This window comes from Hyphomicrobium sp. 99, assembly GCF_000384335.2.
In the GTDB taxonomy this organism is placed as follows: domain Bacteria; phylum Pseudomonadota; class Alphaproteobacteria; order Rhizobiales; family Hyphomicrobiaceae; genus Hyphomicrobium_B.
In genome coordinates, this window is sequence record NZ_KQ031382.1 from 2,007,192 (window position 1) to 2,181,479 (window position 174,288).

The following is a 174,288-nucleotide window of genomic DNA, read 5'->3' on the forward strand; positions in this document are numbered from 1 at the left end:
GGCAAGCGCGAGGGCCACTGCCGCCACGGCGAATATATAAGCGAGAAAGTTGTTTGAAGGCGTCTCGGGCGCAGTTCGAACCGCCGGTCTCTGCTTCGGGCCCGCAGGCAGCTGCTCGCCAGAAATGACATGAACGCTGATGTTGGCGGATTGCCGGACGAGATCGTGAACGATCGATCCGTTGAGAATCTCGAACCAGCGCGGGCGTTCGGACTTGCCGATGATGATCTGCGTGACGTTATGCTCCCGCGCATACGCCATGATGTCGTCGGCAATGTTTCGCGAACTCGCAGGAATAGTCCGCGTTTCGGCACCCAACTGCTCGGCAAGGCGCAGTGCCTCAGCGATACGGTTTCGCTCCTCATCGGAAAAACGGAGGCTGCGCCGTGTCTCTATCGTCAACGCCGTCCAAGGCGCATGCAGGCGGTCGGCCGCGCGTTTTGCGTAACGCACGAGCCCCGCCGAGCGTGGGTCTTCACTGATGCAAACCAGAACGCGTTCGCAAGCCGCCCACGGACCGGATATCGCTTTGGCGCGTAGCTGCGTAACGAGTTGTTCGTCGACGCGATCGGCCGTTCGCCTCAACGCCAGCTCGCGAAGTGCCGTCAAATTGACGGGCGAGAAAAAGTTCTCGAGCGCGAGTTGCGCCTGCTCGGGAATATAAACTTTCCCGTCCTTGAGCCTCTGGATCAGATCTTCGGGTGTAATATCGACGAGCTCGATGTCGTCGGCACGGGCGAGAATTGAATCGGGCACCGTTTCGCGCACCCGCACGCCGGTAATCTGTGCGACGACTTCGTTGAGACTGTCGATATGTTGGATATTGATCGTCGTGTAGACGTCAATGCCCTGATCCAAGAGCTCCTCGACATCGAGATAACGTTTGGGATGCCGGCTCGACGGCGCATTCGTGTGGGCGAGTTCATCGACCAGCGCGATTTGTGGGCGGCGCGCGATAAGTGCATCGAGATCCAGCTCGTCGAGAACCTTCCCCTTATATTCGATCTTTCGCGGTGGAATGAACTCGATGCTGCGCAGGAGTGCCTTGGTCTCCTTTCGGCCATGTGTCTCGACAACGCCCGCGACAACATCTGCGCCTTCTTTGATCTTGGAGCGCGCGGTACGCAGCATCTCAAACGTCTTTCCGACGCCAGGAGCGGCGCCGAGAAATATCTTTAAACGGCCGCTGCGGCGTGCCTCTCGACGTGAAATCTCGAGAAGAGCGTCCGGTGACGGCCGTTTGTGCTCCGCGTGGGTGTCGTCCGCCATCTAGGCCATTCCAGGAGCGCTTGCCGCCGCGTCATCTTTAATGAGCGGCCACGCGATCCAGATCGAGGTTCAGCGCCAGGACATTGATATGGGGTTCACCGATTAAACCAAAAAGGCGGCCTTCGATATGCCTATCGACGAGTTGCTTAACATCTTGCTCCGGCAAGTTGCGCGCTTTAGCGACGCGGGGCACCTGGAAATATGCTGCCGCGGGAGAAATATCCGGATCGAGCCCGCTGCCGGTCGTCGTCACCAGATCGAGTGGAACGGGTTCGGCAGGGTTTTCCGCCTTGAGCTTATCGACATCGCCCTTGACGCGATCGATCAGCGCCTTGTTCGTTGGGCCGAGGTTCGAACCCATCGAATTGGCCGCATTATAAGGCTGCGGCACGGTTTTGGTCGCGTCGGAGGGGTCGGTGCCGGTCGTCGCCGACGGCCGGCCCCGGAAATACCGGTCGCTCGTGAAATTCTGGCCGATCAGTTCCGACCCGACGACTTTTCCATCGCGCACGATCAGGCTCCCCTGCGCTTGGCGTGGAAAGAGCGCGCCGGCGATTCCGGTCATCGCGAGAGGATAGATGAGGCCGGTTAGGATCGTCAGCGAGACGAGCAGCACAAACGCCGGACGCAAAAGTTTTATCATTGAAGTTCCCCTTAGACGAGGTGCAAAGCGTTGACGGCGATGTCGATCGCCTTAATGCCGATGAACGGGATCAAGACGCCGCCAAGGCCATAGATCAGAAGATTTCTGCGGAGCAGAGGACCCGCGCCGATCGGGCGAAAGGCGACGCCTTTCAGCGCCAGCGGAATGAGAGCGATGATGATCAGCGCATTGAAGATGATCGCAGACAGGATCGCGCTCTGCGGGCTGCCGAGGTTCATGATGTTGAGGACCTGCAGCTGCGGATAAAAGGCAAGAAACATCGCCGGAATGATCGCGAAGTATTTGGCGACGTCGTTCGCGATGGAGAACGTCGTCAAGGCGCCACGCGTCATCAGAAGCTGTTTCCCGATTTCCACGATCTCGATCAGCTTCGTCGGGTTGCTGTCGAGATCGACCATGTTGCCGGCCTCGCGGGCGGCGACCGTGCCCGTGTTCATCGCGACGCCGACGTCGGCTTGAGCGAGAGCCGGAGCATCGTTCGTGCCGTCGCCGCACATTGCGACGAGCTTGCCCTTAGCTTGTTCGTCACGGATGAGGCGCAACTTATCCTCGGGCGTTGCCTGCGCCAAGAAATCATCGACGCCGGCTTCCGCCGCGATCGCCGCCGCCGTCATCGGGTTGTCGCCCGTGATCATGACAGTGCGAATGCCCATGCGGCGCAGCTCCGCGAAGCGTTCGCGAATACCGCCCTTGACGATGTCCTTGAGATGGATGGCGCCGAGCAGCTTGCCGTCCTTCGCAACGGCAAGCGGCGTACCGCCAGATTTTGAAATCGTATCCGTTATGAGTTTTATTTCGCGCGCGGTTTCGGTGCTCATCGCCGGCCGCAAGGCTTGCGCCGCCGATCCGGCAGAAAGCGGTGAAGCACCAACGGAACTGACGTATCTGATCACCGCATCGACGGCGCCCTTGCGAATGGACGATTCATCGGTCTCGACGCCGCTCATCCGGCTCTGCGCGGTGAACGGTATGAAGCGGGCTTTGACATCCGCGATCTCACGGCCGCGAAGCCCGTACTTTTCCTTCGCGAGCACGACGATCGAACGGCCCTCCGGCGTCTCGTCGGCGAGTGACGAGAGCTGGGCGGCATCGGCAAGCTCGGCTTCGCTGACGCCTGAGAGAGGCAGGAATTCTGTCGCCTGGCGGTTGCCGAGCGTTATCGTACCTGTCTTGTCGAGGAGTAGCGTGTCGACGTCGCCTGCGGCTTCGACCGCACGCCCGGACATCGCAAGAACGTTGAACCGCACGAGGCGATCCATGCCCGCGATGCCGATGGCGGATAGCAGAGCGCCGATCGTCGTTGGAATGAGCGTCACGAACAGCGCGACGAGCACGACGACGGAGATGGTGCCGCCGGCATAAGACGCGTAGCTCGGAATTGTCGCCGTGGCGAAGACGAAGATGATCGTCAATCCGGCGAGCAGAATATTGAGTGCAATCTCGTTCGGTGTCTTCTGCCGCTCGGCCCCTTCGACAAGCCGGATCATGCGATCGAGGAACGTCGACCCCTGTGCCGCGCTGATGCGAACGACGATCCAGTCTGACAAAACCTGGGTGCCTCCCGTCACAGCGGAGCGATCGCCACCGGACTCACGAATGACAGGAGCCGACTCGCCAGTAATCGCCGATTCATTCACCGACGCGATTCCTTCGATGACCTCGCCGTCGGAAGGGATCGTCTCGCCGGCTTCAACGAGAACAACATCGCCAACCGCGAGCGACGTGCCGGGAACGAGCCTGAAGGACGTCTTATCCCGGCCGTTCATCAGTTTCGCCTGCGTTTCGCTGCGTTGCTGACGAAGCGCATCAGCCTGCGCTTTTCCGCGTCCCTCGGCTATTGCCTCGGCAAAATTGGCAAAGAGCACCGTGAACCACAGCCACAGGATGATTTGGAAAGTGAATGCAAGGTGCTCGCCACCTTGAATGAGGTCTCGGATGAAGATGATCGTCGTCAACATCGACACGATCTCGAGCACGAACATGATCGGATTTTTGATCAGCGTTCTCGGATCGAGCTTGGCGAATGACGACCCGATTGCGGGAATGACAATGTGGGGGTCGAGCATCGTAGCGGCCGAGCCCTTCTTGCGGACGGTAGTTTCCATTTCGCGTATCTCCGGAGAAATCAGAAGAGCATGTTTCTGGTCATCGAGATCTGCTCGACGATCGGACCAAGAGCGAGGGCAGGGAAGAACGTCAGGCCGCCTACAATCAGGATGACGCCGACGACCAATCCCACGAAGAGGCTGCCGGTTGTTGGAAAAGTACCAGCCGACGGGGGAACAGTTTTCTTCTCCGCCATCGAACCGGCGATGGCGAGCGCCGGAACGATCATGAAGAAGCGGCCGACAAACATCGCGATGGCGCCGGTGACGTTATAGAACGGCGTGTTGCCCGTGATACCGCCGAAGGCCGACCCGTTATTTGCCGTGCTGGATGTGTAGAGGTAGAGAATCTCCGAGAAGCCATGAGGTCCGTTGTTCGCAATCGAGGCGAGGGCGGACGGAAGGACCGTGGCGACAGCGCTGAAACCCAGGTACATCAACGGAAGCACGAGGATCGCGAGCATCGCCATCTTCACTTCCTTCGATTCAATTTTCTTGCCGACGTACTCGGGCGTACGGCCAACCATCAGGCCGGCGACGAAGATCGCGATGACGATGAAGATCAGCATGCCGTAAAAGCCCGCGCCCACGCCGCCGACTATAATCTCGCCGAGCTGCATGTTGATCATTGGGATCATGCCGCCGAGTGCGGTGAAGCTGTCGTGCATGGCGTTGACGGCGCCGCACGAAGCGGCAGTCGTGACGACGGCGAAGAGCGCGGATGCGATGATGCCGAAGCGAACCTCTTTGCCTTCCATGTTGCCGCCGGTCAGGCCGAGTTCATTGATGCCGGTGACGCCGGCGGATTCTGCCCAGTAACAGACGGCGACGCCCGCGATGAACAGAACGCCCATCACCCACAGGATCGCCCAGCCCTGCTTTTGATTTCCGACCATGCGGCCGAAGACGTTCGTGAGCGCAGCACCGAGGGCAAAGATCGACACCATCTGCACGAAGTTGGAGAAAGCCGTCGGATTTTCGAAAGGATGCGCCGCGTTGGCATTGAAGAAGCCGCCGCCGTTCGTGCCAAGCATCTTGATGGCAATCTGCGAGGCGACGGGCCCGACGGCGATTGTCTGCTTGGCGCCTTCGAGTGTCGTCGCGTCGACGTAAGCACCAAGCGTCTGCGGTATGCCGTCCCAAACCAGGAAGAGCGCAAAGGGAATGCAAATAGGCAATAGAATGTAGAGCGTGCAGCGCGTGATATCGACCCAGAAATTGCCGATGCTGCGCGTCGAGGCGCGAGCGAAGCCGCGGATGAGCGCGATGGCGATGACGATACCGGTGGCGGCCGACAGGAAATTTTGATGCGTGAGGCCAAGCATCTGGGTGAGATACGAAACGGTCGTTTCTCCACCATAGTTCTGCCAGTTCGTATTCGTGATGAAGCTGACCGCCGTGTTGAACGACAGATCTGGCGCGACGGCCGTCATGCCCTGAGGATTGAATGGTAACCAGCCTTGCGTGCGCAGCAGGACATAGAGAATAAGAAATCCGCCGACGTGGAACATCAGCATGGAGACGGCATAGGTTAGCCAATCCTGCTCGGATCGCTCGTTCACACCGGCGATTTTATAAAGAGAGACTTCCATCGGCCTGATAACCGGCGAAAGAAATGTCCTTTCGCCAGAAAATACACGATACATGTACCAGCCGAGAGGCTTCACGAGCGCAATGACGACTGCGCAGAACAGGGCGACCTGCGCCCAACCAACGAGGGTCATTTGAGATGCCTTTCAGAAGGACTCAGGGCGCACGAGCGCATAGATGAGATAGACGAGCAGGCCGGCCGTCACGACCCCTGCCAATGCGTAATCGAATATCATGAGAAGCCCTCACAGCCGGTCGCAGGCAAAAGCGTAAGCGATGGAAAGCGCGAAAAGCGCCAATCCGCCCGCCAGTAGGATGATGTCGTACATCGGGTGTTCCGTTCGTTTGATTTTGCGCAAAGATGGATGGCCAACGGCGGTTAGATGCCACTCGTAGCGTATGAATTCGAGTTGGCCGGGCGTGGCTACTTATAGGAATCTCATAAAGACCGCGACGCGATTGGCGCTGCAGGTCGCGTCCAGCGCCTGTCAGCCGGCGTCAATATGCTGTCGAATAATAAAGCGCGAAATCGCGCGCGAATTCCTATCGGCTGGGTGAAAATTTGAATGAAAGGCGGGCCGAAAAGCAAAACGGCGTCGTCTCGCTCATGCCCAGGAAGCGAGACGGCGCCGTTATATTGTGCGCAGGAGCAGCGGTTCTGTTTGCTATGGAGTGGTGGGCGCGCCCGATTGCGGAATGGCCGTTGAATTTTCCGGATTGGTGGTTTGACCCGGCACTGGACCGGTGGTCATCGCACCCGTCCCACTCGTACTCGAAGTCGTGCCCGATAATCCGGTACCCGCCCCATTATTCGGCGTCGCCGGATTGAATCCCGTAGACGAACTGCTTTCGGCGCCCGTGGTTGATCCGGTGCCCGCGGTGCCTGTCGCAGCATCGCTGCCACCAATGCGAGGCGTGGGTATTAACGGAGTGGTCGATCCAGGATTGTAGTTCGACCCGCTACCTGATCCCGCGCCGGTACTTGATCCTACGCCGGCGCTCGATGATCCTGCGCCGACCCCGGCAGCTGATCCTGCTGCGCCACCGCCGCCGGCGCCCGCAGCAAACACCGCGCTCGCGCTGAGCAGAAGACCAGCAGCAGTCGCCGCTAACATGCGCTTCATGATGTATTTCTCCTCTCATGTTGATCCTGCTTGTTCAACGGATGCAGATGCGAGGTGTTCCGCCAATCCGCGGAGTCGAAGTGATGTTCAATGGTTCACGGTACGTAACAAAGCAGTGATGCAAACAATGCACGCAGGGAGCCCCGAGATTTCAAAGGGCCACGCCGAGGCAATCGCTCAGAATTTTGAATTGAATTCCGAAATCTCTTCGATCGAAGAGAGCGGGCGCATTTGAAGAAAGCGCTGTTTGGAAAACATTCCCTTCTCTAGAGCGCGTTGAGAATGTGCAATGCAGCGACGAATGTTCGTACAGAGACGAAAGTTCTGCTTGCTTGAAATCTGACCAAATGCATAGCTGCTATCATCGGGCGCATTAATGGCTTTGTCAGCACGTTCCCGGTGCGTTGCTGTCATCATCCTGGGACTGCTTGATCCGGCATGGGTCCAAGCTCCAAGCGGAAAGCGCGACCGTATCGCGCCGCAAGGTACCCACTATGACGACTCTCAAAAATATCTCTGTGCTTATTGTCGATGCGAATGGCGAATCTGCGTTTGACTTGCGCCAATCGTTCACCAACGCAGGCGCGACGACCCATGTGGTGTCGAATTTTGTGTCAGCGGAAAAGCTGCTCGAGTCAAAAACGATCGACGCAGTGGTTCTTCCTTATTCGCAAGACCCGGAGACTGTCGCCTTCTGCCGCGTGATCACTGAACGGAACATTCCGCCTGTCTTCACATCCGAACCGCCCCCGCGTTATCCGGTGAAGCGCCGTATGTCGAGCGCGATCATTGCAGTCAAAGGACTGATCGCCGAGCAGGGTGCGCAGAGGTATCGCGCTGTTCATTAGCGCGAATATTTGATGCCGGGCGGTTCGGCCCGTCCGGTATCTATTCATCCTCATCTCTATCGTCGGTATCGACGCTGAGGCGCTCACGCGCCGCCTCATGATTTTCAATTTCGACGTTGACCGAAATTGACTTCGGGTCGGTTCCTTCGCCCGGGACGGCTTCGTTCTCGTCTTCCCGCTCATCATCAGAATCGTCTTCGTCTCCCGGATAGGAGGGAACGGTTTCCGGCATTCCCGGCAGCGGCGCCGTCACTGGCGAAAGCTCATCGGGATCGAAAGCCTCAGGCTCGACGATTTGCATTTTGCGTTTACCCATTGTTGATCCTCGATCTCGAGAAGTCTCGTTATCGGGATAACGCTTACAGGTGGGCTAAGGTTCGCGCGCTTTACACAAGACGCACGAGGGCGGCGTTGGGCGCCTCCAAATCCGACACGAGAGATGTGACGAACGCATCGTCGCCGCCGGCCACAATATGCGTGATCTTCAGAGACTTTATAGCTGTCGCATCTGTTGCATTTCCGGACACAAACCGCCGAAATGCAGAACGGCCGAAAACGCCATCGTCGAAGATTTCATTTATGACGGGACATTCGAAGTAGTAGTACTCGCGCCGGCCTTCGATGGTGTCGAGAAAGATAGATCCCAAAGCCTCCACCAGAGCTTTGCGGTTACGGTATTCCGCACTGCAAGCAATGAAGACACGGGCCACGTCGGCCTTAGGGTGGTGATCGGTCATTGAACAAATTCCAGATGAAATCGGAACTCCAAACCGCCCCAAACCATTTTGTGCATGGCTGATTGTGCATAGCTGACGCACGCGTCTCACAACGCGGCTGTCAGCCAATGGTAAATGAGGCGAAGGATGAGAGCGGAGAAGCTGAACGCAATGTGACGTGGCCGAATGATGGCGGGCCAGGGTGTCGCGCCCCAAAAACGGGCTGTCCGGAGCGACCTTTGAAGAATGTGTCGCAAAAATTGAATGAGGATTGAGGAGCATCGCCGTGGAAATTCGTGTCTCGCAATTGGAAAGAGCGTTCGAGCTTGCTCGATCGGGGAGATGCGCGACAGTCGCCGATATCAAGCGCAAATTGCGCGAAGAGGGCTATCAGGACGATCAGGTTGAGGGACCATTACTTTTCGGTCAGCTCAATTCACTCATGAGAAAATCGGCCTCTGAGCCGGACGCTGGCTCTTCGCGATCGACATAAAGTTTTCCGATACACAAACCAGAAATGGAGGCACCCCGATCCCCTGCCTAACCGGGGTGCACCCTTTAGCCACGGCATTTGGGGGCAGCCGCACCGAGGGTAGTGCGGGCCGTGGCGAGAATTTTACCGACTGCCGGCTGAACAGTTCCCGCCGCGTCCAAACTTCGCTTCGCCTCCGCGGCCCTACAAGTAGGTTGATCATTCGGCGCGCGCTTTCCTTCTGTTGATTGACCGGGATCGCCGCATTTCCGGCGCTGTCGCGATGGAAACATTCTCCGCACCAGCGACTTTACTTTTCGGTAAGCTTGCACGCTCGAATTGATGCGGCCGCAAGAAATATTAGACGTATCTATCGGTGGCCGGTCTAATGCGGACGGCGAAGCTAAAGGAATAATGGAGGAGACGATGAGGATCGTTCTTGCGCTTTTGATGAGCGTTTGCGTTTCGGGCGCGGCTTTCGCAGACGCTTCATGCAATGCGACAGCCAAGGATAAAAAGCTCGCTGGTGCGGCATTGAAAAGCTTCATGACGAAATGCGAAAAAGATGCGCAGGCGAAATGCGATGCGGATGCGAAGGCAAAGAATCTGCACGGAGCCGCACAAACGAGCTTCACGAAGAAATGCGTGAAGGACGCGTCCGGCGCCTGAGAGAAATAGGCCGCGACGGCTGCGCCACAGCCTGCAGCGGGAACAAAGTTTATCAGGCTGGCGTTGCTTCGCCGACGTTAGATAAACCAGTGGCAGGTGCGCCTGCTCTATGCGTGAGGCGCGCCCAGCCCGTCCGGTGCGGCCATGATGACCATCGAAACAGAAACGCCTGCCGCCGTCCGTCCGCAATCAGCACGGCTGGGATGGCGACAGCGCGTGATGCACAGCTTCTCGCAATTCGCGGGACGATCCGCGCTGGTTATCGGCTCGGCCTCTGCCTTCGTCGTGGCGACGCTCTCGGTAGTTCTATGGGCCGCGACGGGCCCCTATTTCCATTACTCTGATACGTGGCAGCTCGTCGTGAACACGGGCACGACGCTGGTTACGTTTCTCGCCGTGTTCCTCATCCAGCACAGCCAGAATAAGGACGGTAAAGCAATTCAATTGAAGCTCGACGAGCTTATTCGCAGCACGCAAAGCGCGCGCAATATTCTGATCGATCTCGAACACGCGACCGAGGATGAGATTGAGAAATTGCAAAAGGAATTTGCCCGGCGAAGACATTCCTGAGCGGCCGAGAACGCTCGGCAAGTTCAATCGGAACAATGTCCTTGAAGCCTGCGTTGGACTTCAGCCGCGGCTCCGGAAGAAGGACATAAAAATGCAGTCTGAAAACAGATTTCTTGAAGCAAGCCAAGTCGCGGGTACGGCCGTATATGACGGCGCGCACACTGAGATCGGCGCTGTCGACGATCTGATTATCGATACGATAACCGGCAAAGTCCGGTACGCGGTATTGAGCTTTGGCGGATTCCTCGGTCTCGGCAAAAGCCAGTACGTCGTTCCATGGACGGCGCTTCGCTGGGACGCCGACCTGAACGGTTACGTCACGGGAATCACGGAAGAGCAGCTCCAGGCATCGCCTGACTTCGATCCGCTTTCGCTGCGAAATCGCGATGCCGAAGGGCGCCTCCATGAAGCCTACGGCGCACCAACATACTGGGAACTCGAGCCGCGCTGAGCGAACTGCACGCGATGGAGCAAACGTCCGTAAAATATGGGAAGGGGTTTCGCGTCATTGCGGGAAATAGCCGTTCGCAGGCTGCCGTGATGGTAATCGAGCCTGGCGGAAGAGAGGGCGGCAAAGACAACTTCCATAAAGACTCAGACCAGTGGCTTTACGTGGAGAGTGGGACCGGCGAGGCGATCGTGGACGGTCACACTCACGCGCTACGGCCAGGATCTCTCATTCTGATCGCCCACGGCGAAAGGCATGAGATCCGCAACACCGGCAACGATCCCATGAAGACCCTGAATTTCTACGTTCCCCCAGCCTACACGCGCGACGGAGCGGAACGGCCCGCAGGCAAGGCTGAATGATTGTCGCGGGCTTCAATCGAAACTTAGCCTCCTAGAAGCGCGTTTCACTGACGGGTTTCTTGGAGAACGTCAAATGCACCCGGCTATGGCACTCTGGATCTGGTCCGTATCAATGTCACGCGTGTGGCAGAACTCTCTGTCGGGAGAACAACTGCTGCCGGTAGACGAAAAGCGCAAAACTGCAGATCCGATTTTCGTCCGTGCCAATGCGTACCTTCAATCGGACCTAGCGAAAAATCCTCTTCCCGATGTCATCCTCGATCGTCTTGCCGATCTCTATTGGACGGAGCGCGACGCTGATCTCGCGATTTAGCGAGGATCGACGAAGCCGGATTATCGTTTGACAGGCTTAACCGGGGCGTCGATGGGCGGATCCTCTGCTTTGCGAAGTTTCTGCAGGCGCGACGCGATCGCCGGTGGAAGGCTTTCGAGATTTGACCCAAACAGCGCCTTTAGCTGGGGCCCAACCTGCCGCTCAAAATGAAACATCCAATCATCGATATCTCGTGTCACTACATTCGCTTTCGCTTTTATATTTCTCTCCTCGTATTTCGCTAACGTGTGCGTCCCATCCGCGTTCCCGCGAGGTTTTGGCCTCCCGGAAGGCGTGCCAAGTGCTGATGCGACAGACTGCCTTACGACCTGCGATGCAACGTGACAGCGCATCGCCAACTCGTTGCCGCATTTTACGCAAAAAACGTCGTAACGCACAAAACGGGGGTGGTGGGTCATGGGCACAGAGAACGCCGCAGATCGTATCGTCAAAGGGCTGAATTTGATTCGCGGAGAAGCGTCGCGTCTCGATGCTGCTCGCGCTGAAGGAAAATCGTTCGAAGCCAATTTGGCGCTGAAGACGATCAAGGACGAGTGCTTCCACTTGCGTCAGTTCCTGCACGAGTTGCGCGAGGCTGGCCGTCTCGATTGATCCGTTGAACGCATCGCTGGAACCTCGATTGCTGCTGCCGGTTAACCATGGCAGACGAGCAAACGGAGGTGCCCGCGATGCGCAAGAAGGCCGTCAATCAGGTCTATGAAGTTCTGAAAGCCGTCTACGAGCTCGAGAAAGAACTGAAAGCAGCGCCGGTCTATCTCGATATCGCCCATCCGGATGAGTGCACGAAGCACCTGAAGGAGGCGCGCCATCAGCTTCATAAGGTGCTGGACGAGGTTTATGCCTCCGACTTTCGCAACCGCAGGACCGCCGCCTAATTTATGGACAACTGCAAAGCACGCCGAAACTCGCTCCCAATCGAGTGAAAGCACTAGGCCGGTTGGGGCATCGAACAAAAAACCTCTTCACGCGTTGTGAAATCGCCGTTCTTTGGGTCGCGGCGAGAGGTAACGGGAAATGTCAAAACAGAAATTCGCGCTAGCCTTGGGCGGTGGAGCTGCTCGAGGCTGGGCGCATATCGGCATTCTTCAGGGTTTGGCGGAAGCGGGGTTAGAGCCCGAGATTGTGGTCGGCACCTCGATCGGTGCGATCGTCGGCGGCCATTACGCATCGGGCCGATTGGATGATCTCGCAGGATTCGCACGGGAACTGACCCGCCGCCGCGTCTTCAGCTTTTTGGATTTGAGTGTCTCGGGATCCGGTCTGATTGCCGGTCAGCGGCTTTTTGATCGTTTCGACGATCATTTGCGCGGACTGTCCATCGAGCAACTCCCCGTTCGCTTTGCCGCCATAGCGACCGATCTCGCAACGGGTCATGAAATCTGGCTCCGGCGCGGCTGCGTCACCGAAGCGGTTCGCGCATCGTCCGCCATCCCCGGAATCGTGCGCCCTGTGCACCTCAATGGCCGTTGGCTCGTAGATGGCTGCCTCGTCAATCCGGTGCCCGTTTCCGTTTGCCGCGCGCTCGGGGCGCGAATTGTTGTCGGCGTCAATCTAACGAGTGAATTCGGGCGGGGAGGGATCTGCATCGGCGACGATGAAGATGAGGCCGCCGGTGAGATTGTCGTCGAAGAAGCGCCGATCACCCGATGGAACGGTAGCGGCGCGCTCCAGCTGCTTCACAGGCAGATTTTTGGTCAACGTCAGGATGGTGCACCCGGCATTACATCCGTGATCCTCAACTCATTCAGTATATTTCACGACCGCATCGCAAGAGCGCGTTTGATGGGCGATCCGCCCGATCTCCTTGTGACGCCGGATCTCGCGGATATCGGTGTTCTCGATTTTCATCGTGCAGACGAAATGATCGCCAGCGGCAAGGCGGCTATAGAGCCTCATCTGCCTATGATCGAGCGATACCTGAAGGCCCCGCCGCCCGCGCTCCTCAATACGCGCCTCTTCGCCGGATAACAGGCGATGACAGATCTCGCGCACCCTTGGAGCGTGACCAAAGTGCTTCAAGTTGAGAACGCTCGTGCAACGAACGGGTGACCCATTCGCCCTAGTGTTGCCCTGCGGAAAGTTCCCCGTTCCAAACTATGGCACATTGCCACCGCTTCGAAACCGTAGCCCTGAGATACGCGTCTACTTGTCGGAACTTGTTGAAGCAATCGCTTGGTCCTCAAAGGGAGAGATTGACGACTCCGATGCTGGTATCCGCGACGATACACGATGCGAGAGACTTCGCGATTGCGAAGCACCACGGGCAAGTGCGCAAGCACGATGGTCGCCCTTACATCGTGCATCTCGATGCCGTCGCCGCTGTCCTGGCAGAATATGGTTACAAGGGAGCCGATATTCTCGCAGCCGCATTTCTTCACGATACTGTCGAGAAGAGTGATACGAGCATCGAAGAGCTCAGTCAGAAATTCGGCGAGTCCATTGCGGAACTTGTCTATTGGCTGACGGATTCGGAAAAAGGCACCCGCACATCGCGAGCCATCCAGGCAGCGTGGAGACTTTCACGAGCGCCTTGGAACGCGAAGCTCATCAAGCTGGCCGACATCATCGATAATGGAATGGCGATCGCGTCCCACGATCCTGCTTTCGGCCCGACGTTTCTCGATGAGAAGCGTCTCTGCTTGAAGAAGATGGCGGAAGTGGAAACGAGCCGTTTGTTGAGGCTGCCCCTATTCCAGAAGGCGGCGAATGTAACGGAATCCGCCTCGCTTTAGCGATGCGCGCGCCTACGTTCGCACCGGTGCATGCAACTTCGCTGCGGCCCTGACGTTTCCGGCATGCCCGTTAGGCGAAGCGCGATTGCGCATCACAGATGATATCGGAGACCACGAATGAGATCCGCCGCTATGGCCGCTGTCGCCTGTCTTGCTTTGATGAGTTCGGCTGTAATTGCGGATGATGTCAATCGAACGGGTCAACCGCAGACGGAAGGTTCAAAAAACGCCGGGACCGCATCGCAGCGTGGTGACGCGAATACCATGGGAGGTGCCACCACGGAAAAGACGGAGCCTTCAAAAACGCCGCAGAATCCGCCAGCCAACGGAACGCAACCGGATACCGGTTCCAAAACCAACGCTGAGCCGGGCTCAGCGAACCAACAGAAAAACTGATGTTGCGCGCTGCCAAGCGGCAGACGAATCGCGTTCATGCAGGAGGGAACATGTCAACGGCTGGAGCGTAATACTCATAACCACGGCAGCACCTCCCCCCGGTGTGCTCCTTTCAGCCGTGGCCCAAGCACCCTGGCTCCCCCCGCCAGGGTGCTTTCATTTTCGCGCGTCACGACGCGAATGCTGAGCAATGCTGGGTTGGCCGCGCCGCTTTGAAAGTCGACAAAGCGCACCTTCAGCACGCGAAGAAATCCCGACGAGATGTGACTCCAAATTCCGGAACGAATTTTTTCATTAGGTTCACCACTCGACCGTCTATTTGAAAAGCTCGAGGAGGAGTGTGTTAGGCCGCGGCCATAAATTCTCTCAAAACAAATAAGGGAGAGGTTCCGATGATGCTCCGTCACCTGCCGTTCGCGCTCGCTGTGATCGCGACTTTATGCATGCCTCTTGCTGCCATGAGCCAACCGGGCGGAGGAGGAGGGGGCGGCGGAGGCGGAGGTCCAGCGGGAGCGGGTCCTCGCGGTGGTGGCGGGGGCGGCCCGGGCGGAGGAGGTGGTCCGGGCGGAGGAGGCGGGGGAGGACCGGGTGGTGGCGCGAGATTCCAAGGCGGTGGACAGTACGGTGGCCACACTTACCGCGGGAACCGCGGTGGCGGAGAACGCGCGCGGGGCGGAGAACGTGCGCGGGGCGGAGAACGTGGCCGCGGCGGTGACCATTTTGCAGGCCCGCGCGGCGATCACCGTAGAGGGGGTCATCCGCACGGCCGCAGGTTCTGGCACGGCCAGTGGTACCCCTACGGTATTGGCCCGTGTTGGCGCTGGTCGAACTACTATGACGAATTCGTTTGGGTCTGCTACTGAGGCGTCGTGCGATCCCGAACCGGCGCTTCGCCGTTCGGGTGTTTCACTTGATGTTGAATAAATGGAGTGGCCTATGCCTATGATGTCAGATAACCGTCGCCGGCGCATCCAAGCCCGTCAGCGGAAAGCGGAGAATTTGGAGAAGCGGGTCGCCAAGGCCGAGAAGCGCGAGCGCAATAGCAGCAGCGCGCCAGCCGCGAAAAAGTCCGGCAGCTAACTCAAGGCTGCCAGATAAGCTGCTCGTTTCTTTCGAGAATACCGGCCAATCGCGTCACGGCAGTGGCATGTTGATTGAGCCGGTCTTCGAGCGCGATCGTCATGCTGGCCTTCACGGTATCAGGCCATCGCATCGTTTGCACGGTGTGGAGTTCGATCGAAAGCTCGGTGATGATTTCATTATGCCAATAGATCGCTTCTTCGATCGTATAGGCGTCTAGAGCTTTTTCGCGGCATATCTCCAGGTAGTCGCTAGCCTTGATTGGGGCGGGATTGTCTTCATCTTTCGACACAGCGCGCGATACCGTCCGCCTTGCGGAGAGCATGTGGCTAAACAAACGGAAATTGACGCGATCACTGAGCCAGTGAAGCAAAGAACTCGGGCGAGACCTGTCAGCCTTGGGACCTGATTGACCTTCATCAGCCGCCATAACGACGCTCCCAGTGGCTTGATGCTTCGCGCAACGGCTTCGAAATGCGGCGCGGCCCATTTCTGAACGAGCTATTGACGCGCGACGATGGGTATTAGTTCCAGCAGCATCGAAAATTCCCCAGAAAACCGCGAGTTGCACGCAAAGTGCTAGAGCGATGGAAACCATCCGCGGGCTGTCAGGTACTGCAGACATGCCGGGTGTCTCTCACGCGGGGATCAGAAGGTCCAGAAAGTGCCGTCTTCACAAACACCGCTTAGGCGGACAGGCACTTGGAAGATCTATCGGATCGCCGGCAGAAAACGCTGGCGCATGGCTCCTAGACGAGGGGTCGTGGAAGGCCTCGGAGCCCGCTTAAACGCGGGAACCGGGGCTTTTTCTTTTATTCTTCCGGCACGGGCGCGCCTGGAGAAGCGTCGTCATCTTCATCTTCGCCAAGTCCGCTTTGTCCGGAGCTTGCGCCCTCGCCGCTGATATTGTGTTCGTTTGGCTCCGGGGCATTTGCCATTTCATCGACGTCGTCATCCGCGGGCTGCGCCTGCTCGTCATTCGTATACGGAGCTTCGCTGAGATCGAAATCCTCGCCGCGCATCATATCGCTATCTCCCGACATATTTTCTTGGTCGCCGGGTGCGTTTTGCGCCCACGCTGCCGGCGCGGCAAGCAACATCATGACTGCCGTAGAAACAATCAAAATTCTCATGAGCAAACCTCGTTTGCGAGGGACGAACGAACACGTGAAGACTACTCCCGGCATAAACGTTCGTTCCGTCTCGCTTTCCCGCCATTTTTGCTCGGCGCGACTGACCCTTCCTCCTTTTTCGGAACTCAACTCTAGCGGCCACGTTTGATAACCAGACAATAGAGGAGGATTTCGATGAATTGGGATCGTGTTGAAGGCAACTGGAAGCAATTCGCAGGTAAGGCAAAGGAGAAGTGGGGCCACTTAACCGATGACGACATCGCTAAGATAAACGGTAAACGCGAGCAGCTCGAAGGCGTGCTTCAGGAGCGCTACGGCTACGCCAAGGAGCAGGTTAAGAAGGAAGTCGACGCTTGGTCAGATTCGCTCCGATAGAGTTACCGGCACTTTGATAAAGAAAGGCCCAAAACTTGGGCCTTTCTTTTTGCCTCAACCGATGAGATTGCGTATGAACCATGCACAATCTCATGGTTGGGGAAAGCAGGAATGTCCAAGACGTTTTGTGCGGAGATGCTGACGCGCTCCGAATTCGATCGTGCGAACCAGCGGTTGGAAATCACGGTTTGCAATGCTGCGGGAGAGAGCCAAACGATCTCCATCGACGCCCGCATCGCCGAAACGCTCTCCTCGATACTCGACGATCATTTTCGGTCGGCCAGCGCTTTTGGCGACCTTACGAAAATTCCTGACCGCTATGCCGTTGGCCACGGCCGCCACGAACCGGTGGTCATGTTGCGTTTCGAGGATGAGCCGGCCTATGGGTTGACCGCCGATCAAGCCCTTGATCTCGGCGAGGCGCTGATCGACGAAGTCGACGCGATGACGAAAGTGAAATATCCGGCGCGGCAGTAGCAAAACGCGGGCGAACGAAAGCCCACGATTACGATGCGGCCTACGACAGCGCTTCCTTGAAGTCGTTGCACAGGAGCGCCATGGCGGATTCGCTTACGGGCTTTGCCAAGAAGCGCGCGCCGGGAGGCAAAGCCGCAATCGTCGGTAGGCGCTTTCCGGAACTGACGATGATCACCATGTGCTGCCAGTGTTGGCGAACGTATTCGCGAGCGTCAGACCGTCCATATCGCCGGGCATATTGATATCCGTGAAGACGACCTTGATGCCAAGCTGGGTCTGGAGAATATGCAACGCGTCATTGGCGCTGTTCGTCAACACGGGATCGTATCCACCGTCTTCAAAATCGGCGGCAAGGCCCATGCGAATGAGCATTTCGTCTTCTACGATGAGAACTTTCGCAATTGCCAAGACACCTTCTCGTTTCTCGCGCGAGCAACCGAAGCTCGCCTCATTGAACTCTGGGCACGGCCACCATTGGCTGCGGCGATAATCAGTGCACCAATTTCTGCGCGGTTTTCAAATCCCTGACAAAATCGGCGAATGCATGTTCGCGCTCGTCATGGTCCGGCATGCGAAGCAGCGACGAGGGATGAATGGTGACGAAGCCCGGAAAGTTGCCGAACTGATATTTGCCGCGTGATTTTCCGATTGCGACGGGCGCACCCGCGAGGGCGGCCGCCGCCGTCGCCCCGAGCGCCACGACGAGACGCGGGTGGACGAAGCCGAGTTCTTTGAGAAGCCACCACCGATAGTGTTTTATTTCGCCCATTGTCGGCTTCTGGTGGATGCGCCGCTTGCCGCGCTCCTCATACTTGAAATGCTTGACTGCATTCGTGACGTAGGTGTCCTCCCGGTCAATGCCGGCCTCTGTCAACGCCTTGTTCAATAGTTGACCAGCCGGCCCGACAAACGGCCGGCCTTGAAGATCTTCCTGGTAACCCGGCTGCTCGCCGACAAACGCCAGATCGGCGCCGATCGGACCCTCGCCGAGTACGGCCTTCTTTCCCCCGTGAACCATAGGCTTCGCAGCCGCGATAATCTCGTTCAGCCCACTCAGGCTCTTAGGCTCGTCGGTCTGAAAGAGGTCATTCGGTGTGATCGATGGGGCGGAAGCATCTGTTGTGTTCTTCGGCATCTATCATCGCGCGCTCGGCTAAAGCTGGTCCATTGACCGACGCCCGATGACAACTTTTGGTTCCGCTGCGGTGTCTTCTGGTAAGTTATGGAATTTCAAATATCGACGATTGTAATTTTATTATCAGAGTTGGGCGCCGGAACTTGGGGTTCCGGCGCCCTCGTCTGAGGCAAGTCAGGGAGCACTGCCAACCTCAGTCGTGCCCTTTAATCGTGGAAGGTCTCTCCGTGGAGAACGAGGTCGAGGCCCTCGGCCTCTTCGGCCTCGCTGACCCGCAAGCCGACCGTGACCTTGATAAGGAGCAGGGCGATGAGGCTGACGACCGCCGACCAGACGATCGTCAAGCCGATGCCTTCGATCTGGACCCAGACCTGATGCAGGTTGCCTTCGATCCAGCCGGATTTTCCTGCGCCGCCGACAGCTTGAATGGCGAAGACGCCGGTGAGCACCGCGCCGAGGATGCCGCCGACGCCATGAACGCCGAAGACGTCGAGCGCATCGTCATAGCCCAGAGTGTGCTTCAGGCCGGTGACGCCCCAGTAGCAGACGATACCCGCCGCAAGACCGATGATCAGCGCACCGTCGACCCCGACGAAGCCGCAAGCCGGCGTGATCGCCACGAGACCTGCAATGGCGCCGGAAACGGCCCCGAGAAGGCTCGGCTTGCCTTTGATGATCCACTCGACGAGCGTCCACGAGACGACAGCACCCGCGGTTGCGATCTGCGTATTGAACATGAGGATGCCAGTGCTTGCGCCAGCGCTCAGTGCAGAGCCGACGTTGAAGCCGAACCAGCCGCACCACAGCAGTGAGCCGCCGATCATGGTCAGAGCCAGATTGTGAGGAGCCATCTGCTCGGTGCCATAGCCCTTGCGCTTGCCGATGACGATGGCAGCGACGAGACCAGCGATGGCCGAGTTGATGTGAACGACGGTGCCGCCGGCGAAGTCGAGGACGCCTGCGCTACCGAGATAGCCGCCCGGGCCCCACACCATGTGAGCGATCGGTGCGTAGGCGAAGATCGACCAGAGCGTCACGAAGATCATGGACGCCGAGAACTTCATGCGGTCGGCCGGTCCGCCAAGGGCGATGATCGGCGTGATGATGAAGAACGTCATTTGGAACATGACGAAGAGGAACTCAGGGATACTCGCGGCGGCAGGCGCCGGGGTATCAGGTGCAATGCCGGCTAGCAAAACCTTCGAGAATCCGCCGAAGAACGGATTGCCTTCGGTGAAGGCGAGCGAATAGCCGATGACGGTCCAGACAACCGACAGAAGGCCGGCGCCGAACACGCACTGCATGAGAATGGCGAGTGCATTTTTCTTGCGCACTAGGCCAGCGTAGAAGAGCCCCAGACCGGGGACGAGCATCATGAGCACGAGCACGGACGACGTCAGCATCCATGCGATGTCGCCGTTGTTGAAGGCTGGTGCCGGCGGTGCGGCAGCGGCAGGCGCAGCCTCTTGGGCAAATGCAATTGCGGATGTCGCAAGTAGCGATACTACGCCGAGAGCCGCGGCTCCAAGCGAGGGTCGAAGTCTTGAAGTCATTCCTAGTCCCCCAATGTTGGTCCCGATCGTTCCATGCCGTCCGACCACAGCTTGTGCGGGCTTTGCTGCTTTCTCATCAGGCGGGGACAATGATCGCAAAGAGTGTGCCAAGCGACCCGAAAGCGCGTTTATGGGGACAAACGTACCAGAGGGATTATGCTGCTAGATCAATGCCTAGGCACTTTGACCAATCCTGAGGCAAAGGCTGCGCGCGGATAATCTCCCTGCTGATCATATCTCAACCTGGAGGCGCGATCGGCCACTCGGCTTCCACGTACTTCTTGAACCAAGCGCTGAAGCACTGAGGCACGGCCGCGAGCTGCTTTCGGATGACGTCCGGGCTCGTCCAGCTGTAGCCGTCGCACTCGACAGGGTTCGGCGCGATCACCCCGTCATAGCGGCCGCGGAAGACATGCACGAACTCGTGCTCAATCAGTCCCGCATCGAGTTCGGCACGATAGGTGAAGGTGCCGATCTCGGTCAGCGGACAGATGACGCGCATTTCTTCGTTGAGTCGCCGCGCTGCGGCGTCGAGTGACGACTCGCCGGGGCGCGGATGCCCGCAGCACGTGTTGGTCCACAGGCCGCCCGAATGATATTTGTCCACCTGCCGCCTTTGCAGAAGCAGCCGGCCCTTGCTGTCCCAGACCATCACGGAAAAAGCGCGGTGAAGAACGCCCTGCTGGTGAGCCTCGAGCTTTTCGGCAACGCCTGTCTCTTTGTCCTCATGGTCGACGAGGACGACTTCTTCCCGCAGCATGTTTCGCGCTTTCCTGGAGTTTTAGCCTGAACGTTCCACCCGCGCGCAGCATAGCGCTTCGGTTTCCACCCGATAACCCCCTGTGCTCAACGTTTGTAGAAGGCCATCATGCGTGTGAAACTTTGCATGATCTCCTCGGCGGGCCGGTCGAAAACGTCGACGGGAATTCGGATGATGTTGCCGGAAAACGTCCAGGGAAGCCGCATCAGGAACCGGTAAAACGGTCGGCGGCGCCAATCGACCAGCAATGCCTTTTGCAGCGGGTCCTCGAGAGTGATGCGCAACTCGTTGCTCGTCGAGCCGCGGATGTCGATCGGCTTCAGTTCGATCTCCTTGATCGACCTCCAGGCAACGATCCCGAGGCCCTCGGCGAAGATCCCGTATTGCCCGCAACCAATCCGCGGCTTGCCTGTCTCGAGCAAAGGAAAATTGTAGTAGGCAAAGCCAAATGCCATCAGCGACAGCGCGATCAGGATGATGTTATCGATCGCAAAACCGATCGTCGCGAGACATGCGCCGATCAAACAGACGACATAAACGGGAAACTGAATCTCTTCTCGTTCATAGGCCACCGTGTAGCCATGCATGTCGTCCTGGCTCACGGCGGCGCACTCTGCATGTTGAGTTCGATTGTCGCTGGTTGACTCAAGTTATGTGCCAGCGCTCCAAAAGGCAATTAACCCTCTGATCCGCATCAAGCAATTTTCAGAGACTGGAAATTGCGCAGCGACTCTTTCCCCGAAGTTGCTCAAGACGTAAGCCGCAGACGATGCCGCTGCCGGTATTTGAGGCATTGCTCACGGAGGCATGACGTTGCCGCTTGGCTGATCCCCAAATAAATTACGTTCAACATTTAAACGTTGACGGACTTTCGGACTTGGCTCACAGGTGCGGGCGCCGCCGAGAGGGCGGCGATCGCCAGCGGAGCTTTCGATGATCTTTGGGATGGATACCTTCACGTTCGTACACGTGGTGCTGAGCCTGGTCGCCATTGCGGCCGGCGTCGTCGTCTTTCTTGGATTTATTGCAAACGCGGCATGGCCAGGCGTGACAGCTCTCTTTCTGCTGACGACGGTTCTGACCGGCATCACCGGCTTCGGTTTCACTTTCACCAAGCTGCTCCCATCGCACATCGTCGGGAGTATATTGCTGGTTACCTTGGCGATCGCGATTTACTCACTTTACGGAGCGCACCTCGCAGGCGCGTGGCGCTGGGTCTACGTGGTGACCGCATCAACTGCGCTTTACCTCAACGTCTTCGTTCTCATCGTCCAGCTCTTCTTGAAAGTACCAGCCCTCCACGCGTTGGCCCCGACGCAGAGCGAACCGCCGTTTCTCATCGCGCAGACCGCGGCGTTAATTGCATTTATCGCACTCGGTTGGCTGGCCGTCCGGCGCTTCCGCGGCGGTCAAGGAGCGCCCGCAACCACTTTCCAGTCGGTGTGATCTTCCAGTCGCGCGTTGGACTTCCGTCGGTCTTCCGATCGAAGAGTCATTGCGTTATACGGAAGAGGAAAGTAAATGCGCTTTTCGGGTAGAACCCCCAGAATGCGCCAGGCAACAGACGATCACGATGCACCGCTACGTCAATTTTTTGATCATTATTGCGTTCGCGGTACGCAGCTTGTTGCCTGTCGGCCTCATGCTGGCGGCAACCCCCGACCATAGCGGTTCGGTGCAGATCGTCATTTGCACGGGGCACGGCCCGCAGAGCTTCACCTTGGACGATCAAGGCGTTCCACAACCGGCCAAGGCGCCGGCGGCGGATAAGAGCACGTGCCCCTACGCCCCTGTCGGCGCGGTTGCGGTCAATCACGAAACGCATCCGCTTTCGCATACGGTCCGCTATGCCGCGCTGACCTATGCGATCACCACAGAGATTTTCCGCGCCACTCCGAAACCGGGCGCCCAATTTGCGCGTGGCCCCCCGTCCTTACTGACCTGAGCCTTCGGCATTTCTGCCGGGTAGCGACGCGACGTGCCTTGAGCCGCCGCGCCCGCGATCTCGCAAGTCAGATCAGTAGGAAATATGCAAATGCAACTCTTGGCAGGCCGCGCTTTCGCGGCGCCTCGACTAAGACGCGTCGTCGTCGCTTCATCGGCTATCGCACTCGCCATCGCCGCCAATCAGAAAGTCCGGGCTGACGACAAGACCGCAGCGAACGAAATCAAGCTGCCCGACGTCACGGTGCAACAAACCTCACCCGCCCGTGCGCCAGCTGTTGCGCAGAAGGCGAAAGTGAAATCAGAGGCAAAGCCAGCAACTGCCGCAGCAAAGCCGGCGAAAGTTGTGAAACCACCGTCCGCGGCCGCCGCACCGGAGATCGCCTCTGCATCGCCGCCATCTGATGCGCATCCGGCTTTGGCACCCGCAATCGGCAATCCCGGCACACCGTCCGCAGCAGTCGCAAGCGTCCCAGGTGCTTCGGGGGCAGGCGCCCAGGCGGCAGCCGCCGTGGATATGACTCGCTTCGAGAACGCACCGGTCTTTTCGGTGAGCGACATCCTTCACGAAGTTCCCGGCGTGTCCTTGAAGCAAGGCAACGGCCCGCGCGACATGGGCATCTCGATCCGTGGATCGAACGCGCGAAACGGCTTCGGCATCCGCAACATCGTCATTCTGGACGACGGATTTCCCGTGACCCAGCCCGACGGCCTTTCACGCAGTGATCTGGTCGACCCGCATGCGTATGCGGGTGTCGACGTCTGGCGCGGACCATCATCGGCGCTCTTCGGAAACTACGCGACCGGCGGCGCCATCAACTTCCGCACGTTCCCCGGCGGCGCGATAGACGGTGTCGAGTACGGGATCGACGTCGGCAGCTTCAACTACCTCAACAACTATGCAAGCGGCGGCAAACGCGGAAAAAACTGGGAAGCGTCTGTCTTCACGAGCGATGTGCGTGGTGACGGCTACTTCGGCTACAGCGCCTTTGATACGCAGACCGTCAACGCGCTCATGACGTGGAAGCCGTCATCGACGGATACGTTCACCTTCAAGTTCATCAACAACACCATCGACACGGAACTGCCCTTCCGCATGTCGCTCAATCAGTTCAAGCAGAACCCGTTTCAGAAGGGCTGCGCGACGGCAGCGACCGCGGCGGCGGGCTGCGCGACAACCGTTTACTCGGCGACCGGTAATACGGCAGCGGTGAATGGTGTTCTCCCGGCGGGTGCCGTGAAGCAAACAGCGGAGGAGGCGGGGGCAAACCGCAATGATCGCCGTACCGTCGGCGGCTTCCGCTGGGAACACGCCTTCGACGCAGCGACAACGGGCCAGGTGCAAGTCGTCATCGATGATCGCAACATCAACCAGCCAACCGGTGCGACGAGCGCGATCGGCGACTATCTCTCGTATAACGTCAGCACCGGCCTGACGAAGAGATCAGTTTTCGCCGGGCTGCCGACGCTCTCCTATCTCGGCGCGTATTGGAACTATCTGCCCGTCGACGGCAAAACCTACAATGTCGCGCCCGGCGGCAATGCAAGATTGGGTTTGCTTCAGTCCGAGAGCACCGGATCGACGACGAACTTCGGCGTGCGGGCGCGCGAGGAAGTACGCGTCGCGACCGACGTCGCCGTCATCGCGGGCGCTGCCGTTGAGCGGACCAATCTCGACGGCGCGCAAAGGAGCTACAAATATTCGACGAGCGGTAATCTGACGTCGACCACCATTACGTCGGCCGACCGCGAGATGACGAACATCGCCCCCGAACTCGGCGTCGTCTACACGCCGACCCGCGAATGGCAATGGCGCGCCCGCGTCGCCAGCGGCTACGGCACGCCGCAGTTCTCGAACCTTTTCGTGAATTCTGAAGGACAGCCCGGCAACAACACGGAACTCAAATCGCAAACGAACGTCGGGTTCGACGTTGGCGGCGATTGGACGCCGGCACCGGGCCTGACATTGAGCGTGACGGGCTTCTATGAATTCTTCAACAACGAAATCGTATCGCAAGCGCCCGCGGGCAACAGCGGCTCCTCGTTCAGCTTCAACGCCCCGGCTTCGGAACACCGCGGCGTAGAAGTGGCGGCAGATTTCGCGCTCGTCGACGGTCTGAGATTGACCGCGTCCTACATTCGCAACGATCAATATTACACCGATTATTCCGAGGTAATCTCGGGTGCGGGCAAAGCCGCCAGCCGCGATGGAAACAAAATCCCTGGCGTCTCACCGAATGAATTCACCACGCGGCTGAGTTATGATTTTGCGCATGGACCGTTCAAGGGCATCGGAGCATTTGCCGAATACGAATGGCACGACGGTTTCTACATGGAGAACGCCAATCTCCTCGAAGCGCCCGGCTATGATCTGGTCAATGTCAACATTCACTACAACAAGGAATTTGGTAGCGGACCGGTGCGGTCGCTGATGACTTACTTCGAGATCCGGAACCTATTTGACGAAACGTACATCTCATCCGCAAACAACATCACCGATAAAGTCGGCTCGACGGCAACCACTTTAGCTGAGACGGGTACAGGTTCGATCTACGCCGGTGCTCCGCGCACTTACTTCGGCGGAATGAAAGTGAGGTTTTGAGTTATGCGGAAAAAGTTTCAAGCGGCCGCAATGCTTCTTGCCTCGCTCGTTGTGGGAATGGGCCCGGCGCTGTCGCACGACGACATGAAGAAGATGAACCACGCGCCGACGGCAACCGCTTGCAACACGACCGCACTCGTGTGCGCCGGCGTCGCGACGGGCACCTTTGGCGCGGATGGAAAGTTATGGCTGACATGGAGCGCAGGCGGCCGCGTGTCGGTCGCAAGCTCGACCGATCTCGGCAAAACGTTCTCCGATCCAGTAACGCTTCCTAAAACGGAATTGCCGCTCGACGAAGGCCCAGATGCCCGCCCGAAGATCGCAGTCGGACAAGCAGGTCAAGTCGTCGTCACGTATACATCGCGCGATGACAAATATAATGGCCACGCTTTCATCGCCCGCTCCGGCGACGGCGGGAAGACGTTCGGCGCGCCGCAGCCAATTACGTCAAACTCGCCGAGCCAGCGCTTCGAGACAGCGGTGCTCGATCAGGACGGTCGCGCGTTCGTCGCCTGGATAGACAAGCGCCACGCAGCGAAGGCAAAGAAGGACGGCAAGACATACGCCGGAGCCGCGCTCGCCTTCGCCTGGGACGATAAACCCGGCGGAACGCTTCAAGCGGCAACAATCGCGCGCGATAACACCTGCGAGTGCTGCCGCATCGGCGTTGCCTTCGCAGCGCCTGGGAAGCCGGTCGTGCTCTTTCGAAATATCTTCGACGGTGGCATTCGCGATCATGCCATCATCACTTTCGCGGATGAAAAAACGCCAGGCCCGCTTTACCGCGTCAGCGACGACGATGCGAAGATCGACGCCTGTCCGCATCAGGGACCGAGTCTCGCAATCAGCCCCGAGGGTGTCTACCACGCGACCTGGTTCGCGCTGGGCCGCAAACTGAAGGGGCTCTACTACGCGCATTCCGAGGACGGCGGAAAAACATTCTCCACGCCGATGCGGCTCGGTGATCCCAACGCGCAGACATCGCGGCCTTACGTTCTGGCGGCACACGGCATCGTCTATCTCGCCTACAAATCTTTTGACGGCGCAATGACGACCATCGATCTGATGACGTCGCGCGATGCCGGAAAGACGTGGAGCACGCCACGCTCCATAGCGATGACGCACGATGCGTCCGACCATCCGCTGCTGATCGCGAGCCCGACCGGCGCCTATCTTTCCTGGCAAACGCTGCAGGAGGGCTACCGGCTCATGCCATTGGAGCCTCAATCATGAGACTCGCATCGATATTCGCTGCCTTGATCGTCGCTGTTTTGCCGATGGCGAGACCGGCTGCCGGCGCGGAGACGCCCCGCACGTTTGACGCTGCAACCCTGAATGAGATCCGCGACGCCCATAAGGGCCGCCCCCTGATCGTCCATTTCTGGGGGCTGACCTGTAGCAATTGCATGGCCGAACTCAAGGAATGGGGAGCGTTCGCGCGAGCGCATCCCGACGCAACGGTCGTTCTTGTCAATTGGGATCAACGCGGCGCTCGGCCCGAGCAAATTGGCCCGACGCTTCAGAAGGCGGGCCTGAGCTCCATGCAGAGCTTTGCTCTCGGAAACGGCTTCGAGGAAAAGTTGAGGTTCGCAGTCAGCCCGGATTGGATGGGAGAGCTGCCCTACACGCGTCTTATCGCCGGCGACGGAACGGTGACGGCATTCTCAGGTCTGGCGGACTTCGAAGAACTGGGCTCGTGGCTCACGACGAAACGTCAGGCGCCCAGGTAACTTTGAGTCCGCATGGTTCCCAGTTGGTGGAGCAACCGACTATGCGCGACCGTCCGCTAAAACTGACGAATTTCAAATCCCTCGGAAAAACCACGCAATTCCACAGTCCACCGCAACATTCAGGGCGAGCGGAGTCCGCTAAGCGCTGAGAAAACGAGGAGCAACTTGCCAGCGGACGATTTGACGCGGATGATGATGACGTTTCACGATTCGTGAGCGTGCTGACAGGGAGAACTAAAAAATGGATCCCCAAGCATTGATCATCTGGTTGCTGATCGGCGCCGTTGCCGGTTGGTTGGCTGGGCAGGTAATGAGCGGTGGTGGCTTCGGCCTGGTCGGAGATATCATCGTCGGTATCATTGGAGCGTTTATCGCTGGTTGGTTGTTCCCCTACCTCGGAATTCACCTAGGCGGCGGCATCATCGGCGAGATCATTGCCGCAGCCATCGGAGCGATAATATTGCTGTTTGTCGCCCGCCTTGTTCGACGAGCTTAGAAACCCGGTTATGACATAAATTTCGGACGGGCTGTTGACGCCATCGTTGACGGCCCGTTTTTGTTGGTCGCCCCGAGACGGGCGTTCCGGCACAGCTACAATTTGCTCGGGGCAACATGGCTTTGCGGTGTTGCCTCCCGCGTCAGACCTGCTAACGGCTTGACGACATTGTAGAGTTTTGATGAGCGGCTCGCGTGAATGTTTAAGGTTCCTGTTTCCTGTTTCATCATCTCCAAGAACGAAGGCGACCGCATCGGACGCACGATCCGATCCGTGCGTCCGTGGGTCGACGAAGTCGTCGTAATCGATTCAGAAAGTTCGGACGATACGGTAAGCGTCGCGCTTGCCGAGGGGTGCAGGGTCATTACCCAGTCTTGGCTTGGCTTCGGCTCTCAAAAACGCTTCGGTGAAGACCAATGCAGAAATAACTGGGTCTTCAACCTCGACGCGGATGAAGTCGTCACACCGCAGCTGGCGCGTGAAATCATCGCCATGTTCGCGAACGGCGATCCCGTGTTCGTCGCTTACGGCATGCCAATACAGATGGTCTATCCGGGCGCTACAACACCGCGCCCAATGGCGCGGGATCATTGGTATGTGCGGCTTTACGATCGCCGGTACGTCAGGTTCAGAAACTCAAAAATTCACGACACGGTCGTAACTGACGAACATCCGATTGGCTGGTTCCAGGCGCCGGTATTTCACTATTCGATGCGCTCTTTCGCCGATATGAAGCGCAAGCTCGACGAGCGGACGTGGCTTCTGGTGGAAAATTCCGGATTGAACTCGAAGCTTGAGCTTGCGTCGCGTCTGCTCATCGAATTGCCGATGAACTTTTTTAAATATTATGTCGTCAGGCGCCACTGCACCGGGGGTCTCAAAGGCTTGCGGTACGCGTGGATCCAGGCTCGTTATAGATTTTTGAAGATCTATCGCTTATGGCGGTCTGGGAAAGTAAGGTCCGGCCCGAGCAGCATCGCCGCCTGAACAGCGCGGAAATTCGCAAATTCACGTCGGGACGCATCGTCTCTCAGCCGTGCCAGCGGTGAAGAGGGGCCTTTCATACGCTAGGCATTTGCGAGTATAGACTGGGGCAAAGATCCCGTAGCTCAGTTGGATAGAGCATCTGCCTTCTAAGCAGAGGGTCGCAGGTTCAAATCCTGCCGGGATCGCCAATGCTCTGCTCATTTCTCCCAAACGCTGTTTCTATCTCTCCTCGCCAAAGCAACGGACGCGCGAAGAAGCGCGTTAGCTGCTGGCTTCCTCTGTTCAGCTGCCGCGACGTCATCAAGCGTAGCATGACGTCAAGCGTAGCATGACGTCGTTGCAACTCGCGATGGCCATCGAAACCAAGGTCGACAATCGCTGAAAAGACGAGCGATGAACGATGCTGTCGCCGTCTCGCAAAAGCTGGATGTCCGGCGCCCCAAATGCATCTGCTCGCCGTGACACTTTTTCCATGCGCGAATAAATCTTTCGAAAGGCCGTGCGGTATAGAACCGGGCAACGCGATTCATCTGCAGTTCGCGGTGCACTGCGCTGTTAGCGCTTGAATTCGGATACAAGGCACGACGATGGAAAACCAAACGCGCGACTCCGCATTGAATGACCGCCTCGCCTTCATTGGACTTGATAGCGATCAGTGCGCGAGTATCCGCAGCATCAAAGGCATCATCGACAAGGAACTTCCAGTCGTTCTGGATGTCCTCTATCGCACCATCCAAAAGACGCCAGAAACGCGCAAATTCTTCAAGAACACGGCGCAAATGAATGGCGCGAAGAACGCCCAGATCGACCATTGGGCGTCGATAAGCTCGGGAAAATTCGACGACCAGTATGTCACCAACGTTCGCAAGGTTGGCGAGGCCCACGCACGTATCGGCCTGGAGCCGCGCTGGTACATCGGTGGCTATGCAATCATCGTTGAGCACCTCATCAAGTCCGTCGTGAAGGAGATGTGGGTAACGGGCTTCTCGTTGGGGCGCCAGAGAAAGGGCCCCGACGAAATCGGCGAATGCATCAGCGCATTGGTGAAGGCGATGATGCTCGACATGGATCTCTCGATTTCCATCTACGTCGAGGCGGCAGAACAAGCGAGATTGAAGCTCGAAAAGGAAGTGGCACTCGAAGCGGCACGCGCGCGCGATGAGGAAGCGCGGCGGGCAGCCGAGCGCAAAGCTCAGGAAGAAGCGGCCAATAGCGAGCGCACGGCAGTCTTGACTGCCATGAGCACCGCCATTGCGAAGCTCGCCAATAAGGATTTGACGTCACGCATCGCTCTAGACCTTCCCGACGCCTATCGGGGAGTGCAACGTGAATTCGACTCCGCCGTTGAGCAGTTCGAAATCGCCCTCCAACAAGTAGCGGCAAGTGCGAACGCGATGGTGTCGGGCACCAAGGAAATCTCCACGGCGGCAGATGACCTGTCACGGCGCACCGAGCAACAGGCGGCAAGCCTCGAAGAAACCGCGGCTGCGCTGGAACAGATCACAACGATCGTAAAGAAAACCGCCGGCGAATCCTCTCATGCCCGCGATGTGGCCGCCACGGCTAAGGGAGCGGCAGAAGCAAGCCGAACAGTTGTTCGTCAGGCGGTCGACGCAATGGCCGACATCGAGAACTCCTCCAAGGAAATCGCGAAAATCATCGGCGTGATCGACGAGATTGCGTTTCAAACAAACCTGTTGGCTCTCAACGCAGGCGTGGAGGCAGCGCGCGCGGGCGATGCAGGGCGTGGGTTCGCGGTCGTCGCATCAGAAGTCCGGGCGCTGGCACAACGCTCAGCGGACGCTGCGAAGCAGATCAAGACGCTGATCTCCCGCTCCAGCGAACAAGTGGACAACGGTGTGCGCTTCGTCTCCGACAGCGGAAAAACGTTGGAGGAAATTATTTCCCACGTGGTGAGCATCAACGAGATGATCCTGTCCATCGCTCAAGCGGCCGAACAGCAGGCAACGGGGCTGGCAGAGGTGAACGTCGCGATCAACGATCTCGACCTGACCACTCAACAAAATGCTGCGATGGTAGAAGAAACGACAGCTGCCTGCCACAGCCTCGGCCAGGAAACCGGCCAGCTCTCGCGCCTCGTCAGTGAATTTAATCTGGGGGAAAGCGGGCTGGAGTCACTTCGCAAAGCAGCGGATCAGATGGCTTCCAAGATCAGGCCAACGTTGGTGCAATCGCCCCGCAAAAAGATTGAGCCGAAACGGCACACGGCCGCCGCTCCGGAAAAGACCGATTGGGAAGAATTCTGACCCAAAATACTTCAGGTCTGCGGGATGGCCGCCAATCGCTGCGCCGAAAAAGCAGCCATCCCGTGCGTCGGCAAGAGCTAGAGAGCTTTACGGCTCTCTGACCCATGCGCCGTCATGTACCGGCTCGCCAGACGATCTCACCCACCTTGATGGCCTTCGGCAGAAGACCGAGCGCGTGGAACTGATCGGCAATGCGTTGTTGTTCGGCGATAACTGCATCATCGAGCGGCTTGATGCCGTACGCTTGACGCTTCAGCGCGGCTTCGAGAATAGGCGCAGGAATACCAGTCGGCCCGCTGAGCTGCGCCGCGGCCGCTTTGGTATCGGCCTTCACCCAATCATCGACGGCCCTCAGCTCCGAAAGCACGACATCGATGGCTTTGGCGTTGGCCTCGGCATAGGACTTACTGGCCAAGTAGAACTGGTGATTGGAGACAATTCCCTTGCCGTCGGTCAGCACGCGAGCTTTGGCTCCGTCCTGGGCCGCAGCATAGAAGGGATCCCAAACGGCCCAGGCGTCGACCTTTCCGCTTTCGAAAGCTGCGCGCGCATCGGCAGGAGCAAGATGAACCGGCTCGAACTCGCCGTATTTGATGCCGGCCTTTTCAAGGGCCTTAACGGCAAAGTAGTTCGAGTTTGAGCCCTTGGCGTAGGCGACTTTCTTGCCCTTGAGTTCAGCGACCGATTTGATCGGGCTGTCCTTGGGAACGAGAATGGCTTCACCCTCCGGGGCAGGCGGCTCATGCGCGACATAGACGATTGAACTTCCCGCGGCTTGAGCGAACACAGGCGGCGCTTCGCCCGTGTGTCCGAAGTCGATGGCGCCCGCATTGATGGCTTCGAGCAGCGGAGGTCCAAACGGGAATTCGGCCCAAGTGACCTTGTACCCGATCGCGGCGAGCTTGGGTTCCAGCGTTCCCTTCGCCTTGAGGAGGATGGCGTTACCGTACTTTTGATATCCGATGCGGATGACTTTATCGTCGGCGCTTGCCGTGAGGCTGCCGAGATTTACGGCGACTGCACCAAGCGCGAGTGCGCCCAGTGCCCTGCGAGAGATTTTCATGGTCTTTCCCTTTTGTTGAGAGGTTGAATGGAGCCAAATTCGTTGAAGATCCGGCTCCGCCGAACGTGATTACGATTGTGATGCGCCCCACACGGCGTCTCTGACGACGATGGGTTTTGGAATGAGGCCATGTTTTAGAAAGCGGTCTGCGAGCTGCTGCTGGGAAGCGATGATCTCGCCGTTGAGTTTTCCGATTGCGAACGTCGACCGATTGGCCGCGATCGTCTGAATGTTAAGATCGAGGCCCGTAACCGCCGCGAGCGATTTCGCGACGTCGGCATGGTGTTCGTCAGCCCACTTGGCAGTTTCGGAGAGCCCTTCGAGCGTTTCGCGAGACCGACAGGTAAAAGACGTCTGCAATCCATTGGAAAATCCCCGCAACGAATAGCCGCCAGTTGAAATCGTCTGGCGAGCCACCAAGGCTGCAGGTGCGATCAGGGATCGTCTACGAAGTATTTTCGCAATCCTTATGCGAACTTTGCTTATTACGTTTGGTCAAATAGAAAAGGTTGTCTCGATGAGCCGTCCACGCCAACTGCATCTCGGCGCATTCATGCGACCCGTCAGTATTCACACTGGCGCTTGGCGTTATCCGGGCGCCTATCCGGACGCGAACTTCAACTTCGGCCATCTCAAACATTTTGCGCAAAGGCTCGAAGCGGCGAAGTTCGATGCCTTTTTCATGGCTGACCACCTGGCCGTCTTGAACATGCCGATGGATGCCCTGAAGCGCAGCCATACGGTGACATCCTTTGAGCCGTTCACTCTGCTTTCGGCCCTCGCGGTCGCCACCGAGCGAATTGGGCTCATCGCCACGGCGTCTACGACCTTTGATGAGCCCTTCCACATCGCCCGCCGCTTTGCATCGCTCGATCACATCAGTGCTGGTCGCGCGGGCTGGAATATCGTCACCACGGCCAATCCCGATGCCGCGTTGAACTTCGGATATGAATCACACCTCGACCACGACGCGAGGTATACCCGCGCCCGCGAATTCTTCGACGTGGTGACCGGCCTTTGGGATAGTTTCGCAGACGATGCTTTCGTGCGCGACGTCGAAGCCGGAATCTATTTTGATCCAGCTCGAATGCATGTGCTCGGCCACAAGGGCCGTGAACTTTCGGTTCGTGGTCCGCTCAATATCGCGCGGCCGGTGCAGGGGTGGCCGGTTATTGTGCAAGCCGGAGCATCGGAGCCCGGACGTCAGCTCGCTGCCGAAACGGCCGAAGTCGTGTTTGGTGCCGAGTCGACCTTGGCGGACGGGCAGCGCTTCTATTCCGATGTGAAAGGCCGAATGCAGGCCATCGGACGGGATCCCGACGACCTCAAAATTCTGCCGGCTGCTTTCGTGATCGTCGGCGATACGATCGATGAAGCACGTGCGAAGCGCGCGCATCTTGACAGTCTCGTCCATTACGACAGCGGCATCGGTTCTCTAAACAGTATCCTCGATTATGACGTCTCGGGTTTTGATCCGGACGGACCGCTCCCGGAAATTCCGGAAACCAATTCCAGCAAAAGCGCGCGGCAACGATTTGTCGATGCTGCACGGACGAAAAATCTCACGATCCGTCAGCTTGCTCAGAAAGCGGGTAGCTATGCGGGTCTTGCGTTCGTCGGAACACCGGCTTCGATCGCAGATGAAATGGAGAAGTGGCTCGAAACCCGAGCCTCGGACGGTTTCAATGTGATGTTCCCCTGGCTGCCCGGCGGGCTCGACGATTTCGTCGATCGAGTGGTGCCGGAACTGCAACGGCGCGGAATATTCCGCCGGGAATATGAAGGGACGACCTTGCGAGAGCATCTCGGGCTGCGCCGTCCAGAGAACCAATTCTTCAAGTCGACTTAGGATTCGCGCTCAGAACTTAGGCACCGGCGCGCGCGGATGAGCACAAGCATTCAATCTGCGAATAACGTCATAACTTCTTCTTCGTTAAGACTGCCCGATCCGACCCTTAAGATTTCCGCTCGGGTTATCAAAGGGGATGTCACGATGAATTTCTGGAACCGAGCCCGGGCGTCGATAGCTCTGGGATTCGCGCTTATCTTATCTACCGGCGCCCACGCTGCGGATAAGCTCACTGAGATCAGGATCGACTGGGCGACATACAATCCTGTTTCGCTGGCGCTCAAAGACAACCAACTGCTCGAGAAAGAATTCGAGAAGGATGGGATCGCAATCCGCTGGGTCCAGTCCCTCGGCTCCAACAAAGCACTGGAGTTTCTCAACGCGAGTTCGCTCGACTTTGGCTCGACAGCAGGCGCAGCCGCGCTCGTCGGCAAGATCAACGGCAATCCGATCAAATCGATCTACGTCTACTCGCGTCCGGAATGGACGGCGCTCGTCACGCGGCCTGAAACTGGAATTAACACAGTCGCCGATCTCAAGGGCAAGCGCGTAGCGGCGACACGCGGCACCGATCCGCACATCTTCCTCGTGCGCGCCCTGCAGGACGCAGGTCTGACCGAGAAGGACGTAACTGTCGTCGTTCTTCAGCATGGTGACGGCAAGGCCGCTCTGCTGCGTGGCGATGTCGATGCGTGGGCTGGCCTCGATCCTCTCATGGCGTCCGCCGAGATTGAGAACGGCGCGAAACTCTTCTTTAGAAACCGCGAAGCCAACAGCTGGGGCGTGCTCAACGTTCGCGAAGCATTCGCCAACGATCATCCCGATATCGTCAAGCGCGTGCTCGCGACGTACGAAAAAGCCCGTGAATGGTCTCTTGCCAATCCGGCAGAGCTTCAAAAGCTGCTCGTGACGGCGACCAAGCTTCCTGAGGCGGTCATTGCGAAGCAGCTCAAGGAGCGCACCGATCTTTCCTACTCGAAGATCGGAACGGCGCAGAGAGACACGATCTTGGCTGCCGGTCTCGCGCTTCAGAAAGCCGAGGTCATCAAGCCGGATGTCAATGTTTCGGCTGCCGTCGACTCACTGATCGACGCCAAATTCTCGACCGCGTCCAACTAGCAGCCAATGACCACTGCAGAGCAAGCCGGTCTTTCGATTGAGGAAGGACCGAATACGATAGCCCGCCGCCCGAACTGGGTGGGCGGGCTTTCCCCTTTCATCGCCGGTCTTATTGTGCCCCTGACACTTGGCCTCGGTTGGGAAATCGCGGTTCGCACGGGAATTGCCGAAGGGCGCCTCGTGCCGCCGCCGTCGCGGATCGCCAATACGATATTGGAACTCGCGCGTGCGGGAGATTTGTCGCTCCATATCAAGGCGACATGCCTGCGCGTGCTTGCCGGCTTCAGCGCTGGAACTCTAGCTGGCACATTGCTCGGAGCGATCGCCGGCTATTCGTCCCTCATGCGCGGCCTCGTCGATCCGACGCTGCAGTCTTTGAGAGCGGTTCCTTCAATTGCGTGGGTTCCGCTCTTCATTCTCTGGTTCGGAATCTTCGAGGCCTCCAAGGTCACTCTCATAGCGGTCGGAGTCTTCTTCCCCGTTTATCTCGGTGTTCTCGGCGCCATTCTTTCAGTCGATCGAAAGATCGTTGAAGTTGGTCGCGTCTTTCGACTGTCGCCGGTCGCGATCACAACTCGCGTGCTCCTGCCGTCGATCCTCCCGGCGTATGTCCTCGCGCTCCGCGGTGGCCTCGGCCTTGGCTGGATGTTCGTCGTTGCTGCCGAGTTCATGGGTGCTTCTGAGGGGCTGGGCTATCTCCTCGTTGATGGTCAGCAACTCGGCAAGCCCGAGCAGATCGTGACCGCCACGCTGATATTCGCGATTCTCGGCAAGACCTCCGACTGGCTTCTCTCCACCGCCACCGCGCCGCTCCTCCGCTGGCAAGACACTTTCTCGAACAGCAAATAAAGGCCAATGCTAGAAGCGCGAAAGATCGGGAAGACCTATGCCAACGGCACCGTCGCTCTCCACAACGTCTCGTTGAACGTCGCCGCGGGCGAGATCCTCGCCATCGTTGGCGGCTCGGGATGCGGAAAGAGCACCTTGCTCCGCGTGCTCTCAGGCCTTGAAAAACCATCCTCGGGCTCGGTCCGGGTTGACGGAGCTGAGATCGAGTCACCGCATCCCGCCGTCGGCATCATCTTTCAAGAACCGCGCTTGATGCCGTGGCTAACAGTCCGGCAAAATGTCAGCTTCGGTCTGGCCCACCTTTCCAAAGGCGAAAGGCAGGATCTCGTCGAAACGTCTTTGAAGCGCGTTGGCCTCGCCGATTACGGTGGTCGCTGGCCGCGCGAGCTTTCAGGCGGACAAAGTCAAAGGGTATCGATCGCGCGCGCCCTCGTCACGAAACCGAGGGTTCTCCTCCTTGATGAGCCTTTCTCGGCACTCGATGCCTTCACACGCGTCGAGCTTCAGGATCACTTGCTTGAGCTTTGGGCGGACACTCGACCAACGCTCGTGCTCGTCACGCACGATATCGAAGAGGCTGTCGCACTGGCCACGCGCCTTGTCGTTCTGAAGCCGTCTCCGGGCCGGATTGCGACGACATTCGACGTCCAGCTCGATCGCCCCCGAAACCGCCTCGCGAACTCATTCGGAGAGGAGAAAAGGCGGGTCCTCGCCGCGCTGGACGATTCCCGCTCAGAGCGTCACGCGCGAGTACCTGGATAAATTTTCCAATCCGGTCGCCCCGATAAGCAGCCGGTTCATAAGCTATGCAGTTCTTCTTATTTCCTGGAGATATTTCCGCTGTCTACGGTTCTACGTGATAAGGACTTATACTCGCGGGGAATTTTATGTCCGATTCTACCCTGACGCGTGCCTGCTATCGGCGCGCCGCAAGTGGCTTGGTCTTTGTACCGGTCCAGGGGGTGACCCCAGAGGACGCCGATCGCGCGATTTTCCCTGGCGTGATGTCGCAGGCCTAACACATGCTCTCACCTTGGAATATCGATGACATCGTAGCGGAGCTTCGCGAGGCGAGGGGGCGCAGCAAACGCGTCGTCTTGGCCGGAAATCGAAGAGCGCCGCTCCCCAGTCCACCGAAGCTGCAGCGGGTTGTGGAAGGAATTTACGCAGCGCTCTTTCCGCGTCACGCAGGCGCGATCGACCACAGCGACGAGGGGCTCGCCGTCTTCGTCAGCAATTCACTCAATGAGGCGCTAAGCGTCCTCATCGAACAAGTGAGGCGAGAACACGCGTTCATCGACGAGAGCCGCGCCGAGCATGACTCGCCCCTTACACCGGATGAGATTGTCGCTGCTTTTGCGCGCGCTCTTCCGGGAATTTATGAGACGCTCGAAAGCGACGTTCGTGCTGCCTATGACGGCGATCCCTCGGCCAAGAGCACGGAAGAAGTACTCCTCAGTTTTCCAGGCATAAGAGCCATAGTTCACCACAGAATCGCCCACGCGCTTCATACGCTTGGAGCGCCTGTAATCGCGCGCATCATCGCCGAACTCGCACATTCCCAAACCGGCATAGACATTCACCCCGGCGCAAAAATCGGAGGCAGCTTCTTCATCGACCACGGGACAGGGGTCGTGATCGGCGAGACGGCCGTCATCGGCGAGCGTGTCCGCCTCTATCAAGCAGTGACACTCGGCGCGAAACGCTTCTCGATCGACGAGGGTGGCGCGCTCGTCAAAGGCCAGCCCAGGCATCCGATCGTCGAGGACGACGTCGTCATCTACGCCGGCGCCACCATTCTCGGGCGCATCACCATCGGCCGCGGCTCTTCGATCGGCGGCAATGTGTGGCTAACCCGTAGCGTCCCGCCCGCGAGCAATATCGTGCAGGCTCAGGTTCGCAGCGAAACCTTCGATCACGGCGCTGGAATATAATTCTAATTTCGGAGGGGTTGACGGGCTTATCATTTCTAACGATAAGCATATATCGGAATTTGATGCGACAATATAACAGATAGCGAGACAGGTATGGCAGACGAAGCACAAACAGCGCTTGGCGATATTGCAGCAAGGCAACTAGCTAATGCGACCAAGACCGTTCCTCAGATGTCGACCATCACGCCACGTTGGCTGGTGCATTTTCTGAGCTGGGTTCCGGTCGAGGCCGGCATCTATCGCGTCAACAAGGTGCGCGACGGCGGCGGCGATATCGAAGTGGCCTGCTCGGTGCGCGATGAACGCGTCCTGCCCCAGACCTACGTCGACTATGTCGACAACCCGCGCGAATACCTTCTGAGCGCCGTTCAGACGGTCCTCGACATCCATACCCGCGTATCCGACCTCTACAGCGTTCCGCACAATCAGATCAAAGAGCAGCTTCGCCTCACGATCGAAACGGTCAAGGAGCGTCAGGAAAGCGAGCTGATCAACAACAAGGAATACGGCCTCCTTGCGCATGCCGCGGCATCGCAGAAGATCCGGACACGTGCCGGCGCGCCGACGCCCGACGATCTCGATGAACTCATCACCAAGGTTTGGAAAGAGCCGGCCTTCTTCCTCGCCCATCCGCAGGCGATCGCAGCTTTCGGCCGCGAGTGCACCCGTCGCGGCGTGCCGCCTCCGACAGTGACGCTGTTTGGCTCGCCGTTCATCACTTGGCGCGGCATCCCGCTCATCCCGTCGGATAAGCTCGAAGTGAAGAACGGCAAGACCAACATTCTTCTTCTTCGCACCGGCGAAGCCAAGCAGGGCGTGGTTGGCCTCTTCCAGCCTGGCCTTCCGGGCGAGCTCACGAAGGGCCTTTCGGTTCGCTTCATGGGCATCAACGATCAGGCAATCGCTTCCTATCTCGTCTCGCTTTATTGCTCGCTCGCCGTCCTGACCGACGACGCGCTGGGTGTTCTCGAGAACGTTGAGGTGGGCAGGTACCATGTCTACAGCTGACCTAGCAGGCGGAGCCGCAAACCTTGACGCGCTTGCAGCAGCGGCGCGCGGGACAGCTGGCGGCGTTCAGCCGCCGGCGGGGTTGCCGGATATAACGCTTCTGACAAAGATGGCGAACGATCTCTTCGCAGCGCTCCCGGGGCAATCGTTGCCGCCCTCTGCCGGCCCTTCGCTTGCAGGTTTCGGCGCTTCCCCCGTGGAAGTCGCGGGAACGTCGGCACCGCATCTTGCGGCCGCGGGAACATCTCCATTGCCGACGGCTGGAGTGCCGGCGGCAACGATCGGAACGCCGGGAAGCGTGTCACCATTTGACGCCGCCGCGTTCGACGATCGCGTGTTCGATAGTCTTTTCGGGGCTGTGGTTCCGTCTCCGCCTTCTGGCGGGCCGTTGGGGCCATCCCTTCCGGGCTTTGGCGCATCGCCGACAGAGCTCGGCGGTCAGGCAGCCGCACAGCCGGGACCATCGCCGTCGCCGACACCCGCTGTCGCGTCAGTGCCGGGTATCGGCGCGCCGGTCAGCGGCACTCCGGTTTCCGCGGCTGATGTCTCCGTGATCGACCTCAAAGGCGTAAATGATCTGACGCGCGCGCCAGATCCGCTATTGCCATCGACCGTCGATGCTGGACCGTCGCTTTCCGGTTTCGGAGGCTCGAAGGAAATTCCTGCGCGTCCGGAGCAATCGCGTTCTGCGAATTCGCTTCCTGGCGTTTCCCAAGCGGCACCTCCTCAGCCGCCGCCGGCGACACCGCCTCCGCAGGTTTTATCCAACCATACCGGCATCGAAACACCCCATTCCGGCGGCACCGTTTCGAACTACGACTGGATTGGCATTCCCTTCGAAGCCGAGCTCAAATCGTTGCTGGCTCCGCTTGCGGCCGAACCCCTCACGGGCGTTCCGCGCGCGGACGCGGGATCGAGTCTCTACTTTTTGGATGGGATTTTCTCGCCATCGAGTGGCATTAGCGTCCCTGGCGAGGCTGCACCCGTCCGCGTGGGGGAGACGGGTGGCATCGGATTTGATGTCGGTTCCGTTCGTCGCGACTTCCCGATCCTCAACGAAACGGTCAATGGCCGTCCGTTGATCTGGTTCGATAACGCCGCAACGACGCAAAAGCCGAAGTCGGTCATCGAGCGACTGAAGTATTTCTACGAGCACGAGAACTCGAATATCCATCGCGCAGCGCACGAACTTGCCGCGCGAGCGACCGATGCCTATGAGGGCGCGCGCAATAAAGTTGCCCGCTTCCTCAATGCTGGTTCGGTCGACGAGATTATCTTTACTCGCGGGACGACGGAGTCGATCAACCTCGTTGCGGCAACCTTCGGCAATCAGCACGTTGGCCCCGGCGACGAGATCGTCATCACCCATCTCGAGCACCACGCCAACATCGTTCCCTGGCAGCAGCTTTGCCTCGCCAAAGGCGCGAAGCTGCGCGTCGCGCCGGTCGACGATAACGGTGCCTTGCTGCTCGACGAGTTCGGCAAGCTCCTGAACAGCCGCACGAAGATCGTCGCATTCACTCAGGTTTCGAATGCGCTCGGAACGATCACGCCGGCGAAGACAATTGTCGAGATGGCGCATCGCGTCGGAGCCAAAGTGCTTGTCGATGGCGCTCAGTCCGTCTCGCACATGAAGGTCGATGTGCAGGATCTCGACGCCGACTTCTTCGTGTTCTCAGGCCACAAGCTCTTTGCTCCAACGGGCATCGGCGTCGTCTATGGCAAGAAGGATCTGATGGATTCGCTGCCGCCATATCAGACTGGCGGCAACATGATCCGTGACGTGACCTTTGAGCGGACCGAGTTCCATAAGTCGCCTTCGCGGTTCGAGGCCGGAACCGGTAACATCGCCGACGCGGTCGGGCTCGGAGCGGCGATCGATTATGTCGAGCGCATTGGTCTCCACAATATCGCGGAGTACGAGCATAAGCTTCTCGTCTACGCGACCGAGCGTCTGCTTCAGATCCCGGGCTTGAGGATCATCGGAACGGCACCTGAAAAGGCGAGCGTCATCTCGCTGACCATGAAGGGCCTCAAGAGTGAGGAGATCGGCGCGCGGTTGAACAAGTACGGGATCGCCGTGCGTTCTGGCCACCACTGCGCCCAGCCGATCCTCAGGCGTTTCGGCCAGGAGACGACCGTCAGACCGTCGTTTGCCTTCTACAATACGTGCGGCGAGATCGACGTTCTTGTCGCTGCATTGAAAGACATCCAGGCCGAAACCGGTTTGACACGGCTCTAAACATCGAAGGGCGCTTCGATAAACTCCGCGCGGGATTGTGATTTCGCGCGGAGGAACCGCAGAGCAGCGGGCACTGTTTATTCATCATTGGATGGAGGAGCAGATGTCGAAAACGAATTACACTGACCCGACGAACGCCACCGACCCGCCCGGCGGCAAGCATCACGAAACCAATAAGGAAGGCATGAAGCTTCCGACGGAGCGCCCGTCCGCGAAGGGCGAAAAGGACGCGAAGAAATCGGTCAGCCCCGAGACAGCATCAAAGACTGAGCGGTAAGCGGCCACGGCAAAAAACGCTTCGGCCGCCATTTTTTTTATGATCCAGTCTACTTTGGCTTCTTCTGAGAGCGCGGGGCGGCGGCCTCCGCGCGCTTTGAGGTGTTCAGCGCCACGGCGTTGCGAATAAGGTCCTTCAGCGCCTTTTCATCGATCTTCGCACCCTCTTGGTCGTGACGTTACCCATTGGTCCGTCCTTTTACGTCATCATCAGCAAGTTCGAGCACGCCTCGGAGTGGTGCCACGGCGAGCCACTCATCTGTTGATCAGTTCCATCGTATCCTTGCTCCGTTAGGACGCATCACGCCATATTGCTCCGCTGTTGCAGAAAGACGGACAGATACTGCTATACTTTTTTGACAAGCGGAGACCGGCTTATGTGGTTGTCACGCCTCATTCGAAATGCAGTCGGTCATCGCAAAACTATCAATACCTCCAACGATCTCTCGTTCGAGTCGGAGCGTCTGCCGGAGCTTCGCGGCAAACCGATTAAATTCGGACCGATCAGGGTGCTATCCTTTGTACCACCCATTTTCCTTTCGGGCATCCCCTATGATGAGTTTCTTGGAATAGCACGGTCCTTTGGACGGCGTTACGGAGACGTCAAAGCCGGGTTCGTTATCTTTCCGACTTGGTCGATAGAAACGCCAAAAAAAGCGAAGGCGATTCGACAGTCATTTCTTGAGCATACCAAGCGCTACCCCCAGCATGCGATCCGGTACATCTGCAACACACCGGGCGAGGCTCAGCTACTTGAGGAGTTTGGTCAGCCAGCGACGTTTCTCAATCACAAGTTTACTGTTTCTGAGCGCGTATTCCGACCGCTTCCTGGGGCCAATGTCGAGTTCGACGCGATTTACAATGCTCGGTTCGTCTCCGGAAAGCGGCACGAGTTGGCAGCAGAGATAGAGAAAGTAGCCTACATCGCCTATTGCGAGCCGCAGGAAAGCCGGCGGCAGGATTTCAAACGCCTGTGGAGCGAAACGAAGGCGCGCTGTCCGGCACATGAATTGCTGAACGAGTTGGCAGGTGATTTGCCTGTCGGCCTGTCTCATCCCAACGTTAATGCCGCCCTGGCTCGGGCGTCGACCGGCCTTCTCCTTTCCGAGGTGGAAGGCGCCAGCTACGCAGCGGTGGAATATATGCTTGCAGGTCTTTCCATTGTCAGCACGCCGAGTACCGGAGGACGGGACGCGTATTTCGATCCAGAATACTGCATCGTTTGCGAAGCAAACCCGCGAACGGTTCGCGATGCAGTCGCAGCGCTCGGGAGCAGGAACATCCCGAAATCGTATATTCGCGACAAAACACTGAAGAAGATTGAGCCGGAGCGGCAACGGTTCCTGGCCATGGTCGATAGCCTCATTGAGGAGCTTGGCGGCCAGCCGCAATTTTCTGGTGCTTGGCCCTTCGGAGAAATAAGCGGCGTTCCGTGGGGGTCATTTAAGAAGCACCTCGCCGACTTTGATCAGTCTGCTGGTAAAATGCTTGAAAAGGAATTCGGCCTCAAAGAGGGGGCATGTGCCGATATTCAATTATCGCCTATCGAAATCCGTACGATCATCAACGAGATCCAGAGAAAGCCGAACTGTTCGCTGCTTGTGTTCGGATGCGGAAACGATTCATTGCTCTGGGAGAAGGTCAACGCCGGCGGCACGACTGTCTTCGTTGAGGACAATCCGGAATGGGCAGCCAAGACGCTTGCTAAATTGAACAGCTCGGGCGTCCACGTCGTAAAATACAATTCGCGCCAAGCGGACTGGCGCGATTGGCTCGACCGTCCGAGCCGATTGCGGATGGATCTGCCCGCCGAGGTCCAGTCCCGTCGCTGGGATATCATCCTCGTCGACGGTCCTGCCGGTGATACCGGCGAACGGCCGGGGCGTATGAAAAGCATATACGCGGCATCAGGTCTTGTCGCAGGCGGGGGCCTGGTTTTCGTCCACGATTGCGACCGGCCCGCGGAGGACGCGTTTGCTTCGCGCTATCTCGGCGCTCATCGGCTTGCGGTCGAAGTCAGTGGCAGAGCGCTCCTGCGAGGGTATGCCTTCTAATCCTGAGCGATCGGACAACAACGCAACTGCCAGAAATCGGCATCCCTTGACGCGCGCGGGCTTTCCATTTCAACGTCGCTGCTCTGGATGAATTTCGCGATCGAGGCGGCGGAGCAAACTCGTGGCGGAGGAATGACTGTCCATGACGGTCGATGCAAAAAGCGACTTCTTGAGCAAAGTCGAGCGCGCCTACCAGGGCGAGGTCTACGGCGAGGCGCTCTACAGCGGCATCGCGGAAGTGATGGACGATCCCGCCCGGGCAGAGAAGTGGCGCGTTTTGACCGAGCTTGAAGTTGTCACGAAGGCCAAAATGCGGGATCTCGTCGCCAAGCTCGGCGGCGACACGCGCGAAAGCGACGTTTATCGTCAAAAGGGCATCGACCACGTCCAGAAGTATGCCAGCATGCCGTGGGATGACTTCATGAGGCTCTATAGCCGCGAGCTCAATCCGGTCATTACACGCTACGCGGCTCTGGAGCAGCGATGCGCCCCCGAAGATGCTGAGACATTGCGGTTCCTGACCGAGCATGAAGTCGTGACCCAGGCATTCTGTGACCTCGAGTTGGCGGGAAAATCGGACGTGTCGATCAATCCGACACTCGAGCTGATCGCCAAGATGCGCGGAGCTTGGCAAGGGTGACGCATCGGCCCTACTGTGTCGTAATTAGCAAAGTTTGCGTCTTCTGCGGCTGCACGGAAAGCGGGCTGCCCGCCTAACTAACGCATGCATCTCGACAAATGGTTGTTCGTGGCCGCGTCGCACGATGCGAGTGGGGAGTTTTGATGAGGAAAGACTACTCTTCCTGGTCGCTTTTCACGAAGGGCCTCAGGCACAATGAAGGCTGGGATCCGGCGTGGCGGAGCGCCGAACCGAAGCCCTCCTATGACGTCGTCATTGTCGGCGCAGGCGGACACGGTCTCGCGACCGCCTATTACCTGGCGAAGGACCATGGCGTTCGCAACATCGCGGTCATCGAGAAGGGCTATCTCGGCGGCGGCAACACCGCGCGCAACACCACGATCGTCCGTTCCAATTATCTTTGGGACGAAGCAGCTCTTCTCTACGAGCACGCACTGAAGCTGTGGGAGGGACTGACCGAAGACCTGAATTTCAACGTCATGTTCAGTCAGCGCGGCGTCTTCAATCTCGGACATACGCTGCAGGACATGCGCGATATCGAACGCCGCGTGAATGCCAACAATCTGAATGGCATCGATGCGCTCGTGCTCGACGCCGCCGAAGTGAAGAGCCGAATTCCCATCCTCAACACGGCGAAGACGGCGCGATTCCCGGTGCTCGGCGCAAGCTTTCAACCGCGCGGCGGCATCGCTCGCCATGATGCCGTGGCGTGGGGTTTTGCCCGCGCGGCGAGCAAATACGGCGTCGACATCATCGAGAATTGCGAAGTCACAGGAATGGACATCGCAAACGGCCGCATCGTGGGATTGGAGACGACGCGCGGCACGATCAAGTCCGAGCGCGTTGGCTGCGTTGCCTCCGGTCACTCGTCTGTTCTCGCGAAGATGGCAGGCATTCGCATGCCGATTGAAAGCCATCCGCTTCAAGCCTTCGTCTCGGAATCGATGAAGCCCGTGCTCGATACGGTCGTCATGTCGAACGCCGTGCATGGCTATGCAAGCCAGTCCGATAAGGGCGAACTCGTCATCGGAGCGGGCATCGATCACTATACGAGCTACACGCAGCGCGGCAGCCCGCATATCATCGAGCATACGGCCGCAGCAATCATCGAGCTCTTCCCGATGTTTTCGCGTGTGCGCATGAACCGCCAATGGGGCGGCATCGTCGACACCACCCCCGATGCGTGCCCGATCATCAGCAAGACAAAGGTAAAGGGGCTCTACTTCAATTGCGGTTGGGGCACGGGCGGCTTCAAGGCGACGCCGGGCTCCGGAAATGTCTTTGCCTATACGATCGCGAAAGACGAGGCGCATCCGCTCAACCGGGCATTCGATCTCGCCCGCTTCTCAACAGGACATCTCATCGATGAGCACGGCGCCGCTGGCGTCGCTCACTAATTCAGGACCGCACGATGTTTGTGTTGTTTTGCCCGCATTGCGGGGAAAAACGGGAAGAAGAAGAATTCGGCTACGGCGGCGAGGCGTTCATTCCGCGTCCATCGAAGCCCGAAACGCTAGATGACGACGCATGGGGCGATTATCTTTTCATGCGCAAGAATCCCAAAGGCTGGCATTGGGAAATGTGGTCCCACAACACGGGCTGCCGCAAGTTCTTCGTCGTGAAGCGTAACACAGCGACAAATGCCATAGCCGGATCATGGACGCTCTCAGACGGCCGCAAGGCCTACGACGCGGAGGGCGGCGCGACGTGACCAGTTCTCGGGTCCGCACCCCAGGCGCGCGGATTGATTTCGACAAACCGCTCGCATTTACGTTCGACGGCCAGACGTACGATGGCTACGCCGGAGATACGCTCGCGTCTGCACTGCTCGCGAACGGTGTGCGCATGCTCGGGCGAAGCTTCAAGTACGGTCGACCGCGCGGCATTGTCGGTGCCGGGCCCGAAGAGCCGAACGCGCTCATGCAGATCGAGGCGGGCGCCCATACGATTCCCAATCTCAAGGCGACGCAGGTCGAACTGTACGATGGGCTCATCGCGCGCCGGACGACCGGCTGGCCCACGCTGGAGTTCGATCTGAAAAGCTTCGGCGGATTGTTTTCGCGCTTCATGCCAGCGGGCTTCTATTACAAAACGTTCCAGGACAAAAAGCTCTGGCCGAAGTTCGAGCACATCATCCGTCAGGCCGCGGGCTACGGCAGTTCGCCCAAGGAAGCCGACCCGGAAACGTACGATCACAGCCATCGTCACGCGCAGGTTCTCGTCGTCGGAGGAGGCGCCTGTGGATTGCTCGCGGCTCTTGCTGCAGGGCGTGCCGGACTGAAAGTCGTGTTGCTCGATGAGCAGAATGAATTGGGCGGCTGGCTGCTCTCCTCACCGCAAAGCGTTATCGGCGGCAAACAAGCGAACGCTTGGCTGAAAGCCGCGATCGGCGAACTGCAAAGCATGCCCAACGTGGAGGTGCTGACGCGAACGAGCGCCTTTGCGCTGCACGACATGAATCTTGTTTTGGCAGTCGAGCAGCTTCAGGACCATCTGCCGCTCGCAAAACGCGCCGCAAATCAGCCGCGCCAGAGGCTTCATCGCATCCGCGCGGAAAACGTGGTGCTCGCGACCGGAGCGATCGAGCGCCCGCTGGTGTTCGGCAACAACGACCTTCCGGGCGTCATGACCGCTTCGGCACTCACGACATATCTCAATCGTTACGGCGTGGCAGCCGGCAAGCGCGTACTTCTGCAGACGACCAACGATCACATTTATCAAGGCGCTTGTGATCTCGCCCGCGCAGGCTGCGAAGTTGTTCTTGCCGATGCGCGTGCCCGCATAAATCCCGCTTGGGAAAAGCGCGTGCGCGCCGCGGGTGTCGATGTTCGGGCAGGCTACGGCATCGCCTATGCAAAGGGACGACGCGCAGTCAGCGGCGCGCAGCTCGTGAAGCTCGATGCCGAACGAAATATCGTCATCGGCAACGGCCCGGATATCGATTGCGACGTGCTCGGGAGTTCCGGCGGCTTGTCGCCGACCGTGCATCTTTACTGCCACGACGGCGGCCGCCCGCATTGGAATGAAGCGAAACTGGCGTTCGTCGTACCCGCAACGGGGCGCGCGAAATCCGGCATCTACTGCGTCGGCGCGGTCACGGGCGAATTCGGCCTGCAACAGGCGCTCGAACAAACGCAACAGACGTTGCGCGACCTACTTTCATCGCTCGGCAAGACCGCCACGACCGATGCAGTTGATTTGGGGACCGATGAGCCGACAACCATTCTGGCGCGCCGCATCTTCCGTATTCCCGACGGCAAGCGCGAAGGACACGGCAAGAAAGCGTTCGTCGATTTCCAGAATGACGTTTCGGCAGCCGACATTCATCTGGCCGTGCGCGAGAACTATCGCTCGATCGAGCACATCAAGCGCTACACGGCGTTGGGTTTCGGAACCGATCAGGGCAAGCTGTCGAACGTCAACGGGTTTGCCATTGCAGCCGATGCACGCGGCGTAAGCATCCCTGAAGTCGGAACGACGACGTATCGCCCCGCCTATTCGCCGGTCACGTTCGGCACGCTCGCCGGCGCCCACGTAGACGATACTTTCGAGCCGCGGCGCTATTCGGCCATGCACGCAGCCCATGTTGCGCGCGGCGCGGAATTCGAGCCGGTCGGGCAATGGTTGCGTCCCTGGTATTTTCCGAAGTCGGGTGAAGACCTGCACGCGGCCGTGCGGCGCGAATGTTTGGCGGCACGCCGCGGCGTAGGCATCATGGATGCTTCAACGCTCGGCAAGATCGATCTTCGCGGCAAAGACGTTCGAGAATTCCTCAATCGCGTCTACGCCAACGCGTGGACACAGCTAGCCCCCGGCAAATGCCGCTACGGCTTGATGCTGGATGAGAACGGCATGGTCATGGACGACGGCGTAACCGCGTGCATCGCCGATGATCACTTCCTCATGACGACGACGACGGGCGGCGCCGCGCGCGTCCTGACCTGGCTCGAGAAGTGGCATCAGACCGAATGGCCGGATCTCGACGTCTACATGACGTCTGTCACCGACCACTGGGCGACTGCCGCCATCGTCGGGCCGAAGAGCCGCCAAGTTTTGGCGAAGCTCTGTAGCGATATCGATCTGTCGCCGTCCGCATTCAAGTTCATGGATTGGCGTGAGGGAACAGTCGCTGGCGTTCCCGCGCGCGTCTTCCGCATCAGCTTTTCGGGCGAGCTCGCCTTCGAGGTCAACGTCGACGCAAACTACGGCCATCACGTGTGGGAAGCGCTGATGGATGCAGGCCGCGAATTCGACATCACGCCCTACGGCACCGAAACGATGCACGTCCTGCGCGCGGAGAAGGGCTTCATCATCGTCGGTCAGGATACGGACGGCTCGATGACGCCGCTTGACCTCGATATGGCATGGGCCGTCAGCATGAAGAAGCCGTTCAGCTTCATCGGCAAGCGTTCGTTCGCGCGCAGCGATACCGCCGGGCCCAATCGAAAGCAGCTCGTCGGGCTACTGACGGACGATCCCGAAACCGTCCTGGCCGAAGGCGCGCAGATCATCGAGAGCGCCGACATCACGCCGCCCGTTCCGATGCTCGGACACGTGACGTCGAGCTACTACAGCGCCGAACTCGGCCGCTCGATTGCACTCGCCGTTGTCCGCGATGGCATCAATCGGCGGAGCGAAGAAGGCCGCAAGAACGGCAGCGATAATCTCTACGCCTACGCCGGCGGCAAGGCGCACAAGGTCAGGCTCGTCTCTCCCGTCTTCATCGATCCGCAGGGAGCACGGCAGAATGTCTGAGCCAATCATGCGGTCGCCTCTCCATTCGCTTTGTCTCGAAAGTCAGGCGCGGCCAATCGACGACAGTTGTGGCGTCTGGGCGAACGAGATCCCGCACCTCGGCTACATCAGCCTTCGCGGAAATGTCAGCGATCAAGCTTTCGTAAACGCCGCATCGACGGCGCTCGGCGTCGCGCTTCCTGTGCAACCTTGCACGCTTGCATCTTCGAAAGACATGGACGTTCTATGGTTGTCGCCCGATGAGTGGATGATCGTCGCGTCAGTGAGCCAATCGCAATCGCTGCTTGCGAGCTTGCAGCAGGCGCTGACTGGCGTTCGCAGTCAAGTCGTCGACAATTCCGGAGGCTATACGCAAATCATCCTCGAAGGCGCGAACGCTCTCGACGTCCTCCAGCATGTGAGCGTCTATGATTTCGCAAGCTTGCAACCGGGCCGCGTCGTCGGCACGACGTTCGGAAAATCTTCCGCCTACGCATTTCGGCACGGCGACGGCTTTCGCTTGCTCATCCGGCGCAGTTTCGCCGACTACATTTGGCGCTATCTCGCGCGCGCCGCCGCGCCTTACGGATTTGGTATCGTCGATCTCCGTCGCGACGGCCAAGCTGAGCCGAGCGTCGGCAGCGTGAACGTGGCTCTCAGCTGAGGATCAGGCGATGCGCTATCCGCACATCTTCACGCCCCTCAAGCTCAACCAACTGACGCTGCCAAACCGCATCTACTCGACGGCCCACGCCGAAGTCTATGCGGATGCAGGCGGCATGCCCGGCGATCGCTACATCCGCTACTACGAAGAGAAGGCCAAGGGCGGCCTCGGCATGGCGATCTGCGGCGGCTCCAGCCCCGTATCGATCGACGTTCCGCAAGGCGCGTGGCGCCCGGTCAATCTCACGACAGATCACGTCATCGAACCGATGGCCCGACTGGCGGAAACCGTCCATCGCCACGGCATGAAGATCATGATCCAGGCGACACATATGGGCCGTCGCTCGGCCTATGCCGGAGATCCATGGCCTCATCTCGTATCGCCGTCGGGCGTTCGCGAGTTCGTGCACCGTGGGAACGCTAAGGCCATTGAAATCGAGGATATCCAGCGCATCATCGCGGACTTCGCAGCAGCCGCCAAACGCGTTCAGGCGTCCGGCTTCGACGGCATCGAAATCTCCGCCGCGCATCAGCAACTCATCGATCAGTTCTGGTCGCCGCGCTCAAACATGCGCACCGACGAATGGGGCGGCAGCCTCGAAAACCGCATGCGGTTTGGTCTCGAAGTGCTCACCGCCGTGCGCGAAGCAGTCGGTCGCGACTTCTGCGTTGGGCTGCGCATGTGCGCCGACGAGTTCCACGACGACGGTCTCGATCATGAAGTCTTGAAGGAAATCGCGCAGCGCATGTCGGAGACCGGCATGATTGATTTCATCAGCGTGATCGGTTCGGGTGCAGACACGCACAACACGCTGGCGAACTGCATGCCGCCGATGGCGCTGCCGCCGGAACCGTTCGTGCATCTGGCGGCGGGGATCAAGTCCGTCGTCAACGTGCCCATACTGCACGCGCAAGGCATCCGCGACATCACGCAAGCCGAACGCATTCTCGCGAACGGGTTGGTCGATATGGTGGGCATGACCCGCGCGCACATCGCCGATCCGCACATCATGAAGAAGGTCCGCGAAGGCCGCGAGGATCAGATCCGGCAGTGTGTCGGCGCCAACTACTGCATCGACCGAATGTATTCGGGCTCCGATACGCTCTGCGTCCAGAACGCAGCGACATCGCGCGAGGCGACGATGCCTCACATCATCACGCAGACGAAGGGCGCCAAGAGGCGCATCGTCGTCGTCGGCGGCGGCCCGGCTGGTCTCGAAGCCGCGCGCGTATCGCGGTCGCGTGGGCACGACGTCGTTCTGTTCGAGCGTAACGCGACCGTCGGCGGCCAGATAAATCTTGCAGCGAAGGCGCCGCAACGAGAGCAAATGGCCGGCATCGTCCGCTGGTTCGATCTCGAAACCAAACGCTTGGGTGTCGATCGCCGGATGGAAACCGAAGCGACACCCGAGATGGTGCTCCGCGAGCAACCGGACATCGTCGTACTCGCAACGGGCGGCCGCAGCTTTTCCGACCAAGTCGCAAACTGGGGCGCGAAGGACGGTCTCTCCATCAGCTCATGGGACATCCTATCAGAGAAAGTCGCCCCAGCTGAGAACGTGCTCGTCTACGACGGCATCAGCGCCCATGCGGGATTTGGCACGGCGGATTTCCTCGCAAGCCGCGGCTGCACCGTCGAGATCGTCACGCCTGATACAAAAGTCTCCGATGATGTGGGCGGAACGACGTTTCCGATCTTCTATCGGCGCCTCTATTCGCAAGGCATCATTCCGACGCCGAACCATTGGCTCGATCGAGTCTACGCAGAGGGCAACAAAAAGGTCGCCGTGCTGCGCAACGAATATACCGATGAGCTTGAAGAGCGCGTCGTCGATCAGGTCGTCATCGAAAACGGCATCACGCCGAACACCGAGCTCTACACGTCGCTGAAAGACCGCTCGCTCAATCGCGGGCAGGTGGATCTCAAGTCGTTGTACGCAGCCGAACCACAACCGGCGCTTCAGGACGCAACTGGGGACGGACGCTTTCTTCTGTTTCGTGTCGGCGATTGCGTTTCGATGCATAACATCCACGCCGCCATCTACGACTCGCTCCGCCTGTGTAAGGATTTCTGATCGTGTCCGTCGCGGTGGCCGTTACGGTGCTCTTCTGGGTCTCGGTCGCGACACTCGCGATAGGCCTTGCGCGTCGCTCGGCCCTATGGCGAACGGGTCGCGAAGCACCCTTCGAGTGGTCTGAGCTGTTGGCCGTGCCGAAACGCTACTTCGTCGAATTGCATCACGTCGTCGCGCGCGATCCCTATATCGCGAACACGCACATAGCGACGGCGGGCGGCGCCATCGCAGCCCTGTTGCTCGTTGCATTCAATTACGGCCTCGGAATTTATTCTTGGCTGCTCGATTGGGGAATTCTGCTCGCCGCAGCTGTTATGCTAACAGGCACGTTTTTCGTTTGGCAAAGACGCCGCGAGCCGCCTCCACGACTATCGCGCGGTGCTTGGGATCGCTTGCCATATACTCTCGCGGCATTTGCGAACGGCCTCGCTATTCTGACGATGACGCGGCCTGAAACAGTATCGCTGGCCATCGCGGCGCTGGCGTTGCTCCTGCTGCTGGCCGGTTCGGCAGAACTTGCGCTCGGCATTGGCGTCGGCTCTCCAATGAAGCATGCCGTTGCCGGTCTTCTCCATCTGGCCTTTCATCCGAGACCTGAGCGCTTCGCTGGTGTGCGATCGACTGCGCTCTCACCGCTGGCACTAGGCAATCGCGAATTCGGAGTGGCTAAACCTTCGGATTTTCTCTGGACGGAACTGCTGAGTTTCGACGCCTGCGTGGAATGCGGAAAGTGCGAGCAATCGTGCCCAGCCTTCGCAGCCGGCCAGCCGCTCAATCCGAAGAAGCTTATCCAAGATCTCGTCGCCGGCTTATCGAGTTCGAGCGATGTCGCCTATGCGGGCCGACCCTATCCCGGCATCCCGATCGGTTCCCACCGCGGAAGCCCGAACCAAGCGATTGTGCCGAAACTCATAGAAGCTGAGACGATCTGGTCTTGCACGACGTGTCGCGCATGTGTCGAAGAATGCCCGATGCTGATCGAGCACGTCGACGCGATTGTCGGCATGCGCCGCAACCTCAACCTCACGCAAGGCGATGTACCAGGAACCGCGCCCGAGACGCTTGAGAATTTGCGAGAAACCGAGACGCAGGGCGGCTACGCGAAAACGGCGCGATACAACTGGGCCGTCGATCTCGGCGTGGCTGTTGCTGAGCCGGGGAAGCCTGTAGATCTTTTGCTCTTCGCGGGCGAAGGCGCATTCGACATGCGCTATCAGCGAACGCTCCGAGCGCTCGTGAAAAGTCTGAAGGCCGCGCGCGTTGATTTCGCCATACTCGGAGAGCGCGAAAGCGATACCGGCGACACTGCGCGCCGTCTCGGCGACGAAGCGACGTTCCAGACTTTGGCGAAGCAGAATATTGCCACACTGGCGTCGCTAAATTTCAAACGCATCGTAACGTCCGATCCGCATGTGCTGCACAGCTTGCGCAACGAATATCCAGCGTTCGGCGGCAATTACACCGTCATTCATCACACCGCGCTTCTTGCCGAGCTGGCGTCGCAAGGCAAACTACAACTCGGAAAAGATTCAGAAGCGCGCGCGTTGACCTATCACGATCCCTGCTATCTCGGCCGCTACAATGGCGAGACGGAAGCGCCGCGTGATCTATTGCGCAGACTTGGCATCGAGGTGCGGGAAATGCAGCGCTCCGGCCTTCGCGGCAGATGTTGCGGCGGCGGAGGCGGCGCACCACTGACCGACATTCCGGGCAAACAGCGCATTCCCGATATTCGTATGAGCGACGCGCGCGAAGTGGGTGCCGACGTGATCGCCGTCGCCTGTCCCCAATGCACCGCCATGCTCGAAGGCGTCGCAGGCGCGCGTGCCGAAATTCTCGACATCGCGGAACTGGTGGCGTCATCGTTGGAAGGGCAGCCATGAGCGATGTGAAGCGCATCGATCCGCGGCGTCCGTATCGTATCTCACCTTCGGGACTGCGTCGCATCGTGCTCGGAGAAATCGCAGGCGGTGGGCTGCACGTCGGCGCGTTTGCGCGAGCGAATGAAAAAGCGAGGCCGCGTCGCACATCCGAGCCCGCAAAGACCTGGCACATGGCGATCGCCCATTCCAATCGTGGCAAACTCGATGATCACGCGCGTGAAGCGATCGCTGCTGCCGCCATTATCGCCACGCCAGAAGTGGGCGTCATCGCCGTGATCCTCGGCGAGCTTCACGAGGACATAGCGCCATTGGGCGCCGATAGGATCATCGTCATTCCAGAGTTGGATGCGGCGAGATTTCAGCCGCAGCGTGAAGAAGCTGTTGTTCAATCGCTGTTGGACAAATACCAACCCGCACACGTCGTCATGCCCGACAACATGCTCGGCGACGGCGATCTCGGTCGCCGGTTGGTCGCAAAGCATGACGACATGAAAGCAGCAACGCATGTGGCGGAACTGGATCGCCATCACGTCGCTATCTACTGGTCCGGTAGCAGCGTGCTCGCGAAAACGCCCCTTCCACGCTTCGTGCTTCTTGCGCCCGGAACGATTGATACCGATCTGCCGCTTGTAGGAGCGGGAGAACGGCTGCCGCCCCCGCATTTTGCGAGCATCACCGAAGTTTGCCGTGATCTCGGTCTCGAGCAAACGGAGACATCAGGCATCGCACTGGAGGAAGCAGACTTCATCGTCTCCGCCGGTAGCGGCGTTCGCAACGTCGATACGATCGACATGCTTGCCCGAACACTCGGCGCTGCCGTGGGCGCCAGTCGCGTCGCGGTCGATGAAGGCAAGTTCCCGCGCGACAAGCAGATCGGTGCATCGGGCAAAACGGTCAACGCGACGACCTATTTCGCGATCGGCATTTCAGGGGCCGTTCAGCATCTGCAAGGCATCAAGGGCTGCCGACACGTCATCGCCATCAATCGCGACGCTGGAGCGCCGATCGTCAAGCGAGCGGATCTCACTGTCATCGGCGATGCTGAAGAACTCATGCAAGCGCTGATTACGCGTGTATCCCAAGCGCGCAATCAGGGCGAAGTCCCGGAGGGTGAACGATGAGCAACGCGTTCACAGTCGCGGCGTTGATTTCAGCAGGCCGGCATCCCGTGAGCGGCGCGCCGCGCGCATGCCGTGGAGACGCCATCGCGATGGCGTTAGGTCGCCGTATTGCCGGTGATGCGCTTCGCGTCATTCACGCCGGTGCTGCGGAAGAGCCGTCGCTTCAAGATTATCTAGCGCTTGGTGCGGGAACGATAGAGGTTCTGCCCGTGGAAGCGAGCGGCGATACGGCGCTGGTGCTCGCGGCTTATCTCAAGAATGTCGACATCATACTGACAGGCAGCAACACGGAATTGGGCGCAGGAAGCGGACTCCTCCCATATGCACTGGCGCGAGCCCTCAGCTGTCCGGTTGTCGCCAATGTACTCGATGCGCGCGTTGATAAAAGCGCGGGCGAAGAGTGGGATGTCGAAATTCGCCAGTTTCTGCCGAAGGGACAGCGACGCCGGATAGCTTGTCCCTTGCCGCTCGTGATGACTGTTCATCCGCGCGCGCCCGTTGAACTCAAATATGCATATGCCCGGCGCATGTCAGGCCATATCACCACCGCTCCGGAACCAGCCATTGCGGATCGCGTCATGCCGCCTGACTGGACGGTCGAAACTGCGCCACGCCGCCCGGTGCGTCTTAAAGCGCAAGACAGAAAATCAGGACACGCGCGTATGCAATCGGCCGTTGTCTCCGAGGCGAAAGGCGGCGTTGTCGCTTTTGAGGGCACAATCGTCGATAAAGCACAAGTGATGCTGAATTATCTGAGAGAACATCGGCTCGTCGATTTCTAGCATGCCCGTGCGAAGGGAGAACCACATGCAAATATCCAACGAACTGCGGGCGATGATCGGACGCCGCCGGCCGGGCTACAGCCTCGAAGCGCCTTTCTACCGTACCAAAGAGGTCTTTGACCTCGATATGGATGTCATCTTCGGACGCCACTGGATTTATGTCGGCGTCGAGCCGGACATTCCGGAGCCCGGCGATTATTTCACGGTGCCGCTCGGCCGCACGTCCATCGTTGTCGTGCGCGATGACGACATGACGGTCCGCGCCTTTCATAACGTCTGCCGGCATCGGGGCGCGCGCCTATGCGATGGAGAGAAAGGCAGCGTCGGCAACGTCGTTTGTCCATACCATCAGTGGACATACGATCTGACCGGAAAGCTCATCCATACCGAGCATATGGGCGATGAGTTCGATCGCAGCCAGTTCAGCCTGAAGACGGTGCACGTTGGAAATATCGCAGGCCTGCTGTTCATCTGCCTCGCGGATGAACCACCCGCGGACTTCGAGCAGATGCGCCAGGAGATGGAGCCCTACATTCTTCCGCATCGGATCAGTGACTGCAAAATTGCCTACGAGGAAGACCTCATCGAAAATGGCAATTGGAAGTTCACGATGGAGAACAATCGTGAGTGCTACCATTGCAAGGCAAACCATCCCGAGCTGACCGTCTCGCTCTACGAATTCGGATTTGGCTATCAGCCGTCGCCTGAAAATGCCGACGAGGTTCAGGCATTCAGAGAGCTGATCGTTCGCGAACACGCACGATGGGAATCATGTGGGCTTCCCTCCGTCGAGCGCGAATTTCTCGATAGCCGCGTGACGGCCTATCGTACCGAAAGATTGCCGCTCGATAAGGCCGGTGAATCGCAGACCATGAACAGCAAGGTCGCCTGTCAGAAACTACTGGGCGATCTCACGCAGCGAAATCTCGGCGGCCTTTCATTCTGGACGCAGCCAAATTCCTGGCATCACTTCATGAGCGATCACATCGTGACCTTCAGCGTGTTGCCGATCGATCCGGAACGCACGCTGCTCAGAACGAAGTGGCTCGTTCACAAGGACGCTGTTGAAGGGCGCGATTATGATCCGAAACAACTGAGCGAAGTTTGGCACGAAACGAACAAGCAGGACGGAGCCCTCGTCGAGCGCACTCAGATAGGTTCGCAGAGCGCGGCCTATCAACCGGGGCCCTATTCGCCATACACCGAGGAGTTGGTTGAGAAGTTCATGTCCTGGTACTTCAAACGACTGCGAGCGGAGACCGGACATGAAACTGCGACCGTCAGCCCATTCGCTGCGAGCGCCTGATCCGACATGAGCGATGTAATACGGCCGAGCCGGTTGGGACCTGAACTTTGGGACGCGACGCCCGGCAAATGGAATGCCGACGAGGATGATACGCTCATCTGTGCGCACGTCCGGCAGGAGACGCATGACGTCAAGAGCTTCCTTTTCCGCGCTCAGTCCCCGCGTCTCTTTCGTTTCCGGCCGGGACAGTTCATCACGCTCGAGCTTGAAATCGACGGCGCGGTGATCAACCGCTGCTACACGATATCGTCGCCGCCGACGCGCCCCGATACGCTGTCGATCACGGTGAAGCGCCACCCCGGCGGCAAGGTTTCCAACTGGCTGCACGACAACATGAAACCCGGCCTCAAGATTAAGGCGCTCGGGCCTTCGGGCGACTTCAGCTGCACTCTGCACGCAGGCCCGCGATATCTGTTCTTATCGGGTGGCTCGGGCGTGACGCCGTTGATGTCCATGGCGCGCACGCTTTACGAACTGGGCGAGGATCACGATGTGGTCTTCGTGCACAGCGCGCGATCGCCCCGCGACATCATCTTTCGACACGAACTGGCGATGATGACTTACGGCACGAGCAACTTCCGAACGGCGTTTGTGTGCGAAAAAATCGGCGAAGCTCGCGATTGGAGCGCGCCGACGGGTTATCTTTCATTGCCGCTCTTGAAGTCGATCGTGCCAGACCTCGCGCAGCGCGAAATTTTCTGCTGTGGGCCAGAAGCCTATATGGCCAACGTCCGCGCAATGCTGCGAGACGCTGGTTTCGATATGGCGCACTATCACGAGGAAAGTTTCTCGTTCGAACGGCAAGGCGTGCGGCAGCCTGAAGCTGAGACCGTGCTCGTAGGAGATGAAACGCCAGCGGCGAGTTTCAAGATCGAGTTCACCCGGTCCGGCCGCACGATCGATTGCCGTCCCGATCAGTTCATCCTCGACGCGGCGCGAGCGGCTGGTATGCGGCTGCCGTTTTCGTGCAGCAAGGGCGTGTGCGGCACCTGCAAAAGCAAGAAGCTTTCAGGTCAGGTGGCGATGACGCACGGTGGCGGAATCCGCCAACGCGAGATCGACGCCGGAATGATCTTGATTTGTTGCAGCAAACCGCTCGAAAACGTCACCATCGAAAAATAGCGAATGGATAAGCGCGACGCTGCGCTCAATCCTTCCGCCGCAAGATCGCTTGCAGAACGTCGCGAATGCCGATCGCGCCGACGAAGCGGTCGTCTTCGTCGAAAAGCGCGACGGGCGCGGTGCCCGACTTATGCATGGCGAGAATGACGGTCTTCAGGCTCGTGCCGGGCCTCGCCCAATAGACGGGTGAGGAGTCTTCGCCGACGTGCTTTTCGCATTCGCCGCACGTAACCCAGGCGGCTTGGCGCCCGTCACATTCGGCCGCTTCCACTTTGCCCCCGGCATCGAGTTTGAATTTGGTCGTCTTTCGCCGATCGAGCCAAATCCAGTCATCACTCGTGCGCTCGAGATCGCGCATGTCGCGCATGACGTTCCACGCCGTCAGAACCGACAGCGGATTAACGTTGGCGATGAAGTCGCGGACGTAGTCATCGGCGGGCTGAAGCACGATCTCTTCGGGCGCGCCGGATTGCACGATCCGCCCGCCCTCCATGATGGTGATGCGATTGCCAATCTTCAGCGCTTCTTCAAGATCATGACTGACGAAAATGATGGTCTTCTTGATCGACTTCTGCAATTGCAAGAGTTCGTCCTGCAGTTTCGTGCGAATGAGCGGATCGAGCGCCGAAAACGGCTCGTCCATCAGCAGGATCGGCGCGTCTGTCGCGAACGCGCGTGCAAGTCCCACGCGTTGCTGCATGCCGCCCGAAAGTTCATGCACATGCTTCTCGGCCCACGTGTCGAGGCCGACAAGCTTGAGCTGGCGGTCGACGCGCTCTTTCAGCTCTGCATGAGGAACACCGGCGAGTTCGAGGCCGAGCCCGACATTCTCGCGAACAGTTCGCCACGGCAGCAGCGCGAACTGCTGGAAGACCATCGCGACCTGCTTTTGGCGCATATGGCGAAGCGTCGTCGCATCGCACGACGCGATATCCACCATTCGCTCGCCGTCCTTCACGAGGACAGCGCCGCGCGACACCTTGTTGAGGCCGTTGACCGCGCGCAAGAGCGTGGATTTGCCGGAGCCAGAGAGTCCCATGAGGACGGATATTTCGCCTTCCTTCACGGTGAGATTGGCGCCGGCCGCGCCGAGGACGGCTCCCGTCTTGGCGAGAATTTGCGCCCGCGTTGCGCCTGCGTCGACCATGGCCAAGGTCTTCGCTGTATCCTTGCCGAAAATGATATCGACGTTCTGGAAGTCAACCGCGACCGTCATTTTCGCACTCCGGCCTGAACTGAGAGGGCGCGATCGAGGATGATGGCGAGGATCACAAGCGCCAGACCTGCTTCGATACCGAGCGGAATGTTCCTATTGGCAAGCGCCCGGTTGACGGGATTGCCAAGGCTCGGCGCTCCGATGAGTGTCGCGAAGACGACCATCGATAGGGAGAGCATGATGCACTGCGTAAGGCCCGCCATGATGGAGGGGAGGGCCGCGGGTAACTCAACCTTCCACAACAGCTGCCGCTTCGTCGCGCCGAAACTCTCGCCCGCTTCGAGCATCGGCTTCGGGATCGATGTCAACCCGAGATACGTCATGCGCACCGGCGCAGGCATCGCGAAGATGATCGTCACGATCAAAGCCGGCGCCGCGCCCAGACCGAACAGAATGAGAATGGGAATGAGATAGACGAACGTCGGCATCGTCTGCATCAGATCGAGCAGCGGCTGCGCCACCTTCCAGACGCGGGGATTGTGGGCCGCCCATATTCCAAGTGGAACGCCGATCGCCATTGAGAGCGCTGTGGCCGCGACGACCAACACGAGCGTTTGGACGGTCTCCTTCCAGAGACCCTGATTGAGGATGAAAAGAAACCCGATCAGCACCCCGATCGCGAGCGGTTTGGATCGCCGAAGCCAGTAGGCAAATCCGGCAAGAGCGAGGGCGAGAACGATCGGGGGCACCTGCAGGAGCAGAGCGGATGTTCCATCGACGACCGTTTCAAGAACGCTGGAAATGGCGTCGAAGAGCCACTGGAAATAGTCTGTCACGAAATCGAATACGGACTTGCCGAACTGGCCTATGGGAATCTTCCAGGCGGCAATCAGCTTCGATACGGGATCCATCGGCGCTCCCCCTGAGCTGAAGCTCATCCCCGTATCGGACGGTCGCTGGATGCGACCGTCCGGATTTTCGGGTGGATGTCGGTGATGACGCTACTTCGCGAGTGCAGCTGAAACGGCAGCCAACGCGTCGCCGCCATCGATCGTCGTGACGCCTGCAAGCCACGGCTTGGGGGCGTCGGGGTTTGCCTTAAGCCACTCGAGAGCCGTTGCTTTCGGGTCGGCGCCGCTCTTGAGGACCGGTCCCATCATCGCGCCTTCCATGGCGAGATTGAACTTGAGGTTGCTCAAGAACTTGCCGACGTTCGGGCATTCCTTCTCGTAGCCCGCGCGCACGTTGGTGCTGACGGTGGCGGCGCCGAAGCCGGAATCGCCCATGCCGTCCAGATAGGCGATCTTCATTTCGCCCATGACCGGATGGGGCGTCCAGCCGAGGAACACGATCCACTCGTTCTTCTTCATCGCCTTTTCGGCTTGGGTCAGCATGCCTGCTTCCGAGCTTTCGACGAGTTCGAAGCCCTGCAGGTTGTTTTCGGGCTTGGCGATCATGCCGCTGATGATGCGGTTGCCGTCATTGCCCGCTTCGATGCCGTAAATCTTGCCGCCGAATTTATCCTTATGCGCGCCAAGGTCCTTGAGGCTTTTCACGCCCGCGTCTGCAACATATTGCGGAACGACAAGACCATAGCCGGCGTCGCTCAGATTGACGCCGATCGTCTCGACGGACTTGTCATCCGTGTAGGGCTTGATGTCGGCCGTCATGCTCGGCATCCAGTTGCCGAGAAACACGTCGATGTCTTTGTTCTTCAATGATGCATACGTGACCGGAACCGAAAGCGTTTTGACTTCCGGCTCGTAGCCGAGAGCCTCGAGTAGGTTCTGGGCGGTAGCGGTCGTGACTTGAATGTCCGTCCACCCGACATCGGCGAAGCGGACTTTCTTGCAGCTCGCACTTTCTGCGTGGGCCGAAGTTGCGGCCAGACTCAGGGCAAGGGCGACCCCCATCGCGATGCGTGTCATGACAACTCCTGTTGTTGGCAGTACCAGGTGTTATTGACAACAGTCCGCCTGACGAGATCGGAGCAAGAGACAATGATCCCCTTGTGCTGGCAGTCCGTTGAAGGCGTTACCCAATCAAGTAACCTCTTTAGCTAATCACGGCCGTTGGCCCTCGATTTCACAATTGCGACGCGATCTGTCGTTTACGCGCCGAACTCGCGCACTCCTTCCACTTTGAAAGTTGGCTCCGTGCTGCCGGTTATCGGAATGTCGGCCCCCCACTTCGGCGAACTCAAATCGACGGCAGTCTCGCGCGGCTCGTTTCGCGTCGCAGCGAAGACGTCGTGTTGAACTCGTGCTCGGACTTCTGCGGCTGACGCTCGCTTCGCGGCGTGCGGCCATAAAGGGCGCGATAGGACTTGCTGAAGTGACACGTCGATTGAAAACCGCAGGAAACCGAGATCTGCGTGATGGACATCTGCGACTGGAGAAGTAGTTCGCGGGCGCGACGCAGCCGCAGCTGCAAATAGTATTTCGTTGGCGTCGTATGCAGCGTTTCCTGGAACATCCGCTGAACCTGCCGCAGCGAAAGCCCGGCGAGGCTCGCAAGTTCGACAGCGCTCAACGGTTCCTCGAAATTGGCTTCCATCAGGGCCGCGATGTCGACGAGCGCGCCGTGGTTAAATCCTAGGCGTGCTGCCAGCGGAATATGCTGCCGATCGTAGCCGTCGCGCACACGCTCGAGAATAAACTGATTGGAGATCTCGGCGACCAGGGTCTTGCCGAAGCTGCTGCGCACGAGAGAAAGCATCATATCGATGGGGGCGATCCCGCCCGTGCACGTCATCCGGTCGCGATCGATCACGAACAGCTCTTCTTGGAACTTCACCCGCGAGTGAAACTCGCGAAGACCGGCCATATTTTCCCAATGGATCGTGCATTTATAGCCGTCGAGAAGCCCTGACTTCACAAGTGCATAGGTGCCGGTACAGAGCCCGCCCAGCACGACGCCATCCCGCGCTATGCGACGAAGCTGATTGACGACCTTGTCGTTGACGAAGTTCGCAACGTTGGTGCCACCGCAGACGAAAACCACGTCGAGATCCTCGGCGGCATCATAAGTGGTGGCGGCGGCATACGACATTCCGTTGCTCGCAGGCACCGGCCGGCCGTCGAGCGTAAGAAGGGTCCAAGAGTAATGAGGCTGACCGCTCAATCGGTTGGCCATCCGAAGAACCTCGATCGCGCTCGAAACCGCGATCATGGTGTATTCGTCCAATGTCAGGAAGCCGACCCTGCGGATGGTACTGATCTTCGTCGGGACTTCGTTCACGTCGCAAAAGCTCCCACGTAAGACGGGAAGGCTAGAGTATTTCGTGATCGCTACTTCAGGGTCTGCTGCACTCGCTAATAAAGTGCATCATATTAGAAATAGTATCACTAAGTCGCATTTTGACAAGTTCAGATGCTGCAATTCCGGGACCATTCGCGAGAACCCTTTGAGCAAGCTTCGACTGTCGCTGCCGAAGTCATTTGCGTCGTATCTGGGATGGCTTGCAAAAGGCGACACCGGCATAGGGAAAGAACGCTTCGGGTGGCGGCGGCTGAGTGCGCCGCAAAAGATAGTTTCGGTGCGAGATGACGTTCTCTCCGCCAATTTGCTAGGCAATCTGAGTGTTCATGGTGCAATCGCTGCAGAACTACATCGGTGGCCGCTTCGTCGCGTCGAAAGCTGGCGAAGTTTTCGAAAACACCAATCCTGCAACCGGAGAGCTGATTTCCAAGGTCGAAATCGCGCTCGAACCGGAAATCGACGCGGCCCTTCGCTCGGCCGAAGAAGGTTTGAAGCGATGGTCCGCGATGTCGGGCGCGGAGCGAGGCCGCATCCTTAATAGAGCCGCCCGTATATTGCGGGAGCGAAATGACGAGTTGGCCCGGCTCGAAGTTCGGGACACCGGCAAGCCCATTCAGGAAGCCGAGGCGGTCGATGTGGTCAGCGGCGCTGATTGCATTGAATATTTCGCAGGCGTTGCTGGTTCACTGCGCGGCGAGCAGATCGCGCTGAATAACGCCTTCGTTTATACGCGCCGTGAACCCATCGGCATTTGCGTCGGCATCGGCTCGTGGAATTATCCAATTCAGATCGCCTGTTGGAAGTCCGCCCCGGCGCTCGCCTGCGGAAATGCGATGATCTTCAAAACCTCGGAGCTGACGCCGACGACATCGGCGAAGCTCGCCGAAATCTACACCGAGGCCGGCGTACCCGACGGCGTGTTCAACGTCCTCCACGGCGACGCCCGAACGGGATCGCTGCTGACGACGGATCCCCGCGTCGCCAAGATCTCGCTGACCGGCTCGGTCGGAACGGCCAAGAAGATCCTCGCTGCCGCGGCCGCTTCGCTTAAGCGAACGACCATGGAACTGTCCGGCAAGTCAGCGCTGCTAGTCTTTCCTGATGCAGATTTGCGCCAAGCCGTATCGGCGGCGATGCTCGGCAATTTCTATACGCAAGGCGAAATCTGCACGAACTGCACGCGCGTCTTTGTTCATGAAGACATTCATGACAACTTCGTCGAGATGGTCGTGGAGCGCACGAAAAAGCTGCGCATCGGCGATCCCTTGGCTCCGGAAACGCAGGTCGGCGCGCTCATCTCGCAACCGCACATGGATCGCGTGCTGGGATTCATTGAGAAGGGCCGGAAAGAGGGCGCGCGCCTGTGCTACGGCGGGGAGCGCGTGGACGCTGCCCCGCTCGATCGCGGGAATTTCGTCAGGCCCGCAGTATTCACCGAGTGCACGGATGACATGAGCATCGTCCGGGAAGAGATCTTCGGGCCCGTGATGTCGGTGCTGAAATTCCGCGATGAGGACGATGTGGTCGCCAGGGCCAACGCCACACGCTTCGGGCTGGCGGCCGGCGTCTTCACCCGAGACCTGGCGCGCGCGCACCGTGTGGCGGCGCGGCTCGAGGCAGGGATCTGCTGGATCAATAATTACAACATCACCCCGGTCGAGATGCCATTCGGCGGCATCAAGGAATCGGGCTTCGGCCACGAGAACGGACAGGCCGCGATCGATCACTACACGCAATTGAAGAGCGTCTACGTTGAACTCGGCGACGTCCAATGCCGCTATGAATGAAAAGACGACTAGGCTCCACTGAAACACCGGGGGATCTGTCCAGAGATGAGCACCGCCCAGGAATACGATTATATCATCGTCGGCGCCGGATCGGCCGGATGTGTGCTCGCCAATCGCCTGACGGAAGATGAGGGAACGCGCGTATTGGTCCTTGAGGCCGGCCCGCAGGACCACAGCATCTTCATTCACATGCCGTCCGCATTCGCGTATCCGCTGGCCGGTACCAAATACAACTGGTGGTACGAGTCAGAGCCTGAACCGTTTCTCAATAACCGCAAAATGTACTGTCCGCGCGGCCGCGTCGTCGGAGGATCATCGTCGATCAACGGCATGATCTACATTCGCGGCCATGCGTTCGACTATGACGCCTGGGCGCGGCGCCAGGGCCTCGAAAACTGGAGCTATTTCCATTGCCTCCCGTACTTCAAGAAATCCGAAACGCGGCTCAAGGGCGGTGACGCCTATCGCGGCAGCTCCGGTCCGCTGTTTGTGACGACGGCGCCCTGCACCAATCCGCTCTATGACACCTTCATCGAAGCAGGCCGCCAGGCCGGCTATCCCGTAACCGAGGATATGAACGGCCAGCAGCAGGAAGGCCTCGGCCGGATGGATATGACCGTCTACAAAGGACGGCGATGGAGTGCTGCGAAGGCCCATCTCCGCCCGGCGCAAAAGCGCGGGGGCGTGGAGGTCAAGGCGAAGTCATTGGTGACGCGTGTCCTGTTCGAAGGGAAACGTGCCGTTGGCGTCGAATACAGCCGCGGCGGACGTCTTCAGTCGGCACGCGCCACGCGCGAAGTGATCGTCAGCGGCGGCGCGATCAATTCACCGCAAATCTTGATGCTCTCAGGCATCGGCAACGCCGACGAATTGAAGAAGCTCGGCATACCCGTCGTGCAGCATTTGCCCGGCGTCGGAGAAAACCTTCAAGACCACATCGAAGCTTACGTGCAGTACGAATGCAAGGAACCGGTTTCGATTTACAGCGCCAATAACCCGCTGGCGAAACTGAAGATCGGCATCGAGTGGATACTGACAGGAAAGGGTCTGGGCGCGACCAACCACTTTGAATCGGGTGGCTTCATTCGCAGCGACGCCGGAGTTCTTCACCCCGATCTCCAATATCACTTCTTCCCGATGGCCATCAGCTACGATGGCACGTCCGCCGCGAAGGGACACGGCTTCCAGGCGCACATCGGCCCGATGCGTCCGACGAGCAGCGGCTACGTCAAACTGAAGTCCGCCGATCCGCGTCAATACCCGCGCGTGCTCTTCAACTACATGCAGACCGAGCAGGATCGCAAAGAGATGCGCGCCGGCATTCGGCTGACACGCGAGATATTCTCTCAGAAGGCGTTCGACCGCTATCGCGGCGACGAGTTGGCGCCGGGCCCCGCAAGCGATAGCGATGCGGACATAGATGCATTCATCCGCGCCAAGGCCGAGAGCGCTTATCACCCGTCCTGCTCATGCCGCATGGGAACGGACGATATGGCGGTCGTCGACGGCCAGGGGCGGGTACACGACGTCGAGGGGTTGCGCGTCGTCGATGCCTCGATCATGCCCGACGTCGTCAGCGGCAACCTGAACGTCCCGACGATCATGATGGCCGAGAAACTCGCCGACGTCATCCGCGGCAGGCAGCCTTTGCCGCCCGAGCAGGTTCCGGTGTGGGTCAATCCCAACTATCAAACGAGCCAACGTTAAGAATTTTGTCGGACGGGATGACCGCGGATCATTGTCAGGTCCGCAAGCGTTGTGCTCTACGATGAACGCCGGATTAAGCTTACCTTCCCGGCGGGAGATGCCCGATGCGATGGCTGCTGGTCGAGCGAAAACCCGATGTAGTTTATGCTGGTCTCCAGGACATCTATTTGACGAAGAACGACATTGGGACCAGCGACCGCGGCACGGCTTTGACATTCGCCACACGAGAGGCCGCGGAAGACCATCGCCGTCACCTGAAGCATCCCTACAACTGGGTTGCGATGAGCGTCGGCAATTGACGCTTCGGACAATGTTCCCCGAAATCCTGGAGCCGGGAACTTCGCAAGGTCCCGCGCGTTCCGCCGGAACCCTTAGCGCCGGTAATCCTTCGTGCTAATCTACATAGAGTATTGCGTTCCCGAGGAGTTTTGCGATGGCAACTGCGCGGTCCTTCTGGAAAGGGCACCTGCGCCTGGCGCTCGTTACCATTCCCATTCGATTGGTTAGCGCGACCGCAGCCGAAGACAAAATTGCGCTGCATCAGGTCGATAAAAAATCCAAGCAGCGCATTCGCTATCAGAAAATTGCAGGCGAGTCCGGAAAGGTCGTGCCACAGTCGGACATCGTTCAAGGCTACGAGCTCGACGACGGCAACTATGTTCTCTTCGAGCCTGATGAACTGGATAAACTGAAGCTCACGACACGCCACACCGTTGAGCTGACGGAATTCGTCGAAGCTTGCTCGATCGATCCGCTTTACTTCGCCAACCCGTACTACGTTCTTCCCGATGGCGACGTCGCCGAGGAAGGATACCGCATCATCCGCGACGCGCTGCGTGCAACAAAGAAATACGGCGTCGGTCAGCTGACCATCCGCGGCCGCGAGAACCTCATCGCGATGAAGCCGAGCGGCGACGGCCTGATGATCGAGACGCTTCGCTACGCGAGCGAGGTGCGCGACGCCGACGAGATCTTCGAGGGCATCGGCAATCAAAAGCTTCGCCCTGAGCTCGTCGACATGGCGAAGCAGCTCATCGAGGAACGCACGAGAAAGTTCAATCCGGCAGATTTCAAGAACCATTATGCCGAGGCGTTGCGCAGCCTCGTGAAGGAAAAGGTTGCGGGCGGCCTGTCGACAGAAGTCGCAGGCGGCGAAGAACCCCCGGCGGGTGGAACAGTGATCGACTTCATGGAGGCGCTACGCCGCTCCACGCAAAAGGCATCGTCCGGAAAATCTGCGCCGGCAAAAACCAAAACCGCAGCCTCGCGTCAGAAGCGCGAACCCGTGAAGCGCGCCGCGCCGAAGACGGCGAAACGAAAGTCGAAAGCCCGCGGATAGATAAAGCGTCTGACGAGGGAAGACTCGTGTTATTGTTGCTGCGTCGCGAGGTTCAGACGCCAGCTCGAATTTCCAACGTGCATGAACGCCGCGTCTTCTCGATCAACATGAGTACAGGAAGCGTTGTTGCCTGATTGCGTTTGGCAATTTCAGGAGGTTTCCATGCACCCAATGTTTGCACTTTGGATCTGGATGATGATGATTCCGCATTTCGCACAGCAATTGTTTCTGCCGTTCTGAAGTTTTCAACTTTCAATCGCTGATGACCTTTGTGACAGGACGGCGAACGTCTTTCGCTGGCTTGTCCTCGCGCAGTCCCTTGAAGGCTGCGTGCCGCAAGAGGCCGTCGGACGTCCATGCGCGATATTCGATTTGTGCGACGAGCGTGGGCGTCACCCACGTCACATCTCGTCGCTGCAAGTTCGTGAGTGCGGAAGCAAGGGGCGGTGTCTCGATACGCATCGGCTTCAACGTGCGCATCAAGCTGCTCGCGATCTTGTTCGAATATCCCGTGCCGACGCGCCCGGCATAGACGAGCCGCTTCTTGTCGTAATAGCCGACGACGAGCGCACCGACGGCATTCGGCGCCGCTTTGCCCTTGAGATATCCAATGATGACAAACTCATCGACCTGAATGCACTTCGATTTCAGCCAGTCATCATGACGGCCCGAGCGATAGGGCCGGTCGATGCGTTTCGAAATGATGCCTTCGAGACCAAGCGTGCAAACCTCCGAAAGCATGCGCGCCCCGTCGGTCGCAAGGTGTTCGCTGTACCGGATCTGTCCGACTTTAGATTTGCCAGAGAACAACTCTTGCAGTGCGGTTTTGCGATCACCGAGCTTGGCCTCGAGAAGATTCATACCGTCGAGATACAGAAGATCGAAACAATGAAGGACGAACCGTTCGCTGCGTCCGCTTTTAAGCGCGTCGGCCAAAGCCAAAAAGCTCGAGTGTCCCTGGGCGTCATCGACGACAAGCTCGCAGTCGATGATTGCCGTGCCGTCATAAAATTCGGCTAGCAGCTGCGGAAGCTTGCCGAAGCGTTCGGTCCAGTCCAATCCGTTGCGTGTTAAAAGCCTGACTGACTTCTTCTCGATGCGGGCTTGGATGCGATAGCCGTCGAACTTGATCTCATGCACCCACTCATCACCGGTGGGAGGCTTTGCAACAAGCGTTGCGAGGCACGGCTCCACAAAATTTGGCATGGCCGTCTTCACAGCGCCGGGAATTTTCAGCGGGCGAACGGGCGAACGCTTAACGATTGTGTTGGTCTTCGCCGCCACGCGCTTAAGGTCCGACGAGCTTCTTGATCGCGCTTTTGAGCGAGCGATCCGATGAATCGTAATCCTCCCAGGCGGTCATCTTTTTGAGCAGCGAAGGGACGGTGTGTAGAGTGAAGCGTTTGGGATCGAGCCCTTTCTTCACCTGGCTCCAGTTAAGAGGCATCGACACGGTTGCGTTCGGCCGGGCGCGCGGCGAAAGCGGCGCAACGGCGGTCGCCATGCGATCATTGCGAAGGTAGTCGAGAAAAATCCGGCCAGTCCGGAGCTTTTTCGTCATCTTGATCAGATAATCGTTCGGGCTGTCCGCGGCCATTTGCTGACACACGGCCCCCGAGAATGATTTTGCATCGGACCAGCTTGTGGTGTCGCCGCGTGTCGTCTTGAGGGGCGTGACGACGTGAAGTCCCTTGCCGCCGGTCGTTTTGCAGAAGGCGATAAGACCGAGCGCCTCGAGCCTCTCGCGAAGCTCGTTTGCCGCCCGCACGACGCGATCGAATTCGACGTCCGGCGCGGGATCGAGGTCGAAGACGAGGCGCCCCGCGATATTGGGATCGAACTCCGCGCAGTTCCACGGATGAAACTCGAGCGAACCGATTTGCCCAAGCGCAACTAATGCTTCGACCGAGTTCGCCTCGATATAGGGCTCGCGGTCTCCGGAAACGCGAACGACGTCGATTTCGGACGACATGCCCTTCATCGCATGGCGCTGGAAAAACATTTCGCCGCCGATGCCGTCAGGCGCGCGAATGACCGAGCACGGCCGGCCTGTAACATGCTTGAGCATCCAGTCGCCGACGGTTTCGAGATAATGCGCAAGATCGATCTTCGTGATGGCCGCGCCTTCCCCGGCCGGCCAGAGCACTTTCTCGGGATGCGAAATCGTGATGCCCAACACCGCGTTCTGTGATCCGTTCGTCGATGCAGACGCCGATCTGGCAGCTTTCGGCGCTTTGCGCACAAGCGTTCGCTTGAGTGGTTTCACCGATGCCGGAGCAGGGTCGGGGTCGCCCGCGTCGTCGTCCAAATTGTCGGAATTCCAAACGGCGTTGGGCTTTGCAGCGGTCCGCCGCCGCGTGATGAAGGGCTCCGGTCCTTTGCCCTGTCCGGCCGCGATCTGTGCCATCGTGCGGTTCGAAGCGACCGAGCGATCCTTCGAAAGGATTGCGTCATCGTCGCCAGGATGGGCGCCTTCGTCGCGATGCTTGATGAGAAGCCAATTGGTGCGTTTCCCGCCCGTCCGGTCGGTCTTCATCCTGACGAGAACCCAGCTGCCTTTAAGCTTGTCGCCGGCGAGGATGAACTTCAGCTCGCCCTTACGGAGCTGCTCCTCCGGACTCTCATCGCCAATCGGCTGCCAGAATCCGCGGTCCCACAGCATCACCGTTCCGCCGCCGTACTGACCTTTGGGAATGGTCCCTTCGAAATCGCCGTAGTCGAGCGGATGGTCCTCGACTTCGACGGCAAGACGTTTGTCCTTGGGATCGATCGACGGGCCCTTTGTCACCGCCCACGATTTGAATACGCCGTCGAGTTCGAGACGAAAATCGTAATGAAGCCGCGTCGCATCGTGTTTCTGGATCACGAAACGCAAATATTTCGCCGGCCTGACATTGGCAGCGCCGCTCGGCTCGGCTGTCTTGGTGAAATCACGCTTGGCGCGATACTCGGAAAGCTTCTTCTGTGCCATTCGTTTGCATCCGCCCGGTGGTGCCGCACATTCTCGAGATCGCAAGTCAAAGCAAAGCCGCCGGAAGCGCGGAGCTCCCCAGCGGCCCTGGCACCCGAGTTAAAGGCGCCTGACGCACGCTGGTGCATGCGTCTCTATTGAAAACGGTTGTTGAAATCCTTTTGTTCCTCCGCGTCGCCCGGTCATGCCCACACCGTCATGTCGACGCCAAGCAACCGGCATTTCAAATGATCGCGTCCAATCTCGTCGTTATGGATCGAGGCCAATACCTGCTTGGCGAGCCAATCCCGGCACTCGGACCCGCGGGGGCCACTGCGAACCCTGTTCGGGAGCGAGGTCCATATCTCGTTCAACACACGTTCGGCCCGCGCGAGGTCTTCAGGCTCAAAAACATTGTGAGCAACATGCATGGAAACGTTCCTGTTCAGAAAAAATCAGTGTGCGCCAGTTCAGCCCTCTTGGAAATCCCTCACCGGCGATGACTGTGCCTCTCACTCCGAACGAACCGCATATATAATAAACACTTAGTTGGCAGAATGAGTAGGTAGCGCCGGTGCCGCCTAACGTTATTGGGAGCAGTATATTCCAGTGCCCTCCGATTGCGCGCATATTGCGATGGACGCCCTTCTCATCCGGGGTCTCACGCTCCATTTTCGATGTGCTAAGGTCGGGCATCAGAAAACCAACCATTAGCTCTATCTGGAACTGCAACATTTACCCCCCGTTATTGCCGTGGATGTCGTGATGGCGTCCGCTTGAGAGACCTAGGAGCGTCGAAATGAAAATGAAAATCGTTACGGCGCTGGGAGCAATCCTGCTCCTGGCGTTCGGAACAGCTGTCGCCGAGGCGAGAAATGGCGGTGGCTGGGGCGGAGGAGGCGGCGGCGGCCCGCATTTTGGCGGCGGTGGAGGAGGGGGGCCCCATTTTGGTGGCGGTGGCGGACGCTTCAACGGCGGCCGGAATTTTTCCGGACGCTCGTTTCGTTCAGGCCCGAATTTCGGTGGCGGGAATTTTCGTGGCTATGGACCGCGCGGTCCGCGCATTGGCATTAATCGCGGTTTCCGGAATTACTCTGGGAATTACGGATATGGCCGTGGCAGACACCATCACCGTCGCGGAGGCTTCGTCGTAGGCTATCCCTATTACGACTACGGCTACTACGACGACGGTTATTACGGCTACGATTGCGGTTGGCTTTACCAGAGGGCGATCGAAACCGGCAGCCCCTATTGGTGGAGACGGTATCAGGCGTGCGTTTACTGATTTCTGAAATTGGATTCAGCGAAGGCTCAGCGACTGATCACTGAGCCTTCGCCACTTTCAATTATCGTCACGGGCTGGAAGTACCCGTTCCCGGCGGGGAGGTCGGAACCCGAGCGTCCGAGTCGGAACCTGCCGCTGGATCGTTGGGCGTATTGGTCGAAGGACCGGGCTGAACATTTTCGTTCGTGGTCGGATCTGCTGGAATGCCTGCTGGGCTCGATACGCCGGCATCACCCGTGCTGGCGCCCTCATTGGCCGGGGCGGGAGTTACGGTTTGTGCCTTCGTGCCAGGGGTAAGCGGCTGGCCGCCGTTATCATAGGTCGATTGAGCCATGGCTCCCACAGAACCGGCGGCGAGCAGCCCCAGCGTTACGACTGCACCTTTGAGAACCTTCATCCAAATCTCCTTTTCGTGTGGACATATCCCATCCGAAACGGCCTTTCGCAGCCGTTGGTTCCGTGCGCAGACTAGGTGCGCCGTTGGGTCTGGCTAGGAAAGCGTCCTATGACCGCGAAGGGGTTTGGATTAGTTTGTCCACGAAGGGATGGGTATCGCCGAGTGAAGCTTGCTATGCGTTCGTCCGGATGACGCGCGAGAAAATCTCTCGATGCAACAGGGCTTCCTGCTGAGCTTTGAAAACGAAATTTCGTGCATACCGCCGCAGATGAGCCGGCTCTAACGATACGCTGCCGGTCCACTCGCGAAGCGCAGGCTCGTAGTTGCGATAGGCCGACGCGCCTGATGCTGCGATCGCCTTCAACAACAGGATCGATGCGGAGCACGTCGGCTGCGGATGCGCGTCCGACCCGCGGGCATACTCCAACATTCGAGATCCGGCTCGATATTGCCAGTCATTGAAATCAGGAAGTCGAGATTTAATGGAACGAACTTGGCGGTGGCAGAATTGCTCGATCAAAGGCATGGCTTCAAAGTAGTCCCCAAAGAAATTGAGCATCCCCGCCCGTTGGCTAACGGCAATTAGCCTGATTGGTTCCAGTTAAGATTACATTTGATCGCTTTGTAGATTGTGCGATCATTCGAACGAAAGTCTCGCTTCGCAATGTGTCGTCAAATGGGCGCTACAATTGAAGTGAGACGGTTCTTCGCACATCAAGCGTCACGCGCCATAATGCGTCACGCAACGGTCCCGTGGCTCAATGGATAGAGCGTCGGAATTCGACTCCGAAGGTTGCAGGTTCGAGCCCTGCCGGGATCGCCAAAAACTTCGTGCGCAATGTGGAACCCAACGCTGCGGTCGCGAGATTTCATTCGATGCGACACCAACATTTAACCACGGACTGCATTTGCAAAACTAGCTCTAGCGATGAGTCGAGACTGCATTAGGTTGCGTCCCAACGCGGTCTTGGAAAAGATAGTAGAGTGAAGTCTCGATGACCCTGTCGCTCCGCCTCGCCCGTCGCCCCGTACACCTCGTGACAGTCATGGCGTTGAGCCTTGTGGGCACTGCGCTTCTGCCCTCTCTCATTCGTGCGCAGAACATGCCTCCTGAAACGTCGAGCGAGCCACCAAGTGAGACGCAAAGCGAAACGCCGCGCGTTCAGCCCACCGAAGCGCCTGCGGCGCTGCCCACAGTGCTGCCCCCGACGTTGGCAGGCACTCCCGCTGCAATATGCGCTAAGCTCTCGGACAAAACGGCAGCACCATTCGAAGCGCAAGATCGCGCAGCTGTCGCAGCATTCTATCAGGCGCGCGAGTGCCGCCCGCTCTGGGTGGATGAACAGGGGCCCACGCGCGCCGCCACGCGCGTGATGGCTGAGCTGGCTCATGCTGAGGACTGGGGACTGAAGGCGTCCGACTTCGAACCCAAGGCCGTTAAGCAGCCGATGCCATCGGGCAGCTGGACTCCCGATGAAACGGCGGCCGCCGAGTTCGACATCAGCGCCGCTGTCTTGCGCTATGCACACCAGGCCGAAGGCGGTCGCATTCCCGAACCCGACAAGCAGTTATCGGGCTTCTTGGATCGAACGCCCATCATCACTGACGCCGCGACAGTGCTGACGCGCGTGGCGAGCGCGCCGAACCCTGACGAGACGCTCCGCGCGTTTCAGCCTTCGCAGGATCAGTTCTTAAAGCTGAAGGCGCTTCTCGCGCGCATGAGAGGCGGCGCGGCCGCGAACGAAAAGCGATTTGATATCGCGCGGCGAGGCGCGACCCTTCTCGACGGCGTGCGCGATCCCGATGTCGCGACTCTGAAGCAAAGGTTCGGAATTGTTTCTGCGCCGGGGGCCGAACAGCTTTTCGACGACGCGCTTGCTGCCGCGGTCAAAAGTTTTCAGGCATCAAAGTCGCTCCGAGCCGACGGAATTGTCGGCCCGTCCACACGCGCCAAACTTTCCGGCGAAGACCTCGCATCCTCTCCCGAAAAGATCACAGCCGTCATCGCCAACATGGAGGAGTGGCGTTGGATGCCGCGTTCCCTCGGCGACAACCACGTCTTGGTCAACATTCCATCGTTTTCAATCACGCTGACGGAAAACAATAAGCCCGTCTTCAACGAACGCGTCGTCGTCGGCGCAGCAACCACGCAAACGCCAATATTTTCGAAGGATATGACGAAGATCGTTCTACGCCCGAGATGGAACCTGCCGAATTCCATCAAGGCGACCGCACTGCGCACAGGGCGCTCCATCGAGCGCCAGGGCTATATCGTCATGCGCAATGGCCGCGTCATCGATAGCAGCCGGGTGAACTGGGGCAGGGCGAAGCTCAGCGAGTATACGATCTATCAGCCGGCTGGCGACGACAACGCGCTCGGCCTCGTCAAACTGCTTTTTCCGAACAAACACTCCGTCTACCTCCACGACACGCCGTCGCGATCTCTATTCAACGAACCTGTTCGCCTTTTCAGTCACGGCTGCATGCGTGTGCGAAATCCGCAGCAACTCGCGCAACTGGTCTTCGACATCGACCGGGGACCCCAGCCGCCGAACGTCGGGCATCTCGTCAACAAAGGGCCGATGGATAATCAGTTCGATCTGAATAGGCCGATTCCCGTCCACGTCGGATATTTTACTGTCTGGGTCGCAGACGATGGCACGCCTCAGTTCTTTGACGACTACTACGGTCATCAGAAGCGCATCACGCTGGCGCTCGCCGGGAAGTGGAAAGACATCGACGTCACCCAGGAGCACGTGACGCCCGAGGCGCTCGATACGTCCTCGGCGAAGAAATATCGCGTCGGCAGCAGCCGGAGAGATGAGGACGGTCGCGGATACGGATCGAGGCGCGCGGAGGAAAGCCGGTCTCGCGAAGAAATGGGTCTGACCCGATCGAGTCGCGGTTACTCGTACGGCAATACCGTCGGCGATATCGTCCGCCGCGCGCTGGGCTTTTGATTCTGTGCCGTCGCCGCCCTGGAGGTCAGCGCGCGGCTTCGATGCGCGCGAAGCCTTCGGCGAGATCGTTGATCAGATCCTCGACAGCCTCGAGGCCGACGTGGAACCTGAGCGCCGGTCCGGGTCCGCGCCAGCGTGTCGCCGTCCGGTATGACGTCGGATCGAACGGGATGACGAGGCTTTCGTAGCCACCCCACGAATACCCCATGCCGAAAAGCTTCAGTCCGTCGAGAAACGCCGCCAACGCTTTTTCCGGGATAGGTTTCAGGACGACGCCGAAGAGCCCACTCGCGCCGCTGAAATCGCGTTTCCAAAGTGCGTGGCCAGGATCACTCGGAAGGGCGGGATGCAGAACGCGGTCGACCTCGGGGCGCCCTGCGAGCCACTCCGCAATCGCGATGCCGGACCGCTGATGCCGTTCGAGACGAACAGCAAGCGTTCTGAGACCACGGAGCGCGAGATACGTCTCTTCCGAGCCCGGGCACGTGCCGAGTGTCTCCTTCGCGTTGTCGAGAAACTTCGCGGCCCGCGCGTTGCCGGTCACGGTACCCATCATGGCGTCCGCGTGTCCGACGATGTATTTCGTCGCGGCCTCGATCGAGACGTCGGCTCCGAGTGACAGCGGCTTGCAGAAGAACGGCGTCGCCCAGGTGTTGTCCGCCAGAACCCAGATGTTTTTGGCGCGAGCGGCGCCGGCGATCGCTGGAATGTCCGGCATCTCGAACGTCTGCGAGCCCGGCGCTTCGACGAGCACGAGTTTCGTATTGGTCCGGAAGAGATTGGCGATGTCGCCGCCGATGAGCGGATCGTAATACGTCGTTTCGACGCCGAGTTTTTTCAGCATCTTATCCGCAAACGCCCGGCCCGGTTGGTAGACGTTGTCGGGAATGAGGATGTGATCGCCGCTCTCGGCGAACGCCAGGATCGCGGTCGAGATCGCGGCCAGGCCCGACGACGTCAGTACGGTCTCCGCGCCGCCTTCCAGATGCGTGATCGCTTCTTCGAGAGCCTTCGTCGTGGGTGTCGCGCGGCGTCCGTAGGTGAAGGACTGTGTCCGCTTCTTAATCGCGTCGAGTGTCGGATAAAGAACCGTCGAACCGCGATAGACCGGCGTGTTGACAAAGCCGTGCTGCTCGAACGGCTTCCGCCCAAGATGCACAACCTCGGTTTCCGGCAGCTCGCCGCGCTCGGAAGTTTCGTCTTTTTTGGCCATTTTCAACATCTCCGAGGGCGGGTCGAGTCCTGGTGGCGCAAGTTTCGTTCACGGTCAAGGGCTTGACCATTCGTTGCTGGCGCGGGATGTCTGGCGGCGGGCGCGAGTTCGAGGCGGCCGCGCCGGAGGCCGTTGCTTTCGTTTGCCCGAGGGAAATGAAGAGACTTCATTGAAGCATTGGCCGGAAAAGCGCAGATGAGAAGTGTGTCGAGGTTCTGGGCGGCAGCGTTTTTGCTTCTCGTCGCGGGCGTCGGAATGTCCTCCGAGGCATCGAGCGCGCCATCCAATACTCTCGATGCTGTTCGCGCGAGGGGCAAGGTTATTTGCGGCGTCGCCGACCATGAGCCGGGCTTCAGCGAAGTTAACACGCGCGGGACCTGGAGCGGGCTGGACGTCGAGTTCTGTTCCGCATTGGCGGCAGCTGTCCTCGGAAATCGGGACGCGGTCAAATATCTGAGCCTCAACCCCGGCGATCGCTTCAAAGCCCTCCAGGACAATGAGATCGACGTCTTGCTCGGCGCGACGACGTGGACGCTCACCCGCGATACGGAACTGGGCGCGCGCTTCACCGGCGTCCTTTATTATGACGGCCAAGGCTTCATCATCCCGCGCAACCATTCGATCGCAAGCGTCCTCGAGCTTTCGGGCGCCTCGATCTGCGTCCTGCCGGGTTCGAGCGATGAATCCGCCATCTCGGATTTCTTTGGCTCGCGGAAGATGCGCTATCAACTCATCAGGTCCGACCGTTGGGATGACTTGGTCAAGACCTATTCGAATGGCGGCTGCACGGTTCTGACGGGCGAAATATCCCTGCTCGCCTACGAAAAAAGCCGCCTGGCAAACGGGTCGGACCAGATGATCCTGCCCGAAATGATCACCAAGGAGCCTTACGGCCCTGCGGTACGCATCGGCGATGATGGTTGGTTTGCCGTTGTCCGCTGGACGCAGATGGCGATCGTTGCCGCGGAAGAATTGAATATATCGAGTTCCAACGTCGAGGCGGCGAAATCCTTACCCTCCCACGAGGTGCGCCGCTTTCTGGGACTTGACGCAGACCTCGGCGCGCCACTCGGCCTGTCGCGCGATTGGGCCTATCAGGTTGTCAAGCAGGTCGGAAATTATGGCGAGATCTTCGAGCGCACGCTTGGCCAGGATTCTGTTTTGAAGCTCGATCGCGGCCCGAACAATGTATGGAGCAAAGGCGGCCTGATGTACGCAGCGCCATTCCGCTGATACAAATCGCGACGATAAAGAGTGCGGTGCGGCTCGTAAGCGATAGGGTCAGTCATGGCCGACAAGGCAACGCTTGAAACACTCCTGAACGCTGCTGTCGTCGCGATCCCGTTCACGCTCCTTCTCACGCTCATTGCTCTGTTTCTCGCCCGGCGATCGAAGCGTCCGAACGAAAGATCAAGCCGACTCTCGCCGTCGCCTTTGCCGGTTGCCGCACCGATTACGCCGTCCAGTCCAAACGAAGCGACGGCCGAACCGCCGCCTCGGATCGAGGACATCGAAACACTCCATAGCAAGATCGAACTGGCTCTCGCGCGCGGCGACAAGACAGCGCTCTCCGGCCTCTATTACGATCTGGCCCTGGGGTACGAACATCTTGGTAATGCCGACGCGCGCATGTCGGCACTCCGGTCGGCAGCGGGATATGGATCGCTCCACGGACCCGACGCAGCGCACGCCGCAGCGCGCCTTGCGCTGGGTGAAGCCGCGCAACGCGCAGGCGATCTGACGTCTGCTTGCGAGCAGTGGCAAATGGCGAGGACCGCATTTCTCCAAGCGGGCGAGACCGATCAACACGAACGCGTCGAAAAGCGGATGCGCGAAAACGGCTGCCCGACCGATTGGGTTCTGACGGATTTCTGAAAATTACGCGATCAGTTCGCGCCGCGCTCGGTCGGCATGATCGTCGTCGCACCGCTGGACGGTCGCTCGCCCCGGTCGTCGCGTGCCGTCGCCATCATCACCTCGACGCTCACGTGATCGCCGTCCTTGATCTGAAAAGCCTTCTGGAAAATATGCCCGCCGGACGAGGCCGTTACTTCATATTTGCCGGGAGCCAGCACGTGAGTCGGAAGCGCGCCGACGCTTTCCTTGATCGTCTCGCCGTCGTCCGTTTGGATCGTCCACCGCGTATCGGGCATCGCTTCGCCGCCCGAACGGGTGACGAGTTTGAACGTCGCCATGCCGCCCGAATGCGTGACGGTCGTCTCGGTCAGCTTCCCGGCTTCGACGGTAACATCCGTTTCGATTTTGGCGTTTGCGTCGCCGTATTGGGAGACGACGCGGTAGATGCCGGAATTGAGCCGAATGATCAGGTTCGGCTTCGCCGCCGTGATTACGGCAGACCGGCTTTCTGACTGATCGCGGTCGTCGGCGAATATCGAATATGTCACCGAGCCCGGCGGCGCGGGCTTGCCGTCGATGAGCGCCGAAAGCCGAAGTCCTCCAGCGTTCAAAACAAACGCTTCGAACGGCGGGCCATCGGCAGCCTTGACGGTGATCTTGCGCGTCAGATTAGCCCGGCCGAATGCGGCATTGACCGTGTATTCGCCGGGCTGGAGTTTGACGAACGGGCTCGCCTCATGTGACTCCATGAGAAGCTTTGATTTTCCAGCTTGTCCTGCCGTTTGGAAAACCCGCCAGACCAGTCCTTGATCGATCTGCTGCCCGTCGCCCGTCAGCAGAGCCACAAGCCTAACGCCCGGCCCCTTGGTCTTGCCGCGTTCGACGACGGTGGTGTTCTTGCGTTTCTCGATCGAAGGTCCCCACGGACCGGTCGGCGGACCGTCCGGGATCGGCTCTTCCGCAAACGAAACCGTTGCAGTGAAGATCGATAGCAAAACGAATACGAGTACAGCGGCCTGCGCGCCGATTGATGCGCGTGAGGGCCGCGCGATCCGCGCTCGCCAAGTTTTTAGTGCCGCTTCGATCATCCTGGTCCGATCTCGATCTTCTGGCTTTCACCGGCGCGAACTTCGAACGACGCTTGCCCATGCTTGCCGCGAGCCTCGCATCTCACCGTGTAACGGCCCGGCGCCAAAAGCGCGGTCGCCTGCGTCCCCGTCGCACGCCATGTCGGCATGCCGCTCTCGTCCGAGACTTCCCAAAAAACATCGCCGATGATCGCGGACTCGTCCGATGGCGGTGCGAACTTCACCTCGCCTGCCGCGATATCGATGACGGCGTTCGCCGGTTTTCCGGCAACGACGTCGAACTCTTTTGTTGCCGAGATATGAGAGACGGCAAGCGACGCGGTGACCCGGTAACGTCCGGGCGAAAGGTCGAGTGCGAGATCGGGCCCCATCGCTCGCGCCACGCCGGTGCGGTTGCCGTCGATGCGGTCGACGCGATAAAAAATATTCTGATCGGCCTTGGCAGGTGCGCCAGCGACGAGCGCCGAAACTTTGAACGGAACGAGGACGATAGCCAGCGTCTCCGTCACCGTCTGTCCCGCGCCGACCGCGATGCGTTTTCGAACATCGCCGCTGCGCGATCGCGCGCTGACATAGTAGGTGCCTTCCGGAAGAGTGAAGCTCGCGTTCGGACTGCGCGACCTCGCCACTTCGCGACGCCCGTCCGGACTTTCGGGATCATCGGCGGAAACCGCGAAAAGAACGTCTTTGATGCTGGTGCCGTCCGCCGCCGCGGCAGAAAGATCGACCTGACCTGTGCCAAGTGAAATATCGAGCGGCTTGTCATCTCCGGCGGCGAGCTGCAGCGTTTGTGACGAGCGCGCTGCGCCATCGGCGGCCGTCAATATGTAGGTCTCTGGCGGCAGGTAAAGATCGACCGCGCCGTTGCTCGCGATCGTCACGGGCTTCTCGCCGAGTGAGACGGTCAGAACAGCGGTTTGAGACGCGTTGGCGCCCTTGCTGGCGCTGACGCGTGCGCGAAGATGCGCGGCATTGAAAGGAACGATGATGCTCTGCTTGTCGCCATCGGCGATCGTGATGTCCTGGCGCGCCGTGAGCGATCCGAGTTCAGCCATGATCTCATAGCTGCCGGCGGGAAGCTTGGCGGTGATATCGTGCCCCTCGGCTTCGGTCAGCGGAGTCTTATCGCCCGTTTTAAAAATGCGCCACTTGAGCGGGATTGTGAGAAGTGGACCGGTGTCGACAAGTGCAGCCGATGCTCTGAGCGACGCGCCTGCAGGCGGCGGTGGCGCGGTCGGCTTGCCGTCAGCCGGATTGGCGCCGCCCGCAACCGTCGCGCCGGGCGACAAAATCGCAAGCTCCGTTGCTTCGTTGATCGCGGCCGTGAGCCCGTTTGAATCTGTGATGTCGTAGAAATGGCCACCGGTCGCGTCGGCGATGCACGCCATGCGCGGCCGTTCATTGGCAGGAATGCCGATGCCGATGACTTGCACGGCAACGCCTGGAAACGTCTTCGCGAGATTGCTTGCGACAGCGCAGGTATCCTGCTGGCAATTATCGGCGCCATCGCCGATGAACAGAATTTGCGCCGGACGCGATTGTCCGATCGCGCCCATCGCGACCTTGAGCGCGGCGGTGAGGGGGCCGGGCCCGCGCGGATTGAGCTTGGCAATCGGATCGAGAACCGCTTGCCGCGGACTTTCGGGACCAGCGATCAATTCCACATCGTTGCAGTCGCCGCGGCGGCGGTGGCCAAACGATACGAGCCCGAGCCGCGTCGAATTCGGCTGAGCCAGGAGACCGCCGAGTTTCTCGCGCACGATATCGATCTTGGCCCGATTATCGGGCGGAAGACGCGCCCACATCGAACCCGAGCCATCGAGCACGACCATGGCCGTCGGAGCATCGTCGCTTAAGGCGGATTCGGCGCCTGCGGCCAGAGAAACCGCTGCAATGACAGCCGCGACAAATTTCAAAAAATGCCGGCGCATCTTATCTCCACGCCCGTTTTCCGCGCGTTGTTCCGATTCTGAACTTAACGGCCCGCTTGTAACAGGCCGGGCCCTCGTATAGCGAGACGGACACGAATAGTACGGAACATGACATGAATACCGCGATTTTTGAATTTCTTGCGGCAAGACGTTCGGTGAAACCGGACCGGCTCGCCGAACCCGGACCGAACCCGGAAGAACTGCACAGCATCCTGACGACGGGTGCGCGCGTTCCAGACCACAAGAAACTCTCGCCCTGGCGCTTCATCGTGTTCGAGGGTGACGCCCGTAAGGCGGCGGGAGAGATCTTCGTCGAGGCCTGCAAAAAAGAAGATCGGCAGGAGCCCTCGCCGATACGGCTGGAAACCGAGCGCAGCCGTTTCCTGCGCTCACCGGTCGTCGTTGCCGTCGTCTCCTCCGTGAAGGCGCGTCCCGGCGCACCCGAATGGGAGCAGGTGCTATCGGTCGGCGCGCTCTGCTTCAACATGTGCCTCACCGCCAACGCCCTCGGCTTCGGCACGTCGTGGCTCAGCGAGTGGATCGCCTATAGCCCGACGGTCCGCGCGGCGCTTGGCCTTGCCGAACACGAAAAGATCGCGGGCTTCATCTACATCGGCACGCCGATGGAAAAACCCGAAGAACGCGAACGCCCGAATATCGACGCGCTGGTCAGCCGCTGGCCGGCCTGATCCGCCCAACGCTCAATTCGGGCGCCCAGGTCGTTAACACTTAGTTAACCATGACCTGTCAGTGTTTGGGAATGCGTGTTTGCGAACCGGATTCGTGGCCGCGGTATCAGCACCGCCAGGCCCGAGCCGGAATGCAGCACAGGACCAAATCATGGCCCTCCGCGCGTGCTCCAGGGCACCCGTAGGAGGGCCAGTCGGTTTCTGAAGCCGCGCTTGGCGGCCGGCTCGCGGAACGCGAGTCGCCAAGCGCCAACCAAAGAATTCTGCGCCCGGCGGCCGGCTCGCGGAACGCGAGTCGACGGGCGCCAAGAAAAAAGCCAAGCGCCAACCAAAACTAATACCTGAACTGCTCGGCCAGAACCCGCTCTTCCAGCCCATGTTCGCGATCGAACATCATGAAGAGCTCGATGGCGCGCGCCTGCTCGATATCGACCTTCACGACGTGGCGAGTCTCGAAATGGTCGGCAACGGCGCTTACCGGCCGCTTCGCATCTTCCAGAACGGTGATCGTGATATGGACCTTGTTGGGAACGAGGGCGCCGCGCCAGCGCCTCGGCCGAAAAGGGCTGATGGGCGTCACGGCGAGCAGCTGTGACTTGATCGGCAGAATGGGGCCGTGCGCCGATAGATTATAAGCGGTCGATCCGGCAGGGGTGGAAACCAGCACCCCGTCGCAAATCAACTCTTCAAGGCGCACTTTGCCGTCTATGGCGATCTGCAACTTGGCGGCCTGATAGCGCTGGCGAAAGAGCGAGATCTCGTTGATCGCCAAGCTCTTGTGGGCCTTGCCCGACGCGTCCGTCGCGATCATCGAAAGCGGATGAATGCGGCTGATCTCGGCGGCAGCTAACCGCTCCAACAGGTTGTCTTCGTTATAATCGTTCATCAGAAAGCCGACAGAACCCCGGTTCATGCCGTAGATCGGGATCTTGTCGTTGATGAAGCGGTGTAGCGTCTGCAACATGAAGCCGTCGCCGCCGAGCGCGACAATGGCGTCGGCTTCATTGGGTGCGGTTTCCCCGTAGCGCTTGATCAAGGCCGCTTGGGCTTCCATCGCTTCGGGAACCTCGCTCGCGACGAAAGCGATGCGTTCGAATTTGTGCTTTTCTTTAGGCATCTAGGCCCTTCGATTCCTGAGGGGTCGCGCAGCAAGGCAGGGAAGCTCGCCCAAGTGTCGACAAACGACAAGCCCCCCACGCGGGATACCGGAGAGCCGACCGCTCCGCCAGCCGTCGATGTGGTGATGATTTACGCCACCTTCCCCGATAGGCAGGCGGCGCTGGCGCTGGGCCGGGAGATGGTCGAGCAAGGCTTGGCCGGGTGCATCAACGTGCTGCCGTCGATGACGTCGGTCTATGTTTGGAAAGGCGAGACGGAAACCGCCGAAGAAGCCGTGCTGATCGCCAAGCTGGCGCGTGAGGGAGCCGATCGCGCCGTCGCGCACATCATCGCCAATCATCCCTACGAGACGCCAGCGGTACTGGTGATTCCGGTGATGGGAGGAAGTTCCGATTATCTGACCTGGATCATGAACGGCACGCAGCGGGTATGACGCGATCAATAGATGCCGCCGAGCGATAGCATCAGATTGTACCGCGCGGTTCCAGGTCGTGGAGCGCCGCGCCGGCTGCGACCGGAGGCATATTTCCGCCTCGGCCTGTCGTCGTAATAATAGGAATCGGAGTGCCGAGACTTCCGCTTCACCACATGCGTTTTTGCATCGGCGTCTACAGGAAGCAGGGGAGCTGCATTGGCATCGGTTGAGGCATCGGCTGAGAGATCGTCGGAATCGCCGGTCTGACCGAGAGCCGCAACAGTCGAGGAATCGTTGGACCCCCTCGCATCTCGCTGCTCAGGCACAATCGCAATCGGTTTCCACCGAGACGAGTCGTCCGCGGGCGGCGGAGATGCGGTCTCCGCGATCGGAGCGCCAACCGACATGCGGCCGGGCAGAGGCTCGGGAGGAGGGGCCACAGGAGCCTCGGCGACCTTCTCGTTCTGAAGCCACGGAAGCTTCTCAGGCTCCGCCGTCACCGCGGGCGAAACATTGCCGGCCAGACGCGCAGCTGCCAATCGGCGCTCCTCGAGCCGCTTCGATCTTTTCGTCGCCTGAGCGACGACGGCGCGCGGCACGCAGCGGCCTCCATCGGAGATCTGGCCGGATGGACATTCGGCCGAGCAGGCGATGTCCTGATGGCTCTGCAGGAGAGCGAGCAACACGTAATCGGGATTATCGAAGGGCAGTGTGGCGTTGGCGCGATCCATGAACGCCGCCATCGCGCGCCGGGTCGCCGCGTTCCATGTGCCGGTTATTTCGCCCTCGTAACAGCCAACGCGTCTGAGTTCCCGCTGCAGATCGCTTGCGAGTTCGGCCCGCGTTTCGGGATCGCCCGGGCTCGCCGACTTGAGCGGCGACGAGACGGCCTGTTCCGACGACACGACAGTCGTCCACGTTCCAGGCTTTTGCGATGTGAGAGCAGCAGATCCGGCAGCTTCCTCGGGGATCACCTCGCGGAAGACCGGGGATGCAGATGAGAATACGCGCGCTCCGGTCTCGCTTCGATGAGCGCGATCGGGTGCAGCCGAGATGCGGACGACTTCATTGAGGTCTGCGGTGTGGTCGGATGCCGGGAATAAATAGCTATAGGCGGCGACCATCACCGTCGCCGTCAGCAACAGCACTCCACCGAGACGCGGCATGGTGCAAACTCCAACAAACTCACACGCGCGTCGCGAACGCTGGCGCGTGCACTCCGGACTGTAGCATCCGGCGCGACTTGGTAAACGGCAAATGCGCGCTATCGCTGACGGCGCATGCCGGTCGCGCGAAGGTCTCGTGGCAAAAGTCTCGTGGATCGAGTGCGATGGATGGCCGCTCGCTATGCTCATCTTGCCACAATTGCGCCGTGCATAAGTCTTGAGCGACCGGTGCAAAACCTCTTGATAACTGGGGTTTTTCAACCGCCGTCGGGTGCGAACCAGGGGGGTGCCGGGTGGCCGCGTCGCGCCGAACACGCGATACTAGAATTCTGATTCTCCTACGAATTCGGATTCACATACGCGGACGACTCAGTTACGGCTGAGGGCGAGGGGAGTTTAATTCGCGTAGTTTTCCACCCTCGCACGTGCCTTGAGGGAAAAAGTTTTCCACCTCTGATTTCTTGCGGCGAAATCGTGGCGATACTTTGAGGCGGTGTTGAGTGTGGTTGCTCTCGGCTTGCTTGGTTGCGCGGTATCCGCGTCGCTCGTCTGCCGATGTCATGGGGATGACATCGGAGCTCACAGTCGAACGAAACGGACATCATGGCAGCCACGCCCGTTGTGCGTTCCGGAGCCTGGTCGGCGTTCCCCCCTCGGGCGCAAAGACCACAACGAAATGGCCGGTGTTGTACTCGCGTAACGGAACCGGCCCTCACAGGAGAGGGCACACGATGAGACACGTTTTAGGCGTGTTGGGGGTTCTAGCAGCAGGCGTATTGCTCGCCGTATCGGCTGCTATGAACTGGCGTTTTGGCTTCAGTCTCGGACGAACCGAGCTTGATGGTCAAATCTACGGCGCAGCATCTGCTGCCGCTGACTGCATGAAAGCACTGGTACCGTTTTTCTTCTTTGCCGCAGTTCGAAATAGAATCTGGTCGCAGGCTGCTGCGTCAGCGCTCGTCTGGGTGGTCGTGACGGCCTACTCAATGACGTCCGCGCTTGGCCACGCAGCGCTGAACCGGTTCGATTCGACCGGGCAGCGTGCGCAAGAGGCTCAATCCTATCAGGATCTCAGAGGCGAGCTGAAGCGAGCGGAAGAGCAGGCCGGGTGGATCCCTCAGCATCGTCCCTATGACGCGGTGCAGAGCCAGATCGACGGCATGAAAATGCAGAAGGCCTGGCAGTGGTCGAACGGCTGTAAGGACGTCAATTCGAAAACCGAACGGACGTTCTGCCAACAGCTGACGGCTCTCGACTCCGAACTCGCGTCTGCAAGCTCTGCCAAAGTGGCCGAAGCGCGCATCGCTGAGCTAAGAGCGAAGATCGATGCGACCGCAGGTTCACCTGCTCTCTCCGAGGCTGATCCGCAAGCGAAGGTTCTGACCGAGCTTACGAACGCGTTCTTCCCGAACGTCAAAATCGAAAACATTCAGATGGCGTTGACGTTGTTCGTCGCGCTGCTGCTCGAAATCGGTTCTGGGTTCGGCATGTACGTCGCATTCAGTCAGTGGCGGCTTTATGATCGCCAGCCGATGCCTGTCACGCCGAGAATGGCGCTGACGGAGGAAAGCACCGCTGCGGCAGCGGTGGCGGTTCCGGTGCTCACACCGGTTATCGTTGAGACTGAAAAGCCGCGTTCAGGCGCCAATGACAACCGGTCGATCGAGATCCCTCTCGAAGCACCCATTGTCCAGGCGCAAGCAATCGAAGCTCAGCCCGCAGAAGTGCATCAGGTTGAGACGAAAGTTGCTGAAACTCGCAGCATGATGCCGGTTCGGCGTCTTGCTCCCGAAACCAACACGGAACGTTTCTACAAGGAGAACATCGAGGTCCGCGACGGATCGAGCGTTACGGCTACTGAACTCTACGAGGATTATTGTTCATGGTGTGAATCTAAGAACAAGGAACCCGCAGCACTTCCGAGCTTTGCACGTGAATTCGCCGAGCTTGGCGTGAAGAAGGAAAAGGTAGCCGGCCGAGTGCGCTACATCGGTATCGCACTCAAGTCCGACACGGTTCTCGAGGAGGCTACGAAATCGCCTCTCTTCGGCACGGTCGCAGCTTAGCGCTGCATCCGAAGGTTAGGCCCGCTGCGGCGGGCCTTTTTTCTTGCAAGTTTCTAACTCCGACGGCCCGCCCTGTGCGGGCCTTTTTTTTGCCCAAAGCGCTGCCGATCACTTTTTTGAGTTTTGCAGCATTCTGATGATCGGCCCGCTCGTTCCCTTCTGGCGCTACCGTGGACAGTGTGAAACAGTGGCCATACACGCCGCAGGATTGTTGCGACGCGCCCTCTAACACCTAAGGGGTCTGCCATGGCCAAAGGCCAACAGCGTTCGAACAAGGAAATCCGCAAGCCGAAGAAGAGCGCGGCTGCCAAAGCGCAGCCCGCCGTGAGCTCGGTCACCGCAACGTTTGCGAAGCCGCAGAAAGCGAGCGGCAAACGCTGACCGCCCGTTGCGTCATATGAAAAAAGGGCTCGCGCGAAGCGGGCCCTTTTTGTTTGAGGTCTCTCTCGTTTTTGTTTGAGGTCTCTCTCGTTTTCGCTAAGCGCCGCCCGCCACCTTGACCGCAAACGCGTAGTTGAATGCCGTATCCTTCAGGCCGTCGAAGCGGCCAGAGGCGCCACCGTGGCCCGCGCCCATGTTTGTCTTGAGCAACACGAGATTGTCGCTGGTATTCAATTTGCGCAGCTTGGCGATCCACTTCGCAGGCTCCCAATAGGTCACGCGCGGGTCGGTAAGGCCGGCGAGCGCCAGGATGTGCGGATATTTCTTCGCCTCGACGTTATCGTAAGGCGAATAGCTGCGGATGTAGTCGAAGTCCTCTTTGCTCGCGAGAGGGTTCCCCCACTCGGGCCACTCGGGCGGCGTCAACGGAAGATCCTTGTCGAGCATCGTGTTCAACACATCGACGAACGGAACGTCGGCGATGATCGCGAGGAAAAGATCGGGTGCCATGTTGGCGATTGCGCCCATCAGCATCCCGCCCGCAGACCCGCCGTTGGCGACAATCCGGCCGCGCTGCGTGAAGCCTTCCGCAATCAGATGTTCGCCCGCCGCAATGAAATCTGTGAAGGTGTTTTTCTTCTTCTTCATCCGGCCGTCGGTGTACCAGCGATAGCCCTTGTCCTTGCCGCCGCGAATGTGGGCAATCGCAAAGATGAAGCCTCGGTCGACGAGCGACAGCCGCCCAGTCGAAAACGACGCCGGCATGGCAATGCCGTACGCGCCGTATCCGTAGAGAAAGAGCGGCGCCGAGCCATCGAGCGGGGTCGTCTTCTTGTAGAGCAGCGTGACCGGAACGAGTTCGCCGTCGGCTGCGGGCGCGAGGAGCCGGCGCGTCACGTAATCAGCCGGATTGTGCCCGCTCGGAATTTCCTGGCGCTTGCGCAACGTCCTCTCGCGCGTCGCCATGTCGTAATCGTAGGTCTCCGCCGGCGTCGTCATCGACGAATAGGTGAAGCGGATCCGCGTCGTGTCGAACTCGTAGCCTGAGCTGAGGCCAAGCGCATAGGCCTCCTCGTCGAAAGCGATCGTGTGCTCTTCGGCGAGATCGAGGAATTCATCCGTCTCGGGCTTCAGCGGCGTGACGACAATGCGCGGCAAGCTCTCTTCGCGCTCGAGCCGCGTCATGTAGTTTTGAAACACGCTGACGTCGATGATCAGACGCCCCGGCTTGTGCGTGACGATTTCCCGCCAATTTTCTTCGCCGGGATTTTCGACGGGCGCCGTCACGATCCGGAAATCTTCCGCCGCGTCCGAGTTCGTCGCGATGACGAGGTGCGAGCCGTGGTGTTCGACGCTATACTGATGCCCGACACGGCGCGCCGCGACGAGGCGCGGGCCCGCTTCGGTATTCTCGGCATCGATGAGACGGACTTCGCTCGTCTCGTGGTCGTGAATGTCGATGATGATAAACTTCCGCGACTGTGTCGAGGACAAACCGACGAAAAAGCCGGAATCGGGTTCGGCGTAGACGAGCTTGTCTTCCGAGGCTGGCGTCCCGAGTACGTGGCTGTAGACGAACAGCGGCCGCTGGTGCTCATCGACCTTGATGTAGAACAGCGTCTTCCCGTCGCTCGACCACTCGAGCCCGCCATGGGTGTCCGGAATTTCGTCGGCGAGGTTCTTGCCCGTCGTGAGATCGCGGACGCGGGCCGTATAAAGCTCCGAACCCTTGTCGTCCGTCGCATAGGCGAGCAGCTTGTGGTCGCCGGAGTGGGCCGTCGCGCCGAGGTCCCAATAGCTTTTGCCTTCGGCTTCCGCGTTGCCGTCGAGAAGGACTTGTGGCTCGTCGACCGAGCCGCCCGACGGAATACGGCAGAGCTGAGCATACTGGCCGCCTTTGACGAAGCGCGGGAAGTATTCGTAGGGCCCATGAGGTTGAGGAACTTGCCGGTCGTCTTCCTTGAGACGTGCCTTCATCTCGGCGAAGAGCGTTGCCTGTAGGTCTTCCGTGTCCGCGAGCATCCCTTTCGTGTAGGCGTTTTCGGCTTCGAGGTGGCTTCGGATATTCGGCGCGAGTTCGCCGGGCTTGCGCATCACCTCCTGCCAGTTCTGCGCTCGAAGCCACGCGTAATCATCGCTGATCGAAACGCCGTGGTGGGTGGCGACGGTCGGCACCCGCTCCGCCAGCGGCGGGGACGGCAGTTCCGCAGCCTCTTTTGCGATCGCAGACGGTTTCGTTTGGCCGGTCATGGGGATGCGGACCTTTTCATGAATGGAGGAAGAATTTGCGCCTGTTCTCGGCCGACCGCGCCCGCGCGTCAACGCGCCAACATGACGGAGTAAAGACCAGTTGAAGAAGAGAGACCGCCAAGAATTAGTGATGCCGTAATCTAAACAGCCGCCGAGATTGACAAGGAAGTCGCCATGTAGTCAAAGCTTTCGCAAGTGAAGTCGAGTTGATCTCCCTATCTACTTCGTGATTTTGGGATCCGCGACGGGCTTTGTCGGCGACGACTACGCGATTGCGGGATGTGGATATGGAAGAGCTATCGGCGGCGGGGTTTCGCTCGCCAGAGGATGTGGAAGACAGGCGGATGGAAACTACAGCTTCTCCCGAGCTCGTGACGATCACTGCCACGATCGTCGCGGCCTACGTTAGCAACAACTCGATCTCGTCGACCGAACTGCCGGGATTGATTGCTGAAACCCACGCCGCGCTGAGCCGCGCCGCAGGTCGAATCGTGCCGCAGGAGCGGGAAGAGGCGAAGCCGAAAGTCGCGGTGAAGAAGTCCGTCATGCCGGATTTCATCATCTGCCTCGAAGACGGCAAGAAGTTCAAATCGCTGAAGCGCCATTTGCGGACGCACTACAACTTGTCTCCGGAAGAGTATCGGGAGAAGTGGGGCCTGCCGCCGGACTACCCGATGGTCGCACCAAACTACGCCAACGCGCGGTCGCAGCTCGCCAAGAAGATGGGACTAGGCACCCGCCGCGAAAAATAGCTTTCGCAATCGAAGCGTTCGCGCCCGAACCTCGAATATTAACGCGGCATCTCTTGGCCGCGGTCTGAACTTTCTGCGCCGCCGCGACGACGCTTTCCGAACTGAGAAAGCTCGATCGCTATAAGCGACTGGCGCTCGTCCTTGAGCAAACGAACGAGCTTTGCGTGTCGGGCGACATCGTACGCTGCATTGCCCGCGATCCCGCGCTGCCGCTCTTTTCGAAGCTCCCGCTCGATGACGGCGACGAGCTTCTTTCTGCCCTCGAGCGTTCGGTTGCCAAGATCTCTCGGCCAGAGCGGCAAAAGGCGCAGAGCGTCGCGTGCGCAACTGGACTCTGAATTGCGAGCGTTTACGCGCCGCGCATTCCCGGGCGCTCTGATGTCTCGTATCGAAACGCGATTTTGCATGCCGTCGAATGTGCGGCAGGCGCGAGATGCGGGGATATCTTTTTGCGATCCCGATCCCGTTAGGGTGAATGACGGAGCCAACAAAAAACTTATCCCCGCGCTTGGGCACCACCGTATTCTTCATCGTCATGTCACAGACCCTGAAGTCAGTTTTGACCGAGGATACGGCCGGCGAAGTCGGCATTGACCGCACGCGGTTCAAGCCAGGCCTCCGGCTGGTGTTGCGAGCCGCGTCCGCGCCGTTGGAAATGCGCCGCCACGTTGCTCCTCGTTCCGGCAGGCGGGAAGTTTTCCGCCACTGCCGCGCACGCCTCGCAATAGACATCGCGATATCGAACGTCTTCGGCATTGAGTCCGAAGGCCTTTGGCACGGCAAACGCGGCGTCAGGGACGTCGCCGAGGCGCGGCAGGTGGCAATGTATCTCGCACACGTCTGTTGCCGCATGACGCTGACGGAAGTCGGATTGATGTTCGGCCGCGATCGGACCACGGTTGCGCACGCATGTCTGAAAGTCGAATACCGCCGCGACGACCCATCATTCGATCGCGCGCTCGACGTCCTGAGCTGGGCCCTTCCGACGCTGGTGATGCGCGAAGTCGCCTCAGACGCATCGCAATCGTCAGACGCCATCGACAATCAGCACACCGGGGATCAGCAATGACAGTAAGATCGTCTCGCGCTGCGAGCCTTTCCGCGAACGAGGAACGCCAACCCCCTGAACGCAATCTCGCTGAAAGTCCGCTCGCCTGGCTGGCGCGGCGGAAGGACAAGGACGGACGGCCGATGCTGACCGATGCCGAGTTCGATGCCGGCGAAAAGCTTCGCGCCGATTTCTGGTTTGCTCGAATGACGCCGCGCGTCACAGCCAACTGGTCGAACTTGCTGAGCGGGGGAGGCGGCTCCAGAGGGGCGCCCGATATTGGTCCCGATATTCGCGATTCCGTTATAGCGGCGCACGAACGCGTGAAGCGGGCGCTTGCAGCCGTCGGTCCCGACCTCGCAGGCGTCTTGATCGACGTCTGCTGTCATTTGAAGGGACTGGAAGCGAGCGAGAAGGCGAGTGGTTGGCCGCAGCGCTCCGGCAAGATCATCCTGCAAATCGCGTTGCGCCAGCTCGCCCGGCATTACGGGATGCTCCCGCAGCCAGCGCAAGCCAACGATCAAAAGCCCGTGCGGGTCAGGCACTGGGGCGCGAGCGACTACCGTCCCCAGATCGACGCAGGTCAGGTTTGAAGCGGAGCGGCTGAGTTAGGCAGCCAGCATCTCGGCGGCGTCAGAGCGGATGCGCTTCACCATCGAGGCGAGCCCGTTCGAGCGCTGCGGTGTGAGATGATCCTTGAGGCCGAGGCTCGCGAAAATTCCTTCCGCATCGGTCTTCAGAATTTCGTCGAGCGTCTTGCCCTCGTAGATGATGAACAAGAGGGCGATGAGACCCTGGACGATGTGGGCGTCGCTCATGCCCTGCATTTCGAGCTTGTCGCCGGTGCTCGGGTTGCCGGAACCAGAGCGCCTGGTTGCAAGCCAAACCTGGCTCGCGCAGCCACGGACCTTGTTGGCGTCCGTCCGAAGCGCTTCGGGAAATGGCGGAAGCGCGCGGCCGAGCTCGATCACATAGCGATAGCGATCCTCCCAATCATCAAGAAGCGCGAAATCGGCGCGGATGTCGTCGAGCGTCATTGGAAAATCCAGCCTGCAGCCCGCTAAATCGGGCGCTACACTACACTTAGGTGCGAGGACTGGTCGAGAGCAAGGGGCGGATACGATTGGCCAGCTGCCGGTCGCTCAAAGCATCGATCAAATGCCGTTCTTGTTCAGGTTTTTACCGCGCCAATCGGGCTCTTTGTCGAGAGGCGTCAGAGTGCCGCCCTCGCGCTCAAGGAGAGCTGGCGCAACCCGGCCTTTGTTCTGATCCAGGTTCAAGCTCGACGTGGCGAGCCCGGAAGCTTCGTGCTCGCGTATCATGTCGTAGGCGAGCTTGGCCCCGAATTCTGCCTTGGCAACGAATTGCGACCACAACTCCGAACCCTTCGCGCACGCGGCAGAGTTACGGTCGCAGAATGTGACGACCCATTCAGCCGTTGACCCGGCGCGCTCGTAGAGACGCTGCTGCTGCTCGCGATCGGACGGCAACAGCGCGATGGCCACCGCGGCAAACGTAGCAATTCGCAACATACCCATAGCTCAAACCTTCGCTTCTGCGGCCGAACGCGGTCCGGCCGTTGAACGGATTGGTGGTGAGGCATTTGCCCTCCATCAACGGATAACAGCCCCGGCTCAAGGTCACGCTAGTTTGTGCACCGCAATTCGATGTGCTTTTGCTTCAAATTTTAGATAAATCCGATCGATCCTTTGGGAGAAGTTTTAGGTGCAATTCGCCGACGGTTAAGCAGGTCTTAACGGCTGACTCGCCATAGTTCTCAGCTTGGAACGAGCAACGGGCGTCAGTATGACCGAGAGGGATATAAAGCTCGCAGCTGTCATTTCGCTGCTGGCGACGACGAGCGTGGCTTTGAACATGTTCGTCTTCCAGAATACGACCCCGGGCAGTGCCATCGAAACCGGCGGCATCGTCACCGATCGCACCTCATGGGTCGACGGGCCGGGCATCGCGCTCGGTCCGACGTCGCCCGGACCTGCGGCCGATCCACCTGCGGACGAAGGCGTGTTGCCGCCTGCGCCGCTCAGTCAAATCGATGATGCCAACCGCGCCGAACTCACGAAGGGCATCCAACGCGAACTCGGCAACATTCACTACGAGCCCGGTCAGGCCGATGGCGTTTTGGGAATGGTCACCCGCGCCGCGATTTTCGCCTACGAGTACGACAACGGCTTGGTGTTGACCGGTCAACCGAGCGAACAGCTTCTAAGCCAACTGATCCTGGGCTCATCGTCCATGACGCCGAGCGCGGCACGGCCCGGCAAAACGATGACGGCCGATGGCGAAAGTCTCGTTCGCACGGTGAAGCAACAGCTCGCGGCGCTGGGTTATCAAACGGGCGTTCCGGGTTCAGCCATGACGCCCGAGTTCGCGCGCGCCGTCCGCGAGTTCGAGACCGACCAGAAACTTAAAGTCACCGGCCGCATATCCGGCCCCTTGATGAGCCGGCTTATTCGTCTGCAGGGTGAACCCAAGGCGCGGCGCGAAGCGATCGCCAAGGCAGCGAAGCACTAGAATATTTCCTGTCGCTCGCCGATAACGTGGAGACATGCGTCTCAAATCCGAAATCTGGGTCAAAGCTTATCTCCGTCGCTGCCAAGTCAATGGCGCGACGGGCGTCGTCGTCCGTCACGGTGACGATGATGCAGGGGCGATCTTCATCAAGATCATACGGTCGGATCAGACGGCGGCCGTATTCTCGCCAGCACCTGCGGGCCTCGATGATGCCGATATCGATCGGCGCTGGGTCAGCCGTTTCAAACAAGGCTTCGTGGCCGAAGCCGACGCAGAAGCGCTCCTGAAGCGCGAGGCGGAGTTCGACAGCGACATCTGGGTCATCGAGATCGAGGATCGCGAGGGACGGCACTTCCTCGGCGACGAATTGATGAACTAAGCATTGGCGCGCAGGAGTTGATTGCTTAGGCGTAAGGCGTGCCAGCCATCGCAGCTTTGACGCCGATGCTTCCCTGATCGACAATAGCGAGGAAAGCGGCTCTCGCTTCTTTTGAATCTCGCGTTTCTCGAAAGGTCCGGTGAGCCTGGATGAAGGCCACGGTCCACGTTGCCAGGAGGAGACTGGCTGCCAGACAGGCATCGGGATCGGTAGGTTCGCGCCCTACGCTTTCGGACAGCGCCACCGTCACGACTTGCGCGAACTCGTCTCGTATCGCCCTGGCCCGAGCCTTCAGGGTTTCGCTGCCCTCGATTGTCTCGATGAAGCCTTGGCTCCTCGCAGAAAATTCGACAGCAGGGCTTTGTTCCGCCACCAGCCTATGCGCGAGCCGGCGGTACGTCTCGATCGGAGCGACACCGGGATCGCGCTGCAGCAAAGCTTGCCGCAGAATCTCTCGGCCTTCCTCGTCGCGATCGAAGAACATGTCCTCCTTGCGAGGGAAATGGTTGAACACCGTCATCCGTCCGACGTCGGCGGCGAGGGCGATCTCATCCACCGTCACATGATCGAACCCCCGCTCGATGAAGAGGCACGTTGCGGCATCCGAGATGGCTTGCCGCGTGGCAAGGCGCTTACGGGATCGGCGGTCGGATGGCACTGACATGCAGCTTCCGATAGCACAATTTATGTACTGAGTACATATTTGCATTGACATCGACCGCAGACCACATCCAGTTTATGTACTCAGTACACATTGGGATATGGTATATGGGAATCGCGGTCGACGTCGTGGTTGTGGGGGCCGGTCCGGTCGGGCTCTTGACCGCCATTGAGCTGGCATTGGGCGGCGTGCGCGTCCTCATTTTGGAGCGTCTGTCCGCACCGAGTACGGCCACGAAGGCAAAGGCGCTCGGCCCTCTTGCGAGCGAAGCGTTGCAGCGCCGCGGGATGACTGCGGCCATCGTTGCCGAAGAGATGCGCAGCTTCGCGGCGATCCAGCAGTTTATTGAGCAGAACGGGCCGGATGCGCGCGGTCCACGGTCGAAGTTGAGCGGCCATTTTGCCGGTTTGCCGATCCGAAAGGATGCGCAGAATAAGCTGGAACGGCGCGCCCGTGCAGTGGATCAGCATGGGCTCGAAGCCATGCTGGCCGAGCGCGCGCGCTCCCTCGGCATCGAGGTGCGCCGCGCTTGCGAGGTCATCGGCTTCGCCGAGCAGGACCACGGGATTGATGTGGAATGGTCGTCTCCGGCAGGCGGAGGCCATATAAGATGCTCCTATCTCATTGGTTGTGACGGAGGACGCAGCTTCGTCCGCAAGCGCGCCGGTTTCGATTTCCCTGGCACGCAGCCAACGTCAACGCTCTACCAAGTCATCGCCGACATCGATCATCCCGAACGCCTGTTGCCCAATGGCTGGAATCGCACGCCGGGCGGCGTATTCTCCTACGGCCCCATTCCCGGCCGGCTGGTCATGATCGACTTCAGCGGGCCGCCCGAAGACCGGGAGGCTCCGCTCACACGCGAGGAGATCGAAGCCGTATTGCGCCGCATCAGCGGCAAGGACGTGGGCGTGAAATCGCTCGAAAGCGGCAGCCGCTGGGCAGACAATACGCGGCTCGTCGATACCTATCGCAAAGGCCGGGTGCTGCTCGCTGGTGATGCGGCGCATATCCATACGCCGTTCGGCGGTCAGGGCCTGAGCCTCGGACTCGTGGACGCTGCAAACCTCGGCTGGAAGCTCGCGGCCGTCATTCGCGGCGAGATGCCGGAAAGCCTGCTCGACACCTACACGGCCGAACGGCGGCCCGTCGCCGAAGCCGTTCTGGCGAACACTCTTGCACAGATGGCCATCATGCGCCCCGATCCACAATCGGGTGCGATGCGGGACATCGTAGCGAGGCTCATGCAGTTCGACGACGTCAACCGGTTCATCGGCGAGATCATGAGCGGCCTCTCCATCCGTTACGATCTCGGGTCGAAGCTGGACGACATCGGACGGCTGATCGAAGACAAGCCGATCCGCCACGGCGATGCCGACGTGTCTCTCTACGATCTCATGCAGGATGGCATGGCCGTACTTCTCGACGCCTCAACCGAGCAGAGGGCTTCCAAGCTCGTCGCAGTCAGCACGCAGAGGATACGTTGCGTCGTCGTCGATGCAGAGCGTTCGATGCTGATCCGTCCCGATGCCTGCATTGCTTGGACCGGTGAAGAGAATAGCATCGACGGATTGGACGAAGCACTCCGCCGCTGGTTCAAGCCAACACTGGATGTCGGGCCCATGGCGTAATCCGAACAGTGATCATTTGTGTTCAAGCTATCCACCAGCGTCAATCGATCTGTCCAAGAAGCTTTGCCGCTTTACCCAACGTTAAGCACTCCCGGACACTACTTCATCGATTGCGATGATTCTGGCGGCCGCAGCGCATTCACGCCACCATTCAGTATGCGTCCCAATTTTGTGGCGGGAGCCTTCAAGGCGGGAGTGCCGCATGGGCGGGCAGGTTGCCCGCGCCTTCGGGGGACCATGCATGGCGAGGATCATCGCATTCAAGACGGCACCGAAGCCGACAGCGGCATCGGTGCTCGCCGCATACGGAGCAGGACAATCAGCCGAGATCGTGCTTTTCCCAGGTGTGCGCTACGAGCGCCACGACGAGGAGAAAGGCAAGAAGCCGAAGAAAACGCGACGCCGACGAGATAGGCTCGAGATCGACAGCGAAACGAGATCCTAACATCCTTACGTCGCGTGCGGCCGGCTCCCCGAAGGGGAGTCGCACGCGACAATCAAAAAATCGCGTGCGGGCGGTCACCGACACTGTCATCCTGGGCGAGCCCTTTGCGAGACCCGGGACCCAGAATTCGCATTCTGCATGGTGGCATGGGTCCCGGCTCTTCGCTTCGCTGCGGCCGGGATGACAGGGGGCGAGCGTCGCGTGCGGCCGGCTCCCCGAAGGGGAGTCGCACGCGACAAACAAAAAGTTCTCCTAAGCGCCGCCTGGGTTGCATGAGGCTTTGGCGAGAACGGCTTGCTCATCGGCGCGATAGGGATCGCCCTTGTCGGGCGCGCGAACGACAATCAGCCCTTTGGCTGCAGCGATCGACTGCTGCGCGTCGACGGGCGGCGGGGCGCCGGGTATCGCGATGGCTTGCGGAAGCCCAAGAAAGCGATCGTCGGCGGGCACGATCGAGAGATCGACCGCTGTCTCCCGGTCGGCGGAAGCGGCGGCGAAATAGAGATTGTGTCCATCCGGCGCATAGATCCCGATGGTCCAGCCGAGATCGGGAAGCAGCGCACGGACGCGCATCGTTGTATCCGTCGTATCGAAAAGACAGAACGCATATCGCGCGTCAGGCGCAAGAAACGGCAGCAGCTGCCGCTGTGGAGCAATTGCGTCGGTGATCACCATCTTGTTTTGCGGAAGCGACCGCGCGAGCCGCGAGTAAGCCGATCCGCGCGCATCGTTGACCGCCAGGAACGTCGCGACGAGATGCACGATCCCGGCAACCAGCAGGAAGATAGCGAGTAGCCGGAAGTCGAAGCGCTGCAGCACCTTCATGAACAGCCCTCCCGCGTGATGACGGGCAAATGCTTGTTGCGCTCTGCACGCTCTTCGCTCGAAAGACCCGTCGCCGGATCGAGAACGGTTAGCACGAGCACGAGACGTCCAGCGCCGCTCGTCGGCAGCCAGTTGCCAGGACGCGCATCGCGCCCGAGCGTGACGACGAACGATCCGTTCGGATTGGGAGCGATCGTGTCGGCCGTGAACTCGTAGCGGTCGGCGTCGTTCGAGATGAGATTGCCGCGCGCGTCGAACACGGCGAGGCTCCACCACAAGCCCCGCATGTTCGCGCCTTCGACGATGTAATTGCACGACGAATGAAGGCGCGCCCCCTGCGAGTCCGTGCGCGCCTCGAAGACACCTGCGCTATCGGCTGAAATCCTAAGCTTCCCCGTAGTGATGATGTGGGCCTTGGTATAGGGATCGGCGCTCTCGCGGCCAATGTCTCGCCACTGTTGCCAGGGCCCGTACATGTCTGTCGAAAGTGGCGAGCCGCGCGAGATCATGTAGCGGCTCGACCAGACGCCGACGGTCACGGCGAGCATGATCGTCAGGATGAGGCCGATCGTGCGTATGAGGCTCGCAAATATCGTGCGCGCCAAGCTACCGCGCGATGACGACGGCGGCGCGGGCGATACCGCTGGCTCGAGTTCGACCGATGCCAAGTGCGTGGCTTCCTGTTCAACGCGCGGCTAGCGCCGCGCCTCCGAGTTTGTAGACGACGTGCCGAGCGGTGCCCCGCTCGGCACCGCGGCCGGTATCGAAAGATCGTCGTGAGAGGTATCGAAGAGCGTCGCACGCCGGTCGGCCTTTGGCGTGTCCGGACGGACTGCGGGCTGCGGCGCTTCCTTCGGATCGATCGGCTGCGTCGGCGAGTGCGAAGGTGCGGACGGTTGAGGCGCGACTTCGGATTGCCCGTTCGCCTTGCGCAGCGCCGCAACGAGAACCTTCAACGCATCGCGCGTCTTCGACGGCATGATGGCTGGCGTCTTCGAAGAGTCGGACGCCGCCTGCGCCGGCTCGAGGCCCGCCGCGACTTGCTGCGCTCTGATCTCCGCGAGACGTTTTTGCTCCTCAACCTGGCGGGGATGCGGAGCGAGACCCGGAATGGTCGGAATGTTCATGTCGGCGTGAGCGACCGTCATCAGGTCGTGCCAGATCGGCGCCGCCTGATGACCGCCGGTGACGCCCGCGCGCATCGGCCGGTTGTCGTCGTTGCCGATCCAGACGCCGGCCACGTATTTGCCGGTGAAGCCCATGAACCACGCGTCCTTCGGGCCGGTGGATGTGCCGGTCTTGCCCGCGACGTTGGTAAAATCGAGATTGGCTAACCCGCCCGTGCCTTCCGTCACGACGCGATTGAGCATGACGTTCATCTCTTCGGCGACGTGGCGCGATATGACCTGCCGCGGCGGTGGCTCGTCGCGCTCGCGCGAATAGAGGAGATCGCCCTTCGATGTCGTGATGTCAAGAATGCCGTAGGGCTTGGCAAGCTTGCCGCCGTTCGCAAACGTCGCGACGCCGCCGGTATGCTCGAGCACCGTGATGCCGCCGTCGCCGAGCGCCATCGAGCAGGTTTTCTTCACGCCGTCGATGCCGAGCCGCTTGGTCATCTCGACGACCTTTTCGCGGCCGACGACGAACGACAGCTCGGCAGCGACCGTATTCAATGATTTGGCGAGCGCCATCCAAAGCGGTACCTTCGAGCCCGAGCCGCCACCGCCGCCGTAGTTCGAAGGCGACCAGTTTCCGCATGACCGCGAGGCGTCGCGCACGATGGTTTCCGGTGTGAAGCCGTTCTCCATCGCCGTCGCATAAACGTAGACTTTGAATGACGAGCCCGGCTGGCGTTTGGCATGGGTCGCACGGTTGAACTGGCTTTCGCCGTAATCCGGTCCGCCGACGATCGCGCGGACTTTTCCGTCCGTCTCCATGAGAACGATCGCGCCGGAGGTGAAATGAAGATCGCGGCCTTCCTTGCGAAGCGCCGCGGCAAGCGCCTCTTCGGCCTGCCGCTGCAGCGTCAGATCGACCGTCGTCCGCGCCGTCAGCACGTACTGGTTCTTGCCCTCGGCAAGGCGCTGAACTTCTTCATAGGCCCAATCGAGATACCAATCGGGACTGGTCGTCGCGCGCGCTTCGACGATCTTCGCCGGGTTCATGCGCGCCGAATGGACTTGCCCCGCCGTGTAATATCCCGCTTCGACGAGGTTATCGAGAACCTGATTGGTACGCGCGCGCGACGCCGCGAGATCAACGAGCGGCGAATACTTCGACGGCGCCTTGAACAGACCGGCGAGCACAGCTGCTTCCGGCATGGTGATGTCGCGAACGGATTTCCCGAAGTAATATTGCGACGCGGCCTCGACGCCGAAGGTGCCGCCGCCCATGTAGGCCCGGTCGAAGTAGAGCTTCAGGATCTCGCGCTTGGAGTAGCGGCTCTCGAGAAGAAACGAGAGGAACAGTTCCTTGATCTTTCGCTGCAGCGAGCGCTCGGACGACAGGAACAGGTTTTTCGCGAGCTGCTGCGTCAGCGTCGAGCCGCCTTGCACGACCTCGTTGGCCTTCACGTTGGTGACGAGCGCGCGCAGCGTGCCGAGCACGTCGACGCCGTAGTGCTCGAAGAAGCGCCGGTCTTCCGTCGACAGCGTCGCCTTGATCAGAACGTCGGGAATTTCCTCGAGCGGCACGGCGTCGTTGTGCAGAATGCCGCGCTTGCCGATCTCGTTGCCGTTGACGTCGAGAAACTTGACTGCGTACCGCCCGGTCAGAAATTTACTCTCGTCGAACTCTTCGAATGCGGGGAGGGCAAGGCCGTAGAGAACGACCAAGCCGCCGAACAGCATCGTCAGGCTTTCGGAGGCGAATTCATTGAGAAGACGGCGCCAGCCGACGAGCTGAAAGCGGGCGAAGTAGCTCGATCCGGCGTTCCAGTAGTCTTTGACGCGCGACCATGCTTCCCCGAGCGCGGAATTGATCTGCGAGTCGAGCCGAAGCCAGTCAATGAAGCGGTCGCGGCCGCCCTGCCTGTGAAACCAGTCGTTCAAGAAACCGCCACCCTAACGACGTCGCTCTTGTCACGCGTGAGACGTGGGCTTAAGCCCTCAACAGCGAGAGTCTTTCTTGCAACAACAATCGCGACGCCTCCCACCGGACGCGCCGCTTAAACCGACGAGCCGACGTTACACGACGCAACTCGACGGAATTGTGGTTATCGTGACTGAACCGGCAAGGGAAGAGCAAGACTTGATGTTGGACGGCAACGATCCACCGTTCTGGCAGACCAAAACGCTCGAGGAGATGAGCCGCGACGAGTGGGAAGCTCTGTGCGACGGCTGCGGGCGGTGCTGCCTCGTCAAGCTCGAGGACGAGGACACGGCCGAGATCTACTTGACGCGCCTGGCGTGCGGCATGCTCGACACCCGCACCTGCCGCTGCAAGGACTATCCCAACCGCTTCAAGAAGATGCCGGATTGTCTTGAGATCGATATTGCACGCGCGCGTGAGCTTTCATGGCTGCCGAAGACGTGCGCCTACCGCCTCATCGGCGAGGGCCGCGATCTCATGTGGTGGCATCCGTTGGTCTCCGGCTCGCCCGACACGGTCCACGAAGCCGGCATTTCCGTCCGCAGCTTCGCGATGAGCGAACGACGCGTCAAACAAGAGAATTATTGGAAGTACATCATTCCGGACGAGGGTCCGGAAGCTGACGAGGTTCAGCCCAAGCAAAAACGCCGCCGCTCCGGCACCCGCCAAAATCCCCCCGAACCAGTCGAATAGCGGCCGAGCCGCCGCACCACATATCGCGGTCTGTTGCTTCGCGCGCCTGCCATCCCGAAGTCAGCGAAGACCGCGCGCGAAGTTCCGAAGTTCCCGCACCATTCACCGTCATCCCGGCGCAGGCCGGGATCCATGCAAGCCTCCGCATGCGTTCTCGCGCGAGCGGCATCGTCCGCGCAGCACATTCGCTTCGCCGTCGCTGATACGTGTCTGGTTGCCGGCCTGCGCCGGCATGACGGTGGTTGAGGCGAGCGCGAAGGTACGTTCGCCCAAAGAAGAGAATCGTAGAAAATGCTCATACAGCGCGAAACAAGAAGTGGGGGGAAGTACAATGCTATCCGTTCCCGAACTTTTTCGAAGAGCTTCCATAGAAATCCGCGGACACGTGGCTTGGGGAAGCGCAGTGCCAGACACCTCGTCTGGTGTATATGTCATCGCCCTTGCCGAGCCGGCGGCCAACTTCACGGCGAAATTGTCAGAAGACCAACTGAAACGTTGGAATGCTGACGAAGAGATCATCTACATCGGAAGAGCGACCCAGCTTCGGAAGCGGATCGCACAATTCTATCGTCACGAATACGGTCGATCGAGTCCACATCGAGGCGGCCAGGATATCAAGTTGCTGACTGGCTTGACCGAGGTTTACTGGGGTAGCGCATTGGATTTCGCGGAAGCAGAAAAAGCCATGATCGATGCATTCCACGCCGAGGTTGGTGCGCTTCCGTTCGGCAATCGAATGCGTGCAGCCCAGAAGCGAGCCGCTTCAAACTGAGTGCGAGGAAGCGGTTCCTCCACCCTCTGTCATCCCGGCGCAGGCCGGGATCCATGCAAGCCTCCGCATGCGTTCTCGCGCGAGCGGCATCGTCCGCGCAGCACATTCGCTCCGCCCTCGCTGATACTTGTCTGGTTGCCGGCCTTCGCCGGCATGACGGTGGTTGAGGCGAGCGCTGAACTCCGACAACGAAAAATATCAGAGCAAACTTATCCTCGCTCTGCGGCGCGGGTTTACAATCGGAAAGTTTGGGCTCTGAACTCTCATTTTACATATAAAAATCAATATGTTGCATGATTTTTCCAGTTGACAGCGTAACGCTCTTCGGGTAGTTTTTTGTATAACGCGGAAAGTGTGAGAGGCCGGCGAGACGGCCTCGGGGCTGCAATGTCGGCGCGTCGCGTTCCAAGCTAAATTTTCCAAAAAGGCAGTGTGCATGGCAGCGGCTTCGACGGCGCGGCGAACCCCTACGCGTGGCCGCCGCGAGACGAAGGCTGCCAAACCGGGCGAGCCGGAATCCGAGGACGAAAGCTCGGCGCCGAAGTCGAAGCCGATCGCGAAGTCCGCCGCTTCGACGGCGAAGCCAAATTCCAAAGGGGGCGTCACGGCAAAGTCCGCTCCCGCGAAACGAACGAGCGCGAAGCCGAATGTCCTCGTTCAGCGCGTCTACAACACGATCGATGGCGAACTGACGAAGCTCGAGAAGCAGAAGGGGCTCACCTCGCAGGATCGCGAGCGGGCATCCCGCGCACTGTCGCAGATGGTCAACGCACTGGAGAAAGCTGTTGAGATGCAACGCGTGATGACGAAGCGGAAGTCAACGGGAGGTGACGCCAAGAGCAAGGAGGCGCTAGCCCATGCGGAAGACCTACGCCGCGAAATTGCGGAACGTCTTGAACGCCTCAATCGCAAACGGTCGCCTCAGCGAAGTTCTGAATGAACTGAGCGCGGACGAACTCGAGTTCATCTCTCACGATTGGGAACTGTGGGCGCGAGACGAGCAACTTGCGCCCGTATTGATTGGCGCTTCCGACTCGCGTTCCGCGAGCCGGCCGGAAGCGCCGGGCTTGTTGGACGAGCCTCGCGCAACATCGAGCGCACCCGGCGGCCGGCTCCCCGCAGGGGAGTCTCCGGGTGCAAACAAACAATGGCGTGTGTGGTTGCTGCTTGGCGGCCGCGGATCTGGAAAGACCCGCGCCGGTGCGGAGTGGGTGCGCAGCCTCGCACTCTCCGAGCCGCCGGACGACGCAACATCCCCGCACACGGCGGCCGGCTCCCCGCAGGGGAGTCGCCGTGAGCAAACAAAAAACTCGGACGATGCAACAAGCCCGCGCGCTACGGCCGGCTCGCGGAACGCGAGTCGCAGCGCGCCAACAATAAGAATCGCGCTGGTGGGCAAAACACTCGCCGACGTCCGCAACGTGATGATCGAAGGTCAATCGGGATTGCTCGCCATTCATCCGCCGAAGGAGCGGCCGCTGTTCGAACCGTCGAAGCGGCGCTTGACGTGGCCGAACGGAGCGGTAGCGGAATTGTTCTCGGCGGACGAAGCCGAAGCGCTGCGCGGCCCGCAGTTCACGGCCGCCTGGTGCGACGAGCTCGCGAAATGGCGCGGCGCGGAAAGGGCGTGGGACATGCTGCAATTCGCACTGCGCCTCGGCGAGGCGCCGCGCGTTTGCGTGACGACAACGCCGCGCGCGACGAAGCTTTTGAAACAGATCATCGCGGACGAAGCGACAGTGACCGTCAACCTTGCGACCGCCGACAACGCGACGAACCTCGCGCCGACGTTCCTCGCCGAGATGACGCGACGCTATGCAGGGTCCGCGATCGGCCGGCAGGAATTGCTCGGCGAGATCGTGGAAGACGCGAGCGATGGCCTGTGGCGGCGTCACTGGATCGAAGAGGCGCGCGTCACGGCGGCCCCCGAGATGCAACGCGTCGTCGTCGCGCTCGATCCGCCGGTGACGGCGACGGCATCGTCGGACGCTTGCGGGATCGTGGTCGCGGGATTGGGCGTCGACAAGCGCGCCTACATCTTGGCGGATCGGACCATCCAGGGCCGCACGCCGGAACTCTGGGCGCGGGCGGCGCTCGGCGCGTACGACGATTTCGAAGCCGATCGCATGGTGGCGGAAGTCAATCAGGGCGGCGATCTCGTGATCTCGGTCCTGCAGCAGTTTCGCGAGAATTTCCCCGTCGTCAAAGTCAGAGCGACGCGGGGGAAATGGGTTCGTGCCGAGCCGGTCGCCGCGCTCTATGCGGAGGGCCGCGTCGCGCACGTCGGGCGTTTCGATGCGCTGGAAGATCAGATGTGTGCGTTCGGTTCGGACGGCACGGTCAAAGGCCGCAGCCCCGACCGCGCCGACGCGCTCGTCTGGGCGCTGACGGATTTGCTTTTGAGCGATACGACGAAGCCGTCGGTGCGGATGCTCTAATCTCGACCGTCATCCTCGAACGGGCGAGCTTGCGAGGCCGTTCGGGGATCCAGCGTGAGAAGTGCCGAAGGCACGATATTGCGTCTTCGACGAGTCTAACGCTGGATCCCCGGCCATCGACGCAGCTCCGCTGCGCTCAGCCGAGGATGACGAACTCAAAACCCTCATCCCGGCGAAGGCCGGGATCCAGTCGAACATCAACATAACGAGTGTGGATCGCGGACTGGGTGCCGACCTCCGTCGGCATGACGGTGGAGGCGGCGCACACATCAGGCTCCTCGCACAAATTTAGTAAGGACAATGCATGTCGCTGATCTCGGAAGCGCTGACGCGCTGGCTGCCGATGCAAATTAGCGCGCTCGGCGACTGGCGCAACATCCCCGCGCCCGGCGGCCGGCTCCGCGCAGCGGAGTCGCCGGGCGCAAATCAAAAAGGCACGTCGACAGGCCCGCTCATCGCCTACCAAAATCTCGGTGAGCCCGTGTGGGCGCCGCGCGACTATTCCGCCTTCGCCCGCGAAGGCTTCATGCAGAACGCCATCGTCTATCGCTCCGTGCGGATGATAGCGGAGGCCGCCGCCTCGATCCCGCTGCTCCTCTATGAGGGCGCGAACGAGATCGAGGATCATCCGCTGATCGATCTGCTCCGGCGGCCGAGCCTCGATCACACCGGCACCGATTTTCTCGAAGCCTGGTACGGCTTCCTGCTCGTCGCGGGCAATGCGTACGTGGAAGCCGTCGCGCTCGATGGCGAAATCCGCGAGCTGCACATCCTGCGCCCCGACCGCATGAAGGTGATCCCCGGTCTCGACGGCTGGCCGGAAGGCTACGAGTACACCGTGGCAGGACGCTCCGTGCGCTTCATCGATGACGTGGCTGCGAACGTGCGCCCGATCTTGCACGTGCGCCTCTTCCATCCGGCGAACGATCACTACGGCATGAGCCCGATCGAAGCCGCGGCGACCGCGATAGACATTCACAATACGGCTTCGGGCTGGAACAAGGCGCTGCTCGACAACTCCGCGCGGCCGTCGGGAGCGCTCGTCTACGCGGCAGCGAACGGACAGATGACGGAGGAGCAGTTCGCGCGGTTGAAGACCGAGCTCGAGACGAGCTTCCAGGGCGCGCGCGCCGCTGGACGTCCGCTGCTCTTGGAAGGCGGCCTCGACTGGAAGCCACTGTCGCTGACGCCGAAGGACATGGACTTCATCGAGGCGAAGAACACCGCGGCGCGCGAAATCGCGCTCGCCATCGGCGTGCCCCCGATGCTGCTCGGCATTCCGGGCGACAATACGTACGCGAACTATCAGGAAGCGCAGCGCGCCTTCTGGCGCCAGACCGTGCTGCCGCTGGTGAACCGAACGGCACGGGCGCTGTCGAGCTGGTTGAGTCCTGCATTTGTGACTGAGTCTTTGTTTGTGCCCCGCGACTCCGCTGCGCGGAGCCGGCCGCGGGGCACGCTAGAACTGCGTCCCGATCTCGATCAGATCGAGGCGCTGTCGTCCGAACGCGACGCGCTCTGGAAACGCCTCGAAGGCGTCTCGTTCCTAACGGACGACGAGAAACGCGCCGCAGCGGGATATGGGGCGAAGGCCCATGCCGAGAGATCGCTGAAATACAATCCCGACCAGCCGCGCGTTCCGGCCGGCAATGCCGACGGCGGACAGTGGACGGATGGAGGCGGCGGCGGCGGGCGCAGCACGGACGACGGCCGCATCCGCGTTGCGCAGGCAGAGTCTCCCCGGCAATATTGAAATGAAGAATGGCTGACTTACCGATTCGGCTACGTGATAGGAAGCGAAGCATTTAGAGACGGATCGATAGACAATATCGTCGTTAGAAAGACGTATAATGCCGGCGTTTTAATCAGGCACGATCCACGATCTCCGAGAGGATATAGAGTGATCACGGCATATCCATTCAACGATGATACGGAGTGAAACATGCCTCCGCCAGTTCAGTTCAAAAAATTCGTCAAGTTGTTTCTTCGAGGAAGTCGTGAGTTTGCGGAGAACAATACCGATTTCATCGCAAGTGCGGTGAGATTGATGCATGCGGACGAAAAGCCCATAGTAAAGGACTACATCCGCGAGCTTCTTGGAAGCGGCATAAGCGAACAGGAGCTTCAAAATATCTGGCTCTCATGTTTCCCCAATTACGGCATCGATGAGGGAAAAATGCGCGCGTTTCTTACAGAAATTCTTGCTCAACTCGAATAGAGACCGGGTTTCGTGTCCCAAGATCTCCCGTGAAATGAGGAGGCTTCATCGTGGCCAACACGCGCGAATTTATTATGAATATTTATCACACGAGTGCTTTAATAGGTCTCCCGTGTCTCGGCCGAGAAGCATATCTCGAAGACCGAGACTTTCTCGATACATTGACGGGCCGAGAGTATCGTAACATCGAGCGACCCGTGCCTGATCCGGACCACGATACGTGGGTGTGGGATGATCAGCAGTATGATGCGTACTGGGATTTTCGAAAGAGCAGGAGGGAACGAGGTCAGACTAAACTCTGATCTCGCTCAGCCGCGATATCGAGAAGCCTGATCCGAACGCGACACGCTCCGGAAACGCCTCGAAGCCGTATCCTTCCTCACCGACGACAAAAAGTCATCGTGGTTCGCCCTCGATAAGTTCATGCGCGATTTCGATAAGAAACAAGACGCAGACTGATTGCCACCGCGCTCGCTCACTCACAGTCATGCCGGCGGAGGCCGGCACCCACGACAAGCTTCGGTAAAACGGCAGATGCTGTTCACTCGGCGCGGCCAGCATGCGCATGCACTGCGGGTTGCCTGGATCCCGGCCTGCGCCGGGATGACGGACCCGTTTCACCACGCCCGTGCCTTGCGGCCGGCTCCGCGCAGCGGAGTCGCAAGGCACACTCATAAGGACTCCCACATGACCGAACACTTTCTGCTGCCCGCTTCGCTGTCGAAACGGAGCCGGGCGTTGCCGCTCGAGGCAAAGGCCCTCGATGATGGCGTGTTCGAAGGCTACGCGAGCCTCTTCAATCGCGAGGACTTAGGCCACGACGTCATTGCGCCCGGCGCATTTCGCGACAGCCTGCTCAATCGCGGCGCCGCGCGCATCAAGATGCTGTTCCAGCACGATCCGGCCGAGCCGATCGGCGTCTGGGATGAAATACGCGAAGATGCGCGCGGCCTCTTCGTACGCGGACGATTGACGACGGCAGTCTCCAAGGCGCGCGAAGTATTGGAGTTGATGCGCGCGGGCGCGCTCGACGGGCTTTCGATCGGCTTCAAGACGGTGAAAGCGCGGCGCGATGCGGCAACCGGCGTGCGTCGTCTCGAGAAAGTCGATCTCTGGGAAATTTCGGTCGTCACGTTTCCGATGCTGCCGGGCGCGCGCGTCCAAAGTGTGAAGACGCGGCCGTTCGTGGCCAGCGCGCCGACCGAACGAGAATTCGAGCGCTGGCTCACGCGGGATGCTGGGCTAACGCGGATGGAGGCGCGGGCGGTGCTCCGCTCGGGCTTCCACGGTCTCAAGGCTTTGCGGGATGCAGGCCGGACCTTCGGCAACGACGCTACGCTCGCTTCTCGTTTCCGGAAAGCGGCGCGGCTGATGGCACAAGCGTAACACCTAATTCCCGTCATCCCGGCGAAGGCCGGGATCCAGTCAGAGTTCAGCAGAATGAAAAGCGATCGTCTCGGCCAGAGCATCGAGAATGATCGCGCAACTCATCTGCAAAGGCTTGTCTGGGCCCCGGCCTTCGCCGGGGTGACGGACTAGGGGCGAACGCTCGCGCCTTTCTCCTATTTCAAACAAACAGGACTAACACATGACCAACACGACCACCCTCGAAACGAAGGGGGCGGGCGGAGAAACCGCGCGCGCCTTCGAAGAATTTCTCGAAGCATTCGAAGCCTTCAAGGAAACGAACGATCAGCGGCTGGCTGAGATCGAACAGCGCGGCACGACGGATACGCTCGTCGCCGAGAAGCTGGCGCGCATCGAGGAAACCCTCGATTCCACGAAGCGCGTCGCCGATAACCTGGCGCTGAAATCGGCGCGTCCGCATCTCGCAGGCGGCGCGGCATCAACGTCCGATCTCGCGCACAAATCGGCATTCGACGGCTACGTCCGCCGCGGCGATGCGCAACGTCTCGCCCGCATCGAAGAGAAAGCACTATCCGCGGGCACCGGCGCTGACGGCGGCTATCTCGTCCCGGCCGAGACGGAAGCAGCGGTCAATCGCGCGCTCAAAGCCATCTCGCCGATGCGTGCGATCTCCGGTATCCGCCAGGTCTCAGGCTCCGTCTATAAGCGACCATTCGCGACGGGCGGCGCCGACACAGGCTGGGTCGCCGAAACGGCCTCGCGTTCGCAGACGACCGCGCCGTCGCTCGCCGAACTGCAGTTCCCGACGATGGAGCTTTACGCGATGCCTGCCGCATCGCAGACGCTGCTCGACGATACCATCGTCAACATCGACGAGTGGCTGGCGGAAGAAGTTCGTCTCGCATTCGCCGCGCAGGAAGGAACAGCCTTCATCACCGGCGATGGCAGCAACAAGCCGAAGGGCCTCTTGAGCTACGATACCGTCGCCAACGGCTCATGGGCCTGGGGCAAGCTCGGCTTCATCGCGACAGGCGCGGCAGGTGCGTTCCCGACGAGCAATCCCGGCGACAAGCTGCTCGATCTCGTCTACGCGACGAAGGCGCCGTACCGCGCTAACGGCACGTTCCTGATGAGCCGCGCGACAGTCTCCGCCGTGCGCAAACTGAAGGACGGCCAGGGCAACTATCTCTGGCAGCCCGCAAATGGGCCGGGCGAATGGCCGTCGCTTCTCGGCTATCCGGTCGCTGAAAGCGAAGACATGCCGGCGATTGGCGCCGATGCGCTCGGTATCGCGTTCGGGGATTTCTCGCGCGGCTATCTCATCGTCGACCGCGCGGGCATTCGCGTGCTGCGCGATCCCTACACCGCCAAACCCTACGTGCTCTTCTACACGACGAAGCGCGTCGGCGGCGGCGTCCAGGACTTCGACGCGATCAAGCTTCTGAAGTTCGCCGCTTGATAATTGCGCTTGGCGTCTCCGCTCCGCGGAGCCGGCCACCAAGCGCGCTTCCATAATTCCCGCGCGGGTTCCCCTCCCGCCCGCGCGGAAACCTGCGGGGCCACTGTCAACGCGGTGGCCCCGCTTTTTTGTCTGCGCTCGGCGACACGCCTCCCGCGCGCTGGCCGCCGAGCGCGCCTGATGTTGCGCCGAACTGTTTCACCAAGGCCGTGCCTTGCGGCCGGCTCCCCGGAGGGGAGTCGCAAGGCACAAGAGAAAGAAGGAAATCTCATCTCATGTCTCTCGTGATGACGACGCCGCCAGCAGTTGAGCCGGTGACGGTAGCCGATGCGAAAGCGCACATGCGCATCGACAGCGATGACGAGGACGTTTTGATTGGAAGTCTTCTGCTGACGTCCAGGCTCCATATCGAAGTGGCGCTGTCGCTCGCGCTCATCACGCAATCGTGGAAATTGACGCTCGACCGCTGGCCGGGCGGGCGCGATGTCGAACTGCCGCTGACGCCGCTACGGTCGATCGACGAAGTCCGCGTGAAAAACGCTGCAGGCGTAGCGAATGCGGTGCCTGCAGAAAGCTATCTCGTCGATCTCGCCTCGCGGCCCGCGCGGCTCGTCTGGAACAATTCAGTCCCGCCATCTCCGCAAGTCCGCGCCAACGGCATCGAGATCGACATGACGGTGGGATTCGGAAGCACCGGCGAAAGCGTACCGGCGCCGCTCAAGCACGCAATCTTGATGCTGACCGCGCACTGGTACGAGCATCGCGATCCGGGCGAAATCGGATCGGACGATGCGCGCATCCCTGAGTGCGTTTCCGCCCTTATCAATCCATTTAGGACGATCAGGCTATGAAAGCACCGGTTAACGCCGGCGATCTTCGCCATCGCGTGACGATCGAAAGTCCGGCGCGCACAAGCGACGACGCGGGCGGCGCAACCATCGAATGGCAAAGCGTCGGTGACGTCTGGGCCGCGATCTGGCCGCGAACGGCTAACGAAAATTTCATGAGCGATCGCATTGCAGGAACGGCGACGCACGATATCTGGATACGCTATCGCAAAGACGTGACGCCCGACATGCGCATCCGCCACGGCAACCGCGTCTTTGCCATTCTCGGTGCGATTGACATCGAAGAACGTGGCCGTTGGCTCAAGTGTCCATCGGAGGAACGCGATCTATGAACGTGCATTTCACAATGAGCGGTGCCGGATCGGTGGCGCGTCAGCGGGCATTGAAGCTCGTGCACGAAGCGATGGCGAAGCGCGAGACGAACCTCGTCGCGATGCCGACGATGCAACCATCGATCAACCAAACCGGCAGTATCAATCGCCCGTCTTCGCAAGGAGGCAAATAATGTCGAGCGCAGCTTTCGCTCTGCAACAGGCAATCTTTTCAAAGTTGGCAAGCGACGCCGCGACGACGTCGGCGCTCGGCGGTCCACGCATTTACGATGACGTTCCGGCGCGTGCGGAATTTCCTTTCATGACGTTCGGTCAATCGACGGAACGCGATTGGTCGACCGGCACGGAAGAGGGCTACGAACACGTCATCACGCTTCACGTTTGGTCGCGCGCACGTGGACGCAAGGAAGCTCAGGCTGTGATTGCTGCCGCACGTCATGCGCTGCACGATCAGGACCTTCCGCTCGAAGGTCACCGCCTGGTTAATCTGCGTCACGAATTTTCCGAAGCGCGACGCGACAACGATGGCGAGACATTTCACGGCATCTCCCGCTTCCGCGCGGTGACCGAGCCAAACTGACGTCGCGCTTCGCTCCCGCTCCGACTTTAATCCCATCACTCTCACCATCCCCCGCGCCTGGCGGCCCGCTCCCCGCAGGGGAGTCGCCAGGCGCAATTGATTCTAGCCCATCTCTCTCAGCAGCTCGTGCCCGGCGGCCGGCTCGCGGAACGCGAGTCGCCGGGCACCAACCAAAGAGTCTCTCCAAAAATGGCAGCACAGAAAGGCAAGGACCTTCTCCTGAAGGTCGATACGACAGGCGCGGGCGTCTTCGTGACGGTCGCCGGACTTCGCGCACGCGGATTGGCTATCAGCGCAGAGACGGTCGAGATCACCAACACCGAGAGCGCCGGCCAATGGCGCGAGCTCCTGACCGGCGCAGGCGTCAAGTCGGCGCGCATCACCGGCTCCGGAGTTTTCAAGGACGGGACATCCGATTCGACGATCCGCGATTACGCGTTCAATGGAACGGTGCGCGACTGGCAAGTGATCGTGCCGGATTTCGGAACCATCGCAGGCGCGTTCCAAATCACATCGCTCGAATTCAGCGGCCGTCACGACGCCGAACTGACGTTCGACATCTCGCTCGAAAGTGCAGGCGTGCTGACCTTCACGGCAGCGTCGTAACTCCGCGCTTCACCCCTCCATCGTCATGCCGACGGGGCCGGCACCCAGACAAGCTGCAGCAAAACGGTAGGTGCTGTTTGCTCAGGGCGGACCGCATCTGCGAATCGGCTGCACGTTGACTGGATCCCGGCCTTCGCCGGGATGACGGCGTTTTTGAACCAAGCTGTTTCACCAAGCCCGCGCTCGGCGGCCGGCTCGCGGAACGCGAGTCGCCGAGCGATACATGCGGAGCGATGAACGCATCTGCAAGCCCGCACTCGGCGGCCGGCTCCCAGCAGGGGAGTCGCCGAGTGCCAACCAAAAGGACCCCACACCTTGGCAAACAAACACCGCGGCGAGATCGAGGCCACGCTCGACGGACGCGCGTATCGGCTCGTGTTGACGCTCGGCGCGCTCGCCGAACTGGAAAGCGCCTTCGGTGATGACGATATGCTGGCGCTCGCTGCACGCTTCGAGAAGGGACGGCTCTCCGCGCGCGATTGCGTGAAAATCATTGCGGCCGGTTTGCGCGGCGCAGGATGTGCCGTGACAGACGACGAGGTCGCGTTGATGCGCGCGAGCGGCGGGGCCGCGGAGTACGTCGATATCGTCGCTCGGCTTTTAAATGCAACATTCGGCGGCAACGATCCGCCAACGGACGAAACGCCAAATCGGGAGGGCGCCGGCGAAACGCGCGCCCCTTTCGCTGGCAACGCGTGATGGAACTCGGTCTCGGCGCGCTTGGCATGATGCCTTGCGCGTTCTGGTCGCTGACACCACGCGAGCTGCAGGCGGCACTTGCCGGAAAGTTTGGCGCAACGGGAGAAACCGCAGCGCCCACGCGCCGAGACCTCGATACGCTGATGCAGCGCTTCCCGGATGAAGGTTCTACAGATGGCAATGAATGACGACCAACTCGAGACCTGGAACGTCAAGGTCACCGCCGACACGAGCGATCTCGAGAGCAAGCTCCAATCGACGACGCGGACCGGCAGGCAATTCGCCAATACGCTGGTTTCGGCCTTTGACGATATCGCGATCAAAGGCAAGAATGTCGGCGACGTTTTCAAATCGCTCGCGCTGAACATCTCGCAGCTCGCTCTGAAAACGGCGTTGCAGCCGCTGACCTCGGGCCTGGCATCGATGTTTCAAGGCGTCATTTCGGGCGCTACTCCATTCGCGAAGGGCGGCATCATTCAAGGTGGGACGCCCGTACCGTTTGCGAGTGGCGGCGTCATTGCGAGCCCGATCACGTTCCCCTTGGCAGGTGGTGCGACAGGCCTCGCGGGGGAACGCGGGCCTGAAGCCATCATACCGCTGACGCGCGGGTCTGACGGCCGCCTGGGCGTCGCGATGTCGGGCGCGGGCGGTCAGCAGATCACGATCAATATTTCCACGCCAGACGTGCAGAGCTTCGGCCGCTCACAATCGCAGATCGCCGCGATGATTGCGCGCGCTGCCGCTGCAGGCCAGCGCAACCTCTGACGCGCAAAATCCCCATCGCCTCGTCATAAAAGCGAGACCCACATGTCCTTTCACGACGTCAGATTTCCGACGGCGATCTCGCGCAATGCGCAAGGCGGACCAGAGCGGCGCACCGATGTCGTCGTGCTGGGCTCGGGCTATGAAGAACGAAATAGCCGTTGGGCCGACAGCCGCCGAGGCTACAACGCAGGCTACGGCTTAAAATCGCTCGCCGATCTCGCCGAGATCGTCACATTCTTCGAAGAACGCCGCGGCCGTCTCCATGCGTTTCGCTGGCGCGATCCGATGGATTGGAAATCCTGCGCGCCGAACGCGATACCGTCAGCTCTCGACCAGGTCATCGGAACCGGCACCGGCGCGCAAGCGACATTCCAGCTGAAGAAAGTCTACGGCAGCGCCTTCGCGCCGTGGACGCGCGTCATCAAGAAGCCCGTGGCGGCGACGGTCAAAATCGCGGTCGCGGGAACGGAGCAGACGGCAGGCACGAATTTCTCGATCGATGCCTCGACCGGCGTTGTGACATTTCTCAGCGGCCACATTCCGGCGAGCGGCCAAAGTGTGACGGCGGGCTTCGAATTCGACGTGCCGGTTCGCTTCGACACCGACAAACTTGAGATCAATCTCTCGGGCTTTACGTCGGGCGCCATTCCAAACATTCCGATCGTCGAGGTCCGACTATGAAAACGCTGTCGCCGGAATTTACCGCGCACCTCAAGACGGGTGCGACGACGCTCTGCTGGTGCTGGCGGATCGAACGCCGCGACGGAACAGTGCTCGGCTTCACCGATCACGACAACCCGGTCGCCTTCGACGGCACAACCTACGAGGCAGCTGCGGGATTTACTGCGAGCGACATCACCGATGGCCTTGGCCTCTCGGTCGATAACCTCGAAGTCACGGGCGCGCTGTCATCGACGACGTTGACCGATGACGATCTGGCAGCGGGACGCTACGACGATGCGCGCGTCGCGATTTATCGAGTCAACTGGTCTGACCCGAGCCAGCGCGTGTTGATGCGATCTGGCAGCATCGGTGAGGTGAGGCGCACGGGGGCAAACTTTGCCGCCGAGCTGCGAGGTCTTGCGCATTATTTGCAGCAACCTAAGGGACGCCTTCTTCAGCGCACATGCGACGCCGATCTCGGTGATGCGCGCTGCGGCGTCGATCTTATGTCGTCGGCATTCCAGGGCACGGGTACGATCCTCGCGGCAAACTCGGCGCGGCGTTTCAAGGTCGACGGCATCGACTCGTTCGAGACGCGATTTTTCTCGCGCGGGCTCTTCGCGTTCACGTCAGGCGCGTCGGCTGGTCTGAAGATTGAAGTCAAATCGCACACGAAGTTCGCGACGTCCGTCGAGATTGAGCTTTGGACAGATGCGGAAGCTCCACCTGCAATCGGCGACGCATTCATCGTTACGGCCGGCTGCGACAAGCGCCTCGAGACATGCAAGGCGCGCTTCAACAACACGATCAACTTCCGCGGCTTCCCGTCAATTCCCGGCAATCAATTCCTGACGCAGATCGGACGCGCGAGCTGATGATGCAGCATGTGACGCGAGAGAGAATTGTCGAAGCGGCGCGCGGTTGGATCGGCACACCCTACCATCATCAGGCGAGTCTCCGGCACGTGGGAACCGATTGCCTCGGCCTCGTCCGCGGCATCTGGAGAGAGCTTTACGGTGGCGACGCCGAAACGCCGCCCGCTTACAGCCGCGATTGGGCCGAAGCGAGTGGAAGCGAGGCGATGCTCGAAGCCGCGAGCCGCCATCTAATGCCTAAAGCGATTTCGAACATCGATGATGGAGACGTCATCGTCTTTCGGCTGCGCCTCGGCTTCATCGCCAAGCACGCCGCGATCGTCACTGCGCCAACGAGAATGGTGCACGCGATCGAAGGTGCGCCGGTCGCCGAGGTGGTGCTGACGAACTGGTGGCGGCGCCGCATCGCAGGCGCATTTGAATTTCCTGATCTATCGGAAGGTTCCTGAACATGGCGACGCTTGCTCTCGCCGCGGTTGGTGCTGCCGTCGGTGGTAGCATGCTGCCCGCCGGTGTCGGACTGCTCGGCGTCACGCTATCGGGCGCGACGATCGGATCGCAGATCGGCGCTTTCGCGGGTGCCTACGTCGATAACGCGCTCTTCGCGCCCTCCGGACAGACGCGCGCGGTCGAGGGTCCGCGGCTTTCGGATGTGCGCATAACGTCCTCGACGGAAGGCGCGCCGCTGCCAAAGATTTATGGACGTGCACGCGTCGGCGGGCAGATCATCTGGGCAACCGACATCGAAGAAGAGATTGTCACGACCACCGAAGCGGCGGGTAGCGGAAAGGGAAGCTCGGGAAACAAAACGCGCGTCACGCAATATAGCTACTACGCAAATTTCGCGGTCGCGCTTGCCGAAGGCGTCGTGACACGCATCGGCCGCATCTGGGCAGATGAGCAGGAACTGGATCGCGCGCGCACGACGTTCCGCCTGCATACCGGCACCGAGACGCAAGACCCAGACAGTCTCATCTCGGCACGCGAAGGTGCCGAGAATGCGCCGGCATATCGCGGTGTCGCTTACGTTGTGTTCGAGCACTTCCCGCTTGCCGACTACGGGAATCGCGTCCCGCAGCTGACATTTGAAGTTTTCCGCAGCGTAGGTAATGAGGCTCAGGATGTGCGCGGCGTCGTGATGATCCCGGGATCGGGTGAATTCGTGTACGCGACCGAGCCCGTGCATCAGACGTTCGACGATGGCGTCTCGCAGTCGGAAAATGTTCACCAGATGCTGGGGGCGACCGATTGGCAGGTTTCGCTCGATCAGCTCGAAGCGTCGCTGCCAAACGCGAAGTCCGTGTCGCTCGTCGTCAGCTGGTTCGGGACCGATCTTCGCGCTGGTGAATGCAAGATCAAACCCGGCGTCGAGACGCGGCATAAATCAACCGCGCCGCTGAGCTGGTCTGTCGCGGGCGCGACGCGCAGCACCGCGCATCTGATCAGCACGCGCGACGGCAACGCCGCCTACGGTGGCACGCCGTCCGACCAGACCGTGGTCGCGGCTATTCAAGACATGAAAGCACGCGGGCTGAACGTGACGCTGACGCCGTTCGTTCTGATGGATGTCGCGGCCGGGAACGGCCTTGCAGACCCCTACGGCGGTGCGAGCCAACCCGCTTATCCTTGGCGCGGCCGGATCACGTGTCATCCGGCGCCAGGCCAAAGCGGGTCGCCGGATAAGACTTCGGCCGCGGCGACGGAAATCGCGAGCTTCGTCGGCACTGCGGCGCGATCCGACTACACGATCTCGGGAACTGCCGTTAGCTACTCGGGGCCTGACGAATGGTCGTATCGGCGGATGGTCTTGCATCAGGCGTTTCTCGCGAAGGCGGCGGGCGGCGTCGACGCCTTCGTGATCGGCACTGAGCTGCGAGGGCTGACGTGCGTTCGATCAGGAACGGGCGTCTATCCGTTCGTCACAGCGCTGATTACTCTTGCCGCTGACGTGAAGGCAATTCTCGGTTCGGATACGAAGGTGCTCTACGCGGCCGACTGGACGGAATATTTCGGCCATCAGCCGGGCGACGGCTCGGGCGACGTTTATTTTCATCTCGATCCGTTGTGGTCGTCGTCGAGCATCGACGCAATCGGCATCGACGTCTATTGGCCGCTCGCCGATTGGCGCGACGGGCGCGATCATCTCGATGCAATGGCCGGTGCGACCTCGATCTATGACCCCGCGTATCTACGATCGAACGTGCACGGCGGAGAAGGTTTCGATTGGTATTATGCCTCGGACGCCGATCGCGACGCGCAGATCCGCACGCCGATAACCGACGGCGCCGGCAAGCCCTGGGTCTTCCGCTACAAGGATGTTCTCTCGTGGTGGAGCAACGCGCACTATAATCGGCCCGCGGGCGTCGAAAGTTCGACGGCCACCGCCTGGGTGCCGCAGTCGAAGCCGTTCTGGTTCATGGAAATTGGCTGCCCCGCGGTTGACAAGGGCGCGAACCAGCCGAACGTCTTCGTCGATCCGAAGAGTTCGGAATCGGCGCTTCCCTATTATTCGCGTGGGCTTCGCGATGACTTGATGCAGGCGCGCCATCGCCAAGCGATGTACGACGCGTTCGACTGGACGAAGCCGGGCTACGTCGAAGGTCTCAATCCGATCTCGACGGTGACGGGCGCGCGCATGGTCGATCTCGATCGCATGCACGTCTACTGCTGGGATGCGCGACCCTATCCGGCATTCCCCGATGCAGCGACCTATTGGGGCGACGGCGAAAACTGGGAGCACGGACATTGGGTCAACGGCCGCCTCGGCGGCGCTGGACTCGATGATATCGTCTCGACCATTCTTCTCGATCAGGGCTTCACCGATTTCGACGCATCCAACTTGACCGGAACGGTGCCCGGCTACGTTATCGACCGGACGATGTCGGCGCGCGATGCGATACAGCCGCTCGAACTCGCGTACTTCTTCGACAGCATCGAGAGCGACGGCCGGATCGTCTTCCGCCATCGTGGCCGCGCCGCGCCCGCGATAACGCTCGAGCAAGACGATCTCGTCGAAGAAAGCGCGGGCGATGCGCTCTACGAGATGACGCGCGCTCAGGAAACCGATCTCCCGGCATACGCGAAAGTTCGCTACATTTCGGGGCTCGACGACTATCCGCAAGCCGTCGCCGAAGCGCGGCGCTTGACGGGCGCCAGTGGACGCGTCGCCGAAGCCGATCTCCCGATGGTGCTCGATGATAGTCTTGCGGGAGCGATCGTCGAGAGCTGGCTCTACGAAACATGGGCGACGCGCGAATCCGCGACATTCAAGTTGCCGCCCTCGACGCTCGCTCTCGAGCCAGGGGATATCGTTGCGGCCAACATTGCCGGACGAACCCGCTTGCTGCGATTGACCGGCGTCTCCGAGCACGGTGTCCGCGACATTCGCGCGTTGAGCATCGATCCGGACGTTTATGATCAGATCGATGTCGCGCCTCGCGCGGCTGTCGAGCCTGCGCCGGTTCAGGCCGGCTCGCCCGCTGTCGCGTTACTCGATCTGCCGCAATGGAACTCGGCAGCGGACGCAAGCGCGGGTTACTTCGCCGCGATGCAGAAGCCGTGGCCGGGGAGCGTCGCCATTTTCGCATCGCCGCTGGAGACGAGCTATCAGTTGAAGGCGATCGCGAGTGCTCCGGCGACACTCGGTGTGACGCTTGATGATCTCGCGCCGGGTCCCGAAGGGCGGATCGATCGTCGCGCCTCGTTCCGGGTCCGGTTGACGAATGGAACGCTATCGTCAGTCGATCTCATCGCGATGCTCGCAGGCACAAACCTTGCCGCTCTTCGCAGCACGAGCGGCGATTGGGAAATTATCCAGTTCCAAGTGGCGGAACTCGTCGATGTGCAAACCTATCGGCTGGGCGGACTGCTCCGCGGTCAGTTCGGAACCGAAAGCGCGATGGCCAATCCGCTGCCCGCTGGCGCGCAATTTGTTCTTCTCGACGGCGCGGTGACGTCCGTGCCGCTGCGCGAAAGCGAGCAGAAGGTTTCGCTCAATTGGCGCTACGGTCCGGGCAATCGCGATATCGGCGACGCGTCGTATGTCACGGTGCCGTTCGCCTATCAGGCGCTCGGCCTTCGGCCCTTGTCGCCGGTTCACGTCAAAGCCGTGCGCGCATCGGGTGACCTGCAAATTTCCTGGCTTCGGCGCACGCGCAGTGGCGGCGATAATTGGGAATTGCCCGAGGAGCCGCTCGGCGAAGCGAGCGAAAGCTACGAAGTCGAAATCCTCGACGGCTCGACGGTGAAGCGCACACTCGCGGCATCGTCACCTAGTGTCACATATTCGAGCGCCGATCAGATTGCCGACTTCGGCAGCGTGCCGTCGAGCGTGTCGATCAAAGTCTATCAGACAAACGTCGTCTTCGGCCGGGGCGCACCGCGCGCAGCAATTGTTTAGCGCTTAAGTGGAGTTGAGAGTCGCTGAATTCCCCTCCCCTTGACGGGGAGGGGTTAGGGGTGGGGTGAGACGAGGAGCTGGAAAGATTTTCGGAGGCGAATGGCTGACCTTCTCTGATTGTTCATTCTCGACGAACTGCACTGTGCTGTTTCGCTCAATCCCCCCACCCCCGACCCCTCCCCGCTAGGGGGAGGGGAGCCGTCCGGCCGAAACGGAAATCTCAAAAAGGCGAAACAACCATGGATCAACCGGCGTGGCTCGCGGCCGCGTGGGCCGAATTCGGCGTGCGCGAAATTCCAGGCAAGGAGAACGCCGCCGAAATCCTTCGCTACTTTCGCGAAGCCGGCGATTCGAGCGTCGAAAGCGAAGAGACGCCGTGGTGCGCCGCGTTTGCAGGCGCGATGTTGAAGCGCGCTGGCTGCGAAGGCACCGGATCGCTTCTCGCAAGATCGTATCTCGATTGGGGCATCAGTCTCGATGAGCCGCGCTTCGGCGCCGTTGCCGTGCTCGCGCGCGGCGATGATCCGACAGCCGGACATGTGGGCTTTGTGATCGGAGCGACAGGCGAGAAGCTCTATCTTCTTGGCGGCAACCAGAGCGATGCGGTGACGGTTGCACCCTTCGACGCAGCGCGGCTTCTAGGCTTCAGATGGCCGCACGCCGACGCCGATACGGAACATGCGACGGCGAGCAACGGCGTCTTCGCAAAATTGCTGGCCCATGTCCTCGAAATGGAGGGCGGCTATTCCAACGATCCTTACGATCCGGGTGGCCCGACCAATCGCGGCGTCACGCTCGAAGTCTATGCCAACTTCAAAGGCCAGACGATCGACGCGGGGTCGCGGCCGCGTCTGATTTCGGAATTGAAGTCGATCCCTGATCCGGTCGTCGAGGCCATCTATCGCAGGCGATACTACGACCCGGCGCAATGCGCGCTGTTCACGGCGCCGCTCGCGCTGATGCATTTCGATGCCGCCGTGAACCACGGTGTCGGCGCCGCGATCCGGATGCTGCAGCAGGTCGTCAACGTAACCGTCGACGGCGAGATCGGCTCCGAGACGCTTTCTGCGATCGGAGGCCGGAGCCTGATCGATCTCATCGACGACTACGCCGAAATCCGGCGCACCCGATACCGCGCCCTTCCGCACTTCTGGCGCTTCGGACGAGGCTGGTTGAAGCGCGTCGACGCGACATTGGCTCTCGGAAAATCGTGGGCCGCGGCTGAGGGCACGACGCGAGGGCTTCTGGAACCCACACAAATCGCAAAAGGAGAATCCAACATGGGCAACCAAGCAACAACGACGAAGACGACGGATGATGGAACGAAGTGGTGGGTCCAATCGAAAACGCTATGGGGTACGCTGATCACCGCCGCCGCAACGGTGATCCCCGTCGTTGCCCCGGCGATCGGGGTAAGCCTCCCGGCGGACGTTATTCAAGCGTTTGGCGATCAAGTACTTACGGCTCTCCAGGCCTTGACTGCGGTATTCGGGACGGCCCTGGCCATCTACGGCCGGTTCAAGGCCTCGTCGGTCCTGAGCCTGCGCAAGAGTTAAGACGCGGGGCCACTGAGACAGCCTCCCGTATTCATCGGCCATTCAACACGCTATGTTAAAGGGTCGGTTTCCCGGAAAAGCGCGGATGGTCGATTTGAGGAGAGCGTTGGCAGCGGCGACTACGGCAGTATTACTGCCATGCGCTGCCGCGCGCGCCGACAACTGCGTGACAGACTGGGGCATGGCGGGGCAGATCGTCCGCCAGGAAAATCTATTAACTGTCGAGGAGATGTCGCGTTCGCTTGCAGCAGATGGTATCGGCAAGCTGGTCAAGACGACGCTGTGCCGTTCGGAAGCCGGATATTTTTATCGTCTGGTTATCAGAAGTCCGACGGGACAGCTTCGAACAACCGTTATGACGGCGAAGGGCCGGTAGTCGGTTCGTCGTTGCGGCGCGGAAGGTCTCTCCCCGGGATTTCCGCTCGCATGCCATGCAGGAGGGGAGGGGGAATTCCGTGCGAGCACTCGTCGTGGAAGATGACAAGGACCTGAACCGCCAGCTTTCGACGGCTCTGGAAGATGCAGGCTTTGCCGTTGATACGGCAGCTGATGGCGAAGAAGGTTACTTTCTCGGCGATACCGAGCCCTACGACATCGTTATTCTCGATATCGGGCTGCCGAAAATGGACGGCATTTCCGTCCTCGAGCAGTGGCGGCGGAGCGATCGCAAGATGCCGGTCATCATTCTGACCGCGCGCGACCGCTGGAGCGACAAGGTCGCCGGTATGGACGCAGGCGCCGACGACTATCTGGCCAAGCCCTTCCATATGGAAGAGCTGCTGGCGCGCGTTCGCGCCCAAGTCCGCCGGGCATCAGGCCACGCGAAATCCGAAATCGAATGCGGTCCGGTACGTCTCGATACGAAGTCGGCGCGCGTTACCTGCGAAGGCCTGCCGGTCAAGTTGACCTCGCACGAATTCCGCCTGCTGGCCTACTTGATGCACCATAACGGCCGCGTGGTTTCCCGGACCGAATTGGTCGAACATCTCTACGATCAGGATTTTGATCGCGATTCGAACACGATCGAAGTATTTATCGGCCGACTGCGGAAGAAGATTCCTGGCGACGTGATCCAGACGGTCCGCGGTCTTGGATACCGCATGAGCCAAGGACCGGATGAGGCTTAACTCACTTGCGCTGCGCCTCTTTGCAACTTCGGCAGCGTGGACGCTTCTGGCGCTGCCGCTCGCGGGCTACATTATTTATGCGCTCTACCGGGACGACGTGCAGCTGAGCTTCGACGCTCAGTTGAAGAAGCTGCTGACGCAGATCACGATCGATAGCATGAGCACGATGGGCGACGAGCCCGTCAATCCGCCGAACCTCTACGAACCCCTTTTCGAAGTTACACAGTCGGGCTGGTATTGGCAGATACGCCCGATTGACGGCGCTCCCGGCCGCACGCTCGTTTCGCCGTCACTGGCGACCGCTACGTTGCCGTCTCCCTATGACCGGAAGTTTCCGACAGACGATACCGGCACCCGATGGATGAACGTCCCCGGACCGACCGGCACGACGATCCGCATCCTCGAATTTATCGATTCCCCCGGTCACGATCCCGAAAAGACAAAGTATTCGATCATCGTCGCCGGTCCCATGGATTGGTTCGAGGAGACCGTCGCCAAATTCCGCGCCCGCCTCACGAGCGCGCTCGCCCTCGTCGGACTGGGTCTTTTGGCAGTGACCGTCTTCCAGGTTCGCTTCGGCCTTTTGCCATTGCGCCGGATCGAGCGCGGGCTGGCGAGTATCCGGTCGGGTCAGGTCGAGCGGCTCGAAGGCCAGCTGCCGGCTGAGATCGAACCGCTGCAGACCGAGCTCAATGCGCTGATCGAGTCGAACCAGGACATCATCGATCGCGCGCGAACGCAGGTCGGCAATCTCGCGCATGCGTTGAAAACGCCGCTCGCCGTCATCACCAACGAGGCGCGCGAAGATAAAAGCGCATTCGGCTCGAAGGTCACCGAGCAGGCGCATCTGATGCGCGATCAGATCTCTCACTATCTCGACCGCGCGCGCATTGCGGCGAGGACGAACACCATCGGCCGCGTCACGCCCGTCGAGACGATCGCCGAGCCGCTGGTCCGGGCGCTCGAACGCATTCACCGTGAAAAAGGCATCTCGATTGATTACACGGTTCAGCCCGGTGCCAAGTTTCAGGGCGAGAAGCAGGACCTCGAGGAGATGCTGGGCAACCTCCTCGATAACGCCTGCAAGTGGGGCCAAGCCCGTGTTTACCTGACGGCAGTCGTCAACAATCCGGATACGACGGCGCGCAGAAAGCTCAAGATCACCGTGGAAGACGACGGGCCGGGCCTTTCACCCGAACAACGAGCCAAGATCGGAAAGCGGGGGCTTAGGCTCGATGAGACCAAACCGGGATCGGGCCTCGGGCTTTCGATCGTCGCCGATCTCGCGGCGTCCTATCGCGGACGGCTCCGGCTCGACGCCTCGGAACATGGTGGCCTGAAAGCCATAGTTGAGCTTCCGGCCGCCTGACCGTCCTGGCCGATGTTGCAAAGCAACACCACAAGTGATGGGGATTTGCCCGAATTGTGGTGGATTTCCGCCTTGTCGAAGGCGCAATATCCGTCTAGCGAATAATGTGGGACTATGCGCCGGTGGGGGCCAGCGGCGCCACGGGGATGAGCCAAAAATGGGGTTTACCATGCGCATTGCGCGCTTTTCGCTGCCTCTCATGGCAGCTGCCTTGCTTTGTGGCTGCAGCAATGGCCAGGGCGGAGTGGACAATACCGGCACCGGCCTCGTTCTCGGCAGCATCGCCGGCGGTGTGCTCGGTAATCAGGTAGGCAAGGGCGACGGCAAAGTCGCAGCCACAGTCGCGGGCGCTGTGATCGGCGGCATCGTCGGCAGCCAGATCGGCAAAAGCCTCGACGAGCGCGACCGCCGCTACGCGCAGGAAGCGGAATACGACGCTCTGGAGCGCGGACAATCCGGGAACCCGCGGCAGTGGCGCGATCCCGATACCGGCCACTACGGGGAAATCGTCCCGAGCAAGCCTTATAAACGTGGCGTCGCCGATTGTCGGGATTACACGCACACAATTTACATAGACGGACGGCCGCAGCAGATGCACGGCACCGCCTGCCGAAGCGCGGACGGAACGTGGCAGAACGTCGGTTGACGCGCTGCAGCGTCAACTCGGATATTTCACTAAGTTAATCTAGTCCGCGACAGATGGGCTGGCCTGACCTTTGTCGGCTTGCCTCATCACACGCGCGATCCTATTCCCTGCAGCGCAGCTTGAGGATCGCGCCGCGATGGTTTTTTGGATTCTAGTGGCCGGATTGGTGGCAGGCGTAACGCTTGCCATTACGTGGCCGCTCATGCGTCCGTCGCCCCTATCGACAGACGCCATCGGCGCCGATATCGCCGTCTACAAAGACCAACTCAAAGAGATCGCCGCCGACGAGGCGCGAGGAACGCTTGGAGCCGCCGAAGCGGAAAGCGCGCGCGCCGAAATCGGGCGCCGGATTTTGCGGGTATCCGAGGGCAATTCGAAAGCCGAAGCTTCATCTGGTTCGGCCGGCCGCAATCGATTTATCAAACCAGTTTCGATTGCCCTGTCCGTTGCCCTGCCGCTTGCGAGCTTGGGGCTCTATCTCGTCTACGGCGCACCTGGCATGCCCGCGCAGCCCCTGAGCGAGCGTCTCGCCGAGGCGACCGTGTCGAACAAGCCCAACGACCTGATTGCTAAGGTCGAAGAACGGCTCCGAGAGCATCCGGAAGACGGCACAGGATGGGATGTGATCGCGCCGGTATACTATGCAACCGGACAATATGCCGACGCCGCGACTGCGTACCAAAACGCCATTCGCCTGATCGGCGAAACGCCGCGCCGTCTGCTCGGCTTCGCCAACGCGCGCATCCACCTCGAGAACGGCGTTGTCCCGGAAGACGCGCGCAAGGCACTCGAACGAATTCTGGCGATCGAGCCGAACTCGACGGAGCCCCGCGTTTGGCTGGCGCTTGCCAAGGAGCAGGATGGACGCCTAGCGGAAGCGGCCGCTGACTATCGCAAGCTTATCGACGAAGCGCCGGCCCACGCACCGTGGCGCAAGGCTCTCGAAGACCGTCTCGCGAACCTCGGCAAGGATGCGGGCCGCACGCCTGCAGGTAAGGAGGCGACCACTGCTCCAGCTGCAACGCCGCCAGCCGCCAATCCTGAAGCCGCCGCGATCATGAACATGAGCCCGGCGGAACGGCAGGCATTCATCACGCGTATGGTCGATAACCTCGCGGCCCGTCTCAAGTCCGATGGAAGCGATGCCGAAGGCTGGATAAAATTGATACGAGCCTATCAAGTTCTCGGACGCCGCGATGATGCGGTCAAAGCTTTGACCGATGCGCGTGCCAATCTCAAAGGCAATCAGGTCGGCTTGGCCGAGGTCGAGAACCTCGCGCGCCAGCTCGGCCTCGGAAGCTAACGCACAGGGTTACCAATGACACGGAAGCAAAAGCGCGGAGTGCTGATCGGCGGAGGGGTGGCGGTGCTTGCCGTTGCGCTCGTGCTGGTGCTTTTCGCGTTGAAGGACAGCATCGTCTTCTTCCATACGCCGAGCGACATCGTCGAAAAGGGAGTCCAGCCCGGCCAGCGCATCCGCCTCGGTGGTTTGGTGGAGCAGGGGTCCGTCGTTCGCGGGCAGGGGACGACAATTACGTTCAAAGTAACCGATACGCTGAAAGATATTCCGGTTACGTTCACCGGTGTGCTGCCTGATCTGTTTAAGGAAGGCCAGGGCGTGGTCGCGGAAGGTATGCTCGACGGCAACGGCAATTTCAAAGCCGACAGCGTACTGGCAAAGCATGACGAAAATTATATGCCTCGCGACGTCGCGAAGGCGCTCGAAGCGAAAGGCGTCAAGCTCGGCACGAGTGCCCATCCCGGTCAGTTGAAGGCAGAGATGCCTTAGAAGGATATGCCGTGATCGTAGAATTCGGACATTTCGCGCTGATCCTCGCTCTGCTGGTCGCCGTCGTGCAGGTCATCGTTCCTGCGATCGGCGCCGCCATCAAGGACGAGCGGATGATGCGCGTCGCCGAACCGGCGGCAGTATCGCAACTCTTCCTGATCGCCATCGCCTTCTTCGCGCTGATGCACGCCTACGTGACGTCCGACTTCTCTGTTCTGAACGTCGCCGAGAACTCCCATTCGACGAAGCCGATGATCTATAAGATGGCGGGCGTCTGGGGTAATCACGAAGGCTCGATGCTGCTCTGGGTGCTGATCCTGGCGCTCTTCGGTGCAGCCGTCGCCGTCTTCGGCAGCAATCTGCCGGTGACGCTGAAAGCGCGCGTTCTCTCCGTGCAGGCATCGATCGCCGTGGCGTTCCTGCTCTTCTCGCTGCTGACGTCCAATCCCTTCGCGCGCCTCGATCCGGCACCGCCCGATGGACGCGGCTTGAACCCGATCCTGCAAGACCCCGCTCTCGCATTCCATCCGCCCTTTCTCTACACGGGCTATGTCGGCTTCTCGATTGCCTTCTCGTTCGCCATCGCCGCGTTGATCGAGGGCCGCATCGATGCGGCCTGGGCGCGCTGGGTCAGGCCGTGGACGCTCGCAGCCTGGATGTTCCTGACGATCGGCATCGCGATGGGATCGTGGTGGGCCTACTACGAGCTCGGTTGGGGCGGATGGTGGTTCTGGGATCCCGTTGAGAACGCATCCTTCATGCCGTGGCTCGCCGGAACCGCGCTTCTGCATTCAGCACTCGTCATGGAAAAGCGCGAAGCGCTGAAGATCTGGACCGTGCTGCTCGCGATCCTGACGTTCTCGCTGTCGCTGATGGGCACGTTCATCGTCCGCTCGGGCGTGCTGACGTCGGTCCATTCCTTCGCCGTCGATCCGGCGCGCGGCGTCTTCATCCTGGCCATTCTGGTTCTCTTCACCGGCGGCGGACTGGCACTCTTCGCATTGCGTGCCAAAGACATGCAGGCAGGTGGCCTTTTCCAGCCAATCAGCCGCGAAGGGAGCCTCGTCCTCAACAATCTCCTGCTGGTGACAGCCGCAGCGACGGTGCTCGTCGGCACGCTCTATCCGATGGCGCTCGAAGGAATGACGGGCGAGAAAATCTCCGTCGGACCGCCGTTCTTCAACATGACGTTCGGGCCCCTGATGATACCGCTGCTCATCGCGCTCCCGATCGGACCGATGCTGGCATGGAAACGCGGTGACTTCGCTGGCGCGATGCAACGCTTGGCCTTTGCATTCGGCGCTGCGCTGGTGGCACTCGTCGCCGTATTCGCCGCCGAGTATCGCGGACCGTGGCTGGCCCCGTTCGGCATCGCGCTCGGCGTCTACGTCATGGCAGGCGCCGTGATCGAATGGGCGAACAGGGTGAGAGTCGGCTCGGCTGGCTTTGATGAAATCGTTCGCCGCGCGGTGAACTTGCCGCGGTCAGCGTACGGCACGCTGTTGGCCCACTTCGGCATCGGCATGCTCGTTGTCGGCATCGTCGCAACGAGCGCCTATCGCGAAGAACATATCTTGGCGATGAAGCCGGGCGAGAAACTTGCGGTCAATGGCTACGACATAACCTTCACCGGCATCGAACGCGCCCGCGGACCGAACTACGTCGAGGACATCGCTGACTTCGATGTGAAACGCGATGGCGCGCCGATTGCGCGTCTCACGCCTTCGAAGCGCCTCTACGATGCCCCGCCGCAAACGACCACCGAGTCCGGTATTCACGCTGCATGGCGTGGCGATCTCTATCTCGTCATCGGCGATCCGCAACCGAACGGCGGTTATGCCGTGAGAGCATATTTCAATCCACTCGTGCGCTTCATCTGGCTCGGCGCATTGATCATGTTCATCGGTGGCGGGGTCTCGCTATCCGACCGGCGCTTACGCGTCGGCGCACCGGCAAAATCGCGCCACCCCATCGCTGTACCCGCGGAGTGAGCATCTTGCGACGCTTTCCGGCAATCGCCTTTTTGACAGTATGGACGGTCTTCGCTGCCGCTCCGGCCGCGCTCGCCGTTCAGCCGGGCGAGATGCTGGCCGATCCCGCGCTCGAACAGCGGGCACGAACGATTTCGGCCGAGCTGCGCTGCCTCGTCTGTCAGAACCAGTCGATCGACGATAGCGACGCCCCGCTCGCAGGCGATCTTCGCCGGCTCGTGCGCGAGCGGTTGGAAGCGAAAGATTCAGACCAGCAGGTTCTCGACTATGTCGTCGCCCGATACGGCGAATTCGTACTTCTGAAACCGCGTTTCGAACTCTCGACCCTGCTGCTTTGGTTGACGCCCGTTCTGGTTCTGCTCGGTGGTCTCGCACTGGTTCTGCGGGCCGCGAAAAAGGACCCATCGTCTCCGAGCGCGCCGCTGACCGAGCAGGAAAAAGCCAAGCTCGACGCGATCCTTACCGACGAGCGGCACTAGTCAAAGCGCACGTCTCCAAGCGCTAGATTACCAACAGTTAACGTCCCTGACATGCTGCCGTAATCCCGCGTTCGCTACGCCTCGAATTAAGGCTAGCGAAGCCTGCATTTATTTGGAGACCCTGGGATGCGATTGCCCCACCGTACGTCGACAACATCACCTTTCAAATTAGCTTCAAAAATCGCCCCGGCCTCGCTCGCGATGGCGGCCGTTGCGGCGGTGGGTATTGGATTCTTCACGCCCTCCTATCCCGCTCTTGCCGATACCGTCGGCCAGACCATTCAGACGCCGTTCGGCAACGCACCGATTTCGTTTGCCGACATCGTGGACAAGGTCAAACCGGCCGTCGTGTCTGTTTCGGTCGTGAACGATGGTGGCGCCTCCAAGCTTGCCTCGAACGACAAGAACGACAAGAACGGTAAGAAGGCCGACAAGGGCTTCACGCTTCCGGATCTTCCCCCGGATCATCCGCTCCACGACTTCTTCAAGAATCTGCCGAAGGAATTCGGCCAGCAGGAGCAAAAACCGAAGATCGTTCAAGGCCAGGGTTCAGGCTTCGTCATCACGCCTGATGGCTACGTCGTGACCAACAATCACGTCATTGACGGCGCGACGAAGATCCAGGTCACCTTCGACAACGACGAGACGAAGTACGATGCCAAGCTGGTCGGCACCGACCAGCGCACCGACATCGCCGTCATCAAGATCGAGAGCAACAAGACGTTCCCGACGCTGAAGCTGGCGGAAAAGGAATCGCGCGTTGGTGACTGGGCGTTGGCAGTCGGCAATCCGTTCGGCCTCGGCGGCACCGTCACCGCCGGCATCGTTTCAGCGCTGGCACGCGACATCGGCTCGGGCCCCTACGATTATCTGCAGATCGACGCTGCCGTGAACCGCGGCAACTCGGGCGGACCGACCGTCAACATCAACGGCGAAGTCATCGGCGTTAACACCGCGATCTTCTCTCCGTCAGGCGGCAACGTCGGCATCGCTTTCGCAGTGCCCGCGAAAACCGTGAAGGAAGTTGTTCAGCAGTTGAAGGCTGGCGGTACCGTCAATCGCGGATGGCTCGGCGTTAAGATCCAGAACGTCGATGAAGACACCGCCGCGAGCATCGGACTTCTCCAAGCGCACGGCGCCCTCGTCAGCGAAGTGACGCCGAACGGTCCAGCCGCGAAATCCGGCATCAAGGCCCAAGACGCGATCATCCAGGTGAACGGTGAAAAGATTGCCGACAGCCGCGACCTTGCGCGGAAGATCGCCGAGCTTGCTCCCGACACCCCGGTCGACGTCAAGGTATGGCGCAACAACGCCGAGGAAACGGTCAAGGTAAAGCTCGGGCTGTTCCCGAAGAACGCCGAAGCTGCCATGAGCGGCGATAACAACGACGAAGACAGCAATGGCAACAACGACGATGACAACGCCAAGCCGTCATCCGTCGAGCTGAGCCAGCTCGGTCTGACGTTGATGCCGGCCCGTACCGGCAAGGACGCAGGCGAAGGCGTTGCGATCGCTGAGGTTGACCCCTCTTCGGACGCCGCTCAGAAGGGCCTGAAGCCGGGCGACGTGATCCTCGAGGTCTCCGGCCAGACGGTCGGAACTCCGGACGACGTTCTCTCGGGCATCAAGAAGGCCCAGGACCTGAAGCGTACGGCGGTTCTCCTCCACATCAAGTCGTCGGATCAGAAGCGCTTCGTCGCCGTCCAGCTCGCCTCCAAGAAAGGCTGAGTTAACCAGCCATGGAAGAGTCGGGCAGCCCCATCGATCAAACGGCGGGGCTGCCTCGACGTCCGGGGCACGGCCAGCTAAACAGTGAGCGGAGAAAAGGCGAAGGTCGGACATACACCATGCGCGTGCTCGTGATTGAAGACGATAAAGAAACCGCGCTTTTCCTTCAGAAATCTTTGAAAGAGAACGGCCACACGGCCGACCTTGCGCATGACGGCGAAGCCGGACTGGCGCTCGCGACGGACGGGGCGTACGACGTTTTGATCGTCGACCGGATGTTGCCGCGCCTCGACGGACTGTCACTCATCAAATCGCTGCGGGCAGAGGGCAATCGCACGCCCGTGCTCATCCTCTCCGCGCTGGGCGAGGTCGATGATCGCGTCAAAGGCCTGCGCGCCGGGGGCGACGATTACCTGACGAAGCCATACGCCTATTCCGAACTCTTGGCACGCGTCGAAGCGCTCGGCCGCAGGACGGCGCCGGAAGAGCAGCAGACCCGCTACTCCGTCGGTGATCTCGTGCTCGATCGTCTCTCGCACCGCGTGACACGAGGCGGCGAGCATATTCTTCTGCAGCCGCGCGAATATCGCCTTCTCGAATATCTCATGCAGCATGCCGGTCAGGTCGTCACGCGCACGATGCTGCTCGAGCATGTCTGGGACTATCACTTCGATCCACAAACGAACGTCATCGACGTTCACGTTTCGCGTCTCCGCGCCAAGATCGACAAGAACTTCGATACGCAATTGCTGCACACGGTGCGGGGCGCAGGATATACAATTCGTGACGGCCCTGCTTGACCGGGTCGCGAAAGCGGCATCGACGACAGCCTTTGGACTGAGCGCGCTAGCGGTAGCTTTTTTTCTTTTTGCCGCTGCGATCGTCGTCGGCATTCTGTTCTGGCAGACCAACAACCTGCTGACCGATCAGGTGTTGACCACGCTCAACGCCGAAGCCCGCATCCTGTCCTCCGAAATGAAAGTCGGCGGCCAAGGCAAATTGACAGAAACGGTAACGGCCCTTTCCCGTCCGCAAGGCATTGGGCTTTATTATCTGGCCGACGCCAACGGTGGGAAGATTGCCGGAAATCTCAACCGCATTCCGCCTGAACTCGAAGCCGAGGGGCGCGGCGGCGTATTCACCTATCAGCAAACGGTGGACGGCGAGGAGAGAACGCATCTCGCGGTCGCCATTCCCGTTGATCTCGGTCCAGGTCTGCGTCTCATGATCGGCCGAGACGTCGAGGATCAGCGCGCGTTTGCAGATTCCGTCCGCCTCACATTTCTGCTCGGATTTGGCGTGCTGTCGATCGTCGGTCTGCTCGGCGGCCTTGCGGTTAGCCGCCTGATTGTCATTCGTATGGACGAAATCACGGCGACCAGCCGGCAGATCATGGAAGGCGATCTCTCGCGCCGCATTCCGACATCGGGCAAAGGCGGTGAACTCGACAGCCTCGCAGGCAGCCTCAACGAGATGCTGGATCGTATCGAAAGCCTGATGAGCGGTCTGCGCGAAGTCTCCGACAACATCGCCCACGATCTCAAGACGCCGCTCAATCGCTTGCGAAATTCGGCCGAGGCTGCACTCCGCGATCCTCGTGGCGGCGAAGCCTATCGCGAAGGCCTCGAGCGAACGATCGAGAAGGCCGACGAGCTGATCAAAACCTTCAACGCACTTCTCCTCATCGCCCGTCTCGAAGCAGGGCCCCTCGAAGAAAGTACGGAGACGTTTGATCTCGGCCGGTTCGTCGCCGACGTCAGCGAGCTTTACGCACCCGCTGCAGAAGAGGCGGGCTTCGTATTGTCGATCGAGACGGAGCAGGGCTTGTTCGTCTCGGGCAACCGTCAATTGATCGGACAGGCAATCGCCAATCTCATCGACAACGCGATCAAATACTCAAACGGCGGAGAGCCCGGCAGCGCCATCACCGTTCGCGCCGGCCTAGTCGAGGGACGCCCCGCCATCTCCGTCGGTGATCACGGCCCTGGCATCGACGCGGCCGATCGGGAAAAAGTGCTGAAGCGCTTCGTGCGGCTCGAGGCAAGCCGCACCAAACCCGGCACCGGTCTTGGGCTTAGCCTCGTCGCGGCAGTCGCCCGCCTCCATCACGGCGAAGTGCGCCTCGAAGACAATCAGCCGGGATTGCGGGTCGTGCTCCTGCTGTCGAACAAATGCTTGATCGCAGCCCCTCAACGCGGTGGTGACGCCGAGCCCGGTCTTGCGGCACAATGAGGTTATGGATCAGACCGTCTCATCAAGTCTCGCCGCGCAGATCGCCGAGTGGCCGCAATCATCACAAGAAGGCATCGGCGCCGAACGTTTCAACGCATTAAAGGCAGAATCTGAAAGCTCCTGTCCACCGCTCGTTGGCCTCCTGAACGATCCGAAAGTCGAAAGCCTCCTCAGAGGCGTGTTTGACGGCTCGCCCTATCTCGCCGCACTCGCGAACCGGGATCTCGCGCGGTTGGCCCACATCCTTGGAGATGCGCCCGAAAAACGCTTCGCAAAGGCCACCCAAGATCTCACCGCCGCAATGCGCGAGGCGCCCGACCTCGTAACGGCCAAACGCGCGCTGCGCATCTACAAGTCGGAAATCGCGCTTCTGACCGGGCTCGCCGATCTCGCCGGCGTCTGGCCGGTCATGACGGTGACGCGGACGCTATCCGAATGCGCGGACACTGCCGCCGCAACGGCCGTCCGCTTCCTGTTTCGCCTTGCCTCGGAACGCGGGCAGTGGCAGCCGCTCGATCGCGAAGAGCCGGAGCGGGAGTCCGGATATTTCGTGCTCGCGATGGGCAAGCACGGCGCGTTCGAACTCAATTATTCGAGCGACGTCGATCTGACCGTCTTCTTCGATCGCGACAAATCCCGTCTGACCGGCGACGGAGACCTGCAGTCGTTCTTCGTGCGCCTTACACGCGACCTCGTGCTGCTTTTCGATGAACGAACCTCCGACGGCTATGTCTTCCGCACCGACCTCCGCCTGCGGCCGGACGCGGGCGCGACGGCGATCGCCCTCTCCACGGCTGCCGCACATGGCTACTACGAAACCGTCGGGCAGAATTGGGAACGCTCCGCCATGATCAAGGCGCGTCCCGTAGCGGGAGACATCGAAGCCGGCGAGACCTTCCTCGCCGAACTCGCACCTTTCATCTGGCGCAAGTATCTCGACTTTGCGGCGATCGCCGACATCCACGCGATGAAGCGGCAAATCCATGCCCACAAGGACATCGGCGGGATAGCCGTCGCCGGTCAGAATCTCAAGCTCGGCCGCGGCGGCATTCGCGAGATCGAATTCTTCGCTCAGACGCAGCAGTTAATCGCAGGAGGCCGTCAGCCTGACCTCCGCGTCCGCGCGACCCTCGATGCGTTGGCGGCGCTCGAACGGCGCGGCTGGGTGAAGGCAGACGTGCGCGCCGACCTCGACCATGCGTATCGTTTCTTGCGACGCCTTGAACACCGCCTGCAAATGATCGCCGACGAGCAGACGCATGAGGTCCCGTCAAACCCGCAAGCACTCGAAGTCTTCGCGCGCTTCTCCGGCTACGACGGCACACTGGAGCTTTCCCGCGATCTTCTGGCGACCCTCGAGACGGTCGAAAAGCACTACGATGGCCTCTTCGAGGAGGCGCCGCAGCTCACGCCGGTAGGCGGGAACCTGGTTTTTGCCGGTGCGGAAGACGATCCCCGGACGCTCGAGGAATTGAAACGCCTCGGCTATTCGCAACCGGCGCAAGTGCTGGCGATCGTGCGGGGATGGCATCACGGCCGCTCGCCATCGGTCCGGTCACCGCGCGCCCGCGAACGTCTGACTGAAGTGCAGCCGCTTCTGATTGAAGCGCTCGCCGATACCGTCGATCCGGACGCCGCGATCGCAAGCTTTGATCGTTTCATCGCGGAGCTGCCATCGGGTGTTCAGCTTTTCTCGCTGCTCAAGGCGCAACCGAGGCTCATTCGGCTGATTGCCGACATCATGGGGTCCGCTCCGCGCTTGGCGCGCATTCTTTCGCGCCGCCGTCGACTGCTGGACGCCGTGCTCGATCCGCAAGTTCACGGCGGCGATCTTATCGGCGCGGCCATCGACGAACTGGTGATGAAGGCATTTCGTGCGGCGCGCGCCACGGCCGTCGGCGACCCGATGCAGGAAATTCTGGATACGGCGAGACGGATCGGCAGCGAACAGGCCTTTCTTGTCGGCGTCAGAATCTTGTCAGGCAGCATATCGGCGACCGAGGCAGGCGCCGCATACGCGACGTTGGCGGAACGGCTCATCGCGGCGCTCTTCGCCGAGGTCACGCGCGAGATGGAGGAAGACCACGGTTGCGTGCCGGGTGGCGCCGCTGTCGTTGTCGCTATGGGTAAGCTCGGCGGCCGCGAAATGACTGCTGCCTCCGACGTCGATCTGATCCTGATCTATGATTTCGACACCGATGCGGAGCAGTCGGACGGTAAGAAACCTCTGTCCCCATCCCACTACTACACCCGCCTGACGCAGCGCCTGATCACCGCCATTTCGGCGCGGACAGCCGAGGGCGCGCTTTATGACGTCGACATGCGCCTTCGTCCATCCGGGCAGCAAGGGCCCGTCGCGACCCGCCTATCGAGCTTTACGAATTATCAGACGAATGAAGCTTGGACATGGGAGCACATGGCCCTGACGCGGGCACGCGTCATCGCGGGCTCCCGCGAGTTGGGCGCACGCGTCGAAATCGAGATCCGCAAGGTTCTGACGTCGCGGCGCGATCCCGCCAAGATCACGACCGACATCCGCGACATGCGCCAGCGCATCGAAGCCGAGAAAGCGACGACCGATATCTGGGACCTGAAGCAGGTGAGGGGCGGGCTTGTCGATCTCGAGTTCATTGCGCAGCATATCCAACTCGTGCACGCCGCTGATCATCCGGGAATTCTTAGCCAGACCACTCTTCTCGCGCTCGCAGCCGCGGCGGCCGAGGGCCTCATCAGTGGGGCCGACTACCGTCTTCTGTCGGAAGGAGGGCAGCTCCTGCTCGACTTGACGCAGGTGCTAAGGCTGACGCTCGAAGGCCGGTTTGACCCCGCCCAAGCCCCTGAAGGACTTAAGGCTTTGCTGGTCCGCTCTGGGACGACGGCCTCGTTTCAGGACCTGGAAACGAAGCTGAAGCGTACGCTCGGCGAGGTCCACGCGGCTTTCGAACGCTTAATTGCGTAGGGCTTTGCGCACCGGCGACGGATTGTGGCAGGTTATGACGTTCTTGCGATGACCGACACGGATCCGAGGCCCCAGGGCCGCACATCCGCGGCGTTGAGGCGCGAGGCAGGCTATTCAGGCATGTCGAGAGGATTAGTGGCGGCGACGAGGAGCGATGGTGGCCAGGCTGCTCCGCGGCTGGCGGCCGAGAGCCGGACGGACGAAGCACAGCTTGTCGCTGCTGTCAGCAGCGGCGACGGCGAAGCGTTTCGCCTGCTGATGGCGCGCCATCTCGGCAGCATTGTCGCCGTGGCACGCCGCATGTTGCGGGATGACGCGGAGGCCGAAGATGCGGCGCAGGAGGCGTTCTTGCGGCTTTGGCGCTCGAGCGGGACGCTGGAAATCGGACCGGCTGGCATCAGGCCTTGGCTGCGCCGCGTGGTTTCGAACCTATGCCTCGATCGCGTTCGCGGTCAGAGCCGGGTGAAGGTCGTTGACGAATTGCCCGAGGTCCCCGAGCCGGCGCGACAGCTGGCGGGCCTCGAGAGCCAGGATACGCAGCGCCGGGTCGAAATGGCGATGCAGAAACTACCGGACCGGCAGCGGTTGGCGCTGACCCTCTTTCATTTCGAGGGCTTGAGCCAGATCGAGATCGGGCAGGTTATGGGAGTATCCGATGAGGCGGTCGAGTCGCTCCTGAGCCGGGCGAGGCGGCAGCTGAAGACGGATCTGAGATCGGATTGGGAGTCGCTGCGTAACGATGGCGAACTCTGAATGCGGGAGACGGCAGAACGATGTCACGGAATAGTCTAGGCCCCGTAGGGCTCGACAAACTGGAGGCCGCGCTCGACGCATATGGTGCAGACCGTACGCGATGGCCCGCGCCCTTGCGCCTCGCTTTGTCAGGATTGCTTGCCACAAGCAGCGAAGCGCAAAGCATGCTGAAGGACGCTGAGGCTTTCGATCGTCTGCTCGATAAAGCGCCGCAATACGACCAGAGCCGCCTCGACGGCTTGAGCCAGCGGATCATGGCGACGGCGGAACGTCAGCCTCGCGTGGTGGCGAGCGGCTCGGGCTACGCCGGAGAATCCGAGAAGCGCCCATCCGCATGGAGCTGGCAGCGGCGCAATCATGGCTTTGCCGCAACCGCTCTCGCAGCCTCGTTGGTGCTTGGCGTGTTCGCTGGTCAACTGAATGTTTTCAACTCGAGTGCCGAGGTGCTCCTCGGCGGTAATGGAAACGCCAGCAGCACCCGGTTGGCGCAGACAGACGACGCAGACGTTTTGCTGGATGAGGATCTACTGTGACGGTCGAAGTGAATAAACTTGCGCCTGCCCGCTCTGGATATCTCTATCCCGCGTTCATCGCGTCGCTCGCGCTGAACCTGTTGTTCGTCGGATTGTTTGCCGCTGCAGCCTGGCATCATCACGAAAAAAGCCTCGCGGCCAACGAGCCTGGTCTTTTGGGCTTCGTAAGGCAGCTTCCTGAAAACCGGCAAGATGCAGTCAGGAACGAGATCACTGGCGCTCGGGCGGCGATGAAGGATTTGCGTGCCAGCGTCAGAAAATCCTGGAACGACGCCAATGCACTGTTGACCCAGGAGCCGTTCGACAAAGTGAAGTTTGCGGAGGCGCTGGCAAAACTGCGAGAGACGGAGACCGTCTATAAATCGGGCCTGAACAGTGCCTTGGTTGAGACGGCCGCAAGCCTCAGCCCCGAAGAACGGAAAATTCTGCAGTCATGGCGTGAGACGCGCCGCCCGAACGTGCTGAGATCGCAAGGCGAGTCTGCGAAGGAAGACGGAGCCAAGTAGAATTGAGCACGGCGCGAGATTGAACTGAAGCCTCAGGCGGCCAGGAAGAGATCGTGCTGTGCAGCGGGCAGCAGGCGCACCGTCCATTTGCACTCGCCATCGGCGACAGATGTGGTGAGTTCGGCGCCCGACAGTTCCGAGAGCGTGCGCGCCAGGATCATATTGAAGCCCTCTTCGCGCGCAGTGCCGTTCTCGTCGGCACGAATGGTCAGCGAAACGTCGACCGCGCCAGGGCGAGATCTTGTTTCGATCCGAAGCGCTGTATCGCGCGCCCCGTTACGGACCGCCTCGCCGAGGAGGTTGATCAGCAACTGGCGCATGGCCTGGTGATCGCCGAGAATATCGCAGCCGGCATCGCTATCCCTGACGACTGAAATCGAACGTGCGGCGAGATCCGGCGCGGCGAAGGCGCAAGCTTCATCAAGGACAGACGCGAGGCGGCTCGTCTGACGGCCCTGGGATTCGGGAGCGGTAAGCAGAGCCGTGATGGCGAGCGCATCCTCAGCGCTTTTGAGCAGGATACGGCCGCTCGCATGAATATCCCGGGCGTAGGGACCGTAGTTCGACCCAAGCGGACCGAAGACCTCTTTCGTCATGATTTCTGAGAAGCCCAGCACCGCATTGAGCGGCGTCCTGAGTTCGTGGCTCATGTGCGCGGTAAGCTTCGCCCAAGCGGCCCGATCAAGAGCAGCCTCCGTGACGCCCGCGCCGAAGAGTTCCGGAAAGCGGGTTTGTGCGCGCCCGTCGAAGGCAGGTGGCGGGGAAGAGGTTTGTGGATCGCGCGCAGGCTGCTTCTTTGGATGTCTGGAACCCTGTGCTGGAAGCACGACCACCATGGCGGCAAGGCCAGCCCCAGTGACGAACAGCAAAGTCGAAAGCTGGTCGGCGTCGAGTTGCGGAACAAGCGCCCCAGCTGCGGTGAGGAGACCGGCGAACAGCAAAATCAGTCCGCGCCGCGAGAAGCTGAACCCGTTCGCGACCTCGCCGGCAGACTGTTGCCGCGAGCCGTCGAAGCCGGCAAAGCTTTCCCGTTGAGGAACGGACCAAGTCCGAGCCATCTCGAATTCCCTTGCTGAATTTTGTCTAAGTGCCCGGCCGTGAAAAGCGTTGGACGTTCATGTCCTCGGGCGTGATTCGACAATCGCCGATTTGCGACTCACCTGTCGAGGGAGAAAAAATCGCGAAGGAATCAATTTTGTCGCGACGACTACGGCGTGAGCATAACGGCTGCCGAGTGTGGCAGATATGCTCAGCTAGTCCTCCAACATCCGCGAAACAATCTCGTTGCAATCGCGGGAAATCGAAGCGGCGGCGACGCGCTTCAACGCAGCTTTGGCCAAGCCTTTGCGGCCGGGTTCGAGCGCCCTGAAGCTGCGGAATGCACCGAGCATCCGCGCTGCGACTTGCGGATTGAACTGATCGATCTCAAGCACCTTATCGGCAAGGAAGTCATACCCCGCACCGTCGCCGCGATTGAACTGCAAGGGATTGCCCAACGCGAAAGTGCCGATGAGCGCCCGCACCTTGTTCGGCGTCGTGATCTTGAAAAGGGGATGCCGGCAGAGCGCCTTGACCTCGTCCAGCACGGTCGGCCGCGGCGATTGCGCCTGTGCTGCAAACCACATGTCGATGACGAGGTGATCATCTTTCCAGCGCTGGAAGAAATCCTGAAGGATGTCTTCGCGGCCGGGCGCGTCGAGACCCGCGACCAGGAACAGTGCGTGGCACGCGTCCGTCATGTTCGAGGCTTTGCGATAATGCGCCTCGACCCTCTTGAAGCCATCGCTGGTTTCGCGCGCCGTCAGCAGTGTTAGCGCAGCATTGCGCAAGGCGCGCCGGCCCGCGCTCTTTGAGCTGGGCGAAAACTTTTTCTCCCGTGAAACCTCCGAGTAGAGCGTTTCAAGATCCTCCGCGAGCTTGTCGCCGATGGCACGCGTAAACAACCGGTGCACGTTGTAAATCGCCGCGTGATCGACGCTGCTCGCCTTCTCGCGCGCGACGTCCGCAACCGACGGCAGCTTCAGCAACTCGGCCTTATAGGCGTCGTCGAGTTCGCTATCGCGCAAGGCAAAGCGCAAAGCGTCAGCGAGCTTGGCGGACTTTGATCCGACAACGGCCTTCGGCCGCTTGGAATCGAGCAAGCCGATAATGCTGCGGGTCGTGTAGGCATTGCTGGCCTGCCAGCGATTGAACAGGTCGCTATCGTGATGCATCAGGAATGCGAGATCCTGATCCGATAGCGACATGGTGACGGTGACAGGCGCCGAGAACCCGCGGAGCAGCGATGGGACCGGCCGCGAGGTGACGCCCTTGAACTTGAAGTTCGTGGTCCGCTCGGAAACGGCCATGACGCCGTCGCGGATCTTGATGCCGCCTTCGACTTCAAGGTCCATCTCTTTGCCGTTCTCGCCGAGCAGCGCCATGCTGATCGGAATGAAATACGGCTGCTTCTTCACTTTGCCGGGCGATGGTTTCAGCACTTGATGAACGGTCAGCTCGGCGGACTTCTTGCGGCGGTCGTATGAAAGATCGCAGACGAGCTCCGGCGTACCGGCTTGCGAATACCAGCGGTGGAACTGAGAGAAGTCTTTTCCGCTGACATCCGCGAAGCAGGCGATGAAATCCTCGATGGTCACGGCCTGTCCGTCGTGACGCTCGAAATAGAGATCCATGCCCTCGCGAAATTCGTCTGGTCCCAAGATCGTTCGGATCATTCGAACGACTTCGGCACCCTTCTCGTAGACCGTCGGTGTATAGAAGTTGTTGATCTCGACGTAGCTTTCGGGCCGCACCGGATGAGCGAGCGGTCCCTGGTCTTCCGGGAACTGCAGCGCTTTGAGCTGACGCACGTCGGAGATGCGCTGCACGGTAGCGCTGCGCAGATCGGCGGAGAACTCCTGGTCCCGGTAAACGGTCAGACCCTCTTTCAGACAAAGCTGGAACCAGTCGCGGCACGTGATGCGGTTGCCGGTCCAGTTGTGGAAGTATTCGTGCGCGACGACGCTTTCGATCGATTCATAATTCGCGTCGGTCGCAGTTTCCGGCGAGGCAAGGATCAGGCGATCGTTGAAGATGTTGAGGCCCTTGTTCTCCATGGCCCCCATGTTGAAGTCCGAGACGGCGACGATGTTGAAGACATCGAGATCGTATTCGCGTCCGAACCGCTCTTCATCCCAACGCATGGCGCGCTTCAAGGATTCCATCGCCCAATGCGCGCGAGGTTCCTTGCCGCGCTCGACATAAATGCGAAGATCGACCTCGCGCCCCGACTCCGTCGTGAAGGTGGATGCAACAGGCGAAAGATCGCCGCCGACGATTGCGAAGAGATAGGAGGGCTTGGGATGTGGATCGTGCCAGACCGCGTAGTGTCGTTCGCCATCTGCAAGCGTCCCGCGCTCGACAGGATTGCCGTTCGCTAAAAGAACCGGCGCCGTCTCAATATCCGCTTCCAGACGCACCGTGTATTTGGCGAGCACGTCGGGCCGGTCGAGAAAATACGTGATGCGCCGAAAGCCCTGCGCCTCGCATTGCGAGCAGTAGACCCCACGCGAAAGATAAATCCCTTGCAGCGCCGTGTTGGCCTTGGGATTAACCACAGTCTCGATCTCGAGCGTGAAAGGCTCTTTTGGCGGCGCCAAAATCGTCAAGCTCGTGTCATCGACACGATAGGACGACGGCTTAAGCACTTTCCCGTCGAGGGCGATACTTTCGAGTTTGAGAAATTCTCCATCGAGCGTCAGCGGAGCCTTGCCGCTCGCTGCCGAATTCGGGTTCCGGCGAACGGTCAGCTTCGAGGCGACGCGCGTCTTTGACGGCGCGAGCGCGATGTCGAGGTGCACGGTATCAATCAGAAATTCCGGCGCGCGATAGTCGGCAAGCAGAACTGGCTTGGGGTTCTCTGACTTCATAATACCCGCCGTAATAGTTATCCGCGTCCGCCATTGATCAGCGCGTTACGCGCCTAGGGCAAGCCGCTTTTTGCTTCTAGCCGAGGCGATGGCGGAAATCATCGTAGCCAAATGACCGAAGTGTCCGCGTCGTGCCGTCCTCTTCGAGGATGGCAAGATCAGGGAGCGGGACGCCATTGAACGTGTTGTTCTTGACGAATGAATATTGCATCATATCGGTAAAAATGACGCGATCTCCGGCCTTCAGAGGCCTGTCGAAAGAGTATTCACCGATGATGTCGCCGGTCATGCAGGTTTTGCCCCCGAGAATGTAGGAGTGGGGCTTCTCGCCGGGTGGCGCCGCGCCTACGACTTCTGGCGTGTAGGGGACCTCTAGAACATCCGGCATATGCGTCGATGCGGATGCATCGAGAATGGCGATGTCCTTGCCGTTGTGATGGATGTCGAGAACGCTGCCGACGAGATAGCCCGTGTTGACGACAAGGCCGGCGCCCGGCTCCAAAACGACATCGACGTTGAACGTACTTCTGAACGCTTTAATGGCGGCGATCAGCTTGCCGATATCGTAGCCCGGCTTGTTGATGAAATGACCGCCGCCAAAGTTGACGGTTTTGACGCGGCGAACATAGTCGCCGAACGCGCGGCCGACGTGCTCGATAAGACCGACAGATCCTTCGTCGCCCGACTCGCAGAGAGCGTGCGTGTGAAGAATATCGACTTCATCCCACAGCACGCGATCGAGCGTTTCGGGCGTCGCGCCGAAGCGCGAGTAGGGCGCGCATGGATCGTAAAGCGAACCGCCGAGCGTGGCGTTGGAATAGCCTGGATTGATCCGAATGCCGATCTTGACTTCCGGATGCTGCCTGATGACCGGAAGGTTCTTCGCAATCTGCTCGGGCGAGTTGAAATAGATATGCTGCGCGAGCTTCGTCAGCCGCTCGACCTCACCAGTCGCATAGGCGGGCGAATAGACGTGCACCTCCTTGCCGAACTCGTCGTGGCCAAGCCGCGCCTCGTATTCGCCGCTCGCGGTCGTGCCGTCGAGAACGTCGCGCATCAACGGAAAAGCGGCTGGAAGCGCAAATGCCTTCGTGGCGAGAAGGATTTTGGCCCCCGTTTCGCGCTTGATCTCAGCGGCGCGCGCAAGATTGCGCTTAAGCGCAGCAACATCGAGAACGTAAGCTGGCGTCGCGACCGACTGTGCCCAATCGAAAGTGGGCAACTTCAATTTCGAATGCTCTGACAAATCGTGTCACCCGTGGAGTTTGCGAAAGCGTTCAAGGCGAGACGCGCACAGGTCCCGCTGTCGAGCCCGGCCATCTGTAGACGAAAGTCAGATAGGCGAGCGAAAGATAGATGGCCCCGAATGCCAAACTTCCAAGGAGCGCCGATGCCTCATACAGGGTGAATCCGTGAAGCCAGTCGGGACGCACGTTTCCAAAGCCGGAAATCTCGGTCGCAGGGTTCGCAAGCTTCGACCAGGCTTTTTCCGTCCCGACCAAGAGGGCGTTGAGGCCCAGGGTCAGCGCACCCATGAAGGCCAAGCCGCACGACAGCAAGGCAAAGGCCAGCAAGCGCAGCGAGATTGGCGCTTCCCGTAGGAAGAGCCAGAGCCCGGCGATGTAGGCCGAAATCATTCCGAAGCTCACCGAAACGACGGAGACGACGAGGCCCGTCAGCTCGTTGCGGATCGAAAGGATATCGGCCTCGCTCATCAGGTCTCGACCGAGAAAAGCTTCTTCTGATCGGACTTCTGGATTTCCTTCACCTGCCAGGGCAGGCCCTGCTCGGCGAGTTCTTCGAGGAATGGCTCCGGCGGCAGTTGTTCGACGTTGAAAACGCCTTTGCCCTTCCAGATGCCTTTGAACATCATGATCGCGCCGACGACCGCGGGAACGCCGGTCGTATACGAAACCGCCTGCGCGCCAACCTCTTTATTGGTCTCGGCGTGGTCGCACACGTTCCAGATGATGTAGCGCTTCTTCTTGCCCTTCTTCTCGCCTTTAAGGACGACGCCGATCGACGTTTTGCCGGTGTAGTTCTCGGCAAGCGAAGAGGGTTCCGGAAGGACAGACTTCAGGAACTCCATCGGAACGATGGGCGTGCCCTTGTGCATAACGGGATCGATGCGAGTCATACCGACGTTCTGCAGCACTTCGAGATGCTTGATGTAATTGTCGGAGAACGTCATCCAGAAGCGGATCTGCTTCAGGCCCTTGATATGCTCGACGAGGCTCTCTTCCTCCTCATGATAGATGAGATAGGATTTGACCGGACCCACTTCCGGATAGTCGACCATCGTCGAAATCGACAAAGGATCAATCTCGATCCATTCGCCGTCTTTCCAGTATTTGCCGCGCTGCGTCACTTCACGGAGATTGATTTCCGGATTGAAGTTCGTGGCGAAAGCCTTGCCATGGCTGCCGGCGTTGCAATCGATGATGTCGATCGTGTGGATCTCGTCATAGAGGTTCTCTTGCGCGTAAGCGCAGAAAACGTTCGTGACGCCCGGATCAAAACCGCAGCCGAGAACGGCCATCAGACCTTTGGCCTTGAACTTATCGTTATACGGCCACTGATATTTGTAGGTGAACTTCGCCTCATCGCGCGGCTCGTAGTTCGCAGTGTCCATGTAGTTGACGCCGGCCTCGAGGCACGCGTCCATGATCGCGAGATCCTGATAGGGAAGCGCCATGTTGATCACGAGGTCGGGCTTGACCTTGTTCAAAAGCGCAACCGTGTCCGCGACATTGTCGGCATCGAGCTGCGAAATCTCGATGGGCGATTTGCATTCGGCCTGGACCTTCTTGCAGCTTTCGAGGCGGCGCGAGGCAAGATGGATCTTTTTGAAGACGTCGCGGTTCATCGCGCATTTTTTTGCGACGACCGAGCCCGCAGCACCTGCCCCGATGATAAGTACGTTGTCCAACGAACGCTCCCAGATAAGAAATGCCGGTGACGCCGGCCCCAGCAAGCGCGTTTAAGGTGCGCCGGGGGCCCGAAATAGGGCACGCGGGACAATAATTCAATACTTACTAGAACTTGTCCCTCCCGGCTCGGCAAAGGCCAAGCAAATACTGTAAAATAATTATTTGTGACAGAGCCAGACTCAAGCTTTCCGGCTAAGCCGGCCGAATTCTGTTTGCCAAAGCCCGGCGCGACGGGGCGACCGCGCCGGGGTCGCTTCTGGGTGCTACATAACCTTGAAGCTCTGCTCTGCCAGTCCGTCGACATTCGTGAAGGGTTTGCCGCCCTTCGTTTCGATCACAGCCCACAAACGTTCGCCGATTTTGGGCTGACTGTTGAGCTTGATGGTGACATTCCGATGATCTCCATGAGGAAGCGCAGCCTCGCCGAGAGGCTTGGCCCCGCTGCGCCCTGCCGGATCAGATGAGTAGATCGCCAAAGTTCCGTCCTTCGGGACGAAGACATAGGTGATCGATACGGAATCTCCTTTTGGCTTTTGGTTCATTGCTAGAACTGATGCCGGCGTACCCGGCTCGGCCGCAAAAGAATTGCAAGCGACGGCAAAACTTGCCGCCACCGCACCGGCGGCAACGATCAATACGCGTGTAGATGTCATCGTTATGGACCTTACACTTAAGTTGCGACGAACAGGCCCTCCGCACACTGCCCGTCAGCAGTCTCGATGGTGGCGCCCGCTGCGTGCCCCGTCCATCGGCACGCCGCCACTCTGCATAGTCTTTAATATTTGGGAGCACTGGCGCCATTGCAACGCGCGAAGGCAGCAGCTTACGAATTATTGATCGGGAAAAACTCGAGTTGAACCTCAAGAGGGGGGGTGAAGCCACCATCAAAAAATGTCGAGAGAGTTTCGGATTCTCTTGCGCGAACGAGTCTGGTTTTTGTGCGGAATTGCATTTGCGTCACACTGGATCGCCATCCTGCAATTGCGATCCGTTCATGATTGCTGAAAACGTACTATACATATTATCAGTACAAAGAGTGGACTCTCCGGGGGGTGGTAATCATGAGCATATCGCGTGCGCTTGGAAGTAGCCTGTGCGGCAGTGTAATCGCTATCGCCCTGATTTCACCAGCAGCGGCAGCCGACCTAGGGGGCGATTGCTGCGCCGACCTTGAGGAGCGCGTCGCGGAACTGGAAGCGACCACCGCGCGCAAGGGCAACCGCAAGGTCAGTCTGACAATTTCCGGATGGGTCAACGAGAACGTCATCGTGTGGGATGACGGCACGGAGCGTAATGCATATGTCGGCACGAACTCTGTCGAGCAATCGCGTTTCCGGTTTGTCGGCGAGGCGAAGATCTCGGCCGACTGGTCAGCCGGTTATACTCTCGAGATTGGAACGCAGGGCCACCCGTCAAATCAGTGGAATCAAAACTCGCCGAGTTCTTCGAGCAGCAATCCGAACAACCAGGACAATCAGCTTTTAGTCCGCAAAAGCTACTGGTTCATCAAGAACAAGGATTGGGGTCAGGTTGCTGTCGGCCAAAACGGCACGGCAACGTACCACCTACTCGACGACGCCGATTTCACTCTGACACGTAACGTAGACGATGCCGAAGGCGCCGCGATCTATCTCTCGCAGTTCCAGCTACGGGCCAATGGACAGCCGTTGGGCACGAACAGATGGACCGACATTCTGCGCGGCTTCAATAATTCGACTCCCGGCGATAGCGCCCGTCGCAATGTTGTTCGCTACGACTCGCCGACCTTTGCCGGATTTTCCGGCGCGGCGGCTTGGGGCGAAGACGATATTTGGGATGTGGCGCTTACCTACAAAAACGATATCGGCGATTTCAGTGTTCTCGCCCGCGCCGGTTATGGCCAGAGTAATGACCCGGGCACTCAGTTTACTGGGACGCCAAGCACGTATGTCGCGGGAGGTACGCCTTGCATATCGTCGAGCACGACGACTGCATCGTCGCTCCCCCCGCCCAACCAGGCCTCTCATCAGGGCTTTGAATGCGATTGGGGCGGTGCCGCCGCCACGATCATGCACAAGCCGACTGGCCTGTTCGTATTTGGCGGCTGGGGAAAGCAGCACATAGAGACCGGAAATCCAGGAACCAACGCACTGCTGGTAGAGCCTGACAGCACAGTCTGGTTCATTCAGCCAGGAATAGAGCAAAAATGGTTTTCGCTCGGGAAAACGAACATCTTCGCTGAGTATCGCCACGATGACGCCGGCTCCAATCCGGGGAGAACCGTTTCATCGAGCGTGAATTTCTGGCAGGGGGGCATCATTCAGTACATCGACGCTGCGGAGCTGAGCCTCTATGCAGTCTACGAGCACGCAGATGGGGATGTCATCGGCAGCGCCGGGACCGTAAGCAACGGCATCCATAGCGGAAAAACATCCCTTGATGCATTCCAAGCTGGCATCTTCGGCGCAAAGATCAACTTCTGATCCGACAAGTTAATTATTTTATGGGGGAAGCTCACACGGAGCTTTCCTCACTTGCTTCCGAGGTCAGTTCATAGGTGGCGTGGCTTTGTGGGCGTTCTTGCGATCCAATTTTGGATCAAGTGTCGACGCTATTTTGAAATCGGCGTCGGCTGCCCGTAAATCTCCCTCATCCACCAACGTGTCCGCGCGCACGAAGTAGGCCATCGCGTATTTCGGGTTGAGCGACACAGCCTTCGTGAAGTCGTTGATTGCGTCCGCAAAATTTCCCTGAAGCTTAAACGCCAGCCCTCGATTGAAATAAGCAACAGCCTCATTTGGGTTGATCTCAATTTCGCGCGTGTAATCGGCGATCGCATTGGAAATATCGCCTTTCGCTCTGAAGCAGACGGCGCGATTATTGTAGACCTTCGGATAAAGGGGCTCGAGGGCGATGGCTTTGTTGTAGTCTTCTATAGCTCGATCGCAGTCGCCGAGAGCGGCATAAACGATACCGCGTCCGACGAAAAAATAGGGATCGCTGTTGGTCTCTGCAGCGCTGCTGAAGTCGGCGATTGCACGTTGAAAGTCGCGCTTTGCGAAATATGCTAGCGCCCGGTTTCCATAGTAGATCGCGAGGTTGCGCGCATTCTCGGGGTGAGATTCGATCATGACCGAGCAGCCCTCGATATGCGCGTCCGGCGAAGCTCCCTTTTCGCAATCACCTGCAGCATCCGCGAGGGCCGGGCTGGTCATCAGCGAAAGAACCAAAAATATTGAGGGACAACGCATATTCCTCTCCCCCGAGCATCCCAATGTCCTTAATTAAGAACTGTCACAAATATATAATAATTGAAAAGAGGAGCAAGCAGACGATCCGCATACGCACTGATAAATCGATCACTTTTTCACGTCGATCCAGATAAAGCCATCACGGTTGGGCATTCGCAACGCCGCCAGCGTTTTCGCGTTCATCTCTTCGCTGTCGCGAATGATGCCGTTGGCCGAAAGCAGGTAGGCCGTCACGGCATAGGTTTCATCGGCGGAGAGTGATCCGGCGGCTGCGGGCGGCATGCTCCGGCGAACGAAGTCGAAGATCGTCGGTGCGAACGGCCAGTAGGATCCTATTGCCTTGCTCGGATTGTCGGCCGATGGAGGCTTCGGCTCGCTGACAAGTTCTTCCGCCGTGCCGCCTTCGCCATGCACACCATGACAGCTCGCGCATTTCTGATCGTAAATGACGCGGCCGTCTTTGGTAGTGCCTTTTCCTGGCGGCAGTCCGCGCCCATCGGCGAAGATCGTTTGATCCCATTTCGCGATCTCGGCGGCGATCAACGGCGTGCCGAGGCGCGGAGCTTTGACGCCAGCATCCGCGGCGAGAGCGGAGGTCGCGAGCATTGGAAAAAGCATCGCCGATGCGGCGTGTCTAAGCGTAGACATGGCTGATCGTACCATCTTCATCGACGGCCCAGCAGACGATGGCGTTGTAATGAAAGTAGCCTTCGCGTCCGCGCTCCTTCGCCAGCACGTCGCGTTCGGGCTGGACGTAACCGGTCTCGTCGGTGGCTCGGCTTTTGAGGAGCGCAGCTTTTCCGTCCCAAGCCCACGCAGAGCGAAATCGCGTGAAGCATTGCGCCATGACGGGCTCCTGCAAATGCGCTTCGGCCCACGATTTTCCGCCGTCCGCAGAAACCTCGACCCTTGCGATTTTACCGCGTCCGCTCCACGCGAGCCCGCGAATTTCATAAATGTTTGCGCCGTGCATCTTTTGTCCTGGCGACGGCGACGTGATTAGCGATTTCGCATCCATGATGAACGTGAACATCCGCGCTTTGCCGGATGGCTGAAGCTCGGTGTATTTCGCCGTTTCGTTGCGTGTCATCGCGGGTGCATCGGTGACCTGCAAACGCCGCAACCATTTGACGTTCGTGATGCCTTCCCAACCAGGCACGATGAGCCGGATCGGATAGCCGTTCTCCGGCCGCACCCGCTCGCCGTTCTGGTAGAGCGCAACGATCGCATCATCCATCAGCTTCGCAAGTGGCAAGCTGACATTGAGAAGCCCGGCATCGGCCCCCTCGGCGATCACCCACGAGGCCTTCGCATCGACGCCAGCTTCGTCGAGCAGAATGGAGAGCGGCACGCCCGTCCATTCCGAACATGAAACAAGTCCGTGAAAATCGCCGACAGGCCGCTGGATCGGTTCTTCATGCCATCCGGCATTGCTGTTGCCGCCGCATTCGATGAAGAGAAAGCGCGAGCGCATCGGATAGCGAAGCAAATTGGCGACCGTGAATTCCAGCGGCTGCCGCACGAGCCCATGGATGACGAGTCGATGCACGGCCGGATCAATGTCCGGCACGCCGTCATGATGGCGCTCGAAGTGCAAGCCGCTCGGCGTGACGATGCCCTCGAGCTCTTCCAGTGGCGTCCAGGAAACACCGTCGCCCGCCGGCGCGCGATTGCCGCCGGTGTTGCGGACGACATGCTTCTCGTATTTCGACGGCGTGCCGTAGCCGCTGAAAGGCAGTCCGGTTTTGTGGATCCAGGAGGGATCGGCAGGGTCTTCGATCTTGGGCCGCTGCGCCTCTTCAGCACTGAGCGATGTCGCCGTCTGTGCCGTTGCCAGAACGAGACCGCCCTGAAGAAAAAGGCGGCGATGCAAAAGCCCGCCGCCCGCAACTGGCGCTAAATCGTCTTCTGTTAGCTTGCCGGCCATGAGGCCGTTCCGCTGATGTGGCGTCAGGATTGGCTCGGAGTCGAGTTACCCTTGAACACGTTACCTTTCGAATCTTCCGCCTCGACGCTCATCACATCGGAAGGATTGCCCTGATAGGTGAAGCGGAAATTCGGGTTTTCGCTGATCGAGATGCCGCCGGTCATCGTGAAGACGGTCTTGCCGCCGGTCTTCACCGCCACCTTGTCCACGAAGTGCGTCGGAATATAGAGGCCGGTCAGCTGATCCATCTGCATGCCCGAACTGTTCGGATGCCGGATCATCACCTGAGCTTCCTGAGCGGTGGCGTTATCGGGATCCTTGAAGGCAGTCATCACCTTCATCTTGCCCATTGTCTTGGCGGCTTCCTCAGGGTCCTTGCCGGCAGGCGCCGAGCAGCCACCAGAGGCTTTCACGAACTTCATCGTCATGAACAGTTTGCCGTCGTTCGTCTCGGCAATGGCGCGCACGTTCGAATATTGATCGATGCGGACGCGCGTAGCCAAAACGCGCTCCCCGGTGCCGGCGGCGTCGCCGTAAGTGAAGCTGGCGACAACGGGTGAAGGGTTCTTGTCGATGACAAGCGTCAGCGATTTCACATCCTTCGCGAACCCGGCTGGCAGGCGCACCGTCAGCGGAACCGTGGATGCATCCTCGGCCCGATAAGGGGCCTCGAGCATCACTTTCCCGGCGCCATCCGCAACGTCGCGGGTTCCGAAAAGGTCCGTCCGAACGCTATCCCAAATCGCTGCTGTATCGTCGGCCCGCGCGCCCAATTGAGGTGCCACGAGCCCGAGGATTGCCGCCATCCCGGCGACAATGCTGGATCGGATAAATTTGCTGCGCATCGTTTCCTCGCTTGCCGCCTTCAGGGCGATCTCCGCGTCCAAACGTCAATCCCGAATAAAATACTACATTAATATGGTGATGAGGTCATCAATTTCGCAAGACGCAGTTTCGCAACCGCAGTCAGCTACCTAAAGCACGGTGTCTGCGCCATATTATTTCAAGTTAGCTCGAGAATCAGGCGACCGCGGTCCGGTTCAACCAAGCCCGCCACCCCCCGAACTCGGTGATGTCCTCGGCGCCGCGGAGCGCATGGCTTTCGCACAGAAAGCCCTTAACTTGACGGCCGTCGTCCAGAACGAGCGTGCCGATGCCGAGCGGCGACGGTATCAACGCCACGAAGGAGCCGAACGCAGCGTCATCCATTTCCCAGATCTCGACTTCTATCGCGCCGGGTCCGGTGCCTTCGAAAACGAGGCCCGGCTTTGGCGGGATCGTTCCGGGTAATGCATAGAGCCGGTACCCCTGAGCGGTGCGGGTTGTTTCGCGATAGATCGCGTCACGCTCGGTAAGCTGGGTATTGAGAGGCTGGCCCCGGAGATGCGCACCGACGACGGCAACCTCGACCGTTCGCTTCTTGACCGGGCGTGCCGCGACGTGCGCTGTGTCCGACAATACCGTTTGCGTTGCGCCAAGCTTCGCACCATCGAGCGCGCGGTGGATCGCGTCTCCCACAGCCGCGAGCTGTCCGTCAGCAAACGCGGTGCCGATCAGCGTCACACCAAACGGAATGCCATCCTCGCGGAAGCCAGCCGGGACGGCGAGTGCCGACAAGTCGAGCAGATTGACGAAATTCGTATAGGCGCCGAGGTTGGAATTGAGCCGAATGGGATCAGCCAGCATGTCGGCGATCTTGTAGGTCGTGCCGGCCGTCGGCAGCACCATCACGTCCATGCGCTTCCATTCAGCGTCCGCTGCGCGACGAAACTCCGCCAGACGATAGAAGCCCTCGAATGCCGAGAGAGCGGATTTGTTCTTCCCGCCGCGCATGATCGCGCCGACGACGGGATTGAAATCCTCATCGTTTAGATCGTCAGCCGCGAACAAACGCTCAGCAACCCATGGACCGTCATAGAGCATCGCGGCCGTGTCGCGAAAAGGCGCGAAATTGAATGGCGTGATCTCGGCGCCGAGCCCAGCGAGACGATCGATCGTGTGATGATAAAGCCTTTGATATTCGCTATCCTCGAAGAACGATAGCGGCGCATTGGGAATGCCAACTCTTAGCGGCCGCGCGAAATCCTCGACGGCAAACGGCGGCGCGTCCGCACACGCGTAGCAGTCGTCCTTGTCGAAAGCGACGGCTGCTTCTGCAACTTTTGCCGCGTCAGCAACAGTCAGAGCAAAAATCGAAACCGCGTCTTGGCTCTTGCACGCCGGAACGACGCCTCGTGTCGAGATGAGGCCCTTCGTCGGTTTCAAACCAACGATATTATTGAATGCCGCCGGGATACGACCCGAACCCGCGGTGTCCGTTCCAAGCGAAAATGAAACGAGGCCCGCGGCGACCACAACGGCCGATCCCGAACTCGATCCGCCGGAGATGTAGTCCGCATTGAACACATTCGTCGGAATGCCATAGGGCGAGCGCGTGCCGTTCAAGCCGGTCGCAAACTGGTCGAGGTTCGTCTTGCCGATCAGGATCGCGCCGGCCGCTTCGAGCAACTCGACGACGGTCGCCGAACGATCCGGAGTGTAGGCAAACGCAGGACAGGCACATGTCGTGGGCATTCCGCCGACGTCGATATTGTCTTTCACGGCAAACGGAATGCCGTAAAGCGGACCACGCGGAGCGCGGCGCACGCTATCGAGAACATCCGTCTTGTCGCGCAGTGCAATCCAGTCGGGCGCGACGCCCTTCTTGCCGATGCGCGCGAAGACCTCTTCGATGACGGCTTGCGGTGTGGTCTTTCCCTGCTCGTAGAGTGAGGTGAGATGTGCGATGTCGAGGGATAAGGTCACGCAGTCGCCTCCGCATATTCTTTTAGGATCACGAGTGCCTGACCGAGCGCCACGGGCCGGCCCTCGGCGCACCGTACCTCGTGAACAATACCGCTTTGCGGCGCCGTCACAGCCATCTCCATTTTCATCGACTCGACGATAATCAGCGTCTCGCCTTCGGCGACTTTGGCTCCCGGCTCGACGAGAATTTTCCAGACGCTACCTGGCACCGGACTCTCGACGGCGGTCGCTCCAGCGGGCAGCACTGCGCTCGCATCCTCGTCGCTGCCAACGTCCGATGTACTCGCTGCACCTTCCTGATCGACTTGCTGCCAACGCGCCCGCTCGGCCTCGAAGGCCGCTTGCTGACGCGACTTGAACGCGCTGATCGTCTCGGCATTCTCGCTGAGGAAGGCCTGATAGTCCTTAAGGCGAAACGTCGTCTCCTCGATTTTGACGGTCGCCTGTCCTTCGAGAAATCCGTCGCGAAACTCCAGCAGCGCTTCGCTAGAGACCGGATAAAAGCGGATTTGATCGAAGAAACGCAGGAGCCACGGCGAACCCTCTTTGAAAGCATCCGTCGTCCGGTAGGTGTTCCAGACTTGGCACGTCCGCCCGAATAGCTGATAGCCTCCAGGGCCTTCCATACCGTAGATGCACATGTAGGCGCCGCCGATGCCGACGACATTATCCGGTGTCCACGTGCGCGCCGGATTGTACTTCGTCGTGACGAGCCGGTGACGCGGATCGACCGGCGTCGCGACCGGTGCGCCGAGATAAACGTCCCCAAGTCCAAGGACGAGATACGTCGCGTCAAATACGATCCGCAGCACATCTTCGATCGAATCGAGACCGTTGATGCGCCGGATGAACTCGATATTCGATGGGCACCACGGTGCATCGGGCCGGACGCCCTGCATGTATTTGTCGATTGTCTTCTGCACCGCCGCGTCATTCCACGAGAGCGGCAGATGTACGATGCGCGACGGAACCTCGATGTCGCTCAAATCCCCGAGCGTATCTTCGATCTGCGAGAGCTCTGCGAGCAAATCTTCGAGAGGCAGCGCCGAGCTGTCGTAATGCACCTGGAGCGAGCGAATGCCGGGTGTCAGATCGACGATGCCGTGAAGCTTCCGCTTCTCGAGCGCGGCCATCAACGCGTGCGCGCGGAAACGCAAGGTGAAATCGAGGATGATCGGCCCGTATTCGACCAGCATGTAGGCATCGCCCGCGCGCCGGTAGACCACGCGCGGCTTGTCACCCGATGCCTCGCGACCGCCGACCACGCAATCATCCACTCCCCACTTCGCATGCGGAAACGACGGCGCGGCTATGGATTGCAGTGTCGCGATTTCCGCATTCTGCTTGGCGAGCCGCGCCGCGGCCTCCGCAGGCGAGAGACGCTTGAAGCGAATTCTGTCGCCGGGACGAAGCTGGCCCATCTTCCAGAGTTCGGCCTGCACGATGGTCGCCGGACACACGAAGCCGCCGAGCGACGGACCATCGGGACCGAGAATAACCGGCATATCGCCGGTGAAATCGATCGTGCCGATGGCGTAGGCGTTGTCGTGAATGTTGCTCGGATGAAGCCCGGCTTCGCCGCCGTCGGTGCGTGCCCAGACCGGCTTCGGTCCGATCAAGCGAATGCCGGTCGGGTTCGAATTGTAATGAACCTCCCAATCGCTCGCGAAGAACGTATCGATGTATTCAGGCGCGAAGAAATCCGGCGCGCCGTGCGGACCGTAAAGAACGCCGATCTCCCACGTATGAACGAGGCGAGGCTTGAGTTCCACAGGAAGCCGCGCAGAGGGGAAGCTCGTCGCGTCCTTTCCGATATGGAGGACATCGCCGGTCATCAGAACGCGACCGCCGTGGCCGCCGAACTTGCCGAGCGTGAATGTCGATTTGCTTCCGAGATAGGAGGGAACGTCGATCCCACCGCGCACGGCGATGTAGGCGCGGACACCCGGTCCTTTAACGCCGCCGATCTTCAGAACCTGCCCGGCTTTTACCTGAATGGCCTGCCAGTAGTTGGCAGGCGCGCCGTCGAGTGTTGCCGTCAGTTCGGCGCCGGCGAGGCAAATCACGGCGTCGGTGTTGAACTTGAGCGTCGGTCCTGCAAGCGTCGTCTCGATCCCGGCAGCGCCTTCCTCGTTGCCGACGATGCGATTGGCCAGGCGAAACGACAGAGCATCCATCGGTCCGGATGGCGGCACGCCGACTGCCCAATAGCCGACGCGTCCCGGCCAATCTTGAATCGTCGTCTGCATACCGGGCGACAGCACTTCGATCGTGTCCGCCTTATATGCGAATGTCTGCAGCGTCCGCGTCAGCATTTCGCCATTCGCAAACACGCTCGCGCCTGCAAGCTGGCGAAGATAATCGAGATTGGTTTCGAGGCCGCCGATACGCGTTTCATCCAGTGCTGACTTAAGCCGCGCGAGAGCGTGTTCGCGTGACGAGCCCTTGACAATGATCTTCGCGATCATCGGATCGTAAAACGGCGATACCTCCGATCCGCTTTGCACCCAGGTCTCAATGCGCGCGCCAGATGGCCAAGAAACCTCCGTCAAGCGGCCGGAGCTTGGCCGGAAATCACGCGCTGGGTCTTCCGCATAAAGCCGGACTTGAATCGCTGCGCCGCTTGGCGAGATCTTGGACTGATCGAGTGGCGGCAGTTCTCCCGCGGCCTGCCGCACCATCCATTCCACGAGATCGGCGCCGACAACCTCCTCGGTGACACCGTGCTCCACCTGAAGCCGCGTATTGACCTCGAGAAAGTAGAACTCGTTCGTCTCGGCATCGTAGAGATATTCGACCGTGCCAGCGCTCTCGTAGTTGACCGATTGCCCGAGACGCCGCGCCGTTTCCCAAAGCGCCGCGCGCGTCTTCTCGGGAAGATTGGGAGCAGGAGTCTCCTCGATGACTTTCTGATTGCGGCGCTGTGCCGAGCAATCACGCTCACCGAGCGAAACGACGTTGCCTTGGCCGTCACCGAAAATCTGCACTTCGATATGCCGGCCGCGCGCGACGTACTTCTCGATGAAGATACCGGCGTCCTTGAAGTTGTTGCGTGCTAGGCGCTCCACACGCTCAAACATCGGCGCGATTTCATCCGCGGAAGAGACGAGCTGCAACCCGATGCCGCCGCCGCCCGCCGTGCTCTTAATCATTACCGGGTAGCCGATACGCTGGGCTTCGCTCTTCGCGTGCTCCACATCCCTGATGAGGCCCGAGCCCGGCGCAAGCGGTACGTTCGCTTCCAGCGCAAGTTCGCGCGCCTTGTGCTTCAACCCGAAAGCGCGCATGTGCTTTGCCTTCGGACCGATGAACACGATGCCGGCCGCTTCGCACGCCTCCGCAAAATCCGGATTTTCCGACAGGAACCCATAGCCCGGATGGATGGCCTCGGCGCCGGTCTCCTTCGCGGCGTCCAGGATCGCGTCGAACTTGAGATAACTCTCGGCCGCTGGCGATGGGCCGATGGCAACGGCTTCGCCCGCCTGCATGACATGCATCGAATGGCGGTCGGCCTCGGAATGGACCGCGACGCTCGCAATTCCCATGCGGTCGAGCGTTCTGATGATGCGGCAGGCGATGGCGCCGCGGTTGGCAATCAGGACTTTGCTGAACATTGGCGTCAGACCCCCTTGGCCCAGATGAGAGCTTCGATCGGCGTGGGGTTGTAGGCGTTGCAAGGATTGTTGAGCTGCGGACAGTTCGAGATCAGAACGATGACGTTCATGTGCGCAGTCATCTCGACGTATTTCCCAGGCGCTGAGAGGCCATCCTCGAACGTCAGTCCGCCGTCAGGCGTAACAGGCACGTTCATGAAGAAGTTGATGTTGTGCCCGATGTCCCGCTTCGAGAGTCCGTATTGCTCATTCTCGGCGATCGCGAGCAGGTAGCTGTCGCGGCACGCGTGCATCGACTTCTTCTCGAGCGCGTAGCGAACCGTGTTGCTTTCCGTCGCGCAGGCTCCGCCGAGCGTGTCGTGGCGGCCGACCGTGTCGGCAGTGATCGTCAGCATCGGACGGCAGACATCGGAGAGAAGCACCGACCCCGCCGTCAGATAAATGTTGCCCTGTTCGCGAATGGTGTCGGAAGCCGAGTAGCGTTCGCCGGGATCGTCGGCGTTGAAGAACAACGTGTCGGCCGCCTGATTGCCCTCGAGATCGAGAAGGCGCAGCGTCTGGCCTTTTTGAACGACATGCATCCAATAATTTCCGGCCGGAATGACACGGCGATAAATCGCGTCGGCTTCGCGGAGGGTGCTTTCCCTGATCATTGATGCACATCTCCACAGCAGCCCGCGAGGAAGATGCGGTTGTTCTCGAAGCCGCGCGCGTTCTCAGGCGCGGAAAGCCGGGCCGGGTCGTCAGGCGGAGCAGGCGGGCCTTCGAAGATTTCGAACTGCGCCGGTTTCCTCGGGTAGGTGTTCGCGAGGTTCAAGGGATGCGGACACGTGTGAAAGAGCACGAGGGTATCGATCTCAAAACGCAACTCGACCTGCGCTCCCGCCTTGGCAGCCGAAGTGTCGAGCGACATCGCGCCATCGGAGGCGACGGCGATCTTGCTGAACCAGTTGACGTTCGCCGCAAGGTCGCGTCGGGTCAGCCCATATTTGGCCCCCTCAACGAGAAAGCTGTCATGGCCATTCTGCTGCCAGTCGTTGCGGGCTGCCTGATAGCTCTTTTCACCCCACTTTCGCGTGATGATCGCCTTTGTCGTATTGCCGGAAACCGTATCGTGCCAGCCGAAGCTGTCCGACACGATCGAGCAAAAGATACGGCCCATATCGGAATAGAGACAATGACCCGCCGTCAGTTTGAATGTGTGCTGACATTTGAGCGTGTCGGGCGCGTTGTAGCGCTCGAGCAAATTCTGCGGATTGTAAAACAGCATGCCGATGTTGGCGCCGCCCTCGACATCGGTCAGTCGCAGGCGGGTGTTTCGGCGCATGAGCAGCGACCAGTGCTTACCCCCGGGTAGCGTATCGCTGTAGATCAGGTTCCCCATTTGTAACTCCCCACGCGAGAAGCGTCCCTTGGAGACGCGGCTTGCGCGTTAGTCCGGGCCGTCCCGGGTTGGTGAGTGCCCGCCGAGGGTCGTCCCTCGTGGGAAGTCAGATGGCCTAAGAACGTGGAGCGGAATGCCCGTGACGCGTGAGAACACCGGGGCTTCCAGCAACTTTCTTCGGCCAGATCTCGATATCCTTGGTTATCGTCGCGCCCGGAGGCGGAGTGGGAATGTCAGCCGATAGCCGGGCGCCATACCGCTCGAGTTCTTCCGGCCGGTTGCGAGGCCGCTCGAAGGCAATGATGCGCGTAGCGAGTTCGAAGGCTTCACTCAGGTCGTGCGTGACCATCACGACCGTGAGGGACGATTCATTCCAGATGCGCCGCATGAGGACGTGAATGTCCGAACGAATGCCGGGATCGAGCGCGCCGAAAGGTTCATCGAGCAGCAGCACCTTGGGCCGCCGCATCAACGCTTGCGCCAACGCGAGCCGCTGTTGCATGCCGCCCGAAAGCGCCGACGGATATTTCTTTTCCTGACCCGCAAGTCCGACGGCCGACAGAAGCTCGCGTGCTTCTTCTTCGGCTTGCTTTCGCGCCCGCCCGAACAAGCGGCCGAAAGCTCCCGCCTTTTCGAACTCGCGTCCGATGATGACGTTGCCGAGAACGGTCAAATGCGGAAACACGGAATAGCGCTGAAAGACGACCCCCCGATCCGCGTCCGGTTCTGGTTTGAGGGGAACGCCTTCGACCAGGATGCTGCCCCGCGTCGGCCGCTCTTCGCCAAGCAGCATTCGGAGAAACGTCGTCTTGCCACATCCCGAAGGCCCGACGAGCGCCACGAACGACCGCTCGGCGATTTCGAGATTAATCTGCTCGAGCACGACGTGATCGCCGTACTCCTTCCAGACTTTGTCGAAGACGATGGCGTTCATGCTGTCCTCGCTTCGGCAAACCAGGGAAACGCTTTGCCCTGGAGAAGCTTGAGGGCGAAATCCATCACGAAGGCCAACAGGGTGATCCACACGACATAAGGCAGGATGACATCCATCGAGAGATAGCGGCGAACGAGGAAGATGCGGTAGCCGAGACCGGAATCAGCAGCGATCGCCTCGGCGGCAATCAGAAACAGCCATGCCGGACCGATTTCGAGCCTCACGGAATCGATCAGTCGCGGCAGAATTTGCGGCAGCACGACACGCAACGCGATCTGTGGCGTCGACGCGCCGAGCGTTTGCGCTTTGATGAGCTGCTCGCGCGGAATGTCTCCAACCCGAAGTGCAATGTCGCGAATGAGTTTGAGGGACGTGCCGACGACGATCAGTGTGATCTTCGAAGCTTCGCCAAGCCCCATGACGATGAAGAGGATGGGAAGCAACGCGAGCGGGGGCACCATCGATAACACTGACACGACGGGCCCGAGTGTCGCCCCCATGACCGGCAGCAATCCGATAACGATGCCGAGAACGAGGGCAAACGCCGTCGAAATCGTGAGGCCGATGATAAGGCGCGAAAGGCTCGCTGATGTATCGTCCCACAGCAGATAACCGCCCGTGCGCGGATCGGGCTTCAGTGCGTAGGCGTCGATCGCTTCGCCCATCTTGGCAAACGACGGAAGAAGCTTGTCGTTCGGATTTTCGGTAAGTCGGATATCGGACGCGATGACGTAGGTGAGTAGGAGCAACGCGAAAGGCAGGAAGGCGAGCGCAAGGCGCCAAGTCTTGTCCGGCCGGTAATTGATAGCGCGCATGCAGTCGCCTTCCTTCAGTGCTTTACGAGATGCGTCGCTCAGAGCTTTCCGTCTGCCGCCTCTTTCATGAACGTCGCGTCGTATCGGAACTTGACGTTGGATTTTTCGCCGAAGACCGATTTGTCCGGGAACTCGACGCCGATTGCGCCTTCGGATTTCGCGTCTTTGCCGAGAAGCGATTTCTCGAACAGGAACTTCGAAACGCGTTCCGTCGTCGTCTTCAGATCTTTGCTGGTGGCAAACGCTACGGCGTCCTTTGGATCGGCGAAGAGCTTCGTCGTCGCGAGCTGTTCATCGAAGCCTTTGAGATCCGTACCGGAAGCCTTGGCCATTGCTTCCTTAGACTTCGTGCCGTCCTTCAACGTCGCCAGCGTCTCGTACCAGATGCCGACGAGCGCCTTCGCGAACTTCGGATTGTCCTTGAGCACGCCCGTATTGACGACCATGAGGTCGATGATCTCGCCCGGAATCTGCGAGCTGTCGAAGACCTTCTTGGCGTCCGGAGATTCAAGGATCGTCGAAACGATCGGCTTCCACGTCACGACGGACGTGACGTCAGGGGTCTTGTAAGCCGCCGCCATATCGGCGTCGGACGTATTGACGACTTTGAGATCCTTCTCCGCCAGGCCGATGCTTTCGAGACCGCGTGCGAGCAGGTAGTGCGATACCGAGAACTCGACGAGGTTGACCTTCTGGCCCTTGATATCCGCAAGCTTGTCTTTGTTCTTCAGAATGACGGCGTCGTTGCCGTTCGAGAAGTCGCCGACGATCACGGCCGTTGTGTCGACGCCGCCGGCTGCGGGAATGGAGAGGGCGTCCATGTTCGTCACGGTCACCGCATCGAACGAACCGGCTGTATATTGGTTGATGGATTCAACGTAGTCGTTGAACTGTTTGACTTCGATGTTGATGCCGTACTTGTCGGCCCACTTCTTCACGATGCCGGAATCGGCAGCATAGCCCCAGGGCATCCAGCCGACGTAAATCGACCAGGCAACCTTGAAGTCCTTCTTCTCGGCCGCGTGTGCAGGCGACAGGGCGAACCCTGTCACGGCCGCGAGGCCGATCGCAGCTTTCACAATTTGCTTGACGGAATAGCGCATCGCCAACCCCTGTCCTTGTGCTGACCACCAGTCTCGGCCGCAAGGAGCTTCAGATCAGGAGCGGAAGACCTCGAATGAGCGCGGTTGAAGCGCGCGGAGGGAGGCCTGTCCGTTCGAGCGCCGAGGCATCTCGCGGTGTAGGTCTCCCGGGCTTTTATCCCGCCGTGGCTCCGCCGCGCGTCACGCGAGGCGGGAGAGCCTCTCTCGGACCTGTCGCTTGTGAAGCCGGAACCCTAGAGGCGTTATGCACGATGCTTTGCATGTGCCGTGCCAAGCGTTTTTCGCTTTAAAAGACGGGGATTTTTTCAGTCGTGAGCACCTGCGCTGCCAGCCGCTTGTGCTGAACGCCTAGTCCCTAGGCACTTGCGGCCGAGATGCGAGGAGTCCGCGCAGCATGCCGACGACGCGCAACGCCGGACCTTTTCCACCGCATTGAATGCTGATGCGTGCGCCTTCGAAAAGAAGAAAGACTTCATCGGCGAGCAAGTCGGGATTGCGATAACGCGCAGCCCGGAAAAGCCCGACGAGCCGGTCGTGCTTTCGCTGTTTATAGGCTTCGATGACAGCGCGGGCAGGATGCGCGGCATCGAGTTCGACTGCGGCATTTGCCAACGCGCAACCGCGTTCGAGCTTGTTCGTCAACACGTCTTCGACGTAGTCGACCCAGGCGGCGACTTGCTTTTGAGGGCTATCGACATTCTCTGCAAGGATGCGGTGAAGTACGTCATCGCCTTCGCTGGCGAGTTGTTGAACGTAGGCGACGATCAGATCGTCTTTCGATCTGAAGTGCCGGTAGAGTGTCATTTTATTGGTGAGGGCGGTCTCCGCGATCGTCTCGACGCCGACAGCATGGACGCCATGACGATAAAAGAGCTCGCGGGCCGCGAGCAAAATTCGCTCCCGTGGCGACTTCGATGCAGGCGAATCCTCTGCGACCGCTACCAATTCGACCGCGCTGCGCAAATCTTTCTCCCGCGCAGTGCTCATGCGCCCTTGACGAGAATGTTACCGATCGGTAGCACTCTATGTTACCGGTCGGTAAGGCTAACATGACTCTGTCAACCCTGTCATTCGGTACTTGCGGCTTCTCGCGCGGTTGAGCGTGAGGCCAGAAAAATTTACGCGGGGCGCGAATGCAGTCTGACGCGTGAGGGAACAAAGTGGGGTCCCGGCAAGTGCAGACCATCAAACTTTATAATAGGACGGAGATAGAACCCGTGTTCGAGCGGTCCGCATCAATCGCTGCAATTTTGCTGGCTTTATCAGTGGGTCTTTCCGCATGCAGCGAAGAGAAATCCGCCGCTCAAGCTGCGCCGCCGCCAGCCCCGCAAGTCACCGTCGCGAAGCCGACGAAGAAAGTCATCTCAGACTACGACGAATACGTCGGACGGTTTGTTGCTCTCGACTTTGTTGAGGTGCGCGCCCGCGTTTCCGGGTACCTCGACAAGATCCACTTCACCGATGGCCAATTGGTCAAAGTCGGCGATCCGCTGTTTACGATTGACCGCCGTCCCTTCCAGGCAGCGGTGGACCAGGCGAAAGCGTCCATCGCTCAAGCGCAGGCCAACGTCGCCTTCGCGGAGTCTGATTTGGAGCGCGGCGAAAGTCTTGTTCGTGGCACCACGATCACCCAACAATCGCTTGATCAGCGCCTACAGGCGAAGCGCGTCGCCGAAGCCAATTTGACCGCCCAGGAGGCCTCATCCCGGCAGAGCGCGCTCGATTTGGAATTCACTGAACTTACCGCGCCGATAGCAGGCCGCATCGGCGATCGGCGTGTGTCGGTCGGAAACCTCGTCACGGGAGGGACTTCCGGAAACACGACACTGCTCGCGACGATCGTCTCGGTCGATCCGATCCGCTTCGAGTTCACGATGGATGAGGCTTCCTACCTTCGCTATCTCAAGGCAGCTTCATCGAAGGGGACCGACAGCTCAGGTCGAGGCGTCGGCATGTCCGCTCAGCTGAAGCTGATCGATGAAAAGGATTTCGTCCACGAAGGCCATATCGACTTCGTCGACAACGCCATCGACAAGTCCTCAGGCACGATCCGCGGCCGCGCCGTTTTCAAAAATCCCGACGGACGTCTCACGCCCGGCATGTTCGGCCGCATCAGAATTATCGCTTCCGAACCAGCTGAAGCGCTGCTTGTGCCGGACGCTGCAGTCGGTACCGAGCAGGTCAGAAAGTTCGTCTACGCCGTCGACGGCGACAACGTCGCGAAGCCGAAGTACGTCACGCTCGGGCCGTTGGTTGATGGTCTGCGCGTCATCACGGCCGGCCTCTCGCCCGACGACACCGTCATTGTGAACGGCCTGATGCGCATTAGACCCGGCGCGAAAGTCACGCCGCAGCAGGCATCTGCGGACGCTACCAATCCCAAGGACCAGTCAGTCCGGACCAACTGAGAACGGCCCGCCCAAATGCGTATTTCGCACTTCTTTATCGACCGCCCCATCTTTGCGGCCGTTATCTCCATCGTGCTCGTCATCATCGGCTTGGTATCCGTTACCCGCCTGCCGATCGCGCAGTATCCGGAAATCGCGCCGCCGGTGGTGAACGTCACGGGGCAGTACCCCGGTGCCAGCGCCGAAGTCGTCGCTGCGACGGTCGCAACACCGCTCGAGCAGCAGATCAACGGCGTCGAGCACATGCTCTTCATATCGTCGAACTCGACGAATGACGGCCGCTTCTCGATCTCGGTCACCTTCGATATCGGCACCAACCTCGATATCGCGCAGGTTCAGGTTCAGAACCGCGTGGCCATTGCGCAGCCGAGGCTGCCCGCAGACGTGCGCAATATCGGCGTCACGGTCGCGAAAGCATCGCCCGACCTCATGATGGTCGTGCATTTGCTGTCGCCCGACAACTCGCGCGACACGCTCTTCATTTCTAACTACGCGAGCGTGAACATCGTCGATGCGCTCACTCGCGTGCAGGGCGTCGGCTCGATCACCGTTTTCGGCGGCCGCGATTACTCGATGCGCGTCTGGCTGGATCCCGACCGCCTTCAATCGCTGGCGCTGACCGCAAGCGACGTCGTGACGGCGCTGCAGGGACAGAACGTCCAGGTGGCGGCCGGCGTGCTCAATCAGCCGCCGCTTGAAAAGCCCGGTGCGTTCCAGATTACAGTGCAGACCCAAGGGCGACTGATAGATCCGAACGAGTTCGGAAATATCGTCGTCAAGCAAACCGGCAACGCCGTCGTCCGCGTGAAGGACGTGGCGAGAGTCGAGCTGGCGGCTCTTGATTACGGCATCAACTCATACCTCGATAAGCAGGCCGCTGTCGGTCTCGGCATCTTCCAGCTGCCCGGTTCGAACGCCATCGACACCGCCAAGAATATCAAAAACGCCATGGCGGAGATGGCGAAGAGCTTCCCGCCGGGGCTCGAATATACCATCGTATACAACCCGACCGACTTCATTCAGCAGTCGGTCGACGCCGTTGTTCACACCATCCTCGAAGCCGTGGTTCTGGTGGTGTTCGTTGTTCTGCTCTTCCTGCAGACGTGGCGCGCGGCGATCATCCCGATCGTGGCGATCCCCGTTTCGCTCGTAGGCACTTTCTTTCTGATGCAGATGTTCGGCTTCTCGCTGAACAACTTGTCGCTCTTCGGCCTCGTGCTCGCGATCGGCATCGTCGTCGACGACGCGATCGTGGTCGTCGAGAACGTCGAACGCAACATGGCCAACGGCCTTAGTCCCAGAGAGGCCTCCTACCGAACCATGGAGGAGGTAGGTACGGCGCTCATCGCCATCGCGCTCGTTTTGAGTGCGGTGTTCGTTCCGTCGGCATTCATCACCGGCATTTCAGGGCAGTTTTATCGCCAGTTCGCGCTGACGATCGCCGGCGCGACGGTGATTTCGCTGATCGTCTCATTGACCCTGTCGCCTGCGCTTTGCGCCATGCTTCTGAAGCCGCATTCGGCCGGACATCGCCACAGTCCGCTGACGTGGCCCATCCGCGCCTTCTTCAAGCTGTTCAACTGGAGCTTCGATCGCCTTTCTCACGGCTATGGCTGGCTGGCTGGTCGTGCCGTCCGCTTTTCCGTACTGATGCTGGTGCTTTACGCGGGGCTCATTGCCTACGGCTTGAATGAATTCCGCAAAACCCCGGTCGGCTTCATTCCCGACCAGGACGGCGGCTACCTGATCACCATCACGCAGCTTCCCCCGGCGGCTTCGTTGGCTCGGACCAATGAAGTCAATAAGCGCGTCGTCGAACTTGCGCTCACCGTTCCCGGCGTCGCTCACGCCGTCAATATCGTCGGCTTCTCGGGAGCAACGCGCGTCAACGCCTCGAACGCAGGCGCGGTTTTTGTCACGCTGAAGCCATTCGAAGAGCGCGCCAAAGATCCGAACCAGTCGGCGAAGGTCATTCAAGGTACGCTGCTGAAGAAATTCTCCGAAATCCAGGAAGCGCTGGTGCTCGTTGTGGCGCCACCCCCGGTTCGCGGTCTTGGTAGCTCGGGCGGCTTCCGCATGATGGTCGAGGACCGATCGGGCGCTGGCTCGGCGGCATTGCAGGCGGCCGTCAACGCGATGATGGGCAAGGCGGCCCAGACGACGGGCGTTAGACAGGTGTACTCGCTCTTCGAAACGTCGACGCCTCAGCTCTATCTCGACATCGATCGCGTCAAGGCGCAGATGCTCGGCATCCGCATTCCGGACGTGTTCACTGCGCTACAAACATACCTCGGCTCGATCTACGTCAACGACTTCAACCTGCTCGGCCGGACCTTCCGTGTCACCGCGCAGTCCGACGCCGACTACCGCCTGACGGCGAAAGATGCGCTGAGCATTCGCGTGCGCAATTCAGAAGGCGATGCCGTTCCGCTTGGATCGTTCACGACCGTGAGCGACATTTCGGGACCGTCACGCGTTCCCCGCTACAATCTTTACCCGGCCGCCGAACTCGATGGTTCAGCTGCGCCAGGGTTCTCGCAGGGGCAGGCCATTGATATCATGCAGAAGCTGGCGGCCGAGACGCTCCCGCCCGGCTTCAGCTACGAATGGACGGATCTCGCCTTCCAGCAGATTCGCGCGGGCAACACGGCCATCTTCGCTTTCGCTCTGGGCGTCGCCTTCGTGTTCCTCGTCCTTGCCGCACAGTTCGAAAGCCTGACGCTGCCTTTGGCAGTCATTCTGATCGTCCCGATGAGTCTCATCGCGTCGATCAGTGGCGTCATCCTTCGGGGTATGGACAACAACATCCTGACCCAGGTCGGCTTCATTGTTCTCATAGGCCTCGCGGCAAAGAACGCCATTCTGATCGTCGAATTTGCGGAGCAACTCGAAGCTCAGGGACGCACCCGGTTCGAAGCCGCGACCGAAGCCGCACGACTCAGAATGCGGCCGATCATCATGACATCGCTCGCGTTTATTCTGGGCGTGGTGCCGCTGGTGTGGGCCGTCGGCGCCGGTGCCGAACTTCGGCAGGCGCTCGGAACAGCTGTCTTCTCAGGCATGCTTGGCGTGACGTTCTTCGGTCTGATCTTCACGCCGGTCTTCTATGTGGTCTGCCGCTGGCTGTCCGACCTCGGCCGCCGCAGATCGCAGGACCCATCTCACGAGCCGCCGCTCCAAGCTGCGGAATAGACCCCGCCGTTTTTAGGTTCGCGCAAGCCTCGCACATGACGCCGGAGTCAGAACAGACTCCGGCGTTTTTCATTGGCTGATGCGAATCAGGACTGCGACATGAATCGAAGAGATCGACGGCTTGCCCTTGCGACGTCTCGGTCAGCACCAGCACCTCAGCGCGTAGCCAATCCCGAAGTCATGCGGGATTATCAGCAGGCAGTCGAGTTCCTCAAAAACGGCCGCTTGGCGGAATCGGAAGTCGCCCACCGTCGCGTTCTCGCGCGCATCCCATCTCACGCACCGAGCCTGCACCATCTGGGCCTTATCGCGTACAAGCGGCAGGAAACGGCCAACGCAATCGAATACATCAGGCAAAGCGTTGCGGCTCAGCCGGATTACCACGAAGCCTGGCTCAATCTCGCGATCATGCTAGGCGAGATGCGTCGTTCCGAAGAGGCGATCGCCGCCTGCCGCGAATGCCTTGCATTGCAGCCGCGAAACTCGGAAGTCCACACGGTCTTGGGCAACCTGCTGACTGTCGCCGAGAACGAATCCGAGGCGATGACGGCCTATATCAAGTCGCTCGAGCTGAAGCCGGATCAGCCGTCCGTCTTGACTCGCCTCGGCGCCTTGATGCTGAAGACCGGCCAGACCGAAGCGGCGGCCGCGCGCTGCCGCCTGGCGCTCGATCTCGACCCCAGTCTGGAGGAAGCCCGCGTCCTTGAACGCCGGATAGCGGCATCGTCCCGTCCCATCGCGTCAATCGTGGCTGAGATCGAGTCTCAATCGAAAAGCGACGATGAGCGCGCCAAGCGGCTGGATGAGCTGGCCATCTATCTTCGCCAGGACCGGCGCTACGACGAGGCGATAGAACTTTGCCGCCGCGCCGTCACAGTAAAACCGAATAACGCCGACTATCACTTCAACCTTGCCCTTGCACTTGAGGCCCGTGGCCATCTCGAGGATGCCCTCGCGAGTTACCAGGCCGGCCTCGCGATCGACCCGGACCGCGCCGAAGCGTACACCGGGGTCGGCGGGGTGCTCCGCGCCCTGAAGATGGAAGCGGGTGCCGTTCAGGCGCTCGAGCATGCGATCAAGCTCGACCCGACTTCTCCGCACGCGTATTACAATCTGGCGATCACGCACAAAATGTGTGAGCGGTACGAGGAGGCGGATGCCGCCTTCCGAAAATGCCTCGAATGTGCGCCGGAAGCATTCGTCAACCGGTTCGAGTATTTGAATCTCCTCCATTTTCAGTGTGATTGGTATGGCGTCGACGAAGAGGGGCGTTATTGCCTCGAAAACTTCCGAACGAAGCCGATGCATATCGCGCCGTTCCCGCTGATTTCTCTGTGGTCCACGCGAGAAGACCAATTGAACGCGGCCCGAAACTACATCAAGCCGATCGCCGTTCCGCCGCAGCTGCAGTTCAAGACCTATCAGAATAGTCTCGGGACCGGCCGGCGAATTCGGCTCGGCTTCCTCTCCTGCGATTTCTTCGAGCACGCGACCGCCATGCTGTTCGCCGAAGTCTTGGAAAAGCTGGACCACGGCCGCTTCGAGATCTTCGGATACTGCTTCAGCCCGGACGATGGCAGCTCGATGCGCCAGCGCATGCTGAAGGCATTTGAGCACGTCAGAAAAATTGGCGAGATGACGAGCCGTGATGTCGCCGCCGCGATCAATGCGGATGCGATCGATGTCCTCGTCGACCTCAAGGGATATACAAAAGACGCACGCCCGGAAATCCTCAGCTATCGCCCGGCGCCGATCCAAGTGAACTACCTGGGTTATCCTGGAACGATGGGAGCCGACTTCATCGATTACATTTTGGCGGATGCCGTGGTGGCGCCGATGGAGCACCAACCCGACTATTCCGAGAAAATCGTCCATCTTCCGAACACCTATCAGCCGAACGACCGGCAACGGAAAATCTCGGATGAACCCGTAACGCGCGCCGATTGCGGATTGCCGGAAAACGCCTTCGTATTCTGTTCGTTCAATAACAGCTACAAACTCAACCCGACGATTTTCGACGTCTGGATGCACCTTCTAAAAAAGGTGCCAGGGTCTGTGCTGTGGCTGCTCGTCCCGAACGAGACCTGCGCCAACAATTTGAGGCGAGAGGCGGCTGCGCGCGGAATCGATCCGAGCCGCCTCGTGTTTGCCAAACGCATGCCCATTCCAAAACATCTTGCGCGGCAGCGCCTCGCCGATCTTTTCTTGGATGCGCTTCCTTGCAACGCGCACACGACAACAAGCGACGCTCTTTGGGTAGGGCTTCCGGTTCTGACATGTCTCGGCGAAACGTTTTCCGGCCGGGTGGCGGCCAGTCTCCTGACCGCCATGGGCGTGCCGGAACTGATCACCACCGACCTCGATGCCTATACTGCTCTTGCGCTGGAACTCGCGCGGGACAAGGACAAGCTCGATCGGATCCGCCGTAAGCTCGTATCGATGAGAGACACCGCGCCGATATTCGACTCCACGCGCTACACACGCAACCTCGAAGCATCGTTTGAGAAGATGGTGGAAATCATGAGAGCCGGCGAAGCACCAAAAGCTTTTGCTGTCGTCGAGCGCGAAAGCACCCCGGCACCGGCGCAAGTTGCGACGCCGAAGAGCCAAGGTCCCCGGGCAATTTATGAAGCCTGCCCGCTCTGCGAAAACCGCGAGATATCGCACGAGCAAGAGGCACGGATAACCAATCACCCCTCCTACAACTTGATACTTCCCACGATGCTGAAGTGGTGTCGTTGCACATCGTGCGCGCACGTCTTCACCGAAGGTTATCTCACACCGGAAGGCCACGAGATCGTCTACCCGGCCGGGAAGGCTGAACAGAAAGTCGGGAAGGACGCTGAAAATCAGCGCAAGTTATCCGCGAAAATCGTGGGACGAGTGGCCCGGCACGTGCCGCAAGGCGACTGGCTCGACATCGGGTTTGGCAACGCTTCACTTCTTTTCACCGCAGCGGAGTGGGGTTTCTCTCCGGTCGGCGTCGATGAAAATGCCGAACGCGTCACGAAACTGAAAAAATTCGGATACGAGGCTCACCGCGATCTCGAGGCGCTCGCCGCCGAGGATCGTTTCAGTGTTGTCAGTATGATCGACGTCTTGGATCGCACGCCTTATCCCGCGGCGATGCTCGGTGCAGTCAATCGTACGATGAAGCGGGGAGGGGCGCTCTTCATTTCATCACTCAACCGCGACACCATCGTCTGGAGAGCGCTGGACGCGACGGGCACTAACCCGTATTGGGCCGAACTCGAGCACTATCATCATTTCACGCGTGCCCGGCTTGTACAGTTGCTCGAGGCTCAAGGCTTCGCATTCGCGGAGTACGACATTGGCGATCGCCACCGTAGCTCCATGGAACTCATCGCCTTGAAAGTCTGACGTGACAGCGCCGCAGCCTTCACGTGAGCCCGGCTACTGACACAGCGAACGCTTTTGCTGACGCGCTTTCATATCGAGATGGAAATGGTCATGATGCGCGTCGTTGGTGTCCGGGCCAAGCACTGTGCCGAAAATCTCGCAGGCATCATCGTGCGCTTGATGAAGAAACGATGACAGGGCCAGTTTCGCGGCGGCTTCCTTCTCGGCTTCCTCCGATTTTGGCTTCTCGTCGCCGTGCTTCGCAACATCGTTGGCGCCTAGCTTTGAAGCTGAGACAAGAAATTTTCCGCCTTTGACCTTGCTGACCGTCGGCGTTTCGTTGGCCTTCTCTGCCGCTCGTTTCAGTTGCGCGGTCGTTGGGCCCCATCCTCGGGAAATTCGAATCACCTTTCCATCGGCGAGAACGAACCCTGTGACATCGACGGCATCCATCAACGCATGCTCGCTAAGCGGCGCACGTGAAAGGCCATAGCGATTCCGGCACGAGTAGGATTCCGCGATGACGCGTACGATGGGTGAACCGAAGCTTTGCTTGGCAGCTGGTTGCAGCTTGTCGGTAATCCATGTTGCAAGCCCGGCGATCATCGTGCAATTGAGCGTAGCAGGCGGATCTAATTTCACCTTGCTTTCGCTCGCGCCGACACTTCTAAGCTCACGCGGCGCAGGTGCCCCGCAAATTCCCTCGCGAGCCGGTGGAAGTTCCTCCGTTATGACGGGGACGTTCGCAAGGAGCCGCGAGCACTCTGCCTTCGCGTCGGCGATTTCAGCATCCGTCCACGGCAATGCCGCCTGCTTCGAAGGCGGGAGTGGCTTGGCATCCGGAGCACCCGGCTCTGCATTTGTATCCGCCGGCTGCGCTGGCAATAACGGCGCGGGCATATCCACCAGCGGCAAGGTCGGTACCTTGCTATCGGCGGTCTTTGCTGGCGGTGGTTCATCTTCGGTCGCGGAAGGCGGTCGGTCGGCTTCAGCAGTGATCACGGGGGCAACTTCCGGCGCTACGGCCCCGACCTCTGATCGCGCACGCAACTCAGTCTCCGATGGAGACGTGACGCGGCCCGCGCGAATTATATAGAAGCTGTTTGGCTCAAGCAGCGGGAGCAATAAAAGGCCGAGAAAAACGGCGCGGGTGAGAATGACGGAATAGCGAACGGCAAGGCTATGCGCCCTGGCTACGGCCTTGGATCGAAGCGCCATGGCACGGGCTAACAATTCCTGTTGCGCGCTCAAGACGGACCCTACAAGCTGCTTACCCTTACAATGCGCCCCGGCGCACGACGTGTAACAGTATAGACCTTGAATTTGACCAGAGATGGTCTCGTAGCAAAAAAAGCAAACTGGCGGCCTGAAGGTTCCCCGGCCACTATTTTAGCTGCAAGTTCGTTCAGATTTCGTCAACGCGCTGAGATTGGACTTCTTGTATTCGCGTGGTGTCATGCCGGTCATCGCCTTGAAGAGGCGGCCGAAATGGGAGACGTCCCCGAAGCCCCATGAGTACGCGATGTCGCTGATCTGACGATGCGCCTGCGCCGGATCTGCAAGTGCCGCCTGGCATTTCTCTATGCGCTGGCTGAACAATAGCCTTTGCAGGGACGTTTGCTCCGCATCGAGCAATTGATTGGCATACCGAACAGAAATGCCGGCCGCCGCCGCGAGCTCTTCACACGTTACGGTGCTGTTCGTCAGGTTGGAATCGACCACCGCCTTGAGACGCAGCAACGACGCGAGCCGCGCCGACGAGTGCGTAAACGCGACGCCCTCCATTTCTTTCACCGCCAAAGCGACGAGATCGAGGAACTGCCGCGCAATCTCCGCCTGTGATTGCCCGCTTATGAAGGAAATCTGGTCGGGAAGAAGTCTCGCGAATGCAGAGGCCAGCGCGCCGCCGCCTTGCTTGCCGTCGACACGCCGCGCCGTCCACCGGCCGAGCGGACCGAGGCGCGCCTCGCACTCGCGCCGCGAAAATTCAACGACGAGGCAACGGGCATGCGGCGATTGAATGAACGTCGATGCTCGTCCGGCATCGCTGAGGCAGATGTCTCCGGTTCCGAGTTCCGCCTCGCGACCGTCCTGCCGAAGCTTTACTGTGCCCGCGAGGGGCATGATGATATGGACGAGATCGCCAAAGAGGTTGGCCTGCCGTTCCGTGCGCCACGCGCGCATGCCGTTGCAGCGGAAGACAATGAGCGACATGCCGGGGAGAGGGAGATAGCGCAAATCCCCTTCGAAACTGGCCCGTTGATCTGGGCGGTTTTCGTAAGGTCCCAAAACCCGGCGGCTGGACTCGAACCAATATTGGAATCGATCCCGCGGGTGTACGTCGGATGTGTGGATGGAATACTCGGCCAAGCCGTTCGATGACGGATGTGCCCAGTCTAACTGCGTGCGTAACATAGCCCTCGTCCCCTACCATTCTGAATGATAGGTGGCAATGGCGACACGTCAATTGCAAAAGCCTAGAAGGCCGCCAACAATCTATGATTGATGTCGGCGGCCTTTGTATTGGCAAGCAAACTTCGCAGATTACGCAGATGCGCCGGATTGCTCGTCGTCAACGTGTGCAGAGAGGATCGTCTTGAGGGTCGAGACGAACTTTGTCGCTTCCGCCGCGGAAACCGACGCAAGAAGTTTCTTTTCTACGCGCGAGTAAAGACGGTCGGCGCCGGAAACGGCCTTTTGGCCGCGCTTCGACAGACGGACGCAATAGGCGCGGCCATCGAGAGGCGAGCGCTTGCGTTCCAGAAGTCCCTTGCGCAGAAGACGGCTGACAATGCCAGCGACGGTGGAGCGGTCGATCCCGGTTATCGAGACAAGATCGGTCTGGCTCAGGTTTTCTTGACGCGAGATCGCGGTGAGGATCGCGAGCTGACGGAGCGTGAGGTCGTTGTCGGCGCTTTCGGTCGAATAAAGCTGAGCAGCGCACTGATCAACGCGTCGCAGGAGGTGGATAACGGAGCGCTGGGGGTTCGTGGACGTCGATTGACTCATTGAAGATTTTTTCCTTGATTTTCGTAAGCGCGTGACTTGTTCCGCACGCAAATACTCCGTGAAGAAAACAGCTTTCAGTAGCTGGCGTCTCTACTCGTGGGGGGATGAAAGTCGGATGTGCGGGAGATAAGATCAAAAACGCGTCAAACGATCACGGTCGGGAGTGCCCCCTATTCTCCGTCCGAGACTAAGTACCCGCGGCGATTTGATGCCGACTTGAATCGGCAGTGCGCGTCCTGCTCGGAGCAGAGAGGCCACATAGGCAAACATTCATAGCCCTCCGGTTTTGCTCTGATGCTACCGTGGATGATATGGGGACATCATAATCGCGGCTCTCGGACCTCATTGTGCGGGTGCAGCGTAGGGGACTGAGGAGGGGGCTTTGGCCACGATCATTGCGGTGCATGGCACGTTTGCTGCCCCGACGGCTGCAGATCCGAACGGCGCGCCGCCGACCGAATGGCAATGGTGGGAAAAGGGCAGCATCTTCGAAAGGGAGATGCATGAGCTCATCGACCCACGCGACGGGGAGCTGAACTTCGTGCCCTTTCCTTGGGCAGGGGACAACAGCGAAACCGAGCGGCGCGAGGCCGGCGAACGCCTCACCAAGGTCATGCACGAACTCGAGGCCAAGAGCGAGCCTTACTGCATCGTTGGCCATAGCCACGGCGGATCCATTCTTTCAGATGCCCTGCTCGAAAGCGCCGCACGCAAAAGACCGCTTGCGAATCTGAAGCGCTGGATCACGGTTGGCACACCTTTCCTGAAGCTCCGCAAAGAGCTCTGGCTTCTGACGAGACTGAGCTTGATGCGCAAGGTCATCTTCGTCGCGTCGATGATGCTGCTGCTGATGTTCATCGTCTACGTGCTGGCGAGCCAGCTCGGCAACGAGCAAACGCTCTTCGGAAATACCTTTCCGCGCGTATGGATCGCGACGGGCGTCCTCGCCAGCCTGCCCGCGCTGACGTTCTATATAGTGTTGCACTGGCTCGATAGCCGCAGCTTGCTCAGCTACCATTCTCGAATAACGAGACGCGCGAAAAACAACTTCGGGTCGCGCTGGCTGCCGTTGTCTCATCCCGAAGACGAAGCCATTCAGGGTCTCGCGTTGTTGCCTGATGCTCGGCTTGAATTCTTCGACAAATCTTTCGCCGTCTCCTCGATCACGCTGCTATCGGTGATCACGCTGCCGCTGATTTACTTTGCCATCCTGCTGTCACCTCCCGCGATGGTCGGCTTAGCGGAATGGCTTAAGACGGAAATCTACGACGCGAATGCGTCACCTGAAGCCGAAGCGGCTTTGACCGCACTGCGCAGTCAGCTCATCGTCGCGCGCAAGGGCGACGGCGAAGAGGTAAGGACGGAAAGCGGCGCGCCAGTACAACCGCCGCAAGATCGCAAGGCGGCCTGGCAGCAGTATCGCGAAAAGCGCGAGGCGCTCGAGGCGCAATATCCCAACCTCGACGCCATCGAGCGGGGCATGCGCTTTAAGAGACGCTTCTTCGAATCCAAGGGGCAGCCGTGCGAGAGCGGCACGTTATGCGGCGCCGGACATGACCTCTCGATCAATAGCGGCCTGCTGCTTCATGTCGTGACCGATGAGCTTTCCTGGGCTCTGGGAGCCGCCGATTTGCAGGATCGTCAGAAGCGGTGGTTCTGGTCGCTGTTTGTTCCCGCGATCATCGTGCCGGCGATCTTGGGAGTCCTGGCGCTTCTCCTGATGGTCGTAATTCAAGCCTTCGCGACTTTCATTAGCGCCATCGCCAGCAAATTTTTGAACAGCATCACCAATGCCGAGGTCAAGCGTGCCGCCTACGGCAACGACACAGAAGGCGAGGTCGCCATAGGCGCTTTGGATCGTCCAATGTGGCTTGAGAAATCGCTTCCCCGCCTTCCGGGGGCGGTCGCCGACATTATTACCGACTACAGCAACGAGGCGGCGAGCCTCTCGATCGCCAAGTTTCGTAAGGCCATCGGCCAGATCAGGTTTGCGGTTCCGTCCCATACGGCGGATACGGCAATCAGCACGTACTTCACATGGAAAGAACTTGTGCACGCGTCGTATTTCGACGTTCCGGAATTTCGCAAGCTCATCGCACAGGCCATCAGTCGTTCGGAAGGTTTTGCGCCGAGCGAACGCTTCATCGCCGATCCCGACTTCGAGCGAACGGCCGAATGGCTGAATGAAATCGAGAACGCCCCGGGCACGACCGATGAGCCGGCGGACCGAGAGCCTGGCCCCATAGACGCCAAAGCCGTCGCAGCCGTCGTCGGCTCGACGGTCAAGGCAACGCCATAGGGATCTGGCTCACCAGCGAACGGTCTGGCCCTGATAGTTGAGATATCTGAGGCCGGGCTTTCCCGATTGAGCTGTGATCACATCCACCACGCGCGGGATGCTTTCCTTGATGTCGAGCGCGGCGTGCGGACCACCCATGTCGGTGCGCACCCAACCCGGCGCGATGATCAGGAGCGAACGGCCGTCTTTCCGGTGCCGGGCCGCATAGCTGCGCATCAGCGTGTTGAGAGCGGCCTTGCTACCGCGATAGATCTCCCATCCGCCATGCTCGTTATCCGCCACGCTGCCAAGCCCGGATGACATCACGCCGATCGTTCCCGCCGGTGTCACGAGATCGCCGAAGGTCTCGATGACCCGCATCGGGCTGAGCGTATTCGTGACCATCAGGCGGATGAACTCTTCGGTCGAAACATCTCCGATCGTCTCATCCGGATCGTTGGCAACGCCGGCATTCACAAACAGCAAGTCGAAAACTTGGCCCGAAAGCCGCTTGCGCAGAGCCGCCACTTGATCCTGCTGGACGATGTCGACGGTTTCGATCTCGAGTGCCGCACCAACTTTGTCCTTGAGGTCATGAAGTCCGGTTCGGCCATTACCACGAACGGTGCCGACGACATCCCACCCGCGCGAGAGATATTCTGCGACGAGAGCAAGGCCAAGGCCCCGCGACGCTCCGACGATGAGGGCCTTGGGACTTCCGTTGGACATCATTGTTCCCTTCAAGAATACTGCACATCATGTCCGGCGGAGCGCTAGGTTCGCTGACGCCCCAGATTAACCCAATTGGCGGCGATGTTGCCTGCTTTCAAGCATTCGTAACGCATTGCGCGCCTCGTCAACTCGCACTATTCCGGGGCAAGGTCTCGCGCACGCTTGCGGCAGACAATCGGCAAGCTTCTGACACCCTCTGAAAGCAGGAACCGTTTGCAATTTCAACCACATAGATTTTGCATTGCACCCATGATGGATTGGACGGCGCTCTGAAAAAACAAAAGCCCGGCAATGGGTTAAGCCGGGCTTCATTCGTCATGTAATACTTATGTGGTCAC

At 59.9% G+C, this 174,288-nt stretch carries 164 protein-coding genes, 2 tRNA genes, 1 pseudogene and 1 riboswitch (1 of these 168 cut by a window edge); of the genes and pseudogenes, 104 read left to right on the forward strand and 63 right to left on the reverse strand.

The features are described from left to right. The 7 genes from G359_RS09675 to G359_RS09700 form a co-directional block, all read right to left on the reverse strand. Nucleotides 1–1,269, reverse strand: partial view of a sensor histidine kinase gene (locus tag G359_RS09675; RefSeq protein ID WP_045835959.1) — the start only. The gene continues 1,455 nt to the left of window position 1, outside the view; 1,269 of the gene's 2,724 nt are visible here — the first part of the coding sequence; its start codon is at nucleotides 1,267–1,269; its stop codon lies beyond the left edge, outside the window. 37 nt (nucleotides 1,270–1,306) lie between these two features. Next, complete coding sequence (locus G359_RS09680; protein ID WP_045835960.1) at nucleotides 1,307–1,912, reverse strand: K(+)-transporting ATPase subunit C; 606 nt, start codon at nucleotides 1,910–1,912, stop codon at nucleotides 1,307–1,309. A gap of 11 nt (nucleotides 1,913–1,923) precedes the next feature. Beyond that, on the reverse strand, nucleotides 1,924–4,038 hold the full coding sequence (gene kdpB / locus G359_RS09685) for a potassium-transporting ATPase subunit KdpB (protein WP_045835961.1): 2,115 nt from the start codon (nucleotides 4,036–4,038) through the stop codon (nucleotides 1,924–1,926). 20 nt (nucleotides 4,039–4,058) lie between these two features. After that, entirely contained in the window at nucleotides 4,059–5,762 is a 1,704-nt protein-coding gene (gene kdpA, locus G359_RS09690; RefSeq protein ID WP_045835962.1) for a potassium-transporting ATPase subunit KdpA, read from the reverse strand. A 12-nt stretch (nucleotides 5,763–5,774) separates the two neighbouring features. Continuing rightward, on the reverse strand, nucleotides 5,775–5,864 hold the full coding sequence (locus G359_RS09695) for a K(+)-transporting ATPase subunit F (protein ID WP_045835963.1): 90 nt from the start codon (nucleotides 5,862–5,864) through the stop codon (nucleotides 5,775–5,777). Between the two features lie 429 nt (nucleotides 5,865–6,293). Further along, complete coding sequence (locus G359_RS20425; RefSeq protein ID WP_156150723.1) at nucleotides 6,294–6,752, reverse strand: hypothetical protein; 459 nt, start codon at nucleotides 6,750–6,752, stop codon at nucleotides 6,294–6,296. A 177-nt stretch (nucleotides 6,753–6,929) separates the two neighbouring features. Beyond that, nucleotides 6,930–7,169, reverse strand: a complete 240-nt coding sequence (locus G359_RS09700; protein WP_045835964.1) for a hypothetical protein — start codon at nucleotides 7,167–7,169, stop codon at nucleotides 6,930–6,932. A gap of 77 nt (nucleotides 7,170–7,246) precedes the next feature. On the opposite strand from G359_RS09700, the gene G359_RS09705 reads away from it, so the two are divergent. Next, the gene (locus G359_RS09705) at nucleotides 7,247–7,600 is read left to right on the forward strand and encodes a hypothetical protein (RefSeq protein WP_045835965.1); all 354 of its coding nucleotides are present in this window, start codon (nucleotides 7,247–7,249) and stop codon (nucleotides 7,598–7,600) included. 40 nt (nucleotides 7,601–7,640) lie between these two features. Here the strand turns inward: G359_RS09705 and G359_RS09710 are convergent, their stop codons facing one another. After that, nucleotides 7,641–7,916, reverse strand: a complete 276-nt coding sequence (locus tag G359_RS09710; protein ID WP_045835966.1) for a hypothetical protein — start codon at nucleotides 7,914–7,916, stop codon at nucleotides 7,641–7,643. A gap of 70 nt (nucleotides 7,917–7,986) precedes the next feature. Next, entirely contained in the window at nucleotides 7,987–8,337 is a 351-nt protein-coding gene (locus tag G359_RS09715) for a hypothetical protein (protein ID WP_045835967.1), read from the reverse strand. Between the two features lie 877 nt (nucleotides 8,338–9,214). Between G359_RS09715 and G359_RS09725 the strand changes: the two genes are divergently transcribed. The 10 genes from G359_RS09725 (at nucleotide 9,215) to G359_RS09770 (ending at nucleotide 14,299) form a co-directional block, all read left to right on the forward strand. Beyond that, a complete protein-coding gene (locus G359_RS09725; RefSeq protein ID WP_045837854.1) occupies nucleotides 9,215–9,457 on the forward strand; it encodes a PsiF family protein in 243 nt (80 codons plus the stop codon). A 144-nt stretch (nucleotides 9,458–9,601) separates the two neighbouring features. Then, nucleotides 9,602–10,027: a low affinity iron permease family protein gene (locus G359_RS09730; RefSeq protein WP_245279974.1), complete on the forward strand. Its 426-nt coding sequence runs from the start codon at nucleotides 9,602–9,604 to the stop codon at nucleotides 10,025–10,027. 91 nt (nucleotides 10,028–10,118) lie between these two features. Next, nucleotides 10,119–10,478: a PRC-barrel domain-containing protein gene (locus G359_RS09735; protein WP_045837856.1), complete on the forward strand. Its 360-nt coding sequence runs from the start codon at nucleotides 10,119–10,121 to the stop codon at nucleotides 10,476–10,478. A 14-nt stretch (nucleotides 10,479–10,492) separates the two neighbouring features. Next, the gene (locus G359_RS09740; RefSeq protein WP_045835969.1) at nucleotides 10,493–10,837 is read left to right on the forward strand and encodes a cupin domain-containing protein; all 345 of its coding nucleotides are present in this window, start codon (nucleotides 10,493–10,495) and stop codon (nucleotides 10,835–10,837) included. A gap of 73 nt (nucleotides 10,838–10,910) precedes the next feature. Further along, nucleotides 10,911–11,150, forward strand: coding sequence for a hypothetical protein (locus G359_RS09745; protein ID WP_045835970.1), 240 nt, complete (start codon nucleotides 10,911–10,913; stop codon nucleotides 11,148–11,150). Nucleotides 11,151–11,567: 417 nt separating this feature from the next. Continuing rightward, the gene (locus G359_RS09750; protein WP_045835971.1) at nucleotides 11,568–11,762 is read left to right on the forward strand and encodes a hypothetical protein; all 195 of its coding nucleotides are present in this window, start codon (nucleotides 11,568–11,570) and stop codon (nucleotides 11,760–11,762) included. A gap of 47 nt (nucleotides 11,763–11,809) precedes the next feature. Continuing rightward, nucleotides 11,810–12,046 carry a hypothetical protein gene (locus tag G359_RS09755; protein WP_245279975.1) on the forward strand — a complete coding sequence of 79 codons (237 nt, stop codon included), beginning with the start codon at nucleotides 11,810–11,812 and terminating at the stop codon, nucleotides 12,044–12,046. A 139-nt stretch (nucleotides 12,047–12,185) separates the two neighbouring features. Next, nucleotides 12,186–13,139, forward strand: coding sequence for a patatin-like phospholipase family protein (locus G359_RS09760; RefSeq protein WP_045835972.1), 954 nt, complete (start codon nucleotides 12,186–12,188; stop codon nucleotides 13,137–13,139). Between the two features lie 236 nt (nucleotides 13,140–13,375). Continuing rightward, nucleotides 13,376–13,903 (forward strand): HD domain-containing protein, encoded by a 528-nt coding sequence (locus G359_RS09765; RefSeq protein WP_045835973.1) that lies wholly within the window; start codon nucleotides 13,376–13,378, stop codon nucleotides 13,901–13,903. 132 nt (nucleotides 13,904–14,035) lie between these two features. Continuing rightward, nucleotides 14,036–14,299 (forward strand): hypothetical protein, encoded by a 264-nt coding sequence (locus G359_RS09770; protein ID WP_156150724.1) that lies wholly within the window; start codon nucleotides 14,036–14,038, stop codon nucleotides 14,297–14,299. A gap of 1,081 nt (nucleotides 14,300–15,380) precedes the next feature. Here the strand turns inward: G359_RS09770 and G359_RS09780 are convergent. After that, the gene (locus G359_RS09780; RefSeq protein ID WP_156150725.1) at nucleotides 15,381–15,809 is read right to left on the reverse strand and encodes a hypothetical protein; all 429 of its coding nucleotides are present in this window, start codon (nucleotides 15,807–15,809) and stop codon (nucleotides 15,381–15,383) included. A gap of 382 nt (nucleotides 15,810–16,191) precedes the next feature. Next, a complete protein-coding gene (locus G359_RS09785; protein WP_156150726.1) occupies nucleotides 16,192–16,512 on the reverse strand; it encodes a hypothetical protein in 321 nt (106 codons plus the stop codon). 174 nt (nucleotides 16,513–16,686) lie between these two features. On the opposite strand from G359_RS09785, the gene G359_RS09790 reads away from it, so the two are divergent. Both G359_RS09790 and G359_RS09795 read left to right on the forward strand, forming a co-directional pair. Continuing rightward, entirely contained in the window at nucleotides 16,687–16,887 is a 201-nt protein-coding gene (locus tag G359_RS09790) for a CsbD family protein (protein ID WP_045835978.1), read from the forward strand. A 111-nt stretch (nucleotides 16,888–16,998) separates the two neighbouring features. Then, entirely contained in the window at nucleotides 16,999–17,364 is a 366-nt protein-coding gene (locus G359_RS09795) for a hypothetical protein (RefSeq protein ID WP_045835979.1), read from the forward strand. Nucleotides 17,365–17,404: 40 nt separating this feature from the next. On the opposite strand, the gene G359_RS20435 is transcribed toward G359_RS09795, so the two are convergent. The 6 genes and pseudogenes from G359_RS20435 to G359_RS09820 all read right to left on the reverse strand — a co-directional run bounded on the left by G359_RS20435 (nucleotide 17,405) and on the right by G359_RS09820 (nucleotide 21,414). Then, on the reverse strand, nucleotides 17,405–17,542 hold the full coding sequence (locus G359_RS20435) for a hypothetical protein (protein WP_156150727.1): 138 nt from the start codon (nucleotides 17,540–17,542) through the stop codon (nucleotides 17,405–17,407). After that, a complete protein-coding gene (locus tag G359_RS19690; protein WP_052699286.1) occupies nucleotides 17,536–17,772 on the reverse strand; it encodes a response regulator transcription factor in 237 nt (78 codons plus the stop codon). Before G359_RS19690 ends, G359_RS20435 begins: the two co-directional genes overlap by 7 nt. Nucleotides 17,773–17,854: 82 nt before the next feature. After that, nucleotides 17,855–18,436, reverse strand: a pseudogene (locus G359_RS09805) (UdgX family uracil-DNA binding protein); the annotation flags it as partial. 269 nt (nucleotides 18,437–18,705) lie between these two features. Then, complete coding sequence (locus G359_RS09810) at nucleotides 18,706–20,052, reverse strand: ammonium transporter (protein ID WP_045835980.1); 1,347 nt, start codon at nucleotides 20,050–20,052, stop codon at nucleotides 18,706–18,708. A 238-nt stretch (nucleotides 20,053–20,290) separates the two neighbouring features. Beyond that, nucleotides 20,291–20,812 carry an isopentenyl-diphosphate Delta-isomerase gene (idi, locus tag G359_RS09815; RefSeq protein WP_045835981.1) on the reverse strand — a complete coding sequence of 174 codons (522 nt, stop codon included), beginning with the start codon at nucleotides 20,810–20,812 and terminating at the stop codon, nucleotides 20,291–20,293. An 86-nt stretch (nucleotides 20,813–20,898) separates the two neighbouring features. Then, the gene (locus G359_RS09820; RefSeq protein ID WP_245279976.1) at nucleotides 20,899–21,414 is read right to left on the reverse strand and encodes a hypothetical protein; all 516 of its coding nucleotides are present in this window, start codon (nucleotides 21,412–21,414) and stop codon (nucleotides 20,899–20,901) included. A 331-nt stretch (nucleotides 21,415–21,745) separates the two neighbouring features. Here G359_RS09820 and G359_RS09825 point away from each other — a divergent pair, with 331 nt between their 5' ends. The 9 genes from G359_RS09825 (at nucleotide 21,746) to G359_RS09865 (ending at nucleotide 30,838) form a co-directional block, all read left to right on the forward strand. Beyond that, nucleotides 21,746–22,258 carry a hypothetical protein gene (locus G359_RS09825; protein ID WP_045835982.1) on the forward strand — a complete coding sequence of 171 codons (513 nt, stop codon included), beginning with the start codon at nucleotides 21,746–21,748 and terminating at the stop codon, nucleotides 22,256–22,258. A 49-nt stretch (nucleotides 22,259–22,307) separates the two neighbouring features. Further along, entirely contained in the window at nucleotides 22,308–22,757 is a 450-nt protein-coding gene (locus G359_RS09830) for a hypothetical protein (protein ID WP_245279977.1), read from the forward strand. A 90-nt stretch (nucleotides 22,758–22,847) separates the two neighbouring features. Continuing rightward, complete coding sequence (locus G359_RS09835) at nucleotides 22,848–25,358, forward strand: TonB-dependent receptor family protein (RefSeq protein ID WP_045837859.1); 2,511 nt, start codon at nucleotides 22,848–22,850, stop codon at nucleotides 25,356–25,358. A 3-nt stretch (nucleotides 25,359–25,361) separates the two neighbouring features. Further along, nucleotides 25,362–26,591 (forward strand): exo-alpha-sialidase, encoded by a 1,230-nt coding sequence (locus G359_RS20440; protein ID WP_045835984.1) that lies wholly within the window; start codon nucleotides 25,362–25,364, stop codon nucleotides 26,589–26,591. Next, nucleotides 26,588–27,088 carry a TlpA family protein disulfide reductase gene (locus G359_RS09845; protein ID WP_052699288.1) on the forward strand — a complete coding sequence of 167 codons (501 nt, stop codon included), beginning with the start codon at nucleotides 26,588–26,590 and terminating at the stop codon, nucleotides 27,086–27,088. Before G359_RS20440 ends, G359_RS09845 begins: the two co-directional genes overlap by 4 nt. A 241-nt stretch (nucleotides 27,089–27,329) precedes the next feature. Next, complete coding sequence (locus G359_RS09850; protein WP_045835985.1) at nucleotides 27,330–27,584, forward strand: GlsB/YeaQ/YmgE family stress response membrane protein; 255 nt, start codon at nucleotides 27,330–27,332, stop codon at nucleotides 27,582–27,584. Nucleotides 27,585–27,782: 198 nt separating this feature from the next. Next, complete coding sequence (locus tag G359_RS09855; RefSeq protein WP_045835986.1) at nucleotides 27,783–28,571, forward strand: glycosyltransferase family 2 protein; 789 nt, start codon at nucleotides 27,783–27,785, stop codon at nucleotides 28,569–28,571. A gap of 111 nt (nucleotides 28,572–28,682) precedes the next feature. Beyond that, nucleotides 28,683–28,759 (forward strand) — tRNA-Arg (locus G359_RS09860). A 399-nt stretch (nucleotides 28,760–29,158) separates the two neighbouring features. Next, complete coding sequence (locus G359_RS09865) at nucleotides 29,159–30,838, forward strand: globin-coupled sensor protein (RefSeq protein ID WP_045835987.1); 1,680 nt, start codon at nucleotides 29,159–29,161, stop codon at nucleotides 30,836–30,838. Between the two features lie 112 nt (nucleotides 30,839–30,950). On the opposite strand, the gene G359_RS09870 is transcribed toward G359_RS09865, so the two are convergent. Together G359_RS09870 and G359_RS09875 are read right to left on the reverse strand one after the other, a co-directional pair. Then, nucleotides 30,951–31,901 carry a sulfonate ABC transporter substrate-binding protein gene (locus tag G359_RS09870; RefSeq protein ID WP_045835988.1) on the reverse strand — a complete coding sequence of 317 codons (951 nt, stop codon included), beginning with the start codon at nucleotides 31,899–31,901 and terminating at the stop codon, nucleotides 30,951–30,953. Nucleotides 31,902–31,970: 69 nt separating this feature from the next. Then, nucleotides 31,971–32,261, reverse strand: coding sequence for a type 2 periplasmic-binding domain-containing protein (locus G359_RS09875; protein ID WP_197077559.1), 291 nt, complete (start codon nucleotides 32,259–32,261; stop codon nucleotides 31,971–31,973). Nucleotides 32,262–32,418: 157 nt separating this feature from the next. Here G359_RS09875 and G359_RS09880 point away from each other — a divergent pair, with 157 nt between their 5' ends. The 21 genes from G359_RS09880 (at nucleotide 32,419) to G359_RS09970 (ending at nucleotide 57,558) form a co-directional block, all read left to right on the forward strand. Next, nucleotides 32,419–33,750, forward strand: coding sequence for an LLM class flavin-dependent oxidoreductase (locus tag G359_RS09880; protein ID WP_045837861.1), 1,332 nt, complete (start codon nucleotides 32,419–32,421; stop codon nucleotides 33,748–33,750). Between the two features lie 144 nt (nucleotides 33,751–33,894). Further along, nucleotides 33,895–34,869, forward strand: coding sequence for an aliphatic sulfonate ABC transporter substrate-binding protein (locus G359_RS09885; RefSeq protein WP_045835990.1), 975 nt, complete (start codon nucleotides 33,895–33,897; stop codon nucleotides 34,867–34,869). Nucleotides 34,870–34,875: 6 nt separating this feature from the next. Further along, a complete protein-coding gene (locus G359_RS09890; protein ID WP_045835991.1) occupies nucleotides 34,876–35,718 on the forward strand; it encodes an ABC transporter permease in 843 nt (280 codons plus the stop codon). Nucleotides 35,719–35,724: 6 nt separating this feature from the next. Continuing rightward, complete coding sequence (locus tag G359_RS09895; protein WP_045835992.1) at nucleotides 35,725–36,480, forward strand: ABC transporter ATP-binding protein; 756 nt, start codon at nucleotides 35,725–35,727, stop codon at nucleotides 36,478–36,480. A gap of 125 nt (nucleotides 36,481–36,605) precedes the next feature. Further along, nucleotides 36,606–36,737 (forward strand): hypothetical protein, encoded by a 132-nt coding sequence (locus G359_RS21015; protein WP_256363857.1) that lies wholly within the window; start codon nucleotides 36,606–36,608, stop codon nucleotides 36,735–36,737. Nucleotides 36,738–36,740: 3 nt separating this feature from the next. Further along, complete coding sequence (epsC, locus tag G359_RS09900) at nucleotides 36,741–37,652, forward strand: serine O-acetyltransferase EpsC (RefSeq protein WP_045835993.1); 912 nt, start codon at nucleotides 36,741–36,743, stop codon at nucleotides 37,650–37,652. Between the two features lie 93 nt (nucleotides 37,653–37,745). After that, nucleotides 37,746–38,660, forward strand: coding sequence for a family 2A encapsulin nanocompartment shell protein (locus G359_RS09905; RefSeq protein WP_045835994.1), 915 nt, complete (start codon nucleotides 37,746–37,748; stop codon nucleotides 38,658–38,660). Beyond that, a complete protein-coding gene (locus tag G359_RS09910; RefSeq protein ID WP_045835995.1) occupies nucleotides 38,647–40,902 on the forward strand; it encodes a family 2A encapsulin nanocompartment cargo protein cysteine desulfurase in 2,256 nt (751 codons plus the stop codon). Before G359_RS09905 ends, G359_RS09910 begins: the two co-directional genes overlap by 14 nt. 103 nt (nucleotides 40,903–41,005) lie before the next feature. Then, the gene (locus G359_RS20445) at nucleotides 41,006–41,179 is read left to right on the forward strand and encodes a hypothetical protein (RefSeq protein ID WP_156150728.1); all 174 of its coding nucleotides are present in this window, start codon (nucleotides 41,006–41,008) and stop codon (nucleotides 41,177–41,179) included. A 376-nt stretch (nucleotides 41,180–41,555) separates the two neighbouring features. Further along, the gene (locus G359_RS09915) at nucleotides 41,556–43,232 is read left to right on the forward strand and encodes a hypothetical protein (protein WP_045835996.1); all 1,677 of its coding nucleotides are present in this window, start codon (nucleotides 41,556–41,558) and stop codon (nucleotides 43,230–43,232) included. Nucleotides 43,233–43,374: 142 nt separating this feature from the next. Further along, the gene (locus tag G359_RS09920) at nucleotides 43,375–43,872 is read left to right on the forward strand and encodes a hypothetical protein (protein WP_045835997.1); all 498 of its coding nucleotides are present in this window, start codon (nucleotides 43,375–43,377) and stop codon (nucleotides 43,870–43,872) included. A gap of 143 nt (nucleotides 43,873–44,015) precedes the next feature. Continuing rightward, nucleotides 44,016–45,269: a sarcosine oxidase subunit beta family protein gene (locus G359_RS09925; protein ID WP_045837862.1), complete on the forward strand. Its 1,254-nt coding sequence runs from the start codon at nucleotides 44,016–44,018 to the stop codon at nucleotides 45,267–45,269. Between the two features lie 14 nt (nucleotides 45,270–45,283). Continuing rightward, the gene (locus tag G359_RS09930) at nucleotides 45,284–45,583 is read left to right on the forward strand and encodes a sarcosine oxidase subunit delta (RefSeq protein ID WP_045835998.1); all 300 of its coding nucleotides are present in this window, start codon (nucleotides 45,284–45,286) and stop codon (nucleotides 45,581–45,583) included. Next, on the forward strand, nucleotides 45,580–48,627 hold the full coding sequence (locus G359_RS09935) for a sarcosine oxidase subunit alpha family protein (RefSeq protein ID WP_045835999.1): 3,048 nt from the start codon (nucleotides 45,580–45,582) through the stop codon (nucleotides 48,625–48,627). Before G359_RS09930 ends, G359_RS09935 begins: the two co-directional genes overlap by 4 nt. After that, a complete protein-coding gene (locus G359_RS09940) occupies nucleotides 48,620–49,270 on the forward strand; it encodes a sarcosine oxidase subunit gamma (RefSeq protein WP_045836000.1) in 651 nt (216 codons plus the stop codon). The genes G359_RS09935 and G359_RS09940 overlap by 8 nt, the downstream gene beginning before the upstream one ends. 10 nt (nucleotides 49,271–49,280) lie before the next feature. Next, nucleotides 49,281–51,344, forward strand: coding sequence for an oxidoreductase (locus G359_RS09945; protein ID WP_045836001.1), 2,064 nt, complete (start codon nucleotides 49,281–49,283; stop codon nucleotides 51,342–51,344). Nucleotides 51,345–51,346: 2 nt separating this feature from the next. Beyond that, the gene (locus G359_RS09950; RefSeq protein ID WP_045836002.1) at nucleotides 51,347–53,227 is read left to right on the forward strand and encodes a (Fe-S)-binding protein; all 1,881 of its coding nucleotides are present in this window, start codon (nucleotides 51,347–51,349) and stop codon (nucleotides 53,225–53,227) included. After that, complete coding sequence (locus G359_RS09955; protein WP_045836003.1) at nucleotides 53,224–54,348, forward strand: electron transfer flavoprotein subunit alpha/FixB family protein; 1,125 nt, start codon at nucleotides 53,224–53,226, stop codon at nucleotides 54,346–54,348. Before G359_RS09950 ends, G359_RS09955 begins: the two co-directional genes overlap by 4 nt. Continuing rightward, on the forward strand, nucleotides 54,345–55,130 hold the full coding sequence (locus tag G359_RS09960; protein ID WP_045836004.1) for an adenine nucleotide alpha hydrolase family protein: 786 nt from the start codon (nucleotides 54,345–54,347) through the stop codon (nucleotides 55,128–55,130). Before G359_RS09955 ends, G359_RS09960 begins: the two co-directional genes overlap by 4 nt. Nucleotides 55,131–55,155: 25 nt before the next feature. Further along, nucleotides 55,156–56,436 (forward strand): aromatic ring-hydroxylating oxygenase subunit alpha, encoded by a 1,281-nt coding sequence (locus G359_RS09965; RefSeq protein ID WP_045836005.1) that lies wholly within the window; start codon nucleotides 55,156–55,158, stop codon nucleotides 56,434–56,436. Nucleotides 56,437–56,442: 6 nt separating this feature from the next. Further along, a complete protein-coding gene (locus tag G359_RS09970) occupies nucleotides 56,443–57,558 on the forward strand; it encodes an FAD-binding oxidoreductase (protein ID WP_045836006.1) in 1,116 nt (371 codons plus the stop codon). A gap of 25 nt (nucleotides 57,559–57,583) precedes the next feature. Here G359_RS09970 and choV read toward each other — a convergent pair whose 3' ends face one another. The 4 genes from choV to G359_RS09990 all read right to left on the reverse strand — a co-directional run bounded on the left by choV (nucleotide 57,584) and on the right by G359_RS09990 (nucleotide 61,954). Then, a complete protein-coding gene (gene choV / locus G359_RS09975) occupies nucleotides 57,584–58,774 on the reverse strand; it encodes a choline ABC transporter ATP-binding protein (protein ID WP_045836007.1) in 1,191 nt (396 codons plus the stop codon). Continuing rightward, nucleotides 58,771–59,625, reverse strand: coding sequence for a choline ABC transporter permease subunit (gene choW / locus G359_RS09980; RefSeq protein WP_045836008.1), 855 nt, complete (start codon nucleotides 59,623–59,625; stop codon nucleotides 58,771–58,773). Before choW ends, choV begins: the two co-directional genes overlap by 4 nt. Nucleotides 59,626–59,715: 90 nt before the next feature. Continuing rightward, on the reverse strand, nucleotides 59,716–60,642 hold the full coding sequence (gene choX, locus G359_RS09985; protein WP_045836009.1) for a choline ABC transporter substrate-binding protein: 927 nt from the start codon (nucleotides 60,640–60,642) through the stop codon (nucleotides 59,716–59,718). Between the two features lie 271 nt (nucleotides 60,643–60,913). Continuing rightward, nucleotides 60,914–61,954: a GlxA family transcriptional regulator gene (locus G359_RS09990; RefSeq protein ID WP_045836010.1), complete on the reverse strand. Its 1,041-nt coding sequence runs from the start codon at nucleotides 61,952–61,954 to the stop codon at nucleotides 60,914–60,916. 347 nt (nucleotides 61,955–62,301) lie between these two features. Between G359_RS09990 and betB the strand changes: the two genes are divergently transcribed. The 4 genes from betB to G359_RS10010 all read left to right on the forward strand — a co-directional run bounded on the left by betB (nucleotide 62,302) and on the right by G359_RS10010 (nucleotide 66,808). After that, nucleotides 62,302–63,762, forward strand: coding sequence for a betaine-aldehyde dehydrogenase (betB, locus tag G359_RS09995; protein ID WP_045836011.1), 1,461 nt, complete (start codon nucleotides 62,302–62,304; stop codon nucleotides 63,760–63,762). A gap of 45 nt (nucleotides 63,763–63,807) precedes the next feature. Further along, nucleotides 63,808–65,469, forward strand: coding sequence for a choline dehydrogenase (gene betA, locus G359_RS10000; RefSeq protein ID WP_045836012.1), 1,662 nt, complete (start codon nucleotides 63,808–63,810; stop codon nucleotides 65,467–65,469). A 104-nt stretch (nucleotides 65,470–65,573) separates the two neighbouring features. After that, complete coding sequence (locus tag G359_RS10005; protein ID WP_045836013.1) at nucleotides 65,574–65,768, forward strand: hypothetical protein; 195 nt, start codon at nucleotides 65,574–65,576, stop codon at nucleotides 65,766–65,768. A gap of 134 nt (nucleotides 65,769–65,902) precedes the next feature. Further along, on the forward strand, nucleotides 65,903–66,808 hold the full coding sequence (locus tag G359_RS10010) for a non-homologous end joining protein Ku (protein ID WP_045836014.1): 906 nt from the start codon (nucleotides 65,903–65,905) through the stop codon (nucleotides 66,806–66,808). 252 nt (nucleotides 66,809–67,060) lie between these two features. Here the strand turns inward: G359_RS10010 and ligD (G359_RS10015) are convergent, their stop codons facing one another. The 3 genes from ligD (G359_RS10015) to G359_RS10025 form a co-directional block, all read right to left on the reverse strand. Beyond that, nucleotides 67,061–68,014 (reverse strand): non-homologous end-joining DNA ligase, encoded by a 954-nt coding sequence (ligD, locus tag G359_RS10015; RefSeq protein ID WP_156150730.1) that lies wholly within the window; start codon nucleotides 68,012–68,014, stop codon nucleotides 67,061–67,063. An 82-nt stretch (nucleotides 68,015–68,096) separates the two neighbouring features. Beyond that, entirely contained in the window at nucleotides 68,097–69,779 is a 1,683-nt protein-coding gene (ligD, locus tag G359_RS10020) for a non-homologous end-joining DNA ligase (protein ID WP_045836015.1), read from the reverse strand. Nucleotides 69,780–69,961: 182 nt separating this feature from the next. Then, entirely contained in the window at nucleotides 69,962–70,189 is a 228-nt protein-coding gene (locus tag G359_RS10025) for a hypothetical protein (protein WP_045836016.1), read from the reverse strand. 368 nt (nucleotides 70,190–70,557) lie between these two features. On the opposite strand from G359_RS10025, the gene G359_RS20745 reads away from it, so the two are divergent. Further along, nucleotides 70,558–71,043 carry a hypothetical protein gene (locus G359_RS20745; RefSeq protein WP_197077560.1) on the forward strand — a complete coding sequence of 162 codons (486 nt, stop codon included), beginning with the start codon at nucleotides 70,558–70,560 and terminating at the stop codon, nucleotides 71,041–71,043. Between the two features lie 67 nt (nucleotides 71,044–71,110). Here the strand turns inward: G359_RS20745 and G359_RS10035 are convergent, their stop codons facing one another. Together G359_RS10035 and G359_RS10040 are read right to left on the reverse strand one after the other, a co-directional pair. Further along, the gene (locus tag G359_RS10035; RefSeq protein ID WP_045836018.1) at nucleotides 71,111–71,440 is read right to left on the reverse strand and encodes a hypothetical protein; all 330 of its coding nucleotides are present in this window, start codon (nucleotides 71,438–71,440) and stop codon (nucleotides 71,111–71,113) included. 172 nt (nucleotides 71,441–71,612) lie between these two features. After that, nucleotides 71,613–71,870, reverse strand: a complete 258-nt coding sequence (locus tag G359_RS10040; protein ID WP_045836019.1) for a hypothetical protein — start codon at nucleotides 71,868–71,870, stop codon at nucleotides 71,613–71,615. A 317-nt stretch (nucleotides 71,871–72,187) separates the two neighbouring features. On the opposite strand from G359_RS10040, the gene G359_RS10045 reads away from it, so the two are divergent. Beyond that, nucleotides 72,188–72,263, forward strand: a tRNA-Arg gene (locus G359_RS10045). A 172-nt stretch (nucleotides 72,264–72,435) separates the two neighbouring features. Continuing rightward, on the forward strand, nucleotides 72,436–74,400 hold the full coding sequence (locus G359_RS10050; protein WP_052699290.1) for a L,D-transpeptidase family protein: 1,965 nt from the start codon (nucleotides 72,436–72,438) through the stop codon (nucleotides 74,398–74,400). Nucleotides 74,401–74,425: 25 nt separating this feature from the next. Here the strand turns inward: G359_RS10050 and metC are convergent, their stop codons facing one another. After that, a complete protein-coding gene (gene metC / locus G359_RS10055) occupies nucleotides 74,426–75,613 on the reverse strand; it encodes a cystathionine beta-lyase (RefSeq protein WP_045837865.1) in 1,188 nt (395 codons plus the stop codon). 195 nt (nucleotides 75,614–75,808) lie between these two features. Between metC and G359_RS10060 the strand changes: the two genes are divergently transcribed. Next, complete coding sequence (locus G359_RS10060) at nucleotides 75,809–76,846, forward strand: amino acid ABC transporter substrate-binding protein (protein ID WP_045837866.1); 1,038 nt, start codon at nucleotides 75,809–75,811, stop codon at nucleotides 76,844–76,846. A gap of 54 nt (nucleotides 76,847–76,900) precedes the next feature. Beyond that, nucleotides 76,901–77,488 carry a hypothetical protein gene (locus G359_RS10065; RefSeq protein WP_045836020.1) on the forward strand — a complete coding sequence of 196 codons (588 nt, stop codon included), beginning with the start codon at nucleotides 76,901–76,903 and terminating at the stop codon, nucleotides 77,486–77,488. An 11-nt stretch (nucleotides 77,489–77,499) separates the two neighbouring features. On the opposite strand, the gene G359_RS10070 is transcribed toward G359_RS10065, so the two are convergent. Together G359_RS10070 and G359_RS10075 are read right to left on the reverse strand one after the other, a co-directional pair. Further along, nucleotides 77,500–78,558: a hypothetical protein gene (locus G359_RS10070; RefSeq protein WP_082072889.1), complete on the reverse strand. Its 1,059-nt coding sequence runs from the start codon at nucleotides 78,556–78,558 to the stop codon at nucleotides 77,500–77,502. Then, nucleotides 78,555–80,489 carry a vWA domain-containing protein gene (locus tag G359_RS10075; RefSeq protein WP_045836021.1) on the reverse strand — a complete coding sequence of 645 codons (1,935 nt, stop codon included), beginning with the start codon at nucleotides 80,487–80,489 and terminating at the stop codon, nucleotides 78,555–78,557. Before G359_RS10075 ends, G359_RS10070 begins: the two co-directional genes overlap by 4 nt. A 155-nt stretch (nucleotides 80,490–80,644) precedes the next feature. On the opposite strand from G359_RS10075, the gene G359_RS10080 reads away from it, so the two are divergent. Continuing rightward, entirely contained in the window at nucleotides 80,645–81,178 is a 534-nt protein-coding gene (locus G359_RS10080; protein WP_371199048.1) for a nitroreductase family protein, read from the forward strand. A 334-nt stretch (nucleotides 81,179–81,512) separates the two neighbouring features. Here the strand turns inward: G359_RS10080 and G359_RS10085 are convergent, their stop codons facing one another. Continuing rightward, entirely contained in the window at nucleotides 81,513–82,295 is a 783-nt protein-coding gene (locus G359_RS10085) for an NAD kinase (protein WP_045836023.1), read from the reverse strand. 54 nt (nucleotides 82,296–82,349) lie between these two features. Between G359_RS10085 and cutA the strand changes: the two genes are divergently transcribed. Beyond that, nucleotides 82,350–82,730 (forward strand): divalent-cation tolerance protein CutA, encoded by a 381-nt coding sequence (cutA, locus tag G359_RS10090; RefSeq protein ID WP_245279978.1) that lies wholly within the window; start codon nucleotides 82,350–82,352, stop codon nucleotides 82,728–82,730. A 5-nt stretch (nucleotides 82,731–82,735) separates the two neighbouring features. Here cutA and G359_RS10095 read toward each other — a convergent pair whose 3' ends face one another. Next, entirely contained in the window at nucleotides 82,736–83,878 is a 1,143-nt protein-coding gene (locus tag G359_RS10095) for a putative peptidoglycan binding domain-containing protein (RefSeq protein ID WP_045836024.1), read from the reverse strand. A 731-nt stretch (nucleotides 83,879–84,609) separates the two neighbouring features. On the opposite strand from G359_RS10095, the gene G359_RS10100 reads away from it, so the two are divergent. Continuing rightward, the gene (locus tag G359_RS10100) at nucleotides 84,610–85,944 is read left to right on the forward strand and encodes a hypothetical protein (RefSeq protein ID WP_045836025.1); all 1,335 of its coding nucleotides are present in this window, start codon (nucleotides 84,610–84,612) and stop codon (nucleotides 85,942–85,944) included. Nucleotides 85,945–86,190: 246 nt separating this feature from the next. Further along, nucleotides 86,191–86,325 carry a hypothetical protein gene (locus G359_RS21020; protein WP_256363858.1) on the forward strand — a complete coding sequence of 45 codons (135 nt, stop codon included), beginning with the start codon at nucleotides 86,191–86,193 and terminating at the stop codon, nucleotides 86,323–86,325. A 96-nt stretch (nucleotides 86,326–86,421) separates the two neighbouring features. Here the strand turns inward: G359_RS21020 and G359_RS10105 are convergent, their stop codons facing one another. Beyond that, nucleotides 86,422–88,575 carry a S9 family peptidase gene (locus G359_RS10105; protein ID WP_052699291.1) on the reverse strand — a complete coding sequence of 718 codons (2,154 nt, stop codon included), beginning with the start codon at nucleotides 88,573–88,575 and terminating at the stop codon, nucleotides 86,422–86,424. Between the two features lie 344 nt (nucleotides 88,576–88,919). Here G359_RS10105 and G359_RS10110 point away from each other — a divergent pair, with 344 nt between their 5' ends. Beyond that, nucleotides 88,920–89,327 carry a Ros/MucR family transcriptional regulator gene (locus tag G359_RS10110; protein WP_045837870.1) on the forward strand — a complete coding sequence of 136 codons (408 nt, stop codon included), beginning with the start codon at nucleotides 88,920–88,922 and terminating at the stop codon, nucleotides 89,325–89,327. Between the two features lie 38 nt (nucleotides 89,328–89,365). Here the strand turns inward: G359_RS10110 and G359_RS10115 are convergent, their stop codons facing one another. After that, on the reverse strand, nucleotides 89,366–89,815 hold the full coding sequence (locus G359_RS10115; protein ID WP_156150731.1) for a hypothetical protein: 450 nt from the start codon (nucleotides 89,813–89,815) through the stop codon (nucleotides 89,366–89,368). Nucleotides 89,816–89,886: 71 nt separating this feature from the next. On the opposite strand from G359_RS10115, the gene G359_RS10120 reads away from it, so the two are divergent. Together G359_RS10120 and G359_RS10125 are read left to right on the forward strand one after the other, a co-directional pair. Then, the gene (locus G359_RS10120; RefSeq protein ID WP_245279979.1) at nucleotides 89,887–90,396 is read left to right on the forward strand and encodes a helix-turn-helix domain-containing protein; all 510 of its coding nucleotides are present in this window, start codon (nucleotides 89,887–89,889) and stop codon (nucleotides 90,394–90,396) included. Beyond that, on the forward strand, nucleotides 90,393–90,968 hold the full coding sequence (locus tag G359_RS10125) for a DUF6456 domain-containing protein (protein WP_045836027.1): 576 nt from the start codon (nucleotides 90,393–90,395) through the stop codon (nucleotides 90,966–90,968). Before G359_RS10120 ends, G359_RS10125 begins: the two co-directional genes overlap by 4 nt. 15 nt (nucleotides 90,969–90,983) lie before the next feature. Here the strand turns inward: G359_RS10125 and G359_RS10130 are convergent, their stop codons facing one another. Together G359_RS10130 and G359_RS10135 are read right to left on the reverse strand one after the other, a co-directional pair. Then, nucleotides 90,984–91,412 (reverse strand): SufE family protein, encoded by a 429-nt coding sequence (locus tag G359_RS10130; RefSeq protein WP_045836028.1) that lies wholly within the window; start codon nucleotides 91,410–91,412, stop codon nucleotides 90,984–90,986. Between the two features lie 117 nt (nucleotides 91,413–91,529). Then, nucleotides 91,530–91,907, reverse strand: coding sequence for a DUF5330 domain-containing protein (locus G359_RS10135; protein ID WP_245279980.1), 378 nt, complete (start codon nucleotides 91,905–91,907; stop codon nucleotides 91,530–91,532). A 274-nt stretch (nucleotides 91,908–92,181) separates the two neighbouring features. Between G359_RS10135 and G359_RS10140 the strand changes: the two genes are divergently transcribed. Together G359_RS10140 and G359_RS10145 are read left to right on the forward strand one after the other, a co-directional pair. Then, the gene (locus G359_RS10140; RefSeq protein ID WP_045836030.1) at nucleotides 92,182–92,907 is read left to right on the forward strand and encodes a peptidoglycan-binding domain-containing protein; all 726 of its coding nucleotides are present in this window, start codon (nucleotides 92,182–92,184) and stop codon (nucleotides 92,905–92,907) included. Nucleotides 92,908–92,941: 34 nt separating this feature from the next. Beyond that, nucleotides 92,942–93,286, forward strand: coding sequence for a DUF1491 family protein (locus tag G359_RS10145; protein ID WP_045836031.1), 345 nt, complete (start codon nucleotides 92,942–92,944; stop codon nucleotides 93,284–93,286). A gap of 25 nt (nucleotides 93,287–93,311) precedes the next feature. Here G359_RS10145 and G359_RS10150 read toward each other — a convergent pair whose 3' ends face one another. Further along, nucleotides 93,312–93,950 carry a TetR/AcrR family transcriptional regulator gene (locus G359_RS10150; RefSeq protein ID WP_045836032.1) on the reverse strand — a complete coding sequence of 213 codons (639 nt, stop codon included), beginning with the start codon at nucleotides 93,948–93,950 and terminating at the stop codon, nucleotides 93,312–93,314. A 104-nt stretch (nucleotides 93,951–94,054) separates the two neighbouring features. Here G359_RS10150 and G359_RS10155 point away from each other — a divergent pair, with 104 nt between their 5' ends. Next, nucleotides 94,055–95,578, forward strand: coding sequence for an FAD-dependent oxidoreductase (locus tag G359_RS10155; RefSeq protein WP_045836033.1), 1,524 nt, complete (start codon nucleotides 94,055–94,057; stop codon nucleotides 95,576–95,578). 241 nt (nucleotides 95,579–95,819) lie between these two features. Further along, nucleotides 95,820–96,023, forward strand: coding sequence for a hypothetical protein (locus G359_RS10160; protein ID WP_045837872.1), 204 nt, complete (start codon nucleotides 95,820–95,822; stop codon nucleotides 96,021–96,023). A 252-nt stretch (nucleotides 96,024–96,275) separates the two neighbouring features. On the opposite strand, the gene G359_RS10165 is transcribed toward G359_RS10160, so the two are convergent. The 3 genes from G359_RS10165 to G359_RS10175 are packed head-to-tail and all read right to left on the reverse strand — an operon-like array spanning nucleotide 96,276 to nucleotide 99,898. Further along, on the reverse strand, nucleotides 96,276–96,848 hold the full coding sequence (locus tag G359_RS10165; protein WP_045836034.1) for a DUF1254 domain-containing protein: 573 nt from the start codon (nucleotides 96,846–96,848) through the stop codon (nucleotides 96,276–96,278). Continuing rightward, nucleotides 96,845–97,516, reverse strand: coding sequence for a DUF1214 domain-containing protein (locus G359_RS10170; RefSeq protein ID WP_045836035.1), 672 nt, complete (start codon nucleotides 97,514–97,516; stop codon nucleotides 96,845–96,847). The genes G359_RS10165 and G359_RS10170 overlap by 4 nt, the downstream gene beginning before the upstream one ends. 27 nt (nucleotides 97,517–97,543) lie before the next feature. Next, nucleotides 97,544–99,898, reverse strand: coding sequence for a transglycosylase domain-containing protein (locus G359_RS10175; protein WP_045836036.1), 2,355 nt, complete (start codon nucleotides 99,896–99,898; stop codon nucleotides 97,544–97,546). A gap of 202 nt (nucleotides 99,899–100,100) precedes the next feature. Between G359_RS10175 and G359_RS10180 the strand changes: the two genes are divergently transcribed. The 36 genes from G359_RS10180 (at nucleotide 100,101) to G359_RS10355 (ending at nucleotide 136,321) form a co-directional block, all read left to right on the forward strand. Then, on the forward strand, nucleotides 100,101–100,631 hold the full coding sequence (locus G359_RS10180; RefSeq protein ID WP_045836037.1) for a YcgN family cysteine cluster protein: 531 nt from the start codon (nucleotides 100,101–100,103) through the stop codon (nucleotides 100,629–100,631). A 232-nt stretch (nucleotides 100,632–100,863) separates the two neighbouring features. Then, a complete protein-coding gene (locus G359_RS10185; protein WP_156150732.1) occupies nucleotides 100,864–101,403 on the forward strand; it encodes a GIY-YIG nuclease family protein in 540 nt (179 codons plus the stop codon). A 436-nt stretch (nucleotides 101,404–101,839) separates the two neighbouring features. After that, nucleotides 101,840–102,343, forward strand: a complete 504-nt coding sequence (locus G359_RS10190; protein ID WP_045836039.1) for a hypothetical protein — start codon at nucleotides 101,840–101,842, stop codon at nucleotides 102,341–102,343. After that, nucleotides 102,261–103,841 (forward strand): DNA-packaging protein, encoded by a 1,581-nt coding sequence (locus G359_RS10195; protein ID WP_052699292.1) that lies wholly within the window; start codon nucleotides 102,261–102,263, stop codon nucleotides 103,839–103,841. The genes G359_RS10190 and G359_RS10195 overlap by 83 nt, the downstream gene beginning before the upstream one ends. Nucleotides 103,842–104,145: 304 nt before the next feature. Continuing rightward, nucleotides 104,146–105,594, forward strand: coding sequence for a phage portal protein (locus tag G359_RS10205; protein ID WP_082072890.1), 1,449 nt, complete (start codon nucleotides 104,146–104,148; stop codon nucleotides 105,592–105,594). Between the two features lie 189 nt (nucleotides 105,595–105,783). Continuing rightward, nucleotides 105,784–106,059, forward strand: coding sequence for a hypothetical protein (locus tag G359_RS10210; RefSeq protein ID WP_045836042.1), 276 nt, complete (start codon nucleotides 105,784–105,786; stop codon nucleotides 106,057–106,059). A gap of 687 nt (nucleotides 106,060–106,746) precedes the next feature. Further along, on the forward strand, nucleotides 106,747–107,445 hold the full coding sequence (locus G359_RS10215) for an HK97 family phage prohead protease (protein ID WP_045836043.1): 699 nt from the start codon (nucleotides 106,747–106,749) through the stop codon (nucleotides 107,443–107,445). Nucleotides 107,446–107,647: 202 nt separating this feature from the next. Next, a complete protein-coding gene (locus G359_RS10220; protein ID WP_045836044.1) occupies nucleotides 107,648–108,886 on the forward strand; it encodes a phage major capsid protein in 1,239 nt (412 codons plus the stop codon). Nucleotides 108,887–109,161: 275 nt separating this feature from the next. Beyond that, the gene (locus G359_RS10225) at nucleotides 109,162–109,737 is read left to right on the forward strand and encodes a head-tail connector protein (RefSeq protein WP_045836045.1); all 576 of its coding nucleotides are present in this window, start codon (nucleotides 109,162–109,164) and stop codon (nucleotides 109,735–109,737) included. Beyond that, nucleotides 109,734–110,066: a phage head closure protein gene (locus tag G359_RS10230; protein WP_045836046.1), complete on the forward strand. Its 333-nt coding sequence runs from the start codon at nucleotides 109,734–109,736 to the stop codon at nucleotides 110,064–110,066. The genes G359_RS10225 and G359_RS10230 overlap by 4 nt, the downstream gene beginning before the upstream one ends. Then, nucleotides 110,063–110,239 (forward strand): hypothetical protein, encoded by a 177-nt coding sequence (locus tag G359_RS20460; RefSeq protein ID WP_156150733.1) that lies wholly within the window; start codon nucleotides 110,063–110,065, stop codon nucleotides 110,237–110,239. Before G359_RS10230 ends, G359_RS20460 begins: the two co-directional genes overlap by 4 nt. Next, nucleotides 110,239–110,646: a DUF3168 domain-containing protein gene (locus tag G359_RS10235; RefSeq protein ID WP_045836047.1), complete on the forward strand. Its 408-nt coding sequence runs from the start codon at nucleotides 110,239–110,241 to the stop codon at nucleotides 110,644–110,646. Before G359_RS20460 ends, G359_RS10235 begins: the two co-directional genes overlap by 1 nt. A gap of 189 nt (nucleotides 110,647–110,835) precedes the next feature. Beyond that, the gene (locus G359_RS10240) at nucleotides 110,836–111,252 is read left to right on the forward strand and encodes a phage major tail protein, TP901-1 family (protein ID WP_045837874.1); all 417 of its coding nucleotides are present in this window, start codon (nucleotides 110,836–110,838) and stop codon (nucleotides 111,250–111,252) included. A gap of 315 nt (nucleotides 111,253–111,567) precedes the next feature. Continuing rightward, nucleotides 111,568–111,951: a gene transfer agent family protein gene (locus G359_RS10245; RefSeq protein WP_045836048.1), complete on the forward strand. Its 384-nt coding sequence runs from the start codon at nucleotides 111,568–111,570 to the stop codon at nucleotides 111,949–111,951. Beyond that, nucleotides 111,951–112,139, forward strand: coding sequence for a phage tail assembly chaperone (locus tag G359_RS20750; RefSeq protein WP_045836049.1), 189 nt, complete (start codon nucleotides 111,951–111,953; stop codon nucleotides 112,137–112,139). Before G359_RS10245 ends, G359_RS20750 begins: the two co-directional genes overlap by 1 nt. After that, on the forward strand, nucleotides 112,126–112,716 hold the full coding sequence (locus tag G359_RS10255) for a phage tail tape measure protein (protein ID WP_045836050.1): 591 nt from the start codon (nucleotides 112,126–112,128) through the stop codon (nucleotides 112,714–112,716). The genes G359_RS20750 and G359_RS10255 overlap by 14 nt, the downstream gene beginning before the upstream one ends. A 42-nt stretch (nucleotides 112,717–112,758) precedes the next feature. Continuing rightward, nucleotides 112,759–113,397, forward strand: coding sequence for a DUF2460 domain-containing protein (locus G359_RS10260; RefSeq protein WP_045836051.1), 639 nt, complete (start codon nucleotides 112,759–112,761; stop codon nucleotides 113,395–113,397). After that, a complete protein-coding gene (locus G359_RS10265) occupies nucleotides 113,394–114,254 on the forward strand; it encodes a DUF2163 domain-containing protein (protein WP_045836052.1) in 861 nt (286 codons plus the stop codon). The genes G359_RS10260 and G359_RS10265 overlap by 4 nt, the downstream gene beginning before the upstream one ends. Further along, on the forward strand, nucleotides 114,254–114,703 hold the full coding sequence (locus G359_RS10270; protein ID WP_045836053.1) for an NlpC/P60 family protein: 450 nt from the start codon (nucleotides 114,254–114,256) through the stop codon (nucleotides 114,701–114,703). Before G359_RS10265 ends, G359_RS10270 begins: the two co-directional genes overlap by 1 nt. A gap of 2 nt (nucleotides 114,704–114,705) precedes the next feature. Next, nucleotides 114,706–118,653: a baseplate multidomain protein megatron gene (locus G359_RS10275; protein WP_045836054.1), complete on the forward strand. Its 3,948-nt coding sequence runs from the start codon at nucleotides 114,706–114,708 to the stop codon at nucleotides 118,651–118,653. Between the two features lie 239 nt (nucleotides 118,654–118,892). Then, on the forward strand, nucleotides 118,893–120,209 hold the full coding sequence (locus tag G359_RS10280) for a TIGR02594 family protein (protein ID WP_045836055.1): 1,317 nt from the start codon (nucleotides 118,893–118,895) through the stop codon (nucleotides 120,207–120,209). An 85-nt stretch (nucleotides 120,210–120,294) separates the two neighbouring features. Then, nucleotides 120,295–120,585: a hypothetical protein gene (locus G359_RS10285; protein ID WP_045836056.1), complete on the forward strand. Its 291-nt coding sequence runs from the start codon at nucleotides 120,295–120,297 to the stop codon at nucleotides 120,583–120,585. A gap of 79 nt (nucleotides 120,586–120,664) precedes the next feature. Beyond that, complete coding sequence (locus G359_RS10290) at nucleotides 120,665–121,336, forward strand: response regulator transcription factor (RefSeq protein ID WP_045837875.1); 672 nt, start codon at nucleotides 120,665–120,667, stop codon at nucleotides 121,334–121,336. Next, complete coding sequence (locus G359_RS10295) at nucleotides 121,326–122,705, forward strand: ATP-binding protein (protein ID WP_045836057.1); 1,380 nt, start codon at nucleotides 121,326–121,328, stop codon at nucleotides 122,703–122,705. The genes G359_RS10290 and G359_RS10295 overlap by 11 nt, the downstream gene beginning before the upstream one ends. 169 nt (nucleotides 122,706–122,874) lie before the next feature. Then, complete coding sequence (locus G359_RS10300; protein ID WP_045836058.1) at nucleotides 122,875–123,351, forward strand: RT0821/Lpp0805 family surface protein; 477 nt, start codon at nucleotides 122,875–122,877, stop codon at nucleotides 123,349–123,351. A 136-nt stretch (nucleotides 123,352–123,487) separates the two neighbouring features. Beyond that, a complete protein-coding gene (ccmI, locus tag G359_RS10305) occupies nucleotides 123,488–124,654 on the forward strand; it encodes a c-type cytochrome biogenesis protein CcmI (protein WP_045837876.1) in 1,167 nt (388 codons plus the stop codon). A gap of 15 nt (nucleotides 124,655–124,669) precedes the next feature. After that, the gene (ccmE, locus tag G359_RS10310; RefSeq protein ID WP_045836059.1) at nucleotides 124,670–125,140 is read left to right on the forward strand and encodes a cytochrome c maturation protein CcmE; all 471 of its coding nucleotides are present in this window, start codon (nucleotides 124,670–124,672) and stop codon (nucleotides 125,138–125,140) included. Between the two features lie 11 nt (nucleotides 125,141–125,151). Next, the gene (locus G359_RS10315; protein ID WP_045836060.1) at nucleotides 125,152–127,131 is read left to right on the forward strand and encodes a heme lyase CcmF/NrfE family subunit; all 1,980 of its coding nucleotides are present in this window, start codon (nucleotides 125,152–125,154) and stop codon (nucleotides 127,129–127,131) included. Nucleotides 127,132–127,136: 5 nt separating this feature from the next. Next, nucleotides 127,137–127,610: a cytochrome c-type biogenesis protein gene (locus tag G359_RS10320; protein WP_156150734.1), complete on the forward strand. Its 474-nt coding sequence runs from the start codon at nucleotides 127,137–127,139 to the stop codon at nucleotides 127,608–127,610. A gap of 126 nt (nucleotides 127,611–127,736) precedes the next feature. Further along, nucleotides 127,737–129,338: a Do family serine endopeptidase gene (locus tag G359_RS10325; RefSeq protein WP_045836061.1), complete on the forward strand. Its 1,602-nt coding sequence runs from the start codon at nucleotides 127,737–127,739 to the stop codon at nucleotides 129,336–129,338. 119 nt (nucleotides 129,339–129,457) lie between these two features. Then, nucleotides 129,458–130,138 carry a response regulator transcription factor gene (locus G359_RS10330; protein ID WP_045837878.1) on the forward strand — a complete coding sequence of 227 codons (681 nt, stop codon included), beginning with the start codon at nucleotides 129,458–129,460 and terminating at the stop codon, nucleotides 130,136–130,138. Then, nucleotides 130,122–131,570: a sensor histidine kinase gene (locus tag G359_RS10335; protein WP_045836062.1), complete on the forward strand. Its 1,449-nt coding sequence runs from the start codon at nucleotides 130,122–130,124 to the stop codon at nucleotides 131,568–131,570. Before G359_RS10330 ends, G359_RS10335 begins: the two co-directional genes overlap by 17 nt. Before the next feature lie 4 nt (nucleotides 131,571–131,574). Next, nucleotides 131,575–134,529: a bifunctional [glutamine synthetase] adenylyltransferase/[glutamine synthetase]-adenylyl-L-tyrosine phosphorylase gene (locus tag G359_RS10340; protein WP_245279982.1), complete on the forward strand. Its 2,955-nt coding sequence runs from the start codon at nucleotides 131,575–131,577 to the stop codon at nucleotides 134,527–134,529. A 120-nt stretch (nucleotides 134,530–134,649) separates the two neighbouring features. Further along, nucleotides 134,650–135,282, forward strand: a complete 633-nt coding sequence (locus G359_RS10345; RefSeq protein ID WP_045837880.1) for a sigma-70 family RNA polymerase sigma factor — start codon at nucleotides 134,650–134,652, stop codon at nucleotides 135,280–135,282. A 20-nt stretch (nucleotides 135,283–135,302) separates the two neighbouring features. Then, complete coding sequence (locus G359_RS10350; protein WP_045836063.1) at nucleotides 135,303–135,815, forward strand: hypothetical protein; 513 nt, start codon at nucleotides 135,303–135,305, stop codon at nucleotides 135,813–135,815. Continuing rightward, nucleotides 135,812–136,321, forward strand: coding sequence for a periplasmic heavy metal sensor (locus tag G359_RS10355; RefSeq protein WP_045836064.1), 510 nt, complete (start codon nucleotides 135,812–135,814; stop codon nucleotides 136,319–136,321). Before G359_RS10350 ends, G359_RS10355 begins: the two co-directional genes overlap by 4 nt. Before the next feature lie 32 nt (nucleotides 136,322–136,353). On the opposite strand, the gene G359_RS10360 is transcribed toward G359_RS10355, so the two are convergent. The 6 genes from G359_RS10360 to G359_RS10385 form a co-directional block, all read right to left on the reverse strand. Beyond that, nucleotides 136,354–137,379 carry a sensor histidine kinase gene (locus G359_RS10360; RefSeq protein WP_045836065.1) on the reverse strand — a complete coding sequence of 342 codons (1,026 nt, stop codon included), beginning with the start codon at nucleotides 137,377–137,379 and terminating at the stop codon, nucleotides 136,354–136,356. Nucleotides 137,380–137,574: 195 nt separating this feature from the next. Then, nucleotides 137,575–140,229, reverse strand: a complete 2,655-nt coding sequence (pepN, locus tag G359_RS10365; RefSeq protein WP_045836066.1) for an aminopeptidase N — start codon at nucleotides 140,227–140,229, stop codon at nucleotides 137,575–137,577. Nucleotides 140,230–140,305: 76 nt separating this feature from the next. Next, nucleotides 140,306–141,457, reverse strand: coding sequence for a carboxynorspermidine decarboxylase (nspC, locus tag G359_RS10370; RefSeq protein WP_245279983.1), 1,152 nt, complete (start codon nucleotides 141,455–141,457; stop codon nucleotides 140,306–140,308). A 49-nt stretch (nucleotides 141,458–141,506) separates the two neighbouring features. Further along, complete coding sequence (locus tag G359_RS10375; RefSeq protein ID WP_045836067.1) at nucleotides 141,507–141,944, reverse strand: hypothetical protein; 438 nt, start codon at nucleotides 141,942–141,944, stop codon at nucleotides 141,507–141,509. After that, nucleotides 141,944–143,158: a saccharopine dehydrogenase family protein gene (locus G359_RS10380; RefSeq protein ID WP_045837882.1), complete on the reverse strand. Its 1,215-nt coding sequence runs from the start codon at nucleotides 143,156–143,158 to the stop codon at nucleotides 141,944–141,946. The genes G359_RS10375 and G359_RS10380 overlap by 1 nt, the downstream gene beginning before the upstream one ends. 264 nt (nucleotides 143,159–143,422) lie before the next feature. Further along, entirely contained in the window at nucleotides 143,423–143,812 is a 390-nt protein-coding gene (locus tag G359_RS10385; RefSeq protein WP_156150735.1) for a DUF7282 domain-containing protein, read from the reverse strand. Nucleotides 143,813–144,220: 408 nt separating this feature from the next. Here G359_RS10385 and G359_RS10390 point away from each other — a divergent pair, with 408 nt between their 5' ends. After that, nucleotides 144,221–145,621 (forward strand): porin, encoded by a 1,401-nt coding sequence (locus G359_RS10390; protein WP_045836069.1) that lies wholly within the window; start codon nucleotides 144,221–144,223, stop codon nucleotides 145,619–145,621. Between the two features lie 63 nt (nucleotides 145,622–145,684). Here G359_RS10390 and G359_RS10395 read toward each other — a convergent pair whose 3' ends face one another. The 12 genes from G359_RS10395 to G359_RS10450 form a co-directional block, all read right to left on the reverse strand. Further along, nucleotides 145,685–146,389 (reverse strand): tetratricopeptide repeat protein, encoded by a 705-nt coding sequence (locus G359_RS10395; protein WP_045836070.1) that lies wholly within the window; start codon nucleotides 146,387–146,389, stop codon nucleotides 145,685–145,687. Nucleotides 146,390–146,497: 108 nt separating this feature from the next. Continuing rightward, nucleotides 146,498–147,037, reverse strand: coding sequence for a c-type cytochrome (locus tag G359_RS10400; protein ID WP_045836071.1), 540 nt, complete (start codon nucleotides 147,035–147,037; stop codon nucleotides 146,498–146,500). After that, a complete protein-coding gene (gene soxC / locus G359_RS10405) occupies nucleotides 147,024–148,316 on the reverse strand; it encodes a sulfite dehydrogenase (RefSeq protein WP_045836072.1) in 1,293 nt (430 codons plus the stop codon). Before soxC ends, G359_RS10400 begins: the two co-directional genes overlap by 14 nt. A gap of 23 nt (nucleotides 148,317–148,339) precedes the next feature. After that, nucleotides 148,340–149,161 (reverse strand): quinoprotein dehydrogenase-associated SoxYZ-like carrier, encoded by an 822-nt coding sequence (locus tag G359_RS10410; protein WP_045837883.1) that lies wholly within the window; start codon nucleotides 149,159–149,161, stop codon nucleotides 148,340–148,342. A gap of 175 nt (nucleotides 149,162–149,336) precedes the next feature. Next, nucleotides 149,337–151,121, reverse strand: coding sequence for an allophanate hydrolase (atzF, locus tag G359_RS10415; RefSeq protein WP_045836073.1), 1,785 nt, complete (start codon nucleotides 151,119–151,121; stop codon nucleotides 149,337–149,339). After that, nucleotides 151,118–154,735, reverse strand: coding sequence for an urea carboxylase (uca, locus tag G359_RS10420; RefSeq protein WP_045836074.1), 3,618 nt, complete (start codon nucleotides 154,733–154,735; stop codon nucleotides 151,118–151,120). Before uca ends, atzF begins: the two co-directional genes overlap by 4 nt. A gap of 5 nt (nucleotides 154,736–154,740) precedes the next feature. Then, the gene (locus G359_RS10425; protein ID WP_045836075.1) at nucleotides 154,741–155,388 is read right to left on the reverse strand and encodes an urea amidolyase associated protein UAAP2; all 648 of its coding nucleotides are present in this window, start codon (nucleotides 155,386–155,388) and stop codon (nucleotides 154,741–154,743) included. Beyond that, nucleotides 155,385–156,119, reverse strand: coding sequence for an urea amidolyase associated protein UAAP1 (locus G359_RS10430; RefSeq protein WP_045836076.1), 735 nt, complete (start codon nucleotides 156,117–156,119; stop codon nucleotides 155,385–155,387). The genes G359_RS10425 and G359_RS10430 overlap by 4 nt, the downstream gene beginning before the upstream one ends. 115 nt (nucleotides 156,120–156,234) lie before the next feature. Further along, complete coding sequence (locus G359_RS10435; protein WP_045836077.1) at nucleotides 156,235–157,053, reverse strand: ABC transporter ATP-binding protein; 819 nt, start codon at nucleotides 157,051–157,053, stop codon at nucleotides 156,235–156,237. Continuing rightward, nucleotides 157,050–157,868 carry an ABC transporter permease gene (locus tag G359_RS10440; protein ID WP_045836078.1) on the reverse strand — a complete coding sequence of 273 codons (819 nt, stop codon included), beginning with the start codon at nucleotides 157,866–157,868 and terminating at the stop codon, nucleotides 157,050–157,052. The genes G359_RS10435 and G359_RS10440 overlap by 4 nt, the downstream gene beginning before the upstream one ends. A gap of 38 nt (nucleotides 157,869–157,906) precedes the next feature. Beyond that, a complete protein-coding gene (locus tag G359_RS10445) occupies nucleotides 157,907–158,971 on the reverse strand; it encodes a putative urea ABC transporter substrate-binding protein (protein ID WP_082073083.1) in 1,065 nt (354 codons plus the stop codon). Between the two features lie 141 nt (nucleotides 158,972–159,112). Then, nucleotides 159,113–159,219: riboswitch (guanidine-I (ykkC/yxkD leader) on the reverse strand. A 100-nt stretch (nucleotides 159,220–159,319) separates the two neighbouring features. Next, nucleotides 159,320–159,958 (reverse strand): TetR/AcrR family transcriptional regulator, encoded by a 639-nt coding sequence (locus G359_RS10450; RefSeq protein WP_052699294.1) that lies wholly within the window; start codon nucleotides 159,956–159,958, stop codon nucleotides 159,320–159,322. A 230-nt stretch (nucleotides 159,959–160,188) separates the two neighbouring features. Here G359_RS10450 and G359_RS10455 point away from each other — a divergent pair, with 230 nt between their 5' ends. From G359_RS10455 to G359_RS10465, 3 genes are all read left to right on the forward strand, one after another. Further along, nucleotides 160,189–161,379, forward strand: coding sequence for an efflux RND transporter periplasmic adaptor subunit (locus G359_RS10455; protein ID WP_045836079.1), 1,191 nt, complete (start codon nucleotides 160,189–160,191; stop codon nucleotides 161,377–161,379). 15 nt (nucleotides 161,380–161,394) lie between these two features. After that, nucleotides 161,395–164,571: an efflux RND transporter permease subunit gene (locus G359_RS10460; RefSeq protein ID WP_045836080.1), complete on the forward strand. Its 3,177-nt coding sequence runs from the start codon at nucleotides 161,395–161,397 to the stop codon at nucleotides 164,569–164,571. Between the two features lie 99 nt (nucleotides 164,572–164,670). Beyond that, complete coding sequence (locus tag G359_RS10465; RefSeq protein ID WP_045836081.1) at nucleotides 164,671–167,952, forward strand: O-linked N-acetylglucosamine transferase family protein; 3,282 nt, start codon at nucleotides 164,671–164,673, stop codon at nucleotides 167,950–167,952. Nucleotides 167,953–167,985: 33 nt separating this feature from the next. On the opposite strand, the gene G359_RS10470 is transcribed toward G359_RS10465, so the two are convergent. The 3 genes from G359_RS10470 to G359_RS10480 all read right to left on the reverse strand — a co-directional run bounded on the left by G359_RS10470 (nucleotide 167,986) and on the right by G359_RS10480 (nucleotide 170,940). After that, nucleotides 167,986–169,149 (reverse strand): extensin-like domain-containing protein, encoded by a 1,164-nt coding sequence (locus G359_RS10470; RefSeq protein ID WP_052699295.1) that lies wholly within the window; start codon nucleotides 169,147–169,149, stop codon nucleotides 167,986–167,988. A 171-nt stretch (nucleotides 169,150–169,320) separates the two neighbouring features. After that, nucleotides 169,321–170,346 carry an AraC-like ligand-binding domain-containing protein gene (locus G359_RS10475; protein ID WP_045836083.1) on the reverse strand — a complete coding sequence of 342 codons (1,026 nt, stop codon included), beginning with the start codon at nucleotides 170,344–170,346 and terminating at the stop codon, nucleotides 169,321–169,323. A gap of 129 nt (nucleotides 170,347–170,475) precedes the next feature. After that, nucleotides 170,476–170,940, reverse strand: coding sequence for a MarR family winged helix-turn-helix transcriptional regulator (locus G359_RS10480; protein ID WP_045836084.1), 465 nt, complete (start codon nucleotides 170,938–170,940; stop codon nucleotides 170,476–170,478). Between the two features lie 382 nt (nucleotides 170,941–171,322). Between G359_RS10480 and G359_RS10485 the strand changes: the two genes are divergently transcribed. Next, the gene (locus tag G359_RS10485) at nucleotides 171,323–173,239 is read left to right on the forward strand and encodes a hypothetical protein (RefSeq protein ID WP_045836085.1); all 1,917 of its coding nucleotides are present in this window, start codon (nucleotides 171,323–171,325) and stop codon (nucleotides 173,237–173,239) included. Nucleotides 173,240–173,248: 9 nt separating this feature from the next. Here the strand turns inward: G359_RS10485 and G359_RS10490 are convergent, their stop codons facing one another. Continuing rightward, nucleotides 173,249–173,950, reverse strand: a complete 702-nt coding sequence (locus G359_RS10490; protein ID WP_245279984.1) for an SDR family NAD(P)-dependent oxidoreductase — start codon at nucleotides 173,948–173,950, stop codon at nucleotides 173,249–173,251. Nucleotides 173,951–174,288: the final 338 nt, after the last annotated feature.

Coding starts and splice junctions, on each gene's coding strand:
- G359_RS09680 (WP_045835960.1), bottom strand. CDS start 1,912: ATGATAAAACTTTTGCGTCCGGCGTTTGTGCTGCTCGTCTCGCTGACG.
- kdpB (WP_045835961.1), bottom strand. CDS start 4,038: ATGGAAACTACCGTCCGCAAGAAGGGCTCGGCCGCTACGATGCTCGAC.
- kdpA (WP_045835962.1), bottom strand. CDS start 5,762: ATGACCCTCGTTGGTTGGGCGCAGGTCGCCCTGTTCTGCGCAGTCGTC.
- G359_RS09695 (WP_045835963.1), bottom strand. CDS start 5,864: ATGATATTCGATTACGCATTGGCAGGGGTCGTGACGGCCGGCCTGCTC.
- G359_RS20425 (WP_156150723.1), bottom strand. CDS start 6,752: ATGAAGCGCATGTTAGCGGCGACTGCTGCTGGTCTTCTGCTCAGCGCG.
- G359_RS09700 (WP_045835964.1), bottom strand. CDS start 7,169: ATGATGACAGCAACGCACCGGGAACGTGCTGACAAAGCCATTAATGCG.
- G359_RS09705 (WP_045835965.1), top strand. CDS start 7,247: ATGACGACTCTCAAAAATATCTCTGTGCTTATTGTCGATGCGAATGGC.
- G359_RS09710 (WP_045835966.1), bottom strand. CDS start 7,916: ATGGGTAAACGCAAAATGCAAATCGTCGAGCCTGAGGCTTTCGATCCC.
- G359_RS09715 (WP_045835967.1), bottom strand. CDS start 8,337: ATGACCGATCACCACCCTAAGGCCGACGTGGCCCGTGTCTTCATTGCT.
- G359_RS09725 (WP_045837854.1), top strand. CDS start 9,215: ATGAGGATCGTTCTTGCGCTTTTGATGAGCGTTTGCGTTTCGGGCGCG.
- G359_RS09730 (WP_245279974.1), top strand. CDS start 9,602: ATGATGACCATCGAAACAGAAACGCCTGCCGCCGTCCGTCCGCAATCA.
- G359_RS09735 (WP_045837856.1), top strand. CDS start 10,119: ATGCAGTCTGAAAACAGATTTCTTGAAGCAAGCCAAGTCGCGGGTACG.
- G359_RS09740 (WP_045835969.1), top strand. CDS start 10,493: ATGGAGCAAACGTCCGTAAAATATGGGAAGGGGTTTCGCGTCATTGCG.
- G359_RS09745 (WP_045835970.1), top strand. CDS start 10,911: ATGCACCCGGCTATGGCACTCTGGATCTGGTCCGTATCAATGTCACGC.
- G359_RS09750 (WP_045835971.1), top strand. CDS start 11,568: ATGGGCACAGAGAACGCCGCAGATCGTATCGTCAAAGGGCTGAATTTG.
- G359_RS09755 (WP_245279975.1), top strand. CDS start 11,810: ATGGCAGACGAGCAAACGGAGGTGCCCGCGATGCGCAAGAAGGCCGTC.
- G359_RS09760 (WP_045835972.1), top strand. CDS start 12,186: ATGTCAAAACAGAAATTCGCGCTAGCCTTGGGCGGTGGAGCTGCTCGA.
- G359_RS09765 (WP_045835973.1), top strand. CDS start 13,376: ATGCTGGTATCCGCGACGATACACGATGCGAGAGACTTCGCGATTGCG.
- G359_RS09770 (WP_156150724.1), top strand. CDS start 14,036: ATGGCCGCTGTCGCCTGTCTTGCTTTGATGAGTTCGGCTGTAATTGCG.
- G359_RS09780 (WP_156150725.1), bottom strand. CDS start 15,809: ATGGCGGCTGATGAAGGTCAATCAGGTCCCAAGGCTGACAGGTCTCGC.
- G359_RS09785 (WP_156150726.1), bottom strand. CDS start 16,512: ATGAGAATTTTGATTGTTTCTACGGCAGTCATGATGTTGCTTGCCGCG.
- G359_RS09790 (WP_045835978.1), top strand. CDS start 16,687: ATGAATTGGGATCGTGTTGAAGGCAACTGGAAGCAATTCGCAGGTAAG.
- G359_RS09795 (WP_045835979.1), top strand. CDS start 16,999: ATGTCCAAGACGTTTTGTGCGGAGATGCTGACGCGCTCCGAATTCGAT.
- G359_RS20435 (WP_156150727.1), bottom strand. CDS start 17,542: ATGGTGATCATCGTCAGTTCCGGAAAGCGCCTACCGACGATTGCGGCT.
- G359_RS09810 (WP_045835980.1), bottom strand. CDS start 20,052: ATGACTTCAAGACTTCGACCCTCGCTTGGAGCCGCGGCTCTCGGCGTA.
- idi (WP_045835981.1), bottom strand. CDS start 20,812: ATGCTGCGGGAAGAAGTCGTCCTCGTCGACCATGAGGACAAAGAGACA.
- G359_RS09825 (WP_045835982.1), top strand. CDS start 21,746: ATGATCTTTGGGATGGATACCTTCACGTTCGTACACGTGGTGCTGAGC.
- G359_RS09835 (WP_045837859.1), top strand. CDS start 22,848: ATGCAACTCTTGGCAGGCCGCGCTTTCGCGGCGCCTCGACTAAGACGC.
- G359_RS20440 (WP_045835984.1), top strand. CDS start 25,362: ATGCGGAAAAAGTTTCAAGCGGCCGCAATGCTTCTTGCCTCGCTCGTT.
- G359_RS09845 (WP_052699288.1), top strand. CDS start 26,588: ATGAGACTCGCATCGATATTCGCTGCCTTGATCGTCGCTGTTTTGCCG.
- G359_RS09850 (WP_045835985.1), top strand. CDS start 27,330: ATGGATCCCCAAGCATTGATCATCTGGTTGCTGATCGGCGCCGTTGCC.
- G359_RS09855 (WP_045835986.1), top strand. CDS start 27,783: ATGTTTAAGGTTCCTGTTTCCTGTTTCATCATCTCCAAGAACGAAGGC.
- G359_RS09865 (WP_045835987.1), top strand. CDS start 29,159: ATGGAAAACCAAACGCGCGACTCCGCATTGAATGACCGCCTCGCCTTC.
- G359_RS09870 (WP_045835988.1), bottom strand. CDS start 31,901: ATGAAAATCTCTCGCAGGGCACTGGGCGCACTCGCGCTTGGTGCAGTC.
- G359_RS09880 (WP_045837861.1), top strand. CDS start 32,419: ATGAGCCGTCCACGCCAACTGCATCTCGGCGCATTCATGCGACCCGTC.
- G359_RS09885 (WP_045835990.1), top strand. CDS start 33,895: ATGAATTTCTGGAACCGAGCCCGGGCGTCGATAGCTCTGGGATTCGCG.
- G359_RS09890 (WP_045835991.1), top strand. CDS start 34,876: ATGACCACTGCAGAGCAAGCCGGTCTTTCGATTGAGGAAGGACCGAAT.
- G359_RS09895 (WP_045835992.1), top strand. CDS start 35,725: ATGCTAGAAGCGCGAAAGATCGGGAAGACCTATGCCAACGGCACCGTC.
- G359_RS21015 (WP_256363857.1), top strand. CDS start 36,606: ATGTCCGATTCTACCCTGACGCGTGCCTGCTATCGGCGCGCCGCAAGT.
- epsC (WP_045835993.1), top strand. CDS start 36,741: ATGCTCTCACCTTGGAATATCGATGACATCGTAGCGGAGCTTCGCGAG.
- G359_RS09905 (WP_045835994.1), top strand. CDS start 37,746: ATGGCAGACGAAGCACAAACAGCGCTTGGCGATATTGCAGCAAGGCAA.
- G359_RS09910 (WP_045835995.1), top strand. CDS start 38,647: ATGTCTACAGCTGACCTAGCAGGCGGAGCCGCAAACCTTGACGCGCTT.
- G359_RS20445 (WP_156150728.1), top strand. CDS start 41,006: ATGTCGAAAACGAATTACACTGACCCGACGAACGCCACCGACCCGCCC.
- G359_RS09915 (WP_045835996.1), top strand. CDS start 41,556: ATGTGGTTGTCACGCCTCATTCGAAATGCAGTCGGTCATCGCAAAACT.
- G359_RS09920 (WP_045835997.1), top strand. CDS start 43,375: ATGACGGTCGATGCAAAAAGCGACTTCTTGAGCAAAGTCGAGCGCGCC.
- G359_RS09925 (WP_045837862.1), top strand. CDS start 44,016: ATGAGGAAAGACTACTCTTCCTGGTCGCTTTTCACGAAGGGCCTCAGG.
- G359_RS09930 (WP_045835998.1), top strand. CDS start 45,284: ATGTTTGTGTTGTTTTGCCCGCATTGCGGGGAAAAACGGGAAGAAGAA.
- G359_RS09940 (WP_045836000.1), top strand. CDS start 48,620: ATGTCTGAGCCAATCATGCGGTCGCCTCTCCATTCGCTTTGTCTCGAA.
- G359_RS09945 (WP_045836001.1), top strand. CDS start 49,281: ATGCGCTATCCGCACATCTTCACGCCCCTCAAGCTCAACCAACTGACG.
- G359_RS09955 (WP_045836003.1), top strand. CDS start 53,224: ATGAGCGATGTGAAGCGCATCGATCCGCGGCGTCCGTATCGTATCTCA.
- G359_RS09960 (WP_045836004.1), top strand. CDS start 54,345: ATGAGCAACGCGTTCACAGTCGCGGCGTTGATTTCAGCAGGCCGGCAT.
- G359_RS09965 (WP_045836005.1), top strand. CDS start 55,156: ATGCAAATATCCAACGAACTGCGGGCGATGATCGGACGCCGCCGGCCG.
- G359_RS09970 (WP_045836006.1), top strand. CDS start 56,443: ATGAGCGATGTAATACGGCCGAGCCGGTTGGGACCTGAACTTTGGGAC.
- choV (WP_045836007.1), bottom strand. CDS start 58,774: ATGACGGTCGCGGTTGACTTCCAGAACGTCGATATCATTTTCGGCAAG.
- choW (WP_045836008.1), bottom strand. CDS start 59,625: ATGGATCCCGTATCGAAGCTGATTGCCGCCTGGAAGATTCCCATAGGC.
- choX (WP_045836009.1), bottom strand. CDS start 60,642: ATGACACGCATCGCGATGGGGGTCGCCCTTGCCCTGAGTCTGGCCGCA.
- betB (WP_045836011.1), top strand. CDS start 62,302: ATGGTGCAATCGCTGCAGAACTACATCGGTGGCCGCTTCGTCGCGTCG.
- betA (WP_045836012.1), top strand. CDS start 63,808: ATGAGCACCGCCCAGGAATACGATTATATCATCGTCGGCGCCGGATCG.
- G359_RS10005 (WP_045836013.1), top strand. CDS start 65,574: ATGCGATGGCTGCTGGTCGAGCGAAAACCCGATGTAGTTTATGCTGGT.
- G359_RS10010 (WP_045836014.1), top strand. CDS start 65,903: ATGGCAACTGCGCGGTCCTTCTGGAAAGGGCACCTGCGCCTGGCGCTC.
- ligD (WP_156150730.1), bottom strand. CDS start 68,014: ATGCCAAATTTTGTGGAGCCGTGCCTCGCAACGCTTGTTGCAAAGCCT.
- ligD (WP_045836015.1), bottom strand. CDS start 69,779: ATGGCACAGAAGAAGCTTTCCGAGTATCGCGCCAAGCGTGATTTCACC.
- G359_RS10025 (WP_045836016.1), bottom strand. CDS start 70,189: ATGCATGTTGCTCACAATGTTTTTGAGCCTGAAGACCTCGCGCGGGCC.
- G359_RS20745 (WP_197077560.1), top strand. CDS start 70,558: ATGAAAATGAAAATCGTTACGGCGCTGGGAGCAATCCTGCTCCTGGCG.
- G359_RS10035 (WP_045836018.1), bottom strand. CDS start 71,440: ATGAAGGTTCTCAAAGGTGCAGTCGTAACGCTGGGGCTGCTCGCCGCC.
- G359_RS10040 (WP_045836019.1), bottom strand. CDS start 71,870: ATGTTGGAGTATGCCCGCGGGTCGGACGCGCATCCGCAGCCGACGTGC.
- G359_RS10050 (WP_052699290.1), top strand. CDS start 72,436: ATGACCCTGTCGCTCCGCCTCGCCCGTCGCCCCGTACACCTCGTGACA.
- metC (WP_045837865.1), bottom strand. CDS start 75,613: ATGGCCAAAAAAGACGAAACTTCCGAGCGCGGCGAGCTGCCGGAAACC.
- G359_RS10060 (WP_045837866.1), top strand. CDS start 75,809: ATGAGAAGTGTGTCGAGGTTCTGGGCGGCAGCGTTTTTGCTTCTCGTC.
- G359_RS10065 (WP_045836020.1), top strand. CDS start 76,901: ATGGCCGACAAGGCAACGCTTGAAACACTCCTGAACGCTGCTGTCGTC.
- G359_RS10070 (WP_082072889.1), bottom strand. CDS start 78,558: ATGATCGAAGCGGCACTAAAAACTTGGCGAGCGCGGATCGCGCGGCCC.
- G359_RS10075 (WP_045836021.1), bottom strand. CDS start 80,489: ATGCGCCGGCATTTTTTGAAATTTGTCGCGGCTGTCATTGCAGCGGTT.
- G359_RS10085 (WP_045836023.1), bottom strand. CDS start 82,295: ATGCCTAAAGAAAAGCACAAATTCGAACGCATCGCTTTCGTCGCGAGC.
- G359_RS10095 (WP_045836024.1), bottom strand. CDS start 83,878: ATGCCGCGTCTCGGTGGAGTGCTGTTGCTGACGGCGACGGTGATGGTC.
- G359_RS10100 (WP_045836025.1), top strand. CDS start 84,610: ATGAGACACGTTTTAGGCGTGTTGGGGGTTCTAGCAGCAGGCGTATTG.
- G359_RS21020 (WP_256363858.1), top strand. CDS start 86,191: ATGGCCAAAGGCCAACAGCGTTCGAACAAGGAAATCCGCAAGCCGAAG.
- G359_RS10105 (WP_052699291.1), bottom strand. CDS start 88,575: ATGACCGGCCAAACGAAACCGTCTGCGATCGCAAAAGAGGCTGCGGAA.
- G359_RS10110 (WP_045837870.1), top strand. CDS start 88,920: ATGGAAACTACAGCTTCTCCCGAGCTCGTGACGATCACTGCCACGATC.
- G359_RS10125 (WP_045836027.1), top strand. CDS start 90,393: ATGACAGTAAGATCGTCTCGCGCTGCGAGCCTTTCCGCGAACGAGGAA.
- G359_RS10130 (WP_045836028.1), bottom strand. CDS start 91,412: ATGACGCTCGACGACATCCGCGCCGATTTCGCGCTTCTTGATGATTGG.
- G359_RS10135 (WP_245279980.1), bottom strand. CDS start 91,907: ATGTTGCGAATTGCTACGTTTGCCGCGGTGGCCATCGCGCTGTTGCCG.
- G359_RS10140 (WP_045836030.1), top strand. CDS start 92,182: ATGACCGAGAGGGATATAAAGCTCGCAGCTGTCATTTCGCTGCTGGCG.
- G359_RS10145 (WP_045836031.1), top strand. CDS start 92,942: ATGCGTCTCAAATCCGAAATCTGGGTCAAAGCTTATCTCCGTCGCTGC.
- G359_RS10150 (WP_045836032.1), bottom strand. CDS start 93,950: ATGTCAGTGCCATCCGACCGCCGATCCCGTAAGCGCCTTGCCACGCGG.
- G359_RS10155 (WP_045836033.1), top strand. CDS start 94,055: ATGGGAATCGCGGTCGACGTCGTGGTTGTGGGGGCCGGTCCGGTCGGG.
- G359_RS10160 (WP_045837872.1), top strand. CDS start 95,820: ATGGCGAGGATCATCGCATTCAAGACGGCACCGAAGCCGACAGCGGCA.
- G359_RS10165 (WP_045836034.1), bottom strand. CDS start 96,848: ATGAAGGTGCTGCAGCGCTTCGACTTCCGGCTACTCGCTATCTTCCTG.
- G359_RS10180 (WP_045836037.1), top strand. CDS start 100,101: ATGTTGGACGGCAACGATCCACCGTTCTGGCAGACCAAAACGCTCGAG.
- G359_RS10185 (WP_156150732.1), top strand. CDS start 100,864: ATGACGGTGGTTGAGGCGAGCGCGAAGGTACGTTCGCCCAAAGAAGAG.
- G359_RS10190 (WP_045836039.1), top strand. CDS start 101,840: ATGGCAGCGGCTTCGACGGCGCGGCGAACCCCTACGCGTGGCCGCCGC.
- G359_RS10195 (WP_052699292.1), top strand. CDS start 102,261: ATGCGGAAGACCTACGCCGCGAAATTGCGGAACGTCTTGAACGCCTCA.
- G359_RS10205 (WP_082072890.1), top strand. CDS start 104,146: ATGTCGCTGATCTCGGAAGCGCTGACGCGCTGGCTGCCGATGCAAATT.
- G359_RS10210 (WP_045836042.1), top strand. CDS start 105,784: ATGCCTCCGCCAGTTCAGTTCAAAAAATTCGTCAAGTTGTTTCTTCGA.
- G359_RS10215 (WP_045836043.1), top strand. CDS start 106,747: ATGACCGAACACTTTCTGCTGCCCGCTTCGCTGTCGAAACGGAGCCGG.
- G359_RS10220 (WP_045836044.1), top strand. CDS start 107,648: ATGACCAACACGACCACCCTCGAAACGAAGGGGGCGGGCGGAGAAACC.
- G359_RS10225 (WP_045836045.1), top strand. CDS start 109,162: ATGTCTCTCGTGATGACGACGCCGCCAGCAGTTGAGCCGGTGACGGTA.
- G359_RS10230 (WP_045836046.1), top strand. CDS start 109,734: ATGAAAGCACCGGTTAACGCCGGCGATCTTCGCCATCGCGTGACGATC.
- G359_RS20460 (WP_156150733.1), top strand. CDS start 110,063: ATGAACGTGCATTTCACAATGAGCGGTGCCGGATCGGTGGCGCGTCAG.
- G359_RS10235 (WP_045836047.1), top strand. CDS start 110,239: ATGTCGAGCGCAGCTTTCGCTCTGCAACAGGCAATCTTTTCAAAGTTG.
- G359_RS10240 (WP_045837874.1), top strand. CDS start 110,836: ATGGCAGCACAGAAAGGCAAGGACCTTCTCCTGAAGGTCGATACGACA.
- G359_RS20750 (WP_045836049.1), top strand. CDS start 111,951: ATGGAACTCGGTCTCGGCGCGCTTGGCATGATGCCTTGCGCGTTCTGG.
- G359_RS10255 (WP_045836050.1), top strand. CDS start 112,126: ATGGCAATGAATGACGACCAACTCGAGACCTGGAACGTCAAGGTCACC.
- G359_RS10260 (WP_045836051.1), top strand. CDS start 112,759: ATGTCCTTTCACGACGTCAGATTTCCGACGGCGATCTCGCGCAATGCG.
- G359_RS10265 (WP_045836052.1), top strand. CDS start 113,394: ATGAAAACGCTGTCGCCGGAATTTACCGCGCACCTCAAGACGGGTGCG.
- G359_RS10270 (WP_045836053.1), top strand. CDS start 114,254: ATGATGCAGCATGTGACGCGAGAGAGAATTGTCGAAGCGGCGCGCGGT.
- G359_RS10275 (WP_045836054.1), top strand. CDS start 114,706: ATGGCGACGCTTGCTCTCGCCGCGGTTGGTGCTGCCGTCGGTGGTAGC.
- G359_RS10280 (WP_045836055.1), top strand. CDS start 118,893: ATGGATCAACCGGCGTGGCTCGCGGCCGCGTGGGCCGAATTCGGCGTG.
- G359_RS10285 (WP_045836056.1), top strand. CDS start 120,295: ATGGTCGATTTGAGGAGAGCGTTGGCAGCGGCGACTACGGCAGTATTA.
- G359_RS10295 (WP_045836057.1), top strand. CDS start 121,326: ATGAGGCTTAACTCACTTGCGCTGCGCCTCTTTGCAACTTCGGCAGCG.
- G359_RS10300 (WP_045836058.1), top strand. CDS start 122,875: ATGCGCATTGCGCGCTTTTCGCTGCCTCTCATGGCAGCTGCCTTGCTT.
- ccmI (WP_045837876.1), top strand. CDS start 123,488: ATGGTTTTTTGGATTCTAGTGGCCGGATTGGTGGCAGGCGTAACGCTT.
- ccmE (WP_045836059.1), top strand. CDS start 124,670: ATGACACGGAAGCAAAAGCGCGGAGTGCTGATCGGCGGAGGGGTGGCG.
- G359_RS10325 (WP_045836061.1), top strand. CDS start 127,737: ATGCGATTGCCCCACCGTACGTCGACAACATCACCTTTCAAATTAGCT.
- G359_RS10330 (WP_045837878.1), top strand. CDS start 129,458: ATGCGCGTGCTCGTGATTGAAGACGATAAAGAAACCGCGCTTTTCCTT.
- G359_RS10340 (WP_245279982.1), top strand. CDS start 131,575: ATGGATCAGACCGTCTCATCAAGTCTCGCCGCGCAGATCGCCGAGTGG.
- G359_RS10345 (WP_045837880.1), top strand. CDS start 134,650: ATGTCGAGAGGATTAGTGGCGGCGACGAGGAGCGATGGTGGCCAGGCT.
- G359_RS10350 (WP_045836063.1), top strand. CDS start 135,303: ATGTCACGGAATAGTCTAGGCCCCGTAGGGCTCGACAAACTGGAGGCC.
- G359_RS10360 (WP_045836065.1), bottom strand. CDS start 137,379: ATGGCTCGGACTTGGTCCGTTCCTCAACGGGAAAGCTTTGCCGGCTTC.
- pepN (WP_045836066.1), bottom strand. CDS start 140,229: ATGAAGTCAGAGAACCCCAAGCCAGTTCTGCTTGCCGACTATCGCGCG.
- G359_RS10375 (WP_045836067.1), bottom strand. CDS start 141,944: ATGAGCGAGGCCGATATCCTTTCGATCCGCAACGAGCTGACGGGCCTC.
- G359_RS10385 (WP_156150735.1), bottom strand. CDS start 143,812: ATGACATCTACACGCGTATTGATCGTTGCCGCCGGTGCGGTGGCGGCA.
- G359_RS10390 (WP_045836069.1), top strand. CDS start 144,221: ATGAGCATATCGCGTGCGCTTGGAAGTAGCCTGTGCGGCAGTGTAATC.
- G359_RS10395 (WP_045836070.1), bottom strand. CDS start 146,389: ATGCGTTGTCCCTCAATATTTTTGGTTCTTTCGCTGATGACCAGCCCG.
- G359_RS10400 (WP_045836071.1), bottom strand. CDS start 147,037: ATGTCTACGCTTAGACACGCCGCATCGGCGATGCTTTTTCCAATGCTC.
- soxC (WP_045836072.1), bottom strand. CDS start 148,316: ATGGCCGGCAAGCTAACAGAAGACGATTTAGCGCCAGTTGCGGGCGGC.
- G359_RS10410 (WP_045837883.1), bottom strand. CDS start 149,161: ATGCGCAGCAAATTTATCCGATCCAGCATTGTCGCCGGGATGGCGGCA.
- uca (WP_045836074.1), bottom strand. CDS start 154,735: ATGTTCAGCAAAGTCCTGATTGCCAACCGCGGCGCCATCGCCTGCCGC.
- G359_RS10425 (WP_045836075.1), bottom strand. CDS start 155,388: ATGATCAGGGAAAGCACCCTCCGCGAAGCCGACGCGATTTATCGCCGT.
- G359_RS10430 (WP_045836076.1), bottom strand. CDS start 156,119: ATGGGGAACCTGATCTACAGCGATACGCTACCCGGGGGTAAGCACTGG.
- G359_RS10435 (WP_045836077.1), bottom strand. CDS start 157,053: ATGAACGCCATCGTCTTCGACAAAGTCTGGAAGGAGTACGGCGATCAC.
- G359_RS10440 (WP_045836078.1), bottom strand. CDS start 157,868: ATGCGCGCTATCAATTACCGGCCGGACAAGACTTGGCGCCTTGCGCTC.
- G359_RS10445 (WP_082073083.1), bottom strand. CDS start 158,971: ATGCGCTATTCCGTCAAGCAAATTGTGAAAGCTGCGATCGGCCTCGCG.
- G359_RS10450 (WP_052699294.1), bottom strand. CDS start 159,958: ATGAGCACTGCGCGGGAGAAAGATTTGCGCAGCGCGGTCGAATTGGTA.
- G359_RS10460 (WP_045836080.1), top strand. CDS start 161,395: ATGCGTATTTCGCACTTCTTTATCGACCGCCCCATCTTTGCGGCCGTT.
- G359_RS10465 (WP_045836081.1), top strand. CDS start 164,671: ATGAATCGAAGAGATCGACGGCTTGCCCTTGCGACGTCTCGGTCAGCA.
- G359_RS10470 (WP_052699295.1), bottom strand. CDS start 169,149: ATGGCGCTTCGATCCAAGGCCGTAGCCAGGGCGCATAGCCTTGCCGTT.
- G359_RS10475 (WP_045836083.1), bottom strand. CDS start 170,346: ATGTTACGCACGCAGTTAGACTGGGCACATCCGTCATCGAACGGCTTG.
- G359_RS10480 (WP_045836084.1), bottom strand. CDS start 170,940: ATGAGTCAATCGACGTCCACGAACCCCCAGCGCTCCGTTATCCACCTC.
- G359_RS10490 (WP_245279984.1), bottom strand. CDS start 173,950: ATGATGTCCAACGGAAGTCCCAAGGCCCTCATCGTCGGAGCGTCGCGG.